The organism is Luteibacter sp. 22Crub2.1 (assembly GCF_900167995.1).
Classification (GTDB): Bacteria; Pseudomonadota; Gammaproteobacteria; order Xanthomonadales; family Rhodanobacteraceae; genus Luteibacter; species Luteibacter mycovicinus.
Genome location: NZ_FUYT01000008.1, coordinates 1 through 230,686, shown reverse-complemented (window position 1 = coordinate 230,686; position 230,686 = coordinate 1). Strand labels below are relative to the sequence as shown.

Below are 230,686 nucleotides of genomic sequence, written 5' to 3'. Positions count from 1 at the left end.
ACCTTCCATTCCTTCGCCATCAGCTCGCAGTGGTCGCCCATGGACTTGCCGGTGCGCGGCTCGGCCACGCCGGGGAAAGACGGCTTGAGCTCCCTGAGCTTGAAGCCGCGCGTGGCGACCTGCAGCTTTTCTTTCAGGGTCCTGGCGCGGTTGAGCGCCAGCAGGCGCTTGCGCAGCTTCTGCCCGTAGACGATGGGCACGTCGCTCGTGGTGTCCGAGCCCCCGGCGATGCCCGCTTCGATCTGGCCCGTGGCGATCTTGTTGGCGATCAGGATGGCGTTGTCCAGCGAGGTACCGCAGGCGCGGGCCGAGGTGATACCCGGGGTGGTCGGCGCCAGGCCGGACGAGAGCAGCGCTTCACGCGCCAGGTTCCAGTCCGAGGAGTGCCGGATGACCGCACCCATCGCGACTTCACCCAGCTCCACGCCGTGCAGGCCGAACTTCTCGACGAGCGCGCCGAGCACCTTCACCGACATCCCGAAATTGCCGACATCCGCATAGGCGGTGTTGTTACGACAGAAAGGAATGCGGACGCCGCCGACCACACCCACACGCTTTTGCGTCTTTTCCATGCTTTTGAGGGACTGTCCAGATCGAAGTGGGAGCCCGACCGGCGGGCCGGATCGAAGGCGAAGGGATCGCGGACGCCGACGATCGCCGACGAACGCGTATCGGCAAGGCTAACCCGCATCCCGTCCCGGCGAAAGCCCGCCGGGTCGCAATGATAGAATCGCGTTCCTTTGCCGTTCGGAAAACGCCGCCGTGAACGAGTCGCTGATCGCCTGCCCCGCTGTCCTGGCCCTCGAACTGGCCGGGGGCGAGATGCCCGATCGCCTCGAGCTCACGCGCGACGAAGCGCAGACCCTCGCCGCGCTGGTGGCCGACGACCTGCGTGCCCTGCTGCCCGGCGTCGAGTCCTCGCGCTTCGCGCTGGCCGGCGCCCTGTTCGACGGCGTCGAGCTGCTTCGCCCCGGCTTCCCGGTGCTGGCCACGCTGGAAGAACTGGCCCGTCGGGTGCCGCGCGTCGTCACCGCCGGTGGCGTGATCGCCTTCGGCACGCACGAAGGCCATATGCCGGCCCAGCCGCTGGTGCCGGACCCGCACTTCGCCGGCGGCCCGATGCGGCTGATTCCGTGGATGCTGCTCGTGCCCGCCGACCAGGTGGAAGACCTGTCCCAGGCCATGGAGCGCGAACTGGCCGCCAAGGGCGAGGCCGGTACCGCGACGTCGGATTTCCTGATGCGCACGCTGGGCATGCGCCTCGAGCACGCCCGCTACCTCACCCGCGACGACCTGCTGGCGCTGACCTGCGTGCAGTACGAGCACGTCAATCTGGCGCCGCTCTGGACGATGCTCGAAGCCGCGCTGCTCACGCCTTACAAGGACGAGACGGCCCTCGGCTCCCGCGGCCTGCCGCTGCGCTACACCGAAGGACGTGTCGAGATCCCGGGTCTGGCCGCTTGGTTCGCGCGCGACGCGAACAAGGGTAGCAACGCCGCTCACGAGCTGGCGGGCACGCTGTTCGAACTGCGCCAGTACGCCGCGCTGCTCGCCGCCCATCACGTGCACCTGGTGATGCAGGACATGCCGGCGACCGAGGGTTTCCTGATCGAAACGATGGCCGACGCGGACCCGTCCGCCGCCGCGCCCCGTATCTATGCACACGAGGCGGCCGGTCTCGGCATGGCGGCGATCACGATCGCCCAGCCGGTTCCCGGCAAGGCCCGCGTTCTGGCGCACGGCTTCCCGCTGGCGCCGGACGCGCTGACTCCGCTGCTGGAGACGCTGGCCGATCGGTACGGTACCGACAGTGAAGTGCACACGCTGGGCCGGATCATGCTGGACGCCGACGGCGCACTTACGGCACCGGCTCCGGCGCTGCATTGAAGGCGGCGGCAAGGCTTCACATTTAAGCCGAGTCCGAATATACGCGGGCAGTTCGACCCATTAGAGTGGGCGAACGTGAACACCCATACCACCGACTGGCCCGCGTACCTCCTCGACCGTGCACCGGCGATGATCGCTTACGTCGGTACGGATGGCTGCTTTCGTTATGCGAGCCCCGCGTTCCTTGCGTGGATGAACGTGACGTCCGATGGGATCACAGGGCAGCGCGCGGAAGATCGCCTGCCGGCCCCCATGAACGAGGCGATCGCGGGCGGCATCCGTGCGGTGTTGACCGGCGAGCCGCTGGTCGGCGACCTGGGCATTGCTCACACGACCCCGGGCCGCTACGCACAGGCGACGTTCTCACCCGATCGAGACGAGGCCGGGCAACTGCTCGGCGTGTCCATCGTGCTCGCCGATATCTCCGGACGTCGCGCGCTCGAGACACGGTTGCGTGAGAGCGAACGGCGGTTCGCGCTGGCGTTCCGATACGCGTCGATCGGTGTCGCGCTCGTCCTCCCCGACGGTCGCTGGCTGCAGGTCAACGAGGCGCTGTGCACCATGCTCGGTTACAGCGAAGACGAACTGCTGGCTTCCGCGTTCCAGGCCGTCACCCACCCCGACGACCTTGCAGCCGACCTGGCCCTGGTCAGGATGGTATTGGCCGGCGAACGCCCGTCCTACACGATGGAAAAACGCTACGTACATCGTGACGGTCACACCGTGCACGGCATGCTCAGCGTGTCGCTGGTGCGCGACGAACACGGCGAGCCGCTCTACTTCATCTCGCAGGTGCAGGACATCAGCGAGCGCAAGGCCTTCGAGGACGCGCTGTTCCGCGAGCGCGAGCTGGCCGAGGTCACGCTGAAGTCCATCGGCGATGCGGTCATCACGACCAATCCCGACATGATCGTGACCTCGCTCAACCCCATCGCCGAAGCGATGACGGGATGGACGAGTCACGAAGCGGTCGGGCGCCCGATGGACGAGATCTTCCAGTTACGCGAGACGCTGTCGGGCCTGCCCATTCCCAATCCGCTGATCGCCGCCGTGCAGAAGAACGCCATTGTCGGCCTGACCACCGATGCGACCCTCATTCATCGCAACGGCTTCGAAAGCCCGATCGAGGATTCCGCGGCGCCGATCCATGACCACACCGGTAACGTCGTCGGCGGTGTCGTCGTGTTTCACGACGTGAGCGAGACGCGCGCGCTGGCGCTGAAGATGGCGCACCTGGCGCATCACGACACGCTGACGGGTCTGCCCAACCGTGCGCTGCTGCAGTCGCGCATGGAGTTCGCGGCGACGGTAGCGTCGCGGCGCAACCAGCGCGCCGCGCTGCTCTTCGTCGACATCGATCATTTCAAGCAGATCAACGACACCATGGGCCACGCAGCCGGCGATGCGCTGCTGCAGGAAGTGGCGCGGCGCATCCGTGCGGCCGTGCGCTCCGACGACACCGTCAGCCGTCTCGGCGGTGACGAGTTCGTCGTGCTGTTGCCGCTGATCGACGGACCGTCGGATGCGAGCCTCGTGGCGGAGAAAGTACTCGCCGCCTGCAGCCAGGCGGTGAGCGTCGACGCCTCCGCACTGACGATCAGCTTCAGCATCGGTATCAGCGTGTATCCGGACGACGCACCGGATGCCGAGTCCCTGCTGCGCAATGCCGACACGGCGATGTACGAAGCGAAGATGCAGGGCCGCAACGGATACCGGTTCTTCAATCCCAGCATGAACGAGCGGAACACCGCACGTGTGCGCATCGAGGTGGAACTGCGCAAGGCGCTCGCCCGCGGTGAGCTGAGCCTGCATTACCAGCCCAAGGTCGACGTGGACCTGGGTAGCATCGTCGGCGCCGAAGCGCTGCTGCGCTGGCAGGTCAACGGCGAGGATGTGTATACGCCAGAGCAGTTCATCCCGGTGGCCGAGGATTGCGGGCTCATCGTTCCGATCGGCGAATGGGCGTTACGCGAAGCCTGCCGACAAGCGGAGATCTGGACGCGCCGCTACCGGCCGCTGTCGGTGTCCGTCAATGTCTCGGCGTTGCAGTTCCAGCACACTCGCTTCTTCGAATCGCTCAGCGGAATCATTGCCGACAGCGGCATCCATCCGACGCTGCTCGAGCTGGAACTCACCGAGCGCACCGTCATGGAAGGCGGCGACCATATCGCGGCGCTGCTGCATCGGATCAAGTCGCTGGGCGTATTGCTGAGCCTGGACGATTTCGGTACGGGCTATTGCAGCCTGTCGTACCTCAAGCACTTCCCCATCGACACGCTGAAGATCGATCGTGCCTTTGTCCGCGATGTCGCCGTCGACAACGACAGTGCCGCCATCGTCAGCGCCATCATCGCGATGGGCAGGGGGATGAACAAGCAGGTGCTTGCGGAGGGCGTGGAGAGCAACGAGCAGGCGCGCTTCCTCAGCCATGCCGGCTGCCCGTTGATGCAGGGCTTCCTCTTCGGGAAGGGGGTATCCGCGAAAGAATTCGAGGCGCGGATCGCGGCGGTGGATACCGGGGATTTGCGGGTCACCGGCACCTGAAGCGGCTTTTGCACGAGCCAGCCTGCTGGCGGTATCAGCCCGTCACCGCCCCAACGCCGCCTCATACATGAAGTAATGACACCGCTCCATTCCCAGTCCCGCGTAGGTCCGCTGCGCGCGCTCGTTCTCCAGCTCCACGTAAAGCCTGAGACCCACCGCACCCGCGCCTTCGGCCATCGCCTTCACGTGCCGGTATAACCCGGCAAACACCCCGTTCCGGCGAGCCTCGGCGATCACGTAAACGCTCTGCACCCACCAGAAATCGCCGCAGCGCCAGTCGCTCCACTCGTACGTGACGAGCAGGCAGCCCACGGCCACGCCGTTCAGTTCGGCAACAAGATAGAAGCCCCGCCGCGGCTCATCGAACACCGCGCGCACGCCTCGTCCGATCACCTCCGGATCGAGCCGCTTTTCCTCCGTCTCCCACGCCATGGCGATATTCCAGCCGGCGATCGCGTCGGCGTCTTCGGGACCCGCGCGGCGAATGTCCAGGCTCATGTGTCTTATCCGTTGGAGGGCCGTCGCTTGCGCGACGCACCGAGTTTGCGTGTGAGGGTATTGCGGCCGACACCGAGCGCCGCCGCGGCATGCTGCCGGTGTCCGTCGTTGGCGACCAGCGCCACCTGTAACAGCGTTTTGTCCAGGGCGTCGCGGGCACGCGCGTGGACGTCCACCTCGCCTTGCGCGAGCGCGTCCTGCGCCCAGAGGCGCAGCGCGTCCGTCCATTCCGCGCTGCGCGTTTCGCGTGCCGGCAGGTTGCCGAGATCGCCAGCGAGGATTTCCAGCCCGGGCGCCACGACCGCCAGTCGGCGGCACAGGTTTTCCAGCTCGCGGACGTTGCCGGGATAGTCGCGCTGCTCCACGAGTTTCATGGCCCCGCGCGAAAAGCGCTTCGGTGGTACACCGAGTTCGGCCGCCGCCCTGGCAAGGAAGTGGCGCGCCAGCAGCGGTATATCGCCGCGACGCTGACGCAACGAAGGCAGTTCGATACGGACCACGTCGAGGCGATGTTTCAGATCCGCGCGGAACAGGCCTTGCGTCACCCGCGCATCCAGATCCTGATGCGTCGCCGCCACGATGCGCACATTGCTGCGAATGGACTCACGCCCGCCCACGCGGTAGAACTCACCGCCCGCCAGTACACGCAGCAACCGCGTCTGCAGACCGATCGGCATGTCGCCGATTTCGTCGAGGAAGAGCGTGCCGCCTTCCGCCTGCTCGAAGCGTCCGGCGTGGCGGCGCGTGGCACCGGTAAAGGCACCCGCTTCGTGGCCGAACATCTCGCTTTCCAGCAGTTCCGAAGGAATGGCCGCGGTGTTCAGCGCGACATAGGGCTTGCCGTTTCGCGCACTCTCTTCATGCAGCGCACGGGCTACCAGTTCCTTGCCCGTGCCGGTCTCGCCGGTGATCAACACATTGAGGTCGCTGGCCGCGACACGACCGATCAGGCGAAACACCTCGCGCATCGCCATGCTCTCGCCAAGCAGGGCGTGCTCGTCGGTGCGCGGCGGTGGTGGGACGACTTCTTCGTGCGCAGCCGCGAGCGTGCGCTCGACCGCTTCCACCGCCTGATCGAGATCGAACGGCTTGGCCAGATAGTCGGCCGCTCCGGCGCGATACGCCGCCGCCGTCGTCGCCACGTCGGTATACGCACTCATGACGATCACCGGGCCGATGTTCCGGCGCGTGAGGTCTTCGAGCAGGCGCAAGCCGTTCTCGCCCGGCATGCGCACATCGGTCACCAGCAAGGCGGGACGACTCTCGTGCAGCGCCGCGCGTACCGCTTCGCCCGCGCTGAACTCGCGCACCGTATGACCCGCGTCGCGCAGGGCTTCCGCCAGCACGAAACGCACGCCGCGATCGTCGTCGGCGATCCAGATCTCAGTCATGGTGCCGCTCCATCGGAAGGTACAGGGAGAACACGGTCTCGCCGGGTCGGCTCGTGTAGCGTAAATCGCCGCCGTGTTCGAGCGCGATTTCGCGCGATAGCGCCAGGCCGAGGCCCGTGCCGTCGGCGCGTCCGGAGACCAGTGGCTGGAACAGGGAGTCGCGTAATTCGTCGGCCACGCCCGGGCCATCGTCGATCACGTCCACCCGCAGCGCCGCGCGCACCGTGCGCTCGCCCAGACGCGCGCCGTGTTCGACACGCGTGCGCAGGATGACCGTCGACGCGCCCGCTTCGCTGGCGTTGCGGGTGAGATTCAGCAGAACCTGGAGCAGACGATCCGGGTCGCCGACGCTGTCCGGCAGGCTGGGATCGAAGTCGTGGCGGACGCGCGGGGCATCGACCTCCGCCACGACGAGGCCTTCCAGCCGTTCGAGCAGTTCGTGGACGTTGACCGGGCCGAGGCGCGCGGCACCACCGTGCCGGAGCAGGCCGTCGGCCAGTGCGGCGAGACGATCGGCCTCGGAGATCACCATCTGCGCCAGCTGACGGAGGTCGCTGTCGACGACGCGGCGTTCGAGAAGCTGGGCGGCGCCACGCAATCCGGCGAGCGGGTTCTTCACCTCGTGGGCGAAGCCGCGCAGGGTGGCCGAGAGCGGCGTGCCGGTGTTAGTCGACAGGTCGGGCGCCAGCGGGTGGACTTCGATCAGGACGCGACCGTCGTCGAGGGGCTGGAGGATCAGATCGGCGGTGACTTCGCGGCCCCGGGCCACGCCAAAGGTGACGGCGCGGAGGTTGTAGGCGCGCCGCTCCAGGGCGGCGCGGTCGATCTGGCCGGCCAGCGCGGGCTCGCGCATCAGGGCGGTCAGATGCTGGCCGATGGCGGTCCGGGGGCCGACTTCGAGGAATTCGCCGAGCGCGGGGTTGATCCATGCCACGCGGCCGTCGATGGAAACGACCGCCAGGCCGGTGCCCAGGAGGGTTAAGAGGTCTGCCTGATCGGGTGCATGCATTGCACCAATGTAGGGAGAGGCAGGGGTTGGTGCAATGGGATAAATTCTGGGGGGCCGACGGAACCCGCAAGGCCAATCCCCAATGAACATGTCGCTCAACGACGAACAACTCCTGCGATGCATCGACGAAGTTCTGCACTACCGCTGGGACCCACTCGGCGTCTCGGATAGTCCCGAGGCCAGAGACGAATACGAAAGCTACGTCCCCCGGACCTTCCAGCTACTCAAAGCCACCACCGATGGCAGCGATGTTGCCGACTACCTGCACTGGTTGAATATCGAACAGATGGGCGTAGGCGCCAACCGAAAGCACGATGCGGAAATCGTCGACTTACTTATGCGTTGGCGCGACCAGCTGTCGGAGTAACGGTACACCGGTGGGCAGCGACGCAAGCCCGTGCCGTCGCCGCTGCCACCGCTTCCTCTCCGACGCTTTACTTCGACGGCAGCTGCTTTGCCATCTCGAGGTGATGCTGGAGCGTCGGGAGGGTCTTCGTCGCGAAGGATCGGATCGCCTCGACCTGCCCAGTTGAAGGTGCCGCGGAACTCGTCGGCAGCATCCGAGCGGGTGTTGAACTCGACCATCACCCCGCCCGGCGCGCAGGAAGGAGCGCGATCCGCGCTCGTTGTGTACATGGTGGGGACGATGACTTGTATAGATGGCGCCACGACAGCCGCGCTCAGTCGCAACAGTCATTAGACCGAAATCAGGAGACGGCCTCACCGAAGCACGGTTTCAGCGAGGCCTCTTACTACTGAACCGTGCTATCCGTCGGCATGGGCACAGGCGGTGCCGACACCCAGAAACATAATCCTGACCCGGTACTATCGTGGTGTGGCGTCGTGACTCACACCTCCGGAAGGCGTCTTCATCCCAAAGGCGAGGCGCAGCCATGCGAACCTTCGCACGCAACCTTCGTACAGGACGAAGGATGCGCCCATGCTTAAGGCCACGATGGCGACGTACTTTGTCCAGGGCATCCACTCGTACTGAACGACGTAATACCCAACGCCGACGATGACCGTCTGATGCAGGATGTAAAGAGGATAACTGGCCTCCCTCGCCCAGATGAGCAGCGGATTGGCAAAAGAAAGGTAACGATAGCCATAGCCAAGGAAAACCATGACCCATAACCACGTAAAGATATTAGCTCCGAGGTGATCGGCGATCGAATCATGGCTGATGACTCCGGTATTGAAGCCGGAGATAAGCAGGACGAACACCGCCATCCCCATAACTAGTGACCACCGCCGAAACTGACATAGCCACTTCCACATATCCGGCGTCGAGGCCATCAAGTATCCGTAGGTAGTCAGTAGCAGGTAGTGATTGAAGATGTACCAGTCACCGACTAGGTTATGTGTTTCCGGAAACAGTGGTTTCAGGAGGTGCTCGTTGATGCCGAGGGGCACCCCCAGGAGGAAAAGCCACGTTCCTGGTGCTATATGTCGCGCCGTCCGCTTCCACCAGAGCATCAACGGAAGCAGCAACAGGATGTAGACGTAGAGATAAAGGATGAACCAGAGGTGGTGCCAGCTCAGATTCCACTGTCCCTGAAGCCGCCATTCGTAGTAGACCTGCGGCGGCAAGACAAGGGACGCGCCCGCTATGAGGGGCAGGACCAGCTTCTTTGTCCGCTCCCGCAGGAATTGCTCCGTGGTGCGTCGTCTGAGTGCAAACCACATGCCGGCGCCGGCGATGACGAACAGAAGTGGCATGCGCAGCCGGTGAGTGATGTCCATAGGCCATTGCAGGGAGGGAATAGTCTCGTCGTTGACGATGTGCCAGCCCCAGCCGACAAAAATCATTCCCGCATGAAAGAAGAACAACACGGAGATGGCGATGACACGCAGCCAGTCCAGGAAGTCATATCGGTCGTGCAAATCGTCGGTAGCAACCATGGCTCGCGTCTCCTGTCTCGATGATGAGCAGGAGCCTGACCGACGGATCGCTGGCTGGCAGCAGATGAGGGGCGGATAGCGACGTTGGCGGGGTGAGGTGGGGTTACCGGCCCATGAGTGCGAAGAAGGCGTCGCGATATCGCCGGCTGAGCCGGAGAGCACGACCGTTGCGAAGATGAATCTCGTAGTCACCCTTGAAGAGCGGCGAGAGCGATCCGATCGCCCCAAGATTCACCGCTGTCGACCTGTGGATGCGCACGAATCGCGTTTCGCCCAATTGCGATAACAGGTCCTGCAGCGTCCTGCGCAGCAGGTAGGTGCGCGTCGTGGTGTGTACACGGACGTAGTTATCATCGGCCTCGAGCCATTCGACGGATGTAGCATCGACCAGCTGAAGTCGTTCACCATCCGGCACAAGGAGACGCTCGCACGGGGCCCGTGCCCGTCCGATCGCCACGGCTGTTGAGCCGGACTCGAGGGAGTGCAGTCGCTCGCGGACACGCTGCACGGTGCGCGCCAGGCGGTCCCTGTCGTAAGGCTTGAGCAGGTAGTCGATGGCGTTAAGATCATAGGCCCTCACGGCATGCTCGTCGAAGGCCGTGACAAAGACGATCAGCGGCGCGCTCGCGGGCTCGAGATGCGCGGCCACTTCGAGCCCCGACAGCGTCGGCATCTGAACATCCAGAAACGCCACATCGGGGCGGAGCTGCTCGATACACCGCGCCGCAGATAGCCCATCCTCTGCCGATCCGACAACGGTCATGTCCGGTTGCTCCGCCAGCCAGCGTTCGAGCTTCTCGCGGGCGGGTGCTTCGTCATCGGCGACCAAGGCGCGAATCACGGTATGACCCCCGCCAGCGGTATCGCGATGCGCGCGGCAACGCAATCGCCCTCGTTGCGGATAACCAGGGACGCAGCAGCGCCATATATGATGCTCAGCCGCTCCCGGCAGTTGCGCAATCCCACTCCGTCCTGCTGATCCTCCGCCAGGAGGGTGCCCGAGTTGCTTACGACGATTTGCAGCAGGCTGCCTGCGCGCCGGGCACCAACTTCGATGTGAACGGGCGTCGTCGTGCGCTCGACGCCGTGCTTGAAAGCGTTCTCAAGCAGAGGTTGGAGCAACAGTGCGGGCACAGCGACACTTAGAATCGTATCGTCGGTCTGCCAGCTGAGTGTCACGCGGTGACGGAACCGCTCGCGCATGATCTCCGCGTAAAGCGCTAGCGTGCGGAGCTCCTCGGTGAGCAGCGTCATCTCATTCCCGTGAGTCCTCAGACTTATGCGAAGCAGGTCGCCGAGCGTCGTGACCAGCCGGTCCGCCCTTGCCACGTCGGTGTGCATCAGCGCGGAGACAGTGTTGAGTGCGTTGAACAGGAAGTGCGGTCGCAGCTGGCCTTGAAGTTGTGCGAGCTGTGCTTCGGCCAGCGCCCTCTGGGTTTGCAGCAAGCGGTGCCGTTGGACCCGCCATTGCGCATAGGAGTCGACGCCAAAGAGCACGCCTAACCAAAGACCCGTGAAGATCGTCAGCTTGACGCTTTCATACACCACAACGAAGCCCCAGCCTGGATGCTGGTAGCTGAGACCCATCATGGCGTAGACGCCCGTTCGTATTGCGTAAGCCATCGCGATCCACGTGACGACAACCACTGGGAGCCATCGCAGGTAAGCACCAAACCATCGGAGGGGTTTGGCTAAATACGGGGCATAGCGCCCGCGCACGCGAATCGCGAGCAACATCCAGTTCGTCGCGATCAGCGCCGAGCTCCCCTCCCAAAGGACGGGTTCCCACCAGTGGGTCACTGGATTCCGGAGCGCATCCTGGAGCGAGGCGCTGATCATGAGCAGCCAGAAGGCCGCCCAGAACGCGGCGAAGGTTTTCACGGGGAATGTCGTGCCGTTCGTCATGGGTGAGAGTGTAGCCATCCCCGGGGTGCGGGGTGTCGACTATGGGGTGAGCGGGACGTCGCCTGCACGGCACGGGACACGACGCCTTCTCCGCTACCGTTGGGGCCCACCCGGCGTCCCGTCCATGCCGTCCTGCCATCTTCCGGGCAGATCACAGGAACTTGGCCGCCATGCCCGAGGCAGCCAGCGGCTCGACCGTTTGTCTGCATAGCGGCTGCAACGCCGTGATGGATCGCGCACATCGCCGCTGCTACTGCTGTCTCTCCCGATTCGGAGACATCATGGACATCGCCGCCCACCTTATGAGCCCGGAGCCGCTTGGCTGGCTCGCCTCCCTGATACTGCTCGGGACGATCGGGCGACAAATCTGGCGACAAGCGCACGCGCCCACCGTCGAGGGCGTTTCGAAATGGCTTTTCATCGGGCAGATGGCGGCTTCGCTGCTTTATCTCGTCTACAGCGTTCTCGTGAAGAACCCGGTGTTCATCGCGAGTAACGCTGCCTTGCTGATCGCCGGCATCACCGGTCAGATCATTTACCTCAAACGAAAGCACAGGGACGAAGCCGCCAGGGAGTAACTGAGCTTTACTTCGACGGCAGCTGCTTTGCCATCTCGAGGTGATGCTGGAGCGTTGGGAGGGTCTTCGTCGCGAAGGCCTTCAGTTCGGGGTCTTTGCCGGTGCTGGACTCCGTCGTGAACAGCTTGATGACCTTTTCGTGGTCCGCGACCATTTTCGTCTTGAACGCCGTATCGAAAGCCGCGCCGTCCTTCTTACCGATCGATGCGGCCGCGGTAGCGTCCGCAGGCATTGGCGCGGTCGATACAGGTATGGACTTAGCCGCGGCGATGGTCTTGAGTTCGTCGCCCGCCTTTGTATGGTCGTCCACCATCGTCTGGCCGAACGTCTTGACGTCGCTGGACGCGCCCTTTTCCGCCCCGAGCTTTCCGAGCGTGACTTCAGCAAGCCCTGCCGCGCTTGCCTTCTTCACGAAGGCCGCATCCGGCGCTGTCGACGCTGCCATATCGGCAGGGGGTTGGGCGAACGCGGCGGCGCCGAAAGACATTGAAACAGCGGCAGCAAGAATGAGGACGCGCGAACGGGACTGGCTCATGATGAAACTCCGTCGGAAGGTGCATACGGTTTGGCACCCATGGCATGAAGCACCCGTGCACGAACGGTCGTGGCCTGTCACGCAGACGCTCGGCGAATAACCACTCACACAAAGTGAGCCGGCGCAACCGTACCTTTACCTGGCGTATTTCATCCATGTCCATGGCGCCGTCACGCGCGTCGTCCCGGTTGAACACACGGCAAGGCGGACACTCGCTGTTCAGTCAGCCAGCACACAGGTGCAAGCCCATGTTCAGTCATAACAAGCGACTCCAGTACACCGTTCGCGTTTCGGAATCCAATCCTGCCCTTGCAAATCTGCTTCTCGAGCAGTTCGGCGGACCGCAGGGTGAGTTAGCCGCCGCTATGCGGTACTTCACGCAGGCTCTGGCTGAAGAAGATATGGGCCGGAAAGACATGTTGCTCGACATCGCCACAGAGGAACTGAGCCATCTCGAGGTGATCGGCTCGCTCGTCGCGATGCTCAACCGCGGCGCGAAGGGCAGGCTCGCGGAAGCGGTCGAGTCGGAGGCCGAGCTTTTCCGCTCGCTCCAAGGTGCTGGCAATGACAGCCACGTTACGCAGGTGTTGTTCGGTGGCGGTCCCGCACTGATCAACTCCGCCGGCGTGCCGTTCTCGGGTGCCTATGTCGACTCCATCGGTGAGCCGACAGCCGACCTGCGATCAAACATTGCTGCGGAAGCGAGGGCCAAGATCGTCTATGAGCGCCTGATCAATGTGACCGAAGACGTCGGCGTCAAGGATGCACTGACTTTTCTCATGACCCGCGAAATCGCGCATCAGAAATCGTTCGAAAAGGCTCTCTACTCCATGGACAAGAGCTTCCCGCCGGGTAAGTTGCCGGGCGATCCGCGCTTCACCAGCCTCTATGTCAACACGTCCACCGGTGAAGGTGACGCGGCAGGCCCCTGGAACCGCGGTGAGCAGTGGGAAGTGATGACGCCGAACGACCAGAACATCCCTGTCGATGGCGGTGACGGGCAGGCGTCGGTTCAACTGTCGAGTGATGAAGAAGCGGTGGTCGGTCTCTTCGCCACCCGCGGAGCGTCGGATTCGTCGCGGGATCCAGTGACGGGTGCCGATCTGGGCGTCCTTCAGCAGGAACCGAAAAAGTAAGCGCGCGCTACTAACGTCCGGTTTAAGCGACAGCGATAAAAAAGGTGCCCGCGATAACGCGGGCACCTTTTTTTAGATAATCCGTCCGATAACGACCGGTGTGCACTCACTCGATGACGTAGTGGATCGGCTTGAACCGGAAGTTATTCGACATACCTGCCGAGCACGCGGTCAGTCCGATGACGAGATCCATGTGCGCCCTGAAGCGCGTCTTGTCGCCCGGTTTACTCAACGGCGGCTCGACAGTAAGCGTGCCTGTCTCGCCGTTGACAGGAACATTCATGAAGACGTTGAAGGCCGTCGGGATCTGATCCCCGGTAATACCGTGCGGCTCGAGTGCGGCGCGCAGATTGCCGAAGCAGCCACGATGCGGCTCCGTATGTCCATACAGCTTACGGAACATCTCCGCCGAGCATGGCGCGAGAAGAAAGTCGTGTCGTCCTACATCGTCCTCGGTGATTTCCAGCATCACCGAGCTGCGGTTGGAATAGAGAAGATCGCCGGTGGACAGGTAGATCTTGCTTGCATAATCGAGCGTCCGACCCGATGACAGGACCTCGGCTTTATCCGCCAGGGCAAAGGCGATGAGGTCCGCCACCTGCTCACCCTCGGGATCGATGACGGTCAGCGTCTGCCCGGCCCTCAACACGAAGGCGACACCGCTCTGAGGTTCGATCACCGTCGTCATTGCTTGCTTCCCACTGGCTTAAACGGGCACTCCCATGACCCCTCGATGTGGCGGCCGCTGTATTGCAGGGCCTCGGAGCTCTCGCCATGGACAGCGAGCATGGGGTTTGCGGAGCCATTCAGTTCCACGTCTCGCTCGATGATGGCTTCGCGTAGCCTGTCGTAGCGTCCCTGCTGGCGCAGGAATTCAAATTGAGCGTGCAGATTGAACACCATGGCCGGATGCTCCAGGCGCCGCGCCGCACGACTGGCGCCCGGGTGGAGACCGATCACGTAGAAACTCTTGCCGCCAACGCTCATGGAAAACTTCTCGGAGGTGGGGTCGGCACTGACCGTCTCGTCCCACGCGAAGCGCTTGCTGTCGACCTCATGAATACCCTGAAGGCGCGCGAACAGGTGCGTCTCGAAGGCTTCTTCGTCGAGCGACGGCGTCCGGGGGAAATGCACCACCAGGCTATGAAACACGTGCTCGGGCTTGCGACGCGTGGCAAAGTCCTCGATCGCGGCGGCGATGGCCGCATCGTCTTTGCCGCAGCGCAGGTCGGTCGCCTCGAAGTGAGTGACCTGATCGCGGGCATGTGCCGTTTTTGCGGCAAGACACGGGAACTGCTGGCTGGAAAGGTGCGCTGCGAATACTGAAGTTACTGATGAGACCGACATGAGTGCGCCCGCTTCTACAAGGCTCCCATGGTGGGATGGCGCCCGTGAAATGGCGGGCGGCTCGTCGTGAGCGCCTCGCGATCAATGTGGTCGCACGCTTTCATGAGCGGCACGCGCCGTTCACATGGGCCGAGGCTCGAGCCGCGCCCGCGTTGCCTTCTCGCGCCCCGGGCAGCATGCACTTCTCCGCCCGTCACGGCCACGGCTGAACAAGCAACCTAGTCTTCTTCCGCCGCCTCACGTCCCTGCTGGCGGATCAGCGCCTCTTCCCGGGCGTCATTGATCGACTGCCGGATACTGTCGAGATCGACTTCGCTTTCGTCCGGCTCGAAATGGCCCGTCAGCTCGGTATCGGGGCGGAGTTCGCCAGCCTGGAACAAAGCCCACATCTCCTCGCCGTACCACGTCTCCAGCAACTCCGGCGCCGAACGCCCAAGGTAGGCCGTGAGATTGTTGACGTCACGCAGGAGCATCGTGCGCGCCGCATTGTTGCCCGCCGCACTGACGACCTGCGGAAAATCGATGACCACCGGGCCATCCGGCCCGACAAGCACGTTATACGCGGAGAGATCACCGTGGATCAGTCCGGAGCACAGCATCAGCACGACCTGTCTGACCAGAATCCGGTGATATTCCAGGGCATCCGCGGCGCTGAGATCGACCTCGCCCAGACGGGGCGCTGACAGGCCATCGGCATCGGTAACCAGCTCCATCACCAGCACGCCGTGGAAATACCCAAACGGTTCGGGGACGCGAACGCCTGCGTCGCGCAACTGGTAGAGCGCGTCGACCTCGGCGTTCTTCCAGGCGACTTCCTGCTGCTTGCGGCCGTACTTGCTGCCTTTGCCGATAGCGCGCGCCTCGCGGCTACTGCTTACCTTGCGGCCTTCCTGATACTGAACGCGCTGCTGAAAGCTACGGTGCGCCATGTCTTTGTAGACCTTGGCGCAGCGCACGTCGTCGCCACTACGGACGACGTACACCGCCGCCTCCTTGCCACTTTTGAGGGGCCGGAGGACGTCATCGATGATGCCGTCGTCGATCAACGGCTGCAGGCCTTGGGGGATCTTCAAGTTATTTACGGGTCGGTGGCATGGCGGAGACTGCCATTAACCCTTAATTCTCACACTTTCCTGTACTTAGCGCCAATTCCGCGAATTAACGGACCACGACAACCTTGCCGATCATGCTTCCGGCTTCGACGAGGGCATGCGCCTTGATCAGACCCGCGGCATCGAAACCGTCGATGCGCTGCGTGAGCGTGTGCACCAGGTCACCACGATCGACGAGTTCGGCGACACGGCGAAGCAACGCATGCTGTCGCGCGATGGTTCGGGTGGTGAAGATCGGCCGGGTGTACATGAGTTCCCAGTGGATCGAAATGGACTTGTTCTTGAACGGTCCGATATCCAGGGCCTTGGGATCGTCGATCAGCGCGAACTTGCCCTCCGGCCGTATGACGGCGGCGATCTGGGGGACGTAGACGGCGCTGGCATTCAGACCGGCGACGTAGTCGACGCTCTCGATACCCAGCGCTTTGAGCTGGTCTTCCCACGGCTGGCTGTGATCGATGACGTGATGCGCGCCATGCTGCAGAACCCAATCGCGTGTTTCAGCGCGGGACGCCGTACCGATCACCGTCACACCGGTCAGCCGACGCGCAAGCTGGGTCAGGATCGAACCGACACCACCGGCGGCTCCGGTCACCAGCAGCACCTGATTCTCGGTGGGGTCGGCCTCGTGGATACGCAGGCGGTCGAACAGCAATTCCCATGCGGTGATCGCGGTCAGCGGAAGCGACGCCGCCTCGGCGAAGTCCAATGACGTCGGCATCGGGCCGACGACGCGCTCGTCGACGGCCTGCAACTCGCTGTTGCTCCCCGGACGCGTGATATCACCCGCGTACCAGACCCGGTCGCCCGGCTTGAAGCGCGTGGCCAACGGTCCGGTCGCGCGAACGATGCCTGCCGCGTCCCAGCCGATGATGCGCGCGCCGTCCGCGGGGATGTCGCCATGCTTGCGGACCTTGGTATCGACCGGATTGACCGACACGGCCCGCACCTCGACGAGGATGTCGTGGTCGCGCAGCGTCGGCTCGGGGACCTCGATGTCCTGGAGCGCTTGCGGATGGTCGATGGCCTGATTGCTGTAGAAGCCGATGGCTTTCATGGATGCACCCTTCTGTTAGCGAGGGGCACATTGTGTCTTTACGTGGATTCAGGAAAAATCCCTAAACATCGTTAACACTTTCTGCGAAATCACGATAATGATCCGGCTCGATGATGTGCAGATATTCGTTCAGACTGTGGACGCAGGCAGCTTCTCCGAGGCCGCCCGGCAACTCAATATCGCGCCGGGCCTGGCGAGCGTGGCGGTGCAGCGGCTGGAAAAGGCCATCGAGGCCCGGCTCTTCACCCGCTCGACCCGCAGCATGCAGCTCTCCGAAGACGGCGAACGCTATCTCCCGCATGCCCGGGCGATGCTCGAAGCGCAGCTTCAGGGCAAGCAGGCCCTGGAGCATGCGCAGGAGGCGCTGTCGGGAACGCTGCGTCTGTCCGTCTCATCCGACCTGGGCCGCAATCTGCTGCTGGGCTGGCTGGACATCTTCCAGCACAGGCACCCCGGCCTGTCGTTGCATGTACGCCTGAGCGATCGACTCGCCGACCTCGTGAAGCATCCCGTCGACGCCGCCGTGCGCTACGGCCCGTTATCGGACTCGTCCCTGGTCGCCATGCCACTGATCGAGAACAACCGGCGCGCGCTCTGCGCCTCGCCCGCTTACCTGGAACGTCACGGCACACCCTCGGGCGTGGACGACCTGCGCAGGCACAACTGCCTGCGTTTCGTCTGGAGCGAGCAGGTCCACGAGCGCTGGCGGTTCACCCTGCCTGGCGGCGATAAGACGGTGACCGTAACGGGCAACCGCGTCAGCGATGACGCGGATGCCGTACGACGCTGGGCCGTGGCGGGTGAAGGCCTGCTCTATAAGTCGCGACTGGACTTGATCAATGACATTGCATCCGGTCGTCTGCGCGAGATATTTCCGCATGCCCACTGCGAGCCGTCACCGCTCAATCTCGTATGTGCGCACCGATCCCGGCTGACCCCGGCGATCACGCAGTTGAGGGATTTTCTGCGTGATCGATGTGAGGAGCTGGCGGCTAGCCTTTCTCCCGCTGTGTAGTCGGAGTCGCGAGTCAGAGGTGCCAGACACCCCCGACCCGCTAACCGTTACCCATTCAAGCACAGTTGCTCATACATCGAGCGAGGATGTTGGCTGCGCAGCATTCGCCTGTCGCAGCGCCGGCAGCATGTCCTGCGGGTCCGGACGACGCGTGTAATCCGGATTGACTTCGGCATACAGGATCGTTCCGTCGCGATCGATGACGTAACGTGCCGGCATGGGCAGCGTCCAGCTCGGATCGCCATTGAACGCGGGGAGGTCATTCTTCAGACCCCGGTACAACTCGATCAGATAGTCCGGCATCTGGAAACGCAGGCCGAACGCATCCGCCACATCGTTATGGCCGTCCGACAGAATCGGAAAACTCAGCTCGTTCTGCCGCGACGATTTCCGGCTGCTGGCAGGAAGCTGTGGCGAGATGGCGACCAGTTTCGCGCCCAACGCCGCGAACTCCGGCAGCGCGGCCTGCAGCGCCTGCAATTCCATATTGCAGTACGGGCACCACACGCCCCGGTAAAAGCTGATCACCAGCGGCCCGGTGCGAAGGAGGTCGTCCGAGGACACCGGCCTGCCATCGGGATCGGGAAGGGTGAAGGCCGGCGCTTTGTCGCCCGCCTTCAGGGCGCGGGTGGCTGCGCCGGATGCGATCAGCTCGGCGGTGGCGCGATGCATGGTTTCAATGACCGTATAGGGGACGCTATACGGCGGCTTGCCGGCTTCGAAGTCGGCCTTGAAGGCGTCGAGTCGTTCTTGCAGGGACATGGCGTTGTTCTCCTTAAGCCTGAGCCATCGAACGGGCGACTTCCGCCGCGCTGATACCTTCCAGTGCCAGACCGTAGCCCGCACCTTCATCGACGATGCGGCGCAGTTTCTGGGTCAGCGCGATGCGGGTATAACGCGCGGTCAGTGGCGGCAGCGCGGCCAGCGACTCGGCGATTTCACGTGCACGCGGCAGAAGGTCGGCGGCGGGGACCACCTCGTTCACCGCACCCCATTCCTTCGCGGTCTTCGCGTCGAGCACCTGGCGGGTGAGCACGAAGTAGCGGCCGCGCACGCTGCCGATCACTTCGGGCCAGAGCAGGTTCACGCCGTCGCCCGGGACGATGCCGAAATCGAAATGCGGTTTGTCCTGGAAAACGGTCTCGGGCGTTGCCAGTACGATGTCGGCGAGCAGCGCGTATTCGGAGTGCAACAGCACCGGACCATTGAGTGCGGCGATCAGCGGCACCTCGATGTCGAGGATGTTCATCAGGACCTTTTTCCCCTCACGGAAAATCTTGTCGTACCCGAGCGGGGTGAAGAAGTCGAAACCCTCCGGGCTGATCGCGTCCATGAAGGCATCGCCACTGCCGGTAAGAATGACCACGCGGTTCTCCGGATCGGAACCGATGTCGTGGAAGAGATCGACGAACTGCTCATGGGTGTGACCGTTGAACACCAGTTTGTCGCCATCGGTGTGCAATGCGATTTCGAGGACGCCGGTGTCGGAGCGGGTCAGGCGAGCATTGGCGTAGCGGTTGCGGTACGAATCGAAGCGGGACATGTCAGCGTTTCCTGTGGTGTGTGAGTCGGGAGAGGTCAGGCGGAAGGCACGAGGGCGTTGATCTTCGCGATGGCGCGCTGAGTAGCGGGTCGGCTTGCAACGGCGTCGTACCAGCGGGCTACGTGTGGCGTGGTGTCGAATGAGACACCGGCGAATTCGCGGCGCCAGAGCCAGCCGAAGTGCGCGATGTCGGCAATGGAGTAGTCGTCACCGGCGACGAAGGGGCGCAGCGCGAGCACGCTGTCGAGCATGCCCAGCGTGCGCTGCGCTTCTTTGCTGAAGCGCTCGATAGCGAGGGGCTGCGGCTCGGCCGCCTGGCGCTGGAAGAAACCACTCTGACCGAAGGCCGGGCCGAGACCGGATGCGTGGAAGAACAGCTGCTCGAAGACGCGGGCTCGTGCTTCGCCCGTTGCCGGGAGAAGCTTGCCCTCACGTTCGGCGAGGTAAACCAGGATGGCGGCAGACTCGGTCAGCACCAGCGTCTCTCCGGCCCTGGCGTCGATCAGCACCGGCACCTTGCCGTTCGGATTGAGGGCGAGGAAGGCGGGAGCGCGCTGCTCGCCCTGTTTGACGTTGACGCCATGCAGTTCGTAGTCGAGCCCGAGTTCCTCAAGGGCGACAGGCACCTTGATGCTGTTGGGGGTGGCGAAGGCGTGGACGTGAAACATGCGATGGGCTCCTCGGAGGGTCCTGAGCGGCATCGGTTGCCGCCGGATGAGCACATGGTGGCCCTGCGCCCATCGACACGGCAGATGGCGCGAAGCGATAATGCTCATTCCTTCGAGGAATACCCATGGATCGCTTTCAGGCCCTGACCGCCTTCGTCCGGGTAGTCGACACCGGCTCGTTTTCCGCCGCGGCGCGCCTACTGCACGTCGGCCAGCCCGCTGTGTCCAAGACGGTGGCGCAGCTGGAAGACCGGCTCGGCGTCCGCCTGTTGAACCGCTCGACCCACGGCCTCAGCCCGACCGAGGCGGGCCTTCGCTTTTACGAACGGGCTACCGCCTCGCTGCAGGAGGCTGACGAGGCGGAACTGGCGGCGCGCGACGCGAGCCTCGGGCTGTCGGGCCGGTTGCGCGTTTCGGCGGCGACGACGTTCGCCCGTCTGCATGTCGTGCCTCACCTGCCCCGTTTCCTCGCGGACCATCCGGAACTGCAGGTCGACATGATTCTCGACGACCGCGTCATTGACCTCGTGGCGGAGGGCGTGGATCTGTCGCTGCGCATGGGTACGCTGAACGACTCCGGCGCCGTCGCACAGAAGCTGGCGACGGGTGGACGCTCGCTCCTCGCGACACCGGCTTACCTCAAACGTGCGGGCGAGCCGAAGCGACCGGCCGACCTGGCGGACCATCAGGTCATCGCTGGCAGCCAGTTCGTCGGGGCATGGGCATTCACGCGTGATGGTACCGAAGTTTCCGTGCAAGTCAGCGGTCGCGCGCGCTTCAGCGCCGCCGAAGGTATCCGCGCTGCCGTGCTCGCGGGCATGGGGCTGACCATCGCCTCGGACTGGATGTTTGCCGACGAGATCGCCAGCGGTGTGGTCAAGCGCGTGCTGACCGACTGGACGCTGCCATCCATCGATCTGTGGGCCGTCTATCCGTCGGGCCGGCTGGCCAGCGCGAAAGCCAGGCAGTTCGCTTCGTTCGTGCAGGGAGCACTGGCTGGCCATTAACGAAAGCGCGTGCGATCCTTCGCCCACGAAGACCGCGAAAAACGCCTGCCACGTCCCGATCGGGGCAGCCGAATACACGTCACCCCGCTTTCGCGTGGTCGGCCAGCGTTCCCACCGATATCCGTCGGCCTCAGGAGCGCGCCATGACTATCCAGCACACCTCACGCATCGCCATTGTCGGCGCCGGCCTCGGCGGTCTCACCCTCGCACGCGTGCTGCACATCAACGGCATTGCTTCGACCATCGTCGAAGCCGAAACATCGGCGACGGCGAGAGCTCAGGGCGGCTTGCTCGACATCCACGCGTACAACGGTCAGATCGGCCTGAAGGCGGCCGGCCTCTGCGAGGCGTTTCTCGCGCTCGCCCTCCCGGGAGAGGATGCGAAGCGCATCGTCGACCGGAACGGCGAGGTTCTGCTCGATAAACCGGGATCGCCCGACACCGCGCGGCCCGAGGTCGATCGTGGCGCGCTGCGCCAGCTGCTGATCGATTCCTTGCCGGACGACACCATCCAGTGGGGCCGCAAGCTGACGCGGGCGAGCCGCCTTGGCGATGGCCAGCACGAGCTCGTCTTCGCGGACGGTTCGACCATGACCACCGATCTGTTGGTCGGTGCCGATGGCGCCTGGTCGAAGGTCCGGCCACTGCTGTCTTCCGCCAGGCCCGCGTACGTCGGTACCACCTTCATCGAGTTACGCCTGTTCGGTGGGGATACGACACACAGAGTCAGCGCCGAGGCCATCGGCAACGGTACGCTGATGGCGGTTCAACCAGGCAAGGGCATCCTCGCGCACCGATATGCCGATGGAACGCTGCATACCTATGTCGCGTTGAACCGCCCGGAAACATGGATCGACGCTCTCGACTTCACCGAGCCAAAGGAAGCGCTCCGCCGTCTGGCGGAAGCCTTCGAAGGTTGGGCGCCGTCGCTGAGAGCTCTGGTCACCGACAGCGACACGCTTCCCATCGTGCGCGCGATCCACGCATTGCCGATCGATCACCGCTGGGCGCGCCTCGAAGGCGTGACCTTGCTGGGCGATGCCGCCCACCTGATGTCGCCCTTCGCGGGCGAAGGCGCGAACCTCGCCATCCTCGACGGCGCCGAGCTGGCTCTGGCGCTACGCGATCATCGGGGTGACATCGAGGCCGCGCTCACCGCCTATGAAGCAGCGCTCTTCCCTCGCAGTGCGCACTTCGCCGCGCTGACGGCACACAATCATCGGCGCTTCTTCGGCGACGACGCACCACACAGCGTCGTCGAGCTGTTCAGCGCACACTGACCGCCTCAGAACGCGAGCGCCAGCGACGCCTGCGCCGCGTTGTCGTTCAGCCCCTTACCCGAGTGTTCGCGGCGCACGTCGAGCCGAAGATGCAATCCGTTGAGGAACCGGGCGTCCGCCGCCCCTCGGCCAGCGGCTGTCATAGCCACCCTCTACCGTGAGAACGGCTATGCCAGCAGGGAGACATCGGTGTCGGACATCAGGGTCTGCCGCTGACGCAGCCCAGGGAACCAGTGCATCCACAGCGCCGTGACCAGCAGGGTACCCACGCCGCCGACGATCACCGCGGGCACGGCACCCACCCACGCAGCGAGCATGCCCGACTCGAATGCGCCCAGCTGGTTCGACGTATTCACGAAGATCGAATTGATCGCGCCGACACGGCCGCGCATCGCGTCGGGGGTTTCGATCTGAACCAGTGCACTGCGAATCACCATACTGACCATGTCGAAGCCGCCGAGCAGCACCAGCGCCAGTAATGACGTCCACAGTTGCGTGGACAAGGCAAACCCGATGGTGGACAGACCGAACCCTGCGACGCAGCCGAACATGAGGTGACCGACGCGCTTGTCGAGCGGATAACGCGCCAGCCACAGACCCACCGCTACCGCTCCGATGGATGGCGCCATGCGCAACATGCCCAGACCTAACGGACCGGTATGCAGGACGTCCTTCGCGAACACCGGCAGCAGGGCCGTCGCGCCACCGAGCAGCACCGCGAACAGGTCCAGCGAAATGACACCGATGATGTCGGGACGAGCGCGGATGAAGTGCACGCCGGCGAAAAGGTCCTTGCGTGTGACCGGTATGCGTGGCGCCAGCGCCTGCTGGTAGGGAAGCCGTGTGACCAGCGCCCCCGACACGATCGTCAACAGCGCGGCAATCGCGTAGACCGTCGCCGGCCCGGCGAGGTACAGCAGCCCGCCGAAGACGGGCCCCGCGATCGACGCGAACTCATCCACCGCCGCGCTTGCCGCACTGGCACGGGCCAGTCCGCTTGCGGGCACCAGGCCAGGCACCATGCTCTGAAACGCCGGGCCGCGGATCGCGGCGGCGATGCCACTGATATTGACCAGCGCGAGAACGTCGAGGCGGCTGACCGCACCCGTCGCCGAGCATGCCCACAACCCGGCCAACGCAAGGCAGGTGATCGCCTGTGCCGTCCCTACCAGCAGACGCCGGTCGTAACGGTCGGCCATATGCCCGGCGGGCAACACGAAAATCAGCGACGGAAGAAACCGCGCAAGGCCGATCAGCCCCAGGTCGGACGCACGGCCGGTGGTGGCGTAAAGCTGCCAGGCCACCGCGGTCGCGGCCATCTCGATGGCCACGCCCGAACAACAGAAGGCGATCAGGAAGGCGATCAGCCCTTGGCGGGCAGCCTGCGGAGAAAGGGCTCGGATCATCGGATCGACTCAATGGCGCGCTATCGACGCATCGTGAGGCGTGATGTTAGGGTGCCCTTTTCCAGCCTTCGCGCGGCAAATGGGCACTACCTATCGCAAAAAGGACATGGTCCAGTGCCAGCGGCAGCACTACCCCGCGGGAACGGTGATTCCGGAGCATCGCCACGACTACCACCAGTTGCTATACGCAAAGGACGGCCTGCTGGTGGTGCATTCGCCCGTGGGCCGCTGGGTCGTTCCACCTACCCGCGCCATCTGGATGCCTGCGGGCACCACGCACTCCTCGCGCTGTGTGGGCGACGTCCAGCAACGTAACGTGTCGGTCGAGCTCGAGGCCGGATTCGAGCTGCCCTCCACGCCCTGCGCCGTCGAAGTGGGACCGCTGCTCCGGCAGCTGATGCAGGCGGCGGAGACGGTCACCTACCCTTATGACGAGGACTCCCGGGACGGCCGTGTCATGCGGCTGATCGTGGACGAACTGCAGACGCTGGCCGTACTTCCGCTGCACCTGCCCCACCCTGCGGACGAGCGCCTCGCAGCGATCTGCGCGCACATCACGGCGCACCCGGATGACACCGCGACACTCGAGCAGTGGGCCACGCATACGGCCCTGCATGTAAAAACGATTCAGCGCCTTTTTACCCGCGAGCTCGGTATGACCTTCGGGCAATGGCGGCAGCGATCCCGCCTGCTCGCCGGACTGGAACGTCTGGCGCAGGGCCTGCCGGTGATCGACGTGGCGCTGGGCCTGGGCTATGACAGCCCGAGCGCGTTTTCAGCCATGTTCCGCAAGCACTTCGGGTTGTCGCCTGGTGCGTTTTTCAAACCGACCGGACGGCTTCGTTAGGCAACGGCCCTGGGCCGCGACAGGCGCCTCTACGCTGGCGGCGCGCTCGCCCCACTGGGTTTTCACCGCATGGGTACCCATAGAACGCTGATGCCACGTAGCCAGTCGTGGCCCCCAACCCAGCGGAGCACCATACCCATGAGTGACACCACACCGTACGTACCGCCCAAGGTCTGGACCGTGCCGGACACCGGCGGCGGCGCGTTCGCCAACATCAACCGGCCGGTGGCCGGCGCCACGCATGAAGCGCCTCTGCCGGTCGGTGAGCATCCGTTGCAGCTCTACTCTCTGGCTACGCCCAACGGGCAGAAGGTCAGCATCATGCTCGAGGAGCTGCTGGCCCTGGGTCATGCCGGGGCCGAATACGATGCATGGCTGATCCGCATCAACGAGGGCAACCAGTTCGGTTCCGGTTTCGTCGAGGTCAATCCCAACTCCAAGATCCCGGCACTGGTCGACCGCAGCACGCCCACGCCGACGCGCGTGTTCGAATCCGGCGCGATCCTGGTGTATCTGGCCGAGAAGTTCGGCGCGTTGCTGCCGACCGAACCGTCGGCCCGTGCCGAAACCATGAGCTGGTTGTTCTGGCAGATGGGGTCGGCACCGTTCGTCGGCGGCGGTTTCGGTCACTTCTATGCGTATGCGCCGGAAAAGCTGGAATACCCGATCAACCGTTATGCGATGGAGACCAAGCGCCAGCTCGACGTGCTCGATCGCCAGCTGGCGACGCATCGCTACGTGGCGGGCGACGACTACTCGATCGCGGATATCGCCATCTGGCCGTGGTACGGCGGCCTCGTGCTGGGGCAGTTGTATGGCGCCGCGGAGTTCCTCGATGTCGGCACGTACACCCATCTCCAGCGCTGGGCCAGGGAGGTGGCGTCGCGCCGCGCGGTGATCCGCGGCCGGAAAGTGAACCGCGTGATGGGCGATCCCGCCGGCCAGGTGCCCGAGCGGCACCAGGCCAGCGATCTGGACTGACGCTGCGGATGCTGACCCTTGGCCGATAAGCGGGGCACCTTCACATAGTTTTCACCCATGTCAAAGTGGCACGTTCGATGTGGGAATACCGCACTCTTTCGGGCAACATAAAGCGCTTAGCCGTTGACGCTGCATCAGCTGATTAAGGCCATCGCGGCGGGTGCCGCGCGGTCGGTGTTCTCCACGCGCAGGGCGTGAAGACGATCAGTGGCTGGAGTTTTTATGCAATCGCAAATCGCGACCGCACCGGCGCTGGACTTGTCCAACTGTGCTGACGAACCGATTCGCACCCCCGGCGCCGTGCAGCCGTACGGCGTCGTGTTGGTCGTCGACCCCGAAACGCTGACGGTCAGTGAGTCTGCCGTCGCTGACGCCCGCATCGTCGAGGCGTTCGGCGAGCCGCTGGGCGCGGCGCTGGACAGCGTGTTGGGTGGCCACCTTTCCGGGTGGTCGGAGTCGATCACCGCACTGGAGGTCGGCACGTCGAGCTATCTGGGCATGGTGACCCTGGGCAGCCACGGACAGCATCACGCTCTCGCGCATCGCACCGATGCCGATCTGCTGATCGTCGAACTCGAGCAGTCAGTGCCGGGCGAGTCCGGCTCGCTCGAGGCGCTGTATCCCGTGATCCGCCGTTTCATGAGTGAGATCGAGCAGGCCTCCAGCGTCGGTAAGCTTTGCGAACTGGGTGCGCAATACGTGCGCCAGCTGACGCATTTCGATCGCACGCTCGTTTACCGCTTCGACGAGGAATGGAACGGGTCGGTCATCGCCGAGGACCGCAACGACGTACTGCCGTCCTATATGGACCTGCGCTTCCCGGAATCGGATATCCCGGCACAGGCCCGGGAGCTTTACCGGCGCAACCGCGTCCGCCTGATCCCGGACAACAACTACCGGAGCATCCCGCTCGTTCGCGCGCCACCGTATCGGGCGGCGCCACCCACGGACCTCAGCCCGTGCGTGCTCCGCAGTGTTTCTCCCATGCACCTGGAATACATGCGCAACATGGGCACGGGTGCCTCCATGTCTATATCGCTGCTGCACGACAGCCACCTGTGGGGCCTGATCTCCTGCCACAACGAGGCCACGAAGCATGTTCCGTACCACGTCCGTACCGCTTGCGAGCTGATCGGGCAGATCCTTTCGCTCCAGATCGCCGAGAAGGAACGCGTCGGCAACGTCGAGGAGCGCGCCACGCGTCGCGCCGCACAGATGCATCTGTTGGGTCGCATGTCGGGCGAACAGGACTTCATCCTTGCGCTCAAGCGCGACCAGACGAGTTTCCTCGCCATGACCGGCGCGTCCGGCGCCGCCATCGTGCAGAACGACGAATGCATCCTCATGGGCGAATGCCCCACCGACGAGGAAGTACGCGCCCTGATTCCCTGGCTCACCGAGCGCAGGGGCAACGACGATGTCTTCAGCACGGACCGTCTGCCTGCCGAATGGCCGGCGGCCGAAGCGTATGCCGAGCGCGCCAGCGGCGTGCTGGCGATTACCATCTCGCAGTTGCACGACAGTTATCTGATCTGGTTCCGGCCGGAGGTCATCCGGACGGTACGCTGGGGCGGCGAGCCACGCAAAGTCATTTCTGGCGAGAAGATTTCGCCGCGACTGTCGTTTGAAGCATGGAAAGAGACGGTACGACTTCGTTCACTGCCGTGGACCGATGTCGATCGCGACGCGGCCATGGATCTGCGCGTCGCCATCGTCGACATCGTGCTGCGCAAAGCCGAGGAAATGGCGCTCCTCAACGAGAAGCTCACACGCAGCAACAAAGAGCTGGAAGCCTTCTCGTATTCGGTGAGCCACGATCTGCGGGCACCCTTCCGTCATATCGTCGGCTACTCGGAATTGCTGGCCTCGGCCGCGAACGACCGGCTGGACGACACGGAGCGACGCTTCCTCGACACCATCGTGGATTCGGCCAAATCGGCGGGTCGGCTGGTTGACGATTTGCTGAGCTTCTCGCAGCTGGGCCGTTCGACCATGGGCACCATGACGATCAACATGGGCACTCTGGTCGAGGACGTCCGGCAGCGTCTTGAGATGGAGGCGCTCGGCCGCAACATCCGATGGACCATCGCGACGCTGCCATCGGTCAAGGCCGACCCGGCCATGCTGCGACTGGTATGGCAGAACCTCATCTCCAATGCCCTGAAGTTCACACGGGACAGTCCCGAGCCAGCCATCGAAGTGGGCCACGAGCGTGGCGACGAGGAGTCGATCTTTTTCGTGCGCGACAATGGTTGCGGTTTCGACATGCGCTACGTCGACAAACTTTTCGGCGTCTTTCAGCGCCTGCATCACGTAGAAGAGTACGAAGGAACAGGCATCGGTCTGGCGCACGTGCGCCGGATCGTCAGCCGCCATGGAGGCAGGACCTGGGCGGAGAGCGTTCTCGGCCAGGGAGCGACCATTTATTTTTCCATTCCCGACTCAGTAAGAGGCCATTCGTGAGGGATCTCAGACCCATTCTTCTCGTTGAAGACAGCCCCAAGGACGCGGAGCTCACCCTGGCCGCCTTGTCCCGCTGCCAGCTGCTCAACGAAGTCACTCATGTGCGTGACGGTGTCGAAGCGCTCGAATACCTCCGCAGCGAAGGCAAGTATGCAGGCGCCTCCCACGGCGGTCCCGTCGTCGTTCTTCTCGATCTGAAGCTGCCCAAGCTCACCGGCCTGGAAGTCCTCGAAGAGGTGCGCCGCGATCCGAAGCTCAGCAGCACGCCGATCGTGATGCTGACCTCGTCGCGCGAGGAACAGGACCTGGTGGCCAGCTACAAGCTGGGCGTAAACGCTTTCGTCGTGAAACCGGTGGACTTCAAGGAATTCTTCGAGGCCATTCAGGGACTCGGCATGTTCTGGGGCATCACCAACCAGCCGCCGCCGCCCATCCGTCCCATTCTCCCCTCGAGCCGCGACGCATGATCGAAGCGGTACCCGGCACGCCGATACGTATCCTGCTGCTGGAAGACAGCGCGCTCGATGCGGAACTGATCACGGCCCAGCTGCGCCTCGCCAGGCTCAGCGTCGCCATCCACAGGGTGTGGACGCGCGACACGTTCCTTGCGGCGCTGTTCGAACGTCGCTTCGATGTCATCCTCTCGGATCACCTGTTGCCCGGCTTCGATGGAGACAGCGCGCTCGTGCTGGCGCGCGAACACGCGCCCGAGCTGCCCTTCATCTTTGTGTCCGGCACCCTGACCGAGGAACTCGCGGTTCAGGCGCTGAAACGCGGCGCCCGCGACTACGTGGTGAAGCAACGGCTCCAGCGATTGCCCGATGCCATCCTGCGCGGGCTTCGCGAAAACGAAGAGCTGAACAAGCTTCGCCTCGCGGAGGAGAACCTGCGACTGAGCCAGGAACGCCTGCAGTCGATCGCCGATGCGCTTCCCGCCCTGATCGGACACCTCGATGCCGGACATCGCTATCTGTTCGCCAATGACGCGCACAGGCACTGGGTAGGCCTCGCGCCTGACCGGCTGGTCGGCATGCATGCCGGCGACGTCTTCGGAAGAGACTGGTTCGCCGGCGCCGAGCCGTTCCTAGTACGCGCCATCGCAGGCGAACGCACCACCTTCGAGATCGAGCTGCCCGGACACGCCGGTGACGCGGCCCGGCACGCCCAGATCGACTGCGTGGCCGAAATCGCATCCGACGGCACGATTGCCGGCTATTACATGCTCGCGCGCGATATCAGTGAGCTCAAGCGTGCCGAGCTCGCGCTCAAGGAAACCAACGGCTCGCTCGAGCGCCAGGTGATCGATCACTCCGTGGCCTTGCAGGGCAGTGAGAGCCGGCTGGAGGCCATCTTCGAGTCCAGCTTTCAGCTGCAGATCCTGCTTGCGCCCGACGGCACGATCATCGATGCGAATGTCGCCTCGCTCGCCGCGGTACTGCTGGAAAAGCGCGAAGTGCGCGGCCAGCGGCTGAGCGAGTCCGCCTGGTTCGCGTCGACACCCGGGTCGGCAAGCGTCGTGGAGACGGCCATTGCCGGCGCCGCGGACGGCAGATCGTCGCGTCAGGAGTTCGAGCTGCAACTGGCGACCGGCTTGCGCAGTTTCGAGTTCTCCTTCCGTCCACTACGCGACCCCGCGGGCGCGATTACCGCCATGGTGGCCGAGGCTGTGGAAACCACCGCGCGCCGCGAGGCCGAGCGCGCACTGCAGCAGGCTCAGAAGATCGAGGCCATCGGCCAGCTCACCGGTGGCATTGCTCACGACTTCAACAACATCCTGACGATCATCACGGGCAACATCGAAGTCGTGAAGATGCTCCTGGACCGGCCGGACTCGGCGGAGAAATCCGGGCGGGCGCTGGATAATGCGCTGAAGGGCGTATCCAACGCGGCAAGCCTCACACAGAGGCTGCTGGCCTTCGCTCGCAGGCAACCGCTGATCGCTCAGCCCGTCGACTGCCGGGCCCAGGTGCTCGGCATGGGCGACATGCTGCGGCGTGCGCTCGGCGAACTGGTCCAGCTGAAGATCGTTGCGCCGGAGGTGTGGTCCGTGGAACTCGACCCGGCCCAGTTCGAGGCGTCACTGCTGAATCTCGCCGTCAACGCCAGGGATGCGATGCCGTCGGGCGGCGCGCTTACCATCGAACTCGGCAACGCGCATCTGGGCGAAGGCGATACGGCCCGTCTTCCCGGTCTCGATCCGGGCCAATACGTCATGTTGCGCGTCAAGGACACGGGCGAAGGCATGTCCGCCGAGACCATGGCCCGCGTGTTCGAGCCGTTCTTCACCACCAAGGAAGTCGGCAAGGGGACGGGGCTGGGCTTGTCGATGGTGTACGGCTTCGTCCAGCAGTCGGGCGGGCAGGTGCTCCTCGAATCGACGGTCGGCGTCGGCACCGTGATCACGCTGATATTCCCGCGTTCGATGAGCGCACTGCCGGTCTCGCACGATAGCGGCACCGGCAGCGACGAACACGAGAAGCGGGAGGCGACCATCCTGGTGTCCGAAGACAACGACGATGTCCGTGCCTATGTCGTCGAGGTGCTGAGGGACATCGGGTATCGCGTGCTCGAAGCGCACGACGGCGAGTCGGCGATCAGGCTCCTCGAACGCCCCGACGTCGCCGTGGACCTGCTGCTCTCCGACGTGGTGATGCCCGGCATGTCGGGATGGGAACTGGCGCAGCGGGCCCGGCGCATCAAGAGCGGACTGAAGGTGCTCTTCATGTCGGGCTACCCGCGAAATCTCGCCGCGAACGAAGACACGGTCAGGGACGCGGGTATTCTCGCCAAACCGTTCACGCGTTCCGATCTGGCGCATGCGGTAGGTCTCGCTGTCGACGGTGCGCAGGAAAAGGATTCACGGCGATCCCAGCAGAGGGACGCGCGCTGACGAGCGCGCGCCCTGCGCCTTATGCGACGGTGACCGGCCGTGGCGATTTCCTGAACGTCAGCCACAGCGCCGACAGCAGGAAGTAAAAACCGCCGAAGGCGGCGTACGGAGCGATCTGCGCCACGGACGGCGCGTTGTCGAAGGCCTTGAACACGAAGTGCACGCCCGCGAGTGCCGACTGGGCGCCGCTGATCATCATGAAGGCCTGGCCGCCCAGCTTGCGGCGACGGATACCCACGGCCAGCTGAAACAGGCCGGCAAGCAGTGCCCACATGCCAAAGACCAGCACGCCACCTTCGTTGCCGCGCAACGTGAAGGCAACGGCCATGGCGACCGCCGTAATGATGCTGGTCAGCGCATTGAAGCGCTGGCCCGGATTGGCCGCGAGCCCGCCGCTGCGCCGCGCGTCGATGACATTCGCGATCGCGTCCCACGCCGGGTAGATGACCAGCAGAGTGCCGGCGACCAGGGGAGGCGCCTTGGCGGCGGCAAAAACGATGGCGACCCAGGCAAAAGCCACGATGGCGCGGAGATAGTAAAAATTGCGAAGCGTATTCACGGGGAAGTCCATGGCGGGAGAGTCGCCACCCTACTAGTAGGATGGCTGGCCGTCAATGTGCCATGCCTGGACCAGCGCGCGCTACCTACCAGCTGGTAGACTTACCCGATGACTACGCAGCAGAAACTCGTCGATTCCGCGCGCCAGCTGATCCAGATGCGGGGCTACAACGGCTTCAGCTACGCGGACGTGGCCGAACAGGTGCAGGTGAAGAAGGCCAGCATCCACCACCATTTCCCGTCCAAGTCCGATCTGGCGAAAGCCGTGGTCGAGCGGTCGCGCGGCATCATCGCCGAGCAGACCCGGTCGCTCGCCGCCGGGGCGTTCGATCCGGAAGAACAACTGGCGATGTACACCGGTTACTGGGAGAAGTGCATCGCCGATGCATCGGCGCCCTTCTGCGTGGCGGGCATGCTCGCCACCGAGCTGCCGACGCTGCCGGGCGATCTCGCCGACGCCGTACGCGCGCACTTCCGCGACCTGTCGAACTGGCTCGAGACGCTGTTGACCCGCGGCGCGCAGATGGGGCGCTTCACGCTCCAGGGATCGGCTCGCCTGGAGGCCGAGTCGTTCATGTCGCTCGTCTACGGAGCGATGCTCACGGCCCGCGCGTACGGCGAGCCGAAGGTGTTCGCGGATATCGTCGACAACGGTCTCAGAAAGCTGCTGTTGCCCGAGGCGGGGCGATAGCTCTACCCGAACGGCGTTCCCGCCATGGCCGCCTTGACACCGAGCGTGCCCTGATCGATCAGCGCGAGAAAGGTGGCTGCCGCCCTCGCCGCATCCTGATCGCGACGGTACCGGCGGTGTGACTGGATGAGTGCGACGGACCACGTCGCCAGCAGCATGTCCGCCGCCAGGTGCGCGTCGGCGTCGTCCGCTTCCCGTCCGGCTCCCTCGGCCATGACCACCGCGATGAGCTGAGCGACCTCGTCGCGCAGGGCACGCACGCGAGCCTTCAGCGTTTCGCTGGCTTCGATCGTCTCCACCGAACGCTGGCCGCCGGGCGTAAAACGGATATACGGACTGCCTTCGGCGACCAGGTGATGAGCGAGCCTCCGCAACGCCTCGCCCGGGCTGACGCCAGGAGCGCGCTCGCGGAGAATGGTGCGAAGGAGTTCACGGGCCTGTTCGTCGTGATCGAAAAACATGTCCTCCTTGCGTGGGAAGTGATTGAACACCGTCATGCGGCCGACTTCGGCACCGGCGGCGATCTCTTCCACCGTGACGTGGTCGAAGCCCCGCTCGAGAAAGAGGCGGTTGGCAACGCGGGAAATGGTGTTCCGGATGACGAGCCGTCGGCGAGCACGGAGGTCCATGGTCGCGGAATCATTGGACGTAGACATATGATATGGATATCACAAAATATGTACTAAGTACATAATGTTACGAAACCTTTCAGCGCGCCTTCCGGCGAGCGGCGCGGCCGGCGGCTAAAACAACTCGCTCTGCTGCGACACCAGCACGTCGAACCGGCCACCTACCTGCGGAAGGATCGCGTCGGCGATCGGCCTCAGCTGATGCTCGAGGTAGTGCTCGTAGTCGATGGAAGAGCGCCTCAATTCTACCGGCTCGGGACCGTTGAGCGTCATGACGTAACGGATCCAGCCACCGTTCTGGTATTGCTGCTGGCGACCTGTCCGCGCGTTGTACTCGTCGGCCATACGTGCCGCACGAACCTGCGGGGGCGTCGTGCGATCGTACGAATCGAGTTTTCCGCGAAGCCGCTTGCGGTAGATGAGTTGACCGTCTAGCCGTCCTTCCCGCATGTCGCGAACGTAAGACTTGATGAAATCGTCGTACGGCTCGCCGCGGAAGATCCTGCCGAACAGATCCTGCTGAAAACGCTTCGCCAGCGGGGTCCAGTCGCTGCGAACGGTTTCAAGACCGCGGAAGACGAGCTCCTCCTTGCCGTCGTCATCGACGACCAGCCCGGCGTACCGCTTCTTGCTGCCCATCTCGCTGTTGCGGATGGTCGGCATGAAAAACCGCTGGTAGTGCGTGTCGAACTCGATCTCGAGGAACGAGTCGATGTCGACATCCGCTTTCAGCTTCGCGGCCCACGCGGCATTGATGCGTGACACCAGCCCATCGGCGATGGCTTGTGCCTCTGCTTCACCGTATCGGCGCCCCAGCCAGATGAAGATGGAATCGGTGTCACCATAGATCGCCTCGTAACCTTCGGCTTCAACCCATGCGCGCGTCTGTCGCATGATTTCGTGACCACGCAGCGTGATCGTCGATATCAACCGGGGATCGAAGAAGCGTGCGTCCGGCGAACCCAGCACGCCGGTGAACGCATTCATCAGCAGTTTGAATGCCTGGGACAGCGGCGTGTTGCCATCCCGCTTCGCCTTGTCCCGACCTGTCCACAACTGGGCGATCAAGCCCGGCAAGCAATGCGTCGTCCGCGAAAAGCGGGTGTCGAGCGGACCGGGAATCGAGGCCGTCGGGTCGGTCGTCAACATGCCCTCGACGAGGCCGATGGGATCGACCAGAAACGTCCGGATGATCGACGGATAGAGACTTTTATAGTCCAGCACCAGGATCGAGTCGTAGATGCCGGGACGGCTGTCCATCACGAAGCCACCCGGATAGGACTCACCGGTGGGCCTGCCCATCCGCGGCGCGACATAACCCTCGCGGTGCATGCGCGGCAGGTACAGATAGGTGAAGGCGGCGATCGAGCCACCCGAACGATCCACCTTCAGGCCGGTGACGTTGGCGCGCTCGAGAAGGAAGTCCATCAGGCGGGTCTTTTCAAAAATGCGCGTGACGAGTTCACAGTCGTGCAGGTTGTAGCGGGCCAGTGCCACCTTGTCCTCATGGAACCGGCGCTCGATCTCCGCCATGCGACTGTACGGATCGTCGATGTCCTTGCCCTCGCCGAGCAGTTCCTGCGACACGGCTTCCAGGCTGAATGAGGCAAAGCTCCACGAGCCCGACCGCAAGGCTTCGATGCCATCGATGGGAACACGTCCGGGAATGGATGCGAAGACGTAGTTGTCGCGCCTGCGATGGTCACGCCAGTCGATCGGGGTGCCACCCCTGCCCAGTGTCAGCACGAGTCCGGAGCGGTCCGCACATGTCTGCAGCAGGCGCAGGTCGAACTGGATCAGGTTCCACCCGATGATGACGTCGGGGTCGTAGTGCCGGAACCAGTTGTTCAGTGCAGTGATGAGCTGCGACCGGTCGTCGACGTATACCAGGTCGAAGTCGTCGGGCGCGGCATCGCCGTCCTTCGGTCGGCCGAGCATATAGACCTGCCGCTGGCCGCAGCCTTCCAGCGCGATGGAGTAAACCTCGCCTTCGGCACTGGTCTCGATATCCAGCGAGACCCATTTCAACGTGGGACGGTATGCGTCACCGGGACGGAGGCGCGGATTGACCAGCGTCGCCGCGTCACCGTCTTCCGCCTCGATCGTCACCGCCGCCGTGATGAAGCGCTCCATCAGGTAGCGATCGTCCGGACGGATATCCGCTTCGTGCATCGCGATGCCCCGCTCGGCGAGCTGCTTCTCCAGCGCGAGCATCGTCCGGTAGCCTCGGACGTAGACGCCGAGTACGGGATCCTGACCGAAGGTTTTCAGCGGGAGGGGTGTCACTTCCACCGATGCATCGTTGCGCACGACCGCCTCGATAGCATCGCGCGCCGAAGCTGCCGCGAAGGCGACGCTTCGCTGCCCGGTGATGACGATGCGACGCGCACCGGCCTCGGTGGCGACCCACAGTTCGACCTCGCTGCCGTCCTTGGTGTCACGCCAGTTGCGGGTGAGGATGTAGCCGTTCTGGAGGGACGTGGTCACCGGAATAGTGTAGCGGTAGCATTTGCGGTTTCGGAAACGGAGTCGGTGCATGACCGACGGCGTAAAAATCCCCGAGCGGGTGGTGCCTTTCCCCCGGTCCATCAGCGAAGAGGCCCAGGCGGCGCTGCGGCGGCTGGTCGATGCACAGGGCGTGCCGGTGAATTCGCTGCACGTGATGCCAGCGCCTGAGGATCGCGATGCCTGGATGCAGGTCAAGGCGGCCGTCGACCGGCAATATGCGGCGGGTATGAAAGGTCTCGCCGGCACGCTCAAGGCCAGCGTCGAGACCCGTATCGTCGGCGATGCCACCGTACACGTAGCCACACCGGAAGACATGGCTTCCGCCGAGCGTGCCTATATCGACCTGCACGGCGGCGCCCTGGTATTCGGTGGCGGAGAGGCGTGCCGCGTCGGCGCGCAGATGCAGGCCGTCTTGCACCGTGTGCGCTGCTACGGAGTGGACTACCGCATGCCTCCGGAGCATCCCTATCCTGCCGCGCTGGACGACTGCATGGCGATCTATCGCCATGTGCTGGAGGAATACGCGCCCGACAACATCGTTATCGGTGGCCGCTCGGCGGGCGGCAATCTTGCCGCCGCCATGGTGCTCCGGGCGCGAGACGAAGGATTGCCGCTGCCGGCTGGCGTCGTGCTGCTGTCGCCCGAGCTGGACCTCACCGAGTCGGGTGACAGCTTCGAGGTCAATCGCCTTGTCGACGTGGTACTGGCGGGGTCGCTGATGCCGAACAACCTGCTGTATGCCGGTGGCGCCGATCTGACTCACCCTTACCTGTCGCCACTGTTCGGTGATTTCAGCCAGGGATTTCCTCCGGTATTTCTGCAGAGCGGGACGCGCGATCTGTTCCTGTCGACCGCGGTGCGTATGCATCGACTGTTGCGCCGTGCCAACGTGCCTGTGGAGTTGCATGTGTTCGAGGCTATGCCCCATGGGGGATTCATGGGGGCGCCGGAGGACCGGGAGCTGGCTGGGGAGGTTGCGCGGTTTGTGGGCGAACGCTGGGCTCCATCCCAGGAGGGCGATCTGGCGTCGTAGGTTGGTGGCCATCGCAAGTCGCACTCAACTAAGTGGATGATTCAAAATGGACTTCGTTTCACACCGGTGAGATTCCTAGGACACAACCAGGATCGACTCGGAACCAGATTCATCAAGTCGAAGGAACGGTCGGCAGCGGAACATCCCAAATCGCGCAATTTCGTGTCACGTCTCCTGCCGAAATTTCGCCTACTATCACGGGATGAACACATCCCTAACGACACAGAACGAGAAACGCCGCGGCAGCATCGCCTGCGTCGGCATGGGTATCACGCTGGGCTCCCACCTGACGCCGCTGTCGCGGAGTCATATCGAGCAGGCGGATGTGGTGTTTGCAGCGTTGTCCGACCATGTGGTCGAGCTCTGGTTAAAGCGCCTAAACCCGGACGTCAGGAGCCTTCAGCCCTACTACAAGCCGGGCAAGTCGCGCATGCGGACTTACCGGGAATGGGTGCAGCTGATGATCGCGGAAGTTCGCGCGGGCAAGAGCGTCTGTGCCGTGTTCTATGGCCATCCCGGCATCTTCGCGTGGTCGACTCATAAGGTGGTCGAACTCGCGCGAGCCGAAGGATATAAGGCGCACATGGAGGCAGGCATTTCCGCGGAAGATTGTCTGTATGCCGATCTGGGGATCGATCCGGGTCGAGTGGGCTGCCAACATCTTGAAGCAAGCCAGCTTCTGTTCTTTGAACGCAACCTCGACACGACGAGCCATGTGATTCTTTGGCAGCTCGGTGTCGTCGGGGACCGATCGCTGGGTCGCTTCCGTACACCGGACGCGTACAGAGAGCTCCTTGTAGAACGCCTGCGGGACGATTACGCCGAAGACCATGAGGTGATCGTCTATCGTGCGCCCACGCTTCCCATTGAGAGCGCGCATATTCAACGAATGCCGTTGAAAGACTTCGTCAATGCCCAGTTCACAGGTCAGGAGACACTTGTGTTGCCCCCGGCGGAGGCCCTCAAACCGAATGTCGTCATGCGGGCCAGGCTTGACGCGCTCGACGCGATCCACGGCACCGGGGCGGAAGTGTCGGTTCCTGCGTAAGCGCGTCAAGAAATTGCCGGTCCTGCCGCTAATGCGTACGGACGGCGAGGATCACCTCACCGGTACAACTGGTCGAGGAAAAGTGTGACCAACTATCAGGGGGAAAATATGCGCGACACTGTTGAACTATTGGAGGCGATTGGCCGGGACGCACGCCTCAGGCACGCATCGCCAGAAGAACTGGCCAAGGCACTCGAAGAGGCGAATGCCTCTGCCGGACTACGTGACCTCGTCGCCAGTGGTGATAGCAAAGCGCTCACCGAAGAGCTGGGCATCGTGCAAATGCACGTCGAACACCAAAGCCAGACCAGCGGTCACGAGGGCGACGACGATGATCGCCGTCACCATCCGGATCAGGACGACAAGGACGACGAGGACGACGAGTCTACCGACGATTCCGACGACACGTCTCCAACCTGAGAGTACGGCAGTATGGAATTTCGCTGCCCGCGCATCATGCGGTTCTGGCCGGTGTTGGCAGGACTCATGCTGTGTGCGTCGGTCAGCCCCGCTCACGCGGGCAGCGCACCCTCAGACGAAGCAGGTAAAAGCCGCCTCGCACAAATCGATGCCATCCGCCTTTCGGATCATCCTCGCTTCGTAGAAGCACTTGCTGAGGTACATCAAACGTCGGCCAATCTATCGGCCCGCGAGAAATGGTATCTCCGTTATCTCGACGGCTGGGAGCTAAATTTCGAGGGCATATACCCGGAGGCGGAGTCTAATATCCGGGATGTGATTGCGCATGCCGACGACGATGCCCTGGTGACGCGCGCTACCGCCATGCTGATGAACAACCTCAGCGAGCAAGGAAAATACGCTGAGGCCTATGCTGTCGCGACTCGCGCCGCCGACACGTTGCCCACCGTCACCGACCCGTTGGCTCGATTCATCCTGCTGGCCAATCTGGCACAGATGCTGACTTTCGCTGGACAACCCGAGCTAGGTCTGAAATATGCCGATATGATGTTGGCTGCCACGCCAGCCGGTCAGTCGCCTTGTCAAGCCATGGTCCAGCAAGTAACGGCGCTGGAAGGGGCGCGCTCCCTCACCTCCCGCAGCCCGCAGCTGTTGAAGACCATCGACGTGTGCACGACAGACCATGAGCCGGTGTTTGCCGACACCATGGCACTGATACTCGTGGACCGGTTGCTCGACGAGCACAAACTCGAAGATGCAATGGCAACGATCGAACGTATTACCCCTGTCATTCAGACGACACGCTATTACCAGCACATTCTCAGCCTGGCAAGTCAACGGGCGCAGATCTTCGAACAGCTTGGCAAGACCAACGAGGCAAAGAAGGCGGCACTCGACGCCGTCGCAATGAGTCATCCAGGTGATATCAACGAGGCTCTTCGCTTCGCGTATCGAGTGCTCTACACGACAGAGAAGAGTCAGGGCCGGTATGCGGCAGCACTGAACTACTACGAACACTACGTCATCCAGGACCAAGGCTACCTTCGTGACGCCAATGTCAGAAATGTAGCCTATGAAGCTGCGCGCCAGCACTTCCTGGCCGAGAAGCTCGAAACCGAAGGCCTCAGCAAGGAAAACCGCATTCTCCGCCTGCAGCAAGCCCTGGACGGCAAAGCCGTAGAAACCAGCCGACTATACATCGTGATGCTGGTGCTGGCCTTGCTGTCGATCGTCTTCTGGATGGTCCGCATCAAACGCTCTCAGCTGCGTTTCAAATGGCTTTCCGCCTGCGATGGCCTTACTGGCATCTTCCACCACCAGCACTTCATGACCGAGGCCGAACGTTCACTCAGCATGTTGGAAAGGCGCCGCGGTCACGGATGCCTGGTCTCCTTCGACCTCGATCATTTCAAGCAAGTGAACGACACGCACGGCCATGCCGTAGGCGATGCGGTCCTCAAACACGCTGTAGCGATCACGAAGGCACATCTCCGTCGCGCCGACATCTTCGGTCGTCTCGGCGGCGAAGAGTTCGGCATCCTGCTGGTGGATGCTCCCTGCCTGCAGGGCATGGTGATCGCAGAGCAGCTGCGCGCCGCGTTCGAGGCGTCGCCGCTGATCATGGATGACCTCGTCGTTCCGTTTTCCGCCAGCATGGGTCTGGCCAGCACCGAGACACTCGGCTATGAGTTGTCCCCGCTGTGCCGTGCCGCCGACGCGGCGCTTTACGAGGCGAAGCGCGCCGGCCGCAATCGCGTCGTAATCAACGGCGATACGGGCGACACGGCTACCCTTCCGCTTCCTCTTCCCTTCGGGCTGCCTGCTCGCCGCGGCACCGCATGACCGGTCGTTTGTGCTTTGCGCTGATCGTTCTGTTGGCCTGTTCCGGCGTGGCTGTGGCCTCCGCCTCACCAGGTGACATCGACACGCGCATGACGCAGGCGGAGAAGCTCCGGCTGAAAGATCATGCCCGCTTCGTGACGCTGCTGGAGCAGCTCCACCACGATCTTCCGCATATGGATGCGAAGCAGACGTGGCGACTGCGCTACAACGACGCCTGGGAAAGCATGTTCGAGGGGCACTATCCGGCCTCCGAAGCCGATTTCCGCGAGATCATCGCGCACTCGGGTGACGCCGCGCTTGTCGCCAAGTCGACGGCGTTGCTGATGGACAATCTCGCGCTTCAGGCGCGTTATGCCGATGCCTATGTCGAGGCGAATCGTGCGACCGACATGCTCCCTCGCGTCACGGATCCGCAGGCACGCTTCACCCTGTTGTCGCATCTTTCGCAGACGCTCAATTTCGCCGGGCAGCAGGACCTCGCGCTGAAATACGCTGAGATGATGGTACCGGCGACACCGCCCGGCGAATCGCCCTGCCCGGCCCTGTACATGAAGACCGCCGCGCTGGAGGGCCTCAAACGACTGACGTCGACGAGTCCCGAACTCGCGGAAGCCATCGCCAGCTGTACGGCGAATGGCGAGCCGGTGATCGGAAACGCAGCATCCCTCATCCTTGTCGACATGTACATCGCCGAGCGCGCGCCGACGAAGGCAATGGCGGTGCTCGACCGGATCGAACCGTCCATTCGGGCGAGCGGTTACTTTCCCGCGCTCGTGGCGATGACCAAGCATCGTGGTCAGGCGTACCAGCAGATGGGTAACCTCGCGGAAGCGCGAAGCTGGGCACTGCAAGCCGTCACCATGAGTCACCCTGGCGACTTCAACGAGTGGCTCAGGGATGCGTACCAGGTGCTCTACGAAGTGGAGAAGGCGTCCGGAAATGCCGCTGCGGCACTCCGGTACCACGAGCAATACGTCAGGCAGGAACAGAGCTTTCGCCACGATGTCAACGCACGGGCGATGGCCTATCAGGCGGCACGCCAGCGCGTGCTCGCACAGCGCATGCAGGCGGCGCAACTGATCGAGGAGAACGACATCCTGCGGCTGCAGGGCGAGCTGGACGAAAAGGCGCTGGAGATGAGCCGGCTGCATATCGGCCTGATGGTCATTGCGCTGTTGGCGCTCGGACTCTGGATGGTCAGGCTGAGGCGGTCGCAGCTTCGGTTCAAACGTCTGTCCGCCCATGATGGCCTGACAGGAATTTTCATCCAGCAGCACTTCATCGGCGAGATGGCGCGCATGCTCGGTAAGCTGAAGCGGCGACAGGCGACCGCCTGTTACGTCACGCTCGACCTCGATCACTTCAAGGTCGTCAACGATACCTACGGCCACACCGTGGGCGACGCGGCCCTGAAGCACGCCGTCGAGGTGTGCAAGGCGCAGCTTCGGCCGGCCGACCTGTTCGGGCGACTGGGCGGCGAGGAGTTCGGCATGGTGCTTCCCGCCACGTCACGCGAGCAGGGCCGAGCCGTCGCCGAGCGCATGCGATCCGCCGTCCACGGCAACCCTATGCCGACCGAGGACGGTTCGGTCGCGCTGGCCGCGAGCATCGGTGTCGCCTGCACCGACACCATCGGCTACGACGTGCAGCGTCTCTGCCGTGCGGCGGACACCGCGCTCTATCGTGCCAAGGCCGAGGGCAGAAACCGTGTCGTCGTCGACTCCGATCCCGAGCCAGACGACGGGTCGCCCTGAACTCAGACGAGGTCCGCGGCGAAGTATCCGAGATAGTCGAGCCCGGCGACCGCCACACCGGCGGGCGACGCGTGCGATGCGCCGATCTCGACCAGCGCGTCATGCGTGGGCTGCCGGTTCGTCACCAGCTGCCATGACCTGTCGTCACCCGGAAAGCGATCGCCATCGGCACCGAGCGTCGCGTTGAGCGCAGCGAGCAGCGCCTCGCGTGACGGCGAATGAATCACCATGCCCTCGTTGGACAACGCCGCCGTCGCGCAACCGAGCATCGCGCACAGCTGCGGCTTGAGTGCCGCATCGTAGGCATCCGCATCGCGCGAACACACGATCGTCGATGCAAGGTCCGCATTGGCCCAGCGCCCGTCGTCCGCGATGATCGGCGTCTCGCCTTCCCAGGCCTCCGGTGGGCAGAGCTTGGCTCGAGGATCCAGCGCGATGAACGGATTCACCTCGGCGGGATAGATACGGCACGTCGCCGGTCGACGGTCGTAGATTCCGCAGCGCTTGTCCGGCAGCAGGTTGGGGCACGGCCCGTCGAACGACGCCATCAGCGTCACGATGACCCGGATCGGCAGCGAGCCGCTCACCGCCTCGAACGAACGTCGCCGCTTGTGCATGGCGGGCAGGTTGTCGTCGGACGGTTCCGACGGCCAGGGAATGGCTTCGCAGAAGAGCTGCACCTCGTGCCCGTCGCGCAGCCAGCCGACGGCCTCCGCCAGGCTCAGTGGCAGGCGGAGGCCGTGGCAGCAGCGGCCACACATCGTGCAGTCGAACCGGACCATCGCTCAGTCAGGACATCGCAGGGAGACGGTCGAGGAGTTTATCCAGCGTGACGGGGTATTCGCGAGTGCGTACACCGGTGGCGTTGTGAACGGCGTTGGCGATCGCCGCCGCGACGCCGCACAGACCGAGCTCGCCCACGCCCTTGGCCTTCATCGGTGACGAGATCGGGTCGGCCTCGTCGAGGAAGACGACTTCCTGGTGCGGGATATCGGCATGCACCGGAACCTCGTAGCCCGCCAGATCGTGGTTAACGAAGAAGCCGAGGCGCTTGTCGACGACCAGCTCTTCCATCAACGCCGCGCCCACGCCCATGGTCATCGCACCGATCACCTGGCTGCGCGCGGATTTGGGGTTGAGGATGCGCCCCGCCGCGCAGACGGCGAGCATGCGCCGCACGCGGATCTCACCCGTCGCGACGTCGACCCCTACCTCGACGAAGTGCGAGCCGAAGGTCGACTGCTGGTACTTCTTCGCGAGGTCGCCGTATTCCATGGTGTCTTCCGCGACCAGTTCGCCGTCGCGCGTGGCCTGTGCCAGCGGCAGCGTGCGTCCGCCGGACGCGACGTGGCCGTCTTCGAAGACGGCGGTGGCGGGGTCGAGACCCAGCTTTGCCGCGATAGCCTCACGGAGTTTGACGCAGGCCGCATACACGCCGGCCGTCGAGCTGTTCGCGCCCCACTGTCCGCCGGAACCGGACGATACGGGCAAGGACGAGTCACCAAGCGTGACGTTCACGGCGTCCAGAGGCAGCCCGAGCATCTCGGCCGCGGTCGCCGCGATGATCGTGTACGAGCCCGTGCCGATATCGGTCATGTCGGTTTCGACGGTGGCCCGGCCGTCCTTGCCCAGACGAACGCGCGCGCCGGACTTCATCACCAGATTGTTGCGGATGGCGGCGGCGACGCCCATGCCCACGATCCAGCGGCCGTCACGTACGCTGCCCGGGGTCTGGCTCCGTTTGCTCCAGCCGAACCGTTGGGCACCGTCGCGCAGGCACTTGACCAGCTGCCGCTGGGAGAACGGGCGCTCCGGATGCTCGGGGTCGACCTGGGTATCGTTGAGGATGCGGAACTCGACCGGATCCATCTTCAGCTTCTCGGCCATTTCGTCCATGGCGATCTCGAGGGCCATCAGCCCGGACGCCTCGCCCGGCGCGCGCATAGCGTTGCCCTCGGGAAGGTCGAGCACGGCAAGACGTGTCGCCGTCATGCGGTTGGCACCCGCGTAGAGGAGGCGCGTCTGCTGGACGGCCGTTTCGGGGCCACCACCGGGCAGGTCGCCCGACCAGCCTTCATGGGCGATGGCCTGGATCTTCCCCGCCGTGTCCGTGCCGATGCGAATGCGCTGAATCGTCGCCGGGCGATGCGTGGTGTTGTTGAACATGACCGGACGCGGCAACGTGACCGCGACGGCACGCCGGGCCGCTCGCGCGCCCAGCGCGGCGAGCAGGGCGTCGGAACGGACGAACAGCTTGCCGCCGAAGCCACCGCCGATGTACGGGGAGATCAGACGCACGTTTTCCTTCGGGATGCCGAGCGTAAGCGCGACATCGCCCTTGCCCCAGTTGATCATCTGGTTGGATGTCCACAGGGTGAGCTTGTCGCCGTCCCACTTCGCGATGGAGGCATGGGGCTCCATCATCGCGTGCGCATGGTCGGGCGTGCGATAGGTCGCATCGAGCTTGACCGGCGACGCGGCGAACGCCCCGTCGAAATCGCCCCGCGAGGTGTCGGCGTCGGGATCGTCCGGCTTGATGGCACCGTCCTTCATCGCGGCCAGATCGAACTGTCCGGGCGTGCGCGCGTAATCGACGTGCACGAGCGACGCGGCGGCGCGCGCCTGTTCGAAGGTCTCCGCGACCACCACGGCGATCGCCTGGTGGTAGTGCTGGATCTCCGGGCCACCCAGCAAGGTGGCCGTGTTGTATTTGCCCTTGCCAAGTTTTCCCGCGTCGGCCGCGGTGACGATGGCGAGCACGCCTGGCGCCCGTCGCGCGACGCTGGTGTCGATGTTGACGATGCGGCCATGCGCGATCGCGGCGGGCACGATATAGCCGTAGGCGTGGTCCGGCGTCGCGGCATGCTGCTCGTAGGCGTAGGGTGCGGTGCCGGTCGTTTTCAGCGGTCCGTCGATCCGGTCATGCGGCTGGCCGACGACCTTCATGCGATCGATCGGATTGGTCGTGGCGGGTTTATCGAATTCCATGGCTCAGCTCCTCGCCTCGGCCAGTACCGCGCCCAGAGTGCGCTCCACCAGCGGAATCTTGAACGCGTTCTCCCCGGTCGGTTGCGCGCCGGCCAGCAGCGTTGCAGTGACCGCCTTCGCGCCCTGCGGCATCGCCGCCTCGGCCGCCTCCACGCGCCATGGCTTGTGCGCCACACCGCCCAGCGCCACACGGCCGCTGCCATCCTTCTGCACCACGGCGGCGACGGAAATCAGCGCGAATGCGTACGACGCGCGATCGCGTACCTTGTGATAGATGTGCGTGCCGCCTGGCGGCTTCGGCAGTGTCACTGCGGTGATCAGCTCACCGGGCGCCAGCACGTTCTCGATGTGCGGTGTCGCACCGGGCAGCGTATGAAAGTCCGCGAGGGGGATACGTCGTGTCTTGCCGTCCGGCTGAACGGTTTCGACGGTGGCATCGAGCGCCCGCATGGCGACCGCCATGTCGCTCGGATGGGTCGCGATGCAGGAGGTGCTGACACCGACGATGCCATGCGACCGGCTGAATCCGCCGATGGCGGCACAACCGCTGCCCGGCAGGCGCTTGTTGCATGCCTGGTTGGTGTCGTAGAAATACGGGCACCGCGTCCGCTGCAGCAGATTGCCGGCCGTCGTGGCCTTGTTGCGCAGCTGGCCCGACGCACCCGCGACGAGTGCTCGCGTCAGCAGGCCATAGTCGCGCCGCACGCGTGCATCGGCGGCAAGATCCGTATTGCGTACCAGTGCCCCGATGCGCAGACCACCGTCTTCGGTCGCCGCGATCGTATCCAGATCGAGACCGTTGACGTCGATGAGATGCTCGGGCTGCTCGATCTCGAGCTTCATCAGGTCGAGCAGGTTGGTGCCACCGGCGATGAATTTCGTATTGCGCTGGCGAGCCGCGGCGGCGGCGGCGGAGGCGGGACTGGTGGCACGCTCGTACGTGAAGGGCTTCATGCCTTGCTCCCCGCGACTTCGGTGATCGCTTCCACGATGTTCGAGTACGCGCCGCAACGGCATATATTGCCGCTCATGCGTTCGCGAATTTCGGTCGCACTGACCGTGGCCCGTGTCGTGAGGCTGCCGCTCACGTGACTGGGAATGTCATCGTGAATCTCGTCGAGTACGGCGACCGCGCTGCAGATCTGTCCGGGCGTGCAGTAGCCGCACTGATAGCCATCGTGTTTCACGAAGGCGGCCTGCATCGGGTGAAGCTTTTGCGGCGTACCGAGGCCTTCGATGGTCGTGACCTGTGCGCCCTCGTGCATCACCGCCAGGCTAAGGCAGCTGTTGATGCGACGTCCGTCCACGATGACCGTGCATGCGCCACACTGACCATGGTCGCAGCCCTTCTTGGTGCCGGTGAGGTGCAGATGCTCGCGCAAGGCGTCGAGCAGAGTGGTGCGCGTATCCAGCGTCAGCGATTGCGGCTTGCCATTGACGTGCATCGACAGTGTTGCCGTGACCGGCTGCCGGGGCGGTGCCGGCGTCGCGGCCCTGGCGACGAGGGGAGGTACGGCGGTTGCGCTGGCGGTTGCCGCACCCAACTTGAGGAAGGTGCGGCGGGAAAGTTTTGGTGCGTTCACTGTGTCCACTTGGGTGGGCCTCTGTCAGTGTCGATGCGATCGACCGGGATGGCCTGCCTTACTCGCCCGATGTTAAGGCGTTAAATGTCCTGTGATTGATAGCAAATTTCGAATGACGCGATGTATGGGTTTCATGAAAGCGGTGGCGCTTCTCGCGTGCCTGACGCTATGTAGCGCGTCATACAGCGCAAGAGCGACCGACGCCACGCGCACCCTCGCGCAGTTGCAGCACACGGCGTTACGCGGCGAGGACGGCGCGCCTGCCGGCGCGACCGCCATGGCGCAGACCGAGGATGGCTGGCTGTGGCTGAGCACGCCCGCCGGCCTGTACCGCTACGACGGCTTCTCGTTCGAGAAAGTGCCGTTGCTGCCACCCATGTCCAACGAGACCAACGCGACGTGGAGCCTCTTCGCCGCGCCCGGCGGCGACCTCTGGGTCGGACTCGCCAATGGCGGCGTCGCACGCCTCCGGCACGGCGACGTCACGCTGTACGACCAGGCGGATGGATTGCCGCACGGCGTCGTCGTGCTCGGTATGCGTTCGGCAAGTGACGGCGCGATATGGGGCGTGACCGAAGTCGGCTTGTTCCGCTTCGACGGCGTGCGCTGGAAGCACGTCGATGCCAGCTGGGGTGTGCCCGACAGGCCAAAGCAGCTGTTCGACGACGGTCGCGGCGGACTGTGGATCGGCGCGCCGGCGGGCTTCTACCGGTTGGCAGCGCATGCACGGCACTTCGAACGTATCGAGCTTTCGCCTCATGGCGGCGGCATGTTGTTGCGCGGACCGCAGGGCCGGATCGTGGTCATCGACCATGGCGGCGGTCAGGTACGTCTCGCGGAAGGCGACTGGGGCAAGCCCCATGCCGTCGACCAGGAGCGGCGCGCGAACAGCGATACGGTGACTTTCGACCGCGACGGCAACCTCTGGACCGTGGCCTGCGCCGCCGACCTCTGCCGTGGCAGCTGGCAGGACGTGCAGCGCGAGGGCATGCACGGATTCGACGCCTCGGTGCCGCAGACGTTCGGCGAATCGGCGGGCCTGAGCTCCGAGGCCACGATGACACTGATGGAAGATCGCGACGGGGACGTCTGGGTCAGCACGAAGATGGGCGTCGACCGCTTCCGCGACAGCTGGCTCGCGCGTGTGCGGTTCCCCAGCACGGAGTCTTACTTCGCACTGGTCGAGGATGGCGACGGCCGCGTGTTTACGGGGACATCGGCGCGTAGCGTGCACATGGACCGCCTCTGGGCACTGACGCCCGATCCGGTGGCGCTGTCCGGCTTCGGTGGCGCGGTGGTGAGTGCGTTTCGCGATACCGACGGCACGGTATGGCTCGGTGGCACCGGCAAGCTGTGGCGCATGCGCGACGCGCGACCCGTGGCCGTCGACCTGCCACGCGGTGCCGCGTCGCGCGACGCCATCGTGCAGGCGATCGCGCGGGACGGTGCCGGTCGCCTGTGGATCTCCATGCGTCTGATGGGTGTCTTCGCGCTGGACGACGACGGCTGGGTGCCGGCGGCGCAGATCGCCGCGTTCCCCGAACTGGCCCCTGCACTCATCCACGTGGACCGCCAGGGGCGCCCGTGGTTCGGTTACCTGGACGGGTCGGTCGCCCTGCTGGACGGCACGAAACTGACACGGTACGGCACCGACCAGGGCCTTGGACTGGGTCCGGTGACGGCGATCGCCAGTGTGGACGGCCATCTGGTGGTCGCGGCCGAGCACGCGCTGACCTTCCTGGACGGCGACCGGTTCGTGCGCGTCGTGCCCGACCGGGCGGGCGCGCTGGATTCCGCCACCGGCATCGTTGAGAGCAAGGACGGCGGCATCTGGATCTACGGCACGGCCGGTGTCACACACTTCACGCGCGGCGAGTGGCGGGCGGTGCTCGCTCATCCGGAGCGTCCCGCGCATGTCGATCCGCTCACGATGGAAGATGGTCTGGGCGGCCCCGCGCAACTCGTGCGTCCGCTGCCGACCGCCCTTGCGGCACGCGACGGACGCCTCTGGTTCGCCGGCGCGCAAGGCCTGGCCTGGCTCGATCCCACGCGGCAGCCAGCGCCGCGGCCGCCGCCGCCCACGGTCATCCGTCGCATCGTCTCCGGCGGCAAGAGCTTCGATCCCGATGCCGTCGTCGTCATGAAACGGAGCCGCGACCTGGACGTGTCCTATACCGCCATCGCTCCGGGCTATCCCAACGGCGTGACGTTCCGCTACCGGCTGGACGGCGAAGACGCGGGCTGGCACGACGCCGGATCGCGTCGCGAGGCGTCTTACGGACAATTACGACCGGGACGCTATACGTTCATCGTCGAGGCCTCGTACGACCGCGTGCGCTGGAATCGCGCGGAGACGGTCGACATCGAAGTGCTGCCGCGTTTCATCGAATCCGTGTGGTTCAAGCTGCTGTGCGTGCTCGTGCTCGGCGCTCTGATCTGGTCGGTCCATCGCTGGCGTGTCGGTGCGCTGACCAGCCAGCTGCGGCTGCGCCTCAACGAACGCCACAACGAACGGGAGCGCATCGCCCGCGAGCTGCACGACACGCTGCTGCAAGGCGCGCAAGGGCTGGTCCTTCGCTTCCAGGCGCTGGTCGACCGCCTGTCCGACGACGACGCATCGCGTGCGGCGCTGGAGCGGGCCATCGACCGCGCCGAGCATCTGCTGGTCGAGGGTCGCGATCGCGTACAGGGCCTGCGTTCGGGACGCACGTCGGGTGGCGAGCTCGCGGACCGTCTGGCCATGCTCGCCCGCGACATGGACGAGACCATCGTCGTGCATGTCTCAGGCAAGCCCCGCAACGTCAACGGCCTGGTGCAGGACGAGATCTACAGCATCGTGCGGGAAGCACTGGGTAATGCGATCCAGCACAGCCACGCGCGGATCATCGCGGTGTCGCTGCAGTTCTCGCGACGGGTCCTGCAGGTCGCGGTGCACGACGATGGCGTGGGATTCCTGGAAAGCGTTGTCGTACCGCACGAGGACAAGCGCTTCGGTGTCATCGGGATGCGCGAACGCGCGGCGCACATCGGTGCCCGATTCACCCTGCGCACGGCGCCGCTTCGCGGCACCGAGATACGCCTCGCCGTGCCTGCACGGTTCGCGTACCTGCACGGGACTGCCGGCATCCTGCCGCGATGGCGGTCGTCGTGGCGGGCACGACGGGCACGGCGGCATCCGGATCGTTGAGCCTCACCCGCTTCGTTCTACCCGGACAAAATAGGTTCGTGAGCCGAATAAGCCGTCCATTCGGCTCATTTCGTGAGCCGAATAGACCCTATAATCGGCTCATGACATCGTACTCGCCCCGCTGGATCTGGCAGCAACCCGGATGGCCCACTTTCCACTGGGACGAACAGGCGCTGTGCAAACCGCTGCGCGAATGCCATCTGCTGCAGGGCAAACTGCTCGGACTTGCAGGCACGGTGGCTGACGATGTCGAAGCCTCTGAAGAACTCGACAGCCTGCTCCGCAACGTCATCACCTCGTCCGCCATCGAGGGTGAGACGCTCAACGCGGCGTCGGTCCGCTCATCACTCGCGCGACGGCTCGGCGTGGTCACCGGTACCAGGGGCGCGACGCCACGTAGTGAGGGCCTCGCCTCATTGATGGTGGACGCAACGCACGGGTACGACTCCCCACTCGATATGGCTCGCTTGCTTCGCTGGCATGTCTGGCTCTTTCCGACGGGCGATTCGATGCTTCCGTCGCGTATTCATGTGGGTGAGCTGCGCGGCAAGGAGCCGATGCAGGTGGTCTCGGGCCGGATCGATCGCCCCATCGTTCACTTCGAGGCGCCGCCCCGCGATGGCCTCGAAGAGCAGCTCACCGCCTTTCTCGCCTGGTTCGATGCCAGCCGCGAGGACCGCACGCTGGATCCGCTGCTGCGTGCCGGCCTCGCGCATTTCTGGTTCGTCACCCTGCATCCTTTTGACGATGGCAACGGCCGCCTGACCCGCGCGCTCACCGATCTGGCACTCGCACAAGCCGGCCATGAGGCGATTCGTTTTTATGCCATGTCGGTGAGCATCCTGGCCGACAGGCAGGGCTATTACGACATCCTCGAAGCGAGCCAGAAGGGCGGGCTGGACATCACCCCATGGCTGCTCTGGTTTCTGACCACGCTGAAGGACAGCCTGGAGCGTGCCCTCGCACAGATCGACCGCGTGCTGGCGAAGGCCCGTTTCTGGAACCGGCATCGGGCCGACCATCTCTCAGCGGAGCAGATCAAGGTGCTCAACCGCCTGCTCGATGGCGGTGAGCGCGGATTCGCGCACGGCATCAGCGCGTCGCAGTACGGCGCGGTCGCCGGGGTTTCCAAAGCCACCGCCACGCGTCACCTTGCCGAACTGCTCGATAAAGGTTGCCTCGTCCGTCTTCCGGGCGGTGGCCGCAGTACGCGCTACGCCATCCCCTGACTCGGGTATAAGCAGAGCCATGAACATCACCCTCGACGAAATCCAGAACTTCATCGCAGTCGTCGATACCGGGTCGATCACCAGCGCCGCGCAGCAACTCGACCAGACCGTGTCCGCGGCGAGCCGCACACTCGCACGGCTGGAGCAGAAGCTGAAGACCACGCTGTTGCGCCGGACCACACGGCGGCTGGAACTCACCGATGAGGGCGAGGCGTTTCTCGAACGTGCCCGCGAGATCGTCGCCGCCGTCGAAAACGCGGAAGAGCAGATGGCGACGCGACAGAGCCGACCGGCGGGCCGGCTGCGCGTCGATGCCGCCACGCCGTTCATGCTGCACGTGGTGGTGCCGCTGATCGCGGGATATCGCGAGCGGTTTCCCGACGTCGAGCTCGAACTGCTCAGCAGCGAAGGCTTTATCGACCTGCTCGAGCGACGCACCGACGTGGCCTTGCGCATCGGTCGCCTGAAGGACTCCACCCTGCACGCGCGACCGATCGGAACGAGTCAGATACGTTGTCTCGCCAGTCCGGCCTATCTCGCTCGCCATGGCGAGCCAGGCACGCCCGCGGATCTACCGAAGCACTCATTGCTCGGCTTCACCGAGCCCGAGTCGCTCAACGAGTGGCCGCTGCTCGACGAGAAGCACTCACCCGTACGCATCAAGCCGACCATCCGTGCCGCGAGTGGCGAGACCCTTCGTCAGCTGGCGATCGAAGGCAACGGCATCGTCTGCCTCTCCGACTTCATGACGCACGCGGATCGCGCCGCGGGCCGGCTGGTCGAAGTACTGCCGCAACACCGTACCGAGTTTCGCCAGCCGATCAACGCCGTGTACTACCGGAATACCGCGATTTCGGCACGCATCGCTTCTTTCGTGACCTATCTCAGCGAAGCGATCGGCGAGCACGGATTCTGCGAATGACCACCCGAAGTGGGACGCGCATCGCACTTTCAGCATACGGGTGTCCCACGCACGTCATCTGACGTGGCAAGAATGACACCGCTCGCGAACAGGGGAAATCTCCAATCGCCTGGGGAATCAACATGCTCGATCGCTTCGCACGCGTACTCTGCGCCGTCGTCGTCTTCACCGCCGCCGGTGTGGTCCACGCTTCCGACACCGCTTGCCCACAGTTTTTTCAGGGGGAACAGGCGCCCGACCTCATCGACACGTCGCTCGCCGAACGCACCACCGTCGTCTGCAACGATGCCTATGCCTTGATCGCATCGGGCGTGACCAAGGGGCCGCTCTGGTCCGCCGAGCACCTCACCGCCGCTCAGATCGCCGATGCGCAGAACACGCCGCGAAAGGACGCGTTCCACGCGGAAACCGCCATTCCCGAAGAGGATCGCTCCCAGCTGGCCGACTACAAGGGCAGCGGCTACGACCGCGGCCACATGACACCGTCAGGCGATGAGCCCAACGCCGCGGCGCAGAAGCAGAGCTTCTCGCTCGCAAACATGGTGCCGCAGAACCACACGCTCAACACGGGTAAGTGGGAGCGCATCGAAACCAGCCTGCGCACGCTGGTGACGGAAGACGGTGAGGCCTGGGTCGTCACGGGTCCCGCCTTCGATGGCCCCACGCCCGATACGATCGGCGCGGATGCCGTGATCGTGCCCAACTACACCTGGAAGGCGGTTTACATTCCGGCCGAAGGCGGCGCCGCCGTATGGCGCTGCTCCAACGTCGACGCCCCGGTCTGCGCGGTCGTGTCGGTCGACACGATCATCGACGAGACCGGTATCGATCCGTTCCCGACGCTGAGCGCCACGGTGAAGAGCGAGGCGATCTCGCTGCCGCTGCCCAACTGAAGCGCTTTGCATCAGACGCCCGGCGGGTTCGAGTCGATCACCTCGACCTTCCCGCCGGTGCTCGCCGGCGACACGCTTTCGTCGGTCGCAAGCAAGACGGAGCCGGGCGTCAATAGCGGCAGCAGTTTTTCCATGAATTCGCGTGGCACCGCGACGCGGTCGGCGAGGGCGTCATCCACGACCTTGCCCGCTTCGTCGCCGTGCCCGGGGATGCCGATGGTGATCCAGTTGGGCATCCGCAGGCCCGCTCGGTTCGGCGTATCGGCCATATAGCCCTGCCCGACGATAAAGGCGTGCGTACCGGTCAACGGGTCGTTGACTTCCACGCGGCTGCGGCCGATCTCGATGCCGTTGCGGAAGACCACGACGCGGCCGTCCGGCACACTGAGCACCATCGAGATGGGTCCCGTGGGCGAGGCATCGGGATTCCAGCGGTATGGCTCGCCCTCGGCCAGCGGTGGCAGATCGAGGTCCGCGCCGTTGCGCGGATCGATCGGGATCACCGCACTCGGGTGGACGACGGTCACGGGCGCGGTACCTTCCTTCGCGACCACCACGGTCATGCCCATGTTGGTCGACTCGAACAGCAACCGCGCGAACTCCGTCGGCAGATGCACGCAGCCGTGCGATTCGGGATAACCCGGCAATCCGCCCGCGTGCAAGGCGACGCCGTCCCAGGTAAGGCGCTCCTGATACGGCATCGGTGCGTTGTCGTACTTCTTGGAGTGGTGGTCCTTGTCCTTCTGCAGGATCGTGAACACGCCGGTGGGCGTCTCGTAGCCTTTCTTACCGGTGCTCACGGTACTGACGCCGATGAGGATGCCGTTGCGATACGCGTACGCGCGCTGCTCGGTCAGGCTCACGATCACGGCCATGGGCCCAGGTGAGGCACCTCGCCCACCCCATATCCATTCGCCCGGTTTCAGCTGCGACGGCGGCACATCGGCCGCGCTGGATTGCTTCGCACCCCACACCGGCACGGCCGCCGTGGCCGTCGAAGCGAGCGACAAGGACAACGCCATGGTCAGCAGCACACGTTTCATGCGAATTTCCGGTTTCCCGCGCCCCAGTGGCGGAATATATATCTAGCCCGAATGTAATGGCGACGGTTTGGTCCCGCTTGTAGCGGGTGACCGCCGCCGATGCCCCGCTTCGCCGGTGAGGATGCTGAGCATGGGCCGGCGAGCGCCGGGGGCCTTGCCCAGCGGACCGAAGCAGAGGTCGCGCCACCACGCGAGCACCGTGTAATCGGACTGGAACAGCGGGGTCAGCCAGCGGCTCATGCGCTGGTATATGCGGACATGCGCGTGGCGTTGGCCGCGGTACGCCTCGAGCGCTTGCCCGACATCGGCATGTTCATCCAGGCACTCGGCGAGGGCCGCCGCGTCCAGCAGCGCCATGTTGACGCCCTGCCCGAGTTGCGGACTCATGGCATGCGCCGCGTCGCCGATGACGACGAGGCGGCCGCGATGAGGCTGACGCAGCACCACGTCGCGATAGCGGGCACGATTGAGTTGTTCCGCCCGGTCCAGATGCGCGATGTGCGGTGTGAGCTCGGGCCACAGCGTGGCGACCTGCGCCTTCAGCCCATCGATGGCACCATCGTCGAACCGTTCGACCGCGTCTCCGGGAAGGCTGTAGTAGAACGTGACCCAGCGCCCCTCGTGCCCTGGCCGTTCACCCACGGGGAGCATGCCGATCATGCATTTCGTGCCCGCGTAGCGCTGAAGCAGGTGTGTGGGCGCATGCCAGTCGTCGATACGCAGGAGGCACCACACAGCGCCCCATGGATACATGCGTTCGCGGCGAACGTTGCCTTCGCAGTGTGTTCGCAAGGCGGAATGCGCGCCATCCGCTGCGATCACCAGGTCATAGGGGCCGTGTACCGCGCCGGCCTCGTCGCGGATCGTCCCCGCCGTCGGGTCGTACGCGACGATACGATGTCCCGTGCGTACCTGAGCTGCGCCGGCATGCGCCTCGCGCAGCAATTCGAAGAGCGCGCCGCGCGTCATACCCAGGCCGAAGCATTCCGCACGACGATCGGCATAGCGCATGGCCATGACCGCCCGCCCGCGTGGCGTGGCGCCGTGGAGTTCGTCGATACGCTGACCGAGCGCGAGCGCGCGTGGGAGCAGGCCCATCCGTTCCAGTACGGCGAGGCCCGTCGGCTGCAACAGAAATCCCGCGCCCACGGGACCCAGCGACGGACTCTTTTCGAAAACGGTCACGTCGTGCCCGCGTTCCGATAAGAGGATGGCGCTGGCCTGCCCCGCCGTTCCGTAGCCCACGATGCCGATCTTCATGCGTCCCTTCCTTCCGATGACGTGAGAATACACGACGAAATGTCCACGCTGGACTCGATGTATTGCCGCGGGCGATGATCCGCGCATGTCCGATTTTCTTGCCGCCTTCGTCCCCGTCGCCGATGCGATCGCCACCGTGCTGCGTCCACATGCCGAGGTCGTGATCCACGATCTCGGTACGGGAACCATTCGTCACATCGCCAACCGTCTGTCGCCGCGTCATCCGGGCGATGACTCGCTGACGGAACTGGACGATATCGAATCGCTGGACGAAGCGGTGATCGGCCCGTATTCCAAGACGAACTGGGACGGACGCCGACTGAAGTCGATCACCGCCGTGCTTCGCGACGGGCGCCGACGCGCCGTGGGACTGCTGTGCATCAACGTCGACGTCAGCATGTTCGAGTCGATGCAGGCCATGGCGAAGGACTTCCTGCGGTTCGGTGAAACCGAGGCAAAGCCCTCCGCGCTCTTTCGCAACGACTGGCGCGAGGAGGTCAACGATCTCGTCGGGCAGTTCCTCACGGATCACGGCACGACGCTGGCGGTGATGGCGATCGAGCAGCGCGAGGCCCTCGTGCGACTGCTCGAGAGCCGCGGCCTGTTCGACGTGCGTAACGCCGCTTCCTATGTTGCGCCCCTGCTAGGGCTGTCGCGCGCGACGTTGTACAAGACCCTGAAAGCGGTCCGCGAGACCGTCTGACGGACCACCTTCTAAAGTTGCAACGGCCGGCAGGCAGGAGCCGGCCGCGCGTCGGGCGTCCATGCCCGCGGGATGGTGAGCGAGCGTTACGCCGCCTCGCTTTCCAGCACGAAGTAGGCGACCTCGCGGCGAAGGATTTCCGCGCTCTCGCGCATCGCGTGACTGGCCGAGGCCGCCTGCTGCACGAGCGCCGCGTTCTCGCGTGTCGTCTCATCGATGCCACGAATGGCCCCACCGATGCGTGCGATGCCTTCGCTCTGTCCACGGGTGGCGTCCATCACCGAGGCAACGAGACCGCTGAGGGTCACCACGCGGTCCGCGATGCTGTGCAGCACCTGGCCCGCGCGATCCACCGACACGACGCCGGCTTGCACCGCCTCATCGCTGGCCGCGACCAGGGCACGAATGTCCCTGGCGGTTGCGCCGCAGCGTTGCGCCAGTGCGCGGACCTCGGAAGCGACCACAGCGAAGCCACGGCCATGTTCGCCCGCCCGCGCCGCCTCGACCGCCGCATTCAGCGCGAGCAGATTGGTCTGGAAGGCGATCTGCTCCACCAGATCCAGCATCTCGCTCATCTGCTCGCTGGTGCGCTGGATCTCGCGCATGTTGCCGACCGCATCCTGAGCCACACGGTGGCCCTCGTCCGTCATCTCACGGGTGTCGATGACGGCACGGCTGGCGGCGGCCGCATGGCCCAGGCCGTCCGAGACCGCGCCAGCCATCTCGCTCATCGAGGCCGTGGTGAGGTCGACGTGCGCGGACTGCGTGCGCGTACGCTCGTTCAACGCCTCGTTACCCCGGGCGATGCCGGTGGCCGCGTGAGCGACGTGGTCGGCGCGGTCGCGCACCTGGGTCACCACGTTGCCGAGCTGGGCATCCATCGCCGCCAGCGACGACAGCAGCTTGCCGATCTCATCGTCGCGACCGACCTCGACGCGTGTGCCCAGGGTACCACCGGCGATGGAGGCTGCCACGTCCGCCGCCTGGCGCAGGCGCCGGCCAAGCGAGCGGATGATCGCGACATCCATGACGCTGGCGATCAGCAACGCGATACCGAGCAATACCGCGGAGAAAACGCCACCCTTCGCAATGTCGGCGCGCTGTGCCGCGGCTTCGGCCTTGCCGTTGTCGAGCGCCAGCGCGAAGAGGTTGGAGAAGTCGCTCTTCAGGGGGCCGACGGCCGACTGGACGTCGTTTGAAAGCTGCAGCTGCGCCAGATCGAACTGCTCCGTCTTGAGCAGCTCGATGACGTCGTCGACCGCCTTATCGGCCGCCTTGCGGTGTTCGGCAGCCAGGGTGACCAGCTTGGCCTGCGCCTTGCCCAGGCCGCTGGCCGTGAGCGACTTCCACTGTTTGTCGATGTCATGGCGGTTGCTGCCGATCGCGGTGACCGCGTCGTCGACGGCGGAGGGCAACCGCATCAGCGTCGCATGCACCAGCGCATCGAGCAGGTCGTTGTAATCGTTCTGGATGTGACCGACATCGGCGACGGGCGCCAGCGTGTCTGTCACCACGGACTGCAGGCGGTCGTCGGCGGTGCGAAGCTGCACCCCGCCGACGATCCAGAGCGCCAGCAGCAAAAAGATCGTGCCGGCGAGACGAAGCGAAAGACGTGCACGCAGGGTGAGCGTCGGCAGGGCGAAGCGAGGAAAGGGCATGACACACTCGGGGAGAGCGGGGGTGCCTCCCTATCGGCTCCGCGTGCCGGGACTTTAGCGAAAAGCCGAATATTATGGTTTTATTTCAATGACTTGAAGATGTCATGACAGCACCCGCCGGTGGCTCGTTCTGGCAGTCGCCATGTTCACGCCGTTACTTCGTCGTCGGCGTCGTATGCGCCACGTTTCTGCGTGCGAAGTTCCTCGAGGCGCGCGCTGAGTCCGGCCTCGACGTGGTCGTAGGCATCGCCGCCCAGCACCAGCCGGCGTGGTGGGTTGTCCAGGTCCACGGTTTCGATCATCGCGCGCGCCATCTTTTCGGGATTGCCGCGGATGACGAAGGCGCCTGACACGATGCCGCGGCGAAGCTCGCCCACCGGGGTGTCGTCGTAGACCGCCATCGGCTCAGGCGTCACCAGGCCCTTGCCGAAGTCGGTCTTCGACGGACCCGGTTCGACGATGAGGAAATCGATGCCGAACGATGCGACCTCCTGCAGCACCGCTTCAACGAAGCCTTCGATGCCCCACTTCGAGGCGTGGTACAGGCTAAAGTTGGGATAGGCGATCTGGCCGCCCTCGGACGACACCTGCACGATACGGCCACCACCCTGCTCACGCAGCCGGGGGATGGCGGCACGGATGACCTGGATGGATCCGATGAGATTGGTATCGATGATGCGCTGGATCTGCTCGTCGGTGACTTCTTCCGCCGCACCGAAGAGCCCGTAGCCCGCGTTGTTGACGACGATATCGACGCGACCTCCGTCGAAGGCTTTCTGGACGCCTTCGCGGATCGACGCGGTGTCCGTCAGGTCCATGATGACGACATCGAGCGCGTCGCCATACCGCGTCTTGAGATCGTCGAGAGCGCCGGGTTGGCGCAGCGTGCCGACGACACGGTCACCGCGCGCCAGCAGCATTTCGGTCAGAAGGCGGCCGAAGCCGGAGGACGTGCCGGTAATGAACCAGGTCTTGCTCATGGTGCCCACCTCGGAGTGTGTCGTCGCGATGCGCGACGGATCGACTACCAAGCTAGGGGCGGAAGCGAATGAAGACTATCCGACGAGATGCGGATGAGACGATGCAGGATCCGGGACAATCAGGCCGTCGCGACCTCGGCCGGACTGATGTTCCACCGGTCGACGATGAATCCGTCGGAGTTCACCCCCAGCGGCGTGTATCCGCAATTGCCATGCCGGTAACTCGCGTACTCGCCACCGTTCAGAAGCGCACCCAGCGTCGCCGTCATGCAATGCCCGTGCGTCACCACCGCCACGCGCCGGTAAGGCAACGCACGGATATCCGCCAGCGCGGCAAGCACACGTGACGCCACCTCATGCAACGACTCGCCGCCCACGGCGGCGACGGCGGGATCGTGGCCACGCAGCACCGCGACCATCGCCGGATCTTCCTCGAACACGTCCGCGACCGAACGACCCTCCAGCACGCCGAAGGCCCGCTCGACCAGACGCGCGTCCACGGTGGTGGTGCAACCGACGATACCCGCGGCGACTTCACCCGTGTGCATGGCCCGCCCAAGTGTGGATGTCACGATGTGCTCCACGCCCCGCGCGGCGAGCACGCGTCCCAGCGACCGTGCCTGTTCGATGCCCGCCGCGGTAAGCGGGCTGTCCGCGCGGCCTTGTGCGCGTCCGGCCACATTCCATTCGGTTTCGCCGTGACGGGCGAGGATCAGGTGTTCGAGCATGCGGATGTCTGCCGGTACTGCGGGGGAGCCCGCGATTGTACCGGTCCAATTCAACGCAGCTGACTGTCCTTGCTGCCGCGGCGGTTGTAGCCGCTGAAGCTGGCTTCCTCGCGATCGGCCTCTTCCTGACATGCCACGCACAGGCGTACGCCAGGCACCGCTTTCCGGCGCGCGTCCGGGATCGGTTTGTCGCACTCCTCGCAGTGCTCGAGACCCGGGCCGCTGGGCATATGGCTGCGCGCCCGTTTTACGGCGTCTTCGATGGTCGCGTCGATCTGGTCCTGTACGGCGGTGTCACCCGCCCATCCGGTTGCCATGACTCACCTCCGGGACTGGCCCTCAGCCTGTTTAGATGGTGGCAAGTGACTGGTTTTAAAGGTGTGAAGGGTATCGCTCCTGCGGCCGGACTCAGTCAGCGCGGCTCGTCGTACAGACCCAGCTCCGTCACCCCGGGCTGCCTGCCGAACACCGTCAGTCGCACCCGTTTCGCCGTGACCCGCCCGATCTCGTGAAACTGGTAAGGGGCCGGGGTACCGCCGGAGGCGATCTCCACCCAGCCACCGTCACGCTCCATCTCCACCTTGTAACGGGTGATCCTGGACGTATCGCCATAGCCATCGACATGTATCGGCTCGACGATCGATATCGTATTGAACGACACCGGCTGTTCGGATCGAATCTCGATCCAGCCGTCGGTCTTCCCCTTGTCCGCCAGCCAGTACGAGCGGTAGTCATCGTCGAACGCGAGATCGGGACCCACCGCCTCGTCACTGGCGCTGGCCCAGGCGGGCTTGCCGGCGGCCAGATCGGGTGTGGTGATGAGCACCGCGCGCCCCACCTTCGGTGCCGGACCCGTGTTCTTCCACAGTGAACCGATCTCGGCGAGCCGCGCCACCGCGTTGTCGTCGAACCGGCCGTCGCGGTTTGGCGCCACGTTGAGGATCAGGTTGCAATGGTTTTCGTTGAACGGCACCAGCCACTCGTCGACGATGGTCTTCGCCGAGGCGAGCTCGGAGGTGGGGTAGGCCTTCTTCCAGAACCAGTCGCTTTGCAACGTCGTACCTGACTGCGACGGCACCGGACTGTCCGCGGGAATCTTCTGGCCCGCGTGCTGCTCGTACTGTTTGATATCCGTGTAGTAGAGCGCCGTGCCCGGATAGCTTCCCGCGTTATGGTCCGTCACCAGGCAGTCCGGCTGCAGGGACTTCACCAGGTCGTAGATCTCGCGATACGGTAACTCAGCATAAGAAATGCGCGACCACGATGCGTTCCACCCATCGAGAATCAACGCGGTGAGCGGCCCGTAGCCGGTGAGCAGTTCGGTGAGCTGCGCCTTGATCAGCGCGATTTTTTCAGGTGTGACGGTGCGCGCGCGAATGTCCTGACGCAGGTCGAGGATCGAGAAATACAGGCAGACCTTGAGCCCGGCCTTTCGGAACGAGTCGACGTAGCGGCGCACCACATCGTGCGGATACGACGACTGCATGACGTTCGCGCTGCCGGTTTTCGTCGGCCACAGGCAGAAGCCGTCGTGATGTTTCGTGGTCAGGCACGCGTAGCCCATGTTCGCGGATGTCGCCGCGCGCGCCCACTGGTCGGTGTCGAGATGCTTCGGATCGAACAGCTCCGGCGAGAGCAGCGGATCGCCCCATTCGCGTTCTTCGAAGGTCGCCATATTCAGATGGATGAACATGCCGAAGCGAAGGTCGAGGAAGGACTGCTGCAACTGCTGCATGTGGACCGGATCGACGATGACGCCCGTTCGCGTGCCGATCAGCGGAGCCCCTGTCGACCTGGCAACCGGCCAGAGGCCGCTCCCGATGGTACCGGCGAAGGCAAGCGCCTTCGCGAAGTCACGACGATTCAAGGGCGCGCTCCCCGCATTGGATGACGATCGACTTTCGTCGGTACGGCGACACGTGTCAACGCGCCGGGGTCTCAGAGATCGTCGAAGTGCGACGGCGACGCATCCCTGAACTGCTCGACCAGCATGCCGATGAAGGCGGAGACTTTACGGGAGACATGCCGCTGCGGCGGGTACAACGCCCAGACCTCCAGACCGCGCCCGTCGATACGCCCCCATTCGACGAGCCTGCCTTCCTCGAGGTCCTTCCGGATGAGCGACGCGGGGAGGATCGCCGCGCCGATTCCCTCGAGCGCGGCGTCGTAAATCATCGCCATCGACGACAGGCGAAGCACCTCGCGCGGCGTCAGCGTGGACACGCCATCGGTCACCCTCACGCGCCAGGGCTCGGCGCCCTGCGCCGCGCGCAGGACGATGGCCGGGAACTCGCCGCCGTCGGCCGGGCGCGTCAGCGACGGCACCGCGGCGACCGTCGGCCGGTCGCGAAGGAAGCAGCGTCCGGCCAGATCCGTGCTGGGCTCAGGGTTGGCCCGAATGACCAGGTCGAAGCCATCCTTCAGCGGGTCGACGAAGCGATCGTCGATCACGACGTCCAGCTGCACGCCGGGGTACCGTTGTGCGAAGCGCGCCGCCAGCCGACCCAGCCCGCGATGGGCGAACAGGACCGGCGCGCTGACCCGGAGTTTTCCGCGAGGCGCGCCGGACGCCGATGCGAGGTCCTCCGCCACGTCGTCGATCCGGTCCAGCATGGCGCGCGTCTCGGCATGCAGGGTCGCCCCCTCGTCGGTCAGGCGGAAAGGCCTTGCGCCGCGGTCGATGAGCCGGGCTCCCAGTACATCCTCCAGTTCGCGTACCCGTCGCGACAAGGTTGCCTTGGGTCGCCCCGTGGCCCGGCTGGCCGCACCGAAGCCACCATGCAGCGCGACGGCGTTGAAGTCCGAGAGGGCATGCAGATCCATGGTGTTCCGCTGACGAGACAGGATGTCCCGATCTTGCGCCTTTCGTCTCATATGCGAAACACCGAGATTAGTGATCATTCCAACCACCAAGGCATCGATCATGAGCATTCTCGTCACTGGCGCCACCGGCAGCATAGGCTCCGCCGTCATCGAACGTCTGGCCGCCGAAGGCGCGCCGGTCCGCGCACTCACCCGTGCACCCGGGAAGTACAAGGCACCCGCCGGCGTCCAGCCGGTCGCCGGCGATATGACCGACATCCCATCCATGCGCGCCGCGCTGCAGGGCGTCGACACCCTGTTCCTGTTGAATGCCGTGGTCCCCGATGAACTGACCCAGGCCCTCGCTACCCTCGGTCTGGCGCGCGAGGCGGGCATCCAGCGCATCGTCTACCTGTCGGTGCTCAACGGCGACCGCTTCACCGACGTCCCTCACTTCACCGTGAAGTACGCCGTGGAGCGCGCGATCGAGCAGTTCGACCTGCCCGCGACCGTGCTGCGACCGTCGTATTTCATGCAGAACGACGCCAACATCAAGGACGTCATCGCCCAGCACGGGGTTTACCCGATGGCGCTGGGCAAGGTGGGCGTTTCGATGGTCGATACCCGCGATATCGCCGACGTCGCCGCCGCGTCGTTGCTTCGCCGTAGCCGCGCATCGGGCGCCCTGCCCCGTGAAGTCATCGAGCTGGTCGGTCCCGACGCGATCACGGGCGAAGGCGCCGCGGCGATCTGGAGCGAGGCGCTGGGACGTCCCGTCGCCTACGGTGGCGACGACCTGGATGCCGCCGAAGCCAACATCGCCCGCCAGCAACCGTCGTGGGCGGCGTACGATCTGCGCCTGATGCTTGCGCGGTTCCACGCCGACGGCATGCTGGCCAAGCCGGCGGCGAACGGCATCATGACCTCGGTGCTCGGCCGCGCACCGCGCAGCTATCGCGACTTCGTCCGTGAAACGGTGGCGTCCATGACAACGACCTGACGACGGAGCTTGTCCAGGCGGCGGGCCGGGAGCGCATCGACATGTCTTCCGGCAGGTGCCTTTCCCGTCCGCCTCCCCCTAGGATGCTCCGGGAAAGGGAGAACGACGATGACGACGGAAGAATGGCTGAAGCACGGCATAAGCCTGGCCTGGTGGGTACTGCTGGCGTGGTGGATCTGGAGCGCCTGGGGTAACAAGACCGCGACCCGGGGCGAGCCATGGCTCACACGGCTGACGCTCTACTGGCTGCCTCTGGTGGTCGCTTTCGGCCTGCTCGGTCCGGGCGAGTGGTTCGGCCATACCTGGCTGCGTGAGGCGATTCTGCCGCACACCGTGCCCGTCTTCGCCGTCGCCTTCGCATTTGCCGTCTCGGGCGTGGCGCTGGCGATCTGGTCTCGCGTCATTCTGGGACGCAACTGGAGCAGCGTGGTGCAGATCAAACACGACCACGAGCTGATCGAAACCGGACCGTATCGCTACATCCGTCATCCCATCTATACCGGCATCCTGATGGCCTTCATCGGCTCGTCGATCCAGGCCGGAGACGTGCGCGTCATCCTCGCCGTAGCGATCCTGTTCGCTTCGTTCTGGCGGAAGCTGCGCATGGAGGAACGGATGCTCGGTGAGACGTTCGGCGACAGCTATGTCGCCTACAAGCGGCGCACGAAGGCCCTCATCCCCGGGCTGCTCTGATCCACGGTGGCGCGCCGCAGGACGCGCTACCCTTCGCACATGAGCCCGACCGACCATCCCTCCGGAGACGAGGTCGACGCCGTCCCCTGCTCCGCGGCGGCGCGACGCTGGACCCTGGTCGCCGCTATCGTCGGTTCGGGCATGGCCTTCGTCGACGGCACCATCGTCAACGTGGCGCTCCCTGCGATTCAGCGTGCCATGCAGGCGAACACCGCGGATGCGCAGTGGGTCATGGAAGCCTATGCGCTGCTGTTGTCGGCACTCCTGCTGGTGGGCGGCGTACTGGGCGATCGCTTCGGTCGACGCCGCGTGTTCGCGCTCGGCGCCATCGTATTCACCCTCGCCTCCGCGGCCTGCGCGGCCTCGCCGGGCATCGGCTGGCTGGTCGGGGCCCGGGCGGTGCAAGGCCTGGGCGCGGCGTTGCTGGTGCCCGGCAGCCTCTCCCTGATCACCTCGGCCTACCCGAAAAATCTGCGCGGTGCGGCGATCGGCACATGGTCGGCCTTCAGTGGCGTCACCGCCGCCATCGGTCCCGTGCTCGGCGGCTTTCTCGTCGAACACGTGTCGTGGCACTGGGCGTTTCTGATCAACCTTCCGCTGGGTATCGCGCTGGTGGCGATCTGTCACGCCCATGTGCCCGAAAGCCGTGGCGCGACGACGGGCCGGGTCGACATCGCGGGAGCGTGCCTGGCGACAGTCGGTCTCGCGGGTATCGTTTATGCGTTGATCGAAGCACAGATGGAAGGGTGGACGGCCGTCGATGTCGTGCTGGCGGCACTCACCGGCATCGCGGCGCTGATCGCCTTCGTCATCGTCGAGCGACGCGTCGCCGCGCCAATGTTGCCACTCGGCCTCTTTCGCGACCGGCGGTTCGCGGGTGCCAATATCCTGACCCTTCTGCTGTATGCCGCGCTGGGTGGCAGCATGTTCTTCGTTCCGCTGAACCTGATTCAGGTGCAGGGCTACGGGGCCACCGCCGCCGGTGCCTCCTTGCTGCCCTTCGTCGCCATCATGTTCTTGCTGTCGCGCTGGAGCGGGCGACTGGTGGACGTGGTCGGCGCGCGCCTGCCGCTGATCGTCGGTCCGACCGTGGCTGCCGCCGGCTTCGCGCTTTACACGGTTCCCGGTGTGGGCGGCTCGTACTGGACGACCTTCTTTCCGGCGGCCGTCGTGCTCGGCCTCGGCATGAGCATCACCATCGCGCCACTGACCACCACCGTGATGAACGCGCTTGCTCCCTCGCTGGCCGGCACGGCGTCCGGCATCAACAACGCCGTGTCGCGCGTAGCGGGGCTGCTCGCCATCGCCCTGTTCGGTGTCGTGCTGACGCATGGGTTCGACATGGCGCTGGAGTCGGCACGCATGCATACGCGCCTGCCCATCGAGCTCGTCGAAACGATCTTCGCGCAGAAGGCGAAACTCGCCGGCATCGAGCTGCCGCCCGGTTCGGCCGCGGCCCGCCGTATGGTGGGCGAGGCCTTCGTCGCCGGCTTTCGCCACGTCATGTGGCTGTCGGCGGCACTCGCCGTGATGGCGGCGGTCGCGGCCGCCATCACGATCCGCGACACGCCGGACAAGCGTCAGAAGCCCTTCTGAATCTGTACCCAGGCGCGGACGTCGTGCGTCTCGCCGACGATCGCGGGACGAGCGCCGATCGGGTGGGCGACGTCGGCGCTCACCGACCACTGGTTCTCGCCCTGCCAGCGCAGGCCCAGACCGGCGTCCTGCGTGTGGACGCTGTTGGTACCCGGCGCGAACGTGTCCTTGTAGATGGATACGCGACCGCCGTCGACGAAGGCCATCGCGATCCACGTACCCGGCATGCCGGGATGCAGCGTACGGCGATACTCCAGGTTGAGCATCTGACCCTGCGTGCCGGCCAGTGCGCCGGTGTCGTAGCCGCGGACGTTGTTGGCGCCACCGAGATAGAACTGCTCGGCGGTGTCGACGTTCTTGTTCGCCCACTGGCCCTGGAAGCCGACGTAGATCGCGTTGTTCTCCGACAACTGCTGCAGCCGGGCGATGGACAGCGAGTACTTCAGGTAGTGGCCCTTGGTCTGCGCGCTGATCGCGTCGACGAACTCGGCGAATGCGTCGTCGAAGCCCAGCCGGCCGTAGGTCGCGGCCAGGCTGAAGTTGGTCACGCCGTGCATGTCGCGCTGGTCGCCGGCGAGCGTCGCCGTCCAGCCGTTCGTGTGACGCCGCGTACGCACGTCGACGATGTCGATCATGTCGTTGAGGCGGCGGCGGTCGTAGCCGAGCTGACCGTACAGGTTGCCTTCCGTGGAACGGATGATGGGCTGGCTGACGAACACGCTCGCCACCTGGGCCGTGCCGTGTGCGTCGAGCACGCGCAGATCGCCCTTGAGCTTGTATTCGAGCGAGGAGACCGCCGCGCCGACCACGGTGCCCTGGCCATTGAGCAGGTAGCGGTAGCCCAGGCGTCCGTAGTTCATGTTGGAGCCGGCGCTGAGCGCCGTGGCATCGAGCACGTCGCCCTGGTGCAGCAGGCTGTTGACGCTGAACGTACCGGTCGCCCGCGCGCGGCCGGTGTATCGGTTGCCGTAGTCGTCGAGTGCGACCAGACCCGTGTAGCGCGGACGGTCATCCGCACGTACGGCCAGGTCGGAGGTGCCCGGCTCGTCGCCCGGACGCAGCACCGAGCTCTCCGTCACACCCGGAATGTCACCGAACAACAGCAGGCTGCGATCGAAACCGTGCGAGGAGATCGGCATACCGCTGCTCAGCGGATCGAGTGTCGCCTGCAACGGACCGTCGTGCGTGGTGCTGTGATTCTCCAGCGTGACCTTGCCCAGCCGTGCTTCCTGCACGGCGATGCGCACCGTGCCGCCCGACAGCGTCTGCGCCGGCACATACGCGATCGTCAGCGGGTAACCCTTGTCGCGATAGGCGGCGGTGATCTTCGCCGCCAGTTCGTTGAGCTGGGACAGCGTCAGATCGCGGCCCTCGCCCGGCGCGACCAGGGCGTGCACATCGGCCGCCGGAAGCAACGTGGCACCGGTCACCTCGATCGTCGTGACGTGGAACGGTGCGCTGTCGCCGGTGGCTTCGGCAACGACCGGGGCGACCTTCAGGCCGGTGTCGTCGCTACGCGTCGGTTGCGGCGGGGCCGGCAGCTGACGCAGCAGGTCGCCAGTCTGGGGCGCGCGCGTCTGTGCCTGCGCGCCGCCGGCCAGAGCAAGGAGGATGCACGCACCGAGAACGTGCGCGGTGCCGCGGGGGAACGAGACTGTCTTCATCGATAAGCCGTTACAAAAGGAAAAGGGAGGTCGGAGGCGGCGGAACGACGCATCAATGCATCGCATCCGCCGGCGCGCGTACGCCGCCCTCGACCACCTGCAGGGAGAGGCCCGGCACGAAGTCCGCGCGCTGCGCGTTCTTCTCCACCGGCTGACGCGTCTTCTTGTGGTTGCCGCTGTACTGACCCACGGTGACGTTGGAGGCGACACCGTAAGGCGTAGCGATCGCGTCCGGATTGAGCACCGCATCGATCTGCGTCAGCGCGGTAGCCGAGGCACCCTGCGACGAGTTCTGGTTGATGTTCGCCACCGTGTCGGCCGTCGTGTTGAACGCGTAATTGCCCGCATCCACGCCGGTCGCGCCGATATCGCTGATCGACACCGGCTTGCGCAGACCGACCGCCGGATCGGCGAAGAGCGCGCTTCCCGCGATGAAGTTCACCACGTCACCCGGCAGGATGCCGCTGGTACCGAGCAACGCGCGGTCGGTGCTGTTGCCATCGAAGTACTTGTCGGTACCGACCGCGGTGACGACGACGGAACGCTTCGTGATGCTGGCCGTGGTCTGCGGGTTGAAGGTCAGCGCGTAGTTCGATGCGTCGTCGCCGGCGATACCGCCGGTCACGTTCACCGTCTTGCCGTTGCCCGCGTTCTTGTCGACGAAGCTCCCCGAGGTCGAGAGGCCGACCTGGTCACCGGCCAGCACGCCGGTGAGCGTCCCATGCGTCACCGCGCCGGTGCCGCCGTCATAGACCTTGTCGTCGGCAGCGATGCCGGCGGTGATGCCCAGCGGCGTGACCGTCGCCACATCGCGGCCACCGACCAGCGTGTAGTTGTCGGCGAGCGTCGTGCCGTTGCCCGTCAAGGCGAGCGTGCCCAGACCGGACAGCGCACGCTGGGTCGCGACGTTCTTGCTGGCCAGCACGCCGGCGCCGGAGAGCGTCAGCGACTCACCCGCGATACCGGCGACCACGCCCTGGTTGCCGAACATCGCGGCACCGGCGATGGCCGTCGCGTCGTAGACGCGGGTACCGGCCAGATCGAGCACGACCTTGCCGATGTCGGCGGTGGTCGTGGCGTTGCTGCTCAGCGTGTAGTTGCCCGCATCGGCACCCGTCAGGGTACCGGCGACGTTCACCGTCCTGGCCGTGCCCGCGTTCTTGTCGACGAAGTCGCCGCGGGAGGCGATACCGAGATCGTCGCCGGCGAGTACACCGGTCAGCGCGCCCTGCGTCTGCGCCGTGGTGGTCCCGTCGTAGGTCTTGTCGTGAGCCCCGATCGTGCCGAGCACGGTCAAGGGCGTAATGTCGCCGGTGGTCAGCGCCGTCGCGTTATACGTGTAGTTGGCGGCATCGGTACCGGAGGCCGAGATGCCGGTGACGGTGACCGTCTTGCCGGTGCCGACGTTCTTCGTGTCATAGAGCGCGCCGGTACCGTTGAAGACCACCTGATCGCCACCGATGACGCCCGTGGACGACAGCGCGGCGGTGGCCAGCGTATTCGCGTCGTAGACCTTCGTGGAGCCCTGCGCGTCGACGGTGATCTGCCTCGGCGTGATGGTCGCCCAGTGCGAACCACCGACCAGCGTGTAGTTGGTCGACAGCGCGCTGCCGTTGCCCTGCAGGCCGAGCGTACCCAGCGACACGAGGCCCTTCCCGGTCCCGACATTCTTGTCGGCGACCGACCCCGCGCCCGAGAGCGTAAGGGTGTCGCCGTTGATGCCGTCCACCTGGAAGTCGCCGGCGAACGCGCTGGCGGCGATGGCGGTCGAGCCGTCGTAGACACGCTCGCCGTGCAGATCGATGACATACGGCGTGACCGCCGCGAGCGTCGTCGAGCTCGTATTCCAGATGTAGTTGCCCACGTCGGCGCCGCCAGCGGCGATACCGCTGGTGGTCACGGTCTTGCCGGTACGCGCGTTGGCGTCGTCAAAGCTGGCCCCGCTGCTGGAAAAGGTGACGACGTCGCTGCCGAGCACGCCACTGGCGGACAGTACGCTCGAGGCTCCCGTGTTGCCGTCGTAAACCTTGTCGCTCGCGACCGTGCTCACGATGACGCTGGCCCTGGCGATCGATGCCGTCGTCGTACTGTTGGCGGTGACGACATAGTTGTTCAGATCGTTGCCGGCCAGTACGCCCGATACGGTCACCGTCTTGTCAGCGCCAGCGTTCTTGTCCGCAAAGCTGCCGGTGGTCGAGCTGTACGACAGGCTGTCGCCGGAAATGACGCCGGTGAGCGTACCGTGCGTGGTCGCGTTCGTCGTGGTGTCGTAGGTGCGGCTGTCGGCGACGATGCTGCCCGTGATGTTCTTCGGGCTGATCCTGGCGGTGGCGGATGCCGTCGTGTTGACGATGTAGTTGACTGCGTCCGCTCCCGACGCAGCGATCCCCGTCACGGCGATCGACTTGTTCGCGCCGGCGTTCTTGTCGCTGAACAGCGCACCCGTGTAACCGAGGCTCAGATCGTCGCCGCTGAAGATGTGATCCCCCGCCAGCGACACCGACGCGGTGCGCGAGGCATCGTAGACCTTGTCGACGCCCGTTGCCGTCACGGTCAGCGCATACGGCGTGATGACGAAGCGATCCACACCACCGGCGAGCGAGTAGTTGCCCGCGCTCGCCGTATCGATGCCCGTCAGCGCGAGACTGCCCAGCCCCAGATTACCCGTGCCATCGGCCGCCCGGTTATAGGTGCCGACGTTCTTCGAGCTGGTCATGCCGGCGCCGCTGAGGCTCAGCTTCTCGCCGTTCACCCCGTTGACCACGCCGTTGGTACCGAAAAGACTCGCCGCCACCGACGTCGTCTGGTCGTAGGCACGCGTGCCCGTCAGGCTGATGATGTAAGGCGTGACGTTCGCATGCGTCGTGGCCGCCGTATTGCTGAGCGTGTAGTTGGCCGCGTCGGCGCCGCTTGCGGTGATGCCGGTGAGCGACACCAGCTTGCCGTCGCCCACGTCCCTGGTATCGAAGGTATTCGTCGACGCGCTGAACGTCACCTTGTCGCCCGATGCCAGGCCCGTGCTGCCCAGCGTGGCGCCCGACGCGGTAGTGCCGTCATAGACCTTGTTCACGCCGGTGGCGGCCACTGCTATCGCCTTCGCCGTGATGTCGGCGCGGACGTCCGTGGGCTGGACGATCGTGTAGTTGTTCTTGTCGGCGCCGTCGATGCCGATGGCCGTGGTCACGACCTTGTTGGTGCCGACGTTCTTCGTATCGAACTTACCGAGCGCCGTGTTGGTCATCGTGACGACATCGGCACCCAGCACGCCTTCCAGGACGGAGCCGTGCAGCGCCGCATCGGTGGTGCCGTCATAGATCCTGCTGTCCGCGAACGTACCGGTAACTCTCAGTGTCGCCTTGTTGACGATGTAGTTATACGTGCCGCCGGTCAGCGTGTAGTTCGATGCCAGATAGGCGCCATTGTTGCCGAGCGTGAGGCCACTCGCATCGAAGCCGGCGCCGTTCTTGTAGGTGCCCACGTTCTTGCTGCTCAGAGTACCTGCGCCACCCAACACCAGCGATTCGCCGGAGACGAGGTTGCCGAGGCTCAGCGTACCGGCTGACGCGGCCGTCGTGGTGTCATAGGTCCGCGAACCGGACAGGTTCAGCACGCGCGGAGTGATGTTGGCCGTGGCCGTCGCGCTGCTGTTGCTCAGCGTGTAGTTGCCGGCGTCTCCGCCGCCCTTGGTGATGCCGTTGACCGTGACGGTACGGCCGTCCTGGACATCCTTGCCGTCGAAGTTGCTCGAGGTGCTGGCGAACGTGACCGTGTCGCCCACGACCACCCCGGCGGACGTCAGCGCCGTGGTCGCCGCCGTCGTACCGTCGTACTGCTTGTTCTGCGCGGTGGCCGTGGCGGTGATGGCCTTCGCCGAGATCGTCGCCGAGATATCCGTCGGTTGAATCACGACGTAGTTGGTCGCGTCGTTGCCGGTTACCTGCATGGACGTCGTGACGCCACGCGTGCCGACATTCTTGCTGGCGAACGTACCGGTGGCCGTGGTCGCCCCATCGAGTGTCACGGCATCGCTGCCGAGCACACCCTGGAGCGTCGCACCGCTCAACTGCGCGACGGTGTTGCCGTCGTAGACCTTGTCCGCGGCCGTCGTGTTGATCACGGTAAGCGACGCGGGCGTAATGGTCACCCAGTCGATACCGCCGGCGAGCGTGTAATTGCCGGCCGTGCTGCCGCCGCTGGCACCCAGGGTCAGTGTGCCGAAGTCCGCGAAGGCACGCTTCGAGCCGACATTTTTGGTCACCAGGTTACCGGAGCCGGTCAGCGTCAGCTTCTCGCCGTTGACACCGGCGACCGTGCCGCCGGAGGTGAACAGGGAAGCGTCCGCGCCGACGGTGGCGTCGTAGACCCGCGTGCTCATCAGGTTGATGATGAACGGCGTGATGGTGCCGAGCGTGCCGGTGGCCGCGGTCGGCAGCGAGTAGTTTGCGAGATTGGTACCGCTATCGGCGACGAAGTCGGAAACCGACAACGTGGATTTCAGACCGATGTGGCTGCCAGCGTTCACCGTGACGTAATTCGCGGTGGATGACTGCGGGATGGTGGCGCCCTGGCCGGTGACGAAGCCGTCGAGCGTGTAATCGCTCGCCAGCAGGGTCACGGAGTCCGATCCATCGTACGGCTTGGTCGGATTGCCGGTGATGGACGCCGTCACGGCGCGCCTGGCGATATCGGCGGTGAGACCGGCGAACTGGTCGATACGGTAGTTCGACGCACGACTGCCGCTCAGGCCGAGGCCCGTCACGGTCACCGCCTGACCGGTGATCGCGTTCGCGGAGCGAACGGTGCCGGTGGCAACGGTGGCGTCGAGCGCGACATTGCCCTGATCGCTGGAGAACACGCCGCCGAGGACGGCGCCGCTCGAGTTCAGGCCGATCGTGGTGTTGCCGTCGTAGGTCTTGTTGATCGCCGTGATGCCGGTGAGCGTCAGGGTGTACGGATTGATCGTTGCGGTCAGGCCCGTGAGGGGCTGCAGCGCGTAGTTACCGGCGTCGCTGCCCGAGATTGAGAAGCCGAGCGGCGTCACGGCCTTGCCGGTACCCGCGTCCGCGGTGGCGAAGGTGCCGGTCGTTCCGCGAGTCAGCGTGACCGTACCGTTCCTCGCGTCGTCGGCGACCAGGCCGACAAGCGATGCGCCAGCGCTGTTGAGCGTGGCGGCGGTCGTCGTGTCGTAGGTCTTGTTCACCGCCGACACGCCGAGGATGTACAGCGGCGCCGCCGTGATCGAACCCGGACCGGTAGCGGTCAGATCGAGCGTGTAGTTGGACAGGTCGGTGCCGCTGTTGGCCAGGTACGACGTGGTCGCCATCTGGGCCGTGATGGTCTTGCCGGTGCCGACGTTGCGGTTTTCGAAGTCGACGAACTTCGAAGGAACGATCTGCGCGCCCTCGCCGTTGGCGAAACCGGAGATCGCGTAGTCGTCCGCCGTGAGCGAGATGTACGTGGTGCCGTTGTACACCTTCGTCGGCGTATTGATGATCGCAGCGGTCAGCAATGCCGGCGTGATCTCGCCCGTGCCGTAGGCGGCGGTGGGCAGCGGCGTGTAGTTGGAAAGGTCGGTGCCACCGTAGGGCGTGTAGTCGGCGTCGGTGAGCGAGACGCTGACCGGCTGCCTGCCGACGTTCTTGCTCGCGTATGTGCCCGTGGTCTTGGTGATGTAGACACCCTCGCCCGGCGCGAATGCCTTGGCAGGGTCGTTGACGGTGATCGTGTAGTCGCCGCCGCTGGTAGGGCTGCCCGCGATGAGCGTCGCCAGCAGGCTGCCGTCGTAGGCACGGGTCGGGTTGCCGCTGATCACCACCGACAGCGCGCCGAGGTCGCGCTGGGTGATCGTGCCGTAGCCACTGATGCTGGTGGGCAGGACGTAGTTGGAGAGCAGCGTGCTCCCGGTCGCTACGAAGTTGTTCGTGCCGACGGCCGCGGTGACGTCGCGCGTGCCCACGTCCTTGTCGCTATACGTACCGACGGTCTGATTGACCGTGGCGCCCTCGCCGGCGATGAAACCGTACACCTGATAGTTGCTGGCGTTGAGCGTGGCGGCGGTCGTACCGTCGTACTGACGCGACGGGTTGCCGACGATGGTCCAGGTGAGCGGCGCCTTGGCGATCGTGCCCGCACCCACGATGTCGCTGGTGAAGCTGTAGTTCGACAGTGACGCGCCGTTGCCCAGCGTGAAGTCGGAACCTTCCAGGTGCGCCGTGACGGTACGCGAGCCCGCGTTGGCACTGTCGTAGGAAGCGGACGAAGCCTGCTTCACCGTCGCCGTTTCGCCGCCCTGCAGGCCGACGATCTGCACGTTGCCTTCCGCCAGGTTGGCCGTCGTGGTGCCGTTGTAGAGGCGTGTCGGGTTGCCGATGATGCTCAGGTCGAGGTGGCGCTGGGCGATATTGGCGGACAGGCCGGTCGGCTGGGTCAGTGTGTAGTTGCCCAGACCGTTGCCCGCCAGCGAAAAGCCGCTCGCCGACACAGCGATGCCCGTGCCGACATTCTTGCTGGCGAAGGTGCCCGTGCCGCCCGTGGTCACCAGCGAGACCGTGGCCGCGTCGGAACCGACGACGCCGACCAGCTGGGGATTCTGCAACAGCAGAGCCGCCGCGGTGGTGGCGTCGTAGTCCTTGCTCACGGCGGACACGCCATTGATGGTCAACGCCCTGGGCGTGATCGACGCGGTGATGTCCGACTGCAGTACCAGGTCGTAATTGGACGCCTTGCTGCCGACCAGTTGGAAGCCGGTGGCGGTGACCGACTTGCCGTTGCCGGCATTGGCGTTCGCGAACAGGCCGGCGCCGGCGCTCGTGTCGAGCGTCGCGTCCGCCGCGTCGCCCGAGATCACGCCGAAGATGGAGGCGCGCGACTTATCCAGTGTGTCGACCGCGCTGCCGTCGTAGATCTTGTCGGTACCGATCAGGCCCGAGAGCTGAACCTTGGCCTTGTTGATGGTGCCCATGCCCGTGGCGACCGTCGGCAACGCGTAGTTGGCCAGGTTGGTACCGTTGGCGGCGACGAAGTTCGATGCCACGAAGTTGGCGGTGATGTTGACCGCACCCGCACTGGCCGAATCGTAGAGCACGCTGTTCGGCTGGCTGAACGTGATGCTCTCACCCGACACCAGGCCACTGGTCAGGTAGTTGGACGACGTCAGCGTCGCCGTCTGCGTCCCGTTGTACGTCTTGGTCGGGTTGTTGACGATTGCGATGCCGAGCTGCTTCGGATCGATCAGGCCGATGCTGGCCGTCTGGCCCGTCCCGGTGACGGTATAGCCGTAGACGGGGATCGCGCCGGTCGCGTCGGCGAACGTATAAGCTGACGTCGCGGAGGGCGCGGTGACGACGATGCCGCTCGCGGCGTCCTTACTCGCATACGTACCGGCCACAGCGCGCATCGTGTTGCCGTCGACGAGGCCGGTCCGGGTGAAGTTGGCGTCGGTCAGACTGGCGGCCGTGGTGCCGTCGTACGCTTTCTCGACCGTACCGGTCAGCGCCGTGATCGCGACCGTCGGCGCGAGCTGGTAGAGGAAACCGTTGCCGGTGCCCTGAGGCGTCGCGCCCGCCCCGGCGTTGTACTGGATGAACTGCGGGGTGAGGCCGCCGCGCGTGTCGCTCGTCGGGCTGGCTGAATACACCAGCCACTTGCCGGAAGCGGACGACAACGCACTGGCACCCGCGTTGTTGATGAACTGGTTGGCCGCGGTCAGCGTGACGCCGGTGCCGCCTGCGATCGTGCCCGCCGTGCCCAGCGTGATGTTGCCGTTGCCACCGTTGCCGTTGGCCTTGATCACGACGCCACCCGCGCCGGTGATCGCGCTGTTGACGTTGACCGCCCGGTAGGCATCGAGGGTGAGCGTGGCGCTGGCGTTGGTCCAGGCGATCGGCGCGTTCACGGTGATGTCGCCCGAGCCGGAGGCGTTCGTCACGCCCTGGCCGCTGGCGCCGGTGGCTGTCGTCTGCTCGGTGACGCTGGTGCCGCCGTTGAGCGTGGTGGAGATCGTATTCGCGGCGGTCGCGTCGATGGTCAGGTCATAGGGATCGACCAGCCACGTGCCCGACTTGCCCTTCGGCGCACTGGCGGTGATGGCCGCCGCACCGATGTGCGCATAAGCGCCCGAGGTCTCGATCGTGCCGCCATCGCCACCGTTCGGCGCGCTGGCGTCGAGCGTGCCTTCCACGTTGACGTGGCCGGCTTTCATGCCGCCCAGCAGGACGATCTGGCCGTTGTGGTTTTCGACCGTCTGCGCGCGTACGACGCCCGTGTTGTTCACGGTGCTGGCCAGCAGCGAGTCCGCCGCGCCCGCCGTCATGAAGACGCGACCGCCGTCGGCCTGCACCAGCTGACGGTTCTCGACCAGGTTGTCGAGCGTGCTGCGATCCACCTGCAGATGCATCAGGCGGCTGCCATCGAAGGTCAGCGTGATGGCGCTGCCGCCGCCCATCGCCACCGTACCCAGCTGAGCCGAGACCGTGCCCTGGTTGGATACGCTGTTGCCGAGCAGCGCGATGTAACCACCGCTGGCGGCGCGCAGGCTGCCCTTGTTGACGACGCTGCCCTTACCGTTGCCGCTGAAGGTGCGGGTGCCGGACGCGAGTGAGTCATCGGAGGTGTCCAGCGTGGACGCCACCAGGCCGCCCACGTTGACCTGCGCCCCTTCGCCGAACAACACACCGTTCGGATTGATCAACCAGACCTGCCCGTTGGCATTGAGGTGACCGTAGATATCCGACGCCTTGTTACCGAGGATCCGGTTCACGGCGATGGCGTCGCTGCCCGGCTGGACGAAGTTGACCGTTTCGTTGGCGCCGATATCGAAGGTCTGCCAGTTCAGCGAAAGGCGCTGGGTGGTCTGGTTGATCGTCGTTGTCGTGCCGTCCTGATGAATCGTGCCGATGCCGGCCGACACCTGTCCGCCCGTCTGCCCCGCCTGCGCGGCGCCGGTGGCGCTCAGTGCGAGCGACACCGCCACGGCGATGGTCGCGAGGCGCGGTGCGCGCGAAAGGCTGCCGCCTGCGACGGCGGGGCGGCTGTTGCGGGCGAGTTCGCTGGCGGCGACCCACTGGCAGGTGGCGACGTTCCAGCACAGACGATAGATACGGTTCATTCGGGCGGTCTTCCTTAGAGCGCATGCAAACGCAGGGGCGCACCCGGCATCGGAACCGAGTGGAAAAGACAGCTATCGGGAAGCCCCCCTGAGGACTTGGCGCGGCCACGACGTACGTGGCCTGCGCTTTTTCGGCATATTAAACGAGGCGATGCCGCCTTGTCTCGGACGGGTTGTGAAATGCCGACTTAGTGCCCGTTTCGTCCGGGTAGAATATCGTTATTCGTGACGAGGGACACACAAAAGTCCACGAATGCCCTGACCTTTGGCGGTGCGTGTCGGCGCGAGGGGTAGAAGGCATAGAGAGGGAAGGTTTCGCCGTTCCACTCGGGAAACAGTTCGACGAGCCGGCCGTCGGCCAGAGCGCTCTGGACACTGGCGGCGAGTACCTGCGCCACACCCGCGCCGGCCAGGCACACGGCGTACATCGTTCCCGAGTCGTTGACCAGCAAAGGACCGGTCGTCTGCACGGGCACCACCTTGCCGCGCCGATGAAACTCCCACTCGAACGGGCGCCGGGTGACCGGATCTCGGAACTGGATGCAGCGGTGTGCCGCGAGCTCGGACGGGTTCGACGGCCGACCGTGCTTTTTGAGGTAGGACGGCGCGGCAACGGTCAGCACACGGGTATCGAGCAGTTTGCGCGCCACGAGTGAAGACGAGGGTGGTTCGCAGAAGCGTACGGAGACGTCGATGCCCTCGCCAATCAGGTCGCCAAGGTCGTCGCGCGTCACGATCTCAACCTCGAGACCGGGGTAGCGCGAAAGGAAGGCCTCCAGTCGCGGTGCCACGATCTGCCAGGAAAACATCGGATCGAGACTGACCCGAAGGCGTCCACGTACGGCCTGTGCATCGCCGGCGGCCGACCATGCCGCATCCTCGATCCCCGACAGCAGGGGGCTTACGCGGTCGTAGAGACGCTCGCCTTCGTCGGTCAGGCTCACCGAGCGTGTCGTCCGGTGCAGGAGGCGTACGCCCAGGCGCGTCTCGAGCCGGCCGATGGCGCGGCTGACGCCCGAAGGCGACAGCCCGAGCGCCTCGGCGGCGCGGGCGAAATTGCCGGTCTCCACGACCGAGACCAGCACGGAAAGGTTGCCGAGAAATCGGCCATCGGTGGACATGGGGGGCACCTTGCGGGTGAACGCACGGTCGGAGGATGCCACGTTCACTCATGACATAACATCATGAAAGAACTGCACACAGGTCGCTTCAGTCACGACTGGCCACTCACTAATCTTCTCCCGGTCCCCTACGCCCCAGGAAAAAGATCATGTACGCCATCACCGGAATCACGGGCCAGGTCGGCAGCGCGCTGGCCGATGCCTTGTTCGCCGCAGGGAGGCCGGTCCGCGCCGTCGTGCGCGATGCGAGCAAGGCGGAGCCCTTCGTCGCGCGCGGCGCGGAAGTCGCGGTCGCCGAGCTTCATGACACGGCCGCGTTGACGCGCGCCTTCAGCGGTGCCGAAGCCGTGTTCATCCTGCTCCCGCCGGTCTTCGATCCCGCGCCCGATTTTCTGACGGCCGAGGATCCGGCCATCGCGTCCATCCATGACGCGCTGCTGGCCGCCCGGCCGAAACAGGTGGTCGCACTGTCGACCATCGGTGCCGACGCGACGCAGGAGAACCTGCTGTCGCGGCTCACCCGCATGGAACGGGTGCTCGGCGGCCTGCCCGTTCCCGTCACCTTCCTGCGGGCGGGGTGGTTTCTCGAGAACGCGCGGTGGGATGTGGCCTCGGCCCGCGATGACGGCGTCATCGACAGTTTCCTGGCACCTCTGGACCGGAAGATCGCGATGGTTGCTACCAGGGATGTGGGCCAGCTGGCAGCGTCCCTGCTCGACGAACGTTGCGAAGGCCATCGCGTGGTGGAGCTGGAAGGAGCCGGGCGTGTCAGCCCGAACGATATCGCCGCGGCATTCTCCAGGGCCCTCGGACGTGACGTGCGTGCGCGTCTGGTGCCACGCGCCACGTGGGCCGCGCGATTCACCGCCGACGGCATGAGCAACCCAACGCCGCGGATGCGGATGATCGACGGGTTCAACGAGGGCTGGATCGATTTCGGCGCCGACGCGATCAAGGGGACCACCAGCCTCGACGTCGTCATGGCCGGACTGTTGTCGAAGCCGGTCGGCTGAGTGCCTAGAACCAGAGACGAACGCCGGCCACCCAGCGGCGGTCGGTGATGCGTTGACCGCGGCCCGAGGCCAGATCCGCCGTGCCGCCGGTCAGGTGCTCCCAGGCGACACCCACATACGGGGCGACGGACCGGCGGATTTCATAGCGCAGACGCAGGCCGCCGTCGACGCTGGAGATGCCGGATCGAATGCCACGGGCGATGTCGTTCTTGCCGTAAGCGTTGAGCTCGATTTCCGGCTGGAGGATCAATCGCTGCGTAAGCAGCAGTTCGTACTCCACGCGAACCCGTGCAGCCGTACGCCCGCCCTGGCCCGCGTACGCGGTGGCCTCGACCTCGAACCAGTACGGCGCGAGGCCCTGCACGCCGAACGCCGCCCAGTTCCGTTTCGGGCCGGCGCCGATGTCACGCCGCACGCCAAGCTGCGTATCCCAGAACGTCGCCACGGCGTGGCTCCAGAGCACTTCCACATCACCGTCCTGCGGACGGCCGTCGCTTCGATCGCCCTCGCTCCGAACCCAGAGCTTGTCGCGATCGTTGCCGTACCAGCCCTCCGCCTCCCACGATTGCCCATGACCACCCTGCCCCGCATAAGCCTCGAGGTTGTCGATCAGCAACATACCCGTGGATGACGTGTCGTCCATGTCCATCATGTGCATGTCGTGCGCCGACATCGGGGCCACGCCGTCGGACCAGTCGCCACTGCGCGCATCGGCCGGCGCCTTGCCGCCCTGCATGGGGCCCATTTCCATCCCCGCGTTATTGCTCGTGTGGCCCATGCCCGCCATGCCGCTCATGTCGTGACCGGCGTGGTCCGGCGAGTCATGCGGGTCCGCAGGCGATGCCGCGGGTGCGGACGCGGCCGGCGGCGGATCGTCATGCATCGTCGAATGATCCATGCCCTGCATGCCCTGCATGCCCTGCATGTCTTGCATGTCCTTCATGGACTGGGCCGCGACGATACCCGGCATCATCGCCAGCGCGACCAGCGCGGCACGCCACGTCATGACACCACCACTTCGCGGAACATGCCCGCTTCCATGTGATAGAGCATGTGACAGTGAAACGCCCAGCGTCCGGGATTGTCCGCCGTCACCGCATAACTCACCTGCTGCGCGGGCTGGATGTTGACGGTGTGTTTGCGTACCTGAAACGCGCCGTCGGGAGATTCGATCTCGCTCCACATGCCGTGCAGATGAATGGGGTGATTCATCATGGTGTCGTTGACCAGCGTCACGCGAAGACGCTCGCCCGAGCGGAAATGCACCGGCTTCGCCTCGGAATATTTCAGGCCATCGAACGACCACATGAAGCGTTCCATGTTGCCGGTAAGGTGAAGTTCGATCGTACGCGAGGGCTCGCGCGTATCGAGTGCGCCGCCGAGGGTATGCAGGTCCGCATAGGTCAGGACGCGATGCGCACGATCGCGCAGGCCGACGCCCGGGTCGTCCAGGTTGGTGCGCGGCATGTCCACGCGCATGTCCACGCCGGCTCCATACTCGGAACGCGCGTGGCGAGCCATGACCATGCCGCTGTCATCGGCGGCGTCATCCGCCATCGAACCCATCATGTCGCGCATGGCCAGCCGTGGGCGCGGATCGAGCGGCGGTAGGGGGGCGGCCATACCCTCTCGCGGCGCAAGCGTGGCGCGCGCGTAGCCTGAGCGATCGATGGACTGAGCGAAGATCGTGTAGGCGCGATCGTCGCCCGGTTCCACGATGACGTCGTATGTCTCGGCCGCCGAGAGTCGCAATTCATCCACCAGCACGGGCTCGACGTCCTGACCATCGGCTGCGATCACACGCAGGCGCAGCCCCGGAATACGCAGGTCGAAAATCGAATTGGACGAACCGTTGATGAGCCGGAGGCGCACGCGCTCGCCGGGCCGGAACAGACCTGTCCAGTTGGCCGCCGGGGTCGCTCCATTCACCAGGTACGTGTAGGTCGCGCCGGATACGTCGGCAAGGTCACTCATATTCATGCGCATGCGATTCCACATGCTGCGTATCGACGCGGCCTCGCCCAGGCCTTTGGCGCGTGCATCCCGGAGGAAATCGGATAGCGACGGCTGTCCGTAGTTGTAGACGTCGCTTCGGGTCCGCAGCTTTGCATAGACGCGTTCGGGATCTTCGTCGGTCCAGTCGCTGATCAGGAGAACATAGTCCCGATCGGCGACATGACGCTCACCCTCTTTCGGCTCGATGACGATCGCGCCATACAGGCCGCTTTGTTCCTGAAATCGACTGTGCGCGTGGTACCAGTACGTACCCGACTGCCGGATCGGAAAGCGATAGGTGAAGCCGGATCCCGCCGGGATACCGTCGAAACTGATGCCGGGCACGCCGTCCTGATCGGCGGGCACGATCAAGCCGTGCCAGTGGATCGATGACGTCGTGTCGAGATGGTTTTTCACGTGCAGGCTGACGGTCTCGCCCTCCTTCCAGCGCAAAGTTGGACCCGGAACGCCGCCGTTGACCGTTACCGCACGGCGCGCCCGGCCCGTGAAGTCCACGGAAGCTTCGCGAATCTCCAGGTCCATGGCGTTGCCGGCCAATGACGACGCCGGCGACATCGGATCCGTGGCCCAGGCTGGCCGTATCAATCCCAACCCGAGACCGACGCCCGCCGTGGTCAGCCCCTGCACAAACCGGCGGCGCGGCAGAAGGATCGAAGGGACGTCGGAACGGCGCATGTCGGTGGGCTTTTTGGCGGTCGAAACCGCAGCCTAGCGATGGCACGACCTGATCGACAACTCTGGACGTGGCTCCTGGCGGTTCCAACCTCAGCGATAAGCCACATTGACGGTGATGTGAGCATTGGCGACACCGGGAGCGATGTCCGCCCCCGTCGTCCGGTATCGCGCCCGAAACCCCAGCTGCTGCCCTTCCGTGCGCGCAGGCAGGACCATTGGCGTCGGGCTGTTGGGGAGCGCCTGGGCGTCGGGGTCGTCGCTGCGTAGCTCGATGGCGACGCCTGTCGCCGCCCCCGGGCCGCTCAGCTTGAACAGCGACGCCTCGTCGGCGTCGGGCGTTCCGGTAAAGCTCATCAGCATCTGCGTGGCGTTCGTGCATCCTGTGACGACCAGCGACTGTGTCGCCCAGTGACTACTGCCCGCCAGCTTGAGATCGCGTCCGTCGACATTACCGAGTGCGAAGACGAGGTGCCTCAAGGCGAAGGCGCAGGTCGGTCGTTGTGGCTCGATACGCGCGTCCATCAGGTCGACCCAGACCTGAGACTGGTCGTCGTACCCGGCACGTGCCAGCGTCCCGGTCGACAGGTTACCGCCCGTGGTGACCTCGCCCGTCTTGATCAGCTGAACGCGGAAGTGAGCGTTCGACAGCTGACCCTTGAAGGTCCAGGGGATGAATTCGCGCTCCGGAAGGACACGCTCACCGTAGCTGCTGTTGAAGAAATAAACCCGGATGCCGACACCGGGCACGTTGGTTTCATAGATGTTGTCACCCAGGGCACTGGGTGAGCCGAACAAGGCCAGGCTGCCCGTACGCGTCGGCTTGATGCATTTGAACTGGGGTGCGTTCCACGCGGCTGTGCTCTTCTCCGCGAGCACCGTACCGCGCGCGGTCCCGGCCGGCACGGATACCGTCCCGAAGGAAAGGGCCTGACCGACACCCTGCGATGGATGCGTTATGCAACGTGCCGATGCCATCCCGGGTATGGCGGACGCGGCGACGGCCATGACGACGGCGAGAAAGGAGGCGCGGCAGGGGCAGGAGCACATGATCGGACTCGCTCGGAAAGGGGCCCGGCCACTCTGCCTGTCAGTCCGACGCGACCCCATACGGCGATTCTGAAAATGGGATGTCGGCGCCCTGCCCGCTCCACGGCGCATTCACCGCACGTCATCAATGATCGCGGGATGAGCCTGCACGAGTACAAGCGCAAGCGAAACTTCGGACGTACGCGCGAGCCGGCCCCCGAAGGCTCCGCTCGCGCCGGACGTGCCATCTTCGTCGTCCAGCTGCACCATGCTTCACGTCGTCACTTCGATTTTCGTCTGCAGGTAGGCGATACGCTGCGCAGCTGGGCCGTGCCCAAGGGCCCGAGTTATGACCCGAAGGTGAAGCGCCTCGCCGTGGAGGTGGAGGATCACCCGGTGTCTTACGCGGACTTCGAAGGCGATATCGCCGAAGGCTATGGCAAGGGTCATGTCGATCTTTTTGACCGCGGCGTGTGGGCAACCCGTGGCGACGCCGAGGCTCAGCTGCACAAGGGACATCTGGTGTTCGAGTTGTTCGGCGAACGGCTCAAGGGAACGTGGCACCTGGTACGCAGCGGCAGAAAAGAACGCCAGCCCGCATGGTTCCTCATCAAGGCCGACGACGCGTATGCCGGCGATGTCGAAGCCGACGACCTGCTCGATGCGACGATGCGCGAAAGCACGCGTCGTGCCGCGAAGACCCCGGCGAAGCGCAGTGCGGCCGCCCGGTCCACGGCTCGCGACAAGGTCGTCCCGAAGGTCCGCAAGGTGTCCACGGCCGTGCTGACGAAGGCGGCGGTGGCGCTCGACGGCTCACGCAAGGCAAAGGCGTCCGGCGACTTCTTCGCTCCTCAGCTTGCGCGTCTGCGCGAGGTGCCACCGCAGGGCGACGCGTGGCTGCACGAGGTCAAGTGGGACGGCTATCGCATCGTTGCGACACTGCTCAAGGGGAAGGCAAGGCTGTGGTCGCGTAACGGGTTGCCATGGAACGAGCGCCTGCCCGAGATCGTGCAGGCGCTGGAAGCGCTCGGCCTGGACAGCGCGCGCCTCGATGGCGAACTCATCGCACTGGATGGCGAAGGCCGCAGTGACTTCAACGCGCTGCAGCGCACGCTGTCCGGTGAGGCGCAGGCGCCGCTGGTCTACATGCTGTTCGACCTCCCCTTTATTCAGGGACACGACCTGAGTCGCGTGCCGTTGATCGAGCGTAAGGCACTCCTTCAGCGCCTGCTCGCTCATGCACCCGCCCACCTTGGTTTCAGCTCGCATACCGTGGCGCATGGCGACGATGTCTTCGCCATGGCGATGGAGCAGAAGCTCGAAGGCATCATCGCCAAACGTGTCGACGGCGGTTACCACGGCGGGCGCGGCGACGACTGGCAGAAGATCAAACGGCTGGAGAGCGACGAGTTCGCCGTCGTCGGATACACGCCAGCGAAAGGCTCGCGACTTGCGTTCGGATCGTTGCTGCTCGCGCGACCGAACGGGAAGGGAGGCTGGACCTACGCAGGGCGCGTCGGCACGGGTTTTACCGATGCGATGCTGCGCGACCTGGGCGACACACTGGCCAGAGGCGGCACGAAAAAACCCGGGGTACGCATCGAGAACATCGACCCGATGCTGCGTGGCGCGTTATGGGTCCAGCCCACTGTCGTCGCCGAAGTCTATTTCCGCGGCATCGGCAACAAGACACTTCTGCGTCAGCCGAGCCTCAAGGCCCTGCGCGTCGACAAGTCCGTCGAGGATCTGGGCGACAGCGATCGCGCGTCGTCGGAAAAACGCAGTGCCGACAAGACGACGAAGCGAACCGGGAAGAAGGCGGCGTCGAAACCCGATCCCGCCAGGACGATTACCATCACCCATCCGGACCGTCTCGTCTTTCCCGCTGACAAGATCAGCAAGCAGGACGTCGTCGACTACTACAAGCACGTCATGCCATGGCTGCTGCCCGGCATCCATGACCGCCCGACCTCGACCATCCGCTGTCCCGGTGGCATCGACTCGCCGTGCTTCTTTCAGAAACACATGGTGGCGGGCCTTGAGCACACGGGTCAGGCGAAGCTCAAGGAGGAGACGGGTGCGCAGGCGGTCTATCTGTATCCACGTGACGAGACGGGCGTCATGGAACTGCTGCAGTTCGGCGCCGTGGAGTTTCACCCCTGGGGCTCGCACGTCGACAGTCCCGATGTGGCGGATCGCGTCGTGTTCGACCTTGACCCGGGTGACGACGTCGCGTGGTCGCGCGTCGTGGCCGCGGCACGGATGACGCGCGGTTTCCTTGCCGACCTCGGACTGGTGTCGTTCGTTCGCACCACAGGAGGCAAGGGCCTTCACGTCGTCGTTCCGCTGAACCCCGGCGTCGCCTGGAAAGAAGTGAAGGCTTTTGCCCGCGGGTTTGCCGAAGCGCTCGCCGCGTTGCATCCGCTGGAGTTCGTCGCCACCGCGACCAAGCGATTCCGGCAAGGCAGGATCTATGTCGATTATCTGCGCAACGGGCGCGGCGCCACCGCCGTGGCGTCGTACTCGCTACGATCTCGGGTCGGCGCTCCCGTGGCGGTTCCGCTGCGCTGGGAGGAGCTTGGCAAGGTGCGCTCAGGCGCGGCGTTCGACATCCGGTCCACACCTAAGCGGCTGGCCCGACTGAAGAAAGACCCCTGGGAGGGAATCGACAGCGTGAAACAGAGCCTGGATTCGGTCACCCGCAAGCTGACGGGTCAATGAGCGCGCCGACCCTGTAAACTGCGCCATCTCCACCAAGCCGGCCCTTCATGCTCGCCTCGCTTCCCGCCTTCCTGCGCATACCCCTCGCCTGCGTGCTGCTGCTCGCCAACACGGTGCTGCATGTGACGCCGTTGTTCCTGCTGACGCTGGTGCGCCTGATCCTGCCCTTGCAGGTCCTGCGCCGGGGCGTTTCGAGAATGCTGGTGTGGATCGCCGAGAGCTGGCTTGGCTTCAATGGCTGGATGTTCGGCGTATTCACTCGCACGCGCTGGCTGGTCGAGGGCGACCAGGACGTCAGTCCACGTGAGAATTACCTGGTCGTGTGCAATCACCAGAGCTGGGTCGATATTCCGGCGCTGCAGAAAGTGTTCAACCGCCGCATTCCGTTCATGCGTTTCTTCCTGAAGAGCCAGCTGATCTGGGTGCCGCTGCTCGGACCCGCCTGGTGGGCGCTCGACTTCCCGTTCATGAAGCGTCATTCACGCCAGGAACTCGAGGCCAGGCCGGAGCTGCGCGGCAAGGATCGCGAGGCGACGCGTCGCGCGTGCGAAAAGTTCCGTCACCTGCCGGTGGCCATCATGAACTTCACCGAAGGCACGCGATTCACGCCGGCGAAGCACGACGCGCAGGGTTCGCCGTACAAGCATCTGCTGCGTCCCAAGGCGGGTGGCGTCGCGTTCGTCATCGACGCGATGGGCGATGCGATACGCCAGATTCTCGATGTGACCATCGTTTACCCCGATGGTCCGACCTCGATGATGGACATGATCGCGGGACGCATCCGCGAGATTCGCATCCACATCCGTCGCATCCCCATCCCGTCCGCCATGCGCGGCGATTACGAAGGCGATGCCGTGTTCCGCGAGCGCTTTCAGACATGGGTCAACGAGCTCTGGGCGGAGAAAGACGCGCGCATCGCATCGATGCTGACGCGGCAGGTGTAACGGCCCCGCGGCAAGTGGCGACGGAAATGCGGCGTCAGTGAGCCGTCTCTTTCGCCAGGCGCTCTTCCAGTTTCCGCCTGCCTGCATCGGCGTAGGTCGCGCAGGTCTTGCCCTCGGCCTGTTCCGGGTGCGGCGCGAGCAGCACATCGCACGGTTGTAACGCCCCGAGGCGCTTGATGGATTGCCGGTAAGCCGTGACATACGCGGGATGATCCGCAAAGCGATAGCCGTCCGCGGCGAAGGCGCCGAGACTATCCGCGAACACGATCTGCTTGCACGCCGCGCCCTCGCACGATTGCCATGTCCACGCCGTGCCTCCCGGCGTGTGTCCCGGCGTGAGGTGCGCCGTCAGCGTGAGTGAGCCAACGCGGACGACGCTGCCTTCCACGATGTCTCCCTTCGCTTTTACCGCGGGATACAACGGTGCTTCCCCATGCTGCGGATCGTCCACGTCGTTGCCGCCAAGAGCAAGCTCCTTCGCGGCCGCCGCCGTGGCTCGCACCGGTGCGCCGGTATCGCGCGCCAGCCTGGCGATACCGCCCGCGTGATCGGCATGCGCATGCGAGTTGAGGATCAGCTTGATGTCCTCGATGCGGAAGCCGAGCTTGCGGATATTGGCTTCAACCAGGGTCGCATTCTCCGGCAGCGTCGCATCGATCAGCACATGACCCTGCGGTGAGGTGATCAGGATCGAGGACAGTCCCCTGGTGCCGACGAAGTACGTGTTGCCATAGATGACATGCGGCGCGACCGGCTCGGTCCACGCCGGGTTCATGGCCGCGGAGGCGGGCAGGGCGATACAGGCGGCGAGGGCGGACAGGGTGCGGCGCATGGTGTGATTCCCTGGGACTGGAGATCCGCAGGATAGGGCGCCGCGCGGGACCGTGGAGGGGCGGGATTCTGTCGCGGCGATGGCACGGAATGCGCGGTGCCGCGGCTTACCGGTCCCTGGCTTTAGGCCTTCGCTGACGCGCCCGCCAGAACAGAAACCCCGTCACCAGCAGAAACATCGGCAGCAGGCCGGTGAAACAGGCAACGACGCGCCAGAGCCAGCCACCCACGGCGGCGGAATGGATCGGGAACAACGCGTTGGCCAGGCGGCCGCCTGGCCCCAGCTTCGTCGCATCGTCACCGCCCAGCACGGTCGCCGTCGCGGGGTCGATCCACAGCGAGCTGCGGCCGGCGCGATTCCATTCCCCGGGACGGCGGATACGGGCCACCACGGTACCGCTTTCCTTCGACGGCAGGATCAGGCGGGTGATCACGGCATCCGGCGCGGCGGCCTGCGCCGCCACGAGCACGCGGGCCCAGTCGATGCTTACGGAGGCCGGGGCGACCTTCGGCGGTTTCGGGCGCGCCGGCTCGCTGAAGGCGGCGGCGAGACCGTTACGCACGGCGCCGCGGTAAGCCATCGTGGTGCCGGTACCGATCATCACGATGAGCAGGGGCAGGGCGATGACACCCACCGCACGGTGGAAGCTTGCCCAGCGAAGGGTGGGCGGATTCGTGTGCGGCTGCAGATGCCTGATCGCGCGCTGGCGGCCCGGCCAGTACAGCCACACGCCGGAGAAAAGCATGAAAAGGCCCGTGAAGGCGACCACGCCCAGCACGGTTTCACCGACCTCGCCCGTGAGCAGGTGCGTGTGCCAGTCGAGCAGCATCAGCAGGGGATCGCCAGCCAGCTTGCGCTTCAGCAGCAGCTCGCCCGTGCCTGCGTCGTAGTACGCGCGATTGCCGCCGCGTTCCTGGGCTTCCCACATGGGAAGCTCGGCGTCGGGCAGCGAGACACCGCGCATGCCCTTGCCCGCGGGTGAAGCGAGGATGGCCGAAAGACCACGCCCCTGACTGGCCAGGTCGGGCAGGGGCCGGTTGGCGAGCGCGGGGTGGCTGGCGACGAACAGCGGCTCCTCGAACAGCAGCACGCTGCCGGACAGGGTCACCAGCGCCAGCAACAGGCCCAGCGTGAACCCGAGCCAGAGGTGCAGCGTTTTCAGCCAGGCACGAAAACGGCGCGGGCGAGCGGTCATAACGAGAGGGCCACCGGGCGTGCGGAAAGGCCGTCATCGTAAGTGCGAATGATTCTCAGATCAAATTCATCGGGGGCAGTCCCCGGTCTGACGCCTCAGAGTTCGATGATGCCGCGCCGAAGCGCGATGGCGACGGCATGGGTGCGGTCGTTGGCCTGCAGCTTCGCCAGGATGCTCTTCATATGCGCCTTGACCGTTTCCTCGGCGATGCCGAGTGAAGCGGCCACGTCGCGGTTGGCCTCGCCGCGGGCCACGTGAGTAATGACCTGGGTTTCGCGCGGCGTGAGTTCGTCGTCCCCGGCATGACCAGCCATTTCCTGGGCGATCTCTTCCGGCACGCGTCGCTTGCCGTCCATGATCTGATGGATGGTGGTCAGCATCTCTTTGCGCAGCTCGCTCTTCAGCAGGTAACCCTGCGCACCCGCGCGAAACGCACGCAGTGCCTGCACGTCGCCGCGGTAGGTCGTCAGTACCAGGATGCGGGCGTCGGGGAACTCGGCGCGGATCGCCTCGATCGCCGCGATGCCGCCGATACCGGGCATCTGCAGGTCCATGAGGGTAAGGTCCGGGCGATACGCCCGGTAGCGTTCGATGGCTTCTTCACCACTGCCCGCCTCGGCCACCAGGACGAGCCCGTGCTGGCCTTCGATCACGGCCGCGATCCCCTCACGGAGGAGCGGATGATCGTCGACGGTCATGATTCGGATGGGTGTCATCGTCCCAGTATCGCCGAAGCGTATGCGCCTGCGCATGTAAAGACGTGCTCTCCACCATGGCCTTGCGAGCATCGCCCGATGGCGACGAAACGTTCCAGACCGACGAAAAAGGCCCCGGGCCGCCTGTATACGGGCATGGGCGGTTGGACGTTCGCGCCCTGGCGCGGGCCGTTCTATCCGGAGGGGCTGGTCCAGAAGCGGGAGCTCGAATACGCCAGCAGGCAGGTGTCTGCCATCGAGATCAACGGTACCTACTACCGATCTCCCGATATCGACACGTATCGTCGCTGGGCTGCGGAAACGCCGGACGATTTCGTGTTTTCGGTGAAAGCGCCGCGGCATATCGTGCAGAGTCGCGCCCTCGCCTCGACGGGCGAGCGGATCGGGCGGTTTCTCGATGGCGCCATCGGCCTGGGTGACCGGCTGGGAGCCGTGCTCTGGCAGTTACTGCCCACGCGCAAGTTCGATCCCGACGATATCGCCGGCTTCCTCGACCTGCTGCCGGATCGTCATGAGGGCGTGGCATTACGCCACGCTGTCGAGGTGCGCCACGAGAGCTTCATGGACGAGCGCTGGCTGACGCTGGCCCGGGACCGTGGCGTCGCCACTGTGTTCACCGATTCTCCCGATCACCCCTCATTCGCGGATCTGACCGGCCCATTCGTCTACGCGCGGCTCATGCGCAGCCGGGCCAGGGAGAAGCACGGCTATCCCGCGAAGGAACTGAAGGCATGGGCTGCCCACGCGGCGGCGTGGACGGCAGGCGACGACCCGGCTGACCTGCCGCATGTCGTCGAGCCGCAGGCGTCCGGCCAGCCGCGCGATGCCTTCGTCTTCTTTATTTCCGCCGCCAAGGAACGCAATCCGGCAGCCGCTGTCGCGCTCGGCAAGCTCGCCGACGACGCATAATTATCCCATTCCCCGAACGGACGAACCATGGACCGTCTTATCCAGAACCACCTGATCGACCTTTTCGCCGAACACGAGGTAGGCCTCGAGCCGGACGAAGACTGGCTGCTGACCGAAGGCGACGACTTTCCCGCGCTGCGCGGCATCTGGCATGAAGGCAAGGATGGAGGCATGGGCCGCCTGGACATCGACATCGTCCTGGACGAAGAGCGCACGATCGAAGAGAGCTTCGGTGGCATCGGCACGGGCAAAGCGGGTTGCCGCGATGCGCTGGACAGCTTCGCGCGTAACGATTTCTACGTCGTGCTGGCCGCGTGCTGGCACCTGGTCGACAAGAGCAAGCTGGCTGTGCGTGAGCTGACCGCCGGCGCGCATCGGTTTACCGTTTACGTCGGCGATTTCACGCTGCGTGGCGAGCAGGATGCGCCAGTGGAGATTCCGGAGGACGGGTTGTCGGCTCTCGAGGCGGCGATCGCCACCGCGCCGCTGACCAACGACGTGCACTGGATTCGCGTGTTTTACGGCAACGTGGGCGACGGTAAGTCGCAGGTCGAGGTGTTGCTCGACAACGAGCCATGGGCGGCGGGGCACAAGGCGATCGCGTCCGTGGAATGGCCGAGGCATGAGGCTTATTACAGTTTGCGGAATTTTATTGCTTTGGTGCCTGTGGACTGAGGTATACGGGCTTTCGCGCGCGGGGCGCGCTCCTACGTAGACGGGCTTTCGCGCGCGGGGCGCGCTCCTACAGGGCGGGTTGCCAGTCTTCGGGTTTCAGGATCTGGAACCATCCTTCGCGCGCGGTTCGTTTGCCTAGCTTCAACACCTCGGCGTCGCGGGAGAACAGCACCGCGGCGCCGGATGCCATCGCCAGTTCGAGAAACTTCTGGTCGTCCGGGTCGCGGCAGCGCGGCGGAGTCACGGCGGGTGTTTCCGCAGGCAACACCGCGACCAGGCGGTCGAAGAGCATCTCGGCCGCCATCCGACGTGACTGCGGCAGCTTCAACGCCGGATAGTCCAGTACCGCCAGCCATTCGTTGCGGCAGTCCGCGCGCGTCACCGCCTCGACGTCGCCTGACTCGATCGCCGCAAGCAGTGTCGCGGCACGCGGATCGCCGAAGACGAACGCGTCGAGGCAGACGTTGGTGTCCAGGACGACGCGCACGTGAGCCTCAGGCGGCGGCGCGAGCGGCCAGCACCGCGTGCTGCGCGGACACGATGCTGTACGAGCGCTTGCGTGCTTCGTGATCGAAGATCTGGGCGGTGATGATCAGCTCGTCGGCACCGGTGCGCGCGATGAACGCCTCGAGCCCGTCGCGGACGCTGTCGGGTGAACCGACCACGGCACACGACAGCGCATGGTCCACCTGCGCCTTCTCCATCGGCGTCCACACGCCCTCCATCGAATTCACCGGCGGCGGCAACAGACCCGGTGCGCCACGACGCAGATTCCAGAACGCCTGCTGTTGCGAGGTGAACAGCTTGCGTGCTTCCTCATCCGTGTCGGCCGCGACCACGTTGATGCCGAGCATCGCATAGGGCTTATCGAGCACGGCGGACGGACGGAACATGTGCCGGTAGACCTCGAGCGCCTTCATCATCATGTCGGGCGCGAAGTGCGAGGCGAACGCAAAGGGCAGGCCGAGGTGCGCGGCGAGCTGCGCGCTGAACAGGCTGGAACCCAGCAACCAGATCGGGACGTTGGTATCCATGCCCGGCACGGCACGCACCGTCTGACCGGGCAGCTGCGGGCCCAGGAACATCTGCAGTTCCTGCACGTCGGCCGGGAAACGATCATCGCTGGGCCCCATGGAGCGACGGAGCGCGCGGGCCGTGCCCTGATCGGTGCCCGGTGCGCGGCCCAGACCGAGGTCGATACGACCCGGGTAAAGCGAGGCCAGCGTGCCGAACTGCTCGGCGATCACCAGCGGCGCGTGGTTGGGCAGCATCACGCCACCCGAGCCTACGCGGATCGTGCTCGTGCCTTCCGCGATATACCCGATCACGACCGAGGTGGCCGCGCTGGCGATACCGGTCATGTTGTGATGCTCGGCCAGCCAGTATCGATGGAAACCCAGTGACTCCGCGTGGCGGGCGAGATCGCGCGAGTTGCGCAGCGATTCGCCCGGGTTGGAGCCACGGGCAACGGGGGACAGGTCGAGCACCGAAAACGGAATCATCCGCGAACACCTCAGAAAGTGGGGAGGCGGACGGACCGCCCATGCGTTCCAGATGGGCCGCGGGGACCCGGATTGCAACCCTCAAGAGGTCGTCCGGGAAACGATCCGTTCCGGTGAACGATGCGCCGCGACGCGTGCGGAAGAGGAAAATACACCCATTCACTCATCCAGTCCGGTAATCCCGGGGGAGCACGACATGATCGACGTCCGCAGCTTCGCCAGCCTCGGCGGCGCCAACCACGGTTGGCTCGACGCGAAGCACCACTTCTCGTTTGCGTCGTACCACGATCAGAAACGTATGGGCTGGGGCGCGCTCCGCGTCTGGAACGACGACACCATCGCCGCAGGCACCGGTTTTCCGGCGCACCCACATTCGGACATGGAGATCATCACCTATGTGCGGGAAGGCGCGATCACCCATGAAGACAGCCTGGGCAACAAGGGCCGTACCGAAGCCGGCGACGTGCAGGTCATGAGCGCCGGCACAGGCATCCGGCACGCCGAGTACAACGCCGAACCGGACGCCACCCGGATCTTCCAGATCTGGATCATCCCGGACGGCGAGCGCAAGGCGCCGTCGTGGGGTACCCGTCCGTTCCCGAAGGGCGAGCGCTCGGGCCAGTTCGTCACCCTGGCCAGCGGCATGGCCGGCGACGGCGACGCCTTGCCGATCCGCACCGACGCCCGCGTGCTGGGCGCCAGCGTCAAGGCGGGCGAGACGGTGGAGTACGCGCTGGGCGAAGGTCGCTATGCGTATATGGTGCCGGCGGCCGGTAGCGTCCAGATCAACGGCCAGACGCTGAACAAGGGCGATGGCGCCGCGATCCGCGACGAGACCCGCCTGAGCATCACCGCGACGACCGATGCGGAACTGGTCCTGGTCGATACCGCGGCCTGAGTCACGCCGGAGGTATGCTGTGGGTCATGACGACCCACAGCACCGCGTATCTCGACAACCCCGTTCTCGACACCGACAGCTACAAGGCCAGCCACTGGCTGCAGTACCCGCCCGGCACGGACGCCACGTTCTTCTACGTGGAATCGCGCGGCGGCACGTACGAGAGCACGGTGTTTTTCGGCCTGCAGGCCATCCTCAAGTCACAGCTGGGGCGCATCGTCACCCACGCCCATGTCGACGAGGCGCGCGACTTCTTCGCCGCGCATGGCGAACCTTTCAATGAAGACGGCTGGCGCCGCATCGTGGATGTCCACGGCGGTCGCCTGCCTGTACGTATACGCGCCGTTCCGGAAGGCCATGTCGTGCCGACGCACCAGGCGCTCGTCACGATCGAATCCACGGACCCCGAAGCCTACTGGCTGCCGTCTTACCTCGAGACCCTGCTGCTGCGCCTCTGGTATCCGGTGACGGTTTCGACCATCAGCTGGCAGGCACGCCGGACCATCCTGCACTACCTGGAGAAAACCTCGGACGATCCCGCCGGACAGATTCCCTTCAAGCTGCACGACTTCGGCGCGCGCGGCGTCTCCAGCGCGGAATCCGCCGGCCTCGGCGGCATGGCGCACCTGGTCAACTTCATGGGCACGGATACGGTGTCGGGCGTGCTCGCCGCACGTGCGTTCTATGGCGAGCCCATGGCGGGTTATTCGATACCCGCCGCCGAGCACAGCACGATCACCAGCTGGGGTCGCGAACACGAAGTGGACGCCTACCGGAACATGCTAAGGCGCTTCGCGAAACCCGGGTCGCTCGTCGCCGTCGTGTCGGACAGTTACGACATCTATCACGCGATCGGCGAGCACTGGGGCAAGACACTGCGCGACGACGTCATCGCCTCCGGTGCCACCGTCGTCATACGTCCCGACTCCGGCGATCCGGTCGAGGTGGTCCATCGCTGCGTCAGCCTGCTCAACGACGCCTTCGGCAGCACGGTCAACGCGAAGGGTTACCGCGTGCTCAACCACGTCCGCGTGATCCAGGGCGACGGCGTCAACCCCGGCAGCATCCGGGCGATCCTCGAACGACTCAGCGCGGCCGGGTATTCGGCGGACAACCTGGCCTTCGGCATGGGTGGCGCGTTGTTGCAGAAGCTCACCCGCGACACGCAGAAGTTCGCCCTGAAATGTTCCGCCGCACGCATCGACGGCGAGTGGCGCGATGTCTGGAAAGACCCCGTCACCGATCAGGGCAAGATGTCCAAGCGCGGCCGCATGACGCTGGTGCGGCACCGTGAGTACGGCAGCTACCGCACCGTGGCGCTGCCGGACGGTGCGGTCTCGCTACCCGCCGATCAGCTGGAACACGGCTGGGAGGAAGCGATGGTCACCGTCTGGGAAAACGGTGAACTGCTAAGCGACTGGAGCTTCGCCGACGTACGCCAGCGCGCCGCATCGGGCCGCTGACGCGACCCATCGGTCGCGACACGGGGCTTGCGGGCACGCTGGTGTCGCGACCAGGGTCGCTCCTACAAGGAGCCGGGTGAGGTTGTCGCGGCCGTCTGGTGGGGCGCTCCGTGCTTCATCAGGCCGTTGGTGAACAGATACGCCGCCGACTGGTAATACGTGATCGCCGCATCCGCGTCCGCCTGATCGAAGGTCTTCACCGGCGTGGCATCGCCCGTCGCCCGCTGCGGCAGCATTTCCTTTACCGGCTGGCGCGGCACCAGCGAGGTCAGGGTCTCACCGTGCAGGTAACCCAGCTCCTGATAGGTGCTGATGAAGGCGCGCTCGCGGCCCGGCTCCAGCTTGAACAGGTCATAGCCGTAGAAGCGCGACGCGTAGCTGAAATGCAGCAGGCCGAGGATCGTCGGCGGGATATCGATCTGGCTCATGAGCCGGTCCACGCGGCCCGGTGCGATGTGTGCCGGCGAGTAGATGTACAGCGGGATGTGGTAACGATCGACCGGCAGGCTCGTCTTGCCCGCGCTGGTGGCGCAATGGTCCGCGGTGATGACGAAGATCGTGTCCCTGAACCAGGGTTTTGTCGCGGCGCGCCTGAGGAAGTCACCCAGCGCCCAGTCCGTGTACGCCACCGCCGCGGTCCGACGGCCCTGGGGCAGGTTGACGCGCCCCTCGGGGAAGGTAAACGGGCGATGATTGGACGTCGTCATGACGTGGCCGAAATACGGCTTGCCTTTGGCATACGCGTCGTCCATACGCTTGATCACCAGCGTGAACAGATCCTCGTCGGCCACACCCCAGACGTTCTCCGTGTGGATGTCCTTGCTGTCGATGGCATTGCGATCCACCGCGGTATAGCCATTGCTGGCGAAGAAGTGGTTCATGTTGTCGAAATAGCCATAGCCGCCGTAGAGGAACTCGGAGGCATAGCCCTTCGCGTTGAACACGTCCGCGAGCGACCAGAGGTTTTCGTTGTCCGGCCGCTTGACGATGGATTCGCCCGGGGTCGGCGGCACGGACAGCGCCAGCGCTTCGAGCCCGCGCACCGTACGCGTACCGTTGGCATAGAGCTGGCTGAAGAACAGGCTCTTCGAGGCCAGCGCATCCAGATTGGGCATCAGGTGCTTGTGCTTGCTGACATCGAGGCCTTCGACGTAGTCGCCGGAGAGGCTTTCGACGCTGATCAGCACGACATTGAGCTTCTGCTCGGGGCCGTCACCGGCGATGGTGCGCGTGATATCCATCGGATCGTCGCTGGTGAACGTCGCGTCCGGCGTCTTCAGCTGCGCGCGGAGGTTGGCGAACATCGCCTTGTCCGGCAATGTCGGGTAGTACTTGGCATAGTCGAGTTCGTTTTCGCGAAACGCGGCGAAGAACTGGTAAGGCCCGTTACCGGCCAGTTCGTTGACGTAGTTGTTGTCCGAGCGGTCCTTCATGGAGCCATCGACGGCGAAGCTGACGACGACGGTCAGTACCAGCCAGACGCCGACCACCGCGCTGCGGGCGCCGAAGCGCGAACCATCGTCTCGCGCCGCCAGCGCGTGGCGGCTGAAGAAGATCAGGGCGATGGTGGCGGCCAGCAGCATGAGCGACCAGGTGACGATCGGGTACGACTCGCGGATGTTGCCGACGACCTCGTGGGTGTAGACCAGATAGTCCACCGCGATGAAGTTGAATCGCGCGCTGAACTCACCCCAGAACACCAGCTCGGCCGCCGCCAGGTAAAGCACGAAGAAGGCGAGCACGAAACAGAAGCCGAGGAAGATCCGCTGGCCCCAGCGCGAGACGTAGGCGCGCCGCGGCAGGAGCCAGAGGACCAGCAGCATGGGCCAGGCGAAATAGACGAACTCGACCACGTCGTAGCCGAAGCCGACCAGGAACAGGTACACCCACTTGGCCGGGCTGGCCGGAACCTCGTGTCCCGTCTTGATCAGGAGGACCAGGCGGACGAGGAAGGCGACGCCGACGAACAGGATGCCGAACCACAGCAACGGCCGGAAGCGCTGGCGAAGGGCGCCTGGCGCGGAGGAAACAGGGGTCATGACGCCTCGCAAGAAAAAGCCGGCCGGTGCACGGCCAGGATCGGCCATGAGCGTATGCACGCGGGCTTACGTCTGGCTTTCCCGGAGCTTAGTTCCAGCTTCGCAGAATAAAGATGCGATTCCGGCCTCGCAGGAAAAGCCGATCTGCCGCGAGAACGCGCCTTGTGGCAACCTACGCAGTCTTAGGATCGATACGACTGGGAGCCACGGCACCGTGGGAGAAGAAACAAGGGCGGAGCTCCCGACGACCGATCAACCCCTGGCCACCAAGCCTGCGCTGTACGCGACGCTGATCCGTCGTGCCGGCGGCCCGTTGCTGTCCGTCGTACTGCTCTGCCTCGCCCTGTGGGCGCTCAAGTCGATGGCCAGCGAAGTGACCTACCGCCAGATCGGCGGCTATGTCCACGCGCTGCCCAACAGCGATATCGCCCTGGCCGTGCTGCTGACCGGCGCCGGTTTCGCCGTGATGACGCTTTACGACTGGTTCGGTCTGGCCAGCGTCGGTAAACGGCTGCCGCCCAAGCGCGTGGGGCTGATCTCGTTCATCAGCTATGCCTTCTCCAACGCGCTGGGCATGTCGCTGCTCGTTTCCGGCTCGATCCGCTACCGCTTCTACGTGCAGGCGGGCCTGACGCCGGGTGAGATCGCCCGCGTGGTGCTCTATACGACCCTGAGCTTCTGGCTCGGCCTGTGCGCGCTGACGGGCGTCACCCTGCTGCTGGTGCCCATTCCGCCGGACGTGCCGCTGTCGGGCCTGCGCATCCCTCTGGCCATCGTCCTGTCGCTGGTGCCGCTGGCCTGGTTCGTCGCCTCGGTCACCGTGCGCCGCCCCATCCGTATCTGGCGCTGGGCGATCAACACGCCGACGCCGGCCATGGCGGCACGGCAGATTCTGATCGGCGCGCTCGACTGGGGCCTGGCGGCCGGTGTGCTCTACGTGCTGATGCCGCAGGAGATCTCGGCGGGTTTCGGTCACTTTCTGGCGATCTTCGTGCTGGCCCAGATGGCCGGCCTGATCAGCCATGTGCCCGGCGGGCTGGGTGTGTTCGAAGCGGTGATGCTGGCCGGCTTCGGCGCGACGGGTAACCACGGGCTCGAGGCTCCGATCCTCGGCTCGCTGACTGTCTTCCGCGCCGTCTATTACCTGTTGCCGCTGTGCGCGGCGACCGTGCTGGTGGTCTGGAGGGAGATCCGCGCGCTGCGCCACGCCGCCCTCATCACGCCGTGGTTCAGCGGCCTGTTGCCGCCGTTCTTCGCCGGGCTGACCCTGGTCGCCGGCGCGGTCCTCCTGTTCTCGGGCGCCACCCTGGCGATCCCCGGGCGCATGGAAATCCTGCGCGGCTTCGTCCCGCTGCCACTGGTGGAGGTCTCGCACTTCCTTTCCAGCGTCATCGGCATGATGCTGCTGATCCTCGCGCGCGGTCTGCAGCGGCGCCTCGATGCAGCCTACGTCCTGACGCTGGTGCTGCTGGTACTCGGCGCCGTCCTCTCGATGCTCAAGGGCATCGATTACGAGGAAGCCACGCTGCTGTCCCTGCTCGCCCTGGCCCTGGCACCGGCCCATCGCCATTTCTACCGCCGTGCGTCATTGTTCCGCGCCAGCTTCTCGCCCGGCTGGGTGCTGGCCATCGGCGCCGTACTGGCGTGCTCGACCTGGCTGGTCTTCTTCAGCTTCAAGCACGTCGAATACAGCAACAACCTGTGGTGGGAGTTCAGTTTCCGCCACGGCGGTGCGCCGCGGGCACTTCGCGCGCTGGTCGGCGCCATGGCCGCGCTGCTGTTGTTCGGTCTGGCCAATCTGATCCGCCCGGCGCGTACCCGACGCACCCGTCCCGGCGAGGCGGAGATCGCGCGCGCCCTGCCACTGGTGAAGTCGTTCGACTCCGCCCAGGCCCATCTGGCGCTGGTCGGCGACAAGATGCTGCGGTTCGCACCGGACGACCGCGCCTTCATCATGTACGACGTGGAAGGACGCAGCTGGGTCGCCATGGGCGACCCCGTCGGCACCGACGAGGACGCGCGCCGTGAACTGGTATGGAGCTTCCGCGAGGAATGCGAGCGCGCCGGCGGCTGGCCCCTGTTCTATCAGGTGCGCCCGGAAGATCTGGACCTGTATCTCGACGTGGGCATGAGCCTGCTGAAGATCGGCGAGGAAGCACGGGTACGGCTGGAAACGTTCAACCTCGACGGCAAGTCGAAGAAGACGCTGCGCGGCACCGTGAACAAGCTACAGCGCGACGGCCTGCGCATGGAGATCGTTCCCGCCGAGGGCGTACCCGCGTTGCTGCCGCGCCTCAAGGCGATTTCCGACGCCTGGATGCACGACAAGAAGGTCCGCGAGAAGCGTTTTTCCCTCGGTCTGTTCGACGAGCGTTATCTTTGTCGCACACCGATGGCCGTCGTCTGGCAGGGCGACGAGCCGGTCGCGTTCGCCAACATGTTCCTCACCGAGTCGATGGAAGAAGCCTCCGTGGACCTCATGCGCCACCTTCCCGACGGTCCTTCCGGCATCATGGATTTCCTGTTCATCGAGCTGATGGTCTGGTCGAAGGCTCAGGGCTATCGCTGGTTCAATCTCGGCATGGCGCCGTTGTCCGGCTTGCAGAACCGCCGTACCGCGCCGCTCTGGAGCCGTTTCGGCGCCATGGTGTTCGGCCGCGGTGAGCGCTTCTACAATTTCCGTGGCCTGCATCGCTACAAAGACAAGTTCGACCCCGAATGGGAACCGCGCTATATCGCGGTGCCCGGCGGTATCGCGCTGCCGCTGGCCCTGGCCAACGTCGCCAGCCTCATTTCCGGTGGCATCGGCGGCGTAGTCCGCCGGTGAGGAAGATCGTGAAAAAGACCCTGCGTTATGTGCTGTCCGCCATCGGCGTCCTCCTCGTGCTCGGCGTGCTGGCATGGCATCCGTGGACGCGCGCGTCCATGGAGAAGTCCACGGTCGAACTTCCCGCCCTGACGGCGCCGCCCAGGGGCCAGGAGGATCTCCTCGTCGTCATCTACTCCGGTGACGGCGGCTGGTGGGATCTCGATCAGCGCCTGGGTGCCGTCTTCACCGGCCGCGGCCTGCCGGTAGCGGGTGTAAGCACGTTCACCTATTTCTGGCGTTATCGCTCGCCGGATGAGTCCGCCCATGACCTCGACGGACTGCTGGACCGTTACACGAAGCTCTGGAACAAGCAGCGCGTGCTGCTGATCGGGTACTCGTTCGGGGCGGACGTGCTGCCGACCATCGTCGGTAAGCTGCGGCCGGACAACCGCGCCAGGCTGACGCAGCTGGTTCTGCTTTCGGCCAGCCGTGACGTCAACTTCGAGATCGAACTCGAGGGCTACATGCAGCAGGGCTGGTGGACGACGCACACTCACAATCTCATGCAGTGGATTCATCCCGTCGTACACACGGATGCGTTCCCCCCCATGGCCGCGCTGGGTGGCCACCCACCCATGGCGTGCTACTACGGGACGGAGGACGCGGACGACAGCGGTTGCACCGATCCCAGGCTGCCGTCGTTCGTCACCGTGTACAAGAAGCCCGGTTCGCACCACTTCGATGAGAATTACGACGTTCTGGCGACGGAACTGATCGAACGGATGCCAGCGAAGGCGTCGACGTCGCCTTAACCTCGTTTCCGGCCGATGGCTCGCGAAACGCTGTCACGAAACGTTCACCGCCCTGCCACCGAAAGTTGCCTCCGGACCGCTCAACCTGCCGACTCGGGTGGGAAGTACGGCAGGAGACGATCGATGCAACGCACACCAGGTCAACGGAACTATGGATCCTCCGACGCCGCTCGCCTGCGCAGTCTGGCCAGCCGCGGTGTCGCTCTGTCGCCGCCGCAACCAAGGCCGGCGACGAGCAAGCGTAAGGAGCGCTCGGACGGCAGCCGGTCGGGCTCGGCGTCGGTGAATCCGTTGCCTCGCGGTCACTCGCCCGCCTGACGCGTGCGCGGGCAGCACCCGGCCGTGTAAGGCAATCCGGTGCTAATTTTAAGAATTCTCCTATATCCCTCGTCGGATCAGGTGCGGAAGATAGCGTCATGTCCCACCGGCCCCGTGCCGTGACGGACTAACGAATCGCCGATGACCGATCCGACGGCAGGATGCCGTCTGTCCCTAGAATCAGGATCGATCCCCCCCTTCATCGGCGGTGGTGCTGCGCCGGCTTCGTCGGGCCGCATCCAGGTGGTTTACCACCCGACCCAGGGACGGTCGTCATGGCCCTCCGCGTGAGCGCGAGGGCCATGTTTTTTTGTAGGCTTGCCCCATGGGCTGCCTACCGATTCCTCTCTTCGCGCTGCTGGGCTTCGGCCTTGGCTACCTTATCGACAACCGTCCGGGCTCGCTGTGGGGCGGCGCAGTCGGGCTGCTGATCGGTCTGGTCGGCACGGCGCTGGTGATACGCGCCATGCGGCGAGCCAATCGATCGCCTTAGGCCTTCTTGCCGAAGAAGACGGAAATTCCCAGGCCACCGATGAAGGAAGGACCGTGGCCGCCGATGCGATGCAGGGCATACGCGTCCAGTTGCGCATGGTCGCCGATGGAGTAGGCCACACCGCCGCCGGCCTGCAGCTCATTGCCGTCGTCGGCGTCGTGAATGGCGTCGGCTTCGAGGTAGGCCATCCAGTTTTCACCGAACTTGCGGCCGAACGTCGGTGCCAGCGTCCAGCTGTTCCTGCCCTTGAGGCGGTCGACATTGGCGTAAAGCGTGTTCTGGTGATTGTCGTCCGGCTGCCACTGGCCGGTCGCGCCCAGGCTGTACTGCTTCGCGCCGTTGCCGAAATCCTCGTCGCCGTTGGCGAAGGTGACGTTGGCCAGTGCGGCCCAGCTGAAGCCGTTGCCGCTATCGGACGAGCCACCCGGTGCGATCTTCACACCGACGTTGGTGTCGCCGTGGCCGACGGCATGGCGACGCGAGCCCATACCGCGTTCTTCCAGACGGTTCCACGCGGAGCCACCGACCTGGAATTCAGCCGGACCACCGAGGCCGATGCGGATGAGGCTGTCGGCGGTGTACGTGCGATCGAGATACCCGTCCTGACGCTGGCGTTCGTAGGTCGGCAGGCCTTGTTCGAGCGCAAGCGTGCCGGCGGGGAGGACGCTGGTGGCGAAGCCGGCGCCGGGACGGTCGAAGTCCGGCGGATCGGCGAACGCCGGACCGGCGAGAGACAGGAATAAAGCGGCGGTGAGGACGGGGCGCAGGTTCATGCGTGCATTTTGGCGATCGGGTGTCGCGACGCCGTGCAGGCCGTCGCGACCGGGCTCGCCGGCAGCGCTGGCTCCCGCCAGCGCCTCGCCCCTACCCCGACCTCAGGGTGCCTTGACGACCGGAAAGCTCTCACCGATCGTCACGGCCTTCTCGCCGGCGACATCCGTCGCCGAGCGGGCGAGCCGCACGGTGTAACTACCGGGCGCCACGCGCCAGCGCTTGCCGGCGTTGTCGTAGCGCGCCAGCGCCAGCGGCTCGAGCGGGATGTCGACGCGACGGCTCGCACCCGGTTCGAGCGCGACCTTGCTCCACCCGGCCAGACGGCGCGTGGCCGCATCGGGCGCGGTGACGTAGATCTGTGGCACATCGGCGGCGGCGACCTTGCCGGTGTTCTTCACCGTGACATGCGCCACCGGGTTGCCCTTCGGGTCTTTATCGACCGCGAAGTCGCTGTAGGCGAAGCTCGAGTAGGTCAGGCCGTAGCCGAAGGCGAACAGCGGCTCGCGCTTCGTCTTCTCGAACCAGCGGTAGCCGACATCGGCCCCTTCGATGTTGTAGTCGATGCTGTCCGCCGGCGCGTCCTTGTTACCCAGGCCAGCCGCCTGAATCGCCGGGCGTGGCAGCTGCGATTCGTCCTTCGGCCAGCTGACCGGCAGACGACCCGAGGGCGAGACCTCGCCGTAAAGCAGGCGCGCGATCGCGTCGCCGCCGCCCGAGCCCGGGTACCAGGCCTGCAGCACACCGCCGACGCTGTCGAGCCACGGCATCTTCACCGCGCCATTGGTTTCCAGCACGACGACGGTCTTCGGATTGGCTTTCGCCACGGCGGCGACCAGGGCGTTATCGGCCGCGGAAAGCCCCATGTCGGGCGCGTCATACGATTCGGCAGCCCACTTGCTGACGAAGACCACCGCCACGTCGGCGGAAGCTGCGGCCTTCGCGGCGGCCGCGGCATCGGTGCCGGCGTCGAAGCTGACCTTCTCGCCCAGCTGCTTCATGAAATTCAGCGGCGCGGAGGCGTGATAGCGCACGGGACCCGGCCAGCCCGTGGGCTCCAGGCCCGGCACCGGATCGCCGCCTTCATCGGTGACGGTCGACGACCCACCGCCCGCGAGCACGCCCTTGTCGGCGTGGGCACCGATCACCACGACCGACTGGCCCTTGCGCGACAGCGGCAGCAGGCCACCCTCGTTGCGCAGCAGGACCGCGCCGGCTTCCAGACCGTCACGAGCGATGCGACGGTCGGCCACGTAGGGGACCGGCTTCGTCGCCCTGGTGGGGATCGGGTCGTCGATGACGCCGTGGGCGAACAGGCTGCGCATGATCCGCTTCGCCATGTCGTCCAGCCGCGCCTTCGGCACCTCGCCCGAGGCGACGGCCTTCCGCAGCGGCTGATCGAAGAACACTTCCTTGTCGAACACCTCGCCCGCCGATTCCTGATCCAGACCGGCCAGCGCGGCCTTGGCGCCGCTGTGAACGCCGCCCCAGTCGGACATGACGAAGCCCTTGAAGCCCCATTCCTGCTTCAGCACCTGGTTGAGCAGCCAGTCGTGCTCGCCCGCGAAGGTGCCATTGATGCGGTTGTACGAAGACATCACCGAGGCGGGATCGCCGTGGGCGATGGCGATCTGGAAGGCCAGCAGGTCGGACTCGCGCAGGGCGACCGGGTCGATCTCGGCGCTGTGCGTGTTGCGGCCGGTCTCGAGGTCGTTGATGGCGAAGTGCTTCACCGTCGCGACGATCTTCGCCTCCTGCACACCCTTCACGGTGGCACCGACGATGGTGCCGGCGAGCACCGGGTCTTCACCGGCGTATTCGAAGTTACGGCCGTTGCGCGGGTCGCGCACGAGGTTCACGCCGCCGGAGAGAAGCACGCCGTAGCCCTTGCCGCGCGCTTCGCCACCGATCATCCGGCCGCCGGCATGGGCGATGGCGGTATCGAAACTGGCCGCGGTGGCAAGGCCGGCCGGCAGCGAGATCGCGCCCTTACCGTCGATGCCGGGCTTGTTCACGCCAAGGCCGGCATCCGTTTCGTTGATGGCGGGCAGACCGAGGCGGGGCAGAGCCGGGACGTAGCCGGCACCGCCGACCGCACCCTCGGGCACGCCATGCTTGTCGCTGGCCAGGCCGAAGTCCGAACGAATGATGCGGAATTTCTCATCGTCGGTCATGGCCGAGACCAGCAGCTCGGCACGGCGGTCCGGCGACAGCGAGCGGTCCATCCAGGGCCGTCCGGGCGGCGTGGCGGCGCTGACAGAGGCGGAGAGGCCCGCGGCGACGGCGAAGGCGAGGGCGGAGCGGCGCGCGATATCGGACATGGTTTTCCATTCGATCCGGGGGGGGAAACGAGCAACCATCGCCAAGTAACGTTTTCATCGCAACCGGCGAGACGGGTGAGGGTTAGTCTAGAGGCTTGTCCGGCAAGCCGTCGGCCCCCACTTAAGTGGTTCAATGAATTCACAAAAGTCGACGCCGCTCGCCGCTTTTCATCCGGCCGTCGCGGCCTGGTTCGCGAACACGTTTCCGGCGCCCACGGAGGCGCAGGTCGCCGCGTGGCCGGCGATCCGCTCCGGACGCCCGACGCTGGTCGCCGCGCCCACGGGTTCGGGCAAGACACTGACCGCCTTCCTTTCCGCCATTGACGCACTGGTGCGCGAGGGCGTGCGTGACAGCGGTCTGCGCGACCGCACCACCATCCTGTACGTCTCGCCGCTCAAGGCCCTGTCGAACGACATCCGGATCAACCTCGAGGCGCCCCTGGCGGGCATTCGCGAGCAGTTGCGCCAGCAAGGCCTGCCTGACCTCGAGATCCGCACCGCGGTACGCACCGGCGACACCCCGTCGTCGGACCGCGAGCGCATGAAGCGTCGGCCGCCCCACATCCTGGTGACCACGCCGGAATCGCTCTACGTGCTGCTGGGCTCCGACTCGGGCCGGGCGATGCTGCGCGACGTGCGCGAGGTCATCGTGGACGAGATCCACGCCGTGGCCGCCAGCAAGCGCGGCAGTCATATGGCGGTATCGCTGGAGCGGCTGGAAGCGCTCGCACAGCGTCGCATCACGCGTATCGGGCTGTCCGCCACGCAGAAGCCAATCGAGAAGGTCGCCGCCTTTCTGACCGGGGGCGCGTACGACGACTGCGCCATCGTCGACATCGGGCATGCGCGCAAGCGCGACCTCGCCCTCGAAGTACCGCCCGTACCGCTCGAAGCGGTGATGTCCAACGACATGTGGGAGCTGGTCTACAACCGGCTGGCCAACCTGATCGAGCAGCACCGTACCACCCTGATTTTCGTCAATACGCGACGCATGGCCGAACGTCTCTCGCGCCATCTCTCCGAGCGGCTGGGCCGCGACGCGGTGACGGCGCATCATGGCAGCCTGTCGCGCGATCAGCGTCTCGACGCCGAGCAACGCCTGAAGAAAGGTGAGTTGCGCGCCCTGGTGGCCACCGCGTCGCTCGAGCTGGGTATCGATATCGGCGACATCGACCTGGTCTGCCAGATCGCGTCGCCGCGCTCGATCGCTGCGTTTCTGCAACGCGCGGGCCGGGCGAGCCATAACGTCGGCGGCACCCCGAAAGCCCGCCTGTTCCCCACATCGCGTGACGACCTGATCGAGTGCACGGCGCTGCTGGATTGCGTACGCCGCGGCGAGCTCGACGCGCTGATCATGCCGCACGAGCCACTCGACGTTCTGGCCCAGCAGATCGTCGCCGAAGTGTCCTGCCAGGAGTGGGACGAAGATGCCCTGTACGATCTCATCCGTCGCGCGTACCCGTTCCGCGAACTGAGCCGGGCCACCTTCGACGAGACCGTGCGCATGCTGGCCGAAGGCTTCACCACGCGCGTGGGCCCGCGGGGGTCGTACATTCATCGCGACGCGGTCAACAAACGCCTTCGTGAGCGTCGTGGTGCCCGGCTGACCGCCGTGACCTCGGGCGGTACGATCCCCGAGACGGGCGATTACAACGTCATGCTGGAACCGCAAGCGACCGTGGTCGGCACCGTCAACGAAGACTTCGCCGTGGAGAGCCTAGCGGGCGACGTCTTCCAGCTGGGCAACCGTTCCTACCGGATCATCCGCGTGGAGATGGGCCGCCTTCGCGTCGAGGATGCGCAAGGGCAGCCGCCGAACATTCCGTTCTGGCTGGGCGAGGCGCCGGGACGTACCGATGAGCTGTCCATTGGCGTGTCGCGCCTGCGTACCGACATCTCGGCGAAGTTCGACGAAGGCGGTCGCGAGGGCGCGCTCGACTGGCTGATGTCCGACCTCGGCCTGTCGAAAGCGGCCGCGGAACAGATCGTGGACTACCTGTTCCGTGCACGCGCGGCGCTGGGTGCGTTGCCCACCCGCGAAACGCTGGTCATGGAGCGTTTTTTCGACGAATCCGGCGGCACGCAGCTGATCATTCACACGCCTTACGGCAGCCGGATCAACCGGGCGTGGGGGCTCGCCCTGCGCAAACGTTTCTGCCGCAAGTTCAACTTCGAACTGCAGGCGGCCGCCACCGAAGACGCCATCGTGCTCTCGTTGTCGACCAGCCACAGCTTCCCGCTCGATGAAGTCGCGCGTTACCTGCACTCGAATTCGGCGGAGCACGTGCTGATCCAGGCCTTGCTCGATGCCCCGCTGTTCGGTGTGCGCTGGCGCTGGAACGCGACCACCGCGCTGGCGTTGCCACGCTTCACCGGCGGCAGGAAAGTCGCACCGCAATTGCAGCGGATGAAAAGCGAAGATCTGCTGGCCACGGTGTTCCCCGATCAGGTCGCCTGCGCGGAAAATCTGGTCGGCGAGCGGGAAGTGCCCGACCATCCGCTGGTGAAGCAGACGCTGGAAGACTGCCTGCATGAAGCGATGGACAGCGAAGGATGGCTGACGATGCTTCGCGGCCTCGAATCGGGAGCGATCAGGATGGTGGCGCGCGACCTCGCCACACCGTCGCCTCTGGCCGCCGAGGTGCTCAGCGCCGCCCCCTACGCCTTCCTCGACGACGCGCCGCTGGAGGAACGTCGTACGCAGGCCGTGCAGTCGCGGCGCTGGAACGATGCCGAGACCGCCGACGATCTCGGCCGGCTCGACGCCGAGGCCATCGCGTCGGTGCGCGAGGAAGCATGGCCGGAGGCGCGGAGTGCCGATGAGATGCATGAGGCGCTGGTGCAGCTCGGCGCGGTGACCGCGGCGGAAGTGTCGCAAAACGCGAGCTGGGCGAAGCTGCTCGCCGCGCTGGCGAAAGATGCGCGCGCAACGGCCTTGTCGACCGGCACCACGACACTGTGGGTCGCGGCGGAACGCCTGCCCGCGTGGCGCGCCGTCCACCCGGACGCCGGACTGACGCCCGCTATCTCTGCGCCGGCCGAATTCGAGTCGCCGCTGTGGACGCCCGAATCGGCGCTGATCGATCTGGTACGCGGACGCCTGGGCGGGCTCGGCCCGGTCCCGGCGGGTGTGCTTGCTTCGTCGCTCGGGGTTTCCATAAGCGACGTGGATCTCGCGCTGACCTCGCTGGAAACCGAGGGCTACGTCATGCGCGGACCGTTCTCGCCCGGCGTGACGGACATCGAGTGGTGCGAGCGTCATCTGCTCGCACGCATTCATCGGTACACCATCGGGCGCCTGCGTCGCGAAATCGAACCCGTCGCACCACGCGACTATCTACGCTTCCTGCTCGACTGGCAGCACCTCACCCGGGCCACTCAGGTCGCCGGTCCGGACGCGCTGGCGGGCGTCATCGGCCAGCTCGAAGGGTTCGAGGCGGCCGCTGGCGCGTGGGAATCCGAACTGCTGCCCGCGCGCGTCGGTGATTACGGGATCGGCTGGCTGGACGATCTCTGCCGTGCGGGCCGGGTTGTATGGAGCCGTCTCCGTCTGGGCACGGGCAGCGGCGGCCCCGTGCGCGCGACACCCATCGTGCTGCTGCCGCGTCGCCAGCTGTCGGTGTGGTCCGCCGCCGCACCGCCACCCGATGTCGAGACCGTGCTGTCTTCACGTGCGGAGGCGGTAGCCGATGCGTTACGCGATGAAGGCGCGTTGTTCTTCGACGAGATCGCGACGACGACTCGTCTCCTGCGTACCGAACTGGAGGATGCACTGGGCGAACTGGTCGCGGCGGGCCGCGTCACGGCGGACAGCTTCGCCGGCTTACGTGCGTTGCTGCTGCCCGCGGCGAAGCGTAACGGGAGCCGTCACCGCCGCACCCGGCGCCACATGCTCAGCGGCATCGAAGACGCGGGCCGCTGGTCGCTCGCGCGCCGGCCCAGCGAACAACGCAACGATGCGGATGGCCTGGAGCACATCGCGCGCACGCTGCTGCGTCGCTACGGTGTGGTCAGCTGGAAGATTCTCGAGCGCGAGGCCGCGTGGCTGCCGTCATGGCGCGAGCTGCGTCGTGTGTATCACCGGCTGGAAGCGCGCGGGGAGATTCGCGGCGGGCGCTTCGTCGACGGTCTGGTCGGCGAGCAGTTCGCCTTGCCGGAGGCGTTGCCGGCGTTGCGGCAGATCCGTCATCGCGAGCACGACGGCGAGATCGTCTGCATCGCGGGGACGGACCCGGCGAATCTGGTCGGCAACGTCGTGGCTTCGGTCAAAGTGCCTTCGGTCATCGGCAACCGCATCGCCATCCGTGATGGGATTCCGCTGGCGGCGATGGTAGCGGGGAAGTTCGTCACGCTCACGCCGCTCGAGGGCGACGACGAGCGGGAAGCGCGCGGCGCGTTGCAGCGCCACGCGACCTTCCCGACCGCGTTGTCGTTTTAATCAGCGCAGCTGGATATCGCCGATCACCCAGAGCTTCGGGCCGGGCTTGCCCGTGACCACGAAGCAGAGATCATGCGTACCCTCGCGCTTGGGCAGAATGCCCTGCAACGTGGCGCGGCCGTCCTTCGCCGGCGCCAGCGGGATGGTGCTCAGCTTCGGGCCGTCGCAAGTGTCCTGATGCACTTCGATCTCACCGGCCGCCGAGCGCGCCTTGCGTGACACGATGCCCGCCGCGTCCTTCCACAGGGCGTAGTTGTACGGCAGGCGGTCGACCGTGATATCGACGCCATAGCGACCGTCGAGCCTGACCCCTTTCCATACCCAGCACGTGTTCATGATGTCCACCTTGTAGACCGGGCGGACGCCATCGACGGCGTTGGCGGCTTCGAGGCGCAGCACGAGCTTGTCGCCGCAGGTGTCGAGCTCGTCGCTGGAGCGGTGCAGCAGCGACTTCGCATCGATCGCGCGATCGCGCGGGCCGGCAAGACCGAAGCCACCGGCGAAGGCATTCGCACGCACCGTCGTCGGCAGCGCGACATCGAAGGGCGCGCTGTACGCGGTGGACTGCGCGGTCGGGGCCGAACCGTCGGTGGTGTAGCGGATCGTGCCGTAGCCGCTCTGGCTCGACAGCGTGACGCGCGCCTTGTCGTCCGCGGCGGCCTCCGTGGCGATCGCTACCGCATAGACGCTGTCCGCCGGGACGATACCCGCCGCGCGATAGCGCGACATCTGCGCCGGCAGCCTTGCGATGAAGCCGTTCCAGTCGGCCTTCGGCGACCAGGTACGCTCGGCGACCGCGGCGATACGCGGGAAGATGGCGTGCTGGATGCGGTACCAGTTGGGCTGGTATTCGGTGAAGAGCGTGACCTGCTCACCGAGCACGTGGTCGGCCTTGTCAGGCGCGATATCCGACGGCACCGGTTCGAAATCGTAGAGGGTCTTCAGCGTCTGGCCGGACGGGCGGCCCGGCGGCTCGTCCGGCAGTGTGGACTGCAGCTGGTCGAGGTACAGCGTCGGCGACGGCGCCATGACCACGTCGTGGCCGGCATTCGCCGCCTTGATCGCGCCCCTGGTCCCGCGCCACGACATGACGGTGGCGGTGGCCGGCACCTTGCCGTCGAGGATCTCGTCCCAGCCGATCAGGCGGCGGCCGTGCTTGTCCAGGTAGTCGCCGATGCGGGCGACGAACCAGCCCTGCATCTTCTCTTCATCCGTGATGCCCAGCGACTTCATCTTCGCCTGCACCGCCTTCGAATGCTCCCACTCGTCCTTGGCCGCCTCATCGCCACCGACGTGGATATACGTCGACGGGAAGATCGCCATGACCTCGTCGAGCACGTCCTGCATGACCACGAAGGTGGCGTCGTCGGTATTGAACAAGGCCGTGTTGACGCCCCAGTCGCCGGAGACCGCCAGCTTCTTGCCGTTGCCGAGCTTCGGATAGGACGCGACCGCCGCCTGCGCATGGCCGGGCATTTCGATTTCCGGCACGACGGTGATGTGGCGCTCGGCGGCATAGGCGACGATCTGCTTCGCCTCGTCCTGCGTGTAGAAGCCGCAGTACGGCTTGTCTTCGCCACCGGTGAGGGCGACGTCCGGCCCGATCGCCTTGCGGCAGGCACCGGTTTCGGTGAGCTTCGGGTACTTGTCGATCTGCAGTCGCCAGCCCTGGTCGTCGGTGAGGTGCCAGTGGAAGGTGTTGAGCTTGTGCATGGCCATCTGGTCGAGCAGGTGCTCGATCTCGCTCACCGACTGGAAATGCCGGCTGGAGTCGAGCATCAGGCCGCGCCATTCGAAGCGGGGGGCATCGACGATGTGCACGCCGGGCACGCCGCCCTGGGCCGCCGGATCGGTCAGCAGCTGCCAGTAGGTCACCGCGCCGTAGAAGAGGCCCGTTTCATCGTTGGCGGCGATGCGCACGCCCTTGCCGTCGACGTCGAGCGTATAGGCCTCGCGGCCCTTGATCGCCGCACTGGTGGACAGGCTGATGCCGCCCGACTTCGACTTGCCCTCGACGATGGCGAGAGTGATGCCGCGCGCCTGACGAACCCAGCTCTGCAGCTGAGCGGCGACGTGCTTCGCCGCGGTATCGCCGGGCGTCACCGTGATGGTCGCCGTAGCATCGAGCTTGAAGCGGCCCGGCGTGCGCTGAAGCTGCGCAGGCTGCGGAATGAGGGAAAGCGGCATGTTATCGACGGGACCCGTCTCGCGTTTCGGCTGCTGATCGGCACAAGCGGTGAGGCCGACGGCCAGGGCGAGCAGGAGGGTACGGCGCATCGATGACTCCGGAGGTCTGATGTTCGGGCCACGATTGTGGCGAACCATCGTGACGGTGGGAAGCAAAAAAAAGCGGGCCCGATAAGGAGGATCGGGCCCGTGGGGAATGGAGCTTCAGAGGGGTTGGCGGCCATCCATGGCCGCCCGGACGTACCGCGTATCAGAGGTCGAAGTGCACCGAGGCCATGTAGCGGCGACCGGTGGTGTACTTGGCGACCGGCATCGAGGTGACGGTCAGGTACTGCTTGTACTTCTCGTTGGTCAGATTCATGCCTGCGAGCGTGAACGAGACCGCCTTGTTGAGTTTCCAGCCGAGCGTGGCACCCAGGTCGCCATAGTCGGCCGTGGTGGCCGGCGGCGCACCGGCGATGTAACCGCCGGCCAGATACTTGCTGCGCCAGTTGTACGTGACGCGGGCACTGAAGGGACCGTTCTCGTAGTACGGGCTGATCGAGTAGGCGTTCTGCGAGTTGTACGGCAGGGCGCCGCCGGAATCGAGCGTACCCTTGGCGTAGGTATAGCTCGCCGTCGTGCCGAAGCCGGTATCCCAGAACGCCTGCTGATAGCTGATGCTGCCGCCGCGAACCTTGCCCGAGCCGGTGTTGCGCGGACGGCTGATCGAGTACGTGCAGAAGCCGTCGGCGGTGCACAGACCCTGCGCGACCTGACGTGCGAACGTCGTCGGATCGTTGACCAGGCCGGAGTTGAACTGCGTCTCGTTGGCCGAGTCGACGACCGTGTAGTTGTCGATCTGCTTCAGGAAGCCGGTGACGGCCAGGTAGGACTGCGGTGCGAAATACCATTCGGCGGAGACCGAGTAGTTCTTCGACTTATAGTCCTTCAGGTCCGGATTGCCACCCGAGCCGGTCAGCACCGAATCGTTGAGGAACAGGTTGTTCACCTGCATGTTGTACGGCGGACGCGCGATCACCTTGGCGGCTGCCGCACGCAGCACGACTTCATCGGTCAGGTCGTACGCGACGTTGAGGCTGGGCAGCCAGTTTTTCGACGTGCGCGACGAGGTCTGCCACGAACCGGCCGGTGCCGGGAGCACCGGGGCGCCGCTGTAGTTGAAGCCCGAGCCGTCGGTCTTGGTGTCGACGTAGCGGATACCGAAGTTGCCGTGGAAACCGCCACCCGCGAAATTCGCCTGGGCGTAAGCGGCATTGGTCTTTTCGACCAGGTTATACGTGCCGTTGAGGTACGTACCCGGATCTTCGTTGCCACCGTTGGTGTTACGCACCCACGCGTACTGTGCTGCCTTGTCCGGCATCACGTGGCTCGCGGAACCGTCGAGGCCATCGAGAGCGTCCAGCGTGTGGGTGAAACCGCCGAAGCCGAGCGCGGCAAGGTTGGTCGGTGCGTTGCCACCATAGACATGCGCCTGCATGCCTTCTTCATGACGATTCCAGCGGTAGCCGACGGCCACTTCGTTGATGAAGGAATCGAAATACTTCGAGAAGTCGAGCTGGCCGTACGTATCGCGCGACGAGGCGGAATAGTTGCCGTAGTTGCCCGGCCAGCCGCCGAGGCCGGCGACGTCACCCATATGCCAGTTGGCCGGATCGCGTGCGGCGGCGGGGCTGTCGAAATTGAAGCCCTTGTTGATGTCCCAGGTGTAACCGCCGGCGTAGACCGGCTCCATCACCGCCTGAGAAATGCTGTTGTTTTCGGCCTTGCTGTAACCGGCGGCGCCGGACACCTTCCAGCTGTCGCCACGGTACTCGGACTTCAGGTCGAAGGCCGACGTGCGCACGACCGACTTGCGGATATTGCTGTCGAACGTGTCCTGCGCGATGGCCGGGCAGTTCGGCGAGTCGTTGCCGCAGACATGGCCGCCCGTGACGACGCCGTTCGGACCCTGGTTGAAGCTGGTCACGTTACCCGGCGTGGCGCCGGTGAACGGATACAGCGACTGGTTCCAGTTGTCGAAGTTCTCGCGGACGAACAGGCTGTTGATGTCGATGTCCCAGTTGCTCGTGGGACGAATCTGAAAACCGAGCGTCGCGGTGTCGCGCTTGCGCTTCTGCTGGAACCAGGCCGAGTTGATCTCGTCGGGCACCTTGGCATTCGGGTCGAGCGTGCCATTGGCGATGCCGGCGGCGACGGCCGGGCTGGCGGCCCACTTGGATACCGGGCTGTAACTGAAGATCTCGAAACCCTGGCGGTCGATCTTCTCTTCGTAATGCTGGATGGAACTGATGATGCCGAAGGTCTTGCTGTCGTTATGCCAGCTGTACAGCGCCGAGCCGTTCGGCCGCGAGCCCGCGGTGCCCTGGTCGTTGTAATTCAGGCCGAACGAACCGCGAACGGTGTTGGCCGGCAGGTCGAGCGGCTGCAACGTGTGCAGGAGCACGGTACCGCCAAGGCTGCCTTCGGTGAGGCGTGCTTCGGGCGACTTGTAGACTTCCAGGCGACCGACGATTTCCGGTGCCAGCATGGTGAAATCGAAGCCGCGGTTCGGCTGCGCGCCGTACTGCCACGGCGTCTGCGACACGGGCTGGCCGTTCAGGAACGTCAGGTTGAGGCTCGGATCGGTGCCATCGATCGACACGCGGTCGCCCTGGCCGAACTGACGGTCGATGGTGACGCCCGGGATCTGCGTCATCGCTTCGGCGACGTTGGTGTTGGGGAACTTGCCGATGTCTTCGGCCGTCACGGCCTCGACGATCGCGTCGGCATTGCGCTTGGTGTCCAGCGACTTCTCGAGGCTGGCCCGGATGCCGGTAACGGTGACGCCCTCGAGCTGCGCGGCCTTGGCGGCGTCAGCTTTTTCCTGGGCGGTCTGCGTCTTCGCAGGTGTTGTCGACGCGTCCTGCGCGGCGGCCATACCCGTGAAACAACACAATCCGGCGATGATGCTCGCCGCGAGCAGGTTTCTACGATGCGACATGGTGTCCTCCCCTCAGAGGAAAAGCTTTCGTTGCTATCGAAGGGTCTTGCGACCCGGTGGCTTACTGAGCCTGCGTTCCTTTCCCGCTCTTCACTGAGCGGTCGAACCGTGCAGGTAGAGACCGGCGGCACCGATCACTCCCAACTGTCCGTGGTCCATCAGACGTACCGGCACTTGCTGGAGAAAGGCGCGCATGACGCCCTTGTTGAAGAACCTGTTGGCAAAGCTGCTGGCGAGCAGGTGATCGCGGACCTGAGGCAGGATGCCGCCAGCCAGGAACACACCACCGCGTGCGCCGTAGAGCATCGCGAGATCGCCGACGAAACTGCCGAGCACGCCGCAGAACACATCCAGCGCTTCCACGGCGGCGGGATCGCTTCCGCTGAGTGCGGCGCTGGTGACAGCGGCCGGTTCGGTCAGGGTCGCGGGCGTCCCGCGCAGCGTCGAAATGGCTTTGTAGAGGTTGACGAGGCCCGGGCCCGAGAGGGCGGTCTCGTACGACACGTAATCGCGGCCGCGGGCGAGTTCGCCGAGGATGGCGACCTCGCGCTCGTTACCCGGCGCGAAGGAAATCTGACCGGCCTCGGTCGGCAGCACGGTGGCGTGCGGCGAGCCCGGCAGGAGCACCGCCGAACCCAGACCCGTACCCGGCCCCATCACCAGGACAGGACCCGCGGCCGGCTCGGCGCTGGTCTCGATGATGGCGGTGGTTTCGTGGCTGCGCAGAAACTGGCAGGCGTAGGCCACCGCTTCGAAATCGTTGACCACGGCCAGGCCGTGCAGTCCGAGGGTTTCACGGATGTCACCGATGGAGACCGGCCAGGGCAGGTTCTCGTTGACGATGGCGTCGCCCAGTACGTAACCGGCGCTGGCCACGGCGCAGTGTTCGATCGCTTCATGGCCGTCGAGACGGCCGATGAAATCGCCGAGCACGGCGGTCAGGCTGGGCCAGTCGGCGCAGGCATAGCGCTCGTAGCGCAGGACATCGATGGCATTCGAACCGGACGAGCGACGGACCAGGCCGATACGGGCATGCGTTCCGCCCACGTCGGCGGCGATGAACGCCCCGGACCGCGACGCACGCAGAAGATCCCGCTGTTTGGCCGATTCGCCCACGCCCTGCCCCTTGATGCCCCTGATTCGTTTTCAGTCTGTGATTGAAATGACAACGTTGTCAACAGGACAAATGGCTAGGACATTGCGCAATCGATCACGCACTGCAGCAGGAAACGGTTTCACATGACGTCGACGGGCTCCACGACCTTGCGTCGCACGGCCTCGCGGCGGGCATAGGGTTGGCGCGCAAGCGGTTTGACGCGCCGCGACATCGAAAGTCAGAAACGGGGCCGGTCATTTTCGTCGCGCGATTCTTCCGATTGACAACGTTGCGCACACGAGTCAATAAAGGGACAAATTAGGGGCATACCACGTGAGGGGAACATCCATGTCATCCACTGCAGGTGCTGTCGAAGAGACACGCCATTCCAGCCTGGTACCGATGATCATCATCGGCGTCCTGTTCTTCATCTTCGGCTTCGTGACCTGGCTCAACGGGCCGTTGATCACGTTCGTCAAGCTGGCCTTCAACCTGGACGACGTCAACGCCTTCCTCGTACCGATGGCCTTCTATCTCTCGTACTTCTTCCTCGCCCTGCCCTCGTCCTTCATCCTGAAGAAGACCGGCATGAAGAAGGGCATGGGGCTTGGCCTGTTCGTCATGGCCATCGGCGCCGTGATGTTCGGCCAGTTCGTCACGATGCGTATCTATCCGGGCGCACTCACCGGTCTGTTCGTGATCGGTGCCGGCCTCTCGCTGCTGCAGACCGCCTCCAATCCGTATATCTCGATCCTCGGTCCGATCGACAGCGCGGCACAACGCATCGCGTTCATGGGCATCTGCAACAAGATCGCCGGCGCGCTCGCACCGTTCGTGTTCGGTGCCGTGGTCATGAGCAACATCGGTTCGTTCGACAAGCAGATCGCCGCCGCGGCGACCCCCGGTGAAAAGGACGCGCTGCTGGCCGCGTTCGCGGCCAAGGTGCACATGCCGTACATGGTGATGGCGGCGCTGCTGGTCGTGCTCGCGGTCTGGGTGGTGCGTTCGTCGCTGCCTGAGATCAAGGCATCGCACGACAATTCCGAGCGCGCTATCGGTCACGACAAGGGCAGCGTTTTCAGCTTCCCGCATCTGTGGCTGGGCGTGCTCTGCCTTTTCGTGTACGTGGGTGTGGAAGTGATGGCCGGCGATGCCATCGGCACGTACGGTCAGGGCTTCGGCATGACGCCCGAGGACACCAAGCACTTCACCTCGTATACCTTGTTCGCCATGCTGCTCGGCTACGTCGCGGGCCTGCTGCTGATTCCGAAATTCGTGTCGCAGCAGCGCTATCTTGCGATTTCGGCGATTCTCGGTGTGCTGTTCTCGATCGGCACCTACGTCACCACCGGTTACACCTCGGTCGCCTTCGTCGCCGCGCTGGGTTTCGCCAACGCCATGATGTGGCCGGCGATCTTCCCGCTGGCGATCAAGGGGCTCGGTCGCCTGACCGAATTCGGCTCGGCCTTCCTGATCATGGGCATCGCCGGTGGTGCGCTCATTCCGCAGATTTTCGCGCACCTCAAGCAGGTCTATGACTTCCAGGCCGTGTTCCTCTGCGTGATGGTCCCCTGCTACCTGTACATCCTCTACTACGGCGCGGCCGGCCACCGGGTCGGCCAGCACGGCGGCAGATAAGCCGGTATCTTCGCTCCGCGGCGGCCATCCAGTAGGATGGCCGTCCTGCTATCGAGGGTCGTAGATTGCGAAGCCCTACCATCAAGGACGTGGCCGAACGGGCCGGCGTGTCACTGAAGACCGTCTCCCGTGTCATCAACCACGAGCCGTCCGTCCACGCCCGCACCCGGGAAAAGGTGCAGCGCGCTATCGATGCGCTGGATTACCAGCCCGACCAGGCCGCCCGTAGCCTGCGCAGCCAGCGCACGTATGCGCTGGGTCTGGTGTATGACAATCCCAATGCGCACTACGTCATCGCCATGCAGAACGGCGTGCTCTCGGTCTGCCGCGAGCGCGGCTTCGGCCTTCAGATCCATCCCTGCGATTCGTCGCTGCCCAAGCTGGCCGAGCAGCTGTGCGATCTGGTCCGGCGCAACCGGCTGGCCGGCCTCGTTCTTTGCCCGCCGATGTCCGAGCAGCCGAAGCTGCTCGCCGCGCTGACCGAGCAGAAGGTGCCGTTTGTCCGCATCATTTCCGCGCGGCAGGATCCCCAGGACGGCTGGCCGTGCGTTTTCGTCGACGACCGCGACGCGGCGTATGCCATTACCGAGCATCTGATCCAGCTGGGCCATCACCGCATCGGCTTCCTCTGGGGTGGCAAGGAGCACCGGTCGAGCCCGGAGCGCTATCAGGGTTATGAGGATGCGCTGCGCGAATATGGCCTGCCGGTCGACAAGAAGCTGGTGGTTGAGGGCGACTATTCGTTCGACGATGGTTTTCGTGGCGCGCGCAAGCTGCTTGCGCTGAAGGAGCCGCCTACCGCGATCTTCGGCTCCAACGACGAGATCGCCGCCGGTGTCCTTGCTGCCGCGCGTTCGGGCGGTGTCGACGTGCCGTGGGAGCTGTCGATCGCCGGTTTTGAGGACAGTCCGTTTTCGAAGCAGTCGTGGCCTGCGCTGACCACCGCGCGGCAGAACACCGAGGAAATTGGCCGGCATGCGGCGCAGCGGTTGATCGCGGAGCTCGAACACGACGATCCGGCGCATGTGCTGGCCAACGAGGGCTTCAGTCCGGATCTGGTCGTGCGTGGATCGACGGCGCCGCGGCGGCTCTGAGGCGGTTCGGGTTCGGGTTCGGATTCCGGCTCGGCTTCGCCATTGCGGCGGGATTTGCACTGAGGGCAGGGCGCCGTCGGGTGCCATTCTCGTCGCTAGGTCCTCCTACGGCCTTCGCCTTCGTGCGGAAGCGCTCCGAGAACGGCACCCGACGGCGCCTTCCATGCGGTGCGGTTTAGGGGCGGCGAGCGCAAAGCGGCGTCCCGGCTCAGAACCGCGCTTTGCTCGCGCCGAAATGCGATGCCACGTATGGAGGGGAGTCGTTGGCTGCCGTTCCTGGAGCGCTTCCGCACGAAGGCGAAGGCCGTAGGAGGACCTAGCGACAGGAACGGCAGCCAACGGCTCCCCCGCCGCCACACACCCCCATCTACAGCCATTTAACACCTTTTTTCCTATACTTGCCGGGTTGTCCGCGCCGCGTCGTGCTTCGATGCATCTTGCCGGCAACCACCGAGTCCCTTTAGCGGACCGTTCGCGCGCCGCCGTCTGGCCTGGCGCATCCCTTTCGATGGGCGGTATGCACCGGCTGCGTATGCGTGTGCCCGCTCGCGTGACAGGATTTATCTCCATGCAGGATCGACACGGGCACGAAGCCCATTTCGGCTGGTTTACCCGCCGCCGCAAACATCTCAAGCCCGATGATCTGACCATCGTCGACGAGTCCATGCTCAGGCGTGCCGTGGGTGCCGCCGCACTCGGCAACGCGATGGAATGGTTCGACTTCGGTGTCTACGGCTACCTCGCCGTGACGCTCGGCCATGTCTTCTTTCCAGGGAGCAGCCCGACCGCGCAGGTGATCGCGACCTTCGCGACGTTTACCGTCGCTTTCCTCGTGCGGCCGATCGGTGGACTGGTCTTCGGGCCACTCGGCGATCGCTTCGGGCGCCAGAAGGTGCTGGCGGCGACGATGATCATGATGGCGGCGGGGACGTTCGCTATCGGCCTGATTCCCAGCTACGCCACGATCGGTTTGTGGGCACCGGCGCTGCTGTTGCTTGCACGACTGCTGCAGGGTTTCTCGACCGGCGGTGAGTATGGCGGTGCGGCGACCTTCATCGCCGAATACTCGACCGATGCGCGACGCGGACAGATGGGCAGCTGGCTCGAGTTCGGAACGTTGGGCGGTTACATCGCGGGTGCCGGTGTGGTGACCGCGCTGACGACGCTGCTCACCACCGGGCAGATGCTGGACTGGGGTTGGCGCGTACCGTTCCTGGTGGCGGGTCCGCTGGGCCTGCTCGGGCTTTACATGCGCATGAAGCTCGAAGAGACCCCCGCATTCAAGGCGCATGCCGATGCGATGGAGGCGGCGGGCGACATGCCGCGCGTATCGTTGAAGGAGCTCGTCTCCGTGCACGGCCCGCAGCTGCTGAAATGCATCGGCCTCGTGCTGGTCTTCAACGTCACCGACTACATGTTGCTGACCTACATGCCGAGCTATCTCACGGTGACCATGGGTTACAGCGAGGCCAAGGGCCTGTTGCTGATCCTCATCGTAATGCTGGTGATGATGCCGCTCAATGTGGTGGGCGGGTTCTTCAGCGATCGTCTTGGCCGTCGCCCGATGATCATCGGTGCATGTACCGTGATGTTCGTGCTCGCCATCCCTTGCATGTGGCTGGTGGGCACGGGCAACGACTGGCTGATCTTCGCGGGCCTCATGGGACTCGGCATCGCGCTCGTCTGCTTTACCAGCACCATGCCCGCCACGTTGCCCGCGCTGTTCTATACGCCGGTGCGTTACAGCGCGCTGTCCATCGCGTTCAACGTTTCGGTGTCGCTGTTCGGTGGCACGACGCCGCTGGTGACCGCATGGCTCGTCGAGCGCACGGGCGATCCGATGCTGCCGGCGTATTACCTGATGGGCGCGGCGGTGATTGGCATCGTCACGATGCTCTTCGTACGCGAGACGGCGGGGTTGCCGTTACGTGGGTCGCCGCCGGCGGTGGCGGATCATGCGGAGGCGAAGGAGTTGCTGGCCGGAGATGCGCCGTTGACGGTGGATGAGGTGTTGCCGGTGATGGCGGCGTCCGGGGGTCATGCGGAGCCTGTTGCTCGCTGATGAGCGTCGCCAGCAGGGCTGGCTCCTACCCGGTCGCGACGGACGGGTGGGAGCTTACGCTGTTGGCGATCGGGATCAGGCCCCGGTCATGATCCCGATCGCCGCGATGGCGATGGCCAGGCCCGTCCAGTTCAGCCAGGTCAGTTTTTCGCGGAAGGCGATCGCACCGACCAGTGCGCCGAGCACCATCACCCCCACGTTCATCGATGCGAACACCAGCGACGGATCGTTGGGCAGCGCGATATGTCCGCGGATGTAGAAAAGAATGTTGGCGAAGTTGGCGGCTCCCAGCAGCACGCCGAAGCCGATGCTGCGCGGCGAGAGGGGCGCCTTACGCGCGATCGCCCGTCCGATCACGACGATCCAGCAGAGCACCATGGCGATCAGGAACGAGGCGAGCATCGCACTGGGGAAGGGTGCACCGGCCTTGGCGAGCATCTTGAAGCAGATGTCGATCACGCCGAAGCCGACGAAGACGGCAAGCGGTGCGGTCCAGCCGGCCCGATCGGTCTGCCCGCGATCCCGGCGCCAGAGCACGCACAGGACGGCGACGAAGGCGAGGGCGATGCCCAGGCCCTTGCGCTCGGTCATGACGTCGCCGAGGAAGACGAACGCGGCGATCAGCGAGAAGAACAGCGACAGGCGCTGGGCGACGTCGGTGCGAACGATGCCCGCCGTGCGGACGGATCGCGCCAGCATCGCGAAGATGGCGGGGAGAAAGACGCCTAGCAGGAGGAGGGGGACGTAGGTCTCCTTCGCCGCGACGGCGGCCTGCGGCGTGGCGCCAAGCAGCGTGTACGCCATGGCGGCGGCCACGATGTAGTTGGTGGCGACGGCCTGGACGATGTCGACGTTCGCGCGGCGCGCGAGTTTGAGCAGCACGGACACGGCCACGCTGAAGGCGATGGCTAGGGCGATGTAGAGCATGGCTGGGAGGGCCGGTGAGGCTTGGGGTGCGAAGGATCGCATGTGGATGGGGCGGGTTACGAGCCAGACGCCGCTTGGTGGGATCGGACAGCTGGCTCGTTGCGGTGCAAAGCCTCATTCGCGATAGGGCGGGTGAGGGTTCGCGCGCGGGGCGCGCTCCTACGTACGCACGGCGTGGGCGTGGGGCGTACTAATACGTCAGGCGCGGGGCGCGCTCCTACGTCAGCGGCGCAGTTGCGCCGCTTCGCGCGCGAGGGCTTCGATGGCGGGCCAGTCGGAGGTGGCGAGCAGGTTGGCGGGGGTCAGCCACGAACCGCCGACGCAGACGACGTTGGGCAGCGCGAGGAACTCGGGCGCGTTGGCGAGGCTGACGCCGCCGGTGGGGCAGAAGCGGATCTGCGGCAACGGGCTGGCCCAGGCACCGATGAGCTTCGGGCCGCCGGCCGGAACGGCCGGGAAGAACTTCTGGAAGCGATAACCACGCTCCAGCAGTTCCATGGCCTCGCTGGACGTCGCCGCGCCGGGGAGCAGCGGCAGTTCGTGATCGTCGGCGGCATCGAGCAGGCGCGGCGCGCTGCCCGGCGACACGGCGAACTTCGCGCCGGCCTTGTACGCGTTCTCGAGGTCGCGAGCGGTCAGCACCGTGCCCACACCGACGAAGGCGCCTTCGACTTCCGCGGCGATCGCGCGGACGGCGTCGAGTGCGGCGGGCGTACGCAGGGTGACTTCGATGGCGGGGATGCCACCGGCGACCAGCGCGCGCGCCATGCCGACCGCCTTCGAGGCGTCCTCGATGATGACGACCGGCACCACCGGCGCCAGGCGCAGCGTGGACTCGACACTCTGTTGCTTCGCTTCGTTACTCATCAGGTACTGCTCCAAAGGATCAGAAAACGCCGGCACCGAGGTCGGCCGTGACGGCGGACTGACGGAACATGGCGAAGAGCTCGCGACCCATGCCGGTGTGGTGCATGGCCAGATCGATGTTGTCGGGAATGCGGCTGTTCCACTCGTCCGCGTCGACCAGAACCTCAATGGTACCTGCCACGGCATCGAGACGAACCATGTCGCCCGTGCGCACGCGGGCGATGGGACCGCCGGCTTCCGCCTCGGGGGTCACGTGGATCGCGGCAGGCACGCGCCCCGATGCGCCGGACATGCGACCGTCGGTGAGCAGGGCGACGCGATGCCCGCGATCCTGCAGCAGGCTCAGCGTCGGCGTGAGCTTGTGCAACTCCGGCATGCCACGCGCGCGCGGCCCCTGAAAGCGCACCACGGCGATGAAATCGCGATTGAGCTCACCGCGATCGAACGCGGCTTTGACGTCGTCCTGCTCGTCGAAGACGATCGCCGGTGCCTCGACGATCATGCGATCTTCCGGCACGGACGAGATCTTGATCACGCCGCGACCGACATTGCCCTTGAGCATGCGCAAGCCACCGTCGTGACGGAACGGCTCCGCGATAGTGCGCAGTACGCCGCGGTTGCCGCTTTCCTTCGAGACCGGCTTCCAGACCAATGCGTCGCCTTCGAGAACGGGCGTGGTGCGATAGGCATCCAGGCCGCGGCCCATGATCGTGTCGACGTCGCCGTGCAGCAGGCCGGCATCGAGCAGCTGATCCATCAGGAAGCCCATGCCGCCGGCTTCGTGGAAGTGGTTCACGTCGGCGTAGCCGTTCGGATAGACGCGTGCGAGCAACGGCACGACCGCGGACAGCGCATCGAAGTCGTCCCAGCGCAGTTCCACGCCGGCCGCGCGTGCGATGGCGACGAGATGCAGCAGATGGTTGGTCGAGCCGCCCGTCGCGTGCAGTCCGATCACGCCGTTCACGATGGAGCGCTCGTCGACGATACGGCCGATCGGCAGGTATTCATCGCCCAGCGCGTCGATCGCCAGCACGCGCTCCACCGTGGCACGCGTGAGGGCGTCACGCAGCGGCGTATCCGGCGCCTCGAAGCTCGCGCCCGGCAGGTGCAGGCCCATGATCTCCATCAGCATCTGGTTGGAGTTCGCGGTGCCGTAAAACGTGCAGGTACCCGACCCATGATAGGAACGCGCTTCCGCGTCGAGCAGTTCCGCGCGTGTCGCCTTACCGGCGGCGAAGGCCTGACGGACCTTCGATTTCTCTTCGTTCGGAATACCGGACGGCATCGGACCCGACGGCACGAACGCGCTGGCGAGATGGCCGAAGCTCAGCGCGCCGATCAGCATGCCCGGCACGATCTTGTCGCAGATGCCGAGATACAGCGCGCCTTCGTACATGTCGTGCGAGAGCGATACGGCGGTCGCCATGGCGATGAGGTCGCGCGAGAACAGCGACAGCTCCATGCCAGGACGACCCTGGGTGACGCCGTCGCACATGGCCGGCACGCCACCGGCGACCTGCGCGGTGGCGCCGAAGTCTCGTGCGATCCGACGGATCAGTTCCGGATAGCGCTCGTACGGCTGATGCGCCGAGAGCATGTCGTTGTACGAGGTGACGATGGCGATATTCGACGCGTGGCCGTTGCGCAGCGCGTCCTTGTCGTTCTCACCGCACGCGGCGAAACCGTGCGCGAGATTGCCGCACGACAGGTGATGGCGTTTGGCGCCCGTCCCGCGGGCGGCGTCGATCCTGGCGAGGTACGCGGCGCGCGAAGTGCGACTGCGCTCGACGATACGCTGCGTCACCTCGGCAACGATGGGATGAAGGGTCATGGCGTGTTCCTGAGGCTTTGACCGGGCGGTCGGTGCCGCGCGCCTGACGCGCGGCGGTTGAACGATGGATCAGGCGGCCCAGTAGACGTCCACGGGCACGCGGTCCTGCTTGAGCACGGCGGCGATCGGGAAGTCTTCGCCGGCCTGAGCCCTGGCGAGCACGTCTTTCTTGTCCGCACCTTCGATGTGCAGGTAGAGCGTGCGCGTATCGAGCACGCGCGGCAGGCTGAGCGTGATGCGCGGCTCACCCGCACCGCCGGCACGCATCGACAGCACGCTCCGCGTACCGTTGAGGTCGAGCGCTTCGGCGAGGTGGTCGCCGCCGGGGAAAAACGACGCGGTGTGGCCGTCCGGACCCATGCCGAGCACGACGACATCGAACGGCTTGCCGAGCGCGTCGACCTTCTCGCCAACGCCCTCGAGCGCGGCATCGACGTCGTCGGCATGCGCCTTGTCGAACAGCGGCAGGAAGGCGGCGACGTGCGCTTCGTGCGCGATCAGGGTGTTCCTGACCATGCGCGCATTGGAACGCTCGTTGTCTTCGTCGACCCAGCGCTCGTCGACCAGCGTGATGGTGACCTTCGACCAGTCGATCTCCTGCTCGGCGAGCACGGCGAACATGACCTTGGGCGTGCCGCCGCCGGAAACGGCGATGCTGGCCTTGCCACGCGCCTTGATGGCGGCGTCGAGCTTGCCGGCGATGTCGCGCGCCAGCGCATCGGCGAGAGTGAGCTTATCGGCGAAATCGTGCTGATGGATCTTGGCGTTCATGCTGCGTCCTCGGCCCAGGTACGGCCATCGCGTTCAATGAGCGCCACGGCGGCGCTCGGACCCCAGGTACCCGCGGTGTACGGCTTCGGCGTATCGCCGCTGCCCTCCCAGGCTTCGAGGATGGGACCGGCCCAGTTCCATGCGGCTTCGACTTCGTCGCGGCGCATGAACAGGGTCGGGTTACCACGCACGACGTCGAGGATCAGCCGCTCGTAGGCATCGGGCTGCTGCACGCCGAACGCCGCCGCGAAACTCATGTCGAGCGGCACGTGGCGCAGGCGCAGGCCACCCGGACCCGGATGCTTGATGGTCAGCCACAGCTTGACGCCCTCGTCCGGCTGCAGACGCAGCGTCAGGCGGTTGGGCAGCAGCGGACCGTTGGTGGGATCGAAGATGGAATGCGGCAACGCGCGGAACGTCACCACGATCTCCGAGACCCGGCTAGGAAGGCGCTTGCCGGTGCGCAGGTAGAACGGCACACCCGCCCAGCGCCAGTTACCGATCTCCGCCTTGAGGGCGACGAAGGTTTCGGTCCTGGACTGGTCGCTGCCGAGTTCGTCGAGATAGCCCGGGACGCCCTGACCTTCGGCCGCGCCGGCGCGGTACTGCCCGCGCACGGTGAGGTTGCCGGCGTTGCTGGCGTTGATCGGGCGCAGCGAACGCAGCACTTTGAGTTTTTCGTCACGCACGGCATCGGGCGCCAGCGACGAAGGCGGCTCCATGGCGAGCATGCAGACCAGCTGCAGGATGTGGTTCTGGACCATGTCGCGCAGCGCGCCGGCACGATCGTAGTAGCCCGCGCGATGACCGACGCCGACCGTCTCGGCGACGGTGATCTGCACGTGGTCGATGTGCTGGGCATTCCACAGCGGCTCGAACAGGGCGTTGCCGAAGCGCAGCGCCAGCAGGTTCTGCACCGTTTCCTTGCCGAGGTAATGATCGATCCGGTAGGTCTGCGATTCGTTGAAGACCCGGGCCACGGCGTCGTTGATGGCGTTGGCGCTTTCCAGATCGCGACCGATCGGCTTCTCCAGGACCACGCGCGAGCGCTCGCCGTTGAGACCGAGCGACCCGAGGCGCTGGCAGATGTCGGTGAAGATGTCCGGCGCGGTGGACAGATAGAACACGCGGATGTGCTGGGCCTGCTGTTGCATCAGCGCGGCGAATTCATCCCAGCCTTCTTCCTTGCGCGCGTCGAGCGAGCGGTAGGAAACCATCTGGATGAACGCGTCCAGCTGGGCCGGAGCCACGTGGGACACGCCTTTCTCGACCGAGGAGCGGACCAGGTCGCGGTAGCCCGCGTCGTCGAGGGCCTCGCGGGCCACGCCGATGAGGCGGCTGCTGGGCTGGATCTGGCCGTCCACGAAGCGATGGAACAGCGCGGGAAGAAGCTTGCGGACGGCGAGGTCGCCGGTGCCGCCGAAGATGACCAGATCGAAGGGTTCGATCGGGAGGAGATGAGCGCTCACGACAGTGGCCTGCTGGGATCGATGGGTATGCCGACGGATCGTACCAGTGACATACCAGGTCATACCAGCCCCGTACCACTCAAGGCGGCGTTTTCCATCGCGATATCAGGCGATGACGCCGCAAAAACGTTTACGGGCCGACTTTGCATCGTGCAAACGCCCGTTTGAATCGCTCACTGGTATTCGCGGGCTTGGACGGTCTTGCCGCAGTGGTCGTTGATTGGTATCTTCTCGGCCATGGAAAGCGCCCTCGTCGCCGAATACCAACGCCTGCAGTACGACCCGGCCGCCCGGCAGCCGCTGGCGTACATGCGCCTGCGTCGCGCCATCCGCAACGTGATCGAAAACGGCGAGGTGCAGGTCGGCCATGCGCTGCCCAGCGAGCGCGACCTGGCCAGGGCCCTCACGCTGTCCCGGGTTACCGTGCGCAAGGCCATCGGCGGCCTGGTCGAGGATGGTCTGCTCACCCAGCGTCATGGCGCGGGCACCTTCGTGTCCGAGCGCATCGTCAAACCGCTGTCGCGTATGACCAGCTTCACCGAGGATCTTCGCGCTCGCGGGCTCAATCCGCGCTCGGAGTTCTTCGAGCGGGCCATCGGCGAGGTCACGCCGGAAGAAGCCATGGCGATGAATCTCTCGCCCGGCACCCAGGTGGTCCGCCTGCACCGCCTGCGCTACGCGGGCGACGAGCCGCTGGCGATCGAGCGCAGCGCCGTGCCGCTCAACCTGCTGCCGGACCCCAGCCTGGTCGAGGATTCCCTCTACGAAGCGCTCGACACGCTGGGCAACCGCCCGCGACGTGCGTTGCAACGCCTGCGCGCGGTGGTGCTGGGCCCTGCCCAGACCCGGCTGCTCCGGCTCGGCGCCGGCAGTGCCGGGCTGAATATCGAGCGGCGCAGCTTCCTCGACGACGGCCGCATCGTCGAGTTCACGTGTTCCTGGTATCGCGGGGACATCTACGACTTCGTCGCCGAACTGCAGAGCGACTGACGGACCATTCTTCATGACGATCCAGCCGCAAGACACCCTGATGTACCGCGAAGCGCACGAGACCGCCGAGGTCGTCGAGCGGCAGCTTGCCCTTAACGACGCCGTGATCGGCACCCTTGCCGAACGCCTGCGCGCGAATCCGCCGCGCATGGTGATCACCTGCGCCCGTGGCAGCTCGGATCACGCGGCCATGTACGCGAAGTACGTATTCGAAACGCAGCTGGGCGTCGTCACCGCCTCGGCCTCGCCGTCGGTCACCTCGATTTACCACGCCGCGCAGCGCCTCGATGGCGCGCTTTACGTCGCCGTATCCCAGTCGGGCAAGAGCCCGGATCTGGTCCGCAACGCCGAGGCCGCGAAGAAGGCCGGTGCGTACGTCGTGGCGCTGGTCAACGTGATCGACTCGCCGCTGGCGGACGTCGCGGACGTGGTCGTCCCGCTGCACGCGGGCCCGGAAACCAGCGTCGCCGCGACCAAGAGCTATCTCGGCGCGCTGTTCGCGATTCTGCATATCGCCGCCCGGTGGAGTGGCAAGGCCGAGATCGCCGACGCCCTGGCCGCGTTGCCCGCGCAGCTGCGCCAGGGCTGGGATGCCGACTGGTCGTCGCTGACGGAAGGCCTCGTCGATGCGCACAACCTGTTCGTGGTCGGTCGTGGCTTCGGCTTCGCCGGTGCGCTGGAAGCGGCGCTCAAGTTCAAGGAAACCTGCGGCCTGCATGCCGAAGCCTTCAGCGCGGCCGAAGTGAAACACGGCCCGATGGCGCTGGTCGGCCCGGACTTCCCGGTGCTGTTCTTCGCGCAGAACGACGACACGCTCCCGGGCGTGCTCGATGTCGCCGCCGAGTTCCGCAAGCGTGGCGCCAATGTCTGGATCGCCGCGCCGGGTGCGACGGGTGAGGGTGTGCTGCCGCTGGTCGCCACCGCACCGATCGCCGCGCCGCTGATCACGGTGCAGAGCTTCTACCGCGCCACGGCGGCGCTCGCGCTGAAGCGCGGCTTCAATCCCGACGTGCCGCCGCACCTGAATAAAGTCACCGAGACCGTCTGACCGTCACCCTCAAGGAATCGCCATGACTCTCGCCCTCGTCAACGGCCGCGTGCTTACCGACAACGGATTCCAGAGCGGCTTTGCCGTGCTGGTCGACGATGGAAAGATCACCGGACTGGCGCTGCCATCCGATCCGCGCGTGCGCGCGGCGGAGCGCCATGACCTCGGTGGTCGCACCTTGCTGCCCGGCTTCATCGACTGCCAGGTCAACGGCGGGGGCGGCGTGTTGTTCAACGATGCACCGACGGTCGACGCGATCCGCACGATCGGCGAGGCACACGCGAGATTCGGCACCACGGGTTTTCTGCCCACGCTGATCAGTGACGACGCGGAGGTCATGGCGAAAGCCATCGATGCCGTGAACGACGCGGTCGCCCAGGGCGTGCCGGGCGTGCTCGGCATCCATCTGGAAGGCCCGTTCATCGCACCCGAGCGCAAGGGCGTGCACGACCCGGCCAAGTTTCGCATCGCCGATGCCGACGATGTCGCGATGGTCGCGCGGCGCCACGGCGGCGTGACCCTGCTGACGCTGGCCCCCGAGCGCGCTTCCGCGGAAGTACTCCAGCAGCTGGTCGCCAACGGCGTCATCGTAGCCGCGGGCCACACGGCGGCCGACTACGAGACCACGCGCCATGCACTGGCGACGGGCGTGCGCGGCTTCACCCATCTGTTCAACGCGATGACACCCTTCACCAGCCGCGAGCCTGGCGTCGTCGGTGCCGCGCTCGAAGACCAGGCCAGCTGGTGCGGTCTGATCGTCGACGGCCACCACGTGCACCCGACCTCGCTGCGTGTCGCCATCGCGGCGAAGGCGCCACGGAAGATGATGCTGGTCACCGACGCGATGCCGCCCGTGGGGTCGGACAATCCGAACTTCGTGCTCAAGGGCGAAACCATCACCGTGCGCGACGGCGTCTGCCAGACGGCGGACGGCACGCTGGCCGGCTCCGCGCTGGACATGGCCACGGCGGTGCGCAATACGGTCGACATGGTTGGCGTGGCCTACGATGAAGCCGCGCGCATGGCGTCGACGTATCCGGCCGCGTTCCTCGGCCTCGGCGCCACCCACGGTCATATCGCCGCCGGTTACCGCGCCGACTTCGTCGTGATGGACGAGACCCATACGGTGATCGAAACCTGGATCGGCGGCGAGCGCGTTTACGCCGCAGGCTGATCGGCCGGTCGTGACAGCGCCCCACCCTCCGGTTAAAGTCGCGGGGTTCGGGTGTCCCCGGGGCGTCGCGCCACGGGGATGAAACGGGAAGCCGGTGCGCCGCCTCTGCGGCAAGGCCGGCACTGCCCCCGCAACGGTAAGCGCTCGGGGTCGTCACGGCCCCTCGGACACGGCTTCAGCCACTGCGACAGCGGGAAGGCGCCGGTCCGACACCCCCTCGGGGACGGCGTGAGTCCGGAGACCGGCCCGACGACGCGCCCCGTGAGCCATCCCGGGGCGTCGTCCCGTTTCGGGCGATTCGCGGAGGGCGAATCCGGACAGTCATCCGGGTTCCGCCCGTGTGCCGTTCGCCGTATGTCCTCCTCGCGCGCCCTTTGAGCTACGCATTGCCGCGCTATGCGGCGGAGGAAGACCGTTCCATGAAGAAGACCCTGCTCGCGGCAGCCCTGCTGTCGTCGATCGCCGCTGCCCACGCGGCCGACGCCCCGGACGCCCTCGATCCCGTGATCGTCACCGCGACCCGCACGGCCACGCCACTGGACGAGGTACTCGCCCCGGTGACCGTGATCACCCATGAAGACATCGAGCGTCTGCAGCCGCGTAACGTCCAGGACCTGCTCGCCGGGCTGCCCGGTGTGGTCATGGCCAACACCGGCGGTATCGGCCAGCAGACCTCGCTGTTCATGCGTGGCAGCAACTCCTCGCACACGCTGGTCCTCGTGGACGGTGTCCGCGTGGGTACCGTGGGCGCGGGTCTGCCGGCTTACGAGCAGCTGGCGGTCGAGCAGATCGACCATATCGAGGTCGTCCGCGGTCCGCGCTCGAGCCTTTACGGCTCCGACGCGATCGGCGGCGTCATCCAGATCTTCACCCGCCACGGCCAGGCCGGCGAAGCGCCGACCCCGAGCCTCTCGGTCACCGGCGGCAGCCACGGCTACACCGCCGGCCAGGTCGGCGTGTCGGGCGGCACGACCCACGGCTGGTACAACGCCAGCCTCGGCGGCCAGTACACCTCGGGCATCAATGCCTGCCGCATCGGCGCGGGCACGGCGTTCAAGGGCTGCTTCACCGACGAGCCGGACCATGACGCCTATCGCACGTACAACGGCGCACTGTCGGGCGGTTATCGCTGGGACGACGGCACCGAGCTCACCGGCAGCTGGCTGCGCAGCAAGGGCGATATCGAATACGACGGCGACTACCAGAACCTGACCCGACGCTCGCAGCAGGTCGCCGGCGCGAAGCTGGCTTTCGACGTGCTGTCCGCGTGGCGCATGTCGGTCAGTCTGGGCCAGAACCAGGACCGCGCCGACAACTACCTCAACGGCGCCGACAAGGGCTATTACGACGCGGACTTCAACTACGTCACCGGTGCCGACAAGCTGCGCGTGGGATATCTGTACTCTAAGCGCAATCAGGGTTCCTGGCAGAACGACTTCACGCTGGCCCCGGGCCAGACGCTGAGCGCCGGCGTCGACTACCAGCAGGAAAAGCTGAGCAGCGACACGGATTATCTCAAGGACACCCGCAACAACACGGGCGTGTTCGCGCTCTACCAGGGCGTGTTCGGCCCGCATGAGATCCAGCTGTCGGCCCGCCACGACCACAACACCCAGTTCGGCAACCACACGACCGGCTCGGCCGCCTATGGCTTCCGTTTCGACAACGGCATGAAGGTCACGGCCTCTTATGGCACCGCCTTCCACGCGCCGACCTTCAACGACGAGTACTACCCGTACGGCGTGCCCACGGTGAACCTCAAGCCGGAGAAGTCGCGCACCGCCGAGATCGGCCTGTCGGGTCGTCCGGGCATCTGGAACTGGGCCGTCAACGCCTACCAGAGCCAGGTCGACGACCTGATCGGCTACGACGCGAACTTCCTGCCGGTCAACGTCAGCAAGGCCCGCCTGCGCGGCCTCGAAGGCCAGGTCGGCGCGGACGTCGATGGCTGGCACGTGCGCGGCTACCTGACGCTGCAGCAGCCGCTGGACCGGGACAGCGGGCTCGAGAAGGACAACCTGCTGGCCCGCCGTCCGCGTCGCACCGGTCGCGTGGATCTGGACAAGGACCTGGGCGCGTTGACACTGGGTGGCTCGGTCTACGCCTCGGGTTACAGCTACGACGACGCGGCCAACACGACGCGTCTGGGCGGCTACACGACCGCGGATCTGCGTGCCACCTGGCACATGGACGATGCCTGGAGCGTGCAGGGCCGGGTCGCGAACGTGGCGGACAAGCGGTACGAGACGGCGGCGTATTACAACCAGCTGGGGCGGACCTACTATGTGACCGTGCGGTTCTCGCCCGTACGCTGAGGGAGCACCGTGTAGGAGCGCGCCCTGCGCGCGATGTTTCACGGCATCGCGCGCAGGCGCGCTCCTACCCCTGGCGCCGGGTTCGGGCAAACGCCGCACCCCTGCCTTCCGGCAGGGCCCCCACTAAAGGCACACGCCACGGACCGGCGCGGACGTCATAAAGTCCCCGGGCGCGGGTATGCTTCCCGCGATCACAGGAAGTGTCGTGAACGTTTTTGCACCTTTCATTCGCCGGCCGATCGGAACCTCGCTGCTTGCGGCGGGGCTCGTGCTGTGCGGCTCCATCGCCTACATGCTGCTCGGCGTGGCGGCCCTGCCGTCCATCGAAGTGCCCGCCGTCTTCATCCAGACGCAGATGCCCGGTGCGAACGCGCAGACGATGGCCTCGACCATCATCGCCCCCCTGGAGCGCCACCTCGGCCAGATCCCGGGCGTGGACCAGATGTATTCCAACAGCTCGGAAGGCAGCGGCTTCGTCCGCCTCCGTTTCAGCATGGACCGCTCCACCGATGCCGCCGCGCGTGACGTGCAGGCCGCGATCAACGCGTCCGCCGCCGACCTGCCGGCCGGCATGCCCAGCCCCCCGCAGTACTTCAAGTTCGACACCGGCCAGATTCCCGTTCTGCTGGTGTCGTTCACCTCGAAGTCGCTGCCGCCGGACAAGCTCTACGACGTCGTCGATACCCTGATCCGGCCCGCCGTGGCGCAGATCGATGGCGTGTCGCGCGTACAGGTCTTCGGTGGGACCCCGCACGCCGTGCGCGTGGAGCTGGATACCCGCGCGTTGTCGTCCAAGGGGCTCACCGCCAACGATGTGTCCAATGCGCTGCATGCCGCCAACGTGACCTCGCCGCAGGGCCTGCTGTCCGACGGCAAGGCACAGATGACGGTCGTCGCGAACGACAGCATTCGCGACGCGAAGGATTTCGGCGACATCCTCATCGCGATGCGCAACAACGTGCCGGTGCGCCTCTCGGACATCGCCCGCGTCTACAACGGCCAGCAGGACCAGTACCAGGCCGCATGGTTCCAGGGCGAGCGCTCGGTCACCATGCAGATGAGCAAGCGTCCGGAGGCGAACTCCATCGCCACCGCCGACGCGATCCGTGCCGCGCTGCCGCGCTTCCGTTCGCTGCTGCCGGCGGACGCGAAGGTTACGCCCATCTTCGACCTGACCCAGACCACGCAGTCCGCGCTGCACGAGGTCAAGGTCGCGCTGCTGATCAGCATCGTCATGGTCTTCCTGGTCATGATGGTGTTCCTGCGCCGTCTCGGTCCGACGCTGATCGCGACGCTGAGCGTGCCGTTGTCCCTGGCCGGCGCCTTCGTGGTGATGTGGACACTCGGCTATACGCTCAACACGATGTCGCTGATGGCGCTGGTGCTGTGCATCGGTTTCGTCGTCGATGACGCCATCGTGGTCATCGAGAACATCGTCCGGCACATGGAGAACGGCAGTAAACCGATGCCGGCGTCGCTCGAGGGCGTGCGCGAGATCGGCTTCACCGTGATGTCGATCACGCTGTCGCTGGTGGCGGTGTTCGCGCCGCTGCTGTTCGGCAACAACATGATCACCAAGTTGCTGCGCGAGTTCTCGGTGACCCTGGCGGCGGCCGTGCTGATTTCGGCCATCGTGTCGCTGACGCTCACGCCGGCACTCTGCGCCCGCTATCTCAAGCACGACGAGCCCGACCGCCAGCCAGGCCGCGTCGAGCGCGCGCTGGAACGCTTCGATCGCGGGTTTCTGCGCCTGTATGAGCGCGGACTGGACTGGGCGATGCGCCATCGGCGGGTCATGCGCTGGCAGCCACTCATCCTGCTTTTCGCCACCTTCGCGCTGGGCTTCGCCGTGGTGAAGACCGCCGGTGGCAATTTCATGCCCGACGAGGACACGGGCATGCTGCAGGCCGATGTCACCGCGGACGCCAACATTTCGCCGGACGAGATGTCGCGACGCCTCAAACGCGTCGGCGAAATGATGCAGAACGATCCGGCCGTCGCCGACGTCACCACACTGCTCGGCAGCGGCAACGATGGCGCGGCCGTCGGCAACAGCGGCACCATGTTCATCGATCTGAAGAAGAAGGGGAGCGGCCCGGATCTGCGCCATGAATCCATGAAGGAATTCATGGATCGCAAGGGCAAGGAGTACGACAAGCTCTCCGATGTCCAGGTCTTCATGAATCCCGTGCAGTTCCTCGGCGGGAGCGGGGGCAACAGCAACCGCGGGCAGTACTCGTTCCAGCTGATCAGTACCGGCGGCGAACCGTTGCAGCCCTGGACGCTGAAGCTGGTGCGTCAGATGCGCAGCATGAAGGAGTTCCGCGACGTCGGCAGCGACTTCGACATCGTCGGCAAGCAACAGATGCTGAAGGTGGACCGCGATGCGGCGGGCCGCCTGAACGTCGGCATGGGCGATGTCGATTCGGCGCTGTACAACTCGTTCGGCCAGCGCCAGGTGTCGATCATCTATTCGGACATCAACCAGTACTGGGTGGTGCTGACCTCGGCGGCCGCGCAGGAGCTCAGTCCCGGCGCGCTGCTCAACACGTACGTGAAGAATTCACTCGGCACGATGATTCCGCTCTCGGCGGTGGCGCACATCGAGCCCGTGGCGACGCCGAGTGCGGTCACCCACCAGAACCAGCTCGAATCGGCGGACATCACCTACAACCTCGCGCCGAAGATCACGCCGGACAAGGGCAACAGCCTCGCCGAGGAAGCCGTACGCCGGATCAACCTGCCGGAGGGCGTGCGCATGGACGTCACCGGCACCAACCAGCGCATGCGCGATGCGCAGTCCAACGGCATGGTGCTGCTGATCGGCGCGATCCTCGCCGTCTACATCGTGCTCGGGATTCTCTACGAGAGTCTCGGCCATCCGTTGACGATCATCTCCACGTTGCCGGCGGCGGGTGCCGGTGCGTTCCTGGCGATGCTGGTCACGCAGACGCAGCTGACCCTGATGGCGATCATCTCCGTCTTGCTGTTGATCGGTATCGTGAAGAAGAACGCCATCCTGATGGTCGACTTCGCACTCGTGGCCCAGCGTGAACACGGCATGTCGCCGGTCGACGCGATTCGTCAGGCGGCCCTGGTCCGCTTCCGACCGATCACCATGACCACCCTCGTCGCGATGGGTGCCGCGCTGCCGCTGGCGATCGGGTTCGGTGTCGGCTCGGAAATGCGACGGCCGCTCGGCATCGCGATCGTCGGCGGCTTGCTGGTCTCGCAGCTGCTTACGCTGCTGAGTACGCCCGCGATCTACCTGTGGAATCACGACCGCAAGGAGCGCAAGGTGAAGCGCTTACACCGGCGCATGCTGAAGCGTCGATACAAGCGCTGGATGAAGATCCGCAAGGCGCGCAAGACCCGATAGCCTTCCATGCATACCGGCTTTTCGCAGGAGCCAGCCCTGCTGGCGACAGGAGTTACGGCAAGCTCCCATCGCCAGCAGGGCTGGCTCCTACCGAAGCTTGCGTCGCCGGAAGCATATGCGCCTTCTTCCAGCTGCCGCGCCGGTAATACACCGTGGTAATCGCGATCGACACCAGCGACCCGACCGGAAAGCTCCACCAGATGGCGTCCGCGCCCCACCTCGGTTCCAGCAGGGCGGCAAACGGATAGCGCACCAACCACATCGATATCACCAGCACGATCAGTGGCAGCATGACCGCGCCCGTGGCCCGCACCACGCCGAACATGACGAACGTGACGCCGAACAGCAGGAACGACCACACCACGATGTGATTGAGATGCTGGGCGATGCCGATGGCCGAGCTGTCATCCCCGAGGAACAGCGCCAGCGCGGCGCGGTTGAACAGGTAGATGACGAGCACGAGCGTGCCGGTCAGCGTGAAGTTGGTCAGCACGCCTGCGCGGCCGATGCCCGCAACCCGATCCCAGCGCCTGGCACCCACGTTCTGCGCGACCATCGACGACACCGCCGAACCGATCGCCAGCGCGGGCATCTGGATGTATGTCCACAACTGGGCCGCCGCGCCATAAGCCGCCGTGGTCTGCGAGCCGTGGCGGTTGACCAGCGACATCATGATGATCGCCGAGGACGAGATGACGATCATCTGCGCGCCCATCGGCAGACCCTTCATCACCAGCTGCCTGAGCAGGACCGGTTCCGGAATCAGCAGACGCAGTTCGTGCCGGTGAATGCAGAGGAAGTGCTTGCGGTGATAAAGCCACGCGATCAGCGCCAGCAACGAAACGACCTGCGCGATCAGGGTGGCCACGGCGGAGCCCGCGATACCCATCGCGGGGACCGGTCCCAGGCCGAAGATGAAGAGCGGATTGAGCGCGACGTCGAGCACGACCGAAACCAGCATGAAGGCGAAGGGCGTGCGTGAGTCGCCCGCACCGCGCAGCGTCATCATCAGAAACGTGTACAGATACATCGCCGGCAGAGCGACGAAGATGATGCGCAGGTAGTCGGTCGCGAACGGCAGCGCATCGTGCGGCGTGCCCATGGCCCGCAGCATGAGCGGCGTCGCGATGAAACCGCCCAGCGCGACGAGCACCGACAGCACGACGAAGAAACCGAGACCGGTGCCCACCACACGCCGCGCCTCGGGCACGTCGTGCGCGCCGAGCGTCTGGCCGACCATGATGGTCGTCGCCATGCCGACGCCGAAGACGACTCCGAGCAGGAAGAACAGGATCAGGTTGGCATTGGAGGTGGCCGCGAACGCTGACTCGCCGAGAAAGTGCCCCACCCAGATCGCATTCACCGATGCGTTCAGCGACTGCAAGACGTTGGCGCCAAGGATAGGCAGCGAAAACAGCAGCAGGGTCCTGGCGATCGGCCCTTCCGTCAGCGCGCCACGCGGCGGCGTCATGTCTCGTCGCCGGCGCGCGACACCAGCAGGCGCACGTAGTGGCGTACATCGGCCGGCCATGCGTCGGTCAGCGCGGTGAAGCGAGCGGCGTCCTGACGGTGGAAGGCGCGGGAGGCTTCCTCGTAGCCGGGAAGATCGCCGGCCAGCGCCAGCATGACGCGATCGACCGCCTCGCGCGCCGCACGGACGCGGTCGGCCGGTGCGCCCTCGCGGCTTGCCGCTTCCACCAGACGACGCAGCGCCACGGAGGCGCCGCCCGGCTGCGCCGCAAGCCACTCCCAGTGACGCGGAAGCAGCGTGACCTCCCGGGCGACCACGCCAAGTTTTGGACGCCCCGGCCCGCGGCGGGCTGGCGGCTCGGCGACGGGGAGGCGCGCAAGCACATCGTGGACGGTGCCCCGGTAGTCGATGTCGACGACACGGCCGGTCGCATCGTCGTAGACGATGGGCGTGGCGTGCGGGTCGGCGTCGAGGCGGACCTTGCAGCGTTCCGCGACCGCCGCCAGCGATCCGTGGGCAATGCGCTCGGTAGCGATGAAAGCGGTGTAAGTCGACATGGAGGTGGCCGGGACAAGAGCGATGATCAATTTTTACCCGGATCAAACGTGTCGTCAATAGTCTCCGGGTAAAACCGATCCCGATTCTGCCGCGGCGATCCGCCTGGGCAGGGCTTCCGACAGCCAGTCGACGAATGCCCGAAGACGCGCGTTGTGTCGGCGGGCGGGTGGGTAAACGAGATAGATCGGCAGAGCCGTGGGTCGCCAGTCGTCCAGCACCGACACGAGCGCGCCGCGGGCGATGTGCGGCGCCACGGTGAAGGCCAGCGCCTGCGCTATACCCAGACCGGCGAGCGCCGCAGCCGTATGGGCATTGCTCTCGTTGACCTCGATAGCTGCCGGCACATGCACCTCGACGTCCCGGTTGTCGCGCCGGAAGCGCAGCGGGACAGGACGCCCCGTACGGACCGCGGCATAGCCGATGACCTCGTGACCATCGCGCTCGATCGCCTCGGGTGTATCGGGCGTGCCGCGACGCGCGAAGTAGCCGGGCGTTGCGCAGAGCGTGATCGAGGCATCCGCGATCTTCTTCGTCACGAGGTTCGGATCGTCGGCGGTGCTGCGGATCGCGCAGTCGATGCCTTCGCCGATGAGGTCCACCGTGCGATCGGTCACACCGACCTGCACACGAATGCCGGGATAGCGGGCACGGAAATCGGGCAGGTCCGGAAGGATCAGGCGGGCGGCGACGGAGCCGCCCGTGTCGATGCGCAGGTTGCCGACGGGACTGGCCTGACCGCCGGCAAGCGTGGTCTCGAACGCGTCGAGCTCGCCCAGCAACTGCTGCGTGTGTTCGTAGTAGGCGGCGCCTTCGGTGGTGACCGTCACCCGCCGGGTCGTGCGCTCGAGAAGGCGGACGCCCAGTTCCGCCTCGAGGCCCTGGATCAGCTTGGTCACGGTGGACTTGGGCATGCGCAAGGCGTCCGCCGCCCGGCCGAAGCCGCCGGTCTCGACGAGACGACCGAAGACCCTGATAGCGAGAAAGTGATCCATCTTTGTTTCCGTGCGGGAATAATCAAATCGCGATTCGATTATTTATCCACGCAGGACAAATAGCCAGAATGCTCTCCAACGGCCGCACCGCGGCCATCGGAGCGCTGTCATGAAAACCCTCGCCACCAGCAACATCCACACCACCCGTCACGCCGGCAAGATCGTCCTGGTCACCGGCGGCAGCTCGGGCCTCGGGCTTGCCACCGCGGAGCGCTTCGTCCGCGAGGGCGCCACCGTGTACATCACCGGCCGCCGCCAGGCCGAGCTGGACGACGCCGCCGCGAAGCTGGGTGTCATCGCCATCCAGGGCGACATCGCGAAGGCCGCCGATCTCGATCGCATCTTCGCCACGATCCGCGAGAAGAGCGGCCGCCTCGATATCCTGTTCGCCAATGCGGGCGGCGGCGAGTTCACTTCGCTGGACCAGGTGACCGAAGCGCAGTTCGACAAGTACTTCGGGATCAACGTCAAGGGCACGCTGTTTACTGTGCAGAAGGCGCTGTCGCTCATGGGCCCGGGTAGTGCGATCGTGCTCAACGGTTCGGCGGTGTCGATCAAGGGCCCGGCCGCGTTCGGCGTTTATGCCGCGACCAAGGCGGCCGTGCGCTCACTGGCACGGACCTGGGCGAGCGATCTGAAGGGTCGCGACATCCGCATCAATGTGGTGGCGCCGGGCACCGTCGTGACGCCGGGCTACAAGACGGAGCTTGGCATGAACGACCAGCAGATCGCCGACTTCACGGCATATACCGCAAGCATCACGCCACTGGGTCGCACGGGCACGCCGGATGAGGTCGCCGCGGCGGTATCGTTCCTCGCGTCGGACGATGCGAGCTACATCACCGGTGTCGAGTTGTTCGTGGATGGCGGGCAGACGCAGATCTGACCGGTGAACGTCGCCTGCAGGCTGGCCGCCAGTCTGCAGGCGATCCCGCGGCGACGCGCAGCTTACAACGGCATCTGCACGGTGTCGGAAACGGCCATCTCCAGCGCCTCGATCGGCACCGGCCGGGAGAACAGGTATCCCTGCATGGACACGCAGCCCTCCGCGAGCAGCCAGCGACGCTGGCTCTCGGTCTCGACACCTTCGGCGACGACTTCGAGGTTCAGGCTGCGCGCCAGAAAGACGATCGAACGACAGATGGACGCATTGCCCGCGTCGTCGAGCAGGCTCACGGTGAAGTGACGGTCCACCTTGATCTTGTCCAGGGGCAACCGCGACAGGTAAGTGAGATTGGAATACCCCGTGCCGAAGTCATCCAGCGAGATGCTCACGCCCATCGCGCGCAATTCGTGCAACGTGCGAATGGCTCGCTCGGGTTCCTGCATGAAGGCGCTCTCGGTCAGTTCGAGCTCGAGCGACGACGCACTCGCCCCGGTCTCCGCCAGCGCGAGTTTGACCTCGGCTACCAGATCGCTGTGCACCAGCTGTTGCGCCGAGATATTCACCGCGATCCGGCAATCCGGACCCAGCCGTTCGGTGACGCGACGCTGTTGACGGCATGCCTCACGCAGCACCCATTGACCGATCTGCACGATGGCGCCGGTCTCTTCCAGGAGCGGCACGAGCTTGTCGTTACCGGCGAGGTCCGCCGGCGCCGATGGCCAGCGCAGCAGCGCCTCGACGCCGATCACGCGCCCGTCGTCACCGGCGTGCTGCGTCTGCCATGCCAACGCCAGCTCATGGCCCAGGTTCGCACCGGACAAACGGGTAAGAACGGTCAGACGCGCCATCGCCGTGGCATGCATATCCGCCGAATAGCGTCTCCAGGTGTGACGGCCCGACCGCTTCGCGTCGTACATGGCCGTATCCGCGTTACGGATGAGCGTGTCCGCGTCGCTGCCATCGCGCGTGGCGAAAGCGACACCGATGCTGCACTTCAGACGCTGCATCGAACCGCCGACGGTGAGCGGCTCTTCGATCGCCTGCTGGATCACCGGCAATACGGCAAGTACTTCGGCGGGCGGGCAGGTGAAGGGGAGCATCGCCACGAACTCGTCGCCACCGAATCGGCCGACCTGTCCCACACCGTCCAGCGCGTCGCCAAGCCGCAAGGTCACGTCGCGCAGCACCTGATCGCCAAGCGCATGACCGAGCGCGTCGTTGATCACCTTGAAATGGTCGAGGTCGATGAACAGGACCATCAGGCCCGAGCCGTCGCGGACGCAGTCAGCCACCAGCTCGTCGAGCCGCTCGCGCAGGGCGCGCCGGTTGGGCAGCCCCGTCAGTTCGTCGTGCATGGCCTGATGATTGAGGCGCTCTTCGTAAAGACGCTGCTCGGTCACGTCGCGCATGATCACCAGGGCGCCGGTGCCTTTCGTGTCGCGGTAATTGGACAGTGCCAGTTCCGCTTCGAAGGGCATGCCGTGATCCGGGTTGAGCCAGGCCATGATGTTGGCGCCTTCGGGCGGCCGCGCACCCAGCGCTTCGAGCGCCTCCTCATCCATGAAGCTGGCCGCCAGACGACCGACCAGGCTGTGTCCCGCGCTGCCCATCCGCTCTTCCGCCAGCGGGTTGGCGTAGTCGATGCGCCCGTCGCGGACGATGGCGAGCGGCAACGGTACGCGCGCCAGCAGCTGACGGTAGGCCGTCGCGCTGGCGGCCAGATCGCGGTCCGTGCTTTCCAGGCGCTGACGGGTTTCGTGCAGCGCGGTGATTTCAGTGATCGTACCGGCCACGATCGCGTGGCCTTCTTCGTTGGTGATTCGTTCGGCGCGCAAATGGACGCGCACCTCTCGCCCGTCCTCACGACAGAGACGGTGCTCGAATTCGTAGGGGCCCTGTTCCGATCGGAAACGCTGAACCCACGCATCGATGCCGGGGCGGTCGTCGGGGTGGACGAGTTCCCGGTAGGCGCCATGGAAGGAAATGTGCTCGTGAGGAGAACCCGTTATCTCGTGGACATGCCCCGACCAGATGACGAATCCGGTATCGAGGTCGCTCTCCCACAGGCCGATGCGCCCGGTTCGCTGGACGTCACCCAGATGACGGGCCGAGCGCGACAGCGCATCGACGAGCCGTGACTGGCGGCGGTACACGCGATCGAAGGCGGCCGCGAAGACCTGGATCAGGACGATGAGAGCCAGCGCGGCCAGCAAGGTCTCCCGTGCCTGGCGCCACCAGTCGGCGCGCAGCAGTGCGCGGTCCAGGGAGGAGCGGGCGACGAAGGGATAGGTGGTCGATACGGCCCACGCGCCCAGCCGCCGGTCATCGTCCGCGGAGCCCGCGGCGCCCAGCGTCACCGCGCCTTGCGTCCATCCAGGCACGTCCCGGTCGACGTTGCTGGTGAACCGCTGTCCCGACACCGAGAACACCGCGATCTCGGCGCTGCTCCCAAGCATGGTCCGGCGCATGGCGTCACGCAGGCGCTCCGCGTCGATGACGGTACCGAACGCGGCCGGCTGCGCGACGCGTGCGTCCACGGTGACACGGACGCTGGAAGGCCGACCGGGCTCGCCGGCGACGACGGCCACCCGTACGCTCGCACCGAGTGCCCGCTGCCGCGGCGCATCGAGCACGTCGCGCCAGGCCGCCCAGGGCGCCGAGGTAAAGGCGACGACGTTACCTGCGCCATCCAGGGCGACAAAGGATGGCAATTCCGGGTGGCGCACCTGCACCTCCCCCAGGCGCATGTGCAGCGGGCCCGGGTCGGGACCGTCGACGGCGTTGCGAAGAGCGAGCAGCGGACCAAGGCTCCAATTGACCTGTTGGTCGAGCAGGCGCACCACGGCTCCCGCGGATGCCGCGAGCTGCCGCTTGTGCGTGGCCAGCATGCGGGAGTAGGCCTGCGACTGCAGAAGGGCGACCAGCGCGGCGATGCCCAGGGACAGGACGGCGGATACGGCCCAGATCGCCAGACGAATCCGGCGAGCGCGCACCCTCGTCGCTCCCTTTACCGTCGCGCCTCCCACCGTGCCTAGCCCCCTGATGTCGTGCGGGCGCCGCCCCCGGCCAGGCCCCGTCGCTCTGTAACGGCAACTCGGGGTGTGCCTTGAACGCCATGGTGAAAGAAACTGGCGGCACGGTCCGACAAGCCCGGGAAAGATACGGCGCGAATAATTGCAGAGACGCCCCTTTTTTCACGCCGACTCAACACTATTTACCGAACCATCCGGTTCATAAAAATACGTCCCAGCATAAGGACCACCCCCCGCCATGCGCTCTCCCCGTTTCGCTCTCGGCGCCCTCGCCGCGCTCTCCCTCGCCGCCACGGCGCTCCCCGCGGCTGCCGAAACCCACCTGGAAGTACAGGGAGGCCGCAGCTACATGGACGACTACGGCACCAACGCTTTCTTTGTGGAGTCCGTGTTCGACGCCCGTCAGATGGGCCAGAGCCGGTTCACCTGGTCCCCGGACGTCTCCATCGGCTACATCAAGGGCCGCGACATCGGCCGCTATGAGAACTCCCATCCCGGCGTGACCAACAACGTCTGGGTCGGCGCCGCCGGTGCCCGCCTCCACTACGGCAGCGAAGGCGACTGGTACCGCCCCTTCTTTTTCAGCTTCCAGGTCGCGGGCACCGCCGGCGGTCGCACGCAGGCGCTGTCGAGCGGTTACGAGTTCGTCAGCACGCTCGGCTGGCAGTACAAGAACGTCAGCTTCCAGGTCCGTCACATCTCCAACGGCAGCTTCCAGGAGCCGAACCGTGGCGAGACGATGGCGCTGGTGGGTATCGGCTTCGATATCTGAGCGCGTCGGTGGCAAAAAAAGAGCCGGCGCTGCGAAGCGCCGGCTCTTTTTTATTTCCCGATGCCCGGATCAATGTCCCGAAGCGGCCGGTCCCGCCTTCGCCGCGAACGGCGGCTTAGCCAGCCATACGACGAAGATCAGTGCGACGAACACGAAACCGAGCAGGTAGAACACCTCGTTGAACGAGATCTGGTACGCCTGGTTGGTGATCATCGCATTGACCGACGACACCGCGTACTGCGGGTCGCCATGGCCGATCTGGGTCAGCGCAGCCTGCGTCGTCGGGTTGAACGGTGTGAAGTTCTCCGCCAGCCGCTCGTGGTGGACGATGGCACGGTGATCCCACAGGAACGTTGTCAGCGACGCCGCGAAGCTGCCGCCCAGCGTGCGCAGGAAGGTGGCCAGACCGGAGCCCGCCGCGATCTCACGCGGCTGCAGGTCCGACAGCAGGATGCTCAGCACCGGCATGAAGAACAACGCCACGCCCAGGCCCTGAATCAGCTGGACCATCGCGACACTGTAGAAGTTGATGTCGAGATAGAAGTCCGAACGCATGAAGCACGTCGCACCCATGACGATGAACGCACCCGAGGCCAGCACGCGCAGGTCGAACTTGTGCGCATAGCGTCCGACGAACGGCGTCAGGATCACCGGGATGATGCCGAGCGGCGCCGCCGCGAGACCCGCCCATGTCGACGTGTACCCGACGTTTCGCTGCAACCACTGCGGCACCAGCAGACCGATGGCGAAGAACGCCGCGTACGCCAGCACCAGACACAAGGTGCCCATCGCGAAGTTGCGATGCCTGAAGAGCTTCAGATTGACGATCGGATCCTTGTCGGTGAGCTCCCAGATCAGGAACACGGCCAGGCCGATGGCGGCGATGATCGCGGTGATCACGATGAAGGTGGACGAGAACCAGTCCTCGTCGTTGCCCTTGTCGAGCACCACCTGCAGCGCGCCCACGCCGATGATCAGCGTGATGAGGCCCACGTAATCGATCTTGGGCTTCTCGGTGACTTCCGGCCGGCCCTTCATCTGGTTCGCCACGACGAAGCTGGCGAAGATGCCGATCGGCACGTTGATGAAGAAGATCCACGGCCAGGTGTAGTTGTCGGTGATCCAGCCACCGAGGATCGGACCCGCGATGGGCGCGACGACGGTGACCATCGCCAGCAACGCCAGCGCCATGCCTCGTTTGGCCGGTGGGTAGATCGAGATAAGGAGCGACTGCGTGATCGGGTACATCGGTCCCGCGACCGCGCCCTGAATGGCGCGGAACACGATCAGCATGGTCATGCTCTGGGCGATGCCGCACAGGAACGACGCGAGCGAGAACAACAGCGTCGCCCAGACGAACAGCTTGGTCTCACCGAAACGACGGGTGAGGAAGCCGGTCAGCGGCAGGGCGATCGCGTTGCTCACCGCGAACGAGGTGATCACCCAGGTGCTCTGGTTGGAGCTGACACCCAGGTTACCCGCGATGGTCGGCAACGACACGTTCGCGATCGTCGTGTCGAGCACCTGCATGAAGGTAGCGAGCGATAACCCGACCGTGGACAGCGCCAGATTGGGCGGTCGAAATTCGGTGCTCATGAATAAACCTTACCTGGGAGCCTGCTGCTGCTCGGCACCTTCACCGGCGGACGCGTTTTCATGGATCACGCGGGCGATGTCCTTGTCGGCATCGGCAAGCTGCTTGTCGTAGATCGGCGTCGAGAACTCGGGCTTCGTGGGCGACTGCTTCGCCAGCAACGCACCGCTCTGGTCATGCAGCGACACGGTCACCTTGGTCGACAGGCCCAGGCGCAGCGGCTTGTCTTCCAGCTGCTTCGGCTCGGTGAAGACGACGCGGACCGGCACGCGCTGCACGATCTTGATCCAGTTACCCGTGGCGTTCTGCGCCGGCAGGATGGAGAACGCGCTGCCGCTGCCGACACCCAGGCTGCGGATTTTCGCCTTGTACACCGTGTCGCCACCGTAGACGTCGGCGGTGACGTCGACCGGCTGGCCGATACGCATTTTGGTCAGCTGCGTTTCCTTGAAGTTGGCGTCGATCCAGACCTCATGCAGTGGCACGACGGCCATCAGGGCGGCGCCCGGCTGGACCCGCTGACCGACCTGTACGCTGCGCTTGGCGACATAGCCGTCGACCGGGGCGACCAGCGTCGAGCGGACGAAGTCGAGGTAGGCGGAGCGAAGCTTGGCGGCAGCGGCACGCACGTCCGGATGCGAGGACACCACGGTGTCGTCGACCAGCACCTTGTTGCTGCTGTACGACTGCCTGGCGGACGCGAGGCTGCTCTCGGCGGAGGTCAGCGTATCGGCGGCGTGCGACAGTTCTTCCGCGGAGATGGCACCCGACTTCGCGAGATCGCGACGGCGGTTGTAATCCTGGCGGGCGCGGTCGACGGCGGTCTGGCGCACCGCGACATCGGCCTGCGCCGAGGTCACGTTGTTGTAGAGGCCACGCACGCGACGCACGGTGTTGGCGAGGTTGGCGCGCGCGCTTTCCAGGTTCACTTCGGCGTCGCTGGGGTCGAGCTTGACCAGCACGTCACCCTGGTGGACCAGGTCGCCGTCGTCGGCACCGATCGAGGTGACCGTACCGGCGATCTGCGGGGTGATCTGCACGACGTTGCCGTTGACGTAGGCGTCGTCGGTATCTTCATACCAGCGGCCGTCGACGAAGTACCAGATCACCCAGCCGATGATGGCGAGGACGATGACGAGTACCAGCAGCTTGAGGAAGAAGCCGCGGCGGCTCTTCGGCGGCGGTGCGACGACGGCGCCGGCGGGGGCGGTGGTTTCTTGTGACATCGGAAGAGGCCTCGAGATGAATGCTTAGTGGGTTGCCGGCGCTGCGGTGACGACCGACGGGTCATCGGCCGCGGGGCGGAAGCCGCCACCAAGCGCCTGAATGAGTTGGACGGACGTGTCGACCTGCTGTGCCTTCAGCGATGCCATGCGCTGCTCGGCTTCGAGCAGCTGCTGGCGCACCACGAGCGATTCCAGGTAGCTGCCGACGCCGGCCTTGTAGCGCTGCTGCGACAGATCGTAGGCCTGCTGCGCGGCGTCCTGCGCGCGCTGCTGCGCCTGAATCTGCGTGCCGATCGAGTCGAGTCCGGACAGGTCGTCCTGCACTTCGTTGAGCGCGCCGACCAGCGTCTTGTTGTACTGCGCGACGGCCAGATCGTAATCCGCATCCTTGCCGGCGAGATTCGCGCGAAGGCGACCGCCGTCGAAGATGGGCAGCGAGAACGCCGGCAGCACCTGCCAGAAGCGCGCCTGCGAGGCGAACAGGTTTTCCGTGCCCCCGGCGAGCTGCGCGGCGAGTACGCCGAGCGTCACGTTGGGCAGAAATGCCTTCTTCGCCGAGACGATGTCCTTCGAGGCCGCCTCGACGCGCCAGCGCGCGGCGACGAGGTCGGCACGGTGACCGAGCAGATCGGCCGGCAGGTTGGCCGGGATGGCGACGGCGGCCGGCGTGAGCGCGGCGGGGCGGGCGATGTCGAGGCCGCGATCCGGGCCCTTCCCGAGCAGCACGCTGAGCGACGTGCGCGAGCTGTCGATCGCACGCTGCGCCACCGCGATCTCACGTTCGGCCGAGGCCACTTCGCTGTCGGCCTGCTTCACCTGCATCTGGTTGTCGACGCCGGCGGCCACGCGCTGCACGGTGAGCTTCTGCGACGCATGCGTCCGGTCGAGTTCGGCATTGGCGACGTCGAGCTGCGTGAACGCGTAGCCAAGCTGCGTGTAGGCACGGGCAACGTTGGTCGAGATTTCGATGCGTGCGGCGCGCGCATCGACCTCAGCCGCACGCTGCGAACCCACGGCCGCTTCGAACGCGGCACGCTTGCCGCCCCACAGGTCGAGGTCCCAGTTGAAACTGCCGTAGCCGTACTTGGTCCACGAGAAATGGTTGCCCGGGGGATCCGGCAGCAACGAGCCCGGCAGATGCGCACCGGCGACACCGCCACCTACGTTGAACGTGGGATCGCGCGCTGCGTCAGCCGAACCGGACTGCGCCTGAGCCTGACGCACGCGGGCGTCGGCGGTGGCGAGGTCGGGGTTGTCTTTCAACGCCTCTTCGATCAGCGAGGAGAGCTGGCTGTCACCCAGTCCGGTCCACCAGTCGGCGGCCGGCCACCCCGCCGGAGACACGGTGACCTTCGCCAGGCTGCGCTCGGCGTGAAGGGAGGACGGGTCGGTCAGGGTGCCTTGCGGATCCAGGCCACGGCTGGTGACACAGCCGGAAAGGATCAACGCGGCCCCGACGGCCGCCACGAGAGTGTGCAGACGCATTGCGTATTGCCTCGGACGTTTAGTTCAGTCTTTTTCGCGAAGCGCGTTGAGCACGCGCCCCAGGTAGTCGTGCAGCTTCTCGCGCTCGTCCTCGGTCAGCCCCTTCTGGGCGCGCTCGAGGGTCGCGAGGTTGCTTTCGTGCAGGTGCTTCCACAGCGCCACGCCGGCCTCGGTAAGGTCGATGCGCAGCGCGCGGCGGTCCTGCTCATGCGGCTGGCGACGGAGGTAGCCCTTCGCTTCCAGCTGATCCAGCTGCCGGGTCATGGCGCCGCCGTCGAGGTCGACCGCGCGGGCCAGTTCGGTGGCCGTCATCGCGCCGGAAGTCGCCAGGCGCTTGAGCACATGAAACTGGGTGAATTTCAGATCCGCGCCCTGCGCGGCAAGATCGGACTCGATAGCCCGGACGATCTCACTACGCACCATGCCGACGAGGGCACCCAGGCTGTCGGGGTTGTCGTAGACAGGGCAGGGATTGTTCATGGACGAGCATTCTATTGCCCGAATTATAGTTGTCAAGGCAAATATGCTTCCAGCATATATTGCCGCGTGTGAGTCAGTTCAGCCTTCGTCGGCCAGGAGGGCCGCGAGCGCAGGGTCGCGGACCGCGAAAAGGTCAAAGACGCCGAGCGCGCGGAGGGTCGGAAGCTGTGCCAGGAGCCTCGGCTCCAGCCGCCGGCGCTGTTCTTCCGGGGTGCCGGGATCGAGCATGGCGTGCGCGCAGGCGACGAACGTCACCAGGGCATCGCCGGCTTCGCGGCCTTCAGTGGCATCGTGGAAATCGTTCGTGACGAGACGGATCATGCGGGTCTCCTTCGTCGAAACGGGACAGATACTTGGGGAAGCAGATATTAGCCATGACGGGTATAGGCCTGATATCGTTAGTTGGCCAAGTTATGTCGAGGAACGGCCAAGATGGGTCATGATGCAGTCCACGCCCTGCTCGAAAGCGCCGAGGGTCCGCCGCTGGTGGCCTACGAGGTTCGCGGCCAGATCCCAAAAATGGAAAGCGACTGGCACAGCCACGTGCGAGGTCAGTTTTTCTATGTGGAAGAAGGCTTTGTCACCAACCAGACGGAGCACGGCTCCTACCTGCTGCCTCCTCATCGCGCCGGCTGGATGCCCCCGGGCACGCTGCATACCATCAGCATGACCGGACCGATGCACGCCTGGGGGGTCTTCATCGCGCCCTGCGCGGCGGGAGGTCTGCCCGATCGTCCCTGCGTGGTCGGGGTCAACGACCTGATCCGGTCGATCATCCGGCGCGCCGCGAGCTGGCCGGTGGATGTCGCCGAGCCCGACCCGGCCCGCGACCGCTTGCTGGCGGTGCTGCTCGATGAGTTGCACGGCGCTCCCGTCGAGCCCCTCCATCTGCCGATGCCCACGGACCGGCGCCTCCGTCGCGTGGCCGTCGCGATGTACGAGCACCCGGAGGACACGCGCGGCATCGAGGACTGGGCGAACTGGGCAGGCATGTCGACGCGTACCCTGACGCGGCTGTTCCGGCAGGAGACCCAGTGCAGCGTCGCGCAGTGGCGGCAGCAGGCAAGGCTGACTCGGGCGCTCGAGCGCCTGGCGACCGGCGAGCCGGTCTCGGTGGTATCCGACGCGCTGGGCTACGCGACGCCCAGCGCGTTCGTCGCAATGTTCCGCAAGGCGTTCGGCGATTCGCCGGGGCGTTATCTGGCGAGGCAGGCGGCTCTCACCTGACGCCGTTTGCCCAGAACGCCTCTTCCTCGACCGGCTTACACATCCACAGCCCTTCGAACGTATAGCTGTCGCCGCCGTCCCGGGTCACGACATCGACGGCGACCCGGCCGTAACGCCAGGGCCCGCGCTGCCCCGGGTCGCCTTCGTCATGACACGCGCGCGTCGCGGTGTAGGTGCCCGTCACCGGATCTGTCATCGCCGCTGCCTGCTCACGGCACTTCGCCATGGCTTCGTCGTGGCTGGGCAAGGTGTGGTCGCCGGAAACGAAACGTTCTTCGCCGCATTCCACGGCGGCGGCGAAGACGGGAACGAAGACGAGCAGGGCGCCCACCAGGGTGAGGACGTGGGAAACGCGCCGGTTACAGAAACGGGGATACGAAGACTGCACGTGGATGCCTCAGGCGTGGGGGACGCCGAGGCTGCGCAAACGAGCGGGGTAAAAGAATCCGAAAATTCTGAAAAATCACGCCGCTTCCAGCCGGTGCGACGCGGATCACACGGAGGCGCGGTCAGCCTGCCGGAAACCGGTATCCCACGCCGGGTTCCGTCCTCAGCCAGCGTGGCGTGGTCGGATCGTCGCCCAGTTTCTGACGCAGCTTGCCCATCACGATGCGCAGGTAGTGCGTGTCCTGCGTATGCGTCGGTCCCCAGACCTCACGCAGGATCTGCTGCTGGCTGACCACGCGACCCGGATGGCGGACCAGCAGCGACAGCACCGCGAACTCCTTGCGCGTGAGCGCCACCGGCGCACCGTCCAGCAGCACTTCCCGGCGGGCAAGGTCGATCGCGAGACGGCCGTCGTCGTAACGCACCGCGGCCTCCGCGTCGCCGCCACGGGCGGCTTGCCGAAGCAGCACGCGCAGACGCGCCATCAACTCCTGAATGCCGAACGGCTTGGTCACGTAGTCGTTGGCGCCACCGTCGAGCGCGCGGACCTTTTCCGCTTCGGTGTCGCGCACCGAGAGCATCAGCACGGGTACCTGACTCCACTGACGGATCTCGCGAAGCACGTCATGACCTTCGAGGTCGGGCAGGCCGATGTCGAGGATGACCACGTCGGGCGACTGCGTCGCCGCGAGGCCGAGGCCTTCCTGACCTGTCGAGGCCAGCAGCACGTGATAACCCTCGGCGCGCAGACCGATGTCCAGGAAGCGGCGGATCTGAGCTTCGTCGTCGATGACCAGGACACGGGGGGCCGAGGCATTCATGGGGCTTCGTCAGGAGGCGGCGGCAAGGGCAGCGAGACGCGAATGGTCGTGCCTCCGCCGACGTGGGGCAAGGCCTCCACGCTGCCGCCGTGCGCGCCGATCATGCCCCGGCAGATCGCGAGGCCCAGCCCGGTGCCGTGGCCGCCCCGGTCGCCACGCGACACCGAATAGAACATGTCGAAGATCCGCGCCCGCTCGTCCTCGGGAATGCCGGGCCCACGGTCGGCCACATCGACCAGCAGGCGGCCCGCTTCGGTACGCACCGTCACGCGCATCGGCTCCCCGGGCGGCGTGAACCGGGCACCGTTCTCGAGGATGTTGAACAGCGCCTGCTCGACGAGCGCCGGGTGGACGTGCAGGAGGACGGTGTCATGTCGCAGGTGCATGTCGACGCGCACCTCCGGAAAGAGCTTGCGCATGCGTGATACGGCGGCGGCGACGATCTCGCCCGCGTCGACCCAGTCGCGATTGAGTTTCAGCGTACCGTGGCCCAGCCGCGTCATGTCGAGCAGGTTCTGGATGTAGCGGTCCAGGCGCTGGCCTTCACCGAGGATCGCCTGCAGCAGCTCCTGGCGCTCGCTGTCGGGCAGCTGCTTGTCGTAGCTGATCAGCGTACCGGCGGAACCGATCATGGAGGCGAGCGGAGACCGCAGGTCGTGCGAGACCGAGGAGAGCAGTGCGTTGCGCAGGCGCTCGGTCTCCCCCTGCACGCGCGCGCTTTCCAGTTCCGAGGCGAGGCGCGCGCGGTCGAGCGCCTGCCCGATGTCCTGCACCATCGCCAGTGCAAGACCGCGGCGGTCGGCATCGGGCTCTCGCGTGCCCGGCGGAAAGCGCAGGGCGGCCACGCCGCCGCGCTGATGCTCGCTGCCCAGCGGCAGCATCCAACAGGAAGCGCCGTTGAGGGTGTCGGTGTACCGACCGGCTGGCTCCGCGTGTCCATCGGACCAGTCGGCGGCGGCGAGATCCTGGGCGGAGAGCGGAAAGGCCGAGGGTGCGGTGCTGGCGACGCCGAGTTCGCCACCGGCTTCCCGCGCAAGTATGGCGACGTCGATGTCCAGTGCCCTCGCCAACGCCTGCGCACCGGCCGCCCTCACGCTTTCGGCATCCGCGCTCGTCGCCAGCTGTTGCCCGAGCGCGACGAGCGCGCGGGCGCGAACCTGGGCCGCACGCAACGACGTCACCTGTCCGGCGAGGCGGGTGGCCAGCCGGCTGCAGACCAGCGCGGCGACGAGAAACAGTGTCACCGCCAGTACGTCATCCGCGTTGGCGATCGCCAGCGTGTAACGCGGCGGGGCGAAGAAGAAGTTGTAGCCCAGGAAGCTCAGCAGCGCCGCATACACCGCCACCGCCATGCGGGTGCGTACCGCGACCACCAGCACCGCCGTCAGGAAAATCAGCGACAGGTTGGCCACCGACAGAAACCGGTCGGCGACGAAGGACAGGGCCATCGCGATCCCGGTGGCGAGTGTGGCGAACCCGTAGTCACGCCGCGAGCCGCCGTCTTCGATCCGCAGCCGCAGGCGCGACTGGGCGCGCTGCGTCGGGGTGGCGACGATGGTCAGTTCGAGGTGAGCGGCGCGCCTCAGCAGTTGCTGGGTCAGCGAGTAGCCGAGCCGGCGGGCGATGGGTCGCTCTCGCGTGCGACCGACGATGATCTGGCCGGCGCCTTCGCGATCGGCCCAAGCGATCAGTTCCTCCGCGACCGCATGCCCGCGCAGGATCACCGCCTCACCGCCAAGACGGCGAGCCAGGCGCATCGCGGCGTCCACACGTTCGCGACGGGCGCTGTCGGGACCGCCGCGGTCGACGAACAGCACGCTCCACGGGGCACCGCGACGCTCCGCGATACGCCGGGTGATGCGGACGAGGTATTCGCTCTGGTCGTGACCGTCGATCGCGGCCATGACCCGTCGCCGTACGGGCATCGCGTCACCGCGCGCGAGCATGTGCTCGCGCAGGTCGCTGTCGACGTGGGCGGCCACGGTTTCCACGGCAAGCTCGCGAAGCGCGGCGAGATTGGTCGGTGAGAAGAACGCGTCCAGCGCCACGGCCGCCGTTTCCGGCACGTAGACCTTGCCTTGCTTGAGCCGGCCGATCAGTTCGCGCGGCGGCAGGTCGACCAGGACGATATCGCGTGCGCGGTCGAGGAAGACGTCCGGCACCGTTTCGCGCACGGCGACGTTGGTGATCCTCCTCACCTGGTCGTTGAGGCTCTCGACGTGCTGCACGTTGAGCGCCGTGTAGACCTCGATGCCGGCATCGAGCAGTTCGGCGATGTCCTGCCAGCGGCGCGTGTGCCGACCGCCAGGGAGATTGGTATGCGCGAGTTCGTCGACGAGGATGACCGCCGGCTTGCGCGCAAGCGCCGCCTCGAGATCGAACTCCCGGAAGTCGCGGCCGGCATAGCGGACCGGACGGGTCGGGAGTATCTCGATTCCTTCGAGCAGGGCCGCGGTCTCGCTACGACCGTGGGTCTCGACGAGGCCCACCACGACATCGACGCCCTGTCGTTTCAGATCCCGCGCGGCGGACAGCATCGCGTACGTCTTGCCGACGCCGGGGGCGGCGCCGAGGAAGATCTTCAGGCGCTGGCCGTCCTCCTCCTTCACCGCGTTGAGCAGCGCGTCGGCGCGGGCGTCTCGGACATCGTTCATGGCGTGGGGCCGCAGGAATTGAGGAAAGGGTAGCCGAAGTGCTGCCGGCTCCGTTGGGAGCCGGCCCTGGCAGCGATCCGGTGTTACCTCCCCGCCTGATCAAGCGCGAGGTTCAGCCGCAACACGTTGACCCGGGGCTCTCCCAGCACACCGAACTGACGCCCTTCGGTGTTCGCCGCGATCAGCGCCCGCACCTTCTCCGCGGAGATACCCCTCTCCCGGGCCACGCGGCCCGCCTGAAACTCCGCCGCCGCCGGAGTGATCTCCGGATCGAGGCCACTGGCCGAGGCCGTCACCAGATCCACCGGCACGGGCGCCCGGTTCTCCGGGTCGGCGGCGCGCAGTGCGGCGATACGCTGCTTCACCGCGTCTGTCAGGGCCGGATTGGTGGGACCGAGATTGGAGCCCGTGGATGCCGCCGCATTGTTCGGCCCGGGCGTGGTCGCCGACGGGCGCCCCCAGACATAACGCGGTGCGGTGAACGACTGTCCGATCAGTGCCGAACCGACTGGCTTACCGTCGCGCTCGATCAGGCTGCCGGCCGCCTGCTTCGGAAACAGCAGCATGGACAGTCCGCCAACCACGACGGGATAGGCGACGCCGGTGATCGCGGTCATCATAAGCAGCAGCACGAAGGCGTTACGCAACAGGGTAGTCATGGCCATGATCCTCAGTAGTGCCAGATCGCATCGACGATCGCGCTGAGCTGGTAACCCTTGCGGCCACCGTCGTAAGCGTCGACGTCATAGGATTTCTCGTAACGGATTTCGGGGCGGATCTCGACGTCCGGGCTGACCCAGTGGGTCATGCCGAGCGTGTGGGTCGTGTAGCGCGTGGCGTAGCCGGTACGCTGACCTTTCTGGTCGTTGTACCACTCGTTGCGGAACGAGATCATGTTGAGCGGACTGATCGCCACGTTGATGTAGTTGACGATGCCGTACTCGCCCGCCTTGCCGGCCACCGGCGACGAACCGACCACGCCGGGCTCGCCACCGGGGCCATAGCCCGCGATGTTGCGGCCGTACATGTAGTACGCCTCGGTGAGGATGTGGACGTCGTCGCTGAAGCGGTGGCCCCAGGTCGTGACGTACATCTGCACGTTGTTGTAGTTGTAGTCGTCGGTGTTGAAGCTGTTGACGCAGGGGTACAACATGTCGTTGTTGTCTTTCGACACCCAGCGCACGCAGGCCTGCAAGGTCGGACGCGACGAGTGGTTCCACACGGCGGTGTCGTTGCCGCCGTTGATACCCAGCTGCACGGTCCACTGCGCATTGAGCCGCGTGGTCGTCATCACGCCCATCTGCGTATATGGATCCGCCGTGTAAAGCACCGAATGCGTGACGAGGTAGTTGTTGGGCGAAAACTGCGCCTCGATGTCCGGCAGCGACAGATAGCGTCCCACACGCACGACCATGCCCTCGGCGATATGCGGCAGGTAGAGATCCGCATAAAACAGCATGGGATCGTAGCCATAGGTCTTGCCCGTCTGCGGCTGATCGGCACGGGGATTGTTCAGCAGCTGATTGCTGAAGACGCCCTTCATGGTGGTGTAGTGATAGTCGTAGCCGTAAAGGTTGTCGAGGTGGAAGCCCCAGTCGATGTGGTCGGTCTGTACCGTGTCGGGGATACGCTCGATGCGCAGCAAGGCCTGGTTGAACTCGGCGCGGTTGGGGCGCGTCGCGTACGACAGCGGGTAGTTGGTGTGGGACGAGCTGCTCGCATTGACCGACCCGTTCAGCCAGCCGTAGATCTCGATGCGGTTATCGGTCATCCATTTGCCGAAGCGGTTGCACGCCACCGCCTTCTCCAGGGGATACCTCGAATTGAGGTTGGGCACGCCGATCGGATAGGCCACACCGCCGAGCTGCCATTCCGCCGAGGGGAACGGCGGTGACGGGAGCGGCGAGGCCATGGCACGGCGTGGCGCCGCCGGTGCGTCAGGGTCGGCGGGCTGGGCGTCTTCGCGGTAGGCGGCGGCGAAGCGCGAAGCGAAGCCCTGAGAGCAGTCGTCGCTGCCGGAAGCCATCGCACGGGTGACGGGGGCGATGGCGAGACAGGCGGCGAGAAGAGCATAACGAGTGGTGCGCATGGCGTTGTTTACCGATCCCTTCCGGGACCCCTTTTCGGTGAGTAGGAGAGTGGTGCTTTGAATCAGATACCGGCGTAGCCGCCGAGCGCGTAGTCGTCCTCGTCGCGCGTCGCGGTCGTCACGACGACGCGCGGTCCGATGACCCTGGCCGGCACGCTGGCGACCGTCGCGGGGATGTCCGGGGCGACGACGCGAACTTCCATGTCGAGGTCGGCGCTGTCTTCGATGAGCACGGTGAGCTTCACGGAATGCATGGGATGACGCCTCTTTTCAGGCCAGTCCGATCAGGACCAGCAACATGTCGATCAGCTTGATGCCGATGAACGGCACGACAATGCCGCCCAGACCGTAGACCAGCAGGTTTCGGCGCAGCAGGGCGGCGGCACCCAGGGCGCGATACGCGACACCCTTCAACGCGAGCGGAATCAGGAAGATGATGATCAGCGCGTTGAAGATCACCGCCGACAGGATCGCGCTCTGTGGTGTGGCCAGGTGCATCACGTTGAGCGCATCGAGTGCGGGATACGTGGTGGCGAATGCCGCGGGGATGATCGCGAAATACTTGGCGATATCGTTGGAGATCGAGAACGTGGTGAGCGCGCCGCGCGTGATGAGCATCTGCTTGCCGATACCGACCACTTCGATCAGCTTGGTCGGATTGGAATCCAGATCCACCATGTTGCCGGCTTCCTTCGCCGCCTGCGTGCCGCTGTTCATCGCCACGGCGACATCGGCCTGTGCAAGGGCGGGCGCATCGTTGGTGCCGTCGCCACACATCGCCACCAGGCGGTTCTCGGCCTGCATGTCACGGATCAGCTTCAGCTTCGCTTCCGGCGTCGCCTCGGCCAGGAAATCGTCCACGCCCGCTTCGGCGGCGATCGCCGCGGCGGTCAGGGGGTTGTCGCCGGTGACCATCACCGTACGGATGCCCATCTTGCGCATCTCGGCGAAGCGCTCCTTGATACCGTCCTTGACGATATCCTTCAGTTCGACGACGCCGAGCGTGAGCGAGCCGTCCACGACGATCAGCGGTGTGGCGCCGCGACGTGCGACATCCTCGGCCATACGACGCACCAGCGGTGGCATGTGGCTGTCCTGGGTGTCGAGATAGCGTTCCACGGCATCCATCGCACCCTTGCGGATATGCCGCGTGCCCACATCGACGCCGCTCATGCGGGTCTGCGCGGTAAAGGGTACGAAGACGGCGCCGCGATCGGTGGCCGGACGCCCGGCCATCGCGACGAAGCGTGCCGCGAGCGTCACGATGCTGCGGCCTTCCGGGGTCTCGTCCGCCCGCGAGGCGAGCTCGGCGGCTTCAGCCAGTTCGCGCTCCTCGATACCCGGTGCCGGGTGGAACGCGACGGCCTGGCGGTTGCCCAGCGTGATGGTGCCGGTCTTGTCGAGCAGCAGCACGTCGACGTCACCGGCCGCCTCGACGGCTCGACCCGATGTGGCGATGACGTTGGCGCGGATCATGCGATCCATACCGGCGATGCCGATCGCCGACAGCAGGGCACCGATCGTGGTCGGAATCAGGCAGACGAGCAGCGCGATGAGGACCGTGAGGGTGATCGGATGGCCGACACCCGCGGCCTGCACGCTGTAGATCGAGTACGGCAGCAGCGTGGCGCAGGCGAGCAGGAAGATCAGGGTGAACTTGGCCAGCAGGATCGTCAGCGCGATCTCGTTCGGCGTCTTTCGACGCGAAGCGCCTTCCACCATCGAGATCATGCGGTCCAGAAAGCTCTCGCCGGGGTTGCTGGTGATGCGGACCACCAGCCAGTCGGACAGCACCCGGGTGCCTCCGGTCACCGCGCTGCGGTCGCCACCGGATTCCCGGATGACCGGTGCCGATTCGCCGGTAATGGCGCTCTCGTCGACGCTGGCGGCGCCGACCACGACTTCGCCGTCGCCCGGGACGATGTCGCCCGCGTCGACCAGCACGAAGTGGCCGGTGCGCAGTTCGCTCGACGGCGTGAAGACGATGGCGGCATCACGGTCCGCCGAAGCCAGCTTCTTTGCCGCGACATCGCGGCGCGAACCTCGCAGGGCATCGGCCTGTGCCTTGCCGCGGCCTTCGGCCAGGGCTTCGGCGAAGTTCGCGAACAGCAGGGTGAACCACAGCCAGAGCGCGACCCAGAAGATGAAGGTCGTCGGCGCTTCACCGTGTCCTGTCAGCGCCTGGATCCAGAGAAGGCTGGTCAGCACGCTGCAGACGAAGACGACGAACATCACCGGGTTACGGAACTGCAGGCGCGGTGAGAGCTTGCGGAACGCGTCACCGAGGGCGCGTGTCACCAGCGCGCGGTCGAAACCGCGCGGGGCGTTATGGGCTTGGGTAGTCATGGATCAGTGGCCCGTGGCGGACATCAGTTGTTCGGCGATAGGCCCAAGGGCCAGTGCCGGAAGGAAGGTCAGTGCGCCCACGACGATGACGATGCAGGCAAGCAGCGTGATGAACAGCGGCGTGTGCGTGGGCAGTGTCCCGGCGCTCTCGGGGACGTGCTTCTTCGCCGCGAGCGAGCCGGCCATGGCCAGCATCGCGATCGCCAGCGGGAAGCGGGCGAGGAACATGCAGATGCCGAGCAGAACGTTCCAGAACGGCGTGTTCGCCGACAGACCACCGAACGCGCTGCCGTTGTTGTTCGCCGCCGAACTGACCGCGTAGAGCATCTCGCTGAAGCCATGAGCGCCGGGATTGGAGACGCCCGCGACGCCGGCCTTCGACATCACCGCGATGGCGGTGCCGATGACGACCAGCGCGCACGGCAGAAGCACCGCCAGGCTGGCCATCTTCATCTCGTGCGCCTCGATCTTCTTGCCGAGGTATTCCGGTGTGCGTCCCACCATCAGGCCGGCGATGAAGACCGCGACCACGGCGAAGGCAAGCATGCCGTACAGGCCCGAGCCGACACCGCCGAAGATCACCTCGCCCAGCTGCATGAGCCACATGGGTACGAGACCGCCCAGCGGTGTCAGCGAGTCGTGCATGGTATTCACCGCGCCGCAGGACGCGGCCGTGGTGATCGCGGCGAACAGGCCCGAGGCGGCGATACCGAAGCGGGTTTCCTTGCCTTCCATGTTGCCGCCCGCCTGTAGGCTGGAGGCCTGGGCATCGATGGCCAGACCGTGCAGCGCGGGGTTGCCCGCCTGCTCCGCGGCGACCAGACCGACGGTCAGCGGCACGAAAATGAGCAGCATGGTGGCGAGGATCGCCCAGCCCTGGCGGCGATCGCCGACCATGCTGCCGAAGGTGTAGCAAAGTGCCGCCGGAATCAGGAAGATCGAAAGCATCTCGACGAAGTTCGAGAACGGTGTCGGGTTCTCGAACGGGTGCGCGGAGTTGGCGTTGAAGAATCCGCCGCCATTCGTGCCGAGCATCTTGATCGCGATCTGCGAAGCGGCCGGGCCCATCGGCAGCGTCTGCGTGCCCTGCTGCACCGTGGCGACGTCGAGGTAAGGCGCCAGGTTCTGGACCACACCCTGCGATACGAGAAGCAACGCGATGACCAGCGAGAATGGCACCAGCACGTAGAGCGTGGCGCGGGTCATATCGACCCAGAAGTTTCCGACGGCGGACGCGCCCCGGCGACTGAAGCCGCGGATCACCGCGATCAGCACGGCGATACCGGTGGCGGCGGACAGGAAGTTCTGCACGGCCAGGCCGAGCGCCTGGGTGAGGTAACTCATCGTCGACTCACCCGCGTAACCCTGCCAGTTGGTGTTGGTGGCAAAGCTGATCGCGGTATTCATCGCCGAGTCCGGCGACACGGCGCCGAAGTGCTGCGGATTCAGCGGCAACCATGCCTGAGCACGCTGCAACAGATAGACCACGGCAAGACCCGCCACGTTGAACGCGAGCATGGCGATGGCATAGCGGGTCCAGCTCATGTCCTCGCCGGCGCGGATGCCCGAGACGCGATAGAGCACGCGTTCGATACGACCGCCGAAACGGGTGACCTTGTTCGGTTCGTCGGCGAAGACCAGCGCCATGTACTGGCCGACCGGCTTCACCAGCACCAGCAGGATCGCCAGGAAGAGGCCGATCTGAAAGATGTCGTTAGCGCTCATTCGAACCACTCCGGCTTGAGGAGGGCCACGCAGAGGTAACCGGTCAGCGCCACCGCGATGGCGGTGGCCAGGATGTAAACGAGAGACATAGGGGTTTCCTCAGCGCCGGCCGAGCCGGTCGCAGATCATGAGGAAGCCGATCGTCATGGCCGTGAGCACGATGACGAGAAGGACGTACAGGAGTTCCACGGGTGTGTTCCGTCGAAGAGGACGGTGCGCATTGTTCGCTTTGCGCGATATTTACGGTGTATCGGCCAGCCCCCCGGGCGTAACGTTTGCGTAAAGAAACACGCGAGTTGACAGTTGCCAGAGACGAGTTCAAGAATCCATGGGCGCTCCGAGCGCTGAACGGACCCTTGCACACAGAGGAGCAGGATGCTCATGGACCCGGCATATATCGACACGGTGAAAGCGCTGTGCGGACGAATCTCGATGTCAGCCTTTGACACCGTGTTCCGGCTTCGCGTCGAGCGTGACGTCAAGGCGCCCAAGGACGGCCGTATCTTTCTTCAGGTGGAATACGACACGCCTTGCGCGAACACGGGCGAGCGCCGCGCGTTTCGGGGGCGGAAGTGGTACCTCTCGGACCACATGATCGACGACGAAGTGGTCAAGACCGCCCTGGCCGCCTTCGAGGCCACCATGCGCCACGAGTGCCTCGAGGGCTTCAAGGTCGACGGCGTGACGCTGGTCAATCCGCATGTTCATTTCGAGGAGCTTTTGCGGATTTCATCGAGAGAGGTCTCGCGAGCCGATCCTGCCGCCGCCGAAGATACCTAGGGTAAGTCGCGGCTTTCGCCCGGTTCGGCCGTATTCGTGCAGACGGCGCCTACGACGGATGGCCGGTGCCGTGGTGCCGAAGGGCAGCGTAGGGTGGATTGGGCGTAACGACGCGCACCGCAAAAGGACTTGCCGATGTCTGCCCCGACTTCCACCGCGACGCCCCGGGCCAATACGTTCGCCGCGGACTACCCGTCTCTGTTCGGAGACCTTTCCGTCGACCAGTGCCTTCCGGACGCGCTACAGAGCAAGCTGGGGCCTCTGGCCTATCTGAAAATGCTGTTCGACGTCGCGAGTTCCCTGGAGAAACGGTTCGACGACGCACCGAAAAGCCCGCTCGAAAGGCGTCGTCCGGACATCCCTGCGTTGCTTCTGGACGAGCCCGCGTTGAAGCGCCGCGTCCCCCGGCTCACGCTGGTCAACGACATCCTTGAAGCCTTGATCGTGGGTACCGCCAAGGCCGATCGAACGAACCGCGCAGCGTGCGCGGACATCCTGGCGGAGGCCAGCTGGCCTCCGACGCTGCCGTTCGACGGTGCCTGGGACAGGATCATGCAGGTCCATTGGTATAAGGATCTCCTGCGCTGGGACACCTTGAGGCAGGTCGATCGCGACTATCCCGGCTTTGCCTGCGGTGCGCCCGCCGCCGTCGGTATGCGCGAGGTGCTGCCGCTGTGCACCCACCTGTCGCCCGCCCAGATACGTAACCTGGTGGTTCCGGAGTCCACGTCGCTTGATGCCGCTCCCGGGGCCACCGATCCCTCTTCCGCCTCACTGCGGACGCGTCTCGGACTCCCGGCCGACGTGTCCGTCGACAGTCTCACGGCGAGCGCCTCATTCCTGAAGGTGACCGGCCTCAACCGCAAGCGGCTCCGGCAGCTCCTTGCGGTCAATGGTGTAGCCGGGGCAGGCGACACCGCCCAGGTGTCCTCCGTGCGGGTGAGCGACGCGGGAAAGCCAGGCGCATCGCCGGATAGCAGTGCGTTCGGTGCAAGCTACCTCAACGACGGCGCCACAGCGCCGCTGCGTCTCGTCCGCGCCGGCAGCGACAGCGGGTCGACTGTGACGATCGAAGGGCTGACCGCCGCCCATCTCGACCGGGTCTGGCGAATCCTGCGCATCCAGGCAGGCATGGACCTGTCCTTTGCGCACATCGACCGCTTACTCCAGGCGGCCTTCGGTGCCCAGCGGGTCGAGAAGGGGCGACGCATCGACCTCAACGTCCTTCGCGTGCTGGGTCTCTACGCGCACTTGCGCGATAGCCGATCCGTGGATCTCGACGCCTACGCGGCGGTCGTACATGAGATCTCTCCTTATGCCACCGGGCGCGACACATCGTATTTCGATCGGCTATTCGCGCTCGGACGTGCCCATGCGCCGCCGGTCATGGATGGTGCGCCGTTCGCGATCGAGGCGTCGTCCGCTGAAACTTCTTCTGCCGCGCCACTGGTCGCGGATGCGACCGTGCGCGCGCTATGCCTGGGAATGGGTCTTCGTGAAGAGACGGTGCTTCGCTACCTTGGCTGGATCCGGGATGCGCGAGGCGAGCGCGCACCCACCCGCACGCTGGATTTCATCTCCGCCTGCCATCGTCTCGCGTTACTGCCGCGGTGGCTGGGCATAGCCGATGAGAATGAAGCGTCCGCCCTGCTGGAACTCTTCCGGAGCACGCAAGGCACACTCTTTGCGCAGCTGGCCCAGCCGCGGCTGAACACCGAAAAAGGGACCGACGCTCCTGACATCGTCGATGCGATCGTCACGCTGATGAACATGCGGGACTGGTTGCGCGAGCACGAACTGCCTCCCGCACGCCTCTTCGCCGTGCTCGCACCGGGCGCCGCCCGGACCGCGACCATCGATTCCGCGGACCAGGTCGTCACATACCATCGGGCCGGCGGAACCACGGGCCTGATCCACAAGACCGACCTGGCGCCCATCTTCGACCGCCTTGCTTTTGCCGTCGACGCGGACGACGAGGACACCGACCCCTTCGCGCTGCTTGCGTCGCTGATTCGACCGGACGGCAGGCTTCAAAAAGCCGCCTTTCTGATGACCGACATGGAGAGCATGCGCGCGGCGGTCCACGACCTGCTGGCCGAGGCGCCCTTCCAGCTCACCCGGGAGGATGTGGCGACGGGAACGTACGCGGCCACGCTGGATAGCTTGTTTCCGGAACACTTGCTTGAAGAGGCAGACGCCGAGTCGCGGTTCGACGAAGCAGTCCGGAAAACGAGCGACATCCTCTGGGCAGCGCGACGTACCCAGATGGATCGCGCAAGCGATATGCTCGCGGCCATCGTGCCCAGCATCAAGGATGCGAAGCTTCGGGAGTGCGTCGGGCGCTGGATCTCCGTGAGCCACGAAGACCTGCTCGCGCTATACCTGGAACACGCTGGACGCACACAGATCGGCCGCCTGGCGGGCGCGTTTCGACAACCCGGCGAACTGGTCGCCCTGCTCGGCCTCACCACGGACGATGTAGATGCCGTCGCCGCGCTTCCACGGAAGTTCGGGCTCGATGAGCGAACGGAAGATGGATCCCCGGGCGTCATCGACCTTCGCACGGTCTACCGGCTGACGGAGTGGAACCTCGTCGTGAGCGAAGCGGCACGCCGGGCAGGCAACGCACCATCCGATACGGCCTTACGGCTGATCGCGTGGCTGCGCGGTGACCCGGTCACACTGGAGGCTACGCTCGGTGTATCCGGGGAATTAATAAAACTGGGTAATGCCGACCCGGCGGATGTGCACGATCTGGCATGGCTTCTCCGCGTTCTGGCGCTTGCCGATCGATCGGGTATCGCGCCGGGTGCGATCGTCGCGCTGTCGGCTTCGCATGCGGGCAGCAACGCCGCATGGCTTTCGGCGGTCGCCGATCAGCTCATGGCCAACTTCGGTGAAGCCGACCGGGCGACGATGATCGGTCGGCACGACGCATCCCGCCGCGATGCCATGCTTGCCTGGCTACACGTTCATGCGAGGGACGCCGATAACCAGCCATTTGCCGACCGGGATGCGTTAGCCGACTGGCTTTTGACGGACATCTCCGTGGGTCTCGAACCCCAGACGACACGTGTCGATGCGGCGGTAAGCAGCCTTCAGCTATACATCCATCGACTGCTGAGCGGGCTGGAGAGGCGCCTCGATACCGCCAAAGACATGAGGGCGGTTCGGGAAGCCTGGACGACGTACCAGGCGCGTTACGAGGACTGGCGCTCTCGCGAAGAGCGAGCGCTCTACCCCGAGAACTACATCGAGCCGGGCCGCCGGCAACACAAGACGCGTGCTTTCAGCGACCTCGAAACGCAGCTTGCCCAGGGGCAGGCACGTCCCGCCGATATCGAAACGAACCTGCTTTCGTATCTGACGACGTTCGAGCGCGTCAGCAACATTCAGGCCATATCCGGTTATCACGACGGCATAGATCCCGTCAGCAACAAGCTGCACATCATCGGGCAGAGCAACGCAGAACCGCCGGAGTACTTCTGGCGCACCGCGGATATGTCGGTCAAGGCACCGGGTGATCAGTTCTCCATGCTTGCATGGAGTGACTGGCGAGCGATCGATCTTCCACTGGTAGGCGAACTGGTCACGTGCAAATTGCCACCCAGGCCAGACAAGGCGCAACTCGATAAAGCGGCTGCCGACCTGGATGCGAAGCGCGAACGCAAAGGCGAAAGTCAGAAGGCCGAAGAAACTGCAACGAAGAAGGCACTCGCATCGCGAGCCGTCGCAGCCAGGCCTCAGCCCACCAAGGAGGAGATTGACCAGGCTACCGCCGACGAAGCGGCATCCTCTGTTGCCATCGAACAGGCGAATAAGGCAGCCGCGGATTTCTACCAGGCGGAATTCTCATTGAAGGCTGCGCATGCGAGAGCCAACGACCCCCGGGATGAAGTGCCGGTCATTCGTCCGCTGACCATCGACGGGCGCCCTTATGTCGTCTGGGTGGAGCAGGACGTTTCACCCATCGTCTTCGACGATCAGGACCGCGCGAGCGCCTACTACGTCATGAGAGTGTGCTTCTGCTATCAGGAATCGGACGGACACTGGAGCTCGGCAAACAAGCTGCTCGAACTGAACGGGCGGTCTGCCGACGGCAATCGACGAAAGCCCACAAGCGACGACCAGATTAACGGCATGTGCAAGCAACGTCTCAACCTCGTCACCCGTGAGTACCAACCGACGTTGGCCGTCATGGAGAACCGCAAGGGAAAGCGGCGTCGCCATGAGCCCTTGCTGGTGGCACTGCTGCTCGACAGCAAGATGGCGACTTCCGATGTGTTCCTCATCCGCGCCGTCGACGAAGGCGCGGCTTCCCTCGATATGTCGAACAAGGTCGAGCGAGAGCGCCGCACGCAACTGAAGTTAGCCCCGCCGGCAGCATACAGCCCTTATTTCATCGCCGTGCGTGATCTTCTGCTCGTCGACAAGCGACGGCTCGACGCGGATGCCTCGGACAAGCTCGAGCGGAAGCTCGTTTTAAACTGGCAAAAGCTTTTCAGCGACCCTCGCGTCGTACAGCATCCCTATCTTGGAACACGCTATCGCCTCACTTCAGGGAAAGATTCGGAAACCTCGGATGAGGACGTGAGGGAAGCGGTTGCAAAGAAAGCGATCATGCTGGACTCGCAGCCAGCGACGCTGACGGCTGTGCTTTCCGAAGATGGCGAGCGCATGAAAGTCACGGGGACCGTCGACAGCGTGTGGCGGAACCGCGAACGCGTCATCGTCGACGACAGGGATATTCACGGTCGTGAGGATGTCGCGGAAATCCTCGTCGACGAGAGCATGATCGTCACCATTGAGTCGGCGACTGGAAGATTTCCTCATCTCCAATGGGTTAAGGGCGCGCTCTTTCCTGACGGCGATTTCACCGCGATCGGCGCTCGTTCATCTCGCACCTTCGCTGTCCGTTTTACCGCAGACGCTAGACCCGATAGGGCGATTCCTATCAGCTACCGACTCCTCACGGAGCACGCGACGCCCACAAGGAAGCGCAAGTTCTCGGTAATTCATTCCGGAGAAATTCACGTTCTCGCTGGCGATCTCAGACCTTTTCTTCAACCTTCACCGGCTGACGATCGTGTAAGAGAAGAAATTGACGCGATAGCGGTATATGTTGCCTTTCTCATAAGCAGATCGGCTTGGAAAACGAATGAACTGGGTCCCGGTGTCGGAGACTACGACGAGTTGATCGATTTTGAGCCAGTTCGACTCGATGTAGATTACGAAAACAAGAGGGTTAAGCTTGACACATCGGATTGGATCGGCACGGTGGTCTACGTGAATGTCGGCCACGACTGGGTCCGATATACCGTTAGAGGCATCAAACAGCTATCCAACCAATCCGTCGGTTCCGTTTTCGTTCCGAAAGCCCGCGCCGAGCAGGGAGAAACGATCAAATACGTCCCTCTGCCGATCACCGCAAAGCTTCAGTCCGGCGCGGTGACGACCACCATATCCGACGACTCGAGTCTATTGGGCGACCTGCAGAATGTGCATCTGGATGCACTCCACGCTTGTGCCGAAGCAGATAAACAGGCGGCCAGAACATGGCTGCCGAAACTCGACCCTTTTACGTGGCGTGTCGACAACCGCTCCTACGATGAGGCGATGGGTCGTCCTGGAGCCGAGCAGGACACCAACGTCGCCGTCGCGCTGAAAGGTTCCGTACCATTCCTCCGGGCGGTTCAGTCGCTGAACCGCGAACAAAAAGAGGCATTGCGCGTAGCCTTCTCCGCATCCCTCTTTCAAACCGTATCGGACGCCGGAGGGGCTGAACTGGGCGCGCGAGCGGTCGAGAATATCGTCCGCTTCGCCATGAGTCATGCCGAGTCGTACGGCAACCTTTACGCTCGTCTGATCGCCGCCTTCGGTAGTGAAGGCACGAGGGGCAACGAGCCTTTCAAGAAAAAGCTGTACATGGAGAAAATGGGCCGAAAGAAGATCGAGGCATATTTCCCCGTCGATCCCGACACCAGAACCTATCCGATCACCCTGTCGCTCGAGGTTCCGGACGATCCCGCCAACGATCCGGAGGGCAAAGCGAGCACGTGGCTCACGCTGAAACGCACGTTTACCCTGGTCGACCGGGCCGAGGAAGCATCGTCGCCGGACGATCGCGTGCCGACCGTCTACATCTGGCACAACACATCGAATGCGCAATATCTGGACCTGGATGAGTCCGGTCGGCCGCCGGTGCGCCTGAACACCTTGTTCGGAAAACCGCTCGTCGGCCGGGCCGCTCGCTCGATGGACGCCGTTCTCTCCTTCGACACGCAGACGCTGCCGGAGCCTGCCCTTCGCAAGGGTGAAAGCGGCGGTTTCGTCGATTTTCGTGGAGCCAACGGACTTTATTTCTGGGAGTTGTTCTTCCATGTCCCCTGGCTGATCGCGTGGAACCTGCGCGAGAAGCGCGAGTACGCAGCGGCGTGGAACTGGTGCAGTCAGTATCTGTTCGACCCCTATCGCGGACAGACGACGAGCGCGACACCCCCTCGCCCGTTCTGGAACAGCATGCCACTCGTGTATCCGATGTCGGTAGCCTCCGATACGGGCGAGGCACCCGAGCTGGCAGGGTATGCGGACCACGTGCATTTCCAGAAGGCGCTACATGCTTTCGCGGTCGACCTGTGGCTGGTGCAGGGCGATGAGCTGTTCCGCAAGCTGACGCCCGAGAGCCTGCAGGAAGCGTGGTTGTGCTACCAGCGTGCCCTGCGGCTTATCGGTCCACTGGAAGAGCCAGGTGACGCCGCGCCCTGGAAGCCCGTCACCTTACGCTCGCTGGGTGATGCCTTTGTCGCGCCGGTCAACCTGCGTCTTCGGGAGACACGGGATCTCATTCTCAGTCGCTTGTCCAACCTTCGCCACGGCCGGGCGATCGATGGGACGTTGCTACCGTACATCGGCCGCGGTGTGGATGAATCGCTGACGTTTAGCGGTGGCCGGGGTGGCACCGGCGCCATGCAGGACCTCCTGCGAATGAACCAGATTCCTCATCACCGGTTCCGTGATGGGCTGGCTTTCGCGCAGGCCGCCGTGGAGCGGCTGACCGATCTGGGGCGCTACCTTTTCCACATCGCGGAACATGAAGCGGATAACGCGTACGAGGTCGAAAAGCAGACGACCCTGATGGCGGTTTCGGATTTCGATGTGTCACTGCGCAGGCAGGCGATCGTGACGGTCGAGCGCGAAGGTATGACCTTGAAGGCCAGCCGACGGAATGTGGAAAAGCGAGTCAGGCATTACACCGAGCAAATGGGTCGCAGTCCACTCGAAATTCTTGCTTCGACGACCGGGTACAGCGCCGTTGCGATGCTTTACGCGACGAGCGCTCCCCTTCTGGCAAAGGTTCCCCTTAAATCCCTGATGAATGTGCTTGGGATGTCGACGGGCGGTAATAAGTGGGACGCTGCCCCCGAAGCCATCGAAAAAAAGATGGAGACCTTTGCCGAAGCGACCCGCCTCCTGGCCGAGGATTTGCGTACGGAAGCTGCCTATAACCGGCGGGATGACGAATTCAGGCTCGAGATCGAACTGGCGCGAGGTGACCTCGAGATCTTGTCCGCTCAGGAGGCGGAGCAGGCGTCCCGCCTCGCCACCGCCAGAAAGGAACTCGATCAGGCCGTCGCACAGCAAAGTCGCCTGCGCACCGAGTTCGCGACACTGACCAGCGGCTTCGCCATCGCCGACACCTATACCTGGATGCTCGGACGCCTCGGCGAACTCTACGCATCCGCCTACCAGTCCGTATTGAGCCTGTGCCTTTCGGCGGAAGCCAGCTACATGTTCGAGACCGGCGATTTCGGCACGCGCCATGTACGGCTGGATGCGTGGCAGGGTGCGTGGCGGGGCATGTTCGCCGGCGAGGCGCTACAGAACGACCTGCAGGCGATGCAGAGCTCGTACCTGCGTGTACACGAACGACGCCCGCTGATTCACAAAGACATCTCCATCGCCACCCTCTCTGGCGGTGGGCTGAGGACGGCACCGGGCAAGGATGCCGCGGGCAGGGATGTCTCGGTGAGGACGTTCGACAACAAACAGCTCGCCGAAGGACTGAAGAAGAACCGCCTTTGGATCCGTTTGAGCCAGAACATGTTCGACGAAGATTATCCCGGCCACTACCTGCGGCAGATCAGGCACGTGTCGGTGGAGTTCAAGCTGAAGCCGGACGCGAAGACGCTCACCGAAACGAGCGTCCTCCGTGCGGTTCTCACCCAGCGTGCCAACAGCCTGCATGTCAGCCCCGACATGGATGGCGCGAGATGGCTACGTGGGCCGGGTTCCGAGACCCCGTCCTCGATTCGGCGCAACCTGAGAGCCAACGAGTCCATCCTGATTTCATACACAAAGCCGCGCGTGCACGACGATCCGATGGCGACCGTCGTACTGCGGAATGAATTCATGGACGGTCGGTATACGCCCTTTGAAGGTACGGGCGCGGTTTCCGACTGGACGCTGACGCTTCCCGGCGATGAGGCGATGAGGGCGGCCTACGCCGAGGACATAGAGGACATCGTCCTGCGGCTGGACTACTCGGCGGTCTGGGGCGGGGGGACCTTCACCTTTCAGGTGAAAGAACTCATGCAGGAGAATACCAAGGCACCGCCGACGACAAGGGTGGTTTCTAGCCATGCGCCTGCCCAACCGGGTGCAGACGCCCGGAGCGAAGCGGGTGTCCGTCGTTTCATCGCGAACCTCGCTATCGCGTGGCGGGCGTTGAAGGCTTCAACTAAAGAGACGCGGGACGAAAAGCTGAAATTGCTTCAGACCTTCTACGTCCTGAGGGACGTCAAGGGCATCGACATAAGCATTGATAACGAGCAGCACAGGCTAGGTCGGACCGCATTGCAATCCGCGGATTGCGTCGTCAGCGACCCGGGAGAGTCGCCGACCGTCACCTATGAGCATCCGTACGATCTTGGCGGCATCAAGGAACAGCTCAAGCTGCGGTGGACACGCAACGGTTACCAGGTTGTCGAACATACCGTGGGAAATTCCCCGGCACAGCCGCCCGGCGAGCCCGGCAGCCCGGAAGCACCTGGCTCGCCACAGACGTCCGATGAGCCCGACGAGCCGCAGGCGCCCGATGTACCGGGGGTTCCGGACGTGCCGGATGTCCCGCCTGTCTCGCCTGTCCCGCCTGTCCCGCCTGTCCCACCTGTCCCACCTGTCCCGGATGTTCCGGATGTTCCGGATGTTCCCGATCAGCCCGCTGAGCCAGAGGATACCCAGCGCCCATCGGCCAACCTTTCGTGGCCCCAGCGCAGTGGCGAAGGTGGCGAAGCACCAGACTGGGATACTGCCGAAGAGATCAGTGCAAAAAAGATGATCGAGACGTTCTACGCAATCTGGCCTGGCACCTCCGATGACAAAGCTAAGGCCGAGATCAACGAGCTCTTCGCTCTACAAGACATCGACGACGTCGTATCGGCTTTTCACGACACATCCGTCCTGGCGATCGTCCGATACAGCGCGAGCATCTTCTACCCTGGCACGCCAGAGCGTGTGTTTGCCTTGAAGCTCTTCGTCGACGTCAAGGACGGCAACAGACGCTTCTACAAACGACGCGACCTCTTCCAATTCCAGGCGGGCAAACTCAACTTCGCAATGCGATATTGGGAGCCCAGTTAGCCTTCAGGGGCTGCGCTCCATACGCTCCCGAAACAGCTCATCGATCCGCCGATACTCGTCGTACCAGGAGTCGGCATGGACGAACCCATGCCGCTCCATCGGATACAGCGACATCCAGAAATTTTTCTTGTGCAGTTCGATGAAGCGCTGGTACAGGCGGATCGAATCGCTCGCCAGCACGTTGTCGTCAATCAGGCCGTGCTCGATCAGCAGCGGATCGGCCAGCTTGTCGGCATAGTTGATCGGCGAGCTGGTCGCATACGCCTCGGGATCGATCTGCGGATCGTTGAGGATGTTGGATGTGTACTCGTGGTTGTAGCTGGTCCAGTCGGAGACCGGACGCAGCGCGGCACCGGCAGCGAACTCGCCCGGCGAGCGCAGCAGGGCGATCAGCGTCATGAAGCCGCCGTAGCTACCGCCGTAGATGCCCACGCGCTTGCTGTCCACGCCCTGGTTCTTCACCAGCCATGCCTTGCCGTCGAGCAGGTCGTCCAGTTCGGGGTGACCCATCTGGCGGTAGATCGCGGTGCGCCAGTCGCGACCGTAGCCCTTCGACGCGCGGTAATCCATGTCGAGCACGACGTAGCCGCGCTGCACGAGCAGGTTGTGGAACATCTGCTCGCGGAAGTACGCGGGATACGACAGGTGCACGTTCTGCAGGTAGCCCGCTCCGTGCACGAAGATCACGGCAGGGCGCGATGCGGCTGCCGCAGCGTCGGCCGGCCCGTAGAACTTGGCGTAGATGGTGCCCGCGCCGTGGCTCGACGGCACTTCGACGATTTTCGGCGCGATCCACTCGCGCGCCTTGTAGCCCGGCTTTCGCGTGTCGGTGAGTTCGCGCGGTGCGCCGCCGTCGACGCCAACGGTCGACAACTGCGAAGGCACGTACGGCGACGAGTGCAGCACCGCCAGCGAACGGCCGTCCGGCGACAGCGAGAAATCGTCGAGACTGCCGTACTGCGTGACACGGCGCAGTTCGCCACCCGTCGACGGCACACGGTAGATGTCGTAGCTGTAAGGCGCGACCTTGTTGCTGCGCACGTAGAACGTAGCGCCATCCGGGCTGAGCACCGGGTGGTCGACCTCGAAGCGGCCGGAGGTCAGCGCCGTGGCTTTGCCGCCCAGCGGACGCGTATAGAGCTGCGCAAAGCCGGATTCTTCGCTCAGGTACCAGAGCGTACGGCCATCGTTCAACCAGCCGAAGTCGTTGCCGTCCCAGTTGATCCAGGCCTTGTCGGTCAGGCGGTGCTGGCTGACCAGCGTGTGCCTGCCGAAGTCGACCGTGGCGATCCAGCGGTCTTTGTTGTCGATCGCGCGGAGCTGCACGGCGACGTTATGGCCATCGTCGCTCCAGACGATGCCCGGGCTGTATTCACCGTTGACGATGACCGGGCGTGTCTTGGGTGCGGCCAGCGCGTCGGCGCGGTCGTTCTTGCCGTCCTTGCGCAGCGCGGCCACGGTCTTCGCGCGCAGGTCGGCCAGCGGGTCGTCGCCGATGCCGGGCAACGTCTTCGTGTCGAGGTCGTAGCTGGTGTGCGTGCGCAGGTCGAGCAGACGCAGCGACTGCGGCGCGGGGTCGCTGCGGCCGACGTACGCGCGCGTCGCTTCAGGCTCGGCGTAGCCCGAGTCGGTCACGTAGTGGGTGAGGTCGGCGATCTTGCCGGCGTCCGCATCCTTGGCCTGGGTGACGACGAGGAGCCAGTGGCCGTCTGGCGAGAGCGAGGTATCGGCGACGCTGACGTTCTTGCCCAGCCAGAAGGGCGCGGGCGCACGACCGGGGTCGGCGGCGGCGAGGGCGTCCTTCTCGGCCTTCATTGCCGCCTCGTCGGCGCGCAGACCGCGCAGGGTGGAGAACAGCTTTTGCTGATCGTCTTCGAGGTCGTCGGAGGTCTTTGCCCTGGGGTCGTCCTTTTCCTCGAGCACCGCCGCTTTGCCAGCGGGGCCACCGGCAACGGCATAGGCGAACCAGTCGTTGCCCGCGCGGAAAGTCAGCAGGCGGCCATCGAGGGAAAAGCGCGGCTGACTTTCGGTCGCTTCGGTACGCGTGACCTGCACCGTGGCGCCCGTGCCAAGGTCGCGGAGAAAGACGTCACCGTGGCGGATGAAAGCGGCATGGCGATGGTCGCGGTCGAACACCAGCTTCGTGCCGTCGGCATTCGCCGCTGCCCTCGGATCAAGGCGCTCCGGCACTCCGCCGTTGGCGCCGACGCGGTAGAGGTCGCGCACCGGCGTGCCGTGGTGTTTCAGCGAGTAATACAGCTCGCGGCCATCGACACCCCAGTACGCGTCTTCCACCGCCGGCCCGATCCAGTCCGGGTCCGCCATAATCGTCTCCATGTCGAGCGGAGGCAGCGGCGGCGCGGCCAGCGACGGCGCGGCGGCAAAGGCGGTGAGCAGGGCGGCGGCAAGTACACGCATCGGGCGAATCCCGGGAATGGCAAAGCGGACGAGCATAACCCGCCAGCCACCCCTTTCGGCACGGCGAGTCCCCCGGGCCGGTTTGCTACGCTCGACGCCTTCCCACCCTGGAGTCGATCCCATGCGCGCCTTTGTCCCCCGCCTGCTCGCCGTGAGCCTGTTCGTCGCCTGCGGTGCCCATGCCGCCACGAGCCAGGCCCCCGCGACGCCGAAGCGCATGGTCTCCGAAACCTTGGCCGGCCAGCCGGTCAACGACCCGTACCGCTGGCTCGAGAACCCCGAGGCCGCCGACGTCAAACAGTGGATCGATGCCCAGAACGCCTACACCGAAGCCACCATCGGAGCGATGCCGCTGGGCAAGGCGCTGAGCGCCCGCGTGCGCGAACTGGCGATCACGTCGACCACGCGCAGTTCGCCGACGCTCGCCGGCGGCACCCTGTTCTACTTCGAAAACACCCCGCCGCAGGCACAACCGCTGCTGGTGGCGAAGGCGTGGCCCGATGGTCCGACGCGCACGCTGGTCGACCCGAACCAGGGTGACGGCGGTACCGCGATTACCGAATACTGGCCGTCGCCCAGCGGCAGGTACCTGGCCTATGGCACGGCGGAAGGCGGCAGCGAACTGACCACCATCCACATCCTGGACACCACGACCGGTAAGGCGTTGCCCGACCTGCTGCCCCTGGCCGGCGGCGGCACCACACCGCAGGCGCTCGCCTGGGATGCCGATGAGAAGGGCGTGACCTACGCGCGTTTCGAGACGCCCGCCGCGGGCCAGGCGCTGCGCGAGTTCGACGCGGTGCTCGCGCATCACACGATCGGCGAGGCCGCCACGAAGGACCGCACCGTTTTCGGCAAGGGCTACTCGCATGTCGCCGAGTACATCCTGCTCGAGGGAAAGGGAGGTGCGTCCACCGCGCTGCTCGCCAATGAAGGCGACGGCGGTCCGGCGGAGGTGTACCTGCGGCAGGGCAAGGCTGAGTTCAAGCGCGTGCTGGGCCGCGATGCGGACGTGCGCTCCGCCGCGTGGGTCGGCGACCGCCTGATCGTCGTCGCTTTCGACGATGCGCCGCGTGGCAGACTCGTCGCCGTCGGCGCCGATGGCAAGCGCAGCGATGTGCTCGCCCAGGGTGACGGTGCGATTCAGCGTGTCTCCGCCATGGGCGACGGGTTTCTCGTCGTGCGCAGCGCCGGCCCCGACTGGTGGGCCGATCAGTACGACGCGAAGGCCACCCTGATCCGCCGCGTGCCGTTGCCGGCGACCGGCATCACGATCGGCGGCGTCGCTTCAGAAGCCGGACAGAACAAAGCCTTGCTGAGCTACGGCGGCTGGACCACCCCGACCCGCTGGGCGGAGTACGACGGCGCCAGCGGCACGTTGAAAACCGTGTTCGAGGTAAAGCCCGCCGCGGACTACTCGAAGGTGAAGGTGTCGCGCATCGACGGCGTATCGAAGGACGGCACGAAGATTCCCGTCACCGTGATTTCGATGGATGGGATCACCCCGAACGGCAAGCGGCCGACCATCCTCTACAGCTATGGCGGTTTCGGTCTTCCGGTCACGCCGGGCTTCGTCGGCGCGAACCTGGCCTGGCTGGAGCGTGGCGGCGTGCTCGCTTACGCCAACATTCGCGGCGGCAACGAATTCGGTGAAGCGTGGCACGAGCAGGGCCAGAAGCAGCGTAAGCAGAACGTGTTCGACGACTTCTACGCCGCTTCTCAGGCGCTGATCGATACGAAATGGACCGACCGCGGCCACCTGGGCATCCTCGGCGGCAGCAACGGCGGCCTGTTGATGGGCGCCGCGCTGACGCAGCATCCGGAGCAGTACCGCGCCGTGGTCGGCGCCGTCGGCATCTATGACGTGCCGCGTCACGAGACGGCTTTTGCGAATGGCCCGTACAACGTGAGCGAGTACGGCAGCACGACGGATCCGGTGATCGCGAAGGCGATGCTGGCGTATTCGCCGCTGCACAACGTCAGGGCGGGGACGAAGTATCCGGCGGTGCTGCTCACCACGGGCGCCAACGATCCACGCGTCGCGCCGTGGCAGTCGCGCAAGTTCGCCGCCGCGTTGCAGGATGCCTCGACTTCCGGTCAGCCGGTACTGTTGCTCACGCGGATGAACGCGGGGCATGGTATCGGTGCGCCTTTCAGCCAGCGGGTGGGTAATGCGGCGTTACAGTTGACCTTCTTTGCGACGGAACTGGGGCTCGGCGAGTAAGCGTTCTCCAACGGGGCTGGCTCCCACCGGGTAGCCAGCCTATCCTTGCGAGGCGGCCAGGGGAGGCCGCCTCAAACAAGGATGCCTGCGTGATCGTGTCGGACCTGTTCACCCTGCCCGCTTTCGTGGCCTATCTGGCCCTGGGCGTGTTTTATTTCGTCGCCTTCGTGGTGACCTACATCTGGATCACGCCGCAGCGGGAGATGGCGCTGATCCGCGAGGGCAATCTCTCGGCGGCGATCAGCCTCGGCGGTGCGGCCATCGGCTTCGTACAGCCACTGGCGAGTGCGATGGCGCACAGCGTGAGCCTTGTGGATCTCGCCCTCTGGGGTCTGGTCGCCTGGGTCGTCCAGTTGTTGACCCACCTCGTCCTGCGCCTCGTCGTGCGCGATCTGCGTGGCCGGATCGAAGCGGACGTCCGCTCCGTGGCACTGTTCGTGGCGATCGTGGCGGCCTGTGTCGGCACGCTCAACGCCGCGGCGATGACGTACTGAGGACGGCTCATCATGTCCGAACGTCCTGAGTCCGATCGTCCTGTCAAACCGGCCTCCTGGTCCATCGATCTGCCGCGCGGTTATAACGCTCCGACACGCCTCACGGAGGAGCCGTTGACCCGGCGCCGGTCGGTTGCGATCGCGCTGGGCCTCTTGGGTGCGACGGTGGCCGGCTATGCCGCCTTCGGCGGCAAGGATGTCCAACGCAACAGCTACGCCTCGCTCGAGGACTGCGAGCACGACTACGCCACCGGGCAGTGCACTCAGGACCAGCCCGTGTCGGGAAGCGGCGGTGGCCATTCGGCCGGCTATCACTACTACGGCCCCTGGTATCGCAGCGACTGGCGCGGCAACGCGTTCAAGGGTGACCCGGGTCCGGGGCGCACCGTTGCGGGTGGCGGCGGCTTCGCCGGCCACGGCCCGACCGGCTTCGATTTCGGCAGCCGCGGAGGCTTCGGCTCGAGCGGACGCGTCTCGGCGCGGGGCGGCTGATGCGCCGCGAGACCATCGTCCCTCGCAAGGACTGGCAGACGCACGTCGAAGCCATCGGCTTTGGTTTTCACACCATCGACGGCAAAACGTACTGGCGCGAGGATGCCTGCTACGTCTTCGACGAAGCGCAGGTCGACGTGCTCGAGAGCGCGACGGCCGAACTGCATGCCCTATGCCTCGAAGCCGTCGACCGGATCGTGCGCGACGGCCGCTACGCCGAGCTCGGTCTCGATGACCGCGCCGCGCGCCTGATCGAGCGCAGCTGGTTCGATCGCGACCCTGCGCTCTACGGGCGCATGGACCTGTCGTACGACGGCAGTTCCGCGCCGAAGCTGCTCGAATACAACGCGGATACACCGACGTCGCTGTTCGAAGCCTCGGTCGTGCAGTGGTACTGGCTGGAAGAAGTCGCCTCCGACGCGGATCAGTTCAATTCGATCCACGAGAAGCTGATCGATCGCTGGCGCACCGTCGGAGGTGGACCGCGTGTGCACTTTGCGGCGTGTTACGACAACCCTGAAGACGCGACCACGAGCGACTACCTCGTGGACACCTGCCGGCAGGCCGGGCACGACGTGCAGGCGCTGGATATCGAGGACATCGGCTGGTCGGGCAAGGCATTCATCGACCTGGCCGACCGTCCCATCGACCGGTTGTTCAAGCTGTACCCGTGGGAATGGCTGATGAGCGAAGCGTTCGCGCAACACATTCCCGCAAGCGGCACGCGCTGGCTCGAGCCACCATGGAAGATGCTGCTGTCGAACAAGGCGATCCTGCCGCTGCTGTGGGAGTTCTTTCCGGAGCATCCGAATCTTCTCGCAGCGAGCAGGCGGCGCGAAGACATCGTCGGCGCGGCGGTGGCCAAGCCTTACTGGGGTCGCGAAGGTGAGGGCATCGCGGTGCTCGATACCCATGAGCGCGGTGCGCAGACGCCGCTTACCGTGTATCAGGCGCTCGCACCGCTGCCGGTATTCCAGGGTCGGCACGCGTTGGTCGGTTCCTGGGTGATCGGCGATGAGCCGGCCGGCATCGGCATCCGCGAGGATGACGACCGGATCACGCGCAACACCAGCTGCTTCGTGCCGCATCTGTTTCGTTGAGGGCGGTTACTCGAAGGGGCGACGCTCTGATGGGAGCCAGCCCGCGCAGGTGTCACGTACCGGCGGGCAACACCCGGTCGAGATACGCCTGCAATGCCTCGGCCTGCGCGGCAGCAAGGACGCCCGCCACATAACCGTCCGGCCGGATCAGCATGGCCGCACGATCCGGCACACCGTAAAAGGCGGCGAACTGACCGAGATGGTCATCGAACTCCAGTCCGGGTCCGATCCGGTGGATGTGCATACCGGCGCGTGGAGCGAACGACGCCGACCCGCTCACCAGCAACGTCCAGTGCGTTCCCCTGAAAAGATGAAAGAGCCGGGTGGCGCCGCCACCCGCGCCGCGCACGTTTGCGTCAGGTGCGCGATTCCCCGGTGCAAGATGACTGGCGGCGTCTGACACGAAGGACAGCGGCGATTCGGCGTAATCCAGATCCAGCTGCTGTACCTCGCGGCCCCGGCGGTTATCGCCTTTTTTAAATCCCTCGAGCAGACGCGTGGAAAGGCCCAGCATCCCGGCGGCGATCGGGCGACGCTCGGCCTCGTAGGTATCGAGCAGCGACCCGGGTGCACCGCGAAGCACGGCCGACAGTTTCCAGCCGAGGTTGTAGGCATCCTGGAGACTGGTATTGAGGCCCTGTCCGCCGGTCGGCGGGTGGATATGCGCCGCATCGCCTGCGAGAAATACGCGGCCGTCGCGATAGCGATCCGCCAGCCGCGCGTTCATGGTGTATGCCGAGGCCCAGGACACCGAACGCAGCACGATGTCCTCACGACCCGTCGCCTCGACGACACGGCGAGTCAGCCCTTCGGCGGAAAGATCGATGTCGCCTTCGAGCGGAATGGGGCCCTGAATCTGGAACAGTTCGCTGCCCGCAAGCGGACAGATGCTGAGTTGCTTACCATCACCGCCGTCGAACCGATGCCAGACGTCGCGCGACAGACCTTCCAGAATCACGTCGGCCACGATCGCTCTCACGCCCAGTGTCTTACCGGGAAAGTCGATGCCCAACGCACCGCGGACGAAGCTTCGTCCGCCGTCGCATCCGATCAGATAGCGGGCGCGGATGACCTCGTCGCCCCGTTCGCTCCGCACGGTGGCTTCAACGCCCGTGTCAGTCGTCGCGAAGCCGGTCAGCTCCACACCGAATTCGACCGCCGATCCGAGCTCGAGAAGACGCTCGCGCATCAGCGTCTCGGTGAGGAACTGCGGAACCATCAGCGGCAGCCGATACGGCTCCGCTGGCGTCGGGGGGTGATCGGCCCCGACCATTTCCTCGTCGACGAAGGAGCCGTCGGCGGCGTACTTACGCACCGGAGGATAGACGCCGCCCGTCGCCATGGCCCGGTCCAGGAGGCCTAAGTCTTCGAAGACCTCCAGGCTGCGCGGCTGAATACCCTTGCCACGGGATCCCTGGAAGGGCGAGGGGAGCTTTTCGATCAGACGAAAAGCGATGCCACGACGGGCCAGATCGATGGCCAGGGTCAGCCCGGCCGCTCCGGCACCGCAGATCAGAATTTCAACGGAATCACGCATGAGGAACCTCCGAATCGTGTGCAATATGCACATATCGGACGCGAGGCTAAGCTTGCACCAAAGAAAGTGCAAGATACACATATCTCGTCAGATCCAGGCGTCCGCGCGTATCTGGCGTCGACGCCGATCAATCTCCTGGGGAATATCGGGGCTGGTAGGATTCGGAGTCTTCGAATACCGGAACACCTCATGCTGCCTACCGTCGAACAGGAAACCCGTCCATCGCCCGCCTGGTCGGTGATCTGGCTGCATGGGCTCGGCGCGGACGGCAATGACTTCGCGCCGATCGTGCCTGAGCTGGCCGATCCATCGTGGCCGGCGATCCGCTTCGTGTTTCCGCATGCGCCGGTCAGGCCGGTGACGGTGAACAACGGCGTGCCCATGCGCGCCTGGTACGACATCAAAGGCTTGTCCATCGCGGACAAGCAGGACGCCGAAGGCATCCGCGCTTCTATCGACGAGGTCGAGGCGCTGATCGCCCGTGAGGTCGAGCGTGGCGTGCCCGCATCGCGGATCGTGCTGGCCGGCTTTTCGCAGGGCGGCGCGATGGCGTTGTCGGCAGGCCTGCGTCATCGCGAAGGTCTCGCCGGCCTGCTGATTCTTTCGGCCTACCTGCCCCTGCACGACACCATCGAAGCCGAGCGCAGCGGCGCCAACCACGCCACGCCGATCTTCTGGGGCCACGGCAGCGCCGACCCGGTCGTGCCGATGGCGCTCGGCGAGCACTCGCGGCAGGTGCTCGAGCTGCTCGGCCATCGCGTGGACTGGCACAGCTATCCGATGGCTCATCAGGTGAGCCTGCCGGAGCTCGTCGACATCCGCGCCTGGTTCTCCGGGCTCTTCGCCAACGCGTGATCCCGCGCGCGTCGGCGCGTGCGGGCATCCGGCATACTCGCCGCATGTCCGCCGCCCCTACCGACTCGACCCAGGGCTTGCGCCCTCCGTCGGCGCCTCTGCCCGACTTCTGCAGCCTGCCGCTGCTGTTCGCGTTGCTGGTGGTCGGGTCGCTCACGGTCACCCTCATGTGCCTGGCACCCGGCAGCCACGCCGACTGGCGCGACTACGGCACGGCGGTGCTTTTCACCAGCTGGCTGTCGGTCCTGCTGACGGTGGCGCTGTGCAAGCTGCGGCCGTGGATGCAGCGTCTTCCCGGGATGCTGCCGTATGCCGCGGTGTGGCTCGTACTCGTCATGCTGGTGGCGGCGAGCGCCGCTCTGCTTGGCTGGGTCGACCACAGCATCAGGACAGGCATGACGCCGGCGTCCCGCACCGGCTTCGTGCGCGACGCCAGCATCGCCACGGGGTTGCTCGGTGCCGGCTTGCTCCGCTACTTCTACGTCGTCGCGCAATGGCAGGCCCGGGTCGCCGCTGCCGCACAGGCACAGGTCGCGGCGCTGCAGGCACGCATCCGCCCGCATTTCCTCTTCAACAGCATGAATGCGGTGGCCGCGCTGATCCGCGTCGATCCCGACGCGGCCGAACGCACCGTCGAGAACCTGGGCGAGTTGTTCCGCGCGGCGCTGGGCAGCGATCATCATGCGGTAGGCACGCTGGGCGACGAGTGGACGCTGGTCGACCGTTATCTCGAGATCGAGTCCCTGCGCCTGGGCGACCGGCTGCGCGTCGAGCGCGACATCGACGTACCCGCCGATCTGCCGTTGCCTCACCTGCTGCTGCAGCCGCTGGTCGAGAACGCGGTTCGTCATGGCGTGCAGCCCAGCCGCACCGGTGGAAGCATTCGTCTTGCCGGACGACGTGTCCCCGGTGGCGTGGAGATCGTGATCGAGAACTCGCTTTCCGATGCTCTGCCGACGCCCGGTACGGGGCATGGCCTGCGCAACGTGCGCGAGCGCGTCGCCTATCATTTCGGCCAGCGCGCCAGCGTGCGTGCGGAACAGCGCGAGGGCCATTTCATCGTCACCGTTTTTCTGCCGGAGTCCGCGCATGCGCGTCCTGATCGCCGATGACGAGCCGCTGGCGCGCGCACGCCTGAAGGCGTTGCTGGCGCCACGCGACGACGTGGAAATCGTCGGCGAGGCCGCCGACGGCGATGCGGTGATCGCCGCCTGCGCGTCGTTACGACCGGACCTCGTGCTGCTCGATGTGGAAATGCCTGGCTTGTCGGGTACCGCTGTCGCCGTGCAACTGGCCACGCTCGTCGAGCGTCCGCAGGTCATTTTCTGCACGGCCTACGAGCAACACGCGCTGAGCGCTTTCGACCTCGGTGCGACCGACTACGTGCTCAAGCCCATACGTGCTGAGCGTCTGGCCGAGGCGCTGGACCGTGCCGCGATGCGCACGGTACGTGCCCCTCAGCCGTCGCGTAACGCGTGGCTCCGCGCGCGCAGCGGGAACGACGAGGTCCGTGTGGCACTCGACGACGTGCTCTATCTCCTCGCCGACGAGAAGTACGTCGCCGTGCATCATGGCGGCGGGATGTGGCTGATCGACGAGTCGCTGCGCCAGCTCGAGATCGCGCATGGCGAGCGCCTGGTCCGCCTGCACCGCAACTGCCTGGTGCCGCGGACGCGCCTGATAGGTCTGAAGACACTGACGGACGGTCGCGTGATGGCGCGCCTGGCCGGTACCGAGGTCACACCCGAAGTCAGCCGGCGCAACCTTCCCGCGGTGCGCCAGCTGCTTCGCGCGGAGGCCGGCTGAGGCCGCGTGACACGTCGCCGCGCTGCACGCCGGGTTGGATTGCGGGACAATCACGCTTTCGACCGAGCCAGCGCCAGGATCCCATGACCGCACCGCTTCGCATCGCCACGCGCAAGAGCGCGTTGGCCCTCTGGCAGGCTGAACACGTGGCCAGCCTTCTGCGCCAGGCGCATCCCGGCCTGGTGGTGGAACTGGTTCCGCTTTCCACGCGGGGTGACGAGATCCTCGACCGTTCGCTGGCGACCATCGGCGGCAAGGGCCTGTTTCTCAAGGAGCTCGAAGTCGCGATGCAGGACGGTCGCGCCGACATCGCCGTGCATTCGCTGAAGGACGTGCCGGCCGAGCTCGAACCCGGCTTCACGCTGTCGGCGATCCTGCCGCGTGCCGATGCCGCCGACGCTTTCATCAGCAACGACTACGCCACGTTGTCCGACCTGCCGAACGGCGCCCGGGTCGGCACTTCGTCACTGCGGCGTCAGGCACAGCTGCGCGCCGTCCGCGGCGACCTCCAGCTGCTCGACCTGCGCGGTAACGTGAATACCCGACTGGCCAAGCTGGACGAGGGGCATTACGACGCCATCATCCTCGCCTGCGCAGGGGTCGAACGTCTCGGCCTCGGCCATCGCATCACCGCACGCCTGGCCAGCCCGGACTGGCTGCCCGCACCGGGGCAGGGTGCCATCGCGGTGGAATCCCTCGCCAGCGACACACGCGTCAACGAACTGCTGGCCGTACTGACGGATGAAGACACGCTGCTGGCCGTCAACGCGGAGCGCGCCATGAACGAGCAGCTGGGTGGCAGCTGCGCCGTGGCCATCGGCGCATGGTGCGTGGTCGCGGAACACGGCCTGACGTTGCACGGCATGGTCGGCAATGCGCTCACGGGCGAGTTGCTGCATGCGCAAGCCGACAACGCCTCGGACGACCCGGTCACGCTGGGCCACGAAGTGGCGGCGATGCTGATCGGCCTGGGTGCGGACGAGTTTCTGAAACCGCAGCGCTAGCGGCGGCTGACGCTGGCTGATGCTGGCTGCCGCTGACGCTGGCCGCCGCTGACGCTGGCCGCTGCTGTTGTAGGAGCGCGCCTTGCGCGCGAAAAGCCAACGAAGCGAAGATGCGGCAAGGCTACCGCTTCACCGCTCCGTTGGCTTTTCGCGCGCAGGGCGCGCTCCTACAAAAAGGCGCGCTTCGCTTAGAAGTTGTAAACCAGGTTAGTCGTCGTCAGCTTATCCGTGCTGACGGTACCCGGCTGCGTGTCGCTGTTGTAGCGGATCTGGTAGCCGATCTTCAGCGCCAGCTTCTTCGTCATGCTGACCGAGAGGCCGATGTCGTTCTGGTAGTACTGGTTCTTCGAGCCCGCTTCCACCAGCAGCGTGTCTTCCAGCGCCGTGTTGTCGGTGAGGCGGTACTTCGCGTTGATCAGGCCACGGCCGACCACTTCGCTTTCGGCGTCGGGCTTGTATTCCTCGGTCGCCGCGGTGCCATCGGCATTCAGTACCGGCGTGCCGTCGGCGTTGACCAGATCGCGGGTCGACTTCGCCGGCTGGTAGCGCTTGAAACCGGGACCGATTTCGAAGGACAGCTCGGCTTTCTCGTTCTTCAGAGCGATATAACCGTAGCCGACCGACACGATGCCCTGCCAGAGATTGGCGCCGAAGTCGTCGTGCTCGTAACGCGCCGCCGTGACGACGTAGCTGCGCGGGTCGAACTTGTAGCCCACCGACGCACCGGTGTCGTAACGGTTCGCCGTGGTGCTGAACTGGTTGTTGCCGTTCCCGTCATCCACTTCGCCCTTGGAGCGCAGGCCGTTGAGGTAGAAGTTGTTCTTCCACAGCTCGTTTTCCTGGTTGAATCCGATCTTGGCGTTGGCATTTTCCGAGCGGGAGTTGCCCCGCGAGGACGCGAAGCCGAATTCGCCGTTGCCGGTCCACCCGCCGTTTTTCGCGGCGTCGGCGTTCTGGTCGGGGGTGGCAGCCGGATTGGCGGTCGCGTCCTGGGCCGACGCGGTGAACGGCAGCGCGGCAAGGACGAGCGTGGCGAGAAGGAGTTTTTTCATCGTCTACCCGTAGATGGAATGGAAGGTGGCGTCAGCCGTGAACCCACTGTGCGTAAGCCCGGCCATAAAGCCGCTGCTCGAGACATTGACCGATAATGCAGCTTAACGCGGCCAGACCGGCGGCCACCGGCAGCAGCGGTCCCGCGGGGTGCGAAACGAGCAAAACACAGGGCAAACCGACCGAGAGCACCGCGACGGTGAAGCGCCAGGCCAGCAACGAGACCGCCGTCCGCCCCCTCGTGAAGTACTCCGTGGCACCGCTCTCTTCGGCAAGCTGGCGCAGGGCGCGCCAGCGCATGCCCTCGACGACGCCCAGTGCCAGCGCCACCGCGAGCAGCGCGAGTCGCCAGGGATTGAGCGGATTGATCGGGACCTCGCTCTGCAGCGCGACGCAGAGCCAGAACCACAGGCCGCCGGCGAACAGCGCCGAAACGGTGCGGCCCAGGGGCAGAGCGTTGGCAACCGATGCCACGGACACCGGCAGATGGCGTGAGGCACCTCGCGCCGTATAGACCAGCGTGGCGAGGCTGCAGAGCATCAGCGCGGCGCCTGCCAGCCGCGTCGCCCAAAAGTCGTTGCCACCCCGCGCCAGCCCGGCAAGCGCCAGCATCGGCAGGTAGTTGGCCATGGCCACCATGCCCTCGGCCGTGGGCATCATGCGCTTCACCGGGTCCCAGCCATGCCACGCCGGCGCGAAGGGCAGACGCAGGCACGTGGCCACGAGGCCGAGGCTTACCAGGACCAGGCCGATCGAGAGCGGCACCAGCACCTCGCCCCGACCGTCCGGATACAGGCCGAGCGCCAGGGCCGTGCCCAGCACCATCCACAGGCCATAGCCGGCCGCCATCGCGGTCTGGACGACGACACCGGGCGTCGAGAACAAGCTCTGGACGGGCGTGACTTCGCCAGGCCGGTCCAGGGGATCCAGCGCGACGGAAGGGGCGTCGTTGGGTTCCGCCATGGTCGGGGAGGGCCTTCGGCGAATCGCAAAGCAGCATTTTTGCGCCTTATGGCGCCCGGCGCAAACGGGCCTGTCGCGGCGCCCGCGAGACTCCCTTGCGGACGGCCCCCGGCGACGCCATGCTTGGCCTGCGTAGATACGGGCGTCACGCCCGCGCGGACACACTTTCCGAAGCTCCATCCTGCCGGCGACACACATGGACCGCTACGAGCGCATTCTCACCCTGCACCGACTCCTGAAGTCCGCCCATTACCCGGTACCCCTGTCCCGGTTGATGGACGAGCTGGAGTGTTCACGCGCCACGCTCTACCGCGATGTGGCTTTCCTGCGCGATGCGCTCGGCGCGCCCGTGCAGAGCGTCGCAGGCGAGCAGGCGTCGTTCCGCTACGAGGCGGGCGAGGGCGATTCGTTTGAATTGCCCGGCTTGTGGCTGACCAGCGACGAGCTGGCCGCCCTCATGGCGCTGAACGAACTGATCGGCCGCTCCGACCCAGGCGTGCTCGCCGGCGCGCTGGCGCCGTTCAAGGCGCGCATCGAACGTCTGCTGTCCGATCACGGCAGCGGCAAGGCGCTGCCGGTCGATCGCATCCGGGTGATTTCCTGGGGCGCGCGCAAGATGGACCAGCAGGTCTTCCGCATCGTCGCGGGTGCCACGCTGGAGCGACGTCAGGTCAGCTTCCGCTACCGCGCGCGCACCACCAATTCCGACACGAAGCGTACGGTCTCGCCGCAGCGCCTGACCCACTATCGCGACAACTGGTACCTCGATGTCTGGGACCACGACCGCGAAGCGCTGCGCAGCTTCGCTGTCGACCGCATTGCCGACCCGCAGGCGCTCGACGCGAAAGCCAGGGATGTCGAGGACGCCGAGCTCAACGACCTGCTCGCGTCCAGCTACGGCATCTTCGCCGGCAAGCCGAAGGCCTGGGCGACCATCCGCTTCTCGTCGCATGCCGCACGCTGGGTGGCCGACGAGCACTGGCACTCGCAGCAGAAGGGCGAATGGCTGGGCGACGGCCGTTACGAGCTCAAGGTGCCGTACTCCAACTCCCGCGAATTGCTGATGGACGTGCTGAAGTACGGTCCCGACGCCGAGATCGTCGCACCGCTGCCGTTGCGCGAAGAAATGAAGATCCTGCTGCAACTGGCCTTGTCCGGTTACCAGAACGGTTCGAATCACTCCCACTGAGCGCCGCCGTTACATGAGTGACTTCGATATCGCCGAAACCGGCGCCCTGCCCGCTCTCAGCACCGAACCCCGTAAACCCCGCGTCGCGCTTGCCCTCGGGGCGGGCGCGGCCAAGGGTCTGGCCCACATCGGTGCCATCGAGGTCCTCGAACAGCGCGGCTTCGAGATCGTCGCCATTGCCGGCACGTCGATGGGGGCGCTGATCGGCGGCATCTACGGCATGGGCAAGCTCGACATCTATCGCGACTGGGTCTCCACGCTGGCCCGCTTCGACGTGCTGCGTCTGGTCGACTGGAGCTTCTCCGGCGGTGGCTTCATCAAGGGCGACCGGATCATGGCCGCCCTGCGCGAGCTGATCGGTGAGGTCAATATCGAGGAGTTTCCGATCGCCTATACGGCGGTGGCGACCGACATCGACCGGGAACGCGAAGTCTGGCTGACCCGCGGTCCGCTGTTCGACGCCATACGTGCATCGATCGCCATTCCGACGCTGTTCCGGCCCTATACGCATGAAGGTCGCCGTCTGGTCGATGGCGCCTTGCTCAACCCGTTACCCGTCCTGCCGTTGATGCGCGAGGAAGCCGATTACGTGTTCGCGGTAAGTGTCGATGGCGCGGCTGAAATGCAGAAACCGCCCGAGAAAAACGTCACCGCCGTGCCCGATCATGGCTATACGGCGAAGCTGGGTCGGCTCTTCGGCAGGGTGTTGCCCGCCGGCGACGGCAAGCCGAAGCTCAAGGACCCCGGCGCGTTCGATCTGATGACCCAGTCGATGGACCTGATGCAGGCCAATCTGTCACGGTTGCGTCTGGCGGCCTACCCGCCCGACCTGCTGATCGAGATCCCGCGTAACGTGTCCACGGTGTACGAGTTTTACCGGGCGCGCGAACTGATCGAACTCGGCCGCGTGCGTACCGAGCAGATGCTCGACAGCTGGCAGCCGCGGCACCTGCACCTCGGCTAGAGTTCTTCGGTACGCGTGACCTTGGCGCGGCGCATGAGCCACGCCACGCCACGCAGGTCGGCAAGGCCGACCCAAAGGCGGTCCAGCATGCCGTACTTGGAGGTGCCCGCCGTACGCGGACGATGACCGACCGGCACGCTCTGGCTGGCAAACCCCGCACGTTTCACCAGCGCCGGCAGATACCGGTGCATATGGTCGAAATAGGGCAGCCGCATGAAGGTCTCCCGCTCGAACAGCTTGAGGCCGCAGCCGGTATCCGGGGTGCTGTCCTTGAGCATGCGCGAGCGCACCGCGTTGGCGACCCTGGACGAGATCCGCTTGTTGAAGCTGTCGCGACGGGTCACGCGCCATCCGGCAAACAGCTTCAGATCCGGTGCCGCGCCCGCCCGCGCCTCGAGCAGCTTCGGAATATCGGCCGGATCGTTCTGGCCGTCGCCGTCGAGCGTGGCGATCCACGGCGCGCGCGCGTTGCGCACACCGTTCCAGACGGCCGTGCTCTGGCCGCTTCGGGTAACGTGGCGAATGATCCGCAGCTCCGGGTACTGAGCGCGGGCGGCGGTCAGCACGGCGACGCTGTCATCGGTGCTGTCGTCGTCGACATAGATGATCTCGAAGTCGATCCGGCCACGCAGTGCCGACGCGATCTCGGCGAGGAGGGGCGGGATGTTGTCGCGCTCGTTGAAGACGGGCACGACCACGGCGAGGTCGGTCATCGCTTTTCCGGGGCTGGAGGATTCGGGGCGGCATTATCGCCCAAGCGGCGGCCCATGGGGCCGCGAAAGCGACCGTTCGTTCAGATCTGGCCGACGCTGGGAGCGACCGGCCCCTCGATGGCCTCGCGCCAGCCGCGGGCCACGGCGTCCATGGTGTTGCGGCTCGCGCCTTGCGCCATCACCACCAGGGTGCCGCCGCTCAGGGCGATCTGCCGGCCATCCCAGCCGTCGCGGTGGAAGTCGCTGTCGGCATCGCTCATCTTGCCCGGCATGTAGAGGGCGACCACGGGCTCGTCGTTCATCCGCGTCACCAGATGCACCGCGGGATACGGCCCCACGGTGCAGTCGTGCACATAGGTGACGCCAGCGGGCGCGGGCCCCTTCAGATGAGCGGAACGGCCGATAAATCCGGCTTCGACCTGGGCGTCGGTCATAGGGCGAGTCATGTTCAGGGAGTCCATTTCCCAGGGCATGTGCGCCACGGCGAGCGCGGGCAGTGAGGTGCCATCCATGTGACGCCACACCAGGCCGACACCGCCGAAGGCGATCAGGACGGATGCCGCCATGGCCATCCACGACCGGCGTCGGCGCACCTGTCCGCGACGCTCGTGGGTCGCATGGGCGAGCAGAATGCGATCGGCCAGCCCGTCGGGCACGGGGATACCCGCCAACGCCGCTTCGAAGTCGTCCTCGAAACGCTGCGCACGCTGCCAGAACGGGGCGCAACCCTCGTCGCAGCTGTCACGATGCGCCAACAGGTCGGCATCGCGGGAACGCGGTTCGGCGGTGATCCGGCGGCGGAAGTCGAGGCAGTTCACGTCCGTCCCCCTTCGGCCGCGGCACGTCCGCCAAGCATCGCCTTGAGGCGCTGACGGGCACGAAACAACTGGGTCATGACCGCACCCGGCTGTTGCTGGGTGGCTTCGGCGATCTCGTCGCAGCTCATCCCGCCCAATACCTGCATGGCCAGCGGCTCCCGATATTTTTCAGGCAGTTTCAGCATCGCGTCGCGCACCTGGGCGGCGTCGCCACTCCGTTCGGGGCTGGCAAAGGCAGCATCCTCGGGGACGCTGTCGTCCAGCTCCACCGTGTCGAAACGTTTGCGCTCGTAGAGTCGGGCATGCTCCCGGCGAAGGATGGTAATCAGCCACGGCTTGGCCGATTCCGCGTCACGCAGAGCGTCGAGGTTCTTCCACGCGCGCAGGAAGGTCTCCTGGACCAGGTCCTGGGCGACGGTTTCGGAGCGCGACAGCCAGAAGGCGAACCGGTAAAGGTCGGCCGACAGGGCGCGCACCATGGCTTCGTACTGGCGCTGCTTCGGGTTCACGTCCTTATGGACCGGAGGCATACGGATTTCCTTTCAGGCCGGCCGCTCAGCGGACCTTCGTCAGGATGCCGTCCAGCTCGTCGAGGCTGTGGTAATGAATGACGAGCTTGCCCTTGCCGCCGCGACCGTGCGCCAGCTCGACACGGGTGGCGAAGCGCTCGGCCAGCTCGCGCTCGAGGTTGGCGATGTTCGGGTCGACCGCGTTGGTTTTGGCCTTGCCCTTCGGCGCCAGCTGGGCCTTGCGGGCCGCTTCTTCCAGTTCGCGCACGGTCCAGCCGTGGCGTGCCGCCTCGAGCGCGAGCGGCTCGGCAATGCTGGCGGGCAGGGTCAGCAGGGCGCGGGCGTGGCCCATCTCGAGCTTGCTCTGGTCGAGCAGCTGCTTGATCGACTCGGGCAGGTCGATCAGGCGCAGGAGGTTGGAGACCGCCGCGCGCGACCGGCCCACGGCATCGGCCGCCTGCTGGTGGGTCAGGTCGAACTCGTCGATGAGGCGCTGAAGTGCCTGGGCTTCCTCGAGCGGTGTCAGCTCCTGGCGCTGGATGTTCTCGATCAGCGCCATGGCCAGCACGGACTGCTCGGGCACGTCCTTCACGAGCGCCGGGATCTCGCTCATCGAGGCACGCTGGGCAGCGCGCCAGCGGCGCTCACCGGCGATCAGCTCGTAGCTGTTCTTGCCGATGGCGCGGACGACCACTGGCTGGATCAGGCCCTGGGCCTTGATCGAGGCGGCCAGTTCGTCGAGGGCTTCGTCGTTCCAGTGCCGGCGCGGCTGGTACTTGCCCGCCTGGATCTGATGGATGGGCAGCGTACGCAGCTCGCCTTCCTGCTCGATCACCGAGGGAGGCGCCTCCGGACCGGTGCCGCCGCCAAGCAGGGCATCCAGGCCACGGCCGAGACCACGTTTCTTAGGTGCTGCCATGGGGGTTCCTCAGGAAGTCGTCGGGGCGGCGTCGGAGGCGCCGGTCGCCGCTTCGTCGACAGCGGGCTCCGCGGCGACGTCGCCGCCGGCCGCCGCGTGGCGGGCGCGCTCGCGGCGGATGATCTCGCCGGCAAGACCGATGTAAGCGATGGCGCCGCGCGAACCGCGGTCGTACAGATGAATGGGCTGGCCGTGGCTGGGCGCCTCGGCAAGACGCACGTTGCGCGGGATGATCGAGCGCAGTACCTGGTCGCCGAAATGCTGGGTCAGCTGGGCCGACACCTCGTTACCGAGGTTGTTGCGCACGTCGTACATGGTCCGCAGCAGGCCTTCGACCTCGAGCTGCGGATTCAAGCGCTGGCGCACGGCCGAGATGGTGTCGAGCAGGCTCGAGAGTCCCTCGAGCGCGAAGTACTCGCACTGCACGGGAATCAGCACGCCGTCGGCGGCGGTCAGCGCGTTCAACGTCAGCAGGTGCAGGGACGGCGGACAGTCGATGATGATGGTGTCGTAGTTATCCGACACCTTGCCCAGCTGTTCTTTCAGGCGGTGCTCGCGCGCCAGACCGTCCATCAGCTTCAGCTCGGCGGCGGTGAGGTCGCCATTGCCCGGAAGAAGATCGAAGGCGGCTTCGGTACGGACGAGAACGTCGGCGATACCGACCTCATCGAGCAGCACTTCGCAGCCATTGGGCTTGGTTTCGTACTTGTCCACGCCCGAGGCCATGGTCGCGTTGCCCTGCGGATCCAGGTCGACGAGCAGCACCTTACGCTTCGCGGCGGCCAGGGCCGCGGCAAGGTTGACGGAGGTGGTGGTCTTGCCAACGCCGCCCTTCTGGTTAGCGACTGCGATGATGCGGGCCATGGGCTGTGGTTCGCTGCCGTGCGCGGAAAGGGCGTTAGCGTAGCATCGACGGGTGGTTTCGCCCTAGACAGCCTGCAGGTGGTTCAGTCCCGCCGAATCACCACGAGATGCCGCTCACCTTCCACACCCGGCACGGTCAGCGCGTGAATCGCCTCGACCTTGAACCCATCGGGCACGCCGTCCAGCTCCTCGGCGGGATGCTTGCCCTTCATCGCCAGCCACACGCCACCCGGCGCCAGCAGGTGGCCGCCCCAGCCGAGCATGTCGGCCAGGCTGGCGAAGGCACGCGCGGTGATGCACTCGAACGTGCCCTCGACCTCTTCCACGCGGCTCTGCAGCGCGCGGCCGTTGGTCAGTTTCAGCGAACGGATGGCCTCGCGCAGGAATCGGACCTTCTTGCCGTTGGAGTCGACCATCAGCACCTCGCGCGCCGGCTCGGCGATGGCCAACGGAATACCGGGCAAGCCTGGGCCGGTGCCCAGATCGGCAAGAGTGCGGCCTTCCACGAAGGGAATGATCGCCAGCGAGTCGAGCAGGTGCCGCGTGACCATCTCGTCCGCGTTGCGCACCGCGGTGAGGTTATAGGCCGAGTTCCAGCGCTCCAGCAGCTCGCGGTAGTCGAGCAGACGGGAGACCGCATCCTCCGGGAGGGTGACACGGAGGGCGGCGATGCCGCGTTCGAGCTGGAATTTCAGGGCTTCGCGGGTGGTCATGTAGGAATGTATCGATCGTCGAGGACGTCATTATGCGTCAGGAGCGGAACAGATCTCTCAACGGGTTGCCAAGCTCTCGTTCCGATCGGAACATGCTCGGTATTACGTCCAGGACCGACGTTGAAACTCCTATGACCCATACGATCCCACCCGCCGAGTCATTGATCGTCGAATTCAAGAGCGACCGATCGCGCCTGGGTGATGACCAGCTAATCGATGCGATCGTAGGATTTGCGAACGCGCAGGGCGGCGAACTGTGGCTTGGTGTAGAGGACGACGGCACGCCAACTGGGCTGCACGCCGATCACATGAGGCTCGATGGCATGGCGGGGCTCGTGGCGTCACGGACGTCGCCTTCCGTGACGGTATCGGTCAGCGCCATCGAAGTATCAGGCACCACCGTTGCCCGCATCTTCGTGAGACCGTCTGTGGGAGAGGTGTGTACTAAGAGCGGAAAATACTTGCAAAGGCGGCTTAAGTCGGACGGAACGCCTGAGAACGCGCCCATGCTTCCCCACGAACGATCAAGCAGGGCAGCCTCGTTTGGCGAAATGGATGTCTCCGCGCATCCGGTAGCCAACAGCACGCTGGACGATTTCGATCCACTTGAAATAGAGCGACTTAGACAAAGCATCCGGCGGTACGGTGGCGACGAGAAGCTCTTGGAGCTCGATGACGAGGCCCTGGAAGGAGCGCTGGGGTTCTTTCGGGTACATGAGGGGACCCGCACGCCGACGCTGACCGGCATTCTCCTGATCGGCCGAGAAGAGTCGCTGCGCCGCCTGGTGCCGACGCACGAGCTTGCATTTCAGGTGCTTGATCGGGAGGCCGTTGAGTTCAACGAATTTCAACGCTTTCCATTGCTCAAAGCACTGAACTGGCTTGAGACCAATTTCCGGCCGTACAACCGGGAAAGGGAAGTACAGGTTGATCTCTTCCGCGTGCCGGTCCCGCTAGTCGACATGAATGCATTTCGCGAAGCCGTAGCGAACGCTTTGGTCCACCGTGATTACCATCGACGTGGTGCGGTGCACGTTCGCCTTGAAGACGATGCGCTGGCCGTCAGTAATCCCGGCGGCCTCGTAGATGGTGTCACGCTGGCTAATCTGCTCACCACCGAGCCCCGTCCACGAAACCCCTGTCTTGCCGATGCCATGAAAAGAATCGGGCTGGTAGAGCGATCGGGGCGAGGCGTCGATACGATTTACAGGGGTATGCTTCGTTTTGGCAGACCCGAACCTGCCTACGAGGTGACCGACAGCAGTGTGGCCTTGCGCATGTCAACGGTCGATCCCGACATGGCGTTCCTCAAGTTGATCATCGACGAAGAGGCGCGAACTAACCGCACGCTTCCCATCGATAGCCTGATTGCGCTTGCTTCTCTCAAAGATGCAAAGCGGCTTTCCGTAGAGGACATCGCGAAACGGATTCATCGAGATCCGGCTCGTGCCAAACGCACCCTTGAAGCCCTGGTTGAGGCGGGTCTTGTCGAGGCTCACGGGGGAACCCCGAGGACTCGTAGTTACATGCTCGCGGCTCGCCTGTACCACGTTACCGGCAAGCGCGCGGAGTTCACGCGGCAAGTCGGTTTTTCTTCGATCCAGCACGAACAGATGGCGCTCAACTTCGTGAAGCAGCACGGCCGAATCAGGCGATCGGACGTAATCGAGCTCTGCCGGATCACGCCTGAACAGGCTCGCCTGCTGCTGAAGAAGCTAAGAGACGAGGACGCACTTATTCAGCACGGAATGAGACGTGGGGCTTTTTATACGCTGGGGGAGGCGGGCTAGTCTCACCAGTTTCGAGATTTGAATTTGTCGTTTGAAGTTGCCACACACGCCCCTGGCCAGTTGCGTCACTGCATATGTGCCGCACTTTCAGCGAGTTGCGAATTGCTGAAGCTTCCTACGCGGAACATTCCCAAGGACTTTGAGGTTACGTTTGCGGTACCTGAAACAGTAAAGGCGGCCGTTGGCCGCCTCTGGATATCGTGCTTCGAAGCTATCAGGCCGCGTCGAGTTCGACGCGGGTCACCAGCATGCCGCGGGCACGCAGCGAACCGTTGACGGCGTGCTTGAGCTGGGTGCCGAAGGCGCGGCGATCGGCATGGTGAGCCGTGGCGGAGTCGCGCAGTGCGGCAACGACGTTGCTGCGGATCATTTCCGGCGCGTCGTCGATCACTTCATCGGCCGCTTCCGGCTCGAGGACCTGCCAGTACACCGTGCCGCCGTCGAAACGCAGCACCTGGCCACCGAGGTCGATCTTATGGGCAACGCGATCGATCACCGGGAGCACGACGTGCGTACCGGCGGTGAGCAGCGACGTGGCGCCGCCGAGACGGCGAACGCTGTAGACCTGACCCTCGGGAATGCGACGAACCGACGTCGCTGCAAGAGCGAAGGCGATGACGGTGGTGGCGATGAGGGCGGTGGTCAACATGGCTGCTACATCAATCGGTTATCGGCTATTCCTGTCGCATCGCATAGCGAGACACGCCATGACGATGATCGGTGAGGTGTTAATTCTAATTTAACGAGAGGGGTTAACGCTAGTTTTACGAACCACCTGTATTCAGTTAGCGGACGGTTTGGTCAAAACTTGAGCACTGGTCACCGTTTGACCACCGATTCCTGCGACCCGGCCGATGCAATGAGAAATTTCCTATAGCCTCTGGCCGTCGCGACCGGGCCTTTCGCCACACGCAGGGCGTAACAGCCCGACGCGTTGCTCTCCCGCCGGCAAATGATAATAATTATCAATTAGTCACTTGTCCGGCGCGTCCCATGAATGTCCTCGGTTGCCTGGCGGCGCTCATCGCCATGGCGCTTGCTTACCTCTGCTCGCGCAACCAGCGGCTGCTGGCTCGTCCCACCGGTCGAGCTGGCCGCATCGGAGCGTGGGTGTTCGCCGTGATGGCGCTGCTGGCATGGATCGCCGCCGAGACGTCGCTGCCAGGCGTCTTCGCCGCCCTGACGGCCCTGATGTTCGGCGCCGTGGCATGGCCCTACATCACCTGGCTGTTCCGGCCCGCCACCGAACGGAAGCCTCGCTGATGCTCGCCAAGACCTTCGCCGGCATCCTGCTCGGCCTGCCCCTCACGCTGGCGCTCATTTCCGTCGTGATCTGGATCTGGCCGGGCTCCAGCGAGGCGGTGACCCTGCCGGTGATGATGGCTTTCTTTCCGCTCTGGATCGGGATCATGGGCGCGACCTATATGTTCCGCAGCGGCCCCCGTGCCTGGGCCTGGCTGGCGGTCGCCAACCTGAGTGCCTTCGCGGCGCTGTGGGTGGCCAAACACACGCTGCCGGGGCTATGAGCCGATGAAAGCCTCCACGATCCGCACCTTCACCACCGTGCATACCTGGACCGGGCTGCTGGCCGGCTTCGCGCTGTTCATCGCGTTCTACGCGGGCGCGCTGACCATGTTCCACGACGAGATCGACACCTGGGCCGTGCCGCGTGCCGAGATGGCCCGGGCCGACGCGCTGGACCGCGCACACGTGATGCTCGCCGACATCGTCGCCAGACATCCCGCGGCAGGCGAAAGCATCGGCGTCACGTACCCGGCCGAACATCCGTCGCACGAAGTGGCGGCGTACTGGATGGAAAAGGACGGCAGCTGGCGCACCCAGTCGCTGGACGACACCGCGGCCCGCGATGCGGAAGACCACGAGCACGGTCTGGCCGACTTCATCTACGAGCTGCATTACGACCTCGGCATCCCCGCGATCGGTATCTACCTGATGGGCGTGGTCAGCATCATCTATGGGCTGGCCCTGCTGACCGGCGTGCTGATTCACCTGCCCAATCTCGTCCGCGAGATGTTCGCGCTGCGCCCGGGCCACAACCTGAAGCGGCTGTGGCAGGACGCGCACAACGTTATCGGTATTCTCAGTCTGCCTTTCCACATCATTTTCGCCGTCACCGGCGCGTTGCTCTGCCTGACCCTGGTGATGCTGGTCGCCTTCAACACGGTGGCCTTCGACGGCAAGCTCATGGGCGCGTTCGAGCGGATGACCAGCGCGTTGCCGGAGACGAAGGACAAGGGCGGCAGTGCCGTCATGCTGACCCCGGCCGAGCTGGGCGCGCGGGCACGGCAGGCCGCGATCGCCGCGGGCGCAGCGGATTTCGAGCCCGATTACATGCGCTACGTGCATTACGGTCATCAGGGGGCGGCGGCGGAAGTGCGCGGCACGTCGACCAAGACTCTGGGCGAGTACGGCATGGTCGCGCTCGATGCGGTGGACGGACACGTGATGAAGGTACAGGTGACCGGCGCCCGGGACGCGAACCACGCGACTTACTCGGCGATCTTCGGCCTGCACTTCGGTACCTTCGGTTCCCTGTCGCTGCGCTGGCTGTACTTCCTGCTGGGCCTCGCCGGCGCCTTCCTTTTCTATTCGGGCAACCTTCTCTACATAGAGACGCGCCGCAAACGCCGCCAGGCGGACCAGCCGATGAAGGTGCGTGCGATGGCCACCGCGACCGTCGGCGTGTGCATCGGCTCGTGCTTCGCCATCTCGTGCACCTTCCTGGGCAACCTGCTCGGAGGGCTCTCCGGCATCGAGGCCACGTCGCTGGTTCAGCCCGTGTGCTTCGCGACGTTTGCGCTCGCCATCCTGTGGACGTTCTGGCGCAAGCCGGCCAAAGCGGCCGTCGACCTGCTGTTCGCAACGGCGGCGGTCAGCGTGGCGGTGGGCGTTCTCGATATCGCGGTCCATCACGACCGCCTGGTGCGCATGCTGGGGGAAGGTCGCTATGAGGTCCTCGGCCTCGATCTGGTGGCCATCGCCATGGGCGCCGGATTCGCCTGGCTTGGCGTCGCCACGCGTCGCCGCGCGGTCGAAGGCGATCCCTGCAGCGTGTGGTCGTCGCGCCGCCGGGATCCCCAGCACGTGGCGACAAAGGCGCGGGAAGCCTGAGCGTCGCCCTGCGGCCGCGAGAGTCGCAGGGACTTTCGAAACGTCGGCATTTCCACGTAACGCGCGTTACTGAGCACGACAGTTATTAACGTTCGTGATGCAAAGCTCGCACACCGCTGCTGCACCGCCGCAAACGTTTACATACCAGTCAAGGCACTGACTGTATGCGCTTTTTTGGTGGTCTGCTCCAAGTGGTATCGCACTTCACATCATGTCGTACCGCAGTGCAGCAAGCGGTTGATTTCGCACGCTTTACAAGCTCCTATGAAAACGTTTACGTTCCGCGCCGTCAGCCCCGGGAGGGGCAGGGGTAAAGGGCGATAACCACGTGAGTGTGACGATCAAAGACGTCGCGAGAATGGCCAACGTATCGGTGGCCTCGGTATCTCGCGCCCTCAACGGACACGGCGGCGTCACGGCGGAAACGCAGAAGCGGATCCGCGATGTGGCCGCACGCCTGCGTTACGTGCCGCACAGCGGCGCCCGCAGCCTGATCACCCGTCGCACCCAGACCATCGGTGCGCTGCTTCCCGATCTGCACGGGGCGTTCTGGTCCGAACTGATCCGCGGCATCGATCTCGCCGCCCGCGCCCGTGGCCTTTATCTGCTGGTCTCCAGTTCCCACGGCGACTCCACCGAAGCCGCCATCGCCCTGCGCTCCATGCAGGGCCGGGTCGACGGCCTGCTGGTGATGTCCCCGCACGCCGATGAAGCCTTCCTCGACGAAAACCTTCCGGTGATCGTGCCGACGGTGCTGATCAACAGCCACGTCCGCTCGGAGCGCCAGGCGTCCCTCGACGTCGACGATTTCGGTGGTGCCCGCGCCATGGTCGAGCACCTGCTCGGGCTGGGTCGCAAGCGCATCGTGTTCATCGCGGGACCCGAGGTGAACCACGACGTGCAGGAACGATGCCGTGGTTATCGCACCGCGCTCGAAGCCGCCGGCCTCGGCGATCGTGCGTCGATCCTGCCCGGCGATTTCACCGAGGAATCGGGCTATCGCGCCGGTAAGCAGGCGCTTGCGATGGTGCCGCGCCCCGACGCGATCTTCGCCGCCAACGACATGATGGCGATCGGCTGCCTGTCCGCCCTGGCCGAAGCCAGGGTGCGCACGCCCGAAGACATCGCGGTGGCCGGCTTCGACGATATCCCGATGGCGCGTTATGTCTCGCCGCCGCTGACTACCGTGCGCATCCGGATCGCCGAACTCGGCGAAGCCGCGCTCGGCCGTCTTGCCGGAATGATCGAATCACCCGATGACGCGACGCCTGAACCGAGCGTCGTCGGCACCGAACTTGTCGTGCGCGCCTCGTGTGGCGGCAACGACACGGTAAGACGACGGGCCTGACCGGCCCTGACGCAACACGGCTTGCCGGGCCGTGGCTGGTTTACCAGGACGGCGACACACAGGACTTGCGCACATCCACCGGTCCGCCATGCGGATCGGGCGCCCACACGGGGGCAGAACGCTCTCAACGAAGAAAAGTGGCACGACCACCGCGTCACGACATCAACGTCGACCCCGTGAAAAGCGCCCTGCCGGGCCGGAACAACACACACAAAACGTTTGGGAGAGGGGAAACATGAAGGCCTCGATGCATTTGAAGAAAAAGTTGCTGGTCAGCGTTATCGCCGCCGCCGTCGCCACGGCCATCGCGCCGACCATGGTCATGGCGCAGAGCGCCAACGCGACCCTGCGCGGCAAGGCCACGCCGGGTGCGAACGTCACCGTATTCAACCCGCAGACGGGCCTGACCCGTCACGCGACGGCCGGCGCCGATGGTTCGTACACCATCAACGGCCTGCCACCGGCCACCTATCAGCTGGACGCCGGCCCGGGCACCGAGCAGAACATCACGCTCACCGTGGCTTCCACCGCGACGGTCAACATCGTCGCGCCGACCGCCGCTGCCGCCGCGCCTGCGGACGCAGCCAACGCCAAGCAGATGGAAGGCGTCTCGGTCGCCGCGACCACCATCCAGGAAGTGAAGACCCCGGAAGTCGGCCAGACGATCTCGCTGCACCAGATCGCGACCATCCCGCAGGCCTCGCGTAACTTCCTCGAATTCGCCGACACCGTGCCGGGCATGGTATTCAGCGTCGACGCGAAGGGCCGCACCTCGCTGCGAGGCGGTGCGCAGAACGACAGCGCCGGCAACGTGTACATCGACGGCGTCAGCCAGAAGAGCTACGTGAAGGCGGGCGGCGTGTCCGGCCAGAGCGACAGCCAGGGCAACCCGTTCCCGCAGCTGGCCATCGGCGAATACAAGGTCATCACCTCCAACTACAAGGCGGAGTACGACCAGGTTTCGTCCGCGGCAATCACCGCCGAGACCAAGTCAGGCACGAACGAATTCCACGGCGAGGTGTTCGGCACGTACACCAACGATGCCTTCCGTAACCGCACCCCGATCGAGAAGGACACCGACAACAAGGTGCCTTCCGAATCGAAGGAATACGGCTTCGCACTCGGCGGTCCGATCATCAAGGACCAGATGCACTTCTTCATCGCCTATGAGCAGAAGAAGTTCGATACGCCGATCTCGGTGGTACCGAACAGCATCAACTACGCCGGTGCCGTGGCTCCCCTGCTGCCCGCCAGCGTGCAGTCCGAACTCGGTTCGTCCAATCTGCCGTTCGACGAAAAGCTGTACTTCGGCAAGATCGACTGGGAACTCACCGACCGCGACCGCATCGAGGTGAGCACTCAGGTCCGTCGCGAGACGCAGACCTCGAGCATCGGCTCGGGCGTGACGGCATCGGCCGGTGTCGCTGTCGAGAACCACGATACGCGCGGCACCTTCAAGTGGGCCCACAGCGCTGACAGCTGGTACAACGAATTGATCTTCTCGTATGAGAATTCGTTCATCAACCAGGTCCCGTTGGTGGCAGGAAACGGCTACACCTACAGCTGGCAGCCGGATCCGAACAACCCCACGATCATCACCACCGGCTCCGCCGACCCTCGCGCGACGCAGACCAAGAGCCAGGAAGGTCCGAGCATCGCCGACAACTTCACCTTCAACGACCTGGAATGGCACGGCGACCACGTGGTCAAGCTGGGCTACAAGTTCAAGTCGATCGAACTGAAGGCCGCCGATGCGTCCGCGCAGAGCCCGCAGTTCTTCTACGACGTCAATCCGACGGGCACCTCGGCGCAACCCTGGCAGGTGTTCTATGCGTCGACGCTTCCGGGCCAGGACGGCGTGGCCAAGACGAACGCACGTCAGTACGGTGTGTTCGCACAGGACGACTGGACCGTCAACGATCACCTGACGCTGAACCTCGGTGTCCGCTGGGACTACGAAGTCAATCCGTCGTACAACAATTTCGTGACGTCGCAGCGTGTGCTCGATGCCATCAACTCGCCCAATCCGTACGCTGGCGCCACGCCCGGCGAAACGTACGGCGACGCGCTGGCCGCTGGCGGTGTGAATCTCAACAATTATGTGAGCAACGGCCATAACCGCAGCTCGTTCCGCGGCGCCTGGCAGCCCCGCCTGGGCTTCTCCTACGACCTGTTCGGCGACGAGGAACACGTCATTCACGGCGGTGCGGGCCGTGCGTACGACCGCAACCTGTATGACTACCTCCAGACGGAGGTGACCAAGCAGTCGCTGCCGCAGACCACGCTTCGCTTCAACATCCCGACGCATCCCTGCGATGTCACGTCGTCCACGTGCGTGCCGTGGAACCCCGAGTTCCTGAACGGTCAGAATGTCCTGCAGAACTACCTCGTCGGCGGCAATGCCGGTCAGGAAGTCGACATGCTGAACAACAAGCTCAAGGCGCCGCATACCGACCAGTACAGCCTCGGCATGTCGAACACGATCGGCGACTGGCTGACCGATGCCACCGTGTCGCGCATCCTCAGCAAGGACGGTTTCGCGTTCACGCTCGGCAATCGTTACCCGAACGGCGACTTCTTCCAGAACGGGACCCAGCCGTGGGATTACCCGATCCCGAACGTGGGCGGCCTGATCCTCGGCGACAACGGCATCGAAACACGGACCACGCAGGTACTCCTTTCCGCCCAGAAGCCGTACACGAAGGAATCGGGCTGGAGCACCAGCTTCTCCTACACGTTCTCGCACGCAAAGCAGAATCGCGACATCAACGAGCACTACTCGTTCGACGAAGCGACCATCGGCGACTACCCGTACATCACCTCCAACGCGGTGGCGAAACATCGCTTCGTCGGTACGGGCGCGATCGATCTTCCGTGGGGTATCAGCGGCTCGATCAAGCTGACCCTGGCCACGCCGCTGCCGAAGAACGCTGGCGCGTGCTACGGCCAGATCGAAGCCAACGGTGCGAGCTGCGTCCCGATGGCCGCCACGCCCACCGGTGCCAAGTTCCTGGTGGGCGGCGATATCTGGGGTTACCGCGACATCGACCTGCAGCTGACCAAGGACTTCGTCATCAACAAGGATACGAAGATCTATGCGCGCTTCGACGTTCTGAACGTCTTCAACTGGGCCAACTACGCCGATAGCGACTACCTCACCAACTGGGGCTCGAACGGTGAGCTCAACAGCCGTCCGGTGGCCGTCAACAAGAAGGGCAACATCACTTACCTTCCGCGTACCGCCCGCTTCACCGTCGGCCTGAAGTTCTGATCCACCTGGCGCATCCGGACCTCCGGATGCGCCATACTTTGGCGCCCGCGAGTCTCCCCGCGGGCGTTCTTTTGTTCCGGCGAGAAACAGTCCTTCGGGACTTTTATTTGCCTCGCGGCCGTAAACGTTTACGCGCGAAAGGATCCACGTCATGCAAGCCACCAAGTTCAAGCGTCTTTCCCTCGCACTGGGCGCACTGCTCGCCCTGGCAGCCCCGTTCGCCATGGCGCAGAACGCACCGATGAAGGTCAAGCACACCCCCTCCGTCGCCAGCCTGAAAGATCTGCACCCCGTTCCGCCGATGGTCGCCGACCTCGAGAAGCGCACCTTCCAGTGGTTCTGGGACAGCGGCAATCCGACCAACGGCCTGGTTCCCGATCACTACCCCACGCAGTCGTTCGCCTCCATCGCCTCGGTCGGTTTCGGCCTGACGGCGTACGGTGTCGGCGTCGAGCGCGGCTACATCACGCGGGACCAGGCGATCGACCGCACTCTGGCCACGCTGCGCTTCTTCAACGATGCGCCACAGAACGACAGCGAAGACGAAGCTACCGGCTTCCACGGATTCTTCTATCACTTCCTGAACATGGAGACGGGCAAGCGCGAGGCGCGCTGGGTCGAAGTCTCTACTGTGGACACGACGCTGCTGCTCGGCGGCGTACTGTTCGCGCAGAGCTACTTCGATCGCGACGACGCGAAGGAGAAGGAAATCCGCGATCTCGCCGACGCCATCTACCGGCGCGTGGAATGGCCGTGGGCACAGAACCACGGCGCGCTGATCAGCATGGGCTGGACGCCGGGCGGCAAGATGATTCCGCACGACTGGGCCGGGTACAACGAAGGCATGCTGGTCTATATCCTCGCGCTGGGCTCACCGACGCACCCGGTGGGCGACGATGCATGGCAGGCCTGGACGAAAACGTACGACAAGACCTGGGGTGAATTCCACGGGCAGACCTTCCTCAACTTCGCACCGATGTTCGGTCACCAGTACAGCCATACCTGGGTGGACTTCCGCGGCATCCGCGATGCCTGGGGTCGTTCGCACAATATGGATTACTTCGAGAACAGCCGTCGCGCGACTTACTCGCAGCAGGCGTATGCCGTCGCCAACCCGGGCGGCTGGAACGGTTACGGCAAGAACGTCTGGGGCCTCACGGCCAGTAACGGTCCCGGCGGCCTGATCATCAAGCAGGGCGACCGCGAGCGGACCTACCAGGGCTATACGGCTCGTGGTGCGGGCCTGGATTACATCTCCGACGACGGCACCATCGTGCCTACCGCCGCGGGCGGGTCGATCGCGTTCGCGCCGGAAATCGTGATCCCCGCGCTCGAAGAAATGAAGAAGAAGTACGGCGCGAACATCTACACGAAGTACGGCTTCGTCGATGCGTTCAACCTGACCTTCGATACGCACACCGACGTGCGCACGGGCCGGATCATTCCCGGCTTCGGCTGGGCCGATACCGTGCACCTGGGTATCGATCAGGGTCCCATCGTGCTGATGATCGAGAACTACCGCAGCGATTTCGTGTGGAGCGTGATGAAAAAGAACCCGTACGTCCGCAAGGGCCTGCAGCGCGCGGGCTTTACGGGCGGCTGGCTCGATGCGGAAACGGCCGCCAACCTATGGTGAAGCGCGCCGCCCGTCTGTTACGTATGACCGCGGCGCTGGTCCTTACCGGCGCCGCGGTGGCTGGCTGCGCGAAGCCGGAAGACGGTTCACGGACCCTGCAGTTCTGGACCATCGGTCGCGAAGGCGAAGCGGTGGCCAGGCTGCTGCCCGAGTTCGAGCGTGAACATCCCGGTCTGCATGTCGAAGTGCAGCAGCTGCCGCTGACGGCCGCGCACCAGAAGCTGCTCACCGCGTACGCGGGCGATTCGACGCCGGATCTCACTCAGCTCGGCAACACCTGGGTGCCCGAGATGGTGGCACTGGACGCGATCGAGCCGCTCGATGCACGCGTCGCCGCCTCGAAGGTGATCGATCCGAAGGATTACTTTCCCGCCATCTGGTCGACCAACGTCATCGACGGCACCCTGTACGGCGTGCCCTGGTATGTCGATACGAGACTTCTGTTCTATCGCAAGGACCTGCTGGCGAAGGTCGGCTACGACCACCCCCCGCGTGACTGGGCGGAGTGGAAGGCGATGATGGTCAAGCTGGCCCAGCCGGTGGGTCAGACATATGGCGTACTGTTGCCGACCAACGAATTCGAACAGCTGCTGTCGCTGGCCCTGCAGCAGGACGAGCCGCTGCTTCGCGATGGCGGTCGTTACGGCAACTTTCGCAGCGCCGGTTTCAGAAAGGCGCTGGGTTTCTACGTGTCGATGTTCAAGGACCAGCAGGCGCCGATGATGACCAATGTCGGCGTGGGCAACCCATGGGCCGCGTTCGGCCAGGGCTTCTACGCGTTCTACCTGTCCGGCCCGTGGAACATCGGCGAATTCCGCAAGCGGCTGCCACCGGAGCAGCAGGGCGACTGGGGGACCGTGGCCCTGCCGGGACCGAACGGACCGGGTGCGTCGAACGCCGGTGGTTCCAGCCTGGTGATCTTCCGTCGGTCGAAGCACAAGGACGACGCCTGGGCACTGGTCGAGTTTCTCTCGCGGCCGGCCATCCAGGAGCGCTTCTACCAGATCCTCGGCGACATGCCGCCGCGTCGCTCGTCGTGGGATGCCCCCGCGCTGAAGAACGACGACAAGGCCGCCGCCTTCCGCGATCAGCTCGACCGCGCCAAGCCGACTCCGCCCGTCGCGGAGTGGGAGCGCATCGTCACCGAGATGCAGCTGGTCGCCGCGCAGGCGTCGCATGGCGACATCTCCGTGGACGACGCGGCGGCGGAGATCGATCGTCGTGCGGACCGCCTGCTCGAGAAACGTCGCTGGATGCTCGACCACGGCCATAAGGCAAGCCCATGAATACGTCCCGTGCCGCCTGGTTGTTCATCACGCCCGCAATGATCGTGCTCGGCCTGTTCTTCCTGTTGCCGGTGATCGCCGCGCTGGTACTCTCGGTCACTGACTACGATCTCTACGCGCTCGCCGATATCCGCAACCTGCGTTTCGTCGCCTTGCAGAATTATTGGTCTCTGCTACAGCGTCCGTTGTTCTGGTCGGCGCTGGGCCATACCGTGTACTTCGTCGTGGTCGGTGTGCCGCTGTCGCTGATGGCGTCGCTCGGTGCCGCGATGCTGCTCAACTCGCCGCTGGCCCGCTTCAAGCCGTTCTTTCGTACGGCGCTCTTCGCGCCCGTGGTGACGACCGTGGTGGCCGTCGCCGTGATCTGGCGCTACCTGTTCAACACGAAGTACGGCCTGATCAACTACGTGCTCGACAACATCGGCCTGCCGACGGTGGACTGGCTCGGCGATCCGCACTGGGCCATGCCCACGATCATCCTGTTCGCCGTATGGAAGAACTTCGGCTACAACATGATCATCTTCATGGCGGGGTTGCAGGCGATTCCCGGCGATCTCTACGAAGCCGCACGCATCGATGGCGCCTCGGCGATGGCGCAGTTCCGTCACATCACGCTGCCGATGCTGAAACCGACGATGGTCATGGTCAGCATCCTCACGGTGTCGGGTTACTTCCAGCTGTTCGCCGAGCCGTATGTCATGACCGAAGGTGGCCCGTTGCAGAGCACCACATCGGTGCTGTACCTGATGTACGAAGAAGGCTTCAAGTGGTGGAACCTCGGCTCGGCTTCGGCCGTCGCCTTCATCCTGTTCGTGATCATGTTCGCGGTGACCGCCGCGATGCTTCGCCTGTCGAAGCAGGGAGAGCCGGCATGAGCCCGCGCATCGCAAAAGCGCTGATCAATGGCCTGCTGATCGGTGCGGCCGGTATCGCGATCGCGCCCTTGCTGTACATGCTCTCGGTGTCGTTCATGACGCCGGGCGAGGCCAGTGCATTGCCTCCGCCCGTCTTGCCGACACACTGGACCTTCGGCAACTATCGTCAGCTGTTCCTCAACGCGGGCATGGGTCGGTACCTGTTCAACAGCCTGCTGATCTCCACCGCGATCACCGTCGTGTCGCTCGCCTTCAACCTGATGGCCGGCTATGCGTTCGCCAAGCTGGAGTTCAGGGGTCGTCAGCGGATCTTTCAGATGCTGCTCGGCGCGCTGGTGATTCCGGCACAGGTGGCGATGCTGCCGTTGTTCCTCTTGCTGAAGTACATGGGACTGGTCAACACGTATGGCGCGGTCATCGTGCCGGCGCTGGCGACTATCTTCGGCATCTTCCTCGTTCGCCAGTATGCCAGCGGCATTCCGAACGATCTGATGGAGGCCGCCCGCATCGACGGTGCGGGCGAGTTCCGCATCTTCGCCACCATCGTCATGCCCCTGCTCAAGCCGATCATGGTCACGCTGGCGATCTTCACCTTCCTCGCCGCGTGGAACGATTTCATGTGGCCGCTGATCGCGCTGACGGGACAGGAGCATTACACGCTGCCCATCGCGCTGGCGTCGCTGTCGCGCGAACACGTGCAGGACAGCGAGCTGATGATGGCGGGTTCCGTCGTCACGATCCTGCCGGTGCTGGTGCTGTTTCTCGCCTTGCAGCGGTATTACCTCGAAGGCCTGCTGATGGGCAGCGTCAAGGGATAACTCGATGTCGCGTCTCGCACCGTTTTTGCTGGCTTTCGCGGGTTGCCTGCTCGTCCTGCCCGTCGCCGCGGCCGAAAGCGCACGTGTGCTGGACACTTTCGATACCGCGACGGGATGGAGCGCCACGCATACCGACGATGTCTCGGCATCGCTGCGTACCGTGGCTGGCACCCAGGGGCAGGCGATCTGCCTCGACTACGACTTCAACGGCGTATCCGGTGCGGCTTCCCTCAAGAAGCTGCTGCCGATCGATTTCCCGGAAGGCTTCGTCCTGCGCTTCGACGTGCGCGGACAGATGCCGCCGAACACGTTGCAGCTGAAGCTGATCGACGACACGGGCGACAACGTGTGGTGGTTCCAGAAGCCGTCCTTCGTGCCGACCGCATCGTGGCAGACGATCGAGGCGAGCAGCCGGCAGGTGGAGTTCGCGTGGGGCCCGGTCAGGGACCGCACCTTGCGGCACACGCGGGAAGTCGAGTTCGTCGTCTACAAGGAGAGCCTTCGCGACGGACTGCCGAACCGCGGATCGGTGTGCTTCGATAACCTGACGCTGAGCGCACGCCGGCCCGAGGCTGTGCCCGCGGCAGTGCCGACAGCCAATGCGGTGTTCGAAGCCAGGGCGAAACAGGTGCGGCGCGGTCTCTATCCGCGCGGGTTTTCGGGCGAACAGTCGTACTGGACGATCGTCGGCGTGGATGGTGGCAGCCGCGACTCCGCACTGATTTCCGAGGACGGGGCGGTCGAAGTCGCACGGGGTAGCTTTTCCGTCGAGCCGTTCCTGATCGACAACGGCAAGCTGCTTACGTGGGCCGACGTCACGACGACGCAGTCGCTGCGCGACCGCTACCTGCCTATGCCGTCGGTGCAGTGGAAGAAGGGCGACGTGTCGCTCACCACGAGCGCCTTCGCCCAGGGGGCGCCGGGCGCATCGCAACTGGTGGTGAGCTATCGCCTCGCCAATGACGGCGACGCGGCACGCGAGCTGACCCTGGCCCTGGCGGCGCGTCCGTTTCAGGTCAATCCGCCCACCCAGTTTCTCAATGCGCCGGGCGGAACGAGTCCGGTGCGCGACCTCGCCTGGGACGGTCATGCACTCACCGTCAACGGCGCGCGCAAGGTCATTCCCCTGCAGCCGACCTCGTCGTTCGTGGCAAGCGCCAGCCAGCCGACCACCCTGACCGAACGGCTGGATGCGGGCCAACGCCCGGTCGTCCGCTCGATCCATGCGGACGACGGGTTCGCACAGGGCGCGCTGCTGTATGACGTCCATGTGCCTGCACACGGGCATGTCGACCTCGGCGTCGTGATTCCCGTGAAGCAGACCGATGACGTGACGCTGCCGTCCAGCGCTGGGCAGTGGTTGTCGGCCCATGCGGATGCGGTCGCGGCGCTATGGCGCGACAAGCTCGACCGTGTCGATGTGCGCGTGCCCGCGCAGGCGCAGCCCGTGGTCGACACGCTGCGGAGTGGCATCGCGCAGATCCTGATATCCCGTGACGGTCCGGCGCTGCAACCGGGCACGCGCTCGTATTCGCGCACCTGGGTACGCGATGGCGCGATGATGCTCGAAGGCCTGCTGCGCACAGGCCACGAAGATGTCGCGGCCGAGTTCGTCCGCTGGTACGCACCGCATCAGTTTTCGAACGGAAAGGTGCCCTGTTGCGTCGATGCGAGGGGCTCCGACCCCGTACCTGAGAACGACAGCCAGGGTGAACTGATCTTCAGCATCGCCGAATTGTGGCGTTACACGCACGATCGCGAGGCTCTCGACGCGCTGTGGCCGCACGTGACTCGCGCCGTCGCGTACATGGAAACGTTACGGGCCAGCGAACGACAGTCCACACGTCTGCAGGGTCCGGACCGTGCGCTGTACGGCCTGATGCCTGCATCGATCAGCCACGAAGGCTATTCGACCAAGCCGATGCATTCGTACTGGGACGACTTCTGGGCGCTCAAGGGTTACGACGACGCGGTCGATCTTGCCGGCGTACTCGGACATGCCGAAGAGCAGGCATCGTTCCGCCGTTCACGCGATCAGTTCCGCGGCGACCTGCATGCATCGATCGCCGCGGCGGTGAAGGAAAAGGGCATCGACTTCATTCCCGGCTCGGCGGAGCTGGGTGACTTCGATGCGACCTCGACGACCATCGCCTTGTCACCGGGTGGCGAGCAGGCACGCCTGCCGAAGGCACTGGTCGACGCCACGTTCGAGACGTATTGGCAGAGCTTTGTCGCGCGACGCGACGGCAAGACCGCCTGGAAGGACTACACCCCTTACGAGTTGCGCACGATCGCCAGCTTTGTCCGGCTTGGCTGGCGCGACCGGGTGGGCGACCTCATCGCCTTCTTCTTTGCGGACCGTCGTCCGGCCGCGTGGAATCAATGGGCGGAGGTGGTCGGGAGAGATCCGCGCGAGCCTCGCTTCGTTGGCGACATGCCGCACGCGTGGATCGCCTCGGACTATGTGCGCTCGGCGCTCGATCTGTTCGCCTATGACCGCGCGGCGGATCGGTCGGTGGTGGTCGCCGCCGGTGTGCAGCCTGACTGGCTGGCGGGCGAGGGCATCGCGATCCGGGATCTGCGCACGCCCTATGGGCGCTTCGGGTACACGTTGAAGGCGACGCATGGGAAAGCCGTGCTGACCATCACCCAGCCGATCGACCCGCCGGGCGGGGTGGTCTTGTCATTACCTTCGGGAGAGGTGAAGGTGGAGAAGGGCCGGACGAGCCTGACCGCGCCGCTTCAGTGAGTCGCCACGCGAGTCCGCAGCAGCGCATCCACCGCCTGCTGCCACTCCGCCGAACCCGGCGCCGCCTGCGGCGCTTCCTGACCGAGCTTGGTATTCACCGCCTGATTCCACGCCGGAGTCTCGGGCCGGGGGCCGTGCCCGTCATCACTGACCGCCAGCGTCCTGTCGACCCAGGCATACCATTCGGGCGAGCCCAGAGCCGCGTTGGCCGGGGCTGTCTTGCCGGGAGCGGGCGTGCCGTCCGACGGGGCGGAGGCTGCGGCCGAGGACGTCGCGGCCGCGGGAGCACCGGACGCCGCCTCCGGTGAAGACGGCGAACAGGCGGCGATGATCAATGCCGCACTGAGGGGCACGATGGTGAGCAAAAAGCGCATGGGCAATGAAACCTTCGCGAATGCGTAGGGGGCCGATCGTAGCTAGGCCTTCCCGTCCGCCGGTTAAACGGCGGAGGGAACTCACGGCATTTGTTCAGTTTCGGATCATCCCCGAATCAGAACTTACCGGCGCGAAAATCGGCGATCGCCTCGTGAATCTGTGCCGGCGTATTCATGACGAACGGGCCGTAGCGGGCAACCGGCTCGTCCAGCGGCCGCCCCGCCACGAGAAGGACACGCGCGGCTTCACCGGCGGCGACGCTGACCGTATCTCCCTTCGAGAGCACGGCCAGTTCGCTGCGCGCCAGCGGCCCGCCCGCGACCGTCGCCGAGGTGCCGTCGAAAACGTAGGCGAACGCACTGTGCCCCTCGGGGAGGCTGAGATCGAAACGGGCGCCTGCGTCGAGGGCGATGTCCAGATAGACCGGCTGGGTGGCGATGCCCGATACGGGTCCCGTCGCGCCAGCCAGTTCACCGGCGACCACGCGAACCGTCACGCCATCGGCAGGTTGCACGACCGGAATGTCGCCGGGCGGAATGTCCTGGTAACGCGGGGCGATCATCTTGTCCGAGGCGGGCAGGTTCACCCACAGCTGGAAGCCCCACATGAGGCCGGCTTCCTGCTGCGGCATCTCGGAGTGAATCAGGCCGCTACCGGCGGTCATCCACTGGACGCTGCCGGGACCGAGGTCACCGCGATTGCCCTTGTTGTCGCCATGCTGCATGCGACCGGCGAGCATGTACGTCACGGTTTCGAAGCCGCGATGCGGGTGGTCCGGAAAGCCTTCGATGTAGTCGCCCGCCTGATCCGAGCGAAATTCATCCAGCAGCAGGAACGGGTCGAGCATGTCGAGGGCCGGCTGGCCAATGACACGCTTCAGCTTCACGCCGGCGCCGTCGGCGGTATCCATGCCGCGCACGCGGCGGACGATGGTTCGTTGGGTCATGACGGTGCTCCGGATGCGATCGTTACAAGATGCCGGTATTCACACGGGAGACCAAGTCGTCTGACAAGAACGGACTGTTCCGCGAATGGCTGCACTGCCGCACGGATCGCAGTCAGGGCCGGCGATGCGCTCAGTGCACCCAGTGTCCGGAACGCTGCCGCGGCGGACCGTCGTCGTTCTCGCCGCGCGGGCGGGTCATCGCCTTGAGCTCGTCTTCGGTCGGGCCGTTGGTCCGCCAGTACTCACCGACGGCATTGAGCACCTCGGGCAGCTGACCCAGGCATTCGTCGTATTCGTCGTCGGTCAGTTTCTCGAACTCCGCATCCGCCTGCAGCACGCCCTCATCGACCGCCAGGGCCATGATCGGTCCCAGCAGCTGCATCAGATTCGCGTCTTCGGCCAGGCGGTTTTCCCAGAGCTGCGCACGCATGTCGATGCCGCGGCTGAAACCTTCGCACCAGCCAGCCGCCGACAGCATCGGGCCATCCTCGGTGTCGATTTCACCGAGAATCGGCTCGTAGGCGTCGACGTCGAGCTCGGCGCTGATCGAATCGTTGAGCTTGGCGAGCAGGGCGAGCACGGCATTGCCTTCGTCTTCGTCCTCGAAGGCGTCGTGCAGCACTTCGTGCAGCCATTCCTCGGGCTTGACCTCGAGCGGACCGACCGCGATCGCCGACAACAGGCCATGGACGCCGTCGAGCATCAGATCGCCGTCGTTGCCGTGGGCGCGGAGATAGATGTCGAGTTTTTCGAGCTCGGCGTCATCCAGCGAGCTCGGCCATTCGGACTTGGGTGTGTTCAAAGCTTCAACTCCAGCGCGACGGGCGCGTGGTCGGACGGCTGTTCCCACGTGCGCGGTGCCTTGTCGATGATCGACGAGGTCGCCAGGGATTTGAGCGCATCACTGATCAAGATGAGGTCGATCCGCAGACCGAGGTTGCGGCGGAATCCCGCCTGGCGGTAATCCCACCAGCTGAAAAGGCCCGCATCTTCGTTGAAAAGACGGAAACTGTCGTGAAGACCGACGTCCAGCAGCGCCTGCAGGGCGGCGCGTTCCGGCGGCGAGCAGAAGATGTCCTCGCCCCATGCCACGGGATCGTAGACATCGCGGTCGTCGCGGCAGATGTTGAAATCGCCGAGAACGATCAGCTTCTCGTGCCTGGCGCGCTCGGCCTCGAGGAAATCACGTACCCGCGCCAGCCAGTGCAGCTTGTAGGTGTACTTCTCGTCACCCAGCGCTTTGCCGTTGACCACATACAGGTTCACGACGCGGATGTCGCCGACGGTAGCCGCCAGGATCCGGCGCTGCGGATCGTCCAGACCGTCGATGTCGGTGACGACATCGGTCAGCTCCTCTCGGGCGAGGATGGCGACGCCGTTATAGGTCTTCTGCCCTGAGAACACCGAGCGATAGCCCATCGCGGCGATTTCGTCCGCCGGGAACTTGTCGTCGGTGAGCTTGGTTTCCTGCAACGCCAGGATGTCGGGCCGCGCCTCCCCCAGCCATTGCTGGACATGGGGCAGGCGGACCTTGAGCGAGTTGACGTTCCACGACGCGATCTTCATCGCGCCATTGTAAAGGAAAGCCGCGCGCGGCTAGGGCGGTGGACGCCAGCTCCCGCCGGGACTTCAGGCCAGGCCGTAGCTCTTCAGCAGAGCGTCGGGCTGCGGTTCCCGGCCGCGGAACGCCGTGAACGACGCCAGCGCCGGCCGGGTCGAGCCGACCGCCAGCACTTCCTTGCGGAACCGCTCGCCGGTCGCCCGGTCAAGCACGCCAGCTTCCTCAAAGGGCTCGAACGCGTCGGCGGACAGGACCTCGGCCCACAGGTAGCTGTAGTACCCGGCCGAATAGCCGCCGGCGAAGACGTGGGTGAAGGCGTGCGGAAAACGCTGCCAGGCCGGCGGATGCAGCACGGCCACTTCATGCCGAACTTTCTCCAGCACGTCCATCGGACGGGCGCCGACGGCCGGGTCGTATTCCAGATGCAGCAGGAAATCGAACAGGCCGAACTCCAGCTGCCGGACCAGGAACAAGCCGGCGTGGAAGTGGCGCGCGTCGAGCATCCGCTGGTACAGCTCATCCGGAAGCGGCTCGCCCGTCTCGTAATGGCGTGCGAATTCGCGCAGGGCCTGACGATCCCAGGCGAAGTTTTCCATGAACTGACTGGGCAGTTCCACGGCATCCCATTCCACGCCCTCGATGCCGCTGATGGACGGAATATCCACCTCGGTCAGCATGTGATGCAGACCATGGCCGAACTCGTGGAAGAGGGTGAGCACGTCGTCGTGGGTGAGCAGCGCCGGCGCGCCATCGGTCGGCGGCGGGAAGTTGCAGGTCAGGTAGGCGATCGGCAGCTGCAGCTGCTCGCCGTCGCGGAAACGCGAGGCTGCCACGTCCATCCAGGCGCCGCCGCGCTTGCCCGAGCGCGCGTACATGTCGAGGTAGGCACCGGCGAATACGCTGCCGTCGGCATTGACCACGTCGTAGTACTTCACATCCTTGTTCCACGTGTCCACGTCGTCGCGCGGCACGAAGCGGACGCCGTACAGACGCTCCACCACCATGAACAGGCCGTCGATGGCTGCGGAGGCCGGGAAGTACGGCTTGATCTGTTCCTCGTCCAGGGCATAACGCTGCTGGCGCAGACGCTCGGCGGCGAAGCCGACGTCCCACGGCTCGAGGTTGTCGATCTTCAGTGTCTCGGAGGCGAAGTGGCGGAGCTCTTCCAGTTCCTTCTTCGCGACCGGCCTGGCCCGCGCGGCGAGGTCGCGCAGGAAGCGCAGCACGACCTCGGGCGAGGTGGCCATCTTGGTCGCCAGCGATTCTTCGGCGGCGTTGGCAAAGCCGAGCAGCTGGGCGGCCTCGTGGCGCAGCGCGACGATCTTCTCGATGCGCCCGGAGTTGTCGAACTTGCCCTTGTCCGGGCCCTGGTCCGAGGCGCGGGTCTGGTAGGCGTAGTAGACGGCCTCACGCAGATCGCGGTTTTCGGCGTAGGTCAGCACGGCCTGCACGCTGGGCTGTTTCAGGGTGACGAGGTAGCCGTCGAGTTTTTCTTCCCGTGCGTATTCGCGCAGCACCGCACGGCCCGACGCCGGGATACCGGCCAGGTCGCGTTCGTCGGTGATGTGCTTGTGCCAGGCCTCGGAGGCATCGAGCACGGCGTTTGAAAACTCGGTGGTCAGCCGCGACAGCTCGACGCCGATCTCGCGGAAACGGGTGCGCGCAGGCTCTTCGAGCGCGACGCCGGACAGGCGGAAATCGCGCAGCGCGTGCTCGACGGCCGCGCGCTCGGCGACCGGCAGCTCCGCGAAATCCGCACGGTCGGCCACGGCCTGCACGGCGGCGTAGAGGTCGCGGTTCTGGCCGACTTCCATGCCATGCTCGGTGAGCTTTTCTTCCGCGGCGCCATGCGCCTTGCGCAGCGCTTCGGAGTCGGCGACGGAGTGCAGGTGACTGACGGGCGACCAGGCGCGCGACATGGTCTGGTCGAGGCGCTCCTGGGCCAGGATCACGTGCTCGAAGTCGCGCGGCGCATCGGCCGCCGCGATGGCATCGATAGCGGCACGTTCGGCGGCGATCAGGCTGTCGATGGCCGGCTCGACATGTTCCGGACGGATGGCCGAGAACGTCGTCAGGCCGTTCGGATCAAGAAGCGGGTTGGTGCTGGTATCCATGGTCGATCTCCTCTCAGGCACCCAGCGTGGAGCCCTGAGGGAGGCAAATCAAGCGGCAGTGCGTCGCGCCGGACGCAACGTTCAGGGCCGGTCAGGCCAGGTAGTCGTCTTTCAGGCGCACATAGTTGGCGGCCGAGTAATAGAGCTGTTCGACCTGCTTGTCGCTCAGCACGCGGACCAGCTTGCCGGGATTGCCCAGCCAGAGTTCGCGCTCGCCCACGATCTTCCCCGGCGGGATGACCGTCCCCGCGCCGACGAAGCCGTATTTCTTCACGACCGCGCCGTCGAGCACGGTCGCGTGCATGCCGATCAGGCAGGCATCCTCGATGATGCAGGCGTGGATGACCGCCCCATGGCCGATGGTGACGTCCTCACCGATGATCGTCGGGAAGCCGCCCGGGCTGTATGGGCCGTCGTGCGTGACGTGAATGATCGCGCCATCCTGCAGATTGCTGCGCGCACCGATGCGGATGTGGTGCACGTCACCGCGGGCCACCGCGCCGGGCCAGACCGAGACATCGTCGGCCAGTTCGACATCGCCGATAACCGTGGCGGCCGGGTCGACATATACGCGGGCGCCAAGGCGGGGAAGGATGCCCTTGAAGGGCCGGATCGAGTGGGTCATGGCGCGATTCTAAACCCTCGCGCCATCGGCCCGCCCGGCCGGTTACATGAACGAGCCGCCGATGATCCGGCCTTCGGCGTCCAGCTTGGGGAAGTAACGGCTGTTGTTCTGGCGCATTTCCCGGGTGCTCATCATGTCCGGAGTGACCAGCGTGACATCGGGATAGGCCGCGTGGAACTGCGCGGGCGTCGGCTTCGTGGCGATGAACGCGTCGAAGGCTTTCATGTCGGTGACGAATCCGGCGACAGGTTTCGGCTGAGCGGCCGGAGCGGTCTGGCAGGCCACGAGGGCTGCGGCGCCGAGCACGGCGGTGAAAAAGAGAACAGCGAGACGATGCATGGGGCGAGGCTCCTTGCCTGGGGGAGCGTGGATTATGCCGCCGGAGGGTGCGACGGTTCATGAATCCCGTCGCACCTCCATCGATCGGTCAACCGTTGCGGCGGCGGATCTGCTCGGCCCTGGCCTCATCCTCGGCCGTGATCACCTGCTGCTGGGCATCGAGCTTGGCGCCCAGAATGATCAGGGTGTAGTTGGTCGGATCGTAGTCGCGAAGCAACGCGATCTCGCGACGTGCGTCTTCCAGTTCACGACGGTTGATCTGCCGCTCGATTTCCCTGGAGGCAAACGGCAGCGTCTCACGCAGCGCGTCCTGCGCGGTGGCGTTGTTCGCTTCCAGTTGCAGCACGCTGAGGTAGTACTCGTAGGCATTGTTGCCCTGAGGGGCGATCAGCCTTCCTTCGCGCGTGGCGTCACGAGCGAGCCCCAGCAGGATGTCGACGCCCGACGGGTCGCTGCCCGCGTTCGCGGGAGCGGCCGCTGCGAGATCGGCCAGGCTGGCTTCGGCCGTGGCGGTCGTACGCTGGTGCAAAATGACCGCGGCTGTACCGGCGAGGGCCGCAGCCGCGATGACCATGGTGATGATCGCGCGGCGGGGAACCGCGGCGATGTTTGGCTTGGACATGGGGAGATCCGGGGGAACCGCCCGCGACCAGGCCGGCCCCCTGTCGGACGGCCCCGGCGGGCGGGACATGTTCCCGCCCCATTGTTTCAATTCCGCGACGGTGGGCCTTAAGTAACCGGTCAGAACTGCGCGTTGAGGTTCACGAAGTACTGCCTCGGCGCGCCGGCCATCAAGGTCTGGTTGTAGCCGTCCGGGTCGGAGGCGACATAGCCGTTGGTACCGGTGGAGGCGAAGTAGCGCTTGTCGAACAGGTTGGTGACGTTGGCACCGATGCTCAGCGCCTTGAACACCGAGACCGCACCGAAGTCGTACGCGATACCGGCGTTGGCCACCCAGTACGACGGCACGGCCGAGTCATTCGTATAGGTGATGTAACGCCGGCCCGTGTACTTGGCTTCGAGGTTGGCGCGCCAGCCGGAGAACTCGTAGTTGACCGAGCTGGAGAACATCGTCTTCGGTACGCCGACGACGTACTTGTCCGCCGTCGCGACGGTACCGGCGTTCTGGTAGTCGTCCTGGTACTTCGAGTTGTTGTACGAGAGCGAGTTGAGCCAGCTCAGGCCGCTGACCGGCTTCCACAGAAAGGCGAGGTCGGCGCCCTTGCTCTTCACGTCACCGACGTTGTTGAGCGAGGAGGCGCAGGTGACCACGGCCGGGCACGGCGTGGTGACGAGCAGTCGGTTTTCGAAACGCGTATAGAAAAGGCCAAGCGATGCCTCGAAAGTTTCGCCGTGTGCGCGGTAACCGACCTGCCAGGTCTGCGACTCTTCCGGCTTCAGCTGGCTCTTCGCCGCATCGAACGACGCCTGCGACGTGCTGAAGGGCGTGATGCCGAACGCGGCGATGTTCTTCGCGTACGAACCATAGATGTCCTGATTGGCGTCGAGCTTGTAGTCGACACCAGCCTGCGGCAGGAAGCCCTTGCTCGCCTTCATCTGCCCTTGCGCGAACGCGGTGGTCGGCACGAGCGAGGTGGCGTCGGTGGTCACGCGCAGCGACTTCGCGCCGACGTTGATCGTCAGGGCGTCGTCGAGAAGATGGATCGTGTCCTCCGCATAACCCATGCGGGTCCTGGTCTCGTAATGCTGCAGGAACGCGCGCAGGAACGGCGACTGGTCGTTGTACACGGTGTAGAGCGAGGTGTACTGGCCGCTGAGGGTGAAGAAGTTGCGTTCCTGGTTGGTGTTGGCGTTTTCACCCCACACGCCGACTTCGATGTCGTTGTTGCCCAGCGACAACTTCAGTGCCGAGGTCAGGCCGTAGCGATCGAGGCCATAGTCGGTGGTGCGCATCGAGATGGGCACGGTGGGCGAGGACGCCTGGTACGGCGTGGCCCACTGACCTTCGCCGCGATCCGCGTGATAGTAACCCGTCGTATCGAGTGTGACGCCGCCGCCCAGGTTGAACGAACCGGACAGCCCGGCGAGGGTGTCACGACGGATACCGCCACCGGCGTAATACGTGGCGTCGCCCTTGTCGTAGTCGGCCGGCAGCGCATTGAGCGAGGCGGGATACGCGCCGTTGCCGTTCAGCGCATTGGCGATACCGACCGCCGTGTTCCAGTCCGGCTGCAGATAGTCCCAGTTCCAGCCCAGCGCCTTCTGGCTGGTCAGGGACAGATCCATGTAGTCGTATTCCTTACGTTTGCTGCTGTCGACGAACAGGCTCACGCGGTTGCCGTCACCCCACTGGTACAACGCCTTGAGATTGGCCTGGTTCGACTTCTGGTCGCCATAGCCCTTCCACTTGTCGGTATCGGCGTGGTCGAACGACACGTACATTGAGAAGCCGTGGTAGTCACCGCTGTCCGCACGCACGAAGGTGCGCCTGGTGGAGTCGGAACCCATGACCTGATTGAAGCGCACGCCCGCCTTCATATCCGGGTCGGCCGAATAGAACTGCACGGTGCCACCGAGGTTGGTGTTGGAGGCGGTGCCCAGCGCACCGGCACCCTGCGCCAGTTCCACCGTCGCCAGGTTCTCCGAGGTGATCGCGCGGGTGACCTGCAGACCGTCGGTCACGCCATAACCCATGGTGCCCAGCGGAATGCCGTCGAGGGTGAAGCCAAGGCGCGACTGGTCGAAGCCGTGCAGCGTGATCTGCGTGGACCACTCGTAGGCGCCCCAGGGATCGGCGGACTGGAACTGCACGCCCGGCAGTTTATCCAGTGCTTTCAACGCGCTGGTGCCCGGCGTCTGCTGACGCACGATCTCGTCGATGCCGATGCTCTGAACCTGGCGCGTTTCGCCCGGTGCGATGACCGAGACGGCTTCGAGCTGCTTGGGATCCTTGTTCGTGGCTGCCGACGTGTCGGCGGCGGGGCTGCCCTTGTCGTCATCGGAAGCGTGGACGAAGCCGGCGTGCAGCGAAAGTGCAAGCGCTGTGGCAAGTGCGGTACGACGAAGCGAAGCACGTGCGAACGTCATCGGGTAAGGTCCCTGGAGGAATAAACCGATGAGCCTCATGGCTGCGCATGTAACGTCGTTTACTCGCAGATGACGGCTGGTTGACGGTCGACGAATATGTGACCGTGTCGACCGACGCAGGATCTTTCGATCTTCGCGCGGACGTTTAGCCGTCCGTGCCCTTTCAAGGTGCCATCCATCCTGGGCGATGACATGGAGACCTGAACCCGCTACCTTCTGGTATCGCCTTCCCCAGCGCGGAGTTCCTGCCCCATGATCGACTGGGCCGCCATCGCCACTGTCTTCTCCGTCTACGCGGTGGGCGTGGTCATCCCGGGACCGAACTTCGTCGCGGTGGCGCACAAGGCGGCCTCCACCAGTCATCGCGAGGCACTGGCCATGGTCGGCGGCGTGGTGGTGGTCAACCTGTTCTGGGCCAGCTGCGCGATTCTCGGCATCGGCATCGTGTTCGCCACCTTCCCGTGGATCGCCCTGGCGGTGAAGGTCACGGGTGCCGCTTACCTCATCTGGTTCGGTGGACGCCTGCTGGTCAAGGCGGGCAGCGCGGGCACCGCGGTCATGCAGCAGGAGAGGGGCAGCTATCTGCAATCCTTCCGCGCCGGCTTCGCGACCAATATCGCGAATCCGAAATCGATGGCGTTCTATGCGGCCGTGTTCGCATCGGCGGCACCGAAGCATGTGTCGTTGCCGACTTTCATCGGCATGATCGCCACTGTCGCGGTGGTCGCCTCGCTCTGGTACGGCTTCGTCGCAGTGGTGTTCGCCACCCCTAGCGTGGCCGCCCGCTACCGCCGCGGCAAGGCGTGGATCGACCGGATCTGTGGATCGGTCATCGTCGCGCTGGGGATTCGCCAACTGGTTCGCTGAAAACATCCGTCTACACGGCCAGCCTGGGCTCGAGTGAAGACGGCGGACGCGCCCTGATGTTTCATGCGGACGTATGTAACACTCACGCGGAAACCCTGTCATCAGAGGATGCCGAGTGTCTTTTGTACGATGGACCGTAGCTTCGCTGCTCCTGTTTTCCGGAGCGCCCGCATTCGCTGCCAGCTTCGACTGTAGCAAGGCCTCATCTCAAGCTGAGCGACTCGTGTGTTCCGACCCGGGGCTATCGGCCATCGACGCACGCATGTCGGATGCCTACAAAAGCGCGCTCAATGCTGCTGAAGAAGCCAGCAAGCCACGGCTGCTGGTCGAACAGCGGCATTGGATCCGTTACGTCCGCGATGTGTGCGAGACGAGCGATTGCCTCCAAGCCGCCTATACGCGGCGAATCGAACTGCTGTCCAGCAATAGTCGCGTCATCTTCAACCACGCCGCTTGCGACATACCTGAGGGCGGGTCGTGTCGTAGCGTAGTCACATACCGCGATTCCGCGGCCAGGATCGACTCGTTCAATCAGTCGCTCAAGAAGCGGCGAAGTGCGGGAGTCATCGTTGGATGCGACCGTCTGGTGGACCTGCCTGTCGGTTTGAAGGACTCGAACCATACGTTTGGTGCCTTCTGTGTATGGCAGAGCAGGTCCGAAAGGAGACGGGTGATGATTTGCAACGACGATATGAATGGGCGTTTCGCCATGGAGGCTGTAGGAGCGGGGTCGGACGAGGAGCTTCGGAAATTCACGGATACGCAGTGTTACGGCGGATAGGACCGCTACCGGCCGTCGTCATGGGCTCGTCGCTTGTTCCAGCCTGTCGAGCCATGCGACGGCGTAATTCCTGTCGGGGCCGCACATGCTGGGATCGGGTCGAAGCCCGCCGCACACCTTCGGACGCTCCGGTTTCCCAAAGATCGCACAGCGATTGTCATCGGTCAGCTGGATACAGCGCACCCCCGCCGGCTTGCCGTTCGGCATGCCGGGGATGGGTGAGCTGATGGACGGAGCGATGCAGCAGGCCCCGCAGCCGGTGCGGCAGGCCATCACCACGATCAGAACCGCTGGCGAAGGAGCTGATACACCAGGTCCGTATCCGGCCGCTGGCCATGCCAACGCTCGAACGCGTCGGCGGCCTGCTCGATCAGCATGCCCAGACCATCACGGAAGTAGCGCGCGCCGGCGGCCGTCGCCCAGCCCTTGAAGCTCGCCGCGGCGGCGCCGTAGCACAGGTCATAGCAGGTGCTGTGGTCCTGCAGGATCGACATCGGCAGGTCGAAGGTGCCACCGGTGACGCCGATGGAGGTGGCGTTGACGACCAGATCGAAGCACTCGCCGTCGAGGCCGTCCCAGTAACGGGTATGGCAGCGGGCAGGCTCGCCGATGGCGTCGGCGATGGCGTCGGCGCGCTCGGGCGTGCGGTTGACGATGGTCAGCGTCTGCACGCCGGCGTCCATCAGGGCCCAGGCCACGGCTTTGGCCGCGCCGCCGGCACCCAGTAGCAGGGCGTCATGGCCGCGCAGATCGAGTGAGTGGCGCTCGGTGACGTCGCGGACGAATCCGCTGCCATCGGTGTTGTGTGCCTGAATCTTGCCGCCGACCAGCGCGGTGAGGGTGTTGACCGCGCCCGCGCGGGCGGCGGCGTCGGTGCGCTCGGTGGCCAGCGCGAAAGCGGCTTCCTTGTGGGGAAGCGTCACGTTGGCGCCCAGGCCACCTTCAGCGAAGAACCGGCGGACGGCTTCTTCGAATTCGGCGGGCGCGGCATCGATGGCCTCGTAGCTGAGCTGGATGCCCAGCTGCCCGGCGAAGGCGGCATGGATCTGCGGGGACAGCGAATGCGCGATCGGGTGACCGAAGACGGCGTAACGGTGCGCTTCAGCGCTCATGGAGGCTCCTGGCTCTCGATCCGGACTCACGATCCGTGCGCGGATTCTAGCAACGGCTACTGGAATCCGGGCTTGCCCGCGTCTTCGGGACGTTGCGGAACCTTACGCATCTGCTCCACCGGGAAACCCTGCGCCCGCGCTTGCTCGAGCAGACGCTGATACGCCGCGTCGTCCAGGGTCCGGTCCTTCGACATGATCCACAGCAGCTTCCGCGAAGGCAGGCCGACCATGGTCACCCGGTAATCGGGGTCGAGGGCCAGGATCGTGTAGTCGGAGCGGAACGGCCAGAGCAGCTGGACCTTCCAGCGGGCGGTGTCCTTCGGATCGGGCAGCCATGCCTTGCCGTGCCAGATCTTCTCGGGCTTATCGAAGCCCTTCCGGTAGTGGTAGAGGTTGTCGATGGTCCCGTCCGGCTTCAGCCGGTACTCGTCGGCGGTGGCGACCTTGCCGCGCTCGGCGAAGTTGGGAATGTTGCCGATGACGTACCAGGTGCCCATGTAACGGGGCAGGTCGACGTGATCGACGGCCTTGAGGGGCGCGTCGGCCGCGCAGGAGGCAGTCGCCATGCCGGCCACCACGAGTAACGTCATCGGGATTCGTTTCATGGGGCTAGCTTCCGCCGGTCGGGATCAACGGCGGGTCAACGGGTCGCGGATTTTGAGACGCGGGGCGCCTAGCCTCCACCTCGACACCTCGTCTTCCGGAATGCCGCCATGAACGACACGCTCTCGCCCCGCCGTATCCGTGCACTGATCGCCATGGCCTGGCTGGCCCTTGGCACCCTGGTGCTGCTGGTCACCCCGTTGTCGGGGCATAGCGAGACACTGGGTTGGACGCCGGTGTTCTGGTTGCTGCTGGCGCCGGCCAGCGTGCTGGTGGCGATGAAGCCGGGGTTGCCGGTGTCGCTGCTGGTGGCCCTGTTTCGGCGGTGATCCGCCTCAGGTCGGGATGCCCAGCCGCTTCAGCTCCAGCCGGCGCAGGAATTCCTGCATGATCCGCAGGTACAGGTCCTCGCCCAGGTAGGCATCCTCGACACCCGCATCGATCGACGGGTTGTCGTTGACCTCGATCACCACCGGCTTGTCGCCGACCTGCTTCAGGTCGACCCCGTAGAGACCGTCGCCAATGGTCTGCGTCGCCTTGAGCGCCAGCTTCACCACTTCCGGGGGCGCGTCACGCACGGGCACGGTCCGAAACCCGCCCGACTTGGCCGTGCCCTTGGCGCCGTGGTTGTAGATCTGCCAGTGGCCGCGCGACATGTAGTACTGGCACGCATAAAGCGGCTCGTGGTTGAGTACGCCGATACGCCAGTCGTACTCGGTGTACAGGTATTCCTGCGCGATCAGCAGCGCACTGTGCGAGAACAGTTCGCCCGCGGCTTTTTCCAGGGCCTCGCGTGTCTCGACCTTGACGACACCACGCGAAAACGACCCATCGGGAATCTTCAGCACGATCGGCAGGCCGAGGCGATCGGGTAGCTCGTGCAGACGCCTGGCATCGTCGCGGTAGATGATCTCGGTCGCTGGCGTCGCCAGCTTGCGCGCCACCATGAGGTCGTTGAGGAAGATCTTGTTCGTGCAGCGCAGGATCGACGTCGGATCGTCCATCACCACCATGCCTTCCTTCTCCGCACGATGCGCGAAACGATAGGTATGGTTGTCGCTCGCCGTGGTTTCACGAATGAAAAGGCCGTCGTATTCGGCCAGACGCTGGTAATCGTTCTTGCCGATCGGGTCCACCTCGATCCCGAGGTGTTTACCCGCTTCGATGAAGTGCTTCAGCGCCTTCTTGTTCGACGGCGGCATCGTTTCGTTCGGATCGACCAGCATCGCGATGTCGTAGCGGAAACGACGACGCGCACGCGGCTTGCGCCAGAGTTTCTTCGAGAACTTGTCCAGCGCCTGCGCGAAAGCGTCTTCCTGCGCATCGTCCAGCGTGTGCAGGCCGACCGGCTTGATCGCCGCTACCTGCCACACCCGGTCGCGCTCGAATTCGATACGCATCAGCGGGCAGGGGAACGTCTCGAACAGCTGCCTCGCAAGATCCTGCAGATCCGGATAGGCCGTCTCGCCGAAATAGACGAGCACGCCGAAGTCGGTCGTGTCACGGCCACCGGCAGGCAGGAAATTGGACAGCTTCTGGTTGAGATCGTCGATGTCCAGGCCGTACAGCGAACGACGGCGAAGATCGTTCACCGTGCGCACCGAGGGAATGACCTTGTGACCGCGCGCTTCGGCCAGCAGCGACACGTAATAGCCCGTGCCCAGATACTTGTAGCTGCGACAGAGGTTGATGACGTGGGTACGTTCGTCGTCGCCGCCGACCGGCTCGCGCAGATAGTCCATGGCACTGACGACATTCGCGGACGGGTAATACGAGCCCCAGTCCGAGGCTTTCTCCACGACGATGACGAGCCGGCTCATGAGACCTCGACAGACGACGAATGCCTCGTACCGACTCCACCGGGAGTCGTTCGCTTCGTCGGTGCCGCAGTGTGTGCCGCGATGTCGCGACGCACAAGGCGTCCGCCGACGTTCGCCTGAACGAATTCATGAAAAAGTCATTGATCCGCCGGACCCCGAGGTCTACAGTGCCGCGCTTGCCGTTTCCCCCTCCTTCCAGCGCCGGAGTCCCCAAGCGCATGCGTCCACCCCCGGTTACCGCCGCGGTGCGCGTTCGACGCGCCGAAGTCAGCGATCTCGACGATCTGGTCGCGCTCGAAGAATCGAGTTTCGCGCAGGATCGTCTGAGTCGCGCCCAGTACCGCAAGCACCTGGATTCGGAGACCGCCCTGGTGCTCGTCGCCAGCGCCAACCATCGCCGGTTCCTCGGTACCGCCGTGGTGTTCTTCCGCAAGGCCACCACTATCGCCCGCCTCTATTCGCTGGCGACCACGCCCCAGGCACAGGGCAAGGGTGTGGGTTCCGCGCTGGTCGAGACCTGCGAGGATGCGGCACGGTCGCGTGGTTGCCGGGCACTGCGCCTCGAAGTCCGCAAGGACAACGCGGTCGCCATCCGCCTCTACGAGCGTCTCGGTTACCAGCGGATCGGCGAGTACGCGGCGTATTACGCCGATGGCGCGGACGCGCTTCGCTTCGAAAAGGCGCTTTGACCGGAGCCGGGGCTATACTGGCCGCCGTTTTCGGGGAATCGCCCATGCGCCGACTTATCCTCCCGCTTGCCCTCGTCGCTGCCTCCGTCGCCGGCCTGTCCGGTTGCGGCCAGAAGGGCAATCTGTATTTTCCGCCGCCGCCCGCCCCGGCCGGCACGGCCAAGCCGCAGGCGGGCGTGCAGCCCGCGCACGCCACCACGACGGCTGAGTCGCCGGCTTCGATCTCGACGACGTCGTCACCGTTCAACTCCGTCATTCACCAGTAAGTCGCCATGACGTCGCGCTTCACCAAGATGCATGGGATCGGCAACGATTTCGTGATCGTCGACTGGCGTGAAGATGCCGGCCGCGTGCCGAATGCGGCGCGTATCGCCGCGCTTGCCGATCGCCACACCGGCATCGGTTTCGATCAGCTGATCAGCATCGAGCCGCCGCGCGATCCGTCCTGCGCTTTCTACTACGGCATCTGGAACGCCGACGGCACGCCTTCGGGGCAGTGCGGTAACGGTGTCCGTTGTGTTGCCGCCTGGCTGTTCCGCGATGGTGTGATCGGGCGCGACACCGACGTCCGATTGGAGAGCCCCTCCGGCCCGGTCACGGTCCGTGTGCTGGACGAAGGTCGCGTCGTGGTGGACATGGGCGAGCCTGACTTCGTGCCGTCGTCGATCCCGCTCGACCGCCCCGCCCATGCGACCTACACCGTCGAGCTTGATGGAGAAGACGTCAGCTTCGGCGCGGTTTCCATGGGCAACCCGCATGCGGTGGTCTTCGTCGACGATGTCTCGGATCCGCGCGTCGATCGTCTGGGGCCCTTGCTCACCGCCCATCCGGTGTTCCCCCAGGGTGCCAACGTCGGCTTCGCTCAGCGCCTCGGGCCCGACCGCATCCGCCTGCGCGTGCATGAACGGGGCAGCGGCTGGACGCAGGCCTGTGGCACGGGTGCCTGCGCGGCCGCCGCGGTGGCCCACGCGCTGGGCCTCGCCGGCACCGTCGTCGGTATCGACCTGCCGGGCGGCTCCCTGACCATCGAGTGGCAGGGCCCCGGCCATACACTCTGGATGACCGGCCCCGCCGCCTTTGTCTTTGAAGGCGAAGTGTGACGCCAACGCCCTAAACCGGCACACTGCGACCGGCACCTGTAGTAGCGCGCCCCGCGCGCGATGCTCTACCCAGCAACAACCGAGGAAGTACACCATGACCGACTCCGCGATCGACGGCGACATCAAACCAGCCACCGTCGCGTCCTACCTGCGGCGGCATCCGGACTTCCTTGCCGACTACCCCGATCTCGCCGACGCGCTGACGCTGCCGAGCAGCAACGGGCCGGCCACCTCGCTGGCCGTACGCCAGCTGCGCGGCCTGCGCGAGAAGAACGCCGAACTGGAGCGCCGCCTCAAGGACCTCACCGGTATCGCCGGTGACAACGAGGCGCTGATGCGTCGCGTGCACGGCCTGATGCTGGCACTGCTCAGCTCACGCGACGTCGAGGAAACCGTGCGCAACGTGGTCAGCCGGTTGACCGAGGACTTTCAGTCGGAACGCATTCGCCTCGTCTTCTTCGGCGACCTTGCGGGCCTGCCGGACGAGCCGTGGCTGCTGCGCGAACCGCGCGGTACGGCGGGCCTGCCGGAATTCGCTTCGTTTCTGGAACATGGCGACCCGGTGGCGGGCCGCCTTGCGCCGGACAAGCTGCACCGCCTGTTCGGCGACGCGGCACCCGACGTGCGCTCCGCCGCGTTGATGCGCGTGGGCCCGGACGCGCTCCTGGCCATCGGCAGCGCCGACGCGGACCGCTTCCATCCGGGCATGGGCACCTTGTTCCTCAACATGATTTCGACCACGGTCGGCTCGGCCATCGAACGGGCCCGGAAGGCGGCGTGACCCCGCGCGAGGCCGTCGAAGCCTTCCTTCGGCATTTCGAAGCCGAGCGTGTGCCATCGGCGCATACGCTTGTCGCGTACCGGCGCGACCTCGACAAGCTGATCGCTTATATGGATGCCGAGGGGCTGTCGTCGTTCGATGCCCTCACGCCCGACCGGCTTCGCACACTGATCGCACGGCTGCACCGGCCCTTGCCCGAGAAAGGTAACAAGCAGGCCAAGGGCCTGGAGCCCAACAGCCTGCAGCGGCTTCTTTCCGCGTTCCGCACGCTGTTTCGTTACCTCACCCGGGAAGGGCAGCTGGCCCACGACCCGGCGCTGGGCGTCCGCGGGCCGAAGGTCAGGCGCAAGCTTCCCGTCGTGCTGGACGCCGACGAGGCCAAGGAGCTGGTCGAAACCAACCTCGGCGGCTCGCTGGCCCCGCGCGACACCGCGATGATGGAGCTGTTCTATTCGAGCGGCCTGCGCCTGTCGGAACTCTGCGGCCTGCGCTGGGGCGACCTGGATCTCGAAGACGGGCAGGTGCGCGTGCTCGGCAAGGGCAACAAGACGCGCATCCTGCCGGTGGGCCGCTTTGCCGTCGCCGCGCTGAAGGCGCTCGCCGCGCTGGGTGAGGCGGGCCCGGAGGATCCCGTCTTCAAGGGCCGGGGCGGTGCCGCGATCGGGGCGAGGGCGGTCCAGCTCCGCCTGGCCAGGCTCTCCAGCGGGCAGGCCAAACGGGTGCACCCGCACATGCTCCGGCACAGCTTCGCCAGCCACATGCTCGAGTCCTCCGGCGACCTGCGCTCGGTGCAGGAGCTGCTCGGCCATGCGGACATCGCCACCACACAGATCTATACCCACCTCGATTTCCAGCATCTGGCCAGGGTCTACGACGCGGCGCATCCACGGGCGAAACGCAAAGGGTAGGAGCGCGCCATGCGCGCGAGCTCTTCACGCCTTGGGTCGGGCCCCCTGCGGCCCCACCTCTTGCCGACTCCCCCAAGGAACGCACTATGGAACCGATGCACGCCACGACCATCGTCTGCGTCCGCCGCGACGGCAAGGTCGTCATCGGCAGTGACGGACAGGTCACCCTCGGCAACACCGTGATGAAGGCCAACGCCCGCAAGGTGCGCCGCCTCGGCAAGGGCGACGTCCTGGCCGGGTTCGCCGGCGCCACGGCTGACGCCTTCACCCTGTTCGAGCTGTTCGAGGAGAAGCTGGTCAAGCACGGCGGCAATCTCACCCGCTCCGCCGTCGAGATGGCCAAGGAATGGCGCACCGACCGTCGCCTCGGCCGGCTCGAAGCCATGCTGGCCGTGGCCGACAAGGAGGCGTCGCTGCTGATCTCCGGTAACGGCGACGTCCTCGAGCCCGAGCATGGGCTGATCGCCATTGGCTCCGGCGGCCCTTATGCGCAGTCCGCCGCGCTGGCCCTGATGGAAAACACTGAGCTGGATGCACGCACGATCGTCGAAAAAGCGCTCAAGATCGCTGGCGACATCTGCATTTATACGAACCACAACACATCGATCGAAGAGCTCTGAGGCCCATGTCCGAACTCACTCCCCGCGAGATCGTCAACGAGCTGGACCGGTTCATCATCGGCCAGAACGACGCCAAGCGCGCCGTCGCCATCGCCCTGCGCAACCGCTGGCGCCGCATGCAGCTGGAACCGGGCATGCGCGAAGAGGTGACCCCGAAGAACATCCTGATGATCGGCCCGACCGGCGTGGGCAAGACCGAAATCGCCCGTCGCCTGGCCACGCTGGCCAACGCGCCGTTCGTGAAGGTCGAAGCGACCAAATTCACCGAAGTGGGTTACGTCGGTAAGGACGTGGAGTCGATCATCCGCGATCTGGCCGATGTCTCGTACAAGCTGGTGCGCGACCAGGCGAAGAGCCGTGTGCGCAGCCAGGCCGAGGACGCCGCCGAGGATCGTCTGCTCGACGCGCTGCTGCCGCGCCGACAGGCGGCCTCCGGCTGGGACGACACCGGCTCCAACGTGACGGCCATCGACAGCGACACCCGGCAGAAGCTGCGCAAGCAGCTGCGCGAGGGCGCGCTGGACGACCGCGAGATCGAGCTGGATTTCGCCATGAACGTCGGCGTCGAGATCATGACCCCGCCGGGCATGGAAGAGATGAGCCAGCAGCTCGGCAAGATGTTCCAGAATCTGGGCGGCGCGAAATCGCAGAAGCGCAAGCTCACCATCCGTGCCGCGCGTCCGCTGCTGGTCGAGGAAGAAGCCGGCAAGCTGCTCAACGACGAAGAACTGCGCAGCCGCGCCGTGGATATCGCCGAGCAGAACGGCATCGTTTTCATCGACGAGATCGACAAGGTGGCCCAGCGCTCCGAGTGGGGCGGCGCGGGCGTGAGCCGCGAAGGCGTACAGCGCGACCTGCTCCCGCTGGTGGAAGGCTCGACCGTCTCGACCAAGTACGGCGCGATCAAGACCGACCACATCCTGTTCATCGCCTCGGGCGCGTTCTCGCTGGCCAAGCCGTCGGATCTGATCCCGGAACTGCAGGGTCGCCTGCCGATCCGCGTCGAGTTGAGCGCCCTGTCGGTGGACGATTTCAAGCGGATCCTGCGCGAGCCGAACAACGCGCTGACCAAGCAGTATGTTGCGCTGCTGCAAACCGAAGGCGTCACGCTGGAGTTCACGGAGACCGGTGTCGATCGCCTCGCCGACGTGGCGTTTCAGGTCAACGAGCGCACGGAGAACATCGGCGCCCGCCGCCTGCATACGGTGATGGAGCGCCTGCTCGAGAGAATTTCTTTCGAAGCGGCCGACAAGTCCGGCGAAAAATATCTGATCGACGCCGAATATGTCGATAAAAACCTCTCGTCGCTGGTCAAGGACGAGGATCTGAGCCGTTACATCCTCTAAACATCGAGGGCGGCCCCCTCTGGTAAACTATTGACCTATATGGGCAAGGTTATTCAACTCAAAACCAACGGTCAGCGTGCGAGTCTGCGTGAAGCGCAGGACTCGCAGCAGCTGATCCGTCTGTGGCGCGGCGAACTCGAGCACGGCAGCTTCTGCGGCTATGTCGGCGGAGTCGGCCGCGAGTTCTTCCTGTTGTGGGTCATCGGCGACGGTGTCAGCTACGACGGCATGTACATCATGCGGCACCGCGACATCTCCGAATTCGAGGCGCCGGACAAACATGCCGGCTTCCTCGAAAAGGCGCTCGCGCTGAAGGGCATCAAGCCCACGCCGCCGGCGGATTTCCCGCTCGACGACATCGCGCAGGTGGTCAAGGCCGCTTCGGCGCACGCGCCGGTGATCGGCGTGCACGTGGACAGCGAAGACGAGTCCGAGGTCTGCTACATCGGCCGGCTGGTCAGCGCCGACGACGAAGGCTTCAACATGCAGGAGATCACTCCCGACGCGGAATGGCTGCGTGAGCCGTCGTTCTTCTCGTGGGATGAAGTGTCGACCGTGAGCATGGAAGACGCTTACGCGACGTCCCTGCTGGCAGTGGCGGGCGATCCGCCGCCGCTGGAGCAGGGTACGGGCGATGGGTTTGGTCGCGCTCACTAGCGACCAGCCCATGCAACGCCCGCGCCCCGTCGATATCGTTCTCCACGCCGCCTCGCGCTTTCTCGAAGTCACTTTCGACAACGGCGAGCGGTTCGAACTTCCCTGCGAGTACCTTCGCGTCAATTCCCCCAGCGCCGAAGTCCAGGGCCACGGTCCCGGACAGAAAGTGCTCGTGCACGGCAAGCGTCACGTCGGCATCAGCGCCCTTGAGCCCACTGGTCACTATGGCGTCCTGATTCGCTTCGACGACGGCCATGCCAGCGGTATTTTCGGCTGGGACACGCTGTACGACCTCGGCCGCGCCTACGACACGTCGTGGCCTGCATACCTCGCCGAACTCGACTCCAGAAGCCTCTCCCGGTAGCGCAGGATGGAAAGCACGTGCGTGAAAGCCACACGCGCGCGTAAAGGCGTATATTTGCGCGCCATCCCATCCCCTGGCGAAACAACGGACGTTCCGCAGTCACCATCCGGAGCACTTGAGGCATGACGCGAATCGTTGTCGTCGGCAGCATCAACATGGATCTGGTCACGCTTGCGCCGCGCTTTCCCGCGCCGGGCGAAACGCTGACCGGCGAACGCTTCCTCACCATCCCCGGTGGCAAGGGCGCCAATCAGGCGGTGGCCGCCGCACGCCTCGGCGCATCGGTAAGCATGGTCGGCTGCGTGGGCGACGACGCGTTCGGTGAGCAGCTCTACGACGGTCTCGTCGCCGAGGGCATCGATGTCAGCCATGTCACCCGCATCGACGGTATCGGCAGCGGTACCGCGTCGATCACGGTCGCCGGTGGCGAGAACCAGATCGTCGTCGTGCCCGCCGCCAATGGCCGCGTCACCCCTGCGCATGTCGAAGCCGCCCGCGAGCTCATCCGCGGCGCCGACGCCGTTCTGGTACAACTGGAGATTCCGCTGGACGCCGTCGAAGCCACGCTGCGCATCGCGCACGAGGAAGGCGTTGCGATCATTCTCAATCCCGCTCCCGCGCAGAAGCTGCCGGTCGAGTGGCTGTCGCGCGTGCGCTTTCTTACGCCGAACCAGCACGAACTCGCGATGGTGCTCGGCCAGCCGGGCGATACCGATTTCCGTGAACTGATGCGTCTCGCTCCCTGCCCGGTCGTGCTGACCCGTGGCGAAGACGGCGCGTGGTTCCGTGACAAGGACGACGAGCCGCGCCATCAGGGCGGTTTCAGTGTCGACGCGGTGGACAGCACCGGCGCCGGTGACACCTTCAATGCCGCGCTCGCGGTGTTCCTCGCCGAGGGTCTCGACGTGGCCGTGCGCAAAGCCTGCGCCACCGCCGCGATCGCCGTCTCGCGCCTGGGCGCCCAGGGCGGCATGCCGCGCCTCGACGAGGTCACGGCATTCCTGGAGACACACTGATGAGACGCAGCGGGCTGCTCCATGCCGAACTCAACCGCATCATCGCCGCGATGGGCCATACCGACACGCTGGTGATCGGTGATGTCGGCCTGCCGGTGCCGCACGGCGTGCCGTGCATCGACCTGGCCGTGCTGCCGGGGACGCCGTCGTTCGCACAGGTGTTCGATGCGATCTATGCCGAGCTGGCGGTGGAGGCCGTGACGGTCGCCAGCGAGATCCACGAGAAGAATCCCGCACTCGTCGCGCTGGTCGGGCGCCTGGCGAATCAGGGCGTGACGCGCTCGGAAGTGAGCCACGAGGACTTCAAGCGCCTGACCGCGCGCGCGGTCGCCGTCGTGCGCACGGGGGAAACGGCGCCGTACGCCAACGTGATCCTGCATGCGGGCGTGACCTTCTGATGAGTGCATCCCCGCCACTGGTCAGGATGCACGACATCCACAAGGCCTTCGGTCCGGTCAAGGTGCTCGAAGGCGTCGACTTCGAACTCGTCCGCGGCGAAGTCCATGCGCTGATGGGCGAGAACGGCGCCGGCAAGTCCACGCTGATGAAGATCCTCACGGGGATCTACGCGCCCGACCAGGGCGGCATCGACGTGGACGGGCAGGCGGTGTCGATCACCTCGCCCGCCGAGGCCGAGAAGTACGGCATCGCGATCATCCACCAGGAACTGAACCTGATTCCCGCGCTCAGCATCGCGGACAATCTTTTCCTCGGACGCGAGCTTTCGCGTTTCGGCCTGCTCGATCGCAAGGCGATGACGAAGCGCGCGATGGAATGGCTGGCGCGCGTCGGCATGACCCGACTGGATCCGGACACGCGCATCGAGCGATTGTCGGTCGGCCAGCAGCAGATGGTCGAGATCGCCCGCGCGCTGGGCCAGAACGCACGCGTGCTGATCATGGACGAGCCGACGGCCGCGCTTACCGAAAGCGAGACGAATACGCTGTTCAAGCTGATCCGCGAACTGCGCGAGCAGGGCACCGGCATCGTCTACGTCTCCCATCGCATGGAAGAGATCTTCGCGCTGTGCGATCGCATCTCGATCCTGCGTGACGGTCAGTTCGTCGGCACGCGCGACGTGCCGGGCCTGGCCTTCGACGAGGTCGTGAAGATGATGGTCGGGCGTACGCTCGACGCACGCTTCCCCGCGCGCACGCCGAAGATCGGCGAGGTACGTCTGAAGGTCGAGCACCTCTCGGGCGGTATGGTGAAGGACGTGAGCTTCGACCTGCACGCGGGCGAAGTGCTCGGCGTCGCCGGCCTGCTCGGTGCGGGACGCACCGAGCTCGCGCGCCTGCTGTTCGGTCTGGACAAGACCGGGTCGGGCACCGTGTCGCTCGACGGCGTCACGGTGACCCCGAAGACACCGACCGAGGCGATCCATGCCGGCTTCGGTTTCGTCACCGAAGACCGCAAGGCCCAGGGCCTCGTCCTCGACATGAGCCTGCGCGAAAACGTCAGCCTGCCGCGCGTTCCCGCGCACGCGGGGCTGGTCGATCGCCCGGGTGAGAAGAAACAGACGCGCGGTCTGATCGACGCGCTGAAGATCCGTACGCGCGACATGGAGCTGGATGTCCGTGCGCTCTCCGGCGGCAACCAGCAGAAGGTCGTGCTGGCCAAGTGGCTGGCGTTGAAACCGCGGGTGCTCATCCTCGATGAACCCACGCGCGGCGTCGACGTCGGCGGCAAGGCCGAGATCTATCACATCATCAATCAACTCGCGGAACAGGGCGTAGCCATCCTCATGATCTCGTCGGAACTGCCGGAGGTGCTCGCCATGAGCGATCGCATCCTCGTCATGCACGAAGGAAAGGCGACCGCCTTGCTCGAAGCCCACGGCGCCACTCAGGAAGCCGTAATGACCGCCGCGACCGGAGGCAAGTGAAATGACGCTTCAACTCAACTGGAGCCGTGCGATGACGCTGATGCAGCGTCTGGGCTCGGTGATCGGCTTGCTCCTGCTCTTCGTCGTGCTCTCGATCATGAGCCCCGACTTCCTTTCCACCGGCAATCTGCTCACGGTGCTGCGTCAGGTCTCGATCAACGCGTTGATCGCCTTCGGCATGACCTTCGTGATCCTCGCCGGCGGCATCGATCTGTCGGTAGGGGCCATCCTCGCGCTTACCGGCGCCGTCACCGCGGGCCTGATGGCCTCGGGGCACGGCATGGTGCTGGCGGTCGGCGCGGGCCTCGGGCTCGGGCTGGTGCTGGGCATCATCAACGGTGTGCTGGTGTCGTGGGGCAAGGTCGCACCCTTCATCGCCACGCTCGGCACGATGACCCTCCTGCGCGGCCTTACGCTCTCGTATACGCAGGGCAGTCCGATCCCCGTCACCAACCAGGGCTTCGCACTGCTCGGCGGCGGTTACGTCGCCAACCTGATCCCGCTGCCGGTGATCTGGATGTTCGTCGCCTTCGTGGTCTGCGCGTTCTTGTTGCGCGGCACGGTGTTCGGTCGTCACGTCGTGGCCATCGGCGGTAACGAAGAAGCGGCGCGCCTGTCGGGTGTGCGCATCTCGCCGATGAAGCTGGCGATCTACGGCCTGTCCGGTCTTCTCTCCGCGTTCGCGGGCGTGGTGCTCACCTCGCGCCTGTATTCCGCGCAAGCCACGGCCGGTGCGGGTTATGAACTGGACGCCATTGCCGCCGTGGTTCTCGGTGGCACCAGCCTGGCCGGTGGCCGCGGCTGGTTGTTCGGCACGCTGGTCGGCGCGCTGCTGATCGGCTTCCTGAACAACGGTCTCAATCTGCTCGGCGTAAGCTCTTTCTACCAGCAGGTGGTGAAGGGCATCGTCATCCTGATCGCCGTCCTGCTCGACAGGCGGCAGTAATACCAACGAGGGAACACACCATGCGTAAGCTCACATTCTTCGCCGCGGCAGCGGCCACGCTGCTCGCGGCCTGCTCCCAGCAGGGTCCGGGCGAATCCGCTCCGGCGGCGGCTTCCACGGCCGGCGGCGCCGCACCCTCCGGCACCCCGGTGGTCGGTCTGGCGCTGTCGACACAGAACAATCCGTTCTTTGTCGAACTCAAGGACGGTGCCGAAAAGGCCGCCAAGGACGCCGGCGTGCAGCTGGTCGTCGTCGACGCGCAGGACGATCCGGCCCGCCAGATCTCGTCGGTGGAAGACCTGATCCAGAAGCGCGTCTCGGTCATCCTGCTCAACCCGACCGATTCCTCGGCTCTGGCCGGTGCCGTGCAGTCCACACAGCGCGCGAACATTCCGGTGATCACGCTGGACCGTGGCGTCGACGGCGCCGAAGTCGCGTCGCACATCGCGTCCGACAACATCGCCGGCGGCAAGATGGCGGCCGATTACCTGGCCAAGGCGCTTGGCGGCAAGGGCAACATCATCGAGCTGCAGGGCGTGGCCGGTACCTCGGCCGCACGTGAGCGCGGCAAGGGCTTCGACGACGAGATCGCCACCACGGGCATGAAGGTCGTCGCGCAGCAGCCGGCCAACTTCGATCGTGCGCAGGGTCTCTCGGTCAGCGAGAACCTCCTGCAGGGCAACAGCGACGTCCAGGCGATCTTCGCCCAGAACGACGAAATGGCCCTCGGCGCGGTGCAGGCTCTGGCCGGCAAGAACAAGAAGGTGCTGGTCGTCGGCTTCGACGGCACGCCGGACGGCAAGACCGCCGTGCAGAACGGCAGCATGGCCGCTACGGTCGCGCAGCAGCCGGAAGAGATCGGCAAGCTCGGCGTCGAAACGGCGAAGAAGCTGATCGACAAGCAGACGGTCGACAAGTCGATCGCGGTGCCGCTGAAGCTTCTGACAAAAGAATAAGCCAGAAAGAACGGGCCGATGGCCCGTTCTTTTTTCCTTCGGTAGGAGCGCGCCCTGCGCGCGAAAGCCTACAGGGCGGTGAGGCGGCGGCATGGCTTCATCGCGCTGTAGGCTTTTCGCGCGCGGGGCTGTAGTGGCCGGGTTTTTCAGGACCACCAAGTAGGAGCAAAATCTCCTGCGAGGTGAATCATGGCTCATAGAAAAATTCCGGCAGCGGTCAAAGCCGAGGCAATACGACTGGTGGTCGAGGTGGGATATACCCCGCCTCAAGCCGCTCAGATGATGGGTCTGGGGCCGACGGCCCTGAGGCGATGGGTGGAGGAATGGCGCGAACGGCAAGCGGCGATACCGGACGATCCGGTGGAGCAGCGACGCCTCATCGCGCAGCTTCAGGGACAGCTGAAAGCCTCTGAAGACGCTCGTGCGGTGTTGGCACAGGAGCGTGACGTCCTAAAAAAACAGTTGCCCT

The 230,686-nt window shown here is 65.3% G+C and carries 187 protein-coding genes and 1 riboswitch (1 of these 188 cut by a window edge); of the genes, 91 read left to right on the top strand and 96 right to left on the bottom strand.

What is annotated here, in order from left to right; genetic code table 11:
• Positions 1-572, bottom strand: the 5' end (the start) of a protein-coding gene (locus B5X73_RS10620) for an acetyl-CoA C-acetyltransferase (RefSeq protein WP_079521652.1). Its footprint begins 715 nt before the window's first position; 572 of the gene's 1,287 nt are visible here — the first part of the coding sequence; the start codon lies at positions 570-572; its stop codon lies beyond the left edge, outside the window.
• Positions 573-762: 190 nt separating this feature from the next.
• On the opposite strand from B5X73_RS10620, the gene B5X73_RS10615 reads away from it, so the two are divergent.
• Both B5X73_RS10615 and B5X73_RS10610 read left to right on the top strand, forming a co-directional pair.
• On the top strand, positions 763-1,887 hold the full coding sequence (locus B5X73_RS10615; RefSeq protein WP_079521651.1) for a hypothetical protein: 1,125 nt from the start codon (positions 763-765) through the stop codon (positions 1,885-1,887).
• A 75-nt stretch (positions 1,888-1,962) separates the two neighbouring features.
• Positions 1,963-4,431 (top strand): sensor domain-containing protein, encoded by a 2,469-nt coding sequence (locus B5X73_RS10610; protein WP_051944095.1) that lies wholly within the window; start codon positions 1,963-1,965, stop codon positions 4,429-4,431.
• A 42-nt stretch (positions 4,432-4,473) separates the two neighbouring features.
• Here B5X73_RS10610 and B5X73_RS10605 read toward each other — a convergent pair whose 3' ends face one another.
• The 3 genes from B5X73_RS10605 to B5X73_RS10595 are packed head-to-tail and all read right to left on the bottom strand — an operon-like array spanning position 4,474 to position 7,329.
• Positions 4,474-4,929 (bottom strand): GNAT family N-acetyltransferase, encoded by a 456-nt coding sequence (locus tag B5X73_RS10605; RefSeq protein ID WP_036116682.1) that lies wholly within the window; start codon positions 4,927-4,929, stop codon positions 4,474-4,476.
• A gap of 5 nt (positions 4,930-4,934) precedes the next feature.
• A complete protein-coding gene (gene ntrC / locus B5X73_RS10600; protein ID WP_043691639.1) occupies positions 4,935-6,320 on the bottom strand; it encodes a nitrogen regulation protein NR(I) in 1,386 nt (461 codons plus the stop codon).
• Positions 6,313-7,329, bottom strand: a complete 1,017-nt coding sequence (locus B5X73_RS10595; RefSeq protein WP_079521650.1) for a two-component system sensor histidine kinase NtrB — start codon at positions 7,327-7,329, stop codon at positions 6,313-6,315. Before B5X73_RS10595 ends, ntrC begins: the two co-directional genes overlap by 8 nt.
• A gap of 82 nt (positions 7,330-7,411) precedes the next feature.
• Between B5X73_RS10595 and B5X73_RS10590 the strand changes: the two genes are divergently transcribed.
• A complete protein-coding gene (locus tag B5X73_RS10590) occupies positions 7,412-7,696 on the top strand; it encodes a hypothetical protein (RefSeq protein WP_079521649.1) in 285 nt (94 codons plus the stop codon).
• 458 nt (positions 7,697-8,154) lie between these two features.
• On the opposite strand, the gene B5X73_RS10585 is transcribed toward B5X73_RS10590, so the two are convergent.
• The 3 genes from B5X73_RS10585 to B5X73_RS10575 all read right to left on the bottom strand — a co-directional run bounded on the left by B5X73_RS10585 (position 8,155) and on the right by B5X73_RS10575 (position 11,112).
• Positions 8,155-9,231: an acyltransferase family protein gene (locus B5X73_RS10585; RefSeq protein ID WP_079521648.1), complete on the bottom strand. Its 1,077-nt coding sequence runs from the start codon at positions 9,229-9,231 to the stop codon at positions 8,155-8,157.
• Between the two features lie 103 nt (positions 9,232-9,334).
• Positions 9,335-10,072, bottom strand: a complete 738-nt coding sequence (locus tag B5X73_RS10580; protein WP_139382733.1) for a LytR/AlgR family response regulator transcription factor — start codon at positions 10,070-10,072, stop codon at positions 9,335-9,337.
• On the bottom strand, positions 10,069-11,112 hold the full coding sequence (locus tag B5X73_RS10575) for a sensor histidine kinase (protein ID WP_176167807.1): 1,044 nt from the start codon (positions 11,110-11,112) through the stop codon (positions 10,069-10,071). The genes B5X73_RS10580 and B5X73_RS10575 overlap by 4 nt, the downstream gene beginning before the upstream one ends.
• Before the next feature lie 194 nt (positions 11,113-11,306).
• On the opposite strand from B5X73_RS10575, the gene B5X73_RS10570 reads away from it, so the two are divergent.
• Complete coding sequence (locus B5X73_RS10570) at positions 11,307-11,714, top strand: hypothetical protein (protein ID WP_254857273.1); 408 nt, start codon at positions 11,307-11,309, stop codon at positions 11,712-11,714.
• Between the two features lie 7 nt (positions 11,715-11,721).
• On the opposite strand, the gene B5X73_RS10565 is transcribed toward B5X73_RS10570, so the two are convergent.
• Complete coding sequence (locus B5X73_RS10565) at positions 11,722-12,249, bottom strand: DUF4142 domain-containing protein (protein ID WP_079521645.1); 528 nt, start codon at positions 12,247-12,249, stop codon at positions 11,722-11,724.
• A gap of 248 nt (positions 12,250-12,497) precedes the next feature.
• Between B5X73_RS10565 and B5X73_RS10560 the strand changes: the two genes are divergently transcribed.
• Positions 12,498-13,385, top strand: coding sequence for a manganese catalase family protein (locus tag B5X73_RS10560; protein WP_079521644.1), 888 nt, complete (start codon positions 12,498-12,500; stop codon positions 13,383-13,385).
• A 106-nt stretch (positions 13,386-13,491) separates the two neighbouring features.
• On the opposite strand, the gene B5X73_RS10555 is transcribed toward B5X73_RS10560, so the two are convergent.
• The 4 genes from B5X73_RS10555 to B5X73_RS10540 form a co-directional block, all read right to left on the bottom strand.
• Positions 13,492-14,073, bottom strand: coding sequence for a DUF1989 domain-containing protein (locus B5X73_RS10555; RefSeq protein WP_079521643.1), 582 nt, complete (start codon positions 14,071-14,073; stop codon positions 13,492-13,494).
• Positions 14,070-14,732: a guanitoxin biosynthesis heme-dependent pre-guanitoxin N-hydroxylase GntA gene (gene gntA / locus B5X73_RS10550; RefSeq protein WP_079521642.1), complete on the bottom strand. Its 663-nt coding sequence runs from the start codon at positions 14,730-14,732 to the stop codon at positions 14,070-14,072. The genes B5X73_RS10555 and gntA overlap by 4 nt, the downstream gene beginning before the upstream one ends.
• Before the next feature lie 218 nt (positions 14,733-14,950).
• On the bottom strand, positions 14,951-15,805 hold the full coding sequence (locus tag B5X73_RS10545; protein ID WP_079521641.1) for a PA4780 family RIO1-like protein kinase: 855 nt from the start codon (positions 15,803-15,805) through the stop codon (positions 14,951-14,953).
• Between the two features lie 85 nt (positions 15,806-15,890).
• Positions 15,891-16,901, bottom strand: coding sequence for a zinc-binding alcohol dehydrogenase family protein (locus B5X73_RS10540; protein WP_079521640.1), 1,011 nt, complete (start codon positions 16,899-16,901; stop codon positions 15,891-15,893).
• Positions 16,902-16,998: 97 nt separating this feature from the next.
• On the opposite strand from B5X73_RS10540, the gene B5X73_RS10535 reads away from it, so the two are divergent.
• Positions 16,999-17,916 carry a LysR family transcriptional regulator gene (locus B5X73_RS10535; RefSeq protein ID WP_079521639.1) on the top strand — a complete coding sequence of 306 codons (918 nt, stop codon included), beginning with the start codon at positions 16,999-17,001 and terminating at the stop codon, positions 17,914-17,916.
• Between the two features lie 69 nt (positions 17,917-17,985).
• On the opposite strand, the gene B5X73_RS10530 is transcribed toward B5X73_RS10535, so the two are convergent.
• Genes B5X73_RS10530 through B5X73_RS10520 form a run of 3 tightly spaced genes read right to left on the bottom strand, consistent with a single transcriptional unit; the run spans position 17,986 to position 20,127 of the window.
• A complete protein-coding gene (locus B5X73_RS10530; RefSeq protein WP_036116717.1) occupies positions 17,986-18,678 on the bottom strand; it encodes a peroxiredoxin-like family protein in 693 nt (230 codons plus the stop codon).
• Positions 18,679-18,691: 13 nt separating this feature from the next.
• Positions 18,692-19,459 carry an enoyl-CoA hydratase/isomerase family protein gene (locus tag B5X73_RS10525; RefSeq protein WP_079521638.1) on the bottom strand — a complete coding sequence of 256 codons (768 nt, stop codon included), beginning with the start codon at positions 19,457-19,459 and terminating at the stop codon, positions 18,692-18,694.
• 35 nt (positions 19,460-19,494) lie between these two features.
• The gene (locus B5X73_RS10520) at positions 19,495-20,127 is read right to left on the bottom strand and encodes a glutathione S-transferase family protein (RefSeq protein ID WP_036116721.1); all 633 of its coding nucleotides are present in this window, start codon (positions 20,125-20,127) and stop codon (positions 19,495-19,497) included.
• Between the two features lie 125 nt (positions 20,128-20,252).
• On the opposite strand from B5X73_RS10520, the gene B5X73_RS10515 reads away from it, so the two are divergent.
• Positions 20,253-21,134, top strand: coding sequence for a LysR family transcriptional regulator (locus B5X73_RS10515; RefSeq protein ID WP_079521637.1), 882 nt, complete (start codon positions 20,253-20,255; stop codon positions 21,132-21,134).
• Positions 21,135-21,277: 143 nt separating this feature from the next.
• Entirely contained in the window at positions 21,278-22,414 is a 1,137-nt protein-coding gene (locus B5X73_RS10510) for an FAD-dependent oxidoreductase (protein WP_079521636.1), read from the top strand.
• A gap of 5 nt (positions 22,415-22,419) precedes the next feature.
• On the opposite strand, the gene B5X73_RS21020 is transcribed toward B5X73_RS10510, so the two are convergent.
• Together B5X73_RS21020 and B5X73_RS10505 are read right to left on the bottom strand one after the other, a co-directional pair.
• On the bottom strand, positions 22,420-22,557 hold the full coding sequence (locus B5X73_RS21020; RefSeq protein WP_176167806.1) for a hypothetical protein: 138 nt from the start codon (positions 22,555-22,557) through the stop codon (positions 22,420-22,422).
• A gap of 24 nt (positions 22,558-22,581) precedes the next feature.
• Positions 22,582-23,820, bottom strand: a complete 1,239-nt coding sequence (locus B5X73_RS10505; protein WP_079521635.1) for an MFS transporter — start codon at positions 23,818-23,820, stop codon at positions 22,582-22,584.
• Between the two features lie 106 nt (positions 23,821-23,926).
• On the opposite strand from B5X73_RS10505, the gene B5X73_RS10500 reads away from it, so the two are divergent.
• The 5 genes from B5X73_RS10500 to B5X73_RS10480 all read left to right on the top strand — a co-directional run bounded on the left by B5X73_RS10500 (position 23,927) and on the right by B5X73_RS10480 (position 31,001).
• Complete coding sequence (locus tag B5X73_RS10500; RefSeq protein WP_217699767.1) at positions 23,927-24,667, top strand: AraC family transcriptional regulator; 741 nt, start codon at positions 23,927-23,929, stop codon at positions 24,665-24,667.
• A gap of 138 nt (positions 24,668-24,805) precedes the next feature.
• Complete coding sequence (gene yghU / locus B5X73_RS10495) at positions 24,806-25,648, top strand: glutathione-dependent disulfide-bond oxidoreductase (protein WP_079521633.1); 843 nt, start codon at positions 24,806-24,808, stop codon at positions 25,646-25,648.
• Between the two features lie 222 nt (positions 25,649-25,870).
• Positions 25,871-28,111, top strand: a complete 2,241-nt coding sequence (locus tag B5X73_RS10490; RefSeq protein WP_079521632.1) for an ATP-binding protein — start codon at positions 25,871-25,873, stop codon at positions 28,109-28,111.
• Positions 28,108-28,578 carry a response regulator gene (locus B5X73_RS10485; protein WP_079521631.1) on the top strand — a complete coding sequence of 157 codons (471 nt, stop codon included), beginning with the start codon at positions 28,108-28,110 and terminating at the stop codon, positions 28,576-28,578. Before B5X73_RS10490 ends, B5X73_RS10485 begins: the two co-directional genes overlap by 4 nt.
• On the top strand, positions 28,575-31,001 hold the full coding sequence (locus tag B5X73_RS10480) for a response regulator (RefSeq protein ID WP_079521630.1): 2,427 nt from the start codon (positions 28,575-28,577) through the stop codon (positions 30,999-31,001). Before B5X73_RS10485 ends, B5X73_RS10480 begins: the two co-directional genes overlap by 4 nt.
• A gap of 19 nt (positions 31,002-31,020) precedes the next feature.
• Here B5X73_RS10480 and B5X73_RS10475 read toward each other — a convergent pair whose 3' ends face one another.
• Positions 31,021-31,560, bottom strand: a complete 540-nt coding sequence (locus B5X73_RS10475; RefSeq protein WP_217699766.1) for a hypothetical protein — start codon at positions 31,558-31,560, stop codon at positions 31,021-31,023.
• Between the two features lie 108 nt (positions 31,561-31,668).
• Here B5X73_RS10475 and B5X73_RS10470 point away from each other — a divergent pair, with 108 nt between their 5' ends.
• Positions 31,669-32,250 carry a TetR/AcrR family transcriptional regulator gene (locus B5X73_RS10470; protein ID WP_036116739.1) on the top strand — a complete coding sequence of 194 codons (582 nt, stop codon included), beginning with the start codon at positions 31,669-31,671 and terminating at the stop codon, positions 32,248-32,250.
• 2 nt (positions 32,251-32,252) lie between these two features.
• Here B5X73_RS10470 and B5X73_RS10465 read toward each other — a convergent pair whose 3' ends face one another.
• Together B5X73_RS10465 and B5X73_RS10460 are read right to left on the bottom strand one after the other, a co-directional pair.
• A complete protein-coding gene (locus tag B5X73_RS10465; protein ID WP_217699765.1) occupies positions 32,253-32,879 on the bottom strand; it encodes a TetR/AcrR family transcriptional regulator in 627 nt (208 codons plus the stop codon).
• Between the two features lie 114 nt (positions 32,880-32,993).
• Positions 32,994-35,366 (bottom strand): DNA polymerase II, encoded by a 2,373-nt coding sequence (locus B5X73_RS10460; RefSeq protein ID WP_217699764.1) that lies wholly within the window; start codon positions 35,364-35,366, stop codon positions 32,994-32,996.
• A gap of 49 nt (positions 35,367-35,415) precedes the next feature.
• Between B5X73_RS10460 and B5X73_RS10455 the strand changes: the two genes are divergently transcribed.
• The 5 genes from B5X73_RS10455 to B5X73_RS10435 all read left to right on the top strand — a co-directional run bounded on the left by B5X73_RS10455 (position 35,416) and on the right by B5X73_RS10435 (position 41,484).
• On the top strand, positions 35,416-36,420 hold the full coding sequence (locus tag B5X73_RS10455) for an alpha/beta hydrolase (protein ID WP_079521626.1): 1,005 nt from the start codon (positions 35,416-35,418) through the stop codon (positions 36,418-36,420).
• Between the two features lie 202 nt (positions 36,421-36,622).
• The gene (locus B5X73_RS10450; protein WP_051944107.1) at positions 36,623-37,468 is read left to right on the top strand and encodes an SAM-dependent methyltransferase; all 846 of its coding nucleotides are present in this window, start codon (positions 36,623-36,625) and stop codon (positions 37,466-37,468) included.
• Positions 37,469-37,552: 84 nt separating this feature from the next.
• The gene (locus B5X73_RS10445) at positions 37,553-37,888 is read left to right on the top strand and encodes a hypothetical protein (protein WP_139382732.1); all 336 of its coding nucleotides are present in this window, start codon (positions 37,553-37,555) and stop codon (positions 37,886-37,888) included.
• A gap of 12 nt (positions 37,889-37,900) precedes the next feature.
• Complete coding sequence (locus B5X73_RS10440; RefSeq protein WP_079521625.1) at positions 37,901-39,730, top strand: GGDEF domain-containing protein; 1,830 nt, start codon at positions 37,901-37,903, stop codon at positions 39,728-39,730.
• The gene (locus B5X73_RS10435) at positions 39,727-41,484 is read left to right on the top strand and encodes a GGDEF domain-containing protein (protein WP_079521624.1); all 1,758 of its coding nucleotides are present in this window, start codon (positions 39,727-39,729) and stop codon (positions 41,482-41,484) included. The genes B5X73_RS10440 and B5X73_RS10435 overlap by 4 nt, the downstream gene beginning before the upstream one ends.
• A gap of 2 nt (positions 41,485-41,486) precedes the next feature.
• Here B5X73_RS10435 and B5X73_RS10430 read toward each other — a convergent pair whose 3' ends face one another.
• The 4 genes from B5X73_RS10430 to paoA are packed head-to-tail and all read right to left on the bottom strand — an operon-like array spanning position 41,487 to position 46,055.
• Complete coding sequence (locus tag B5X73_RS10430) at positions 41,487-42,266, bottom strand: YkgJ family cysteine cluster protein (protein ID WP_079521623.1); 780 nt, start codon at positions 42,264-42,266, stop codon at positions 41,487-41,489.
• Between the two features lie 7 nt (positions 42,267-42,273).
• Complete coding sequence (gene paoC, locus B5X73_RS10425; RefSeq protein WP_079521622.1) at positions 42,274-44,472, bottom strand: aldehyde oxidoreductase molybdenum-binding subunit PaoC; 2,199 nt, start codon at positions 44,470-44,472, stop codon at positions 42,274-42,276.
• A 3-nt stretch (positions 44,473-44,475) separates the two neighbouring features.
• The gene (locus B5X73_RS10420) at positions 44,476-45,426 is read right to left on the bottom strand and encodes an FAD binding domain-containing protein (RefSeq protein ID WP_079521621.1); all 951 of its coding nucleotides are present in this window, start codon (positions 45,424-45,426) and stop codon (positions 44,476-44,478) included.
• A complete protein-coding gene (paoA, locus tag B5X73_RS10415) occupies positions 45,423-46,055 on the bottom strand; it encodes an aldehyde dehydrogenase iron-sulfur subunit PaoA (protein ID WP_217699763.1) in 633 nt (210 codons plus the stop codon). The genes B5X73_RS10420 and paoA overlap by 4 nt, the downstream gene beginning before the upstream one ends.
• A gap of 124 nt (positions 46,056-46,179) precedes the next feature.
• Between paoA and B5X73_RS10410 the strand changes: the two genes are divergently transcribed.
• The 4 genes from B5X73_RS10410 to B5X73_RS10395 all read left to right on the top strand — a co-directional run bounded on the left by B5X73_RS10410 (position 46,180) and on the right by B5X73_RS10395 (position 52,286).
• Positions 46,180-49,242, top strand: a complete 3,063-nt coding sequence (locus B5X73_RS10410; protein ID WP_176167805.1) for a sensor histidine kinase — start codon at positions 46,180-46,182, stop codon at positions 49,240-49,242.
• A gap of 101 nt (positions 49,243-49,343) precedes the next feature.
• Positions 49,344-50,471, top strand: coding sequence for a Fic family protein (locus tag B5X73_RS10405; RefSeq protein WP_079521618.1), 1,128 nt, complete (start codon positions 49,344-49,346; stop codon positions 50,469-50,471).
• Positions 50,472-50,490: 19 nt separating this feature from the next.
• Positions 50,491-51,393, top strand: a complete 903-nt coding sequence (locus B5X73_RS10400) for a LysR family transcriptional regulator (protein WP_079521617.1) — start codon at positions 50,491-50,493, stop codon at positions 51,391-51,393.
• 122 nt (positions 51,394-51,515) lie between these two features.
• The gene (locus B5X73_RS10395) at positions 51,516-52,286 is read left to right on the top strand and encodes a DNA/RNA non-specific endonuclease (RefSeq protein WP_079521616.1); all 771 of its coding nucleotides are present in this window, start codon (positions 51,516-51,518) and stop codon (positions 52,284-52,286) included.
• Between the two features lie 11 nt (positions 52,287-52,297).
• On the opposite strand, the gene B5X73_RS10390 is transcribed toward B5X73_RS10395, so the two are convergent.
• Together B5X73_RS10390 and B5X73_RS10385 are read right to left on the bottom strand one after the other, a co-directional pair.
• A complete protein-coding gene (locus B5X73_RS10390) occupies positions 52,298-53,329 on the bottom strand; it encodes a L,D-transpeptidase (RefSeq protein ID WP_139382731.1) in 1,032 nt (343 codons plus the stop codon).
• 42 nt (positions 53,330-53,371) lie between these two features.
• The gene (locus tag B5X73_RS10385; protein WP_176167804.1) at positions 53,372-54,589 is read right to left on the bottom strand and encodes an FAD-dependent oxidoreductase; all 1,218 of its coding nucleotides are present in this window, start codon (positions 54,587-54,589) and stop codon (positions 53,372-53,374) included.
• 85 nt (positions 54,590-54,674) lie between these two features.
• On the opposite strand from B5X73_RS10385, the gene B5X73_RS10380 reads away from it, so the two are divergent.
• Positions 54,675-55,292, top strand: coding sequence for a helix-turn-helix transcriptional regulator (locus B5X73_RS10380; RefSeq protein ID WP_036116757.1), 618 nt, complete (start codon positions 54,675-54,677; stop codon positions 55,290-55,292).
• A gap of 86 nt (positions 55,293-55,378) precedes the next feature.
• Here the strand turns inward: B5X73_RS10380 and B5X73_RS10375 are convergent, their stop codons facing one another.
• From B5X73_RS10375 to B5X73_RS10350, 6 genes are all read right to left on the bottom strand, one after another.
• On the bottom strand, positions 55,379-56,950 hold the full coding sequence (locus B5X73_RS10375; RefSeq protein WP_079521613.1) for a methyl-accepting chemotaxis protein: 1,572 nt from the start codon (positions 56,948-56,950) through the stop codon (positions 55,379-55,381).
• A 146-nt stretch (positions 56,951-57,096) separates the two neighbouring features.
• Positions 57,097-57,930, bottom strand: coding sequence for an SDR family oxidoreductase (locus B5X73_RS10370; RefSeq protein WP_079521612.1), 834 nt, complete (start codon positions 57,928-57,930; stop codon positions 57,097-57,099).
• A 119-nt stretch (positions 57,931-58,049) separates the two neighbouring features.
• Positions 58,050-58,658 carry a histidine phosphatase family protein gene (locus B5X73_RS10365; RefSeq protein WP_176167803.1) on the bottom strand — a complete coding sequence of 203 codons (609 nt, stop codon included), beginning with the start codon at positions 58,656-58,658 and terminating at the stop codon, positions 58,050-58,052.
• A gap of 50 nt (positions 58,659-58,708) precedes the next feature.
• Positions 58,709-58,975, bottom strand: a complete 267-nt coding sequence (locus B5X73_RS10360) for a DksA/TraR family C4-type zinc finger protein (RefSeq protein ID WP_079521610.1) — start codon at positions 58,973-58,975, stop codon at positions 58,709-58,711.
• Positions 58,976-59,070: 95 nt separating this feature from the next.
• Positions 59,071-60,525 carry an alpha-L-fucosidase gene (locus B5X73_RS10355; RefSeq protein ID WP_079521609.1) on the bottom strand — a complete coding sequence of 485 codons (1,455 nt, stop codon included), beginning with the start codon at positions 60,523-60,525 and terminating at the stop codon, positions 59,071-59,073.
• Positions 60,526-60,596: 71 nt separating this feature from the next.
• Positions 60,597-61,481, bottom strand: a complete 885-nt coding sequence (locus B5X73_RS10350) for a LysR family transcriptional regulator (RefSeq protein WP_079521608.1) — start codon at positions 61,479-61,481, stop codon at positions 60,597-60,599.
• Between the two features lie 100 nt (positions 61,482-61,581).
• On the opposite strand from B5X73_RS10350, the gene B5X73_RS10345 reads away from it, so the two are divergent.
• The 3 genes from B5X73_RS10345 to B5X73_RS10335 all read left to right on the top strand — a co-directional run bounded on the left by B5X73_RS10345 (position 61,582) and on the right by B5X73_RS10335 (position 64,749).
• Complete coding sequence (locus B5X73_RS10345) at positions 61,582-62,460, top strand: NmrA/HSCARG family protein (protein ID WP_079521607.1); 879 nt, start codon at positions 61,582-61,584, stop codon at positions 62,458-62,460.
• A gap of 108 nt (positions 62,461-62,568) precedes the next feature.
• The gene (locus B5X73_RS10340) at positions 62,569-63,153 is read left to right on the top strand and encodes a methyltransferase family protein (RefSeq protein WP_079521606.1); all 585 of its coding nucleotides are present in this window, start codon (positions 62,569-62,571) and stop codon (positions 63,151-63,153) included.
• A 39-nt stretch (positions 63,154-63,192) separates the two neighbouring features.
• The gene (locus B5X73_RS10335) at positions 63,193-64,749 is read left to right on the top strand and encodes a DHA2 family efflux MFS transporter permease subunit (RefSeq protein ID WP_079521605.1); all 1,557 of its coding nucleotides are present in this window, start codon (positions 63,193-63,195) and stop codon (positions 64,747-64,749) included.
• Here the strand turns inward: B5X73_RS10335 and B5X73_RS10330 are convergent.
• The 3 genes from B5X73_RS10330 to B5X73_RS10320 form a co-directional block, all read right to left on the bottom strand.
• Positions 64,734-66,413: a ShlB/FhaC/HecB family hemolysin secretion/activation protein gene (locus tag B5X73_RS10330; protein ID WP_176167802.1), complete on the bottom strand. Its 1,680-nt coding sequence runs from the start codon at positions 66,411-66,413 to the stop codon at positions 64,734-64,736. The genes B5X73_RS10335 and B5X73_RS10330 overlap by 16 nt on opposite strands.
• 52 nt (positions 66,414-66,465) lie before the next feature.
• Positions 66,466-75,519 (bottom strand): YDG domain-containing protein, encoded by a 9,054-nt coding sequence (locus tag B5X73_RS10325; protein WP_079521669.1) that lies wholly within the window; start codon positions 75,517-75,519, stop codon positions 66,466-66,468.
• 188 nt (positions 75,520-75,707) lie between these two features.
• Entirely contained in the window at positions 75,708-76,682 is a 975-nt protein-coding gene (locus B5X73_RS10320; RefSeq protein WP_254857272.1) for a LysR family transcriptional regulator, read from the bottom strand.
• Positions 76,683-76,789: 107 nt separating this feature from the next.
• On the opposite strand from B5X73_RS10320, the gene B5X73_RS10315 reads away from it, so the two are divergent.
• Positions 76,790-77,653, top strand: coding sequence for an NmrA family NAD(P)-binding protein (locus B5X73_RS10315; RefSeq protein ID WP_079521602.1), 864 nt, complete (start codon positions 76,790-76,792; stop codon positions 77,651-77,653).
• Between the two features lie 4 nt (positions 77,654-77,657).
• Here the strand turns inward: B5X73_RS10315 and B5X73_RS10310 are convergent, their stop codons facing one another.
• The 3 genes from B5X73_RS10310 to B5X73_RS10300 all read right to left on the bottom strand — a co-directional run bounded on the left by B5X73_RS10310 (position 77,658) and on the right by B5X73_RS10300 (position 81,391).
• Entirely contained in the window at positions 77,658-78,659 is a 1,002-nt protein-coding gene (locus B5X73_RS10310) for a copper resistance protein B (protein ID WP_176167801.1), read from the bottom strand.
• Positions 78,656-80,344 carry a copper resistance system multicopper oxidase gene (locus tag B5X73_RS10305; RefSeq protein ID WP_079521601.1) on the bottom strand — a complete coding sequence of 563 codons (1,689 nt, stop codon included), beginning with the start codon at positions 80,342-80,344 and terminating at the stop codon, positions 78,656-78,658. The genes B5X73_RS10310 and B5X73_RS10305 overlap by 4 nt, the downstream gene beginning before the upstream one ends.
• A 90-nt stretch (positions 80,345-80,434) precedes the next feature.
• On the bottom strand, positions 80,435-81,391 hold the full coding sequence (locus B5X73_RS10300) for a fimbrial protein (protein ID WP_176167800.1): 957 nt from the start codon (positions 81,389-81,391) through the stop codon (positions 80,435-80,437).
• 138 nt (positions 81,392-81,529) lie between these two features.
• On the opposite strand from B5X73_RS10300, the gene ligD reads away from it, so the two are divergent.
• The gene (gene ligD / locus B5X73_RS10295) at positions 81,530-84,091 is read left to right on the top strand and encodes a DNA ligase D (protein WP_079521599.1); all 2,562 of its coding nucleotides are present in this window, start codon (positions 81,530-81,532) and stop codon (positions 84,089-84,091) included.
• A 47-nt stretch (positions 84,092-84,138) separates the two neighbouring features.
• Positions 84,139-85,035 carry an acyltransferase gene (locus tag B5X73_RS10290; RefSeq protein WP_079521598.1) on the top strand — a complete coding sequence of 299 codons (897 nt, stop codon included), beginning with the start codon at positions 84,139-84,141 and terminating at the stop codon, positions 85,033-85,035.
• A gap of 34 nt (positions 85,036-85,069) precedes the next feature.
• On the opposite strand, the gene bla is transcribed toward B5X73_RS10290, so the two are convergent.
• The 3 genes from bla to B5X73_RS10275 all read right to left on the bottom strand — a co-directional run bounded on the left by bla (position 85,070) and on the right by B5X73_RS10275 (position 87,778).
• Entirely contained in the window at positions 85,070-85,867 is a 798-nt protein-coding gene (bla, locus tag B5X73_RS10285; RefSeq protein WP_079521597.1) for a subclass B3 metallo-beta-lactamase, read from the bottom strand.
• 106 nt (positions 85,868-85,973) lie between these two features.
• Positions 85,974-87,062 carry a PepSY-associated TM helix domain-containing protein gene (locus B5X73_RS10280; protein WP_079521596.1) on the bottom strand — a complete coding sequence of 363 codons (1,089 nt, stop codon included), beginning with the start codon at positions 87,060-87,062 and terminating at the stop codon, positions 85,974-85,976.
• Between the two features lie 95 nt (positions 87,063-87,157).
• Positions 87,158-87,778 (bottom strand): response regulator, encoded by a 621-nt coding sequence (locus tag B5X73_RS10275; RefSeq protein WP_079521595.1) that lies wholly within the window; start codon positions 87,776-87,778, stop codon positions 87,158-87,160.
• 78 nt (positions 87,779-87,856) lie between these two features.
• Between B5X73_RS10275 and B5X73_RS10270 the strand changes: the two genes are divergently transcribed.
• Positions 87,857-88,687: a DUF72 domain-containing protein gene (locus B5X73_RS10270; RefSeq protein WP_079521594.1), complete on the top strand. Its 831-nt coding sequence runs from the start codon at positions 87,857-87,859 to the stop codon at positions 88,685-88,687.
• 27 nt (positions 88,688-88,714) lie between these two features.
• On the top strand, positions 88,715-89,362 hold the full coding sequence (locus B5X73_RS10265; protein WP_079521593.1) for a DUF6348 family protein: 648 nt from the start codon (positions 88,715-88,717) through the stop codon (positions 89,360-89,362).
• Between the two features lie 67 nt (positions 89,363-89,429).
• On the opposite strand, the gene B5X73_RS10260 is transcribed toward B5X73_RS10265, so the two are convergent.
• Both B5X73_RS10260 and B5X73_RS10255 read right to left on the bottom strand, forming a co-directional pair.
• Positions 89,430-89,849: a putative toxin-antitoxin system toxin component, PIN family gene (locus B5X73_RS10260; protein WP_139382730.1), complete on the bottom strand. Its 420-nt coding sequence runs from the start codon at positions 89,847-89,849 to the stop codon at positions 89,430-89,432.
• A gap of 7 nt (positions 89,850-89,856) precedes the next feature.
• A complete protein-coding gene (locus B5X73_RS10255) occupies positions 89,857-90,864 on the bottom strand; it encodes an LLM class flavin-dependent oxidoreductase (RefSeq protein WP_079521591.1) in 1,008 nt (335 codons plus the stop codon).
• A 196-nt stretch (positions 90,865-91,060) separates the two neighbouring features.
• Here B5X73_RS10255 and B5X73_RS10250 point away from each other — a divergent pair, with 196 nt between their 5' ends.
• Complete coding sequence (locus B5X73_RS10250; protein WP_043691520.1) at positions 91,061-91,762, top strand: pirin family protein; 702 nt, start codon at positions 91,061-91,063, stop codon at positions 91,760-91,762.
• Positions 91,763-91,788: 26 nt separating this feature from the next.
• Positions 91,789-93,225, top strand: coding sequence for a nicotinate phosphoribosyltransferase (locus tag B5X73_RS10245; protein WP_036118708.1), 1,437 nt, complete (start codon positions 91,789-91,791; stop codon positions 93,223-93,225).
• A gap of 62 nt (positions 93,226-93,287) precedes the next feature.
• Here B5X73_RS10245 and B5X73_RS10240 read toward each other — a convergent pair whose 3' ends face one another.
• Positions 93,288-95,264 carry an LTA synthase family protein gene (locus B5X73_RS10240; RefSeq protein ID WP_139382729.1) on the bottom strand — a complete coding sequence of 659 codons (1,977 nt, stop codon included), beginning with the start codon at positions 95,262-95,264 and terminating at the stop codon, positions 93,288-93,290.
• 214 nt (positions 95,265-95,478) lie between these two features.
• Between B5X73_RS10240 and mprF the strand changes: the two genes are divergently transcribed.
• The 4 genes from mprF (at position 95,479) to B5X73_RS21015 (ending at position 99,696) form a co-directional block, all read left to right on the top strand.
• A complete protein-coding gene (gene mprF / locus B5X73_RS10235; protein WP_254857271.1) occupies positions 95,479-98,091 on the top strand; it encodes a bifunctional lysylphosphatidylglycerol flippase/synthetase MprF in 2,613 nt (870 codons plus the stop codon).
• Between the two features lie 8 nt (positions 98,092-98,099).
• On the top strand, positions 98,100-98,885 hold the full coding sequence (locus B5X73_RS10230; RefSeq protein ID WP_254857270.1) for a virulence factor: 786 nt from the start codon (positions 98,100-98,102) through the stop codon (positions 98,883-98,885).
• A 123-nt stretch (positions 98,886-99,008) separates the two neighbouring features.
• Positions 99,009-99,203: a hypothetical protein gene (locus B5X73_RS20630; protein WP_139382728.1), complete on the top strand. Its 195-nt coding sequence runs from the start codon at positions 99,009-99,011 to the stop codon at positions 99,201-99,203.
• Between the two features lie 325 nt (positions 99,204-99,528).
• Positions 99,529-99,696, top strand: coding sequence for a hypothetical protein (locus B5X73_RS21015; protein WP_176167799.1), 168 nt, complete (start codon positions 99,529-99,531; stop codon positions 99,694-99,696).
• On the opposite strand, the gene B5X73_RS10225 is transcribed toward B5X73_RS21015, so the two are convergent.
• Both B5X73_RS10225 and B5X73_RS10220 read right to left on the bottom strand, forming a co-directional pair.
• Complete coding sequence (locus tag B5X73_RS10225) at positions 99,693-100,469, bottom strand: transporter (RefSeq protein ID WP_079521588.1); 777 nt, start codon at positions 100,467-100,469, stop codon at positions 99,693-99,695. The two genes, B5X73_RS21015 and B5X73_RS10225, sit on opposite strands and share 4 nt — an antisense overlap.
• A gap of 102 nt (positions 100,470-100,571) precedes the next feature.
• Positions 100,572-102,788, bottom strand: coding sequence for a glycoside hydrolase family 3 protein (locus B5X73_RS10220; protein WP_079521587.1), 2,217 nt, complete (start codon positions 102,786-102,788; stop codon positions 100,572-100,574).
• A gap of 133 nt (positions 102,789-102,921) precedes the next feature.
• On the opposite strand from B5X73_RS10220, the gene B5X73_RS10215 reads away from it, so the two are divergent.
• Positions 102,922-107,226 carry a DEAD/DEAH box helicase gene (locus B5X73_RS10215; protein ID WP_079521586.1) on the top strand — a complete coding sequence of 1,435 codons (4,305 nt, stop codon included), beginning with the start codon at positions 102,922-102,924 and terminating at the stop codon, positions 107,224-107,226.
• On the opposite strand, the gene B5X73_RS10210 is transcribed toward B5X73_RS10215, so the two are convergent.
• The 3 genes from B5X73_RS10210 to glk form a co-directional block, all read right to left on the bottom strand.
• Positions 107,227-109,503: a family 20 glycosylhydrolase gene (locus B5X73_RS10210; protein WP_079521585.1), complete on the bottom strand. Its 2,277-nt coding sequence runs from the start codon at positions 109,501-109,503 to the stop codon at positions 107,227-107,229. It lies immediately after the preceding gene.
• Positions 109,504-109,663: 160 nt separating this feature from the next.
• Positions 109,664-112,396 (bottom strand): TonB-dependent receptor, encoded by a 2,733-nt coding sequence (locus B5X73_RS10205; RefSeq protein WP_079521584.1) that lies wholly within the window; start codon positions 112,394-112,396, stop codon positions 109,664-109,666.
• A 90-nt stretch (positions 112,397-112,486) separates the two neighbouring features.
• Positions 112,487-113,512: a glucokinase gene (gene glk, locus B5X73_RS10200; protein WP_254857269.1), complete on the bottom strand. Its 1,026-nt coding sequence runs from the start codon at positions 113,510-113,512 to the stop codon at positions 112,487-112,489.
• Between the two features lie 328 nt (positions 113,513-113,840).
• Here glk and B5X73_RS10195 point away from each other — a divergent pair, with 328 nt between their 5' ends.
• From B5X73_RS10195 to proP, 3 genes are all read left to right on the top strand, one after another.
• Entirely contained in the window at positions 113,841-115,130 is a 1,290-nt protein-coding gene (locus B5X73_RS10195) for a sugar MFS transporter (protein WP_036116805.1), read from the top strand.
• Positions 115,131-115,195: 65 nt separating this feature from the next.
• A complete protein-coding gene (locus B5X73_RS10190) occupies positions 115,196-116,224 on the top strand; it encodes a LacI family DNA-binding transcriptional regulator (protein ID WP_043691507.1) in 1,029 nt (342 codons plus the stop codon).
• 568 nt (positions 116,225-116,792) lie between these two features.
• Positions 116,793-118,286 (top strand): glycine betaine/L-proline transporter ProP, encoded by a 1,494-nt coding sequence (proP, locus tag B5X73_RS10185; protein ID WP_079521583.1) that lies wholly within the window; start codon positions 116,793-116,795, stop codon positions 118,284-118,286.
• Between the two features lie 75 nt (positions 118,287-118,361).
• Here the strand turns inward: proP and B5X73_RS10180 are convergent, their stop codons facing one another.
• The 5 genes from B5X73_RS10180 to zwf all read right to left on the bottom strand — a co-directional run bounded on the left by B5X73_RS10180 (position 118,362) and on the right by zwf (position 124,151).
• A complete protein-coding gene (locus tag B5X73_RS10180; protein ID WP_079521582.1) occupies positions 118,362-119,213 on the bottom strand; it encodes a DMT family transporter in 852 nt (283 codons plus the stop codon).
• 222 nt (positions 119,214-119,435) lie between these two features.
• Entirely contained in the window at positions 119,436-120,080 is a 645-nt protein-coding gene (gene eda / locus B5X73_RS10175) for a bifunctional 4-hydroxy-2-oxoglutarate aldolase/2-dehydro-3-deoxy-phosphogluconate aldolase (protein ID WP_176167798.1), read from the bottom strand.
• Between the two features lie 19 nt (positions 120,081-120,099).
• Positions 120,100-121,911: a phosphogluconate dehydratase gene (edd, locus tag B5X73_RS10170; protein WP_079521581.1), complete on the bottom strand. Its 1,812-nt coding sequence runs from the start codon at positions 121,909-121,911 to the stop codon at positions 120,100-120,102.
• A gap of 69 nt (positions 121,912-121,980) precedes the next feature.
• Positions 121,981-122,682, bottom strand: a complete 702-nt coding sequence (gene pgl, locus B5X73_RS10165; RefSeq protein ID WP_036116815.1) for a 6-phosphogluconolactonase — start codon at positions 122,680-122,682, stop codon at positions 121,981-121,983.
• Entirely contained in the window at positions 122,679-124,151 is a 1,473-nt protein-coding gene (zwf, locus tag B5X73_RS10160) for a glucose-6-phosphate dehydrogenase (protein WP_079521665.1), read from the bottom strand. Before zwf ends, pgl begins: the two co-directional genes overlap by 4 nt.
• Before the next feature lie 237 nt (positions 124,152-124,388).
• Here zwf and B5X73_RS10155 point away from each other — a divergent pair, with 237 nt between their 5' ends.
• From B5X73_RS10155 to B5X73_RS10135, 5 genes are all read left to right on the top strand, one after another.
• Positions 124,389-125,141, top strand: coding sequence for a GntR family transcriptional regulator (locus tag B5X73_RS10155; protein WP_036118723.1), 753 nt, complete (start codon positions 124,389-124,391; stop codon positions 125,139-125,141).
• A gap of 13 nt (positions 125,142-125,154) precedes the next feature.
• Positions 125,155-126,189 carry an SIS domain-containing protein gene (locus B5X73_RS10150; RefSeq protein WP_079521580.1) on the top strand — a complete coding sequence of 345 codons (1,035 nt, stop codon included), beginning with the start codon at positions 125,155-125,157 and terminating at the stop codon, positions 126,187-126,189.
• A gap of 22 nt (positions 126,190-126,211) precedes the next feature.
• Positions 126,212-127,363 carry an N-acetylglucosamine-6-phosphate deacetylase gene (gene nagA, locus B5X73_RS10145; RefSeq protein ID WP_043696979.1) on the top strand — a complete coding sequence of 384 codons (1,152 nt, stop codon included), beginning with the start codon at positions 126,212-126,214 and terminating at the stop codon, positions 127,361-127,363.
• Between the two features lie 32 nt (positions 127,364-127,395).
• Positions 127,396-127,628, top strand: a riboswitch (cobalamin riboswitch).
• Positions 127,629-127,782: 154 nt separating this feature from the next.
• A complete protein-coding gene (locus tag B5X73_RS10140; RefSeq protein WP_079521579.1) occupies positions 127,783-129,678 on the top strand; it encodes a TonB-dependent receptor domain-containing protein in 1,896 nt (631 codons plus the stop codon).
• 205 nt (positions 129,679-129,883) lie between these two features.
• Positions 129,884-133,057, top strand: a complete 3,174-nt coding sequence (locus B5X73_RS10135) for an efflux RND transporter permease subunit (protein ID WP_079521578.1) — start codon at positions 129,884-129,886, stop codon at positions 133,055-133,057.
• Between the two features lie 52 nt (positions 133,058-133,109).
• Here B5X73_RS10135 and B5X73_RS10130 read toward each other — a convergent pair whose 3' ends face one another.
• From B5X73_RS10130 to B5X73_RS10120, 3 genes are read right to left on the bottom strand one after another with little or no spacing between them, the layout of a single operon-like run.
• Complete coding sequence (locus tag B5X73_RS10130) at positions 133,110-134,528, bottom strand: MATE family efflux transporter (RefSeq protein WP_079521577.1); 1,419 nt, start codon at positions 134,526-134,528, stop codon at positions 133,110-133,112.
• Positions 134,525-135,085 carry a DUF2239 family protein gene (locus tag B5X73_RS10125; RefSeq protein WP_079521664.1) on the bottom strand — a complete coding sequence of 187 codons (561 nt, stop codon included), beginning with the start codon at positions 135,083-135,085 and terminating at the stop codon, positions 134,525-134,527. Before B5X73_RS10125 ends, B5X73_RS10130 begins: the two co-directional genes overlap by 4 nt.
• A gap of 54 nt (positions 135,086-135,139) precedes the next feature.
• Positions 135,140-136,078, bottom strand: a complete 939-nt coding sequence (locus tag B5X73_RS10120; protein WP_051944129.1) for a LysR family transcriptional regulator — start codon at positions 136,076-136,078, stop codon at positions 135,140-135,142.
• A 109-nt stretch (positions 136,079-136,187) separates the two neighbouring features.
• On the opposite strand from B5X73_RS10120, the gene B5X73_RS10115 reads away from it, so the two are divergent.
• Complete coding sequence (locus B5X73_RS10115; protein ID WP_079521576.1) at positions 136,188-136,964, top strand: SDR family NAD(P)-dependent oxidoreductase; 777 nt, start codon at positions 136,188-136,190, stop codon at positions 136,962-136,964.
• 62 nt (positions 136,965-137,026) lie between these two features.
• Here B5X73_RS10115 and B5X73_RS10110 read toward each other — a convergent pair whose 3' ends face one another.
• Positions 137,027-139,957, bottom strand: coding sequence for a putative bifunctional diguanylate cyclase/phosphodiesterase (locus B5X73_RS10110; protein ID WP_079521575.1), 2,931 nt, complete (start codon positions 139,955-139,957; stop codon positions 137,027-137,029).
• 277 nt (positions 139,958-140,234) lie between these two features.
• On the opposite strand from B5X73_RS10110, the gene B5X73_RS10105 reads away from it, so the two are divergent.
• On the top strand, positions 140,235-140,768 hold the full coding sequence (locus tag B5X73_RS10105) for an acyloxyacyl hydrolase (RefSeq protein ID WP_079521574.1): 534 nt from the start codon (positions 140,235-140,237) through the stop codon (positions 140,766-140,768).
• A 69-nt stretch (positions 140,769-140,837) separates the two neighbouring features.
• On the opposite strand, the gene B5X73_RS10100 is transcribed toward B5X73_RS10105, so the two are convergent.
• From B5X73_RS10100 to B5X73_RS10080, 5 genes are all read right to left on the bottom strand, one after another.
• A complete protein-coding gene (locus B5X73_RS10100) occupies positions 140,838-142,364 on the bottom strand; it encodes a DHA2 family efflux MFS transporter permease subunit (protein WP_079521573.1) in 1,527 nt (508 codons plus the stop codon).
• Positions 142,365-142,373: 9 nt separating this feature from the next.
• Positions 142,374-143,588, bottom strand: coding sequence for an HlyD/EmrA/EmrK family protein (locus tag B5X73_RS10095; protein ID WP_043696967.1), 1,215 nt, complete (start codon positions 143,586-143,588; stop codon positions 142,374-142,376).
• Between the two features lie 24 nt (positions 143,589-143,612).
• Positions 143,613-145,073 carry an efflux transporter outer membrane subunit gene (locus B5X73_RS10090; protein WP_079521572.1) on the bottom strand — a complete coding sequence of 487 codons (1,461 nt, stop codon included), beginning with the start codon at positions 145,071-145,073 and terminating at the stop codon, positions 143,613-143,615.
• Positions 145,074-145,097: 24 nt separating this feature from the next.
• Positions 145,098-145,553 (bottom strand): MarR family winged helix-turn-helix transcriptional regulator, encoded by a 456-nt coding sequence (locus B5X73_RS10085; protein WP_079521571.1) that lies wholly within the window; start codon positions 145,551-145,553, stop codon positions 145,098-145,100.
• 78 nt (positions 145,554-145,631) lie between these two features.
• Entirely contained in the window at positions 145,632-145,874 is a 243-nt protein-coding gene (locus tag B5X73_RS10080) for a hypothetical protein (protein ID WP_043696958.1), read from the bottom strand.
• A gap of 111 nt (positions 145,875-145,985) precedes the next feature.
• Between B5X73_RS10080 and B5X73_RS10075 the strand changes: the two genes are divergently transcribed.
• Positions 145,986-146,780, top strand: a complete 795-nt coding sequence (locus B5X73_RS10075; RefSeq protein WP_079521570.1) for an AraC family transcriptional regulator — start codon at positions 145,986-145,988, stop codon at positions 146,778-146,780.
• Here the strand turns inward: B5X73_RS10075 and B5X73_RS10070 are convergent.
• The 9 genes from B5X73_RS10070 to kdpF form a co-directional block, all read right to left on the bottom strand.
• Positions 146,773-147,168, bottom strand: a complete 396-nt coding sequence (locus tag B5X73_RS10070; RefSeq protein WP_139382726.1) for a hypothetical protein — start codon at positions 147,166-147,168, stop codon at positions 146,773-146,775. The genes B5X73_RS10075 and B5X73_RS10070 overlap by 8 nt on opposite strands.
• Before the next feature lie 121 nt (positions 147,169-147,289).
• Entirely contained in the window at positions 147,290-147,988 is a 699-nt protein-coding gene (locus tag B5X73_RS10065; RefSeq protein ID WP_036116834.1) for a response regulator, read from the bottom strand.
• A complete protein-coding gene (locus B5X73_RS10060; RefSeq protein WP_079521568.1) occupies positions 147,985-150,642 on the bottom strand; it encodes a sensor histidine kinase in 2,658 nt (885 codons plus the stop codon). Before B5X73_RS10060 ends, B5X73_RS10065 begins: the two co-directional genes overlap by 4 nt.
• Positions 150,643-150,725: 83 nt before the next feature.
• Positions 150,726-151,301 (bottom strand): potassium-transporting ATPase subunit KdpC, encoded by a 576-nt coding sequence (gene kdpC, locus B5X73_RS10055; RefSeq protein ID WP_079521567.1) that lies wholly within the window; start codon positions 151,299-151,301, stop codon positions 150,726-150,728.
• Positions 151,302-151,312: 11 nt separating this feature from the next.
• The gene (locus B5X73_RS10050) at positions 151,313-152,731 is read right to left on the bottom strand and encodes an outer membrane beta-barrel protein (RefSeq protein WP_079521566.1); all 1,419 of its coding nucleotides are present in this window, start codon (positions 152,729-152,731) and stop codon (positions 151,313-151,315) included.
• 62 nt (positions 152,732-152,793) lie between these two features.
• Positions 152,794-152,985 (bottom strand): hypothetical protein, encoded by a 192-nt coding sequence (locus B5X73_RS10045; RefSeq protein WP_079521565.1) that lies wholly within the window; start codon positions 152,983-152,985, stop codon positions 152,794-152,796.
• A gap of 16 nt (positions 152,986-153,001) precedes the next feature.
• Positions 153,002-155,077: a potassium-transporting ATPase subunit KdpB gene (gene kdpB, locus B5X73_RS10040; RefSeq protein WP_036116842.1), complete on the bottom strand. Its 2,076-nt coding sequence runs from the start codon at positions 155,075-155,077 to the stop codon at positions 153,002-153,004.
• A gap of 3 nt (positions 155,078-155,080) precedes the next feature.
• Positions 155,081-156,802, bottom strand: coding sequence for a potassium-transporting ATPase subunit KdpA (kdpA, locus tag B5X73_RS10035; protein WP_079521564.1), 1,722 nt, complete (start codon positions 156,800-156,802; stop codon positions 155,081-155,083).
• A complete protein-coding gene (kdpF, locus tag B5X73_RS10030) occupies positions 156,799-156,891 on the bottom strand; it encodes a K(+)-transporting ATPase subunit F (RefSeq protein ID WP_079521563.1) in 93 nt (30 codons plus the stop codon). The genes kdpA and kdpF overlap by 4 nt, the downstream gene beginning before the upstream one ends.
• Before the next feature lie 343 nt (positions 156,892-157,234).
• Here kdpF and B5X73_RS10025 point away from each other — a divergent pair, with 343 nt between their 5' ends.
• Both B5X73_RS10025 and B5X73_RS21010 read left to right on the top strand, forming a co-directional pair.
• On the top strand, positions 157,235-157,582 hold the full coding sequence (locus B5X73_RS10025) for a hypothetical protein (protein ID WP_139382725.1): 348 nt from the start codon (positions 157,235-157,237) through the stop codon (positions 157,580-157,582).
• 135 nt (positions 157,583-157,717) lie between these two features.
• On the top strand, positions 157,718-167,221 hold the full coding sequence (locus B5X73_RS21010) for a Tc toxin subunit A-related protein (RefSeq protein ID WP_079521561.1): 9,504 nt from the start codon (positions 157,718-157,720) through the stop codon (positions 167,219-167,221).
• A 3-nt stretch (positions 167,222-167,224) separates the two neighbouring features.
• Here B5X73_RS21010 and B5X73_RS10015 read toward each other — a convergent pair whose 3' ends face one another.
• Complete coding sequence (locus B5X73_RS10015) at positions 167,225-169,639, bottom strand: S9 family peptidase (protein ID WP_079521663.1); 2,415 nt, start codon at positions 169,637-169,639, stop codon at positions 167,225-167,227.
• 121 nt (positions 169,640-169,760) lie between these two features.
• Here B5X73_RS10015 and B5X73_RS10010 point away from each other — a divergent pair, with 121 nt between their 5' ends.
• From B5X73_RS10010 to B5X73_RS09995, 4 genes are all read left to right on the top strand, one after another.
• Positions 169,761-171,863, top strand: a complete 2,103-nt coding sequence (locus B5X73_RS10010) for a prolyl oligopeptidase family serine peptidase (RefSeq protein ID WP_079521560.1) — start codon at positions 169,761-169,763, stop codon at positions 171,861-171,863.
• Between the two features lie 89 nt (positions 171,864-171,952).
• Positions 171,953-172,357: a DUF350 domain-containing protein gene (locus B5X73_RS10005; RefSeq protein WP_217699762.1), complete on the top strand. Its 405-nt coding sequence runs from the start codon at positions 171,953-171,955 to the stop codon at positions 172,355-172,357.
• A gap of 12 nt (positions 172,358-172,369) precedes the next feature.
• Positions 172,370-172,849, top strand: coding sequence for a hypothetical protein (locus B5X73_RS10000; protein ID WP_079521559.1), 480 nt, complete (start codon positions 172,370-172,372; stop codon positions 172,847-172,849).
• Positions 172,849-173,949 (top strand): glutathionylspermidine synthase family protein, encoded by a 1,101-nt coding sequence (locus B5X73_RS09995; RefSeq protein WP_079521558.1) that lies wholly within the window; start codon positions 172,849-172,851, stop codon positions 173,947-173,949. Before B5X73_RS10000 ends, B5X73_RS09995 begins: the two co-directional genes overlap by 1 nt.
• Positions 173,950-174,001: 52 nt before the next feature.
• On the opposite strand, the gene B5X73_RS09990 is transcribed toward B5X73_RS09995, so the two are convergent.
• Positions 174,002-175,486, bottom strand: a complete 1,485-nt coding sequence (locus tag B5X73_RS09990; protein WP_079521557.1) for an FAD-dependent oxidoreductase — start codon at positions 175,484-175,486, stop codon at positions 174,002-174,004.
• A 189-nt stretch (positions 175,487-175,675) separates the two neighbouring features.
• Here B5X73_RS09990 and B5X73_RS09985 point away from each other — a divergent pair, with 189 nt between their 5' ends.
• The 4 genes from B5X73_RS09985 to hemC all read left to right on the top strand — a co-directional run bounded on the left by B5X73_RS09985 (position 175,676) and on the right by hemC (position 179,151).
• A complete protein-coding gene (locus B5X73_RS09985; RefSeq protein ID WP_079521556.1) occupies positions 175,676-176,341 on the top strand; it encodes an alpha/beta hydrolase in 666 nt (221 codons plus the stop codon).
• 44 nt (positions 176,342-176,385) lie between these two features.
• Positions 176,386-177,453 (top strand): sensor histidine kinase, encoded by a 1,068-nt coding sequence (locus B5X73_RS09980; protein WP_079521555.1) that lies wholly within the window; start codon positions 176,386-176,388, stop codon positions 177,451-177,453.
• Positions 177,431-178,147, top strand: coding sequence for a LytR/AlgR family response regulator transcription factor (locus B5X73_RS09975; RefSeq protein WP_079521554.1), 717 nt, complete (start codon positions 177,431-177,433; stop codon positions 178,145-178,147). Before B5X73_RS09980 ends, B5X73_RS09975 begins: the two co-directional genes overlap by 23 nt.
• 83 nt (positions 178,148-178,230) lie before the next feature.
• On the top strand, positions 178,231-179,151 hold the full coding sequence (gene hemC / locus B5X73_RS09970; protein ID WP_079521553.1) for a hydroxymethylbilane synthase: 921 nt from the start codon (positions 178,231-178,233) through the stop codon (positions 179,149-179,151).
• Positions 179,152-179,339: 188 nt separating this feature from the next.
• Here hemC and B5X73_RS09965 read toward each other — a convergent pair whose 3' ends face one another.
• Positions 179,340-180,203 carry a DUF481 domain-containing protein gene (locus B5X73_RS09965; protein ID WP_079521552.1) on the bottom strand — a complete coding sequence of 288 codons (864 nt, stop codon included), beginning with the start codon at positions 180,201-180,203 and terminating at the stop codon, positions 179,340-179,342.
• A 31-nt stretch (positions 180,204-180,234) separates the two neighbouring features.
• Positions 180,235-181,164 (bottom strand): hypothetical protein, encoded by a 930-nt coding sequence (locus tag B5X73_RS09960; protein ID WP_079521551.1) that lies wholly within the window; start codon positions 181,162-181,164, stop codon positions 180,235-180,237.
• 196 nt (positions 181,165-181,360) lie between these two features.
• Between B5X73_RS09960 and B5X73_RS09955 the strand changes: the two genes are divergently transcribed.
• Positions 181,361-182,353 (top strand): helix-turn-helix transcriptional regulator, encoded by a 993-nt coding sequence (locus B5X73_RS09955; protein WP_036108893.1) that lies wholly within the window; start codon positions 181,361-181,363, stop codon positions 182,351-182,353.
• Between the two features lie 13 nt (positions 182,354-182,366).
• The gene (locus B5X73_RS09950; RefSeq protein WP_079521550.1) at positions 182,367-183,317 is read left to right on the top strand and encodes a patatin-like phospholipase family protein; all 951 of its coding nucleotides are present in this window, start codon (positions 182,367-182,369) and stop codon (positions 183,315-183,317) included.
• Here B5X73_RS09950 and B5X73_RS09945 read toward each other — a convergent pair.
• From B5X73_RS09945 to rsmG, 6 genes are all read right to left on the bottom strand, one after another.
• Positions 183,314-184,030, bottom strand: coding sequence for a glycosyltransferase (locus B5X73_RS09945; protein WP_036108895.1), 717 nt, complete (start codon positions 184,028-184,030; stop codon positions 183,314-183,316). The two genes, B5X73_RS09950 and B5X73_RS09945, sit on opposite strands and share 4 nt — an antisense overlap.
• A gap of 80 nt (positions 184,031-184,110) precedes the next feature.
• Positions 184,111-184,848, bottom strand: coding sequence for a DUF3379 family protein (locus B5X73_RS09940; protein WP_079521549.1), 738 nt, complete (start codon positions 184,846-184,848; stop codon positions 184,111-184,113).
• Entirely contained in the window at positions 184,845-185,378 is a 534-nt protein-coding gene (locus B5X73_RS09935; RefSeq protein ID WP_051943113.1) for a sigma-70 family RNA polymerase sigma factor, read from the bottom strand. Before B5X73_RS09935 ends, B5X73_RS09940 begins: the two co-directional genes overlap by 4 nt.
• Positions 185,379-185,403: 25 nt before the next feature.
• A complete protein-coding gene (locus B5X73_RS09930; protein ID WP_036108901.1) occupies positions 185,404-186,276 on the bottom strand; it encodes a ParB/RepB/Spo0J family partition protein in 873 nt (290 codons plus the stop codon).
• Positions 186,277-186,285: 9 nt separating this feature from the next.
• On the bottom strand, positions 186,286-187,140 hold the full coding sequence (locus B5X73_RS09925; RefSeq protein WP_043696923.1) for a ParA family protein: 855 nt from the start codon (positions 187,138-187,140) through the stop codon (positions 186,286-186,288).
• A gap of 83 nt (positions 187,141-187,223) precedes the next feature.
• Positions 187,224-187,853 carry a 16S rRNA (guanine(527)-N(7))-methyltransferase RsmG gene (gene rsmG / locus B5X73_RS09920; RefSeq protein ID WP_079521548.1) on the bottom strand — a complete coding sequence of 210 codons (630 nt, stop codon included), beginning with the start codon at positions 187,851-187,853 and terminating at the stop codon, positions 187,224-187,226.
• Positions 187,854-187,984: 131 nt separating this feature from the next.
• Here rsmG and B5X73_RS09915 point away from each other — a divergent pair, with 131 nt between their 5' ends.
• Entirely contained in the window at positions 187,985-189,643 is a 1,659-nt protein-coding gene (locus tag B5X73_RS09915; RefSeq protein ID WP_079521547.1) for an ATP-binding protein, read from the top strand.
• Positions 189,644-189,857: 214 nt separating this feature from the next.
• On the opposite strand, the gene B5X73_RS09910 is transcribed toward B5X73_RS09915, so the two are convergent.
• Complete coding sequence (locus tag B5X73_RS09910) at positions 189,858-190,292, bottom strand: SPFH domain-containing protein (RefSeq protein ID WP_079521546.1); 435 nt, start codon at positions 190,290-190,292, stop codon at positions 189,858-189,860.
• Between the two features lie 344 nt (positions 190,293-190,636).
• Between B5X73_RS09910 and B5X73_RS09905 the strand changes: the two genes are divergently transcribed.
• The 10 genes from B5X73_RS09905 to B5X73_RS09860 all read left to right on the top strand — a co-directional run bounded on the left by B5X73_RS09905 (position 190,637) and on the right by B5X73_RS09860 (position 204,758).
• On the top strand, positions 190,637-190,906 hold the full coding sequence (locus tag B5X73_RS09905; RefSeq protein ID WP_079521545.1) for a hypothetical protein: 270 nt from the start codon (positions 190,637-190,639) through the stop codon (positions 190,904-190,906).
• Positions 190,906-191,169 carry a hypothetical protein gene (locus B5X73_RS09900; RefSeq protein WP_079521544.1) on the top strand — a complete coding sequence of 88 codons (264 nt, stop codon included), beginning with the start codon at positions 190,906-190,908 and terminating at the stop codon, positions 191,167-191,169. Before B5X73_RS09905 ends, B5X73_RS09900 begins: the two co-directional genes overlap by 1 nt.
• A gap of 4 nt (positions 191,170-191,173) precedes the next feature.
• On the top strand, positions 191,174-192,775 hold the full coding sequence (locus B5X73_RS09895; protein WP_079521543.1) for a PepSY-associated TM helix domain-containing protein: 1,602 nt from the start codon (positions 191,174-191,176) through the stop codon (positions 192,773-192,775).
• Between the two features lie 328 nt (positions 192,776-193,103).
• On the top strand, positions 193,104-194,123 hold the full coding sequence (locus B5X73_RS09890; protein ID WP_036108917.1) for a LacI family DNA-binding transcriptional regulator: 1,020 nt from the start codon (positions 193,104-193,106) through the stop codon (positions 194,121-194,123).
• Between the two features lie 247 nt (positions 194,124-194,370).
• Positions 194,371-197,394 carry a TonB-dependent receptor gene (locus B5X73_RS09885; RefSeq protein ID WP_254857268.1) on the top strand — a complete coding sequence of 1,008 codons (3,024 nt, stop codon included), beginning with the start codon at positions 194,371-194,373 and terminating at the stop codon, positions 197,392-197,394.
• Positions 197,395-197,545: 151 nt separating this feature from the next.
• Positions 197,546-199,030, top strand: coding sequence for a glucoamylase family protein (locus B5X73_RS09880; protein WP_079521541.1), 1,485 nt, complete (start codon positions 197,546-197,548; stop codon positions 199,028-199,030).
• Entirely contained in the window at positions 199,024-200,316 is a 1,293-nt protein-coding gene (locus B5X73_RS09875) for a sugar ABC transporter substrate-binding protein (RefSeq protein ID WP_079521540.1), read from the top strand. Before B5X73_RS09880 ends, B5X73_RS09875 begins: the two co-directional genes overlap by 7 nt.
• Positions 200,313-201,191 (top strand): carbohydrate ABC transporter permease, encoded by an 879-nt coding sequence (locus B5X73_RS09870; protein WP_036108921.1) that lies wholly within the window; start codon positions 200,313-200,315, stop codon positions 201,189-201,191. The genes B5X73_RS09875 and B5X73_RS09870 overlap by 4 nt, the downstream gene beginning before the upstream one ends.
• Entirely contained in the window at positions 201,188-202,009 is an 822-nt protein-coding gene (locus tag B5X73_RS09865; RefSeq protein ID WP_043696916.1) for a carbohydrate ABC transporter permease, read from the top strand. The genes B5X73_RS09870 and B5X73_RS09865 overlap by 4 nt, the downstream gene beginning before the upstream one ends.
• 4 nt (positions 202,010-202,013) lie before the next feature.
• Positions 202,014-204,758, top strand: a complete 2,745-nt coding sequence (locus B5X73_RS09860; RefSeq protein ID WP_079521539.1) for a glucosidase family protein — start codon at positions 202,014-202,016, stop codon at positions 204,756-204,758.
• Here the strand turns inward: B5X73_RS09860 and B5X73_RS09855 are convergent.
• The 9 genes from B5X73_RS09855 to B5X73_RS09815 all read right to left on the bottom strand — a co-directional run bounded on the left by B5X73_RS09855 (position 204,752) and on the right by B5X73_RS09815 (position 213,766).
• Positions 204,752-205,132 (bottom strand): hypothetical protein, encoded by a 381-nt coding sequence (locus B5X73_RS09855; RefSeq protein ID WP_036108925.1) that lies wholly within the window; start codon positions 205,130-205,132, stop codon positions 204,752-204,754. The two genes, B5X73_RS09860 and B5X73_RS09855, sit on opposite strands and share 7 nt — an antisense overlap.
• A gap of 116 nt (positions 205,133-205,248) precedes the next feature.
• Positions 205,249-206,079, bottom strand: coding sequence for a pirin family protein (locus tag B5X73_RS09850; RefSeq protein ID WP_079521538.1), 831 nt, complete (start codon positions 206,077-206,079; stop codon positions 205,249-205,251).
• A 130-nt stretch (positions 206,080-206,209) separates the two neighbouring features.
• On the bottom strand, positions 206,210-206,881 hold the full coding sequence (locus B5X73_RS09845; RefSeq protein ID WP_036108931.1) for a YecA/YgfB family protein: 672 nt from the start codon (positions 206,879-206,881) through the stop codon (positions 206,210-206,212).
• Positions 206,878-207,645, bottom strand: coding sequence for an exodeoxyribonuclease III (gene xth, locus B5X73_RS09840; protein ID WP_043696909.1), 768 nt, complete (start codon positions 207,643-207,645; stop codon positions 206,878-206,880). The genes B5X73_RS09845 and xth overlap by 4 nt, the downstream gene beginning before the upstream one ends.
• Positions 207,646-207,708: 63 nt before the next feature.
• Positions 207,709-209,754: a M3 family metallopeptidase gene (locus B5X73_RS09835; RefSeq protein ID WP_079521537.1), complete on the bottom strand. Its 2,046-nt coding sequence runs from the start codon at positions 209,752-209,754 to the stop codon at positions 207,709-207,711.
• Between the two features lie 91 nt (positions 209,755-209,845).
• Positions 209,846-210,379 (bottom strand): gamma carbonic anhydrase family protein, encoded by a 534-nt coding sequence (locus B5X73_RS09830; protein WP_079521536.1) that lies wholly within the window; start codon positions 210,377-210,379, stop codon positions 209,846-209,848.
• A gap of 42 nt (positions 210,380-210,421) precedes the next feature.
• A complete protein-coding gene (locus B5X73_RS09825; RefSeq protein ID WP_079521535.1) occupies positions 210,422-210,718 on the bottom strand; it encodes a hypothetical protein in 297 nt (98 codons plus the stop codon).
• A gap of 88 nt (positions 210,719-210,806) precedes the next feature.
• Positions 210,807-211,340: a hypothetical protein gene (locus B5X73_RS09820; protein ID WP_036108945.1), complete on the bottom strand. Its 534-nt coding sequence runs from the start codon at positions 211,338-211,340 to the stop codon at positions 210,807-210,809.
• Between the two features lie 119 nt (positions 211,341-211,459).
• Positions 211,460-213,766: a TonB-dependent receptor family protein gene (locus B5X73_RS09815; RefSeq protein ID WP_079521534.1), complete on the bottom strand. Its 2,307-nt coding sequence runs from the start codon at positions 213,764-213,766 to the stop codon at positions 211,460-211,462.
• A gap of 252 nt (positions 213,767-214,018) precedes the next feature.
• Between B5X73_RS09815 and B5X73_RS09810 the strand changes: the two genes are divergently transcribed.
• Together B5X73_RS09810 and B5X73_RS09805 are read left to right on the top strand one after the other, a co-directional pair.
• The gene (locus tag B5X73_RS09810; RefSeq protein ID WP_079521533.1) at positions 214,019-214,633 is read left to right on the top strand and encodes a LysE family translocator; all 615 of its coding nucleotides are present in this window, start codon (positions 214,019-214,021) and stop codon (positions 214,631-214,633) included.
• A gap of 115 nt (positions 214,634-214,748) precedes the next feature.
• Entirely contained in the window at positions 214,749-215,414 is a 666-nt protein-coding gene (locus B5X73_RS09805; RefSeq protein ID WP_303048756.1) for a lysozyme inhibitor LprI family protein, read from the top strand.
• Between the two features lie 18 nt (positions 215,415-215,432).
• Here the strand turns inward: B5X73_RS09805 and B5X73_RS09800 are convergent, their stop codons facing one another.
• From B5X73_RS09800 to B5X73_RS09790, 3 genes are read right to left on the bottom strand one after another with little or no spacing between them, the layout of a single operon-like run.
• Positions 215,433-215,687 carry a YkgJ family cysteine cluster protein gene (locus tag B5X73_RS09800; protein ID WP_079521532.1) on the bottom strand — a complete coding sequence of 85 codons (255 nt, stop codon included), beginning with the start codon at positions 215,685-215,687 and terminating at the stop codon, positions 215,433-215,435.
• Positions 215,688-215,695: 8 nt separating this feature from the next.
• Positions 215,696-216,526, bottom strand: coding sequence for a shikimate dehydrogenase (aroE, locus tag B5X73_RS09795; protein ID WP_079521531.1), 831 nt, complete (start codon positions 216,524-216,526; stop codon positions 215,696-215,698).
• 56 nt (positions 216,527-216,582) lie between these two features.
• On the bottom strand, positions 216,583-217,131 hold the full coding sequence (locus tag B5X73_RS09790; RefSeq protein ID WP_079521530.1) for a lipocalin family protein: 549 nt from the start codon (positions 217,129-217,131) through the stop codon (positions 216,583-216,585).
• A gap of 108 nt (positions 217,132-217,239) precedes the next feature.
• Between B5X73_RS09790 and B5X73_RS09785 the strand changes: the two genes are divergently transcribed.
• On the top strand, positions 217,240-217,458 hold the full coding sequence (locus B5X73_RS09785; protein ID WP_036108958.1) for a hypothetical protein: 219 nt from the start codon (positions 217,240-217,242) through the stop codon (positions 217,456-217,458).
• Positions 217,459-217,464: 6 nt separating this feature from the next.
• Here the strand turns inward: B5X73_RS09785 and B5X73_RS09780 are convergent, their stop codons facing one another.
• Positions 217,465-218,949, bottom strand: coding sequence for a RimK family protein (locus tag B5X73_RS09780; RefSeq protein ID WP_079521529.1), 1,485 nt, complete (start codon positions 218,947-218,949; stop codon positions 217,465-217,467).
• 218 nt (positions 218,950-219,167) lie between these two features.
• Here B5X73_RS09780 and B5X73_RS09775 point away from each other — a divergent pair, with 218 nt between their 5' ends.
• The 15 genes from B5X73_RS09775 to B5X73_RS09705 all read left to right on the top strand — a co-directional run.
• Positions 219,168-219,638 (top strand): GNAT family N-acetyltransferase, encoded by a 471-nt coding sequence (locus B5X73_RS09775; protein WP_090353456.1) that lies wholly within the window; start codon positions 219,168-219,170, stop codon positions 219,636-219,638.
• A 44-nt stretch (positions 219,639-219,682) separates the two neighbouring features.
• The gene (locus B5X73_RS09770; RefSeq protein WP_043696893.1) at positions 219,683-219,904 is read left to right on the top strand and encodes an LPS translocon maturation chaperone LptM; all 222 of its coding nucleotides are present in this window, start codon (positions 219,683-219,685) and stop codon (positions 219,902-219,904) included.
• Positions 219,905-219,910: 6 nt separating this feature from the next.
• Positions 219,911-220,738, top strand: a complete 828-nt coding sequence (gene dapF, locus B5X73_RS09765) for a diaminopimelate epimerase (protein WP_036108966.1) — start codon at positions 219,911-219,913, stop codon at positions 220,736-220,738.
• A gap of 94 nt (positions 220,739-220,832) precedes the next feature.
• On the top strand, positions 220,833-221,519 hold the full coding sequence (locus tag B5X73_RS09760; protein ID WP_036108969.1) for a DUF484 family protein: 687 nt from the start codon (positions 220,833-220,835) through the stop codon (positions 221,517-221,519).
• Complete coding sequence (locus tag B5X73_RS09755; protein ID WP_079521528.1) at positions 221,516-222,427, top strand: tyrosine recombinase XerC; 912 nt, start codon at positions 221,516-221,518, stop codon at positions 222,425-222,427. Before B5X73_RS09760 ends, B5X73_RS09755 begins: the two co-directional genes overlap by 4 nt.
• 86 nt (positions 222,428-222,513) lie before the next feature.
• A complete protein-coding gene (hslV, locus tag B5X73_RS09750; RefSeq protein WP_036108979.1) occupies positions 222,514-223,047 on the top strand; it encodes an ATP-dependent protease subunit HslV in 534 nt (177 codons plus the stop codon).
• A gap of 5 nt (positions 223,048-223,052) precedes the next feature.
• Positions 223,053-224,393: an ATP-dependent protease ATPase subunit HslU gene (gene hslU / locus B5X73_RS09745; RefSeq protein ID WP_079521527.1), complete on the top strand. Its 1,341-nt coding sequence runs from the start codon at positions 223,053-223,055 to the stop codon at positions 224,391-224,393.
• A 39-nt stretch (positions 224,394-224,432) separates the two neighbouring features.
• On the top strand, positions 224,433-225,050 hold the full coding sequence (locus B5X73_RS09740; protein WP_036108984.1) for a hypothetical protein: 618 nt from the start codon (positions 224,433-224,435) through the stop codon (positions 225,048-225,050).
• A 10-nt stretch (positions 225,051-225,060) separates the two neighbouring features.
• A complete protein-coding gene (locus tag B5X73_RS09735; RefSeq protein ID WP_079521660.1) occupies positions 225,061-225,414 on the top strand; it encodes a gamma-butyrobetaine hydroxylase family protein in 354 nt (117 codons plus the stop codon).
• Between the two features lie 122 nt (positions 225,415-225,536).
• A complete protein-coding gene (gene rbsK, locus B5X73_RS09730) occupies positions 225,537-226,430 on the top strand; it encodes a ribokinase (RefSeq protein WP_079521526.1) in 894 nt (297 codons plus the stop codon).
• A complete protein-coding gene (rbsD, locus tag B5X73_RS09725; protein WP_036108987.1) occupies positions 226,430-226,828 on the top strand; it encodes a D-ribose pyranase in 399 nt (132 codons plus the stop codon). Before rbsK ends, rbsD begins: the two co-directional genes overlap by 1 nt.
• Positions 226,828-228,315: a sugar ABC transporter ATP-binding protein gene (locus tag B5X73_RS09720; RefSeq protein ID WP_079521525.1), complete on the top strand. Its 1,488-nt coding sequence runs from the start codon at positions 226,828-226,830 to the stop codon at positions 228,313-228,315. Before rbsD ends, B5X73_RS09720 begins: the two co-directional genes overlap by 1 nt.
• 1 nt (position 228,316) lies before the next feature.
• Positions 228,317-229,261, top strand: coding sequence for an ABC transporter permease subunit (locus B5X73_RS09715; protein ID WP_036108990.1), 945 nt, complete (start codon positions 228,317-228,319; stop codon positions 229,259-229,261).
• Between the two features lie 20 nt (positions 229,262-229,281).
• Positions 229,282-230,217, top strand: coding sequence for a ribose ABC transporter substrate-binding protein RbsB (gene rbsB, locus B5X73_RS09710; RefSeq protein ID WP_079521524.1), 936 nt, complete (start codon positions 229,282-229,284; stop codon positions 230,215-230,217).
• Positions 230,218-230,406: 189 nt separating this feature from the next.
• The coding region (locus B5X73_RS09705; protein WP_079521523.1) for a transposase at positions 230,407-230,686 on the top strand (280 nt) is incomplete at its 3' end.

Bases quoted from the DNA above. Each gene is read 5' to 3' on its own strand.
- B5X73_RS10605 (WP_036116682.1), bottom strand. From the start codon at position 4,929: ATGAGCCTGGACATTCGCCGCGCGGGTCCCGAAGACGCCGACGCGATC.
- ntrC (WP_043691639.1), bottom strand. From the start codon at position 6,320: ATGACTGAGATCTGGATCGCCGACGACGATCGCGGCGTGCGTTTCGTG.
- B5X73_RS10595 (WP_079521650.1), bottom strand. From the start codon at position 7,329: ATGCATGCACCCGATCAGGCAGACCTCTTAACCCTCCTGGGCACCGGC.
- B5X73_RS10590 (WP_079521649.1), top strand. From the start codon at position 7,412: ATGAACATGTCGCTCAACGACGAACAACTCCTGCGATGCATCGACGAA.
- B5X73_RS10585 (WP_079521648.1), bottom strand. From the start codon at position 9,231: ATGGTTGCTACCGACGATTTGCACGACCGATATGACTTCCTGGACTGG.
- B5X73_RS10570 (WP_254857273.1), top strand. From the start codon at position 11,307: ATGCCCGAGGCAGCCAGCGGCTCGACCGTTTGTCTGCATAGCGGCTGC.
- B5X73_RS10565 (WP_079521645.1), bottom strand. From the start codon at position 12,249: ATGAGCCAGTCCCGTTCGCGCGTCCTCATTCTTGCTGCCGCTGTTTCA.
- B5X73_RS10560 (WP_079521644.1), top strand. From the start codon at position 12,498: ATGTTCAGTCATAACAAGCGACTCCAGTACACCGTTCGCGTTTCGGAA.
- B5X73_RS10555 (WP_079521643.1), bottom strand. From the start codon at position 14,073: ATGACGACGGTGATCGAACCTCAGAGCGGTGTCGCCTTCGTGTTGAGG.
- gntA (WP_079521642.1), bottom strand. From the start codon at position 14,732: ATGTCGGTCTCATCAGTAACTTCAGTATTCGCAGCGCACCTTTCCAGC.
- B5X73_RS10540 (WP_079521640.1), bottom strand. From the start codon at position 16,901: ATGAAAGCCATCGGCTTCTACAGCAATCAGGCCATCGACCATCCGCAA.
- B5X73_RS10535 (WP_079521639.1), top strand. From the start codon at position 16,999: ATGATCCGGCTCGATGATGTGCAGATATTCGTTCAGACTGTGGACGCA.
- B5X73_RS10530 (WP_036116717.1), bottom strand. From the start codon at position 18,678: ATGTCCCTGCAAGAACGACTCGACGCCTTCAAGGCCGACTTCGAAGCC.
- B5X73_RS10525 (WP_079521638.1), bottom strand. From the start codon at position 19,459: ATGTCCCGCTTCGATTCGTACCGCAACCGCTACGCCAATGCTCGCCTG.
- B5X73_RS10520 (WP_036116721.1), bottom strand. From the start codon at position 20,127: ATGTTTCACGTCCACGCCTTCGCCACCCCCAACAGCATCAAGGTGCCT.
- B5X73_RS10515 (WP_079521637.1), top strand. From the start codon at position 20,253: ATGGATCGCTTTCAGGCCCTGACCGCCTTCGTCCGGGTAGTCGACACC.
- B5X73_RS10510 (WP_079521636.1), top strand. From the start codon at position 21,278: ATGACTATCCAGCACACCTCACGCATCGCCATTGTCGGCGCCGGCCTC.
- B5X73_RS21020 (WP_176167806.1), bottom strand. From the start codon at position 22,557: ATGACAGCCGCTGGCCGAGGGGCGGCGGACGCCCGGTTCCTCAACGGA.
- B5X73_RS10505 (WP_079521635.1), bottom strand. From the start codon at position 23,820: ATGATCCGAGCCCTTTCTCCGCAGGCTGCCCGCCAAGGGCTGATCGCC.
- B5X73_RS10500 (WP_217699767.1), top strand. From the start codon at position 23,927: ATGGTCCAGTGCCAGCGGCAGCACTACCCCGCGGGAACGGTGATTCCG.
- yghU (WP_079521633.1), top strand. From the start codon at position 24,806: ATGAGTGACACCACACCGTACGTACCGCCCAAGGTCTGGACCGTGCCG.
- B5X73_RS10490 (WP_079521632.1), top strand. From the start codon at position 25,871: ATGCAATCGCAAATCGCGACCGCACCGGCGCTGGACTTGTCCAACTGT.
- B5X73_RS10480 (WP_079521630.1), top strand. From the start codon at position 28,575: ATGATCGAAGCGGTACCCGGCACGCCGATACGTATCCTGCTGCTGGAA.
- B5X73_RS10470 (WP_036116739.1), top strand. From the start codon at position 31,669: ATGACTACGCAGCAGAAACTCGTCGATTCCGCGCGCCAGCTGATCCAG.
- B5X73_RS10465 (WP_217699765.1), bottom strand. From the start codon at position 32,879: ATGGACCTCCGTGCTCGCCGACGGCTCGTCATCCGGAACACCATTTCC.
- B5X73_RS10455 (WP_079521626.1), top strand. From the start codon at position 35,416: ATGACCGACGGCGTAAAAATCCCCGAGCGGGTGGTGCCTTTCCCCCGG.
- B5X73_RS10450 (WP_051944107.1), top strand. From the start codon at position 36,623: ATGAACACATCCCTAACGACACAGAACGAGAAACGCCGCGGCAGCATC.
- B5X73_RS10440 (WP_079521625.1), top strand. From the start codon at position 37,901: ATGGAATTTCGCTGCCCGCGCATCATGCGGTTCTGGCCGGTGTTGGCA.
- B5X73_RS10435 (WP_079521624.1), top strand. From the start codon at position 39,727: ATGACCGGTCGTTTGTGCTTTGCGCTGATCGTTCTGTTGGCCTGTTCC.
- B5X73_RS10430 (WP_079521623.1), bottom strand. From the start codon at position 42,266: ATGGTCCGGTTCGACTGCACGATGTGTGGCCGCTGCTGCCACGGCCTC.
- paoC (WP_079521622.1), bottom strand. From the start codon at position 44,472: ATGGAATTCGATAAACCCGCCACGACCAATCCGATCGATCGCATGAAG.
- B5X73_RS10420 (WP_079521621.1), bottom strand. From the start codon at position 45,426: ATGAAGCCCTTCACGTACGAGCGTGCCACCAGTCCCGCCTCCGCCGCC.
- B5X73_RS10410 (WP_176167805.1), top strand. From the start codon at position 46,180: ATGGGTTTCATGAAAGCGGTGGCGCTTCTCGCGTGCCTGACGCTATGT.
- B5X73_RS10405 (WP_079521618.1), top strand. From the start codon at position 49,344: ATGACATCGTACTCGCCCCGCTGGATCTGGCAGCAACCCGGATGGCCC.
- B5X73_RS10400 (WP_079521617.1), top strand. From the start codon at position 50,491: ATGAACATCACCCTCGACGAAATCCAGAACTTCATCGCAGTCGTCGAT.
- B5X73_RS10395 (WP_079521616.1), top strand. From the start codon at position 51,516: ATGCTCGATCGCTTCGCACGCGTACTCTGCGCCGTCGTCGTCTTCACC.
- B5X73_RS10390 (WP_139382731.1), bottom strand. From the start codon at position 53,329: ATGAAACGTGTGCTGCTGACCATGGCGTTGTCCTTGTCGCTCGCTTCG.
- B5X73_RS10385 (WP_176167804.1), bottom strand. From the start codon at position 54,589: ATGAAGATCGGCATCGTGGGCTACGGAACGGCGGGGCAGGCCAGCGCC.
- B5X73_RS10380 (WP_036116757.1), top strand. From the start codon at position 54,675: ATGTCCGATTTTCTTGCCGCCTTCGTCCCCGTCGCCGATGCGATCGCC.
- B5X73_RS10375 (WP_079521613.1), bottom strand. From the start codon at position 56,950: ATGCCCTTTCCTCGCTTCGCCCTGCCGACGCTCACCCTGCGTGCACGT.
- B5X73_RS10370 (WP_079521612.1), bottom strand. From the start codon at position 57,930: ATGAGCAAGACCTGGTTCATTACCGGCACGTCCTCCGGCTTCGGCCGC.
- B5X73_RS10365 (WP_176167803.1), bottom strand. From the start codon at position 58,658: ATGCTCGAACACCTGATCCTCGCCCGTCACGGCGAAACCGAATGGAAT.
- B5X73_RS10360 (WP_079521610.1), bottom strand. From the start codon at position 58,975: ATGGCAACCGGATGGGCGGGTGACACCGCCGTACAGGACCAGATCGAC.
- B5X73_RS10350 (WP_079521608.1), bottom strand. From the start codon at position 61,481: ATGGATCTGCATGCCCTCTCGGACTTCAACGCCGTCGCGCTGCATGGT.
- B5X73_RS10345 (WP_079521607.1), top strand. From the start codon at position 61,582: ATGAGCATTCTCGTCACTGGCGCCACCGGCAGCATAGGCTCCGCCGTC.
- B5X73_RS10340 (WP_079521606.1), top strand. From the start codon at position 62,569: ATGACGACGGAAGAATGGCTGAAGCACGGCATAAGCCTGGCCTGGTGG.
- B5X73_RS10335 (WP_079521605.1), top strand. From the start codon at position 63,193: ATGAGCCCGACCGACCATCCCTCCGGAGACGAGGTCGACGCCGTCCCC.
- B5X73_RS10330 (WP_176167802.1), bottom strand. From the start codon at position 66,413: ATGAAGACAGTCTCGTTCCCCCGCGGCACCGCGCACGTTCTCGGTGCG.
- B5X73_RS10325 (WP_079521669.1), bottom strand. From the start codon at position 75,519: ATGAACCGTATCTATCGTCTGTGCTGGAACGTCGCCACCTGCCAGTGG.
- B5X73_RS10315 (WP_079521602.1), top strand. From the start codon at position 76,790: ATGTACGCCATCACCGGAATCACGGGCCAGGTCGGCAGCGCGCTGGCC.
- B5X73_RS10310 (WP_176167801.1), bottom strand. From the start codon at position 78,659: ATGACGTGGCGTGCCGCGCTGGTCGCGCTGGCGATGATGCCGGGTATC.
- B5X73_RS10305 (WP_079521601.1), bottom strand. From the start codon at position 80,344: ATGCGCCGTTCCGACGTCCCTTCGATCCTTCTGCCGCGCCGCCGGTTT.
- B5X73_RS10300 (WP_176167800.1), bottom strand. From the start codon at position 81,391: ATGTGCTCCTGCCCCTGCCGCGCCTCCTTTCTCGCCGTCGTCATGGCC.
- ligD (WP_079521599.1), top strand. From the start codon at position 81,530: ATGAGCCTGCACGAGTACAAGCGCAAGCGAAACTTCGGACGTACGCGC.
- B5X73_RS10290 (WP_079521598.1), top strand. From the start codon at position 84,139: ATGCTCGCCTCGCTTCCCGCCTTCCTGCGCATACCCCTCGCCTGCGTG.
- bla (WP_079521597.1), bottom strand. From the start codon at position 85,867: ATGCGCCGCACCCTGTCCGCCCTCGCCGCCTGTATCGCCCTGCCCGCC.
- B5X73_RS10280 (WP_079521596.1), bottom strand. From the start codon at position 87,062: ATGACCGCTCGCCCGCGCCGTTTTCGTGCCTGGCTGAAAACGCTGCAC.
- B5X73_RS10275 (WP_079521595.1), bottom strand. From the start codon at position 87,778: ATGACACCCATCCGAATCATGACCGTCGACGATCATCCGCTCCTCCGT.
- B5X73_RS10270 (WP_079521594.1), top strand. From the start codon at position 87,857: ATGGCGACGAAACGTTCCAGACCGACGAAAAAGGCCCCGGGCCGCCTG.
- B5X73_RS10265 (WP_079521593.1), top strand. From the start codon at position 88,715: ATGGACCGTCTTATCCAGAACCACCTGATCGACCTTTTCGCCGAACAC.
- B5X73_RS10255 (WP_079521591.1), bottom strand. From the start codon at position 90,864: ATGATTCCGTTTTCGGTGCTCGACCTGTCCCCCGTTGCCCGTGGCTCC.
- B5X73_RS10250 (WP_043691520.1), top strand. From the start codon at position 91,061: ATGATCGACGTCCGCAGCTTCGCCAGCCTCGGCGGCGCCAACCACGGT.
- B5X73_RS10245 (WP_036118708.1), top strand. From the start codon at position 91,789: ATGACGACCCACAGCACCGCGTATCTCGACAACCCCGTTCTCGACACC.
- B5X73_RS10240 (WP_139382729.1), bottom strand. From the start codon at position 95,264: ATGACCCCTGTTTCCTCCGCGCCAGGCGCCCTTCGCCAGCGCTTCCGG.
- B5X73_RS20630 (WP_139382728.1), top strand. From the start codon at position 99,009: ATGCAACGCACACCAGGTCAACGGAACTATGGATCCTCCGACGCCGCT.
- B5X73_RS21015 (WP_176167799.1), top strand. From the start codon at position 99,529: ATGGGCTGCCTACCGATTCCTCTCTTCGCGCTGCTGGGCTTCGGCCTT.
- B5X73_RS10225 (WP_079521588.1), bottom strand. From the start codon at position 100,469: ATGAACCTGCGCCCCGTCCTCACCGCCGCTTTATTCCTGTCTCTCGCC.
- B5X73_RS10220 (WP_079521587.1), bottom strand. From the start codon at position 102,788: ATGTCCGATATCGCGCGCCGCTCCGCCCTCGCCTTCGCCGTCGCCGCG.
- B5X73_RS10215 (WP_079521586.1), top strand. From the start codon at position 102,922: ATGAATTCACAAAAGTCGACGCCGCTCGCCGCTTTTCATCCGGCCGTC.
- B5X73_RS10210 (WP_079521585.1), bottom strand. From the start codon at position 109,503: ATGCGCCGTACCCTCCTGCTCGCCCTGGCCGTCGGCCTCACCGCTTGT.
- B5X73_RS10205 (WP_079521584.1), bottom strand. From the start codon at position 112,396: ATGTCGCATCGTAGAAACCTGCTCGCGGCGAGCATCATCGCCGGATTG.
- B5X73_RS10195 (WP_036116805.1), top strand. From the start codon at position 113,841: ATGTCATCCACTGCAGGTGCTGTCGAAGAGACACGCCATTCCAGCCTG.
- proP (WP_079521583.1), top strand. From the start codon at position 116,793: ATGCAGGATCGACACGGGCACGAAGCCCATTTCGGCTGGTTTACCCGC.
- B5X73_RS10180 (WP_079521582.1), bottom strand. From the start codon at position 119,213: ATGCTCTACATCGCCCTAGCCATCGCCTTCAGCGTGGCCGTGTCCGTG.
- eda (WP_176167798.1), bottom strand. From the start codon at position 120,080: ATGAGTAACGAAGCGAAGCAACAGAGTGTCGAGTCCACGCTGCGCCTG.
- edd (WP_079521581.1), bottom strand. From the start codon at position 121,911: ATGACCCTTCATCCCATCGTTGCCGAGGTGACGCAGCGTATCGTCGAG.
- pgl (WP_036116815.1), bottom strand. From the start codon at position 122,682: ATGAACGCCAAGATCCATCAGCACGATTTCGCCGATAAGCTCACTCTC.
- B5X73_RS10155 (WP_036118723.1), top strand. From the start codon at position 124,389: ATGGAAAGCGCCCTCGTCGCCGAATACCAACGCCTGCAGTACGACCCG.
- B5X73_RS10150 (WP_079521580.1), top strand. From the start codon at position 125,155: ATGACGATCCAGCCGCAAGACACCCTGATGTACCGCGAAGCGCACGAG.
- nagA (WP_043696979.1), top strand. From the start codon at position 126,212: ATGACTCTCGCCCTCGTCAACGGCCGCGTGCTTACCGACAACGGATTC.
- B5X73_RS10140 (WP_079521579.1), top strand. From the start codon at position 127,783: ATGAAGAAGACCCTGCTCGCGGCAGCCCTGCTGTCGTCGATCGCCGCT.
- B5X73_RS10130 (WP_079521577.1), bottom strand. From the start codon at position 134,528: ATGACGCCGCCGCGTGGCGCGCTGACGGAAGGGCCGATCGCCAGGACC.
- B5X73_RS10125 (WP_079521664.1), bottom strand. From the start codon at position 135,085: ATGTCGACTTACACCGCTTTCATCGCTACCGAGCGCATTGCCCACGGA.
- B5X73_RS10120 (WP_051944129.1), bottom strand. From the start codon at position 136,078: ATGGATCACTTTCTCGCTATCAGGGTCTTCGGTCGTCTCGTCGAGACC.
- B5X73_RS10115 (WP_079521576.1), top strand. From the start codon at position 136,188: ATGAAAACCCTCGCCACCAGCAACATCCACACCACCCGTCACGCCGGC.
- B5X73_RS10105 (WP_079521574.1), top strand. From the start codon at position 140,235: ATGCGCTCTCCCCGTTTCGCTCTCGGCGCCCTCGCCGCGCTCTCCCTC.
- B5X73_RS10100 (WP_079521573.1), bottom strand. From the start codon at position 142,364: ATGAGCACCGAATTTCGACCGCCCAATCTGGCGCTGTCCACGGTCGGG.
- B5X73_RS10095 (WP_043696967.1), bottom strand. From the start codon at position 143,588: ATGTCACAAGAAACCACCGCCCCCGCCGGCGCCGTCGTCGCACCGCCG.
- B5X73_RS10090 (WP_079521572.1), bottom strand. From the start codon at position 145,073: ATGCGTCTGCACACTCTCGTGGCGGCCGTCGGGGCCGCGTTGATCCTT.
- B5X73_RS10085 (WP_079521571.1), bottom strand. From the start codon at position 145,553: ATGAACAATCCCTGCCCTGTCTACGACAACCCCGACAGCCTGGGTGCC.
- B5X73_RS10080 (WP_043696958.1), bottom strand. From the start codon at position 145,874: ATGATCCGTCTCGTCACGAACGATTTCCACGATGCCACTGAAGGCCGC.
- B5X73_RS10075 (WP_079521570.1), top strand. From the start codon at position 145,986: ATGGGTCATGATGCAGTCCACGCCCTGCTCGAAAGCGCCGAGGGTCCG.
- B5X73_RS10065 (WP_036116834.1), bottom strand. From the start codon at position 147,988: ATGAATGCCTCGGCCCCCCGTGTCCTGGTCATCGACGACGAAGCTCAG.
- B5X73_RS10060 (WP_079521568.1), bottom strand. From the start codon at position 150,642: ATGAACGATGTCCGAGACGCCCGCGCCGACGCGCTGCTCAACGCGGTG.
- kdpC (WP_079521567.1), bottom strand. From the start codon at position 151,301: ATGACTACCCTGTTGCGTAACGCCTTCGTGCTGCTGCTTATGATGACC.
- B5X73_RS10050 (WP_079521566.1), bottom strand. From the start codon at position 152,731: ATGCGCACCACTCGTTATGCTCTTCTCGCCGCCTGTCTCGCCATCGCC.
- B5X73_RS10045 (WP_079521565.1), bottom strand. From the start codon at position 152,985: ATGCATTCCGTGAAGCTCACCGTGCTCATCGAAGACAGCGCCGACCTC.
- kdpB (WP_036116842.1), bottom strand. From the start codon at position 155,077: ATGACTACCCAAGCCCATAACGCCCCGCGCGGTTTCGACCGCGCGCTG.
- kdpA (WP_079521564.1), bottom strand. From the start codon at position 156,802: ATGAGCGCTAACGACATCTTTCAGATCGGCCTCTTCCTGGCGATCCTG.
- kdpF (WP_079521563.1), bottom strand. From the start codon at position 156,891: ATGTCTCTCGTTTACATCCTGGCCACCGCCATCGCGGTGGCGCTGACC.
- B5X73_RS10025 (WP_139382725.1), top strand. From the start codon at position 157,235: ATGTCAGCCTTTGACACCGTGTTCCGGCTTCGCGTCGAGCGTGACGTC.
- B5X73_RS21010 (WP_079521561.1), top strand. From the start codon at position 157,718: ATGTCTGCCCCGACTTCCACCGCGACGCCCCGGGCCAATACGTTCGCC.
- B5X73_RS10015 (WP_079521663.1), bottom strand. From the start codon at position 169,639: ATGCGTGTACTTGCCGCCGCCCTGCTCACCGCCTTTGCCGCCGCGCCG.
- B5X73_RS10010 (WP_079521560.1), top strand. From the start codon at position 169,761: ATGCGCGCCTTTGTCCCCCGCCTGCTCGCCGTGAGCCTGTTCGTCGCC.
- B5X73_RS10000 (WP_079521559.1), top strand. From the start codon at position 172,370: ATGTCCGAACGTCCTGAGTCCGATCGTCCTGTCAAACCGGCCTCCTGG.
- B5X73_RS09995 (WP_079521558.1), top strand. From the start codon at position 172,849: ATGCGCCGCGAGACCATCGTCCCTCGCAAGGACTGGCAGACGCACGTC.
- B5X73_RS09990 (WP_079521557.1), bottom strand. From the start codon at position 175,486: ATGCGTGATTCCGTTGAAATTCTGATCTGCGGTGCCGGAGCGGCCGGG.
- B5X73_RS09985 (WP_079521556.1), top strand. From the start codon at position 175,676: ATGCTGCCTACCGTCGAACAGGAAACCCGTCCATCGCCCGCCTGGTCG.
- B5X73_RS09980 (WP_079521555.1), top strand. From the start codon at position 176,386: ATGTCCGCCGCCCCTACCGACTCGACCCAGGGCTTGCGCCCTCCGTCG.
- B5X73_RS09975 (WP_079521554.1), top strand. From the start codon at position 177,431: ATGCGCGTCCTGATCGCCGATGACGAGCCGCTGGCGCGCGCACGCCTG.
- hemC (WP_079521553.1), top strand. From the start codon at position 178,231: ATGACCGCACCGCTTCGCATCGCCACGCGCAAGAGCGCGTTGGCCCTC.
- B5X73_RS09965 (WP_079521552.1), bottom strand. From the start codon at position 180,203: ATGAAAAAACTCCTTCTCGCCACGCTCGTCCTTGCCGCGCTGCCGTTC.
- B5X73_RS09960 (WP_079521551.1), bottom strand. From the start codon at position 181,164: ATGGCGGAACCCAACGACGCCCCTTCCGTCGCGCTGGATCCCCTGGAC.
- B5X73_RS09955 (WP_036108893.1), top strand. From the start codon at position 181,361: ATGGACCGCTACGAGCGCATTCTCACCCTGCACCGACTCCTGAAGTCC.
- B5X73_RS09950 (WP_079521550.1), top strand. From the start codon at position 182,367: ATGAGTGACTTCGATATCGCCGAAACCGGCGCCCTGCCCGCTCTCAGC.
- B5X73_RS09945 (WP_036108895.1), bottom strand. From the start codon at position 184,030: ATGACCGACCTCGCCGTGGTCGTGCCCGTCTTCAACGAGCGCGACAAC.
- B5X73_RS09935 (WP_051943113.1), bottom strand. From the start codon at position 185,378: ATGCCTCCGGTCCATAAGGACGTGAACCCGAAGCAGCGCCAGTACGAA.
- B5X73_RS09930 (WP_036108901.1), bottom strand. From the start codon at position 186,276: ATGGCAGCACCTAAGAAACGTGGTCTCGGCCGTGGCCTGGATGCCCTG.
- B5X73_RS09925 (WP_043696923.1), bottom strand. From the start codon at position 187,140: ATGGCCCGCATCATCGCAGTCGCTAACCAGAAGGGCGGCGTTGGCAAG.
- rsmG (WP_079521548.1), bottom strand. From the start codon at position 187,853: ATGACCACCCGCGAAGCCCTGAAATTCCAGCTCGAACGCGGCATCGCC.
- B5X73_RS09915 (WP_079521547.1), top strand. From the start codon at position 187,985: ATGACCCATACGATCCCACCCGCCGAGTCATTGATCGTCGAATTCAAG.
- B5X73_RS09910 (WP_079521546.1), bottom strand. From the start codon at position 190,292: ATGTTGACCACCGCCCTCATCGCCACCACCGTCATCGCCTTCGCTCTT.
- B5X73_RS09905 (WP_079521545.1), top strand. From the start codon at position 190,637: ATGAATGTCCTCGGTTGCCTGGCGGCGCTCATCGCCATGGCGCTTGCT.
- B5X73_RS09900 (WP_079521544.1), top strand. From the start codon at position 190,906: ATGCTCGCCAAGACCTTCGCCGGCATCCTGCTCGGCCTGCCCCTCACG.
- B5X73_RS09895 (WP_079521543.1), top strand. From the start codon at position 191,174: ATGAAAGCCTCCACGATCCGCACCTTCACCACCGTGCATACCTGGACC.
- B5X73_RS09885 (WP_254857268.1), top strand. From the start codon at position 194,371: ATGCATTTGAAGAAAAAGTTGCTGGTCAGCGTTATCGCCGCCGCCGTC.
- B5X73_RS09880 (WP_079521541.1), top strand. From the start codon at position 197,546: ATGCAAGCCACCAAGTTCAAGCGTCTTTCCCTCGCACTGGGCGCACTG.
- B5X73_RS09875 (WP_079521540.1), top strand. From the start codon at position 199,024: ATGGTGAAGCGCGCCGCCCGTCTGTTACGTATGACCGCGGCGCTGGTC.
- B5X73_RS09870 (WP_036108921.1), top strand. From the start codon at position 200,313: ATGAATACGTCCCGTGCCGCCTGGTTGTTCATCACGCCCGCAATGATC.
- B5X73_RS09865 (WP_043696916.1), top strand. From the start codon at position 201,188: ATGAGCCCGCGCATCGCAAAAGCGCTGATCAATGGCCTGCTGATCGGT.
- B5X73_RS09860 (WP_079521539.1), top strand. From the start codon at position 202,014: ATGTCGCGTCTCGCACCGTTTTTGCTGGCTTTCGCGGGTTGCCTGCTC.
- B5X73_RS09855 (WP_036108925.1), bottom strand. From the start codon at position 205,132: ATGCGCTTTTTGCTCACCATCGTGCCCCTCAGTGCGGCATTGATCATC.
- B5X73_RS09850 (WP_079521538.1), bottom strand. From the start codon at position 206,079: ATGACCCAACGAACCATCGTCCGCCGCGTGCGCGGCATGGATACCGCC.
- xth (WP_043696909.1), bottom strand. From the start codon at position 207,645: ATGAAGATCGCGTCGTGGAACGTCAACTCGCTCAAGGTCCGCCTGCCC.
- B5X73_RS09835 (WP_079521537.1), bottom strand. From the start codon at position 209,754: ATGGATACCAGCACCAACCCGCTTCTTGATCCGAACGGCCTGACGACG.
- B5X73_RS09830 (WP_079521536.1), bottom strand. From the start codon at position 210,379: ATGACCCACTCGATCCGGCCCTTCAAGGGCATCCTTCCCCGCCTTGGC.
- B5X73_RS09825 (WP_079521535.1), bottom strand. From the start codon at position 210,718: ATGCATCGTCTCGCTGTTCTCTTTTTCACCGCCGTGCTCGGCGCCGCA.
- B5X73_RS09820 (WP_036108945.1), bottom strand. From the start codon at position 211,340: ATGTCCAAGCCAAACATCGCCGCGGTTCCCCGCCGCGCGATCATCACC.
- B5X73_RS09815 (WP_079521534.1), bottom strand. From the start codon at position 213,766: ATGACGTTCGCACGTGCTTCGCTTCGTCGTACCGCACTTGCCACAGCG.
- B5X73_RS09810 (WP_079521533.1), top strand. From the start codon at position 214,019: ATGATCGACTGGGCCGCCATCGCCACTGTCTTCTCCGTCTACGCGGTG.
- B5X73_RS09800 (WP_079521532.1), bottom strand. From the start codon at position 215,687: ATGGCCTGCCGCACCGGCTGCGGGGCCTGCTGCATCGCTCCGTCCATC.
- aroE (WP_079521531.1), bottom strand. From the start codon at position 216,526: ATGAGCGCTGAAGCGCACCGTTACGCCGTCTTCGGTCACCCGATCGCG.
- B5X73_RS09790 (WP_079521530.1), bottom strand. From the start codon at position 217,131: ATGAAACGAATCCCGATGACGTTACTCGTGGTGGCCGGCATGGCGACT.
- B5X73_RS09785 (WP_036108958.1), top strand. From the start codon at position 217,240: ATGAACGACACGCTCTCGCCCCGCCGTATCCGTGCACTGATCGCCATG.
- B5X73_RS09780 (WP_079521529.1), bottom strand. From the start codon at position 218,949: ATGAGCCGGCTCGTCATCGTCGTGGAGAAAGCCTCGGACTGGGGCTCG.
- B5X73_RS09775 (WP_090353456.1), top strand. From the start codon at position 219,168: ATGCGTCCACCCCCGGTTACCGCCGCGGTGCGCGTTCGACGCGCCGAA.
- B5X73_RS09770 (WP_043696893.1), top strand. From the start codon at position 219,683: ATGCGCCGACTTATCCTCCCGCTTGCCCTCGTCGCTGCCTCCGTCGCC.
- dapF (WP_036108966.1), top strand. From the start codon at position 219,911: ATGACGTCGCGCTTCACCAAGATGCATGGGATCGGCAACGATTTCGTG.
- B5X73_RS09760 (WP_036108969.1), top strand. From the start codon at position 220,833: ATGACCGACTCCGCGATCGACGGCGACATCAAACCAGCCACCGTCGCG.
- hslV (WP_036108979.1), top strand. From the start codon at position 222,514: ATGGAACCGATGCACGCCACGACCATCGTCTGCGTCCGCCGCGACGGC.
- hslU (WP_079521527.1), top strand. From the start codon at position 223,053: ATGTCCGAACTCACTCCCCGCGAGATCGTCAACGAGCTGGACCGGTTC.
- B5X73_RS09740 (WP_036108984.1), top strand. From the start codon at position 224,433: ATGGGCAAGGTTATTCAACTCAAAACCAACGGTCAGCGTGCGAGTCTG.
- B5X73_RS09735 (WP_079521660.1), top strand. From the start codon at position 225,061: ATGCAACGCCCGCGCCCCGTCGATATCGTTCTCCACGCCGCCTCGCGC.
- rbsK (WP_079521526.1), top strand. From the start codon at position 225,537: ATGACGCGAATCGTTGTCGTCGGCAGCATCAACATGGATCTGGTCACG.
- rbsD (WP_036108987.1), top strand. From the start codon at position 226,430: ATGAGACGCAGCGGGCTGCTCCATGCCGAACTCAACCGCATCATCGCC.
- B5X73_RS09720 (WP_079521525.1), top strand. From the start codon at position 226,828: ATGAGTGCATCCCCGCCACTGGTCAGGATGCACGACATCCACAAGGCC.
- B5X73_RS09715 (WP_036108990.1), top strand. From the start codon at position 228,317: ATGACGCTTCAACTCAACTGGAGCCGTGCGATGACGCTGATGCAGCGT.
- rbsB (WP_079521524.1), top strand. From the start codon at position 229,282: ATGCGTAAGCTCACATTCTTCGCCGCGGCAGCGGCCACGCTGCTCGCG.